Annotated in this window: 270 protein-coding genes, 14 tRNA genes, 1 rRNA gene and 1 pseudogene (2 of these 286 only partly in view); 121 read left to right on the top strand and 165 right to left on the bottom strand. The window is 34.1% G+C overall.

The features are described from left to right. From ACQY22_RS00885 to ACQY22_RS00935, 11 genes are all read right to left on the bottom strand, one after another. Positions 1–330 carry the 5' portion of an EMC3/TMCO1 family protein gene (locus tag ACQY22_RS00885; protein WP_428324688.1) on the bottom strand. 294 nt of this gene lie to the left of the window's left edge, so only the first 330 of its 624 coding nucleotides appear in the window; it begins with the start codon at positions 328–330; its stop codon lies beyond the left edge, outside the window. Positions 331–333: 3 nt separating this feature from the next. Beyond that, positions 334–912: an adenylate kinase gene (locus tag ACQY22_RS00890; protein WP_428324689.1), complete on the bottom strand. Its 579-nt coding sequence runs from the start codon at positions 910–912 to the stop codon at positions 334–336. Then, positions 899–2,329, bottom strand: coding sequence for a preprotein translocase subunit SecY (gene secY / locus ACQY22_RS00895; RefSeq protein ID WP_428324690.1), 1,431 nt, complete (start codon positions 2,327–2,329; stop codon positions 899–901). Before secY ends, ACQY22_RS00890 begins: the two co-directional genes overlap by 14 nt. Beyond that, positions 2,322–2,786 (bottom strand): uL15 family ribosomal protein, encoded by a 465-nt coding sequence (locus tag ACQY22_RS00900; protein WP_428324691.1) that lies wholly within the window; start codon positions 2,784–2,786, stop codon positions 2,322–2,324. Before ACQY22_RS00900 ends, secY begins: the two co-directional genes overlap by 8 nt. Before the next feature lies 1 nt (position 2,787). Then, positions 2,788–3,255, bottom strand: coding sequence for a 50S ribosomal protein L30 (locus ACQY22_RS00905; protein WP_428324692.1), 468 nt, complete (start codon positions 3,253–3,255; stop codon positions 2,788–2,790). Positions 3,256–3,261: 6 nt separating this feature from the next. Next, positions 3,262–3,981: a 30S ribosomal protein S5 gene (locus tag ACQY22_RS00910; RefSeq protein ID WP_428324693.1), complete on the bottom strand. Its 720-nt coding sequence runs from the start codon at positions 3,979–3,981 to the stop codon at positions 3,262–3,264. Between the two features lies 1 nt (position 3,982). Further along, the gene (locus ACQY22_RS00915; RefSeq protein WP_012214781.1) at positions 3,983–4,465 is read right to left on the bottom strand and encodes a 50S ribosomal protein L18; all 483 of its coding nucleotides are present in this window, start codon (positions 4,463–4,465) and stop codon (positions 3,983–3,985) included. Positions 4,466–4,501: 36 nt separating this feature from the next. Further along, positions 4,502–5,416, bottom strand: a complete 915-nt coding sequence (gene argF, locus ACQY22_RS00920; RefSeq protein WP_428324694.1) for an ornithine carbamoyltransferase — start codon at positions 5,414–5,416, stop codon at positions 4,502–4,504. After that, a complete protein-coding gene (ftsY, locus tag ACQY22_RS00925; RefSeq protein WP_428324695.1) occupies positions 5,413–7,182 on the bottom strand; it encodes a signal recognition particle-docking protein FtsY in 1,770 nt (589 codons plus the stop codon). Before ftsY ends, argF begins: the two co-directional genes overlap by 4 nt. 3 nt (positions 7,183–7,185) lie before the next feature. Next, positions 7,186–7,623 carry a prefoldin subunit alpha gene (pfdA, locus tag ACQY22_RS00930; protein ID WP_428324696.1) on the bottom strand — a complete coding sequence of 146 codons (438 nt, stop codon included), beginning with the start codon at positions 7,621–7,623 and terminating at the stop codon, positions 7,186–7,188. A gap of 82 nt (positions 7,624–7,705) precedes the next feature. Next, on the bottom strand, positions 7,706–8,326 hold the full coding sequence (locus ACQY22_RS00935) for a superoxide dismutase (RefSeq protein ID WP_428324697.1): 621 nt from the start codon (positions 8,324–8,326) through the stop codon (positions 7,706–7,708). A 76-nt stretch (positions 8,327–8,402) separates the two neighbouring features. Here ACQY22_RS00935 and ACQY22_RS00940 point away from each other — a divergent pair, with 76 nt between their 5' ends. Further along, entirely contained in the window at positions 8,403–10,427 is a 2,025-nt protein-coding gene (locus ACQY22_RS00940; protein ID WP_428324698.1) for a S8 family serine peptidase, read from the top strand. Position 10,428: 1 nt separating this feature from the next. Here ACQY22_RS00940 and pckA read toward each other — a convergent pair whose 3' ends face one another. After that, entirely contained in the window at positions 10,429–12,033 is a 1,605-nt protein-coding gene (gene pckA / locus ACQY22_RS00945; RefSeq protein ID WP_428325555.1) for a phosphoenolpyruvate carboxykinase (ATP), read from the bottom strand. A 150-nt stretch (positions 12,034–12,183) separates the two neighbouring features. Between pckA and ACQY22_RS00950 the strand changes: the two genes are divergently transcribed. From ACQY22_RS00950 to ACQY22_RS00960, 3 genes are all read left to right on the top strand, one after another. Then, on the top strand, positions 12,184–12,588 hold the full coding sequence (locus ACQY22_RS00950; RefSeq protein ID WP_428324699.1) for a 50S ribosomal protein L32e: 405 nt from the start codon (positions 12,184–12,186) through the stop codon (positions 12,586–12,588). Next, positions 12,572–13,027 carry a 50S ribosomal protein L19e gene (locus ACQY22_RS00955; protein WP_428324700.1) on the top strand — a complete coding sequence of 152 codons (456 nt, stop codon included), beginning with the start codon at positions 12,572–12,574 and terminating at the stop codon, positions 13,025–13,027. Before ACQY22_RS00950 ends, ACQY22_RS00955 begins: the two co-directional genes overlap by 17 nt. 71 nt (positions 13,028–13,098) lie before the next feature. Then, positions 13,099–13,467 (top strand): VOC family protein, encoded by a 369-nt coding sequence (locus ACQY22_RS00960; protein WP_428324701.1) that lies wholly within the window; start codon positions 13,099–13,101, stop codon positions 13,465–13,467. A 1-nt stretch (position 13,468) separates the two neighbouring features. On the opposite strand, the gene ACQY22_RS00965 is transcribed toward ACQY22_RS00960, so the two are convergent. Both ACQY22_RS00965 and ACQY22_RS00970 read right to left on the bottom strand, forming a co-directional pair. Then, on the bottom strand, positions 13,469–13,768 hold the full coding sequence (locus ACQY22_RS00965) for a methylated-DNA--[protein]-cysteine S-methyltransferase (protein WP_428324702.1): 300 nt from the start codon (positions 13,766–13,768) through the stop codon (positions 13,469–13,471). Beyond that, on the bottom strand, positions 13,765–14,541 hold the full coding sequence (locus tag ACQY22_RS00970; protein ID WP_428324703.1) for a D-aminoacyl-tRNA deacylase: 777 nt from the start codon (positions 14,539–14,541) through the stop codon (positions 13,765–13,767). The genes ACQY22_RS00965 and ACQY22_RS00970 overlap by 4 nt, the downstream gene beginning before the upstream one ends. Positions 14,542–14,607: 66 nt before the next feature. Between ACQY22_RS00970 and ACQY22_RS00975 the strand changes: the two genes are divergently transcribed. Genes ACQY22_RS00975 through ACQY22_RS00985 form a run of 3 tightly spaced genes read left to right on the top strand, consistent with a single transcriptional unit; the run spans position 14,608 to position 15,729 of the window. Further along, positions 14,608–14,754: a protein translocase SEC61 complex subunit gamma gene (locus ACQY22_RS00975; RefSeq protein ID WP_428324704.1), complete on the top strand. Its 147-nt coding sequence runs from the start codon at positions 14,608–14,610 to the stop codon at positions 14,752–14,754. Between the two features lie 2 nt (positions 14,755–14,756). After that, positions 14,757–15,215, top strand: coding sequence for a transcription elongation factor Spt5 (locus tag ACQY22_RS00980; protein WP_428324705.1), 459 nt, complete (start codon positions 14,757–14,759; stop codon positions 15,213–15,215). Between the two features lie 34 nt (positions 15,216–15,249). Beyond that, the gene (locus tag ACQY22_RS00985; RefSeq protein WP_428324706.1) at positions 15,250–15,729 is read left to right on the top strand and encodes a 50S ribosomal protein L11; all 480 of its coding nucleotides are present in this window, start codon (positions 15,250–15,252) and stop codon (positions 15,727–15,729) included. On the opposite strand, the gene ACQY22_RS00990 is transcribed toward ACQY22_RS00985, so the two are convergent. Both ACQY22_RS00990 and ACQY22_RS00995 read right to left on the bottom strand, forming a co-directional pair. Then, the gene (locus ACQY22_RS00990) at positions 15,730–15,918 is read right to left on the bottom strand and encodes a hypothetical protein (protein WP_428324707.1); all 189 of its coding nucleotides are present in this window, start codon (positions 15,916–15,918) and stop codon (positions 15,730–15,732) included. Between the two features lie 29 nt (positions 15,919–15,947). Continuing rightward, the gene (locus ACQY22_RS00995) at positions 15,948–16,088 is read right to left on the bottom strand and encodes a hypothetical protein (protein WP_428324708.1); all 141 of its coding nucleotides are present in this window, start codon (positions 16,086–16,088) and stop codon (positions 15,948–15,950) included. A gap of 35 nt (positions 16,089–16,123) precedes the next feature. On the opposite strand from ACQY22_RS00995, the gene ACQY22_RS01000 reads away from it, so the two are divergent. Further along, the gene (locus ACQY22_RS01000) at positions 16,124–16,441 is read left to right on the top strand and encodes a hypothetical protein (protein WP_428324709.1); all 318 of its coding nucleotides are present in this window, start codon (positions 16,124–16,126) and stop codon (positions 16,439–16,441) included. Beyond that, on the top strand, positions 16,441–17,253 hold the full coding sequence (locus ACQY22_RS01005) for a hypothetical protein (RefSeq protein WP_428324710.1): 813 nt from the start codon (positions 16,441–16,443) through the stop codon (positions 17,251–17,253). Before ACQY22_RS01000 ends, ACQY22_RS01005 begins: the two co-directional genes overlap by 1 nt. Before the next feature lie 17 nt (positions 17,254–17,270). On the opposite strand, the gene ACQY22_RS01010 is transcribed toward ACQY22_RS01005, so the two are convergent. Both ACQY22_RS01010 and ACQY22_RS01015 read right to left on the bottom strand, forming a co-directional pair. Beyond that, a complete protein-coding gene (locus ACQY22_RS01010; RefSeq protein WP_428324711.1) occupies positions 17,271–17,894 on the bottom strand; it encodes a class I SAM-dependent methyltransferase in 624 nt (207 codons plus the stop codon). Positions 17,895–18,376: 482 nt separating this feature from the next. After that, positions 18,377–18,814, bottom strand: coding sequence for an Lrp/AsnC family transcriptional regulator (locus ACQY22_RS01015; RefSeq protein ID WP_428325556.1), 438 nt, complete (start codon positions 18,812–18,814; stop codon positions 18,377–18,379). Positions 18,815–19,005: 191 nt separating this feature from the next. Between ACQY22_RS01015 and ACQY22_RS01020 the strand changes: the two genes are divergently transcribed. The 6 genes from ACQY22_RS01020 to ACQY22_RS01045 all read left to right on the top strand — a co-directional run bounded on the left by ACQY22_RS01020 (position 19,006) and on the right by ACQY22_RS01045 (position 23,326). Then, complete coding sequence (locus tag ACQY22_RS01020; RefSeq protein ID WP_428324712.1) at positions 19,006–19,668, top strand: 50S ribosomal protein L1; 663 nt, start codon at positions 19,006–19,008, stop codon at positions 19,666–19,668. Beyond that, complete coding sequence (locus ACQY22_RS01025) at positions 19,661–20,527, top strand: 50S ribosomal protein L10 (RefSeq protein ID WP_428324713.1); 867 nt, start codon at positions 19,661–19,663, stop codon at positions 20,525–20,527. Before ACQY22_RS01020 ends, ACQY22_RS01025 begins: the two co-directional genes overlap by 8 nt. Before the next feature lie 78 nt (positions 20,528–20,605). After that, on the top strand, positions 20,606–21,676 hold the full coding sequence (locus ACQY22_RS01030; protein WP_428324714.1) for a hypothetical protein: 1,071 nt from the start codon (positions 20,606–20,608) through the stop codon (positions 21,674–21,676). Between the two features lies 1 nt (position 21,677). After that, positions 21,678–22,115, top strand: coding sequence for a hypothetical protein (locus tag ACQY22_RS01035; protein ID WP_428324715.1), 438 nt, complete (start codon positions 21,678–21,680; stop codon positions 22,113–22,115). Further along, a complete protein-coding gene (locus ACQY22_RS01040; protein WP_428324716.1) occupies positions 22,112–22,327 on the top strand; it encodes a hypothetical protein in 216 nt (71 codons plus the stop codon). The genes ACQY22_RS01035 and ACQY22_RS01040 overlap by 4 nt, the downstream gene beginning before the upstream one ends. A gap of 87 nt (positions 22,328–22,414) precedes the next feature. After that, a complete protein-coding gene (locus ACQY22_RS01045) occupies positions 22,415–23,326 on the top strand; it encodes a hypothetical protein (protein ID WP_428324717.1) in 912 nt (303 codons plus the stop codon). Between the two features lie 10 nt (positions 23,327–23,336). On the opposite strand, the gene ACQY22_RS01050 is transcribed toward ACQY22_RS01045, so the two are convergent. The 4 genes from ACQY22_RS01050 to ACQY22_RS01065 all read right to left on the bottom strand — a co-directional run bounded on the left by ACQY22_RS01050 (position 23,337) and on the right by ACQY22_RS01065 (position 25,414). Beyond that, on the bottom strand, positions 23,337–23,714 hold the full coding sequence (locus ACQY22_RS01050) for a response regulator transcription factor (protein WP_428324718.1): 378 nt from the start codon (positions 23,712–23,714) through the stop codon (positions 23,337–23,339). 107 nt (positions 23,715–23,821) lie between these two features. Continuing rightward, on the bottom strand, positions 23,822–24,454 hold the full coding sequence (locus ACQY22_RS01055) for a trimeric intracellular cation channel family protein (protein WP_428324719.1): 633 nt from the start codon (positions 24,452–24,454) through the stop codon (positions 23,822–23,824). An 82-nt stretch (positions 24,455–24,536) separates the two neighbouring features. Then, positions 24,537–24,854, bottom strand: a complete 318-nt coding sequence (gene rpl12p / locus ACQY22_RS01060; protein ID WP_048069067.1) for a 50S ribosomal protein P1 — start codon at positions 24,852–24,854, stop codon at positions 24,537–24,539. A gap of 50 nt (positions 24,855–24,904) precedes the next feature. Continuing rightward, positions 24,905–25,414 carry a hypothetical protein gene (locus tag ACQY22_RS01065; RefSeq protein WP_428324720.1) on the bottom strand — a complete coding sequence of 170 codons (510 nt, stop codon included), beginning with the start codon at positions 25,412–25,414 and terminating at the stop codon, positions 24,905–24,907. A 79-nt stretch (positions 25,415–25,493) separates the two neighbouring features. On the opposite strand from ACQY22_RS01065, the gene ACQY22_RS01070 reads away from it, so the two are divergent. Both ACQY22_RS01070 and ACQY22_RS01075 read left to right on the top strand, forming a co-directional pair. Further along, entirely contained in the window at positions 25,494–27,014 is a 1,521-nt protein-coding gene (locus ACQY22_RS01070; protein ID WP_428324721.1) for a porin PorA family protein, read from the top strand. 51 nt (positions 27,015–27,065) lie between these two features. Further along, positions 27,066–28,298, top strand: coding sequence for a PQQ-dependent sugar dehydrogenase (locus tag ACQY22_RS01075; RefSeq protein ID WP_428324722.1), 1,233 nt, complete (start codon positions 27,066–27,068; stop codon positions 28,296–28,298). Here the strand turns inward: ACQY22_RS01075 and ACQY22_RS01080 are convergent. After that, complete coding sequence (locus ACQY22_RS01080; protein WP_428324723.1) at positions 28,295–28,687, bottom strand: DUF6659 family protein; 393 nt, start codon at positions 28,685–28,687, stop codon at positions 28,295–28,297. The two genes, ACQY22_RS01075 and ACQY22_RS01080, sit on opposite strands and share 4 nt — an antisense overlap. Positions 28,688–28,731: 44 nt before the next feature. Next, positions 28,732–29,682, bottom strand: coding sequence for an MDR/zinc-dependent alcohol dehydrogenase-like family protein (locus ACQY22_RS01085; protein WP_428324724.1), 951 nt, complete (start codon positions 29,680–29,682; stop codon positions 28,732–28,734). Between the two features lie 89 nt (positions 29,683–29,771). Here ACQY22_RS01085 and alaS point away from each other — a divergent pair, with 89 nt between their 5' ends. The 5 genes from alaS (at position 29,772) to ACQY22_RS01110 (ending at position 37,042) form a co-directional block, all read left to right on the top strand. Further along, entirely contained in the window at positions 29,772–32,441 is a 2,670-nt protein-coding gene (alaS, locus tag ACQY22_RS01090) for an alanine--tRNA ligase (protein WP_428324725.1), read from the top strand. Positions 32,442–32,445: 4 nt separating this feature from the next. After that, entirely contained in the window at positions 32,446–35,313 is a 2,868-nt protein-coding gene (gene leuS / locus ACQY22_RS01095) for a leucine--tRNA ligase (RefSeq protein WP_428324726.1), read from the top strand. 8 nt (positions 35,314–35,321) lie between these two features. After that, positions 35,322–35,975 carry a uracil-DNA glycosylase gene (locus ACQY22_RS01100; RefSeq protein WP_428324727.1) on the top strand — a complete coding sequence of 218 codons (654 nt, stop codon included), beginning with the start codon at positions 35,322–35,324 and terminating at the stop codon, positions 35,973–35,975. Between the two features lie 74 nt (positions 35,976–36,049). After that, positions 36,050–36,622 (top strand): hypothetical protein, encoded by a 573-nt coding sequence (locus ACQY22_RS01105; RefSeq protein WP_428324728.1) that lies wholly within the window; start codon positions 36,050–36,052, stop codon positions 36,620–36,622. 114 nt (positions 36,623–36,736) lie between these two features. After that, entirely contained in the window at positions 36,737–37,042 is a 306-nt protein-coding gene (locus ACQY22_RS01110; RefSeq protein WP_428324729.1) for a hypothetical protein, read from the top strand. 10 nt (positions 37,043–37,052) lie between these two features. On the opposite strand, the gene ACQY22_RS01115 is transcribed toward ACQY22_RS01110, so the two are convergent. Genes ACQY22_RS01115 through ACQY22_RS01135 form a run of 5 tightly spaced genes read right to left on the bottom strand, consistent with a single transcriptional unit; the run spans position 37,053 to position 38,536 of the window. Next, positions 37,053–37,286, bottom strand: coding sequence for a hypothetical protein (locus tag ACQY22_RS01115; RefSeq protein ID WP_428324730.1), 234 nt, complete (start codon positions 37,284–37,286; stop codon positions 37,053–37,055). A 38-nt stretch (positions 37,287–37,324) separates the two neighbouring features. Then, on the bottom strand, positions 37,325–37,843 hold the full coding sequence (locus ACQY22_RS01120; protein WP_428324731.1) for a hypothetical protein: 519 nt from the start codon (positions 37,841–37,843) through the stop codon (positions 37,325–37,327). A gap of 32 nt (positions 37,844–37,875) precedes the next feature. Next, positions 37,876–38,187: a hypothetical protein gene (locus ACQY22_RS01125; RefSeq protein WP_428324732.1), complete on the bottom strand. Its 312-nt coding sequence runs from the start codon at positions 38,185–38,187 to the stop codon at positions 37,876–37,878. Then, positions 38,180–38,371, bottom strand: a complete 192-nt coding sequence (locus tag ACQY22_RS01130; RefSeq protein WP_428324733.1) for a hypothetical protein — start codon at positions 38,369–38,371, stop codon at positions 38,180–38,182. The genes ACQY22_RS01125 and ACQY22_RS01130 overlap by 8 nt, the downstream gene beginning before the upstream one ends. Positions 38,372–38,395: 24 nt before the next feature. Further along, on the bottom strand, positions 38,396–38,536 hold the full coding sequence (locus ACQY22_RS01135; protein WP_428324734.1) for a hypothetical protein: 141 nt from the start codon (positions 38,534–38,536) through the stop codon (positions 38,396–38,398). Positions 38,537–38,663: 127 nt separating this feature from the next. Here ACQY22_RS01135 and ACQY22_RS01140 point away from each other — a divergent pair, with 127 nt between their 5' ends. Further along, positions 38,664–40,265, top strand: a complete 1,602-nt coding sequence (locus tag ACQY22_RS01140; RefSeq protein ID WP_428324735.1) for an ABC transporter substrate-binding protein — start codon at positions 38,664–38,666, stop codon at positions 40,263–40,265. A 20-nt stretch (positions 40,266–40,285) separates the two neighbouring features. Here the strand turns inward: ACQY22_RS01140 and ACQY22_RS01145 are convergent, their stop codons facing one another. Both ACQY22_RS01145 and ACQY22_RS01150 read right to left on the bottom strand, forming a co-directional pair. Beyond that, on the bottom strand, positions 40,286–40,465 hold the full coding sequence (locus ACQY22_RS01145; RefSeq protein WP_428324736.1) for a hypothetical protein: 180 nt from the start codon (positions 40,463–40,465) through the stop codon (positions 40,286–40,288). Between the two features lie 8 nt (positions 40,466–40,473). Beyond that, positions 40,474–43,110, bottom strand: a complete 2,637-nt coding sequence (locus ACQY22_RS01150) for a DEAD/DEAH box helicase (protein WP_428324737.1) — start codon at positions 43,108–43,110, stop codon at positions 40,474–40,476. 168 nt (positions 43,111–43,278) lie between these two features. On the opposite strand from ACQY22_RS01150, the gene ACQY22_RS01155 reads away from it, so the two are divergent. Next, complete coding sequence (locus ACQY22_RS01155) at positions 43,279–43,467, top strand: hypothetical protein (protein WP_428324738.1); 189 nt, start codon at positions 43,279–43,281, stop codon at positions 43,465–43,467. 21 nt (positions 43,468–43,488) lie between these two features. Here the strand turns inward: ACQY22_RS01155 and ACQY22_RS01160 are convergent, their stop codons facing one another. From ACQY22_RS01160 to ACQY22_RS01175, 4 genes are all read right to left on the bottom strand, one after another. Beyond that, the gene (locus ACQY22_RS01160; protein ID WP_428324739.1) at positions 43,489–43,722 is read right to left on the bottom strand and encodes a hypothetical protein; all 234 of its coding nucleotides are present in this window, start codon (positions 43,720–43,722) and stop codon (positions 43,489–43,491) included. 40 nt (positions 43,723–43,762) lie between these two features. After that, the gene (locus ACQY22_RS01165; RefSeq protein WP_428324740.1) at positions 43,763–43,957 is read right to left on the bottom strand and encodes a hypothetical protein; all 195 of its coding nucleotides are present in this window, start codon (positions 43,955–43,957) and stop codon (positions 43,763–43,765) included. A 27-nt stretch (positions 43,958–43,984) separates the two neighbouring features. Next, the gene (locus tag ACQY22_RS01170; RefSeq protein ID WP_428324741.1) at positions 43,985–44,239 is read right to left on the bottom strand and encodes a hypothetical protein; all 255 of its coding nucleotides are present in this window, start codon (positions 44,237–44,239) and stop codon (positions 43,985–43,987) included. Positions 44,240–44,444: 205 nt separating this feature from the next. Beyond that, a complete protein-coding gene (locus ACQY22_RS01175; protein WP_428324742.1) occupies positions 44,445–45,047 on the bottom strand; it encodes a nitroreductase family protein in 603 nt (200 codons plus the stop codon). A gap of 300 nt (positions 45,048–45,347) precedes the next feature. Here ACQY22_RS01175 and ACQY22_RS01180 point away from each other — a divergent pair, with 300 nt between their 5' ends. Continuing rightward, positions 45,348–46,361 carry an NAD(P)/FAD-dependent oxidoreductase gene (locus tag ACQY22_RS01180; protein ID WP_428324743.1) on the top strand — a complete coding sequence of 338 codons (1,014 nt, stop codon included), beginning with the start codon at positions 45,348–45,350 and terminating at the stop codon, positions 46,359–46,361. A gap of 145 nt (positions 46,362–46,506) precedes the next feature. On the opposite strand, the gene ACQY22_RS01185 is transcribed toward ACQY22_RS01180, so the two are convergent. Both ACQY22_RS01185 and ACQY22_RS01190 read right to left on the bottom strand, forming a co-directional pair. Next, entirely contained in the window at positions 46,507–46,959 is a 453-nt protein-coding gene (locus ACQY22_RS01185; RefSeq protein WP_428324744.1) for a GNAT family N-acetyltransferase, read from the bottom strand. A gap of 1 nt (position 46,960) precedes the next feature. Then, positions 46,961–47,665 (bottom strand): YkgJ family cysteine cluster protein, encoded by a 705-nt coding sequence (locus ACQY22_RS01190; protein ID WP_428324745.1) that lies wholly within the window; start codon positions 47,663–47,665, stop codon positions 46,961–46,963. A 31-nt stretch (positions 47,666–47,696) separates the two neighbouring features. Here ACQY22_RS01190 and ACQY22_RS01195 point away from each other — a divergent pair, with 31 nt between their 5' ends. Both ACQY22_RS01195 and ACQY22_RS01200 read left to right on the top strand, forming a co-directional pair. Then, a complete protein-coding gene (locus ACQY22_RS01195) occupies positions 47,697–48,017 on the top strand; it encodes a hypothetical protein (protein ID WP_428324746.1) in 321 nt (106 codons plus the stop codon). Positions 48,018–48,063: 46 nt separating this feature from the next. Further along, positions 48,064–48,154 (top strand) — tRNA-Gln (locus ACQY22_RS01200). Positions 48,155–48,174: 20 nt separating this feature from the next. Here ACQY22_RS01200 and ACQY22_RS01205 read toward each other — a convergent pair. The 10 genes from ACQY22_RS01205 to ACQY22_RS01250 form a co-directional block, all read right to left on the bottom strand. After that, positions 48,175–48,774, bottom strand: coding sequence for a 30S ribosomal protein S7 (locus ACQY22_RS01205; RefSeq protein ID WP_012214738.1), 600 nt, complete (start codon positions 48,772–48,774; stop codon positions 48,175–48,177). A 4-nt stretch (positions 48,775–48,778) separates the two neighbouring features. Next, positions 48,779–49,216 carry a 30S ribosomal protein S12 gene (locus tag ACQY22_RS01210; RefSeq protein WP_428324747.1) on the bottom strand — a complete coding sequence of 146 codons (438 nt, stop codon included), beginning with the start codon at positions 49,214–49,216 and terminating at the stop codon, positions 48,779–48,781. Between the two features lie 3 nt (positions 49,217–49,219). Next, the gene (locus tag ACQY22_RS01215) at positions 49,220–49,684 is read right to left on the bottom strand and encodes a NusA-like transcription termination signal-binding factor (protein WP_012214736.1); all 465 of its coding nucleotides are present in this window, start codon (positions 49,682–49,684) and stop codon (positions 49,220–49,222) included. A gap of 54 nt (positions 49,685–49,738) precedes the next feature. Further along, on the bottom strand, positions 49,739–50,062 hold the full coding sequence (locus tag ACQY22_RS01220; RefSeq protein ID WP_428324748.1) for a ribosomal L7Ae/L30e/S12e/Gadd45 family protein: 324 nt from the start codon (positions 50,060–50,062) through the stop codon (positions 49,739–49,741). 73 nt (positions 50,063–50,135) lie between these two features. After that, on the bottom strand, positions 50,136–51,686 hold the full coding sequence (locus ACQY22_RS01225) for a tetratricopeptide repeat protein (RefSeq protein ID WP_428324749.1): 1,551 nt from the start codon (positions 51,684–51,686) through the stop codon (positions 50,136–50,138). Between the two features lie 82 nt (positions 51,687–51,768). Further along, complete coding sequence (locus ACQY22_RS01230; RefSeq protein ID WP_428324750.1) at positions 51,769–52,947, bottom strand: hypothetical protein; 1,179 nt, start codon at positions 52,945–52,947, stop codon at positions 51,769–51,771. Between the two features lie 36 nt (positions 52,948–52,983). Beyond that, on the bottom strand, positions 52,984–53,217 hold the full coding sequence (locus tag ACQY22_RS01235) for an LSm family protein (protein ID WP_428324751.1): 234 nt from the start codon (positions 53,215–53,217) through the stop codon (positions 52,984–52,986). Between the two features lie 13 nt (positions 53,218–53,230). After that, entirely contained in the window at positions 53,231–57,022 is a 3,792-nt protein-coding gene (locus ACQY22_RS01240) for a DNA-directed RNA polymerase subunit A' (RefSeq protein WP_428324752.1), read from the bottom strand. Further along, positions 57,022–60,369 carry a DNA-directed RNA polymerase subunit B gene (locus tag ACQY22_RS01245; RefSeq protein WP_428324753.1) on the bottom strand — a complete coding sequence of 1,116 codons (3,348 nt, stop codon included), beginning with the start codon at positions 60,367–60,369 and terminating at the stop codon, positions 57,022–57,024. Before ACQY22_RS01245 ends, ACQY22_RS01240 begins: the two co-directional genes overlap by 1 nt. Further along, entirely contained in the window at positions 60,370–60,621 is a 252-nt protein-coding gene (locus ACQY22_RS01250) for a DNA-directed RNA polymerase subunit H (RefSeq protein WP_428324754.1), read from the bottom strand. It lies immediately after the preceding gene. Between the two features lie 180 nt (positions 60,622–60,801). Between ACQY22_RS01250 and ACQY22_RS01255 the strand changes: the two genes are divergently transcribed. From ACQY22_RS01255 to ACQY22_RS01270, 4 genes are all read left to right on the top strand, one after another. Then, entirely contained in the window at positions 60,802–61,641 is an 840-nt protein-coding gene (locus tag ACQY22_RS01255; protein ID WP_428324755.1) for a PEFG-CTERM sorting domain-containing protein, read from the top strand. Between the two features lie 63 nt (positions 61,642–61,704). Continuing rightward, positions 61,705–62,562 carry a PEFG-CTERM sorting domain-containing protein gene (locus ACQY22_RS01260; RefSeq protein WP_428324756.1) on the top strand — a complete coding sequence of 286 codons (858 nt, stop codon included), beginning with the start codon at positions 61,705–61,707 and terminating at the stop codon, positions 62,560–62,562. Between the two features lie 122 nt (positions 62,563–62,684). Next, positions 62,685–63,509: a PEFG-CTERM sorting domain-containing protein gene (locus tag ACQY22_RS01265; RefSeq protein ID WP_428325557.1), complete on the top strand. Its 825-nt coding sequence runs from the start codon at positions 62,685–62,687 to the stop codon at positions 63,507–63,509. 69 nt (positions 63,510–63,578) lie between these two features. Further along, the gene (locus tag ACQY22_RS01270; RefSeq protein ID WP_428324757.1) at positions 63,579–64,406 is read left to right on the top strand and encodes a PEFG-CTERM sorting domain-containing protein; all 828 of its coding nucleotides are present in this window, start codon (positions 63,579–63,581) and stop codon (positions 64,404–64,406) included. 2 nt (positions 64,407–64,408) lie between these two features. Here ACQY22_RS01270 and ACQY22_RS01275 read toward each other — a convergent pair whose 3' ends face one another. Genes ACQY22_RS01275 through larC form a run of 3 tightly spaced genes read right to left on the bottom strand, consistent with a single transcriptional unit; the run spans position 64,409 to position 67,584 of the window. After that, positions 64,409–65,569, bottom strand: coding sequence for a cysteine desulfurase family protein (locus ACQY22_RS01275; protein WP_428324758.1), 1,161 nt, complete (start codon positions 65,567–65,569; stop codon positions 64,409–64,411). Next, positions 65,566–66,363 (bottom strand): ATP-dependent sacrificial sulfur transferase LarE, encoded by a 798-nt coding sequence (gene larE / locus ACQY22_RS01280; RefSeq protein ID WP_428324759.1) that lies wholly within the window; start codon positions 66,361–66,363, stop codon positions 65,566–65,568. The genes ACQY22_RS01275 and larE overlap by 4 nt, the downstream gene beginning before the upstream one ends. Further along, positions 66,364–67,584 (bottom strand): nickel pincer cofactor biosynthesis protein LarC, encoded by a 1,221-nt coding sequence (gene larC, locus ACQY22_RS01285; protein ID WP_428324760.1) that lies wholly within the window; start codon positions 67,582–67,584, stop codon positions 66,364–66,366. 90 nt (positions 67,585–67,674) lie between these two features. On the opposite strand from larC, the gene ACQY22_RS01290 reads away from it, so the two are divergent. From ACQY22_RS01290 to ACQY22_RS01300, 3 genes are all read left to right on the top strand, one after another. After that, a complete protein-coding gene (locus tag ACQY22_RS01290) occupies positions 67,675–68,589 on the top strand; it encodes a malate dehydrogenase (protein WP_428324761.1) in 915 nt (304 codons plus the stop codon). A 33-nt stretch (positions 68,590–68,622) separates the two neighbouring features. Beyond that, positions 68,623–69,399 carry a nickel pincer cofactor biosynthesis protein LarB gene (gene larB, locus ACQY22_RS01295; RefSeq protein ID WP_428324762.1) on the top strand — a complete coding sequence of 259 codons (777 nt, stop codon included), beginning with the start codon at positions 68,623–68,625 and terminating at the stop codon, positions 69,397–69,399. A 72-nt stretch (positions 69,400–69,471) separates the two neighbouring features. Further along, positions 69,472–71,052, top strand: a complete 1,581-nt coding sequence (locus ACQY22_RS01300; protein WP_428324763.1) for a B12-binding domain-containing radical SAM protein — start codon at positions 69,472–69,474, stop codon at positions 71,050–71,052. Here ACQY22_RS01300 and ACQY22_RS01305 read toward each other — a convergent pair. Genes ACQY22_RS01305 through ACQY22_RS01315 form a run of 3 tightly spaced genes read right to left on the bottom strand, consistent with a single transcriptional unit; the run spans position 71,047 to position 75,632 of the window. Continuing rightward, positions 71,047–71,370, bottom strand: a complete 324-nt coding sequence (locus ACQY22_RS01305) for a hypothetical protein (RefSeq protein WP_428324764.1) — start codon at positions 71,368–71,370, stop codon at positions 71,047–71,049. The genes ACQY22_RS01300 and ACQY22_RS01305 overlap by 6 nt on opposite strands. Positions 71,371–71,420: 50 nt before the next feature. Beyond that, entirely contained in the window at positions 71,421–72,437 is a 1,017-nt protein-coding gene (locus ACQY22_RS01310) for a CFI-box-CTERM domain-containing protein (protein ID WP_428325558.1), read from the bottom strand. A 54-nt stretch (positions 72,438–72,491) separates the two neighbouring features. Continuing rightward, entirely contained in the window at positions 72,492–75,632 is a 3,141-nt protein-coding gene (locus ACQY22_RS01315) for a peptidase (protein WP_428324765.1), read from the bottom strand. A 133-nt stretch (positions 75,633–75,765) separates the two neighbouring features. On the opposite strand from ACQY22_RS01315, the gene ACQY22_RS01320 reads away from it, so the two are divergent. Beyond that, a complete protein-coding gene (locus tag ACQY22_RS01320) occupies positions 75,766–77,118 on the top strand; it encodes a cation-efflux pump (protein ID WP_428324766.1) in 1,353 nt (450 codons plus the stop codon). Positions 77,119–77,136: 18 nt separating this feature from the next. Here ACQY22_RS01320 and ACQY22_RS01325 read toward each other — a convergent pair whose 3' ends face one another. From ACQY22_RS01325 to ACQY22_RS01340, 4 genes are read right to left on the bottom strand one after another with little or no spacing between them, the layout of a single operon-like run. Beyond that, positions 77,137–78,243 carry a metal ABC transporter permease gene (locus tag ACQY22_RS01325; RefSeq protein ID WP_428324767.1) on the bottom strand — a complete coding sequence of 369 codons (1,107 nt, stop codon included), beginning with the start codon at positions 78,241–78,243 and terminating at the stop codon, positions 77,137–77,139. Then, positions 78,240–79,187, bottom strand: a complete 948-nt coding sequence (locus ACQY22_RS01330) for a metal ABC transporter permease (protein WP_428324768.1) — start codon at positions 79,185–79,187, stop codon at positions 78,240–78,242. Before ACQY22_RS01330 ends, ACQY22_RS01325 begins: the two co-directional genes overlap by 4 nt. Positions 79,188–79,204: 17 nt before the next feature. Continuing rightward, on the bottom strand, positions 79,205–79,975 hold the full coding sequence (locus tag ACQY22_RS01335) for a metal ABC transporter ATP-binding protein (RefSeq protein WP_428324769.1): 771 nt from the start codon (positions 79,973–79,975) through the stop codon (positions 79,205–79,207). Then, positions 79,972–80,943: a metal ABC transporter solute-binding protein, Zn/Mn family gene (locus tag ACQY22_RS01340; protein ID WP_428324770.1), complete on the bottom strand. Its 972-nt coding sequence runs from the start codon at positions 80,941–80,943 to the stop codon at positions 79,972–79,974. Before ACQY22_RS01340 ends, ACQY22_RS01335 begins: the two co-directional genes overlap by 4 nt. Before the next feature lie 138 nt (positions 80,944–81,081). Here ACQY22_RS01340 and ACQY22_RS01345 point away from each other — a divergent pair, with 138 nt between their 5' ends. Next, positions 81,082–81,585: a hypothetical protein gene (locus ACQY22_RS01345; protein WP_428324771.1), complete on the top strand. Its 504-nt coding sequence runs from the start codon at positions 81,082–81,084 to the stop codon at positions 81,583–81,585. Here ACQY22_RS01345 and ACQY22_RS01350 read toward each other — a convergent pair. Beyond that, positions 81,577–81,885 (bottom strand): hypothetical protein, encoded by a 309-nt coding sequence (locus ACQY22_RS01350; RefSeq protein WP_428324772.1) that lies wholly within the window; start codon positions 81,883–81,885, stop codon positions 81,577–81,579. The genes ACQY22_RS01345 and ACQY22_RS01350 overlap by 9 nt on opposite strands. Before the next feature lie 81 nt (positions 81,886–81,966). Here ACQY22_RS01350 and ACQY22_RS01355 point away from each other — a divergent pair, with 81 nt between their 5' ends. From ACQY22_RS01355 to glmS, 4 genes are all read left to right on the top strand, one after another. Next, positions 81,967–82,119, top strand: coding sequence for a hypothetical protein (locus tag ACQY22_RS01355; RefSeq protein ID WP_428324773.1), 153 nt, complete (start codon positions 81,967–81,969; stop codon positions 82,117–82,119). A gap of 111 nt (positions 82,120–82,230) precedes the next feature. Then, positions 82,231–82,803 (top strand): 30S ribosomal protein S13, encoded by a 573-nt coding sequence (locus ACQY22_RS01360; protein ID WP_428324774.1) that lies wholly within the window; start codon positions 82,231–82,233, stop codon positions 82,801–82,803. A 9-nt stretch (positions 82,804–82,812) separates the two neighbouring features. Next, positions 82,813–83,400 carry a 30S ribosomal protein S4 gene (locus ACQY22_RS01365; protein ID WP_428324775.1) on the top strand — a complete coding sequence of 196 codons (588 nt, stop codon included), beginning with the start codon at positions 82,813–82,815 and terminating at the stop codon, positions 83,398–83,400. An 84-nt stretch (positions 83,401–83,484) separates the two neighbouring features. Beyond that, positions 83,485–85,245, top strand: a complete 1,761-nt coding sequence (glmS, locus tag ACQY22_RS01370) for a glutamine--fructose-6-phosphate transaminase (isomerizing) (RefSeq protein ID WP_428324776.1) — start codon at positions 83,485–83,487, stop codon at positions 85,243–85,245. Here glmS and cobT read toward each other — a convergent pair. From cobT to ACQY22_RS01385, 3 genes are read right to left on the bottom strand one after another with little or no spacing between them, the layout of a single operon-like run. After that, positions 85,238–86,296 carry a nicotinate mononucleotide-dependent phosphoribosyltransferase CobT gene (cobT, locus tag ACQY22_RS01375; RefSeq protein WP_428324777.1) on the bottom strand — a complete coding sequence of 353 codons (1,059 nt, stop codon included), beginning with the start codon at positions 86,294–86,296 and terminating at the stop codon, positions 85,238–85,240. The genes glmS and cobT overlap by 8 nt on opposite strands. 7 nt (positions 86,297–86,303) lie before the next feature. Then, positions 86,304–86,912 carry an MBL fold metallo-hydrolase gene (locus ACQY22_RS01380; RefSeq protein ID WP_428324778.1) on the bottom strand — a complete coding sequence of 203 codons (609 nt, stop codon included), beginning with the start codon at positions 86,910–86,912 and terminating at the stop codon, positions 86,304–86,306. Then, positions 86,909–87,556 carry an NAD(P)H-hydrate epimerase gene (locus ACQY22_RS01385; RefSeq protein ID WP_428324779.1) on the bottom strand — a complete coding sequence of 216 codons (648 nt, stop codon included), beginning with the start codon at positions 87,554–87,556 and terminating at the stop codon, positions 86,909–86,911. The genes ACQY22_RS01380 and ACQY22_RS01385 overlap by 4 nt, the downstream gene beginning before the upstream one ends. A 117-nt stretch (positions 87,557–87,673) precedes the next feature. Here ACQY22_RS01385 and ACQY22_RS01390 point away from each other — a divergent pair, with 117 nt between their 5' ends. Next, complete coding sequence (locus ACQY22_RS01390; RefSeq protein ID WP_428324780.1) at positions 87,674–88,333, top strand: hypothetical protein; 660 nt, start codon at positions 87,674–87,676, stop codon at positions 88,331–88,333. Between the two features lie 5 nt (positions 88,334–88,338). On the opposite strand, the gene ACQY22_RS01395 is transcribed toward ACQY22_RS01390, so the two are convergent. Beyond that, entirely contained in the window at positions 88,339–88,671 is a 333-nt protein-coding gene (locus tag ACQY22_RS01395; RefSeq protein WP_428324781.1) for a hypothetical protein, read from the bottom strand. Between the two features lie 96 nt (positions 88,672–88,767). Between ACQY22_RS01395 and ACQY22_RS01400 the strand changes: the two genes are divergently transcribed. Next, a complete protein-coding gene (locus ACQY22_RS01400; protein WP_428324782.1) occupies positions 88,768–88,959 on the top strand; it encodes a hypothetical protein in 192 nt (63 codons plus the stop codon). On the opposite strand, the gene ACQY22_RS01405 is transcribed toward ACQY22_RS01400, so the two are convergent. The 7 genes from ACQY22_RS01405 to ACQY22_RS01435 all read right to left on the bottom strand — a co-directional run bounded on the left by ACQY22_RS01405 (position 88,956) and on the right by ACQY22_RS01435 (position 94,659). Beyond that, positions 88,956–89,372 (bottom strand): hypothetical protein, encoded by a 417-nt coding sequence (locus ACQY22_RS01405; RefSeq protein ID WP_428324783.1) that lies wholly within the window; start codon positions 89,370–89,372, stop codon positions 88,956–88,958. The genes ACQY22_RS01400 and ACQY22_RS01405 overlap by 4 nt on opposite strands. A gap of 104 nt (positions 89,373–89,476) precedes the next feature. Beyond that, the gene (locus ACQY22_RS01410; protein WP_428324784.1) at positions 89,477–89,881 is read right to left on the bottom strand and encodes a hypothetical protein; all 405 of its coding nucleotides are present in this window, start codon (positions 89,879–89,881) and stop codon (positions 89,477–89,479) included. 12 nt (positions 89,882–89,893) lie between these two features. Continuing rightward, complete coding sequence (locus tag ACQY22_RS01415) at positions 89,894–90,619, bottom strand: hypothetical protein (RefSeq protein WP_428324785.1); 726 nt, start codon at positions 90,617–90,619, stop codon at positions 89,894–89,896. Next, entirely contained in the window at positions 90,612–91,517 is a 906-nt protein-coding gene (locus ACQY22_RS01420; protein ID WP_428324786.1) for a hypothetical protein, read from the bottom strand. The genes ACQY22_RS01415 and ACQY22_RS01420 overlap by 8 nt, the downstream gene beginning before the upstream one ends. A gap of 66 nt (positions 91,518–91,583) precedes the next feature. Then, on the bottom strand, positions 91,584–92,666 hold the full coding sequence (locus tag ACQY22_RS01425) for a DUF262 domain-containing protein (RefSeq protein ID WP_428324787.1): 1,083 nt from the start codon (positions 92,664–92,666) through the stop codon (positions 91,584–91,586). Positions 92,667–92,668: 2 nt separating this feature from the next. Next, positions 92,669–93,412, bottom strand: coding sequence for an FRG domain-containing protein (locus ACQY22_RS01430; protein WP_428324788.1), 744 nt, complete (start codon positions 93,410–93,412; stop codon positions 92,669–92,671). 47 nt (positions 93,413–93,459) lie between these two features. Further along, complete coding sequence (locus ACQY22_RS01435) at positions 93,460–94,659, bottom strand: tyrosine-type recombinase/integrase (RefSeq protein WP_428324789.1); 1,200 nt, start codon at positions 94,657–94,659, stop codon at positions 93,460–93,462. A 98-nt stretch (positions 94,660–94,757) separates the two neighbouring features. On the opposite strand from ACQY22_RS01435, the gene ACQY22_RS01440 reads away from it, so the two are divergent. Further along, positions 94,758–95,372, top strand: a complete 615-nt coding sequence (locus ACQY22_RS01440) for an RNA-binding protein (protein WP_428324790.1) — start codon at positions 94,758–94,760, stop codon at positions 95,370–95,372. Between the two features lie 15 nt (positions 95,373–95,387). Here the strand turns inward: ACQY22_RS01440 and ACQY22_RS01445 are convergent. Beyond that, positions 95,388–95,472: transfer RNA gene (locus ACQY22_RS01445), tRNA-Leu, on the bottom strand. Between the two features lie 52 nt (positions 95,473–95,524). Between ACQY22_RS01445 and ACQY22_RS01450 the strand changes: the two genes are divergently transcribed. The 9 genes from ACQY22_RS01450 to ACQY22_RS01490 are packed head-to-tail and all read left to right on the top strand — an operon-like array spanning position 95,525 to position 103,591. Further along, positions 95,525–95,761, top strand: coding sequence for a DNA-directed RNA polymerase subunit N (locus ACQY22_RS01450; protein ID WP_428324791.1), 237 nt, complete (start codon positions 95,525–95,527; stop codon positions 95,759–95,761). A gap of 1 nt (position 95,762) precedes the next feature. Continuing rightward, positions 95,763–97,001, top strand: a complete 1,239-nt coding sequence (gene eno, locus ACQY22_RS01455; protein ID WP_428324792.1) for a phosphopyruvate hydratase — start codon at positions 95,763–95,765, stop codon at positions 96,999–97,001. A gap of 7 nt (positions 97,002–97,008) precedes the next feature. Continuing rightward, positions 97,009–97,632, top strand: coding sequence for a 30S ribosomal protein S2 (gene rpsB / locus ACQY22_RS01460; RefSeq protein WP_428324793.1), 624 nt, complete (start codon positions 97,009–97,011; stop codon positions 97,630–97,632). A gap of 26 nt (positions 97,633–97,658) precedes the next feature. Beyond that, positions 97,659–98,600 (top strand): mevalonate kinase, encoded by a 942-nt coding sequence (gene mvk, locus ACQY22_RS01465; RefSeq protein ID WP_428324794.1) that lies wholly within the window; start codon positions 97,659–97,661, stop codon positions 98,598–98,600. Between the two features lie 24 nt (positions 98,601–98,624). Further along, positions 98,625–99,368, top strand: coding sequence for an isopentenyl phosphate kinase (locus ACQY22_RS01470; protein ID WP_428324795.1), 744 nt, complete (start codon positions 98,625–98,627; stop codon positions 99,366–99,368). Continuing rightward, a complete protein-coding gene (gene idi / locus ACQY22_RS01475) occupies positions 99,368–100,018 on the top strand; it encodes an isopentenyl-diphosphate Delta-isomerase (protein WP_428324796.1) in 651 nt (216 codons plus the stop codon). Before ACQY22_RS01470 ends, idi begins: the two co-directional genes overlap by 1 nt. Next, entirely contained in the window at positions 100,005–100,985 is a 981-nt protein-coding gene (locus tag ACQY22_RS01480) for a polyprenyl synthetase family protein (RefSeq protein WP_428324797.1), read from the top strand. The genes idi and ACQY22_RS01480 overlap by 14 nt, the downstream gene beginning before the upstream one ends. Positions 100,986–101,006: 21 nt before the next feature. After that, positions 101,007–102,716 (top strand): glutamate--tRNA ligase, encoded by a 1,710-nt coding sequence (locus ACQY22_RS01485; protein WP_428324798.1) that lies wholly within the window; start codon positions 101,007–101,009, stop codon positions 102,714–102,716. Between the two features lie 5 nt (positions 102,717–102,721). Continuing rightward, positions 102,722–103,591 (top strand): fumarylacetoacetate hydrolase family protein, encoded by an 870-nt coding sequence (locus ACQY22_RS01490; protein ID WP_428324799.1) that lies wholly within the window; start codon positions 102,722–102,724, stop codon positions 103,589–103,591. Here the strand turns inward: ACQY22_RS01490 and ACQY22_RS01495 are convergent. Beyond that, complete coding sequence (locus tag ACQY22_RS01495; RefSeq protein WP_428324800.1) at positions 103,583–104,359, bottom strand: GNAT family N-acetyltransferase; 777 nt, start codon at positions 104,357–104,359, stop codon at positions 103,583–103,585. The genes ACQY22_RS01490 and ACQY22_RS01495 overlap by 9 nt on opposite strands. Positions 104,360–104,401: 42 nt before the next feature. Between ACQY22_RS01495 and ACQY22_RS01500 the strand changes: the two genes are divergently transcribed. The 5 genes from ACQY22_RS01500 to ACQY22_RS01520 are packed head-to-tail and all read left to right on the top strand — an operon-like array spanning position 104,402 to position 106,633. Next, on the top strand, positions 104,402–104,710 hold the full coding sequence (locus ACQY22_RS01500) for a Rieske (2Fe-2S) protein (protein WP_428324801.1): 309 nt from the start codon (positions 104,402–104,404) through the stop codon (positions 104,708–104,710). Positions 104,711–104,745: 35 nt separating this feature from the next. Next, positions 104,746–105,015 carry a UPF0147 family protein gene (locus tag ACQY22_RS01505; protein ID WP_428324802.1) on the top strand — a complete coding sequence of 90 codons (270 nt, stop codon included), beginning with the start codon at positions 104,746–104,748 and terminating at the stop codon, positions 105,013–105,015. 25 nt (positions 105,016–105,040) lie between these two features. Continuing rightward, the gene (locus ACQY22_RS01510) at positions 105,041–105,802 is read left to right on the top strand and encodes an SAM-dependent methyltransferase (RefSeq protein ID WP_428324803.1); all 762 of its coding nucleotides are present in this window, start codon (positions 105,041–105,043) and stop codon (positions 105,800–105,802) included. Positions 105,803–105,842: 40 nt separating this feature from the next. Beyond that, a complete protein-coding gene (locus ACQY22_RS01515) occupies positions 105,843–106,190 on the top strand; it encodes a hypothetical protein (RefSeq protein ID WP_428324804.1) in 348 nt (115 codons plus the stop codon). A gap of 59 nt (positions 106,191–106,249) precedes the next feature. Next, a complete protein-coding gene (locus ACQY22_RS01520) occupies positions 106,250–106,633 on the top strand; it encodes a hypothetical protein (RefSeq protein ID WP_428324805.1) in 384 nt (127 codons plus the stop codon). A gap of 56 nt (positions 106,634–106,689) precedes the next feature. Here the strand turns inward: ACQY22_RS01520 and ACQY22_RS01525 are convergent. Continuing rightward, positions 106,690–106,761 (bottom strand) — tRNA-His (locus tag ACQY22_RS01525). A 281-nt stretch (positions 106,762–107,042) separates the two neighbouring features. On the opposite strand from ACQY22_RS01525, the gene ACQY22_RS01530 reads away from it, so the two are divergent. Continuing rightward, entirely contained in the window at positions 107,043–108,065 is a 1,023-nt protein-coding gene (locus ACQY22_RS01530) for a magnesium transporter CorA family protein (protein WP_428324806.1), read from the top strand. A gap of 66 nt (positions 108,066–108,131) precedes the next feature. Beyond that, positions 108,132–108,395 (top strand): hypothetical protein, encoded by a 264-nt coding sequence (locus ACQY22_RS01535; protein ID WP_428324807.1) that lies wholly within the window; start codon positions 108,132–108,134, stop codon positions 108,393–108,395. Between the two features lie 51 nt (positions 108,396–108,446). Here the strand turns inward: ACQY22_RS01535 and fsa are convergent, their stop codons facing one another. The 3 genes from fsa to ACQY22_RS01550 are packed head-to-tail and all read right to left on the bottom strand — an operon-like array spanning position 108,447 to position 111,750. Further along, on the bottom strand, positions 108,447–109,115 hold the full coding sequence (gene fsa, locus ACQY22_RS01540) for a fructose-6-phosphate aldolase (protein WP_428324808.1): 669 nt from the start codon (positions 109,113–109,115) through the stop codon (positions 108,447–108,449). Then, positions 109,112–110,086 carry a transketolase family protein gene (locus tag ACQY22_RS01545; RefSeq protein WP_428324809.1) on the bottom strand — a complete coding sequence of 325 codons (975 nt, stop codon included), beginning with the start codon at positions 110,084–110,086 and terminating at the stop codon, positions 109,112–109,114. The genes fsa and ACQY22_RS01545 overlap by 4 nt, the downstream gene beginning before the upstream one ends. Continuing rightward, positions 110,083–111,750: a ribulose-phosphate 3-epimerase gene (locus ACQY22_RS01550; protein WP_428324810.1), complete on the bottom strand. Its 1,668-nt coding sequence runs from the start codon at positions 111,748–111,750 to the stop codon at positions 110,083–110,085. Before ACQY22_RS01550 ends, ACQY22_RS01545 begins: the two co-directional genes overlap by 4 nt. 160 nt (positions 111,751–111,910) lie before the next feature. On the opposite strand from ACQY22_RS01550, the gene ACQY22_RS01555 reads away from it, so the two are divergent. From ACQY22_RS01555 to ACQY22_RS01565, 3 genes are all read left to right on the top strand, one after another. Further along, positions 111,911–112,222 carry a CxxC-x17-CxxC domain-containing protein gene (locus ACQY22_RS01555; protein ID WP_428325559.1) on the top strand — a complete coding sequence of 104 codons (312 nt, stop codon included), beginning with the start codon at positions 111,911–111,913 and terminating at the stop codon, positions 112,220–112,222. Between the two features lie 396 nt (positions 112,223–112,618). Beyond that, on the top strand, positions 112,619–112,759 hold the full coding sequence (locus tag ACQY22_RS01560; protein WP_428324811.1) for a hypothetical protein: 141 nt from the start codon (positions 112,619–112,621) through the stop codon (positions 112,757–112,759). A 39-nt stretch (positions 112,760–112,798) separates the two neighbouring features. Beyond that, complete coding sequence (locus ACQY22_RS01565) at positions 112,799–114,265, top strand: leucyl aminopeptidase (RefSeq protein WP_428324812.1); 1,467 nt, start codon at positions 112,799–112,801, stop codon at positions 114,263–114,265. Between the two features lies 1 nt (position 114,266). Here the strand turns inward: ACQY22_RS01565 and ACQY22_RS01570 are convergent, their stop codons facing one another. Next, entirely contained in the window at positions 114,267–114,395 is a 129-nt protein-coding gene (locus ACQY22_RS01570; RefSeq protein ID WP_255430846.1) for a hypothetical protein, read from the bottom strand. A gap of 44 nt (positions 114,396–114,439) precedes the next feature. Then, positions 114,440–114,559: ribosomal RNA gene (gene rrf, locus ACQY22_RS01575) — 5S ribosomal RNA — on the bottom strand. A 92-nt stretch (positions 114,560–114,651) separates the two neighbouring features. Between rrf and ACQY22_RS01580 the strand changes: the two genes are divergently transcribed. Continuing rightward, a complete protein-coding gene (locus ACQY22_RS01580) occupies positions 114,652–116,439 on the top strand; it encodes a ribosome biogenesis/translation initiation ATPase RLI (protein ID WP_428324813.1) in 1,788 nt (595 codons plus the stop codon). 5 nt (positions 116,440–116,444) lie between these two features. Continuing rightward, the gene (locus tag ACQY22_RS01585) at positions 116,445–117,272 is read left to right on the top strand and encodes a class I SAM-dependent methyltransferase (RefSeq protein WP_428325504.1); all 828 of its coding nucleotides are present in this window, start codon (positions 116,445–116,447) and stop codon (positions 117,270–117,272) included. A gap of 1 nt (position 117,273) precedes the next feature. Here the strand turns inward: ACQY22_RS01585 and ACQY22_RS01590 are convergent, their stop codons facing one another. Both ACQY22_RS01590 and rimI read right to left on the bottom strand, forming a co-directional pair. Continuing rightward, positions 117,274–117,492, bottom strand: a complete 219-nt coding sequence (locus tag ACQY22_RS01590) for a transcriptional regulator (RefSeq protein ID WP_428324814.1) — start codon at positions 117,490–117,492, stop codon at positions 117,274–117,276. 37 nt (positions 117,493–117,529) lie between these two features. Next, entirely contained in the window at positions 117,530–118,027 is a 498-nt protein-coding gene (gene rimI, locus ACQY22_RS01595; RefSeq protein WP_428324815.1) for a ribosomal protein S18-alanine N-acetyltransferase, read from the bottom strand. Between the two features lie 73 nt (positions 118,028–118,100). On the opposite strand from rimI, the gene ACQY22_RS01600 reads away from it, so the two are divergent. After that, positions 118,101–119,210, top strand: a complete 1,110-nt coding sequence (locus ACQY22_RS01600) for a site-2 protease family protein (RefSeq protein WP_428324816.1) — start codon at positions 118,101–118,103, stop codon at positions 119,208–119,210. Here the strand turns inward: ACQY22_RS01600 and ACQY22_RS01605 are convergent. Further along, entirely contained in the window at positions 119,202–120,284 is a 1,083-nt protein-coding gene (locus ACQY22_RS01605; RefSeq protein WP_428324817.1) for a transcriptional regulator, read from the bottom strand. The two genes, ACQY22_RS01600 and ACQY22_RS01605, sit on opposite strands and share 9 nt — an antisense overlap. Positions 120,285–120,334: 50 nt before the next feature. Here ACQY22_RS01605 and pyrE point away from each other — a divergent pair, with 50 nt between their 5' ends. Then, positions 120,335–120,940 (top strand): orotate phosphoribosyltransferase, encoded by a 606-nt coding sequence (gene pyrE / locus ACQY22_RS01610; RefSeq protein WP_428324818.1) that lies wholly within the window; start codon positions 120,335–120,337, stop codon positions 120,938–120,940. 110 nt (positions 120,941–121,050) lie between these two features. Here the strand turns inward: pyrE and ACQY22_RS01615 are convergent. Beyond that, positions 121,051–121,124, bottom strand: a tRNA-Ile gene (locus ACQY22_RS01615). A gap of 41 nt (positions 121,125–121,165) precedes the next feature. Continuing rightward, positions 121,166–121,798 (bottom strand): TenA family transcriptional regulator, encoded by a 633-nt coding sequence (locus ACQY22_RS01620; RefSeq protein ID WP_428324819.1) that lies wholly within the window; start codon positions 121,796–121,798, stop codon positions 121,166–121,168. An 80-nt stretch (positions 121,799–121,878) separates the two neighbouring features. On the opposite strand from ACQY22_RS01620, the gene ACQY22_RS01625 reads away from it, so the two are divergent. Both ACQY22_RS01625 and ACQY22_RS01630 read left to right on the top strand, forming a co-directional pair. Next, positions 121,879–121,972, top strand: a tRNA-Glu gene (locus ACQY22_RS01625). Between the two features lie 44 nt (positions 121,973–122,016). Beyond that, the gene (locus ACQY22_RS01630; RefSeq protein ID WP_428324820.1) at positions 122,017–122,868 is read left to right on the top strand and encodes a polyprenyl synthetase family protein; all 852 of its coding nucleotides are present in this window, start codon (positions 122,017–122,019) and stop codon (positions 122,866–122,868) included. On the opposite strand, the gene ACQY22_RS01635 is transcribed toward ACQY22_RS01630, so the two are convergent. From ACQY22_RS01635 to ACQY22_RS01685, 11 genes are read right to left on the bottom strand one after another with little or no spacing between them, the layout of a single operon-like run. Beyond that, positions 122,858–124,342: an NADH-quinone oxidoreductase subunit N gene (locus ACQY22_RS01635; RefSeq protein ID WP_428324821.1), complete on the bottom strand. Its 1,485-nt coding sequence runs from the start codon at positions 124,340–124,342 to the stop codon at positions 122,858–122,860. The genes ACQY22_RS01630 and ACQY22_RS01635 overlap by 11 nt on opposite strands. A 12-nt stretch (positions 124,343–124,354) precedes the next feature. Next, positions 124,355–126,433: an NADH-quinone oxidoreductase subunit L gene (locus ACQY22_RS01640; protein ID WP_428324822.1), complete on the bottom strand. Its 2,079-nt coding sequence runs from the start codon at positions 126,431–126,433 to the stop codon at positions 124,355–124,357. 1 nt (position 126,434) lies between these two features. Then, entirely contained in the window at positions 126,435–127,988 is a 1,554-nt protein-coding gene (locus ACQY22_RS01645) for a complex I subunit 4 family protein (protein ID WP_428324823.1), read from the bottom strand. After that, on the bottom strand, positions 127,988–128,293 hold the full coding sequence (gene nuoK, locus ACQY22_RS01650; protein WP_141976563.1) for an NADH-quinone oxidoreductase subunit NuoK: 306 nt from the start codon (positions 128,291–128,293) through the stop codon (positions 127,988–127,990). Before nuoK ends, ACQY22_RS01645 begins: the two co-directional genes overlap by 1 nt. After that, the gene (locus ACQY22_RS01655; RefSeq protein WP_428324824.1) at positions 128,274–128,786 is read right to left on the bottom strand and encodes an NADH-quinone oxidoreductase subunit J family protein; all 513 of its coding nucleotides are present in this window, start codon (positions 128,784–128,786) and stop codon (positions 128,274–128,276) included. The genes nuoK and ACQY22_RS01655 overlap by 20 nt, the downstream gene beginning before the upstream one ends. Then, entirely contained in the window at positions 128,779–129,276 is a 498-nt protein-coding gene (locus ACQY22_RS01660) for an NADH-quinone oxidoreductase subunit I (RefSeq protein ID WP_048069014.1), read from the bottom strand. Before ACQY22_RS01660 ends, ACQY22_RS01655 begins: the two co-directional genes overlap by 8 nt. Further along, positions 129,276–130,574, bottom strand: coding sequence for an NADH-quinone oxidoreductase subunit NuoH (nuoH, locus tag ACQY22_RS01665; RefSeq protein WP_428324825.1), 1,299 nt, complete (start codon positions 130,572–130,574; stop codon positions 129,276–129,278). Before nuoH ends, ACQY22_RS01660 begins: the two co-directional genes overlap by 1 nt. Next, complete coding sequence (locus tag ACQY22_RS01670; protein ID WP_428324826.1) at positions 130,575–131,711, bottom strand: NADH-quinone oxidoreductase subunit D; 1,137 nt, start codon at positions 131,709–131,711, stop codon at positions 130,575–130,577. A gap of 2 nt (positions 131,712–131,713) precedes the next feature. Next, positions 131,714–132,316 (bottom strand): NADH-quinone oxidoreductase subunit C, encoded by a 603-nt coding sequence (locus tag ACQY22_RS01675; RefSeq protein ID WP_428324827.1) that lies wholly within the window; start codon positions 132,314–132,316, stop codon positions 131,714–131,716. After that, positions 132,316–132,840, bottom strand: a complete 525-nt coding sequence (locus tag ACQY22_RS01680; RefSeq protein ID WP_428324828.1) for an NADH-quinone oxidoreductase subunit B — start codon at positions 132,838–132,840, stop codon at positions 132,316–132,318. Before ACQY22_RS01680 ends, ACQY22_RS01675 begins: the two co-directional genes overlap by 1 nt. 40 nt (positions 132,841–132,880) lie before the next feature. Further along, positions 132,881–133,213 carry an NADH-quinone oxidoreductase subunit A gene (locus tag ACQY22_RS01685; RefSeq protein WP_012214659.1) on the bottom strand — a complete coding sequence of 111 codons (333 nt, stop codon included), beginning with the start codon at positions 133,211–133,213 and terminating at the stop codon, positions 132,881–132,883. 156 nt (positions 133,214–133,369) lie between these two features. Between ACQY22_RS01685 and ACQY22_RS01690 the strand changes: the two genes are divergently transcribed. Continuing rightward, a complete protein-coding gene (locus ACQY22_RS01690) occupies positions 133,370–133,834 on the top strand; it encodes a redoxin domain-containing protein (protein ID WP_428324829.1) in 465 nt (154 codons plus the stop codon). Between the two features lie 13 nt (positions 133,835–133,847). On the opposite strand, the gene ACQY22_RS01695 is transcribed toward ACQY22_RS01690, so the two are convergent. The 6 genes from ACQY22_RS01695 to ACQY22_RS01720 all read right to left on the bottom strand — a co-directional run bounded on the left by ACQY22_RS01695 (position 133,848) and on the right by ACQY22_RS01720 (position 140,109). Further along, positions 133,848–134,360 carry an acetyl-CoA carboxylase biotin carboxyl carrier protein subunit gene (locus ACQY22_RS01695; protein WP_428324830.1) on the bottom strand — a complete coding sequence of 171 codons (513 nt, stop codon included), beginning with the start codon at positions 134,358–134,360 and terminating at the stop codon, positions 133,848–133,850. A 6-nt stretch (positions 134,361–134,366) separates the two neighbouring features. Beyond that, on the bottom strand, positions 134,367–135,854 hold the full coding sequence (locus tag ACQY22_RS01700) for an acetyl-CoA carboxylase biotin carboxylase subunit (protein WP_428324831.1): 1,488 nt from the start codon (positions 135,852–135,854) through the stop codon (positions 134,367–134,369). A gap of 5 nt (positions 135,855–135,859) precedes the next feature. Continuing rightward, positions 135,860–137,407 (bottom strand): acyl-CoA carboxylase subunit beta, encoded by a 1,548-nt coding sequence (locus ACQY22_RS01705; protein WP_428324832.1) that lies wholly within the window; start codon positions 137,405–137,407, stop codon positions 135,860–135,862. A gap of 106 nt (positions 137,408–137,513) precedes the next feature. Further along, complete coding sequence (locus ACQY22_RS01710; RefSeq protein ID WP_428324833.1) at positions 137,514–137,825, bottom strand: hypothetical protein; 312 nt, start codon at positions 137,823–137,825, stop codon at positions 137,514–137,516. After that, the gene (locus ACQY22_RS01715; protein ID WP_428324834.1) at positions 137,822–138,979 is read right to left on the bottom strand and encodes an AAA family ATPase; all 1,158 of its coding nucleotides are present in this window, start codon (positions 138,977–138,979) and stop codon (positions 137,822–137,824) included. Before ACQY22_RS01715 ends, ACQY22_RS01710 begins: the two co-directional genes overlap by 4 nt. Positions 138,980–138,987: 8 nt before the next feature. Next, positions 138,988–140,109, bottom strand: a complete 1,122-nt coding sequence (locus ACQY22_RS01720; RefSeq protein ID WP_428324835.1) for a hypothetical protein — start codon at positions 140,107–140,109, stop codon at positions 138,988–138,990. An 83-nt stretch (positions 140,110–140,192) separates the two neighbouring features. Here ACQY22_RS01720 and ACQY22_RS01725 point away from each other — a divergent pair, with 83 nt between their 5' ends. From ACQY22_RS01725 to ACQY22_RS01735, 3 genes are all read left to right on the top strand, one after another. After that, positions 140,193–140,993, top strand: a complete 801-nt coding sequence (locus ACQY22_RS01725) for an inositol monophosphatase family protein (protein WP_428325505.1) — start codon at positions 140,193–140,195, stop codon at positions 140,991–140,993. Between the two features lie 85 nt (positions 140,994–141,078). Then, positions 141,079–141,921 carry an FAD-binding oxidoreductase gene (locus ACQY22_RS01730; protein ID WP_428324836.1) on the top strand — a complete coding sequence of 281 codons (843 nt, stop codon included), beginning with the start codon at positions 141,079–141,081 and terminating at the stop codon, positions 141,919–141,921. Positions 141,922–142,014: 93 nt separating this feature from the next. Beyond that, positions 142,015–142,182: a DUF1059 domain-containing protein gene (locus ACQY22_RS01735; RefSeq protein ID WP_428324837.1), complete on the top strand. Its 168-nt coding sequence runs from the start codon at positions 142,015–142,017 to the stop codon at positions 142,180–142,182. Positions 142,183–142,187: 5 nt separating this feature from the next. Here the strand turns inward: ACQY22_RS01735 and ACQY22_RS01740 are convergent, their stop codons facing one another. The 3 genes from ACQY22_RS01740 to ACQY22_RS01750 form a co-directional block, all read right to left on the bottom strand. Continuing rightward, the gene (locus ACQY22_RS01740) at positions 142,188–143,264 is read right to left on the bottom strand and encodes a glutamyl-tRNA reductase (RefSeq protein ID WP_428324838.1); all 1,077 of its coding nucleotides are present in this window, start codon (positions 143,262–143,264) and stop codon (positions 142,188–142,190) included. 12 nt (positions 143,265–143,276) lie between these two features. Continuing rightward, a complete protein-coding gene (locus ACQY22_RS01745) occupies positions 143,277–143,993 on the bottom strand; it encodes a hypothetical protein (protein ID WP_428324839.1) in 717 nt (238 codons plus the stop codon). Between the two features lie 126 nt (positions 143,994–144,119). Then, positions 144,120–144,197, bottom strand: a tRNA-Asp gene (locus ACQY22_RS01750). A gap of 96 nt (positions 144,198–144,293) precedes the next feature. Between ACQY22_RS01750 and ACQY22_RS01755 the strand changes: the two genes are divergently transcribed. Further along, positions 144,294–144,367 (top strand) — tRNA-Lys (locus ACQY22_RS01755). Positions 144,368–144,384: 17 nt separating this feature from the next. Here the strand turns inward: ACQY22_RS01755 and argH are convergent. Beyond that, complete coding sequence (argH, locus tag ACQY22_RS01760) at positions 144,385–145,842, bottom strand: argininosuccinate lyase (RefSeq protein ID WP_428324840.1); 1,458 nt, start codon at positions 145,840–145,842, stop codon at positions 144,385–144,387. A gap of 49 nt (positions 145,843–145,891) precedes the next feature. Here argH and ACQY22_RS01765 point away from each other — a divergent pair, with 49 nt between their 5' ends. After that, positions 145,892–146,215, top strand: a complete 324-nt coding sequence (locus ACQY22_RS01765) for an iron-sulfur cluster assembly protein (protein ID WP_048069465.1) — start codon at positions 145,892–145,894, stop codon at positions 146,213–146,215. On the opposite strand, the gene ACQY22_RS01770 is transcribed toward ACQY22_RS01765, so the two are convergent. Genes ACQY22_RS01770 through ACQY22_RS01785 form a run of 4 tightly spaced genes read right to left on the bottom strand, consistent with a single transcriptional unit; the run spans position 146,212 to position 149,454 of the window. Continuing rightward, positions 146,212–146,961: a succinate dehydrogenase/fumarate reductase iron-sulfur subunit gene (locus ACQY22_RS01770; RefSeq protein ID WP_428324841.1), complete on the bottom strand. Its 750-nt coding sequence runs from the start codon at positions 146,959–146,961 to the stop codon at positions 146,212–146,214. The genes ACQY22_RS01765 and ACQY22_RS01770 overlap by 4 nt on opposite strands. 2 nt (positions 146,962–146,963) lie before the next feature. Next, the gene (locus tag ACQY22_RS01775; protein ID WP_048083296.1) at positions 146,964–147,308 is read right to left on the bottom strand and encodes a succinate dehydrogenase; all 345 of its coding nucleotides are present in this window, start codon (positions 147,306–147,308) and stop codon (positions 146,964–146,966) included. Between the two features lies 1 nt (position 147,309). Continuing rightward, positions 147,310–147,741 carry a succinate dehydrogenase gene (locus tag ACQY22_RS01780; protein ID WP_012214642.1) on the bottom strand — a complete coding sequence of 144 codons (432 nt, stop codon included), beginning with the start codon at positions 147,739–147,741 and terminating at the stop codon, positions 147,310–147,312. Beyond that, positions 147,742–149,454 (bottom strand): succinate dehydrogenase/fumarate reductase flavoprotein subunit, encoded by a 1,713-nt coding sequence (locus tag ACQY22_RS01785; protein ID WP_428324842.1) that lies wholly within the window; start codon positions 149,452–149,454, stop codon positions 147,742–147,744. A 94-nt stretch (positions 149,455–149,548) separates the two neighbouring features. Between ACQY22_RS01785 and ACQY22_RS01790 the strand changes: the two genes are divergently transcribed. From ACQY22_RS01790 to ACQY22_RS01800, 3 genes are all read left to right on the top strand, one after another. Then, positions 149,549–150,058 carry a PadR family transcriptional regulator gene (locus ACQY22_RS01790; protein ID WP_428324843.1) on the top strand — a complete coding sequence of 170 codons (510 nt, stop codon included), beginning with the start codon at positions 149,549–149,551 and terminating at the stop codon, positions 150,056–150,058. Between the two features lie 81 nt (positions 150,059–150,139). Next, a complete protein-coding gene (locus ACQY22_RS01795; RefSeq protein WP_428324844.1) occupies positions 150,140–150,433 on the top strand; it encodes a hypothetical protein in 294 nt (97 codons plus the stop codon). Between the two features lie 50 nt (positions 150,434–150,483). Next, complete coding sequence (locus tag ACQY22_RS01800) at positions 150,484–151,332, top strand: isocitrate lyase/PEP mutase family protein (protein WP_428325506.1); 849 nt, start codon at positions 150,484–150,486, stop codon at positions 151,330–151,332. A 25-nt stretch (positions 151,333–151,357) separates the two neighbouring features. On the opposite strand, the gene ACQY22_RS01805 is transcribed toward ACQY22_RS01800, so the two are convergent. Then, positions 151,358–151,645 carry a DNA-binding protein gene (locus ACQY22_RS01805; RefSeq protein ID WP_428324845.1) on the bottom strand — a complete coding sequence of 96 codons (288 nt, stop codon included), beginning with the start codon at positions 151,643–151,645 and terminating at the stop codon, positions 151,358–151,360. Between the two features lie 115 nt (positions 151,646–151,760). On the opposite strand from ACQY22_RS01805, the gene ACQY22_RS01810 reads away from it, so the two are divergent. Next, a complete protein-coding gene (locus tag ACQY22_RS01810) occupies positions 151,761–152,297 on the top strand; it encodes a HEAT repeat domain-containing protein (protein ID WP_428324846.1) in 537 nt (178 codons plus the stop codon). 3 nt (positions 152,298–152,300) lie between these two features. On the opposite strand, the gene ACQY22_RS01815 is transcribed toward ACQY22_RS01810, so the two are convergent. After that, a tRNA-Ala gene (locus tag ACQY22_RS01815) sits at positions 152,301–152,374 on the bottom strand. Between the two features lie 124 nt (positions 152,375–152,498). Between ACQY22_RS01815 and ACQY22_RS01820 the strand changes: the two genes are divergently transcribed. Beyond that, positions 152,499–153,344, top strand: a complete 846-nt coding sequence (locus tag ACQY22_RS01820; protein ID WP_428324847.1) for a ferredoxin--NADP reductase — start codon at positions 152,499–152,501, stop codon at positions 153,342–153,344. Between the two features lie 53 nt (positions 153,345–153,397). Next, positions 153,398–154,012 carry a hypothetical protein gene (locus ACQY22_RS01825; protein ID WP_428324848.1) on the top strand — a complete coding sequence of 205 codons (615 nt, stop codon included), beginning with the start codon at positions 153,398–153,400 and terminating at the stop codon, positions 154,010–154,012. On the opposite strand, the gene ACQY22_RS01830 is transcribed toward ACQY22_RS01825, so the two are convergent. Further along, positions 154,000–154,380 (bottom strand): response regulator, encoded by a 381-nt coding sequence (locus tag ACQY22_RS01830; RefSeq protein ID WP_428324849.1) that lies wholly within the window; start codon positions 154,378–154,380, stop codon positions 154,000–154,002. The genes ACQY22_RS01825 and ACQY22_RS01830 overlap by 13 nt on opposite strands. 37 nt (positions 154,381–154,417) lie before the next feature. On the opposite strand from ACQY22_RS01830, the gene ACQY22_RS01835 reads away from it, so the two are divergent. The 5 genes from ACQY22_RS01835 to ACQY22_RS01855 are packed head-to-tail and all read left to right on the top strand — an operon-like array spanning position 154,418 to position 157,266. Continuing rightward, positions 154,418–154,627, top strand: coding sequence for an ATP-binding protein (locus ACQY22_RS01835; RefSeq protein WP_428324850.1), 210 nt, complete (start codon positions 154,418–154,420; stop codon positions 154,625–154,627). Between the two features lie 39 nt (positions 154,628–154,666). Then, positions 154,667–155,584: a branched-chain amino acid transaminase gene (locus tag ACQY22_RS01840; RefSeq protein WP_428324851.1), complete on the top strand. Its 918-nt coding sequence runs from the start codon at positions 154,667–154,669 to the stop codon at positions 155,582–155,584. Beyond that, positions 155,585–156,520, top strand: coding sequence for a Gfo/Idh/MocA family protein (locus ACQY22_RS01845; RefSeq protein WP_428324852.1), 936 nt, complete (start codon positions 155,585–155,587; stop codon positions 156,518–156,520). Next, positions 156,517–156,786: a Trm112 family protein gene (locus ACQY22_RS01850; RefSeq protein ID WP_428324853.1), complete on the top strand. Its 270-nt coding sequence runs from the start codon at positions 156,517–156,519 to the stop codon at positions 156,784–156,786. Before ACQY22_RS01845 ends, ACQY22_RS01850 begins: the two co-directional genes overlap by 4 nt. 3 nt (positions 156,787–156,789) lie before the next feature. Beyond that, positions 156,790–157,266 carry an acyltransferase gene (locus ACQY22_RS01855; protein WP_428324854.1) on the top strand — a complete coding sequence of 159 codons (477 nt, stop codon included), beginning with the start codon at positions 156,790–156,792 and terminating at the stop codon, positions 157,264–157,266. On the opposite strand, the gene ACQY22_RS01860 is transcribed toward ACQY22_RS01855, so the two are convergent. Genes ACQY22_RS01860 through ACQY22_RS01880 form a run of 5 tightly spaced genes read right to left on the bottom strand, consistent with a single transcriptional unit; the run spans position 157,263 to position 163,203 of the window. Continuing rightward, positions 157,263–157,493, bottom strand: coding sequence for a hypothetical protein (locus tag ACQY22_RS01860; RefSeq protein WP_428324855.1), 231 nt, complete (start codon positions 157,491–157,493; stop codon positions 157,263–157,265). The two genes, ACQY22_RS01855 and ACQY22_RS01860, sit on opposite strands and share 4 nt — an antisense overlap. Continuing rightward, positions 157,490–158,482 carry an MraY family glycosyltransferase gene (locus ACQY22_RS01865; protein ID WP_428324856.1) on the bottom strand — a complete coding sequence of 331 codons (993 nt, stop codon included), beginning with the start codon at positions 158,480–158,482 and terminating at the stop codon, positions 157,490–157,492. The genes ACQY22_RS01860 and ACQY22_RS01865 overlap by 4 nt, the downstream gene beginning before the upstream one ends. Continuing rightward, positions 158,479–160,608, bottom strand: a complete 2,130-nt coding sequence (locus ACQY22_RS01870; protein WP_428324857.1) for a DEAD/DEAH box helicase — start codon at positions 160,606–160,608, stop codon at positions 158,479–158,481. The genes ACQY22_RS01865 and ACQY22_RS01870 overlap by 4 nt, the downstream gene beginning before the upstream one ends. Then, positions 160,605–162,692 carry a minichromosome maintenance protein MCM gene (locus ACQY22_RS01875; protein ID WP_428324858.1) on the bottom strand — a complete coding sequence of 696 codons (2,088 nt, stop codon included), beginning with the start codon at positions 162,690–162,692 and terminating at the stop codon, positions 160,605–160,607. Before ACQY22_RS01875 ends, ACQY22_RS01870 begins: the two co-directional genes overlap by 4 nt. After that, complete coding sequence (locus tag ACQY22_RS01880; RefSeq protein ID WP_428324859.1) at positions 162,685–163,203, bottom strand: hypothetical protein; 519 nt, start codon at positions 163,201–163,203, stop codon at positions 162,685–162,687. The genes ACQY22_RS01875 and ACQY22_RS01880 overlap by 8 nt, the downstream gene beginning before the upstream one ends. Before the next feature lie 196 nt (positions 163,204–163,399). On the opposite strand from ACQY22_RS01880, the gene ACQY22_RS01885 reads away from it, so the two are divergent. Next, on the top strand, positions 163,400–164,350 hold the full coding sequence (locus ACQY22_RS01885; RefSeq protein ID WP_428324860.1) for a replication factor C small subunit: 951 nt from the start codon (positions 163,400–163,402) through the stop codon (positions 164,348–164,350). Positions 164,351–164,353: 3 nt separating this feature from the next. Here ACQY22_RS01885 and ACQY22_RS01890 read toward each other — a convergent pair. From ACQY22_RS01890 to ACQY22_RS01900, 3 genes are all read right to left on the bottom strand, one after another. Further along, positions 164,354–164,437 (bottom strand) — tRNA-Ser (locus tag ACQY22_RS01890). An 80-nt stretch (positions 164,438–164,517) separates the two neighbouring features. Then, entirely contained in the window at positions 164,518–165,054 is a 537-nt protein-coding gene (locus ACQY22_RS01895; protein ID WP_428324861.1) for a 4Fe-4S dicluster domain-containing protein, read from the bottom strand. Between the two features lie 110 nt (positions 165,055–165,164). Beyond that, positions 165,165–165,656, bottom strand: coding sequence for a 4Fe-4S dicluster domain-containing protein (locus ACQY22_RS01900; RefSeq protein WP_428324862.1), 492 nt, complete (start codon positions 165,654–165,656; stop codon positions 165,165–165,167). A 110-nt stretch (positions 165,657–165,766) separates the two neighbouring features. Between ACQY22_RS01900 and ACQY22_RS01905 the strand changes: the two genes are divergently transcribed. After that, positions 165,767–166,432: a translation initiation factor IF-6 gene (locus ACQY22_RS01905; RefSeq protein ID WP_428324863.1), complete on the top strand. Its 666-nt coding sequence runs from the start codon at positions 165,767–165,769 to the stop codon at positions 166,430–166,432. Here the strand turns inward: ACQY22_RS01905 and hisS are convergent. After that, a complete protein-coding gene (gene hisS, locus ACQY22_RS01910) occupies positions 166,413–167,696 on the bottom strand; it encodes a histidine--tRNA ligase (protein WP_428324864.1) in 1,284 nt (427 codons plus the stop codon). The two genes, ACQY22_RS01905 and hisS, sit on opposite strands and share 20 nt — an antisense overlap. An 82-nt stretch (positions 167,697–167,778) precedes the next feature. Between hisS and ACQY22_RS01915 the strand changes: the two genes are divergently transcribed. Continuing rightward, positions 167,779–167,958, top strand: a complete 180-nt coding sequence (locus ACQY22_RS01915) for a DUF1059 domain-containing protein (RefSeq protein WP_428324865.1) — start codon at positions 167,779–167,781, stop codon at positions 167,956–167,958. 185 nt (positions 167,959–168,143) lie between these two features. Here ACQY22_RS01915 and ACQY22_RS01920 read toward each other — a convergent pair whose 3' ends face one another. Beyond that, on the bottom strand, positions 168,144–168,680 hold the full coding sequence (locus ACQY22_RS01920; RefSeq protein ID WP_428324866.1) for a DedA family protein: 537 nt from the start codon (positions 168,678–168,680) through the stop codon (positions 168,144–168,146). A 90-nt stretch (positions 168,681–168,770) separates the two neighbouring features. Here ACQY22_RS01920 and ACQY22_RS01925 point away from each other — a divergent pair, with 90 nt between their 5' ends. The 5 genes from ACQY22_RS01925 to trxA (ACQY22_RS01945) all read left to right on the top strand — a co-directional run bounded on the left by ACQY22_RS01925 (position 168,771) and on the right by trxA (ACQY22_RS01945) (position 171,945). Continuing rightward, entirely contained in the window at positions 168,771–169,139 is a 369-nt protein-coding gene (locus ACQY22_RS01925; protein WP_428324867.1) for a VOC family protein, read from the top strand. A gap of 41 nt (positions 169,140–169,180) precedes the next feature. Continuing rightward, positions 169,181–169,597: an archease gene (locus tag ACQY22_RS01930; protein WP_428324868.1), complete on the top strand. Its 417-nt coding sequence runs from the start codon at positions 169,181–169,183 to the stop codon at positions 169,595–169,597. 78 nt (positions 169,598–169,675) lie between these two features. After that, entirely contained in the window at positions 169,676–171,328 is a 1,653-nt protein-coding gene (locus ACQY22_RS01935; RefSeq protein ID WP_428324869.1) for an Ig domain-containing protein, read from the top strand. Between the two features lie 24 nt (positions 171,329–171,352). Then, a complete protein-coding gene (locus ACQY22_RS01940) occupies positions 171,353–171,499 on the top strand; it encodes a hypothetical protein (RefSeq protein ID WP_187146549.1) in 147 nt (48 codons plus the stop codon). Between the two features lie 44 nt (positions 171,500–171,543). Further along, a complete protein-coding gene (gene trxA / locus ACQY22_RS01945; RefSeq protein WP_428324870.1) occupies positions 171,544–171,945 on the top strand; it encodes a thioredoxin in 402 nt (133 codons plus the stop codon). A 2-nt stretch (positions 171,946–171,947) separates the two neighbouring features. Here the strand turns inward: trxA (ACQY22_RS01945) and infB are convergent, their stop codons facing one another. The 6 genes from infB to glmM form a co-directional block, all read right to left on the bottom strand. Next, entirely contained in the window at positions 171,948–173,729 is a 1,782-nt protein-coding gene (gene infB / locus ACQY22_RS01950) for a translation initiation factor IF-2 (protein WP_428324871.1), read from the bottom strand. A gap of 6 nt (positions 173,730–173,735) precedes the next feature. After that, entirely contained in the window at positions 173,736–174,137 is a 402-nt protein-coding gene (gene ndk / locus ACQY22_RS01955) for a nucleoside-diphosphate kinase (RefSeq protein ID WP_428324872.1), read from the bottom strand. Positions 174,138–174,139: 2 nt separating this feature from the next. Continuing rightward, a complete protein-coding gene (locus ACQY22_RS01960) occupies positions 174,140–174,340 on the bottom strand; it encodes a 50S ribosomal protein L24e (protein ID WP_012214610.1) in 201 nt (66 codons plus the stop codon). A 9-nt stretch (positions 174,341–174,349) separates the two neighbouring features. Further along, positions 174,350–174,562 carry a 30S ribosomal protein S28e gene (locus ACQY22_RS01965; protein WP_012214609.1) on the bottom strand — a complete coding sequence of 71 codons (213 nt, stop codon included), beginning with the start codon at positions 174,560–174,562 and terminating at the stop codon, positions 174,350–174,352. Next, positions 174,559–174,945 carry a 50S ribosomal protein L7ae gene (gene rpl7ae / locus ACQY22_RS01970; RefSeq protein ID WP_428324873.1) on the bottom strand — a complete coding sequence of 129 codons (387 nt, stop codon included), beginning with the start codon at positions 174,943–174,945 and terminating at the stop codon, positions 174,559–174,561. Before rpl7ae ends, ACQY22_RS01965 begins: the two co-directional genes overlap by 4 nt. 61 nt (positions 174,946–175,006) lie before the next feature. Beyond that, entirely contained in the window at positions 175,007–176,356 is a 1,350-nt protein-coding gene (glmM, locus tag ACQY22_RS01975) for a phosphoglucosamine mutase (protein ID WP_428324874.1), read from the bottom strand. A gap of 47 nt (positions 176,357–176,403) precedes the next feature. On the opposite strand from glmM, the gene ACQY22_RS01980 reads away from it, so the two are divergent. From ACQY22_RS01980 to ACQY22_RS02015, 8 genes are all read left to right on the top strand, one after another. Further along, positions 176,404–176,491 (top strand) — tRNA-Leu (locus ACQY22_RS01980). 52 nt (positions 176,492–176,543) lie between these two features. Then, on the top strand, positions 176,544–177,386 hold the full coding sequence (locus ACQY22_RS01985; RefSeq protein WP_428325507.1) for a formyltetrahydrofolate deformylase: 843 nt from the start codon (positions 176,544–176,546) through the stop codon (positions 177,384–177,386). Between the two features lie 5 nt (positions 177,387–177,391). After that, a complete protein-coding gene (locus tag ACQY22_RS01990; protein ID WP_428324875.1) occupies positions 177,392–178,114 on the top strand; it encodes a creatininase family protein in 723 nt (240 codons plus the stop codon). A 57-nt stretch (positions 178,115–178,171) separates the two neighbouring features. Beyond that, the gene (locus ACQY22_RS01995) at positions 178,172–178,408 is read left to right on the top strand and encodes an LSm family protein (protein ID WP_428324877.1); all 237 of its coding nucleotides are present in this window, start codon (positions 178,172–178,174) and stop codon (positions 178,406–178,408) included. Between the two features lie 10 nt (positions 178,409–178,418). Beyond that, on the top strand, positions 178,419–178,586 hold the full coding sequence (locus tag ACQY22_RS02000; protein ID WP_012214603.1) for a 50S ribosomal protein L37e: 168 nt from the start codon (positions 178,419–178,421) through the stop codon (positions 178,584–178,586). Beyond that, positions 178,587–179,549 (top strand): hypothetical protein, encoded by a 963-nt coding sequence (locus tag ACQY22_RS02005; protein ID WP_428324878.1) that lies wholly within the window; start codon positions 178,587–178,589, stop codon positions 179,547–179,549. It begins immediately after the preceding gene. Then, on the top strand, positions 179,550–180,224 hold the full coding sequence (rpiA, locus tag ACQY22_RS02010; RefSeq protein ID WP_428324879.1) for a ribose-5-phosphate isomerase RpiA: 675 nt from the start codon (positions 179,550–179,552) through the stop codon (positions 180,222–180,224). 37 nt (positions 180,225–180,261) lie between these two features. Beyond that, positions 180,262–180,459: a hypothetical protein gene (locus tag ACQY22_RS02015; RefSeq protein ID WP_428324880.1), complete on the top strand. Its 198-nt coding sequence runs from the start codon at positions 180,262–180,264 to the stop codon at positions 180,457–180,459. 3 nt (positions 180,460–180,462) lie between these two features. On the opposite strand, the gene ACQY22_RS02020 is transcribed toward ACQY22_RS02015, so the two are convergent. Continuing rightward, a complete protein-coding gene (locus tag ACQY22_RS02020) occupies positions 180,463–181,125 on the bottom strand; it encodes a protein-L-isoaspartate(D-aspartate) O-methyltransferase (RefSeq protein WP_428324881.1) in 663 nt (220 codons plus the stop codon). Positions 181,126–181,157: 32 nt separating this feature from the next. After that, positions 181,158–182,549: a dihydroorotase gene (locus ACQY22_RS02025; RefSeq protein ID WP_428324883.1), complete on the bottom strand. Its 1,392-nt coding sequence runs from the start codon at positions 182,547–182,549 to the stop codon at positions 181,158–181,160. Positions 182,550–182,643: 94 nt separating this feature from the next. On the opposite strand from ACQY22_RS02025, the gene ACQY22_RS02030 reads away from it, so the two are divergent. Continuing rightward, entirely contained in the window at positions 182,644–182,907 is a 264-nt protein-coding gene (locus ACQY22_RS02030; RefSeq protein WP_428325508.1) for a hypothetical protein, read from the top strand. A 437-nt stretch (positions 182,908–183,344) separates the two neighbouring features. Continuing rightward, positions 183,345–183,872, top strand: a complete 528-nt coding sequence (locus tag ACQY22_RS02035; protein ID WP_428324884.1) for a zinc-ribbon domain-containing protein — start codon at positions 183,345–183,347, stop codon at positions 183,870–183,872. Between the two features lie 21 nt (positions 183,873–183,893). On the opposite strand, the gene ACQY22_RS02040 is transcribed toward ACQY22_RS02035, so the two are convergent. The 3 genes from ACQY22_RS02040 to trxA (ACQY22_RS02050) all read right to left on the bottom strand — a co-directional run bounded on the left by ACQY22_RS02040 (position 183,894) and on the right by trxA (ACQY22_RS02050) (position 184,814). Beyond that, on the bottom strand, positions 183,894–184,253 hold the full coding sequence (locus tag ACQY22_RS02040) for a zinc ribbon domain-containing protein (protein ID WP_428324885.1): 360 nt from the start codon (positions 184,251–184,253) through the stop codon (positions 183,894–183,896). Positions 184,254–184,295: 42 nt separating this feature from the next. Beyond that, a tRNA-Ala gene (locus ACQY22_RS02045) sits at positions 184,296–184,367 on the bottom strand. 120 nt (positions 184,368–184,487) lie between these two features. Beyond that, on the bottom strand, positions 184,488–184,814 hold the full coding sequence (trxA, locus tag ACQY22_RS02050; protein WP_428324886.1) for a thioredoxin: 327 nt from the start codon (positions 184,812–184,814) through the stop codon (positions 184,488–184,490). 115 nt (positions 184,815–184,929) lie between these two features. Here trxA (ACQY22_RS02050) and ACQY22_RS02055 point away from each other — a divergent pair, with 115 nt between their 5' ends. Continuing rightward, entirely contained in the window at positions 184,930–185,697 is a 768-nt protein-coding gene (locus ACQY22_RS02055) for a zinc-ribbon domain-containing protein (protein ID WP_428324887.1), read from the top strand. A 40-nt stretch (positions 185,698–185,737) separates the two neighbouring features. Further along, positions 185,738–186,436, top strand: a complete 699-nt coding sequence (locus ACQY22_RS02060) for a signal peptidase I (protein WP_428324888.1) — start codon at positions 185,738–185,740, stop codon at positions 186,434–186,436. A 175-nt stretch (positions 186,437–186,611) separates the two neighbouring features. On the opposite strand, the pseudogene ACQY22_RS02065 reads toward ACQY22_RS02060, so the two are convergent. The 8 genes and pseudogenes from ACQY22_RS02065 to ACQY22_RS02100 all read right to left on the bottom strand — a co-directional run. Further along, positions 186,612–186,908 (bottom strand): annotated as a pseudogene (locus tag ACQY22_RS02065) (lysyl oxidase family protein); the annotation flags it as partial. 15 nt (positions 186,909–186,923) lie between these two features. After that, a complete protein-coding gene (locus ACQY22_RS02070) occupies positions 186,924–187,532 on the bottom strand; it encodes a hypothetical protein (protein WP_428324889.1) in 609 nt (202 codons plus the stop codon). 57 nt (positions 187,533–187,589) lie between these two features. Continuing rightward, the gene (locus ACQY22_RS02075; RefSeq protein ID WP_428324890.1) at positions 187,590–189,116 is read right to left on the bottom strand and encodes a 4-hydroxyphenylacetate 3-hydroxylase family protein; all 1,527 of its coding nucleotides are present in this window, start codon (positions 189,114–189,116) and stop codon (positions 187,590–187,592) included. Between the two features lie 73 nt (positions 189,117–189,189). Next, on the bottom strand, positions 189,190–191,286 hold the full coding sequence (locus tag ACQY22_RS02080; RefSeq protein WP_428324891.1) for a 4-hydroxybutyrate--CoA ligase: 2,097 nt from the start codon (positions 191,284–191,286) through the stop codon (positions 189,190–189,192). Positions 191,287–191,349: 63 nt separating this feature from the next. Next, positions 191,350–191,706 (bottom strand): reverse transcriptase-like protein, encoded by a 357-nt coding sequence (locus ACQY22_RS02085; RefSeq protein ID WP_428324892.1) that lies wholly within the window; start codon positions 191,704–191,706, stop codon positions 191,350–191,352. Continuing rightward, a complete protein-coding gene (locus tag ACQY22_RS02090) occupies positions 191,696–192,139 on the bottom strand; it encodes a hypothetical protein (protein WP_428324893.1) in 444 nt (147 codons plus the stop codon). Before ACQY22_RS02090 ends, ACQY22_RS02085 begins: the two co-directional genes overlap by 11 nt. 35 nt (positions 192,140–192,174) lie before the next feature. Continuing rightward, a complete protein-coding gene (locus ACQY22_RS02095) occupies positions 192,175–192,459 on the bottom strand; it encodes a hypothetical protein (protein ID WP_428324894.1) in 285 nt (94 codons plus the stop codon). A 25-nt stretch (positions 192,460–192,484) separates the two neighbouring features. After that, positions 192,485–192,787: an ArsR/SmtB family transcription factor gene (locus tag ACQY22_RS02100; protein WP_428324895.1), complete on the bottom strand. Its 303-nt coding sequence runs from the start codon at positions 192,785–192,787 to the stop codon at positions 192,485–192,487. A 100-nt stretch (positions 192,788–192,887) separates the two neighbouring features. On the opposite strand from ACQY22_RS02100, the gene ACQY22_RS02105 reads away from it, so the two are divergent. Beyond that, positions 192,888–193,769 carry a radical SAM protein gene (locus ACQY22_RS02105; RefSeq protein ID WP_428324896.1) on the top strand — a complete coding sequence of 294 codons (882 nt, stop codon included), beginning with the start codon at positions 192,888–192,890 and terminating at the stop codon, positions 193,767–193,769. On the opposite strand, the gene ACQY22_RS02110 is transcribed toward ACQY22_RS02105, so the two are convergent. Then, positions 193,766–194,218: a hypothetical protein gene (locus ACQY22_RS02110; RefSeq protein WP_428324897.1), complete on the bottom strand. Its 453-nt coding sequence runs from the start codon at positions 194,216–194,218 to the stop codon at positions 193,766–193,768. The genes ACQY22_RS02105 and ACQY22_RS02110 overlap by 4 nt on opposite strands. 37 nt (positions 194,219–194,255) lie before the next feature. After that, positions 194,256–194,507: a hypothetical protein gene (locus ACQY22_RS02115; protein WP_428324898.1), complete on the bottom strand. Its 252-nt coding sequence runs from the start codon at positions 194,505–194,507 to the stop codon at positions 194,256–194,258. Positions 194,508–194,567: 60 nt separating this feature from the next. Here ACQY22_RS02115 and ACQY22_RS02120 point away from each other — a divergent pair, with 60 nt between their 5' ends. Next, complete coding sequence (locus tag ACQY22_RS02120; protein ID WP_428324899.1) at positions 194,568–195,080, top strand: hypothetical protein; 513 nt, start codon at positions 194,568–194,570, stop codon at positions 195,078–195,080. Between the two features lies 1 nt (position 195,081). Here ACQY22_RS02120 and ACQY22_RS02125 read toward each other — a convergent pair whose 3' ends face one another. Further along, positions 195,082–195,450 carry a hypothetical protein gene (locus ACQY22_RS02125; RefSeq protein ID WP_428324900.1) on the bottom strand — a complete coding sequence of 123 codons (369 nt, stop codon included), beginning with the start codon at positions 195,448–195,450 and terminating at the stop codon, positions 195,082–195,084. A gap of 131 nt (positions 195,451–195,581) precedes the next feature. On the opposite strand from ACQY22_RS02125, the gene ACQY22_RS02130 reads away from it, so the two are divergent. Then, on the top strand, positions 195,582–195,929 hold the full coding sequence (locus tag ACQY22_RS02130; RefSeq protein ID WP_428324901.1) for a hypothetical protein: 348 nt from the start codon (positions 195,582–195,584) through the stop codon (positions 195,927–195,929). A gap of 96 nt (positions 195,930–196,025) precedes the next feature. On the opposite strand, the gene ACQY22_RS02135 is transcribed toward ACQY22_RS02130, so the two are convergent. After that, positions 196,026–196,277, bottom strand: a complete 252-nt coding sequence (locus tag ACQY22_RS02135; RefSeq protein WP_428324902.1) for a hypothetical protein — start codon at positions 196,275–196,277, stop codon at positions 196,026–196,028. A gap of 48 nt (positions 196,278–196,325) precedes the next feature. After that, positions 196,326–196,400 (bottom strand) — tRNA-Val (locus ACQY22_RS02140). Between the two features lie 79 nt (positions 196,401–196,479). Here ACQY22_RS02140 and ACQY22_RS02145 point away from each other — a divergent pair. Together ACQY22_RS02145 and ACQY22_RS02150 are read left to right on the top strand one after the other, a co-directional pair. Beyond that, positions 196,480–197,499, top strand: a complete 1,020-nt coding sequence (locus ACQY22_RS02145; RefSeq protein WP_428324903.1) for a glycosyltransferase — start codon at positions 196,480–196,482, stop codon at positions 197,497–197,499. A 19-nt stretch (positions 197,500–197,518) separates the two neighbouring features. Next, positions 197,519–198,934: an aspartate kinase gene (locus tag ACQY22_RS02150; RefSeq protein WP_428324904.1), complete on the top strand. Its 1,416-nt coding sequence runs from the start codon at positions 197,519–197,521 to the stop codon at positions 198,932–198,934. Positions 198,935–199,083: 149 nt separating this feature from the next. On the opposite strand, the gene ACQY22_RS02155 is transcribed toward ACQY22_RS02150, so the two are convergent. Beyond that, positions 199,084–199,290 carry a hypothetical protein gene (locus ACQY22_RS02155; RefSeq protein WP_428324905.1) on the bottom strand — a complete coding sequence of 69 codons (207 nt, stop codon included), beginning with the start codon at positions 199,288–199,290 and terminating at the stop codon, positions 199,084–199,086. Between the two features lie 93 nt (positions 199,291–199,383). Between ACQY22_RS02155 and ACQY22_RS02160 the strand changes: the two genes are divergently transcribed. From ACQY22_RS02160 to ACQY22_RS02170, 3 genes are read left to right on the top strand one after another with little or no spacing between them, the layout of a single operon-like run. Then, the gene (locus ACQY22_RS02160; protein ID WP_428324906.1) at positions 199,384–200,298 is read left to right on the top strand and encodes a branched-chain amino acid transaminase; all 915 of its coding nucleotides are present in this window, start codon (positions 199,384–199,386) and stop codon (positions 200,296–200,298) included. Positions 200,299–200,339: 41 nt separating this feature from the next. Next, positions 200,340–200,501 (top strand): hypothetical protein, encoded by a 162-nt coding sequence (locus ACQY22_RS02165; protein WP_428324907.1) that lies wholly within the window; start codon positions 200,340–200,342, stop codon positions 200,499–200,501. 37 nt (positions 200,502–200,538) lie between these two features. Beyond that, positions 200,539–201,093 (top strand): class I SAM-dependent methyltransferase, encoded by a 555-nt coding sequence (locus tag ACQY22_RS02170; protein WP_428324908.1) that lies wholly within the window; start codon positions 200,539–200,541, stop codon positions 201,091–201,093. Here the strand turns inward: ACQY22_RS02170 and ACQY22_RS02175 are convergent. The 5 genes from ACQY22_RS02175 to ACQY22_RS02195 form a co-directional block, all read right to left on the bottom strand. Further along, positions 201,090–202,880 carry an ATP-binding protein gene (locus tag ACQY22_RS02175; RefSeq protein ID WP_428324910.1) on the bottom strand — a complete coding sequence of 597 codons (1,791 nt, stop codon included), beginning with the start codon at positions 202,878–202,880 and terminating at the stop codon, positions 201,090–201,092. The genes ACQY22_RS02170 and ACQY22_RS02175 overlap by 4 nt on opposite strands. Before the next feature lie 346 nt (positions 202,881–203,226). Continuing rightward, a complete protein-coding gene (locus tag ACQY22_RS02180; protein WP_428324911.1) occupies positions 203,227–204,567 on the bottom strand; it encodes a hypothetical protein in 1,341 nt (446 codons plus the stop codon). Positions 204,568–204,622: 55 nt separating this feature from the next. Next, positions 204,623–206,356, bottom strand: a complete 1,734-nt coding sequence (locus tag ACQY22_RS02185) for a hypothetical protein (RefSeq protein WP_428324912.1) — start codon at positions 206,354–206,356, stop codon at positions 204,623–204,625. A 2-nt stretch (positions 206,357–206,358) separates the two neighbouring features. Beyond that, positions 206,359–207,534, bottom strand: coding sequence for a TRAFAC clade GTPase domain-containing protein (locus ACQY22_RS02190; RefSeq protein WP_428324913.1), 1,176 nt, complete (start codon positions 207,532–207,534; stop codon positions 206,359–206,361). A gap of 44 nt (positions 207,535–207,578) precedes the next feature. Further along, entirely contained in the window at positions 207,579–208,964 is a 1,386-nt protein-coding gene (locus tag ACQY22_RS02195) for a pentapeptide repeat-containing protein (RefSeq protein ID WP_428324914.1), read from the bottom strand. A gap of 197 nt (positions 208,965–209,161) precedes the next feature. On the opposite strand from ACQY22_RS02195, the gene ACQY22_RS02200 reads away from it, so the two are divergent. Next, the gene (locus ACQY22_RS02200) at positions 209,162–209,455 is read left to right on the top strand and encodes a hypothetical protein (RefSeq protein WP_428324915.1); all 294 of its coding nucleotides are present in this window, start codon (positions 209,162–209,164) and stop codon (positions 209,453–209,455) included. 55 nt (positions 209,456–209,510) lie between these two features. Here the strand turns inward: ACQY22_RS02200 and ACQY22_RS02205 are convergent, their stop codons facing one another. The 4 genes from ACQY22_RS02205 to ACQY22_RS02220 form a co-directional block, all read right to left on the bottom strand. Continuing rightward, entirely contained in the window at positions 209,511–210,947 is a 1,437-nt protein-coding gene (locus ACQY22_RS02205) for a CFI-box-CTERM domain-containing protein (protein WP_428324916.1), read from the bottom strand. A 539-nt stretch (positions 210,948–211,486) separates the two neighbouring features. Next, entirely contained in the window at positions 211,487–211,753 is a 267-nt protein-coding gene (locus ACQY22_RS02210) for a hypothetical protein (protein ID WP_428324917.1), read from the bottom strand. Between the two features lie 8 nt (positions 211,754–211,761). After that, positions 211,762–212,739, bottom strand: coding sequence for a hypothetical protein (locus tag ACQY22_RS02215; protein ID WP_428324918.1), 978 nt, complete (start codon positions 212,737–212,739; stop codon positions 211,762–211,764). Beyond that, positions 212,736–212,894, bottom strand: a complete 159-nt coding sequence (locus tag ACQY22_RS02220) for a hypothetical protein (RefSeq protein ID WP_428324919.1) — start codon at positions 212,892–212,894, stop codon at positions 212,736–212,738. The genes ACQY22_RS02215 and ACQY22_RS02220 overlap by 4 nt, the downstream gene beginning before the upstream one ends. 87 nt (positions 212,895–212,981) lie before the next feature. Here ACQY22_RS02220 and ACQY22_RS02225 point away from each other — a divergent pair, with 87 nt between their 5' ends. Beyond that, positions 212,982–213,962 carry a hypothetical protein gene (locus ACQY22_RS02225; protein WP_428324920.1) on the top strand — a complete coding sequence of 327 codons (981 nt, stop codon included), beginning with the start codon at positions 212,982–212,984 and terminating at the stop codon, positions 213,960–213,962. Here the strand turns inward: ACQY22_RS02225 and ACQY22_RS02230 are convergent. The 3 genes from ACQY22_RS02230 to ACQY22_RS02240 form a co-directional block, all read right to left on the bottom strand. Then, entirely contained in the window at positions 213,959–215,215 is a 1,257-nt protein-coding gene (locus ACQY22_RS02230; protein ID WP_428324921.1) for a hypothetical protein, read from the bottom strand. The two genes, ACQY22_RS02225 and ACQY22_RS02230, sit on opposite strands and share 4 nt — an antisense overlap. A gap of 105 nt (positions 215,216–215,320) precedes the next feature. Continuing rightward, positions 215,321–215,394, bottom strand: a tRNA-Lys gene (locus ACQY22_RS02235). A gap of 65 nt (positions 215,395–215,459) precedes the next feature. Beyond that, complete coding sequence (locus tag ACQY22_RS02240; RefSeq protein WP_428324922.1) at positions 215,460–216,056, bottom strand: SRPBCC family protein; 597 nt, start codon at positions 216,054–216,056, stop codon at positions 215,460–215,462. 96 nt (positions 216,057–216,152) lie between these two features. Here ACQY22_RS02240 and ACQY22_RS02245 point away from each other — a divergent pair, with 96 nt between their 5' ends. After that, the gene (locus ACQY22_RS02245) at positions 216,153–216,677 is read left to right on the top strand and encodes a hypothetical protein (protein ID WP_428324923.1); all 525 of its coding nucleotides are present in this window, start codon (positions 216,153–216,155) and stop codon (positions 216,675–216,677) included. On the opposite strand, the gene ACQY22_RS02250 is transcribed toward ACQY22_RS02245, so the two are convergent. The 6 genes from ACQY22_RS02250 to ACQY22_RS02275 are packed head-to-tail and all read right to left on the bottom strand — an operon-like array spanning position 216,667 to position 221,015. Continuing rightward, complete coding sequence (locus tag ACQY22_RS02250) at positions 216,667–217,110, bottom strand: COX15/CtaA family protein (protein WP_428324924.1); 444 nt, start codon at positions 217,108–217,110, stop codon at positions 216,667–216,669. The genes ACQY22_RS02245 and ACQY22_RS02250 overlap by 11 nt on opposite strands. Positions 217,111–217,117: 7 nt before the next feature. Further along, a complete protein-coding gene (locus tag ACQY22_RS02255) occupies positions 217,118–218,065 on the bottom strand; it encodes a plastocyanin/azurin family copper-binding protein (RefSeq protein ID WP_428324925.1) in 948 nt (315 codons plus the stop codon). 12 nt (positions 218,066–218,077) lie between these two features. Next, a complete protein-coding gene (locus ACQY22_RS02260) occupies positions 218,078–219,604 on the bottom strand; it encodes a cytochrome c oxidase subunit I (protein WP_428324926.1) in 1,527 nt (508 codons plus the stop codon). A gap of 37 nt (positions 219,605–219,641) precedes the next feature. Further along, the gene (locus ACQY22_RS02265) at positions 219,642–220,073 is read right to left on the bottom strand and encodes a cupredoxin domain-containing protein (RefSeq protein ID WP_428324927.1); all 432 of its coding nucleotides are present in this window, start codon (positions 220,071–220,073) and stop codon (positions 219,642–219,644) included. Between the two features lie 2 nt (positions 220,074–220,075). Then, on the bottom strand, positions 220,076–220,336 hold the full coding sequence (locus ACQY22_RS02270; protein ID WP_428324928.1) for a heme transporter CcmC: 261 nt from the start codon (positions 220,334–220,336) through the stop codon (positions 220,076–220,078). A 55-nt stretch (positions 220,337–220,391) separates the two neighbouring features. Beyond that, positions 220,392–221,015: a histidine phosphatase family protein gene (locus ACQY22_RS02275; protein ID WP_428324929.1), complete on the bottom strand. Its 624-nt coding sequence runs from the start codon at positions 221,013–221,015 to the stop codon at positions 220,392–220,394. 51 nt (positions 221,016–221,066) lie between these two features. Between ACQY22_RS02275 and npdG the strand changes: the two genes are divergently transcribed. The 3 genes from npdG (at position 221,067) to ACQY22_RS02290 (ending at position 222,372) form a co-directional block, all read left to right on the top strand. Continuing rightward, complete coding sequence (gene npdG / locus ACQY22_RS02280) at positions 221,067–221,738, top strand: NADPH-dependent F420 reductase (protein ID WP_428324930.1); 672 nt, start codon at positions 221,067–221,069, stop codon at positions 221,736–221,738. An 81-nt stretch (positions 221,739–221,819) separates the two neighbouring features. After that, positions 221,820–221,987: a hypothetical protein gene (locus ACQY22_RS02285; RefSeq protein WP_428324931.1), complete on the top strand. Its 168-nt coding sequence runs from the start codon at positions 221,820–221,822 to the stop codon at positions 221,985–221,987. Beyond that, a complete protein-coding gene (locus ACQY22_RS02290; protein ID WP_428324932.1) occupies positions 221,971–222,372 on the top strand; it encodes a pyridoxamine 5'-phosphate oxidase family protein in 402 nt (133 codons plus the stop codon). Before ACQY22_RS02285 ends, ACQY22_RS02290 begins: the two co-directional genes overlap by 17 nt. Here the strand turns inward: ACQY22_RS02290 and ACQY22_RS02295 are convergent. Next, positions 222,366–223,541, bottom strand: coding sequence for an aminotransferase class I/II-fold pyridoxal phosphate-dependent enzyme (locus ACQY22_RS02295; RefSeq protein ID WP_428324933.1), 1,176 nt, complete (start codon positions 223,539–223,541; stop codon positions 222,366–222,368). The genes ACQY22_RS02290 and ACQY22_RS02295 overlap by 7 nt on opposite strands. 44 nt (positions 223,542–223,585) lie before the next feature. On the opposite strand from ACQY22_RS02295, the gene ACQY22_RS02300 reads away from it, so the two are divergent. Next, positions 223,586–223,660: transfer RNA gene (locus ACQY22_RS02300), tRNA-Arg, on the top strand. 42 nt (positions 223,661–223,702) lie between these two features. Then, complete coding sequence (locus tag ACQY22_RS02305) at positions 223,703–224,194, top strand: hypothetical protein (RefSeq protein WP_428324934.1); 492 nt, start codon at positions 223,703–223,705, stop codon at positions 224,192–224,194. Here the strand turns inward: ACQY22_RS02305 and ACQY22_RS02310 are convergent. Then, a protein-coding gene (locus ACQY22_RS02310) for a hypothetical protein (RefSeq protein WP_428324935.1) crosses the window boundary here: on the bottom strand, positions 224,158–224,320 show its 3' end. Its footprint extends 431 nt past the window's final position; the window shows 163 of its 594 coding nt (coding positions 432–594); its start codon lies off the right edge, out of view — the gene reads right to left on this strand; it ends in the stop codon at positions 224,158–224,160. The two genes, ACQY22_RS02305 and ACQY22_RS02310, sit on opposite strands and share 37 nt — an antisense overlap.

Below are 224,320 nucleotides of genomic sequence, written 5' to 3' on the forward strand. Positions count from 1 at the left end.
CTCCATGGACATCTTGTTCATGTATGCAGATTTCTTGTTGAGTTCAGCTGCTCTTGCAGTATCTTTTTGACGCATTGCAGTCATTCTTTCTTTTTGCCATCCACGTGTTTCTTTCATAATTCGTTTCAGTTTTACTTGATCAACCATCTTCTTTCTAACTGCAGCATTGAAGATGTTAAGCAAAATACCAAATCCTGTAACTGCAAACATTGAGAGAATCAATCCTTTGATTATTGGGTCATCACTTCCTAGTGCACCCCTTTCACCTCCAAAGAAATCAAACTGGAGAGGTATTGATTCGATAAATAGTAGAATAAAGTTAAAATCCATTTTTTACAGTCCTAATGAATTGATTATCTTATCTGCTGCTTCATCAACCTTTCCCTCACGATTGAGAATGTACTTCACAGGTGAGCCTGTAATTACTGCACATGCCGAAATCATGCCTGACTGGACGTCTAGTTCTTTCTTGACATTTGCAAGGGTGATTTTGTCACGGTTTCTAGTATCATCACTCATTCTTCTGCTGTAGATTTCCTCAGGTTTTGCAGAAACTGATACAAAGTTTGAGGGCTTGATAATTTTGAGAACATGTTCTGGTAATCCCGGATAGTATCCTTCGGGAGAGCTGATAAATGCATGAGTGTCAATAATCACAATTTCTTCAGTGTGTGCAGCAATCTTTTCAGCTGCGAGTTTTTGCAGTTCTTGTTGTTTTATAATTGGAAGTTTTCGTAGCTCGTCTCTATCATTAAGACCGTTTTCTTTTGCAACTTCAAGCATCAATGTTCCATAACTTACAACGCTGACACTTTTTTGATGATCTTTAATATGATCTACAATCTTTGATAGCAGGGTTGTTTTCCCAACTCCTGCGATTCCAACCAGAACTATTTTCTTATTTTCTGCCAAGTAAAGCACCCAATCGCGGCATTACAACTTCGACTTGTTCTCTAACTAATTGTGTATAGTAGTTGATGAGAATATCTACCATAAGTAAAACTCCAATACCAGAACCAAATACACCTAATACATCAGATGCACCAGCTAACAGGCCCAAAATGGCTGAGCCAATAATAGTAACTGATGGAATGTACTTGTTCAATAATGCTTCAACTGGTTTGTTTGATCTTCTAAATCCAGGAATCTGTACATCTGCATCAAGTAAGTTTTGAGCTGCACTCTTTGGTGAAAGACCACCAAGTTCTACCCATAACCTGCCAAATACAATTACAATTCCAATCATAAATAGTACATAACCAACTGCACGACCAGGATCCAAAGCCGCTACATCTAGACCTCTAGGTGGTGTTATGTAGTAGATAAGACCACCAATTGGAGTCGACGGGCTCGTCGGGTCAAATTGCGCTATGAAATTCATGAAGAAATTATTGTTACGTGGGTTTGCATTTGCCCATAACATCTGGAAAATAAAGACGGCGTTTGCAGTAAGTGCAGAAGCCAAGATAACTGGAATATTTGAGACATACATCATCTTAATTGGATAGACTGCAGAGAATCCCCTGTATTTTGTAGACACAATTGGAATCTCAATTTTCATTCCTTGTGTGAATACAAGGATCAATATCACACCAGCTGTCAGACACAGACCAAATATGCTCGGCAACTGGTTTGAACGGAACATGATGTTTGAGAGGTCACCTGCCATGATTGATTGTCCAATATATGGAAGGATACCAATCGTTCCACCATCACCAGCTGGTAACGGGCTAAACAGACTCCACAGAATTTGTTGAGCAACACCTGCCATAATGAATAGACTGATTCCACTACCAAGACCCCAACCTTTCTGAATTAATTCGTCTAAGAACATGATAATAATCGACGCGGCCATCAGCTGCCCGACCATGACATACAGTATCGAGGGGTCTGCTACTCCAGGACCATACACTGCTACACCATATACAATAGATTCAGCTACGATTACAACATAAGTTACCAACTTTGTTGCAGTTTGGAAGACACCTCTTTCCTCGGGTTTCTTAAAGTCAAATTTGAGAATGTCTGAACCTCTCAACAACTGCATCAAGAGTCCAGCTGTTACAATCGGCCCAATACCTAATTCAACAAGGGTACCTTGTTGTGATGCAAAAATTACTCTAGCAAATGCTAGAAAGTCAAATTCAGGGGTTGTTGCTCCAAATAACGGTGTCTGTCCCATTACCATGTAGATGAGTAATGCAACTCCACACCAGAGCAATCTAGTTGATAATGGAATTTTCTTTTTTGGTTTTGGAACTTGAGGAAGATATGGTTCTGCTTTAAAGACGACTTTTCGAATAATTGTGGTAACTGTACCCTCAGCCATCTTCTGTAACTACCTCTCCCCCATCAGTTTTTTCTTTTGCAGCAGAGATAACTTCGCCGCCAACTGCTTTGAGTTTCTCTTCTGCAGATGCAGTATATTGTGTGACTTTGACAGAATAAGCATTTGATACTTTTCCGCCGCCAAGGAGTTTCTCGTATCCTACACTTTCAAGATCTACGACTTTTTTTCCTCCTTCTTCTTTACCGAACTTAGTAAACAAGTCATCAAGATCACGGACGCTAGCCCATTTCTTGGTAATATTTGGGTGAGGTGGTTTAGTTGAATCATGGCCATAATGATCTGGTTCTTCTTTTAGTGTTGTACTCCAATGATGTTTCATCATTCCAGTAACTCCAAGACCACCCTTGTGACCACTTGCACGATGTTGACCTACCTGGCCCCATCCCATGTGGCGTCCTCCCCTAAGTCGTCTTGTTTTTCTTAATCTTGTTGCCATGTTAAATCATATTCCTTACAATTGTTCCAAGTTCTTTGTTTCTTCCAAGGATTCCTTTTTGTCCATACAATTTCTTTGTACTTCTTTTGAATCCGTGTCTTGGTGGTGCTAATGCAAACCAAGGCTTTAATGGTTTTAATTTTGACAACATTGTTTTTCCTTCAGTTAATGCTGCAGCTAATTCTGTAGAACTTGCATATCCTAATTCTTTAAGATCTTCTGGTGTTACTTTTTTGTAGCCTGCTTTTCTTGCTTTTTTGTCAATGAGTTCTTTTGCTAGATCTGCATCAAGGTCAACCCATGAAACATAATGTTGTACTTTTTTTAGCATTCCAAGTAAGTTGTCTTTTGCAGGAAGAATAACTGCACGATATTTTCTTTCAAGTTTTAACAAGTCCATTGTTGTTGTTGCCCAATAAGGACAGTCTGCTTGGCCTTTGATTCTAACAACTAGTACTGCATTTGCCATTTCTCATCAACCCTGACTAAATGTCTGTCTAAGACAGTCCAAGATAGCTTTAGAAGTGGAATTCATTGTAGGTGTAGAACCTTTTGCTGTAGTCCAAGCGTCTTTTAGACCAGCTAATTCCAATAATCGTTTAATTTTACCACCTGCAACAAGACCTAATCCACGAGGTGCAGGAATAATTTCAATTGTAACACTTCCACCTTTTCCTTTTACTTTGAATGGTACAGAATGTTTTTGATCACATCTGCATTCCCAACTGCCACATCCCAGTTTGATTGGATTGACATTAAGATAAGCAGCGTTTGTTGCTTTTTCAATTGCAATTCTCATTTGTTTTGATTTTCCTTGCCCAATTCCCAAGTAACCATTTTCATTTCCAGTTGCAACGATTGCTTTGAATCTAGTTGATTGACCATTTGATGTCATCTTTTGGATAATTCCAACATCAACTACTTCACTTTTCAAGTCAGGGAGTAATTTCTTGATAATTCCTGCTTCTTGAATTCTTAATCCTAATTCAATAATTTCTTCTAATGTGGAGATTTCTCCTGATGCAACTTTTTGTCCTAAGATTGTTTTTGGAACCCAAATTTCTTCTTCTGGTTCTCTTCTTCTTCTTGGTCTATCTCCACCTTTTGATCCACCAGGTGGACCTCCACCATAAACAGGTGCAGGCTTTCCTCTGTGTCCCCCTTGTTGTGGTTTAGATTCTGTTTTTTGACTCATTCTATTTTACCTCAGTATCAATTGTAGATTTCATTTTAGAAACTTCGTTTTTAACAGTAAGATGCTCGCCATTGATTCTCTCTTCAGATGGAAATGTTTCTTCGTTTGCTGGAACCTCTAAACCTGCATCAATAACTCCTTTGAGAGCTGCTGCCATCCTTTGGGTGTATCTTTTGGTTCCAGTATACAAGATTGCATCCTTTGCACCTTGTCCAAGTGCTTTCTTTCCTGCCAAGTATCCGGTTAGATATGCTGCTGGAACACTCTTTCTAGAACCCTTCCAACCTTTTTCAAGAAGATATCTAGAGTGTGCAGATGCGACAACTTTGTCGCCAGTCATTCCAGGTTTTAGAATTTGGACTTGAGTGTTTTCATTAGTAATATTTACAGTGATAAAGTCACGCTTACCCATCAACATTGTACTACGTTTACGATAATTGGTCTTCTCCTCACGCAGTCTCCTCAATATTTTTGAATAGGCCATGTATAGAATTCGAGTTTGAACGTGCTCTTATATACGTTAAGCGCGAATGAGCGAGACAAGCAATGCCTTTTGAGAATGAAGACGGTTCTCTGCCTCATCCCAAACAACAGACTGTGGACCGTCAATAACTGATGATGTAACTTCTTGATCTCGTTTTGCCGGAAGACAATGCATAAAGATCGCATTTTTCTTTGCAGACTCCATCAATTTGGGGTTAACTTGGTATTTTGGAAGGAATTTTTTGATTCTCTTTGGATCATTGTTGTGAATAGAAGAATAAGTATCAGTTACAACAACATCAGCATCTTTAACTGCATTTAGTGGGTCAGTTGTTAGTTCGATAATAGTTGATTTTTGGGCTACTTTGATTGTCTTTTTGTTTGGCTCAAAGCCTTTGGGAGTTGCAATAGACATTGTTGCACCTGCCAATGCTGCACCATAAATCATGGAATTGCAGACATTATTACCATCACCAATCCATGCGATCTTAATTCCTTTGATTTTTTTCTTCTTTTCTTTTATTGTCATAAAGTCAGCCAAGATTTGACAAGGATGAAAAGTATCAGAGAGTCCATTAATTATCGGAATGGTTGCATTTTCAGATAACTGTTCTAACAATTTATGATCATAGACACGAGCCATTATACAATCAGTATATCGTGAAAGAGTTTTTGCAGTATCTTCAACAGATTCACCGCGTGACAACTGCATATCATTTGATGAGAGATTAACTGCATAACCTCCAAGTTGTGACATTCCAATTTCAAAACTAACTCGTGTTCGAGTAGACGGTTTTTGGAAAATCATTGTTAGTGTTTTGTTTTGTAGAACAGGTTTGTTGCCACCTTTCTTGAGTTGTTTTTTTAGTTTGATTGCATCATCGATCAAACCCATAAATTCCTTTGGGGATAATTCCGCTAAAGTGAGTAAATTTTTTGTTTTTAATTTCATCTTCTAAAGAACCCGAACCTACCCTTTTTCTTTTTTGGTTCTTCTTTATCATGTTTGTGAATCTCTTCTTCATCTTCTTCTTCATAATCATATTCTTCATCATCTTCGTCTTCATCATCGGGTTCTGGTTTTCCGTCTTTAATCCATTGACGAATTTTTTTGCCTAGTTTGAAAGCTTCATCATCATTTTCTGGCGGAGGTACATCAAACAAATCTGAATAAGTTGTAATCTCATCATCTTTGATTCCTTCAAAAGGATCATCAGGTTCTGGTGTTGGTTCTGGTGTTGGTTCTGGTGTTGGTTCTGGTGTTGGTTCTGGTGTTGGTTCTGGTGTTGGTTCTGGTGTTGGTTCTGGTGTTGGTTCTGGTGTTGGTTCTGGTGTTGGTTCTGGTGTTGGTTCTGGTGTTGGTTCTGGTGTTGGTTCTGGTGTTGGTTCTGGTGTTGGTTCTGGTGTTGGTTCTGGTGTTGGTTCTGGTGTTGGTTCTGGTGTTGGTTCTGGTGTTGGTTCTGGTGTTGGTTCTGGTGTTGGTTCTGGTGTTGGTTCTGGTGTTGGTTCTGGTGTTGGTTCTGGTGTTGGTTCTGGTGTTGGTTCTGGTGTTGGTTCTGGTGTTGGTTCTGGTGTTGGTTCTGGTGTTGGTTCTGGTGTCGGTTCTGGTGTCGGTTCTGGTGTCGGTTCTGGTGTTGGTTCTGGTGTTGGTTCTGGTGTCGGTTCTGGTGTCGGTTCTGGTGTCGGTTCTGGTGTTGGTTCTGGTGTTGGTTCTGGTGTTGGTTCTGGTGTTGGTTCTGGTGTCGGTTCTGGTGTCGGTTCTGGTGTTGGTTCTGGTGTTGGTTCTGGTTCTTTCTTTATGTCAACATCGTCTAGATTTCCAAAAACAGTTTCAAGAAAGATTTTCTTATCAAAAGGCTTTAGATCAGGGTATTCTTGTCCAACCCCAACATACATTACAGGAGTTGATGTTACTTTGACAATAGATAATGCAGCACCACCTCTTGCATCAGCATCACTCTTAGTAAGAATTGAACCATGAAAGTTTGTGTGTGCATGAAATTCACGGGCTTGATTGACAGTATCATTTCCTGCTAAAGAATCACCTACAAAAATTTTCAAATCAGGATTTACAACTTTGGTAATTTTTTCAATTTGTTGCATCAAGTTTTCACTTGTTTGCATTCTTCCTGCAGTGTCAATCAAAACAACATCTGTTTTGTGAGATTTTGCATACAATACTGCATCACGTGCTACAGCTGCAGGATCAGAATTATAATTTTGTGCAACAAGTTTTAGGTTAAGTCGATTAGTGTGTTCTCGTAATTGTTCAATTGCACCAGCCCTAAAAGTATCAGCAGCTGCAACAACAACAGAATATTTTTCTTGTTGCAACAGGTGTGCAATTTTAGCTAGTGATGTTGTCTTTCCAGTGCCGTTAATTCCAAGGAACAAAATTAGAAATGGTTGACCTTGTTCTTTTTTTTCATTAATTTTTCCAAAAAGATCAATTTCTCCGGCTGCATCAAAATGTGCAGATATACTTGAAATCAAACTATCTTTAACAAATTTTTCAATTTCTTTTTTGTCAACTTTAGAGCCAACCAGTTTTGCTTTTAGATCATCTTTGATCGAATCAATAACTTCAGTTGCAACATCAGATTCTAAGAGTGAGATTTCTAATTCAAAAAGGATGTCTTCAATGTCTTTTTCGTTGAGTTCTTTTTCACCAAAACTTTTCGCTGCAGTAGAAAACGCATTACGAAGTTTATCAAACATCGCTTATCCCGATTGTGGTGGTTGTCCAGGTTGCTGCATGGCTTGCATCATTTGATTGACTTGGGCCTTACCTTGTTCCAATCTTTGGGCAGCATCTTGTTTTTTTGCTGTAGTATCTTGTATTGCAATTTCAATTTCCTTGATTCTTTCTTCAAGATAATTAATTGCAGATGCAAAGTCTTTTTCAACTGCTACTCCTGCACCAATGTTTAGAATTATTTTGCTATCAGATGAAATTTTTGTTGGAACGTAAGTTCCCAGTCCAATTGGAACAAGAGTGTCAGATTCAGGATTTTTACTAAGAGATTTTATCGATTCAATAGCTGCAGTTGCTTCTCTAAATACACCAAGAAATGTATTTTCTCTTTGAGATAAATCTGCAAAATATGTTTCAAGCATTTGCATTTGCTGCATCAATTGTTCTGCTTGTTCTTGACTCATTTACAACATGGCTCTCTCTTATGGTTATAAATTCATTCATAGAAAGTGAATCAAAAAATGAATAAAAAATAAAGAATGAACTTTATTTTGCTTTAGAGAATCTGCTTTCTACCTCATCCCAGTTAACTACATTCCACCATGCTTCAATGTAAGCAGGTCTCTTGTTTTGGTAGTTGAGATAGTATGCGTGTTCCCAAACATCACAGCCTAACAATGGTACTAATCCTTCAGTTCTAGGACTTGTTTGGTTCGGCATTGATTTGTACTCAATCTTTCCAGAAGAAGGATTGTATACTAACCATCCCCAACCACTGCCTTGAATTACTGCTGTAGTGGATGAAAATTTCTCTTTGAAGTCGGCAAAACTTCCAAAGGAATCGTTGATTGCATCAGCAATAGATCCTCCAGGTTCTCCGCCTCCATTTGGTTTCATGTTATTCCAAAATAGCCTGTGGTTATCATAACCGCCACCGTTGAAATTAATTGCACCTCTTTTGTCTTCAGGAACTGAATTGATATCAGATAAAATATCTAAGATATCTTTGTCTTGAATTTCAGCTGGACATGCTTCAAGAGCTGCATTTAGTTTGTCAGTGTATGTTTGATGATGCTTTGTGTGATGAATCTCCATTGTTCTTGCGTCAATGTGAGGTTCTAATGCATCATAAGCATATGGCATTTCAGGAAGTGTGTATTTTCCCATGGATGCATTTGAGAATTTATTCCATTTATTGGTTTACAGGTAATCATTTTTACTTACTAAAATTGTTAGAAGATTTATGAAATTCTTAGTGATTTTTTCTTTTATTGTTGTAATTTTGATGGGGTTAGTTTTGACTCAAGCAATGAATTCTGAAAATCAAATCCACACATACTTGGAAAGAAGTGTTCCATTTGTTGGAACAGACATTCCAAGAATTCAAGGAATTGACGGAACAGGAATCAAAATAGCAATTATCGATACGGGTGTAGACTTTAACCATCCTGACTTGTTTGGGTGGGGACCAGATGGAAAAGTCATTGGGGGATACAACTTCATTCAAGAAGGTAAACCGCCAATAGATAACAACGGACACGGCACCCAAGTTGCAGGAGTAATTGCCGCTGACGGTCAAGCAGTAGGCGTAGCACCCAAGGCAAAAATCCTTGCTTACAAAGTTTCTGAAGATGGGGAAGGAGTATCATCAGATTTGATAATCAGGGCAATTGAGAAAGCAATTGAAGATGATGCAGACATTATCAATATCAGTTTAGGAGTTAACAAGACTAACACAAAGATTGAGAGAGCAGTGAATCAAGCACTAGAAAAAGAAATCTTTGTAGTAGCTGCAGCTGGAAATGATGGTCCAGATTTAGGAAGTATTGGAAGTCCTGGGAGAAACTTCGGTTCAGTTACAGTTGGTGCAACTTACAACAATCTCACATCAAGTTTGGTTGCAACACTAGAAGTCAATGAGAAGCCATACACAGTAATTCCAATGGCGGGAAACAAAAAGACAGAAGATGCAATTTCTGGAAAATTGGTTTTTGGAGGATACGGTAAAGTAGATGAACTAAAAGATCTTGATGTCAAAGATTCCATACTAATTGTTGAGAGAGGTAGTGATGTTGAAGGAGAGTTGTTATATTTTTCAATAAAGGAAACTAATGCTGCGGATGCAGGTGCAAAGGCAATGATTGTTTACAATAACATTCCAGGAATTTTTCTTGGAGAACTAGTACATGAGTTTATTGAACCAGACTATTCACCTAGAATTCCAGTAGTATCAATTGACAGAGAAGAGGGCTTAGAGATTGTTGAATCAATTAACGGAGATGAGGCTACACTGAATCTGTTTTTTAATCCAGACTATCTTGCACACTTTAGTTCAAGGGGACCAGTATCTCCATTTTACATCAAACCAGAAATAGTAGCACCAGGAGCATACATCAATACTACACAAAGTAATGCAGGATACAATTTTACCAGTGGAACTAGTTATGCGGCTCCTCACGTAAGCGGTGCTGCAGCCTTATTATTGCAAAAAAACCCTGAATTGCACCACCACGAGATAAAATCCCTATTACTTACCACAGTTGAGCCTGTATCTGATGCCTATGGGGATGAATTCTCAATACAAGAGTCAGGAGCAGGCAGGCTAAACATTGCAAAGGCATTTGATGCAAAATTGATCATAGAGCCCCCAAACTTTGTTGCACAAGCATCATCAGATAACAAAGTAGTCGAGAAGCAGTTCCAACTAAAATCATTAGATGGAACATTGGGGAGTTTTGACGTTACATTTGAAGGACCCAAATTCATAAAGTTCGGAGAGGAATTAATTGATGAAAGTATTTTGAATATAAGGATGAGTATGTTAGAAGATAACTTTGGAGAACATGAAGGAAAGATAAGACTAAGTCATGAAGGAACACAATATGTTGTTCCGTTTGTGTTACACTATACATCGGGTTCAATTTCAATAGTTCAACAAAATGAGAAACTGTTCTTTGATGTTTACCATCCAGAAGAGTGGAGTTTTGCAAAAATTTCAATTACAAACAGTAAAGATGGAAGAATTGATACAACAACTGCAACACCAAATAAAGCGGCATCAATTGATGTTTATGAAAATGCAGAGTATTGGGTTGATGCAAAAATTAGAGTCAACGGAAACACATCAAGTGCATACAATACCATTGATGTTAGAACACTTGAAGAAAGAGAAAGATTGGATCTGGGCATTCCAGAGAGACAAATGACAATAATTGCAGGTGCAGTTATTATAATTGGAATAATAGGTGTTGTTCTAAAAAGAAGATAGTTTATTGTGGTGGTTTTGGACCAGCATCAACAATTTCTTGTGCAACTCCATCAAATTTCTTAAAGTTCTCAACGAACATTTGAGCGAGTTTTTTTGCAGATAAATCATATTCGTCTTTGTCAACCCAAGTGTTTCTTGGATCTAAAATCTCAGATGGCACTCCTTCTACTTCAGTTGGGACATCTAGATTAAACAATTCATTGTGAGTGTATTTTACAATGTTAAGACCACCAGAAAGGGCAGCAGTAACCATTGCACGACTATACTTTATCTTGACTCTGCTTCCAACACCATATGGACCACCAGACCAACCAGTGTTAATGAGATAGACTACAGTGTTATGCTCATTGATTTTCTCTCCAAGTAATTTAGCGTAAACAGAGGCAGGTCTAGGCATGAATGGTGCTCCAAAGCACTGAGAGAATACGGATTTTGGCTCTTTGATTCCTCTTTCAGTTCCTGCAAGCTTGCTGGTATATCCAGACATAAAGTGGTACATTGCAGCTTCTTTTGTTAATCGAGATACAGGAGGCAATACGCCCAATGCATCTGCTGTCAAAAATATAATCACTTTAGGATTTCCACCAACACTTGGAATCACAGCACCTGGAATGAAATCCAAAGGATAGCCAACACGAGTGTTTTCAGTTAAAGAGTTATCATCATAATCAGGAACGTTGTCATTTAGAACTACGTTTTCTAAAAGTGCACCAGGTTTGATTGCATTCCAAATTTCTGGTTCTGCTTCTTGACTAAGGTTGATACATTTTGCATAACATCCACCTTCAAAGTTAAAAGTTCCATTGTCGGACCAACCATGTTCATCATCACCAATTAGTTTTCTATTTGGGTCTGCAGAAAGTGTAGTCTTTCCAGTACCAGATAAACCAAAGAACAATGCAGTGTCACCTTTCTCACCAATGTTTGCAGAACAGTGCATTGGGAAAATTCCTTTGTCAGGTAAGAGGAAGTTCATTACGCCAAACATTGACTTTTTCATTTCGCCTGCATATTCTGTTCCACCAATCAAGACAATCTTTCTTGTCAAGTCAATGAGAATGAATATGTCAGTTCTTGTTCCGTCAATCTCAGGATCTGCCTTAAAGTCATTAATACAAAGAATTGTAAATTCTGGTTCGTGTTTTTCTAGTTCCTCATTTGTAGGACGTATAAACAAATTACTTGAGAACATGTTTTGCCAAACATGGTCATTGATTACTCTAATTGGTAAACGGGTTTCAGGATCAGCTCCTACAAATCCATCAAAGACAAAGAGTTCTTTGTTATCAACAAAATTCTTCATTTTTTCTAATAATTTTTCAAATTTGCCACTTGGGAACTGGTGATTGATTTTACCCCAATCGATTGTTTCATGGGTTTTATCATCATATACGATAAATCGATCATCAGGTGAACGGCCAGTATATTTTCCAGTATCTACTGAAAGAGAGCCTGTAGAGTTGACTACACCCTCTTTTCTCTCAACTGCAAGGCTAACCATCTCGTCTGTGTTGAGATTTCTGTGTACTTTGGCAGGATTTATTCCAAAGTCCTTGAGTTGGGTTAAAAATTTGTCAGTTGTAGCATTACCTACTACTTGTGTCAGAGGGTTACGCCTCCAAAAATGGTGTCATTAATCCCAGGCTTGTTCATGAGATATTTCGATCCGCCTTCCATTTCCTTATTATCTCTTACCAATTGAAATTATTTTGACCATCTAGGAACGTATTTATTCCAAAATTCAAGAGTCAATCTGATGCCGATCAACAAAGACAAGATTGCAAAGAGACAGGAGATTAAAGAACACAATCCTGATTTTGAAAGACCAGAGAGCTGGCGTTATGTTAGACTTCAAACTGGTTGGAGAAAACCAAAAGGTATTGATCATCATCAGAGAAAACAATGGAGTAGAGGTCGTCCAGGTCTAGTTAAAGTTGGATTTGGTGGACCAAAAGATGCAAGAGGATTACACCCATCAGGATTTACAGATAATTTAGTTCATAATTTAGATGACTTGGCAAAACTTGACCCAAAGAAAGACGGAGTCAGATTAGGTCACGGCGTCGGTACTAGAAAAAGAAAAGAGATTGTTTCAAAAGCAGTTGAACAAAAATTCAAAATTTTCAATGCGAGAGTGAGTGCAAGTGGTAGTAAATCTTAAAGCTAAGAAAAGACTAGCATCCAGAGTTACTGGTGTTGGTATTCATAGAATAAAATTTGATTCAGACCATCTTACTGATGTAGCAGATGCAATCACAAGAGAGAACATCCGCAGTCTAATTACAGCTAACACAATTAGAATTGATTCATTCACTGGAACTTCTAGAGGAAGGGCACAAACTAAGAAGGATCAAAGAAACAAGAGAGGTACCAAACAAGGTTCAAAACAAGGACGTAAAGGTGCACGTGTTGGTAAGAAAGAAGTCTATGTTGCAAAGGTCCGCTCATTGAGAAGATTGCTAAAAATTGCAAAAGACAGAAAGGAATTGACTAATCCAGAATTTTGGGCACTCTACAAAAAAGTAGGTGGAAACACAGTCAGAAACAAGGCCCACTTGAGACAGTTAATGGAAGAGATTGTTGCAAAAAGAAAAAACTAGAACTTTTCAAAAATCCTTTTAATTCAAAAAATCTAGTTTAGATTAGGACAGATGTTCTCAAGGCAACATCCATGGATCATGTCAACATGAATGTAAGAGATATAGCAAAAACAGTAGAATTTTACAAAAATTTGTTTGGATTTGAGATTAGAAAAGATGACAACTCACCAAACAAGATGGATGCACCTTCAAAGATCATTGGAAATGATTCAATCAAACTTTGTTTGTATGAAGACCCACAAGTAATTCCTACTGGCGGAATTGCGCATTTTGGATTTCATGTTGAGAACTTTGATGACATTATGCAAAAATGCAACGAGTTTGGAGTGGAAGTACTTTATGACGGACCAGTAGAATTTGAGAAATCAAGTTCAGTATACATTAAAGACCCAACAGGGTACGACATTGAGTTAAGTAAAGTATCTGGTGGCGGATTGTGAGTTAGAATCTATAAACAGTTTTTTCCCAATCTAGAATTTTACCATTTTCAATTTTGATACCTTCATCATTTAGCATCTTTGTTTTGATATGCTCACCATATGCATATCCACCAACCTTGCCATTGGACATTACAACTCTATGACATGGAATTATTACAGGGTAGGGATTCTTGGTCATTATTCTGCCAACTGCTCGTTGTCCATTCTTTAGACCAACTGCCTTTGCAAGTTCACCATAAGTTGTGATTTGGCCTTTTGGAACTTCTAGTAATTTTTTGTAAATCTTTTTCTCAAGACTCAAAGTTTGACTACCTCAAGTTCTGTAGATTCTAGAAGGTCAAGAACTTTTTGCTTGTTTGGTCCCAATCCATTCCAATCTAGCAGAGCAAATTTAGCCATATTGTTTTGTTTGAGAATATGTGAGAACAACTCTTCATCAAGATTGTCAAGGGCATGTTTTGGAATTACTGTTCCAAGGGCATATTTACCATCAAGTAGTTGTTCTGTAAACTTTGTTGGATAGTGAGTTCCACCAAAACATATTGCAACTGGGTTTTTTGGAATATTATTTGACATTACCTCATGAACTAGCTTTGCAACTCTATGACACAGATTCTCATCAGTCCATTGTTTTTCAGTGGTTCCAATTTCAATGAATATTGCAGGTTTTTTGAGATCTGTGGGGCCATGATGTGTTGCCTCTATCGTAATATCAAACTCTGCAAAATCAGATTGATGATCACGTAAAGTTTGAAGATATTTTTTTTGTAAATCAGGATGTGGGATTGCTACTTGTCTATCTTTTCCACCAAACTTTGCTTCTGAAAAATTTCCGGTGCTGTGACAAGTGAGTGCAAGAACTCCAGATTCAGCTGCATGTTTTGATAAAAATACAAATCCATCATAAGCATATTTTTCTTCTAACCAATCTGCAGAGATTGCAGGAGTCGAAATAATTACCAAATCATAACACTTGCCGTGAAATACATCTCCTTCTTGAGTCATATTCTTGGAAAGAAATTTTGCCATATTGTGACCAGCAGGATCATCAGCGTATGCAATTAACAGTTCCATGAAATAAGAGATATAAAGAGACCCTATTAATTTCCACCAATGAACCCGAAGCAGAAATTGAAAGATATGGCAAATACTCTAAAAATGGCAAAAAAGCCAAACAAAGATGAGTATCAACAACATCTCAGATTAGTGTTGTTAGGTATTGGCGGTATAGGTTGTATTGGATTTATCATTCAGTTTGTCTTTTCGGTAATCACGTTTGGAAGGTAAAATTGTCAGAAGAAGTAAAATCACATTTGTTTGCAATTAGAACCACTGGTGGACAAGAAAAAGTGGTAATGAGGTTATTAGAAGCAAAAGCTAACGCTAATCAAATCAATATTCAATCAGTATTTTGGGTAAATGATCTTAAAGGATATGTTGTCATTGAAGCAGTTAATCCAAGTGACGCATACATGGCAGTAGAAGGTGTTAGACACATCCGAGGTCAATTAAGAGGAGAATTAGAATTCAAAGACATAGAAGGATACCTGGTAAAGAAATCAACAGTATCAACATTAGCAGTAGATAATGTTGTAGAAATCACTGGCGGCCCATTTAAGGGAATGAAGGCAACAATCACCAGGATCGATCCAGATAAGGAAGAAGCTACTGTTGTTTTGCTTGATGCATCATACCAGCTACCAGTCACAGTTGACGCAAACTATCTAAAACTATCAACAGAGGGTTAGGAAGGATTAAATTTTCATTTTAAGGCGATAAAATATGGGAGAACAAAAAATTTCATCACTTGTAACAGGAGGAGGAGCATCTGCAGGTCCACCTTTGGGTCCAGCACTAGGTCCACTCGGCGTTAACATTATGGAAGTTATCAATGCAATTAACGATAAAACAAAAGACTTTGAGGGAATGAAAGTTCCGGTCACCGTTATTGTTGATAGTGATACAAAAAAGTATGAGATTGAAATCGGTATCCCATCAGCAGCTGCACTCATCATGAAAGAGGCAGGAATCCAAAAAGGTTCTGGTGCTTCTGGAACTGAATGGGCAGGAGATGTTACAATGGAAGCAATTGTTAAAGTTGCAAACACTAAACTAGAGAATTCTTATGCATCATCACTAAAATCAGTTGCAAAAACTATCGTTGGTACATGCCTTGCTTTAGGAGTTAAAGTAGAAGGAAAAACTCCAAAAGAGATTACAGCAGAAATCAATGAAGGTAAATGGGATGAGAAATTCCAATAATTAAACTCGAGTTTTATCTACATCATCTAAAATTTTCTGCATACAATTATGACAAATCACATCATGGATAGATAATTTTTGAATCGCATTATGATCTTGTACTTTTGAATCATAAGTTGCAGATATCACTATTTTGTTGCTCCAGACTTCAAAGTCTTCTTTTTTCTTAGAGCATACAAAACAATTCATGATGCAGTTACAGGTTTTGTGTATAAAACCTAAACATCATTTCCTGTAACTACCCATTCAAGTGCCCTGAGAACACCCTGATAGTACTTCATTGCATCCATAGATTCAGCACTAACCAATCTTTGTTCAATTTCTTTTCTATATTCTGCAACCTCATCTTCTGTTTTCATAAATTTACAAAAAAAATTAGTATAAAAAAATGCAGATGACCATAAACCTTGTTATAGCAGATCAGGGAAAATATATCATGGACCCACTTAACAAAAATTTAGTATCTTTGGCAGTAGAAAAGGCACTACTTGAGATGGGAAAAATTGAACTAAAAATGGTAGAATCAAAATTAACAAATGAGTATCAAATCAAAATTGATGAATGTATGGAAAATCCGACTTGTTTAAAGCAAATACTACAAGAGATGTTTGGAAATGCATATACAGACATTCTAAAATCAATAGAAAACAGTTTTGAAAAACTTACTCTTGATGAAGAAATGACTAATTTCATTACTGTTTTGAGAAACTGATGATAAAAATTCAAAATTCATCGCGTATTATAGATAATGTAATTTTTGCAATTTTCGGATTTGCAGGAATTTTACTTTTTTTTCTAGTAGTTAATGCATTTGATCTAGAAGAATATCCAATAATAGAAAACATGTATGCAACAGATATTCTATTCATAATTTTACCTGTTATTGCAATAATCTTAGGTGTGATTCTTTCTGTAGAATATAGATTCAAAGGTAATCATGGAAAGGCTTGGATATTTTTCACAGTAGCAATAACTATTTGGTTTGCAGGGGAATTAACATACTCGTATGATACAGAAGTTGATCCTCAAGACATATCAACACTAACTAGTGACATTTTCTATATTTCTGGATATCCAATATTTTTTGTATTTACAATTTTTTATCTAAAATCAAGATCTAAAATAATTTCAAGAAAGACGATAGTTGGTGCAGTTATACTAAGTGCTACTTTTGGAATACCTACACTATACTTGACAATAGGTATTGATGATGAATTATCGGACTTTGAGGTACTGCTGTATGGAACATATCCACTTTTAGCTACATTACTTTTAGTGCCATCAATAATCGCCGCATCTTTGTTTTTCAGAGGCCATGTAGGACTATTATGGTTATTAATGATGATGGGGGCTTTCACAGATGTTATTGCAGATACATTATACTTGACACAAGAAATTGAGGGCAGTTATGGAGCAGGGAATTTGATAGATGTATTCTATTTGTGGTCGTATGTGTTTTATTCATTAGGAGCTTGGAGTTTTATCAAAACATATAGAGATGCAATAAAAAAAAATCAGACTTGATGTTTTACATTTAATTTTTATTTTTTCTTCAAGACTGTAAACAATGCTTTAGGTTCAAACTCTAAAGTACCACGAAAAACACTATCTTCAAATTTTTTTATATCAAAATTATCTCCAAATGAATCAACTATATCTTGTTGAGATATTTTGTGAGGCATGTCATTGTCTGGAAGATTTTTTTCATTAACACTCATGCATTTTAAAAACATAATTCCATTATCATTTAAAATTCGAGTTATTTGTTTCACATATTGAGGTCGTTGGGATACATCAAAAACGTGGAAAACACCTCTATCAAAAATAAAATCAAATTTACAGTCAGGAAGATTAGAGTTTAGAACGTCATCTACTAGAAATTGGATTTTTTCAGATAGTTTGTGAGCTTTTTCTATGGCATGTTTAGAGATATCTGTTCCAGTTACAGTAAATCCATATTTTGATAATTCCAAGGCTTGAGTTCCAGGACCAGTACCTAAATCCAGAAAATTTCCAGAATTGTAACTATTTGATCTAATTTCATGTTCAACGTCATGATCTAAATTCTTTTCAAACCACGGCATTGTAGTTACATCTGTTTCTTTATAGTAATCATCCCACCCAGGAAAAGTTTCTTTGAAATTCTCTAATTCATCATTTTTCATATTCATAGTTGTAAAACATTAGATAAATGGATTTTTGATAAAACCGTTTGCCAAGAGAACTACAATTCCTACGGCAGTTCCTGTTCCTCCAAGAATTCCTATCAAAAAGGCAGCATCACGTTTATCCATTTGAAATGAGTCAGAAATTTGCAACTTATGAATTTAGAGTTTTGGGAGTTGCCCTGTTTTATCTAGATTTGATTTGCACACCTTACAATACAATCGAATTTCACTCGAGGGAAATTCAGCACCACAATTCTTACAAGTGTAGAGTTTAGTCTCTCCCATGAATCTATAACACAGGTTAAAGACTTAAGCATTGATAATTTTGTATTTAGCGTACTTTTTCAGATTTTTCTTGTGCAGTATCAATTCCATACTGTTCTTTTCTCTTCTTGTTTGATAATTCACAATAGAAAATTTGTTTTTCTTCAGACATTATGTGTATTAGTTTGTTTGATTATTAATAGATGATGTATGAATTATGCCAATTCATTAAGATATACTGGATCTTTGTCAGTCTTTTGTAATTCAACAAAGGTTTCGGTATTTTGTATTCCTTCAATTTTTCCAATCTTCTCGATTACTACTGCGTGAAGGGATTCAAGATTCTTGGAATATACTTGAATCATGATATCGAATCTTCCAGTAACTTCTGAAATTGATACGACCTCAGGGGTTTCCATGAATTTTTTGTGGATTGTGTCTTTGAATTTTGGATCTCTGTTGATTCCAACGTTTGCCTTTACACCAATTCCAAGTAAAGAATCATCAATTTCGACTGTGAATTTCTTTATGAGTTTCTTTTTGACCAATCTCTTGATTCGGCTGTAAAGCACAGATGCATTGATTCCCAGTTTCTTTGAGAGTATTGGAACTGAGATCGAACCATCTTTGGTTAATTCAAAGAGTAATTTCATATCAAGTTCATCGAATCTATGCAAGGTATTCGAAAATTCTCGTTGTGATTTAATATATGTAGGTTTTGAGAAGAATTTGATGTGTATTTTCAATTATTTTGGGTAAAAAATGAAATTTTTTAAAATAATCAATACCAAGAGAATTCCTGCCTCTAAACGATTTTAAGTAGGCTCTCTCGAAATTGTTCGTAATGATTACAGAGGCCCAATTAGTTGATATGGTAAAAGAGGCAAAGACTACAACTAAAGCAAAGAAATTCAAGCAGTCAATAGAGTTGATTGTAAATTTCAAGGATATTGATGTCAAGAAAGGATTTGCACTCAACGAAGTCGTTCAGCTTCCAAAAACCAGTTCGCCTGCAACAGTATGTGTTATTGCAACAGGAGATATGGGAACAAAAGCTAAAGCAGCAAAAGCAGACTCTGTTATCGGAAATGAAGAACTAAACAAGTTTGGAGCAAACAAAAGAGAATCTAGAAAATTCATCAACAAGTATGATTTCTTTTTGGCAGATACACAAATCATGCCAACAGTCGGTAAAACCTTGGGTCAACTATTAGGTCCTAGAGGAAAGATGCCAACGCCAGTTCCATTTAATGCACCTATTGAATCATTTTTGTCAAGATTTAGATCATCAATTAAAGTTAGAACAAGAGCATCACTTTCTGTTTCATGTAAAATCGGCGATGAGACAATGGAAGATGCAGACTTGGCAGTAAATGCACATGCAGTTCTAAGTGCAATTGAAAAGAAATTACCAAACGGTGAGAAGAACATGAAAAGAGTCATGATCAAAACCACAATGGGAAAACCAATTAAACAACTACAAGAGGTTAAGAAGAAGTTTGCATGAAAATAGAACCACTTATCCCAAGAGAAAAGCTCAGATGTATCAGCAATTACAAGAGCTTCCAAAAAAATACAAAGTAATGGCAATTATCAAAATGAGCAAGGTACGTTCTACTCAGATACTACCTTTAAGAAAAACTCTCAAAGAAGATGTAGAGTTTTTTAGCATAAAAGACAAAGTTGCACAAAAAGCATTAGAGAATTTAGATATTCCTGGAATGAAGGATATGATTGGAGAGTTCAAAGGACAAATAATGCTCATGTTTACAAACATGTCACCATTCAAGCTTAACGTACTCTTGGCAAAGAACAAAATCATGATGATGGCAAGAGGAGGAGACATTGCAAGTATTGATGTGGTGGTTCCAGCAAAGAATACTGGAATTGCACCAGGACCAATGCTTACAGAATTCAAAGAGGCAGGAATTCCAACCAAGATTGACCAAGGTACAATCTGGATTGCAAAAGATTCCACACCAGTAGCCAAAGGTGAGGCAATCAATGAGAAACTTGCAGCAATTTTAGGTAAATTAGATATCAAACCAGTAGAAGCTGGAATTACATTATTCACAGCACTTGAGGACGGACTCAAGTATGCCGAAGAAGAGATGGTAATTGATGTTGAGAAGATTAGAGATGAATTTGCACAAGCACATCAAGAAGCAATTTCACTATCTATTGAGGCAGCATATGTCACACCAGAAAACATCGAACAGATATTGGTTAAAGCAGCACAATCAGCACGTTCTGTATCCGTTGAATCAGGTTACATGACTGATGAGACTAAAGAACAAATCTTGCAAAAGGCAGATTCTCAAGCAAGAGCAGTTGCAGGTCAAGCAAAAGATTACACTCCAGCATAAACCAAAAACAATTCTTTCAAGTGGTAACTAGTAACAAAAGAGAATCATTTATGAACATAATAACTCTGGTTTGAACTATTGGTAACAGAATGTTTGCAAAAATCTCAAGTGAAATTTCCTGCAATTGTATTTCTTGTAGCATTATCTGGAACTACGTTAGCAATGTGGGGAGCAAGTTGGGACATTACATCACATCTACTTAGAACTCCTGAGACATTTTTTACACCATCACATGGAATTTTGTATCTCGGTGTAGGGATTAGTGTGATTAGTGCAATAATGAGTTCTGTAACATATCTTAGAAAAAAAGAACTCAGAAATGAATCATTTTCAACGGGACTCAAGCTGATAATAATTGGTGCTGTAATTCAAGTAGTTGCAGGACCTGGAGATTTTTACTGGCACGAATTATTTGGAATAGACGGACTACTTAGTCCAACTCACATCACACTTGCATTAGGAATTCTTACTACATTGGTAGGTGCAGTAATTGGTTTTTCAAGAATCAATTTCCATCTACAAGGAAATAATTTCATTAAAATTATCTTATCAATAACTTATGGAATATTTTGGTTTAGCATAATGTGGTTAATCTTTTTCTTTGTTTTGCCAATTTCTGAAGGAGATACTCACAACTTTAATCCAGATCCTATGGTAGCAGTGATTCTGAGTTTTATTTTGATTCCATTTGCATATTCTTTAATATTTTGGACATCATCAAAGGCTCAAAACAAATTTGGTGCAACCAGTGCTACAGCATTAACATTCATTGTAATGAATGTAACATCAAACATCTTGACATCTGAAACCATCATGTTCTATCTTCCATGGTATGTAGCACCAATGATTAGTGTAATAGCAGCAGATTTTGTGTTTAACAAAAGATGGGAATCAAACATTATGCAAAAACATTCAGGAAAAATTGCAGGAGCAATATTAGGTTCGATGTTTTTTACATTTAGTTTTCCAATGTTATCAATGACATTTTTAGAAATTTACCTTCATAACGACATATTCCCATACGATGTTTTGCCAACATCATCTGATGTGGTGTTCAAACATTGGATGATGAGTATGCCTGGAGGAATTATTTCAGGAGTGGTAGGAATGATTCTTGCACCTAAAATACTAAAATTTAACCCAGATTAGTATGAAACTAATGTTCTCTGCCATAGTTGTGGCAGTCATTATTTTTTTCTTGATTCAGATAATTTTGCCTTTTCCATATGGATTGATTATAGGTTCAGGACTAGTAATAGGCATTATTTGGTATGGAAAAAAACAAACATCATTGCAGAAAGATTCTGTATTAAATTACAGAAGAATCGATCCAATTAATGAAGAAGAACGAACACAAAATGATGAAGCATTAAGAATTCTAGAGAAACAATACATTGAAGAAAGAATATTAAAAGAAGAATATCTAGAACGTAAAAAAGAATTTGAAGATTTAGAATACAATCCAAGAAAATGTGAATCATGTGGGTCAGAAGATTTTGAATTTATCTCAGAAGAGAGAGTAGAAGAGCCAGGAGAACATGCGTCTGATATAGGGCATTACAAATGTAAGAAGTGTGGCAGAAGATGAAGAAAAAGGAAGTGAATGAAATTCTAGAGCACATTAGTAAAAAATTTGAAGATGATGTTCCAGGAATTGTCAAAATGTTAGTACGAAAGAAAATTGGCAAGTTTCAGTCATTTGATGTAGAATCTTTACCTGAATCACTACGAATTTGTACCATTGAAGAACTAATAGATATTGTAAAAAAAGGATTAGAATCAGGGAAACTCAAGATATGATTCAGACACAAATTTTGTTTTTGATTGATAACTGTTACTATACATAACATATTTTCCTTTAAATGTAAAAATTCATTCATCATACTAATGCAAAAAATACTTCCGATACTTGGACTATTTGCCATTTTGATTGTAGGATTAACTACACCAGCAATGGCAGAATATGATAAGTGGGATGCCAAATACGAACAACTAGAAGATGAATTTGAGGAAAAGAGACATCAAATCGACAAGCAATTTCAAGAAAAGTTCGAAGAGTTAGACAAACAATATGAAATACTAAAGGAGGAGGTTTATGAAAAAATAGATAACAGTCCAGATCTTAGTTATTCAGAAATTGATGCAATGTTTTATGAATTGTTTTTAGAATTTGAGAAAAAAGAGCAATCTTTGGAATCAGAGATGATGAAACAATTAGAAAAGATAGATGAAACATTTGAAAATGAATTACGTCATCTTGACGAACAAACAATGCAAGATTATGAGGAATATGAAAGAGACGAAGATGAGTTTTATGAAGATGATCCTGAATGGAGATCAATTGAACCACTAGTTGACAGAATTATGGAACTAGTGTCAATGGAGAAAATCCAAAGACTTTGGGAAGCTGGAGAAATTGATCAACTAGTAGAATTAATTGTTTCTGAAACTGACTTGAGTCAAGAAGAAGCAAAACGGGTGATATCATTCTTTGAGAAATATGAGTATGAAGAACATGGTGAGGATTACTACTATGAAGATGACTACAGAGAATATGATGCAGCAGGCAATCCAAAATATGACTACAGAGAATATGATTTTGAAGAGTATGAATATCCAGAATCACATCCTACAGATAGCGAACAAATTGTTAGACTAGAGCAAAGAATTGCAGAACTTGAAGAAGAAAATCAAATGCTTCTAGAGACAATTGAAGAATTAGAAGAAAAAATAATTCAAGTAAATGCAATTCTGATGGAGCAAGTAAAATTCATCTACGAATGGGTGCAATCCCAATAATTTTTCTTTTTTAATCAGAATCAAGTTCTAATTTTAATTCATTTTTTAAAAGTTCCAGCAATGTACTCATTCGAAATGGTTTATGAAGCACAGCAGATGGATTGAATTCTAATAATGGGTCAATTGCATCATCATCTCCACCAGAAATCATGACTACAGGTATGTCTTGATGAACAGTTCTAATTTCTCTTAATGCATAACGGCCATCAAATTCAGGCATCATGATATCCAAAAATACTAAATCGGGGTTTATTTTTTTAAATTGTTCTATAGCTTCTTTGCCATTTTTTGCAGTTCCTGCAACATTGATTTTGCATATTTCTAATAAATCTACAAAAGTATTCAATACATTTTGATCATCATCAACAACCAAAGCTCTTATTGTCATAATTTTGCAGATTGAAATTTACTTAAAAATGTGTGGAACATGGAAAAAATAATTAAATTGTAAAAGAATAATTTTAAAAAATGAGGCTATTTTGGGAATATATTAATTCAAGATTCTTTGGCTTTAGGCAGATTCCAATTGTATTTCATTGCAAGTAACCTAATTGTAGTGGTTATAGATATGCCAACAATTGAAGCAATTTGAATATCTATACCAGATGAAAGTATTACATAAAATATCACAATTCCAATTACACTTGCTACGGCATACACTTCCTTTACAAATACAATAGGGATTTCTCTGACAAACACGTCTCGAAGTATTCCACCACCAATTGCAGTGATTACTCCAGCTAATAACATAGGTAGAAATTCTAAACCAACTACTTGGTGTGCAATAGAAGCTCCAAGAATTGAAAAAACACCTAGTCCAACTGCATCAAAGACTAACCAAGTACCCATTCGTTTTTGGAGTTTTCTATACAAAAAGAACATTGTAATTCCAACTACTACAGTTAATCCAATATAGATTGGATCAGAAAATGCATTAGGAAATCGCCCAAATGTTACATCACGAGTTATTCCACCTGCAACTCCAACTACAGTTGCCAAAACAATAATTCCAAAAATATCAGCTCTATGTGCAATTGCTTTTGAAGCTCCAGTTACTGCAAATGCGATTGTTCCCAAATAATCCAAAATGGCAATAAAGGATCCAAGTTCAAAAGAAAAATCTACCATTCAATGCAGACACCGAGATATTGGTAATTAAGAATTGATAAAAATAGAGATCAAAAATAGGTTTTGAGAAAAGTAAACTCGTTTAGCCAAATAATGAAGATAATCCTTCCATGGCTGCTTCTTCGGTTTTACCTTCTTCTTTAGGTTTTTCCTCTTTCTTTGCTTCACCACCGGCTGCTGCATCTCCGCCCTCTGCTGCTGGTGCGGCTGCTGCTGCAACGGCTACAGGTGCGGCTTTAACTGCCTCATCGATGTTAACATCGGCCAAGGCTGCAACTAGTGCTTTAACTTGGGCTTCATTAACCTCAGCACCAGATGCTTTGACAACTGAGCTGACGTTTGCCTCGTTAACTTCTTTTTCTAGCTTGTGAAGAAGTAAAGCAGCGTAAACATATTCCATTGTATCGGGATTTTCATGCTCGATAATATAAAACTACTGTGAACTTGTGCCTAATTTAGAATTTTAAGACTTCTGCATACAGAATAAAGTGTTCGTTTGAGATTTTTATCAATCAAAGTATCCATTCTATTTTTGAGCACACGTTTTGCCTCATCACGTTCTGCACCTGGTGGTAAAGACAAGACTGTATTGATAAATTCGGGCAGAGATTCTCGAATCCATCCATCTAGCATAGTATAGACTTTTGGTGGAATAAGATCACATTTATCTTGATCAAGATCCAACACATCTGCAAAGTTTTCATGTTCAATTCTATACACTAGAGCCAAAACAACATTATCAGGAGTGGGATTCTGCAATATTTCCATTGAACGTTCTCCAGTCTTTCCTTGCTCTACTTTATTTTTGAGGCCAACTGGATTTACAATAACTCCACTAATTCCTACTTTTCTACCTTCAACACCTGTAACTGTTGCAAAAATAAAGTCTTTAAAATCACCATTATCTCTTACAGAAAATACATGAACACCTTCTTTGAGTTGAGGTTTTCTGCTAAACATGAATACATTGAGAGATATTCTGTATTTATGGGTATCAAAAAGGATTCAATTTATACGGTTTAAAAAAAAGAAGGCATTGATGAAGAAGGACAAAAAACCATGGGGTTTGATTATTTTTTCAATAATAGCAGTCATAGTTATCGGTAGTTGGACACTAGTTGCGACACAAATGCTGAAAAATAGTCCTACAACATTTGAGACTGTTCAACAGCATATTGGAGAGGTTAGATATGCAGGAAGTATAGGAACTGAATTATCAGAACCAATTATCTCAAATGATTTTGCAAAAAATGAAGTTATAAAACAAAATGGAAATATTTTGGAGATAGAATCATCTTATGTTGTCACAAATGTCATTACCAGTGAAACAATAGGTGAGAATGAGAATACATATTTTGTTGATGTCAACACAGGAAAACATGCGGACAATAATCAATGGTATTTCAAATTCCCACCAAATGTTCAAAAACAAAATTATGTTCTATTTCACCCAAATATGGGAGTACCAGCTATGTTTGTCTTTGAAGGAGTAAAAGATACAAACAATGTAGAGCTTTACAAGTTTTCATGTCAAAGTATGAGAGATGATTTTTCTCATGCATATGAAAAATTTTTGCCAGAGATTGTATATGGAGATCAAACATGCGTAACTAGCATAGAACCAGTAACAGGTAAAACTGTAGAATTTACAATTTCATGGGACCTTTATGTAATTAGAAATGGAGAATATATTTCAGTAGAGCAAGGAGAATCAGAGACTACAGAGTTTTCAGAGAGCACACTGTTACAATCAGCACTAGATACAAAACAATTATTTTTCATCTATGATTTCGTTGTTCCAGTATTTTTAGTTCTAGTTTTTGTATCAGTATTTTTTACGATAATGTACATTAACAAATCCAGAGAAAGAGGACAAATCATCATAGAGCAGTTAGAGGAGATGCAAAAAACTGAAAAGATTACCACAATAGGACACCTTGCATCACGTCTTGCACATGACATACGAAACCCACTGTCAGTTATCCAAATGACTACAGATATTCTGAATAACAATCCTGAGATTTCAGAGAAATTCCAAAAATATGCTGGCTCAATTACGGAATCCATACAGAGGATAAGCCATCAAGTAAACAATGTGTTGGATTATGTACAACAAAAACCTCTAAACCTAACAAAAATACCAGTATCAAAAATAATCGAGTCTGCAGAAAGCAGTATAAAAATTCCAGAAAACATAACAATTGAAAAAAACACAACAGATGACGAGATAATATGTGATTATCATTTAATTGAGATTGTAATAATCAATATCATAACAAATGCAATCTATGCAATAACTCCTGAAAAGGGAAAAATAAAAATCGATACAAAACGTGAGCATAAATTAATTAAAATAGAGATTAGCAATACTGGCGAACCCATACCAGAGGAATCGCTTGAAAAAATCTTTGAACCACTATATACTACAAAGCAAGAAGGTACGGGATTGGGGCTTGCAAGTTGTAAGAGCATCATAGATCAACATAAAGGAACTATTTCAGTTAAAAACAACCCAACCACATTCATAATAAATCTGCCAAGAAATCAAGAAGATACATAATAATTGTGAATTATTTTTTATTATTTATGGTATAACAAACATGAATGCTTAATGTACAATAAGAGATACATGTATGGTATGAGAAACATCATCTTTGTAGTTTCTGCAATTATTTTATTTAGTGGTACAAGTGCACATGCAGAATCTTTTCCAGAGATTGGTGTAAAAGTTGAGGTAGTGACAGACAATCTAAAAGTTCCATGGGGAATTGACTTTGCTCCAGATGGGAGAATTTTCTTTACGGAAAGATCAGGCATGGTAAGTGTGATTGAAGATAAACAAGTAAGTCAGATCATGTCATTAGGTGTAGGAGGAGGAGAAGGGGGAATGTTAGGAATTGCTCTGGATCCTGAATTTGAAGAAAATAATTTCATCTATGTTTACTATACTTACAACGAACTACTTGGAATCAAGAATCGACTAGTACAATATGTTGAAACAAACAACATGTTAACAGATGAAAAAGTTTTGCTGGAAGGGATTCCAGGGGCACCATATCATGATGGAGGCAGAATAAAATTCGGACCAGATGGAATGTTGTATGTTACAACAGGAGATGCAACAGAACCAGATCTGTCACAAAACTTGAATTCAGTTGCAGGAAAAATCTTGAGAATCAATTCAGATGGAACAATTCCAGAAGACAATCCATTTGGTTCAGCAGTTTATTCCATTGGACATCGTAATCCACAAGGAATTGCATGGGATAAGTATGGAAATTTGATTGCAACAGAACACGGGCCTTCTGGATGGCGTGGAGTTGCACATGATGAAATCAATTTGATAGTATCAGGTGCAAACTATGGATGGCCAGATATAATTGGAGATGAAACATTAGAGGATGTAATAAATCCAATTTTGCATTCAGGTGATGAAACTTGGGCTCCATCAGGTTCTACATTTTACTATGGAGAAGACATGCCAATGTTTGATGGAAAATATTTTGTTGCAGCACTAAAAGGACAACACATCCACATCATAGAATTTGATGAAAATTACAATGTACTATTTCATGGAGAATTGTTTTCTGGAGAGTTTGGAAGGATTAGAGATGTTGTAAATGGTCCAGATGGATTATATTTTATGACAAGCAATCAAGATGGAAGAGGCAACCCAAATCTTTATGATGATAAAATTTTGAGAATTTCACCAATGTACAACTATGATAACAATCCATGGATACAAAACATATCAGAATGGTACATGAAAGGAGATATTTCAAAAGAAGAATCAATTAATGCTCATTTCTATCTAGTTGAGAGAGGGACAATTTCTCAAAATTAAAGACTATCAAATTCAGACCAATCTCTACCCAATTTGTTTAGAACATCCCAGGCAAATCTATCTATGTTGATTCCAGGGTTTGCCATCACCAAAACAATGTATTTACCAAATGGAAAACTCAACATAACTGCGTTTTCTCTTCTAGACGCAGAATATTTTACCCTACCAAGATCTGCGTCAAATCCTTGTCGATTAGCAACTCTATGTGCTAATTCTTGATACAATTGCCTTCTCTGTTTGTCATTTAGGAGTGGGACAATACTACTATCAAAGCCACCTGCAATCAATTCTCCTTTAGGATCAATTAATCCACAGAACCTAATTTCAGGATCAGTCAAAATGTTATCTATTCTTTTTTTGATATCGTCAAGGGAAAACTCTCCTGCCATGAGTTCTATCACATTTTTCTATATTTAATGAAACCCAATTCAAGTTAGGGCTTTAAGAATACTTTGAGAGTGTCAGGTTTTTTGGCATATTGTATAGCATCAGAAATCTTTTCTAAAGGAAAAGTAGAATCTATCATAGAGTCAACAGATACAATTCCAGTTGCAAGAGCATTAATTGCGGGTTTGAATAATCCACAACGAGAACCAACCAAAGTAATTTCATTTACTACAGTTGGAGTCAAGTCAAGGTTTTCCCGTGATGCAATTGTTGATTTTAGTATCACAGTTCCACGTGGTTTGATTAGTTTCATAGTATCATCAAATCCAGAATTGCTTCCAGTAGCTTCTACAACCAAGTCATAAGATTGTAAATCAGAATTAACTATTCCAATTTTAGTTAGAATCTCAAATTTTTCTAAATGGGATAATTTAGTTTCATGCCTTCCAAAGCATGTTACATTAGGACAAGATAATTTCAAAACTTGACATATCATCTGTGCCAGTCTTCCATCACCTACAACTGCTATTTTCCAATCAGGGTTTAGAGGTATTTGCTCTTTGATTTCAAATGCAGCTGCTAAGGGTTCTACAAATACTGCCTGCTCGTCGGTAATTGAATCAGGAAGTACATGTAAATTCTCTTTGGGTAATGACAAAAATTCAGCAAATGCACCATCTCTTTTCAAAATACCCAGTACTGTTCTGTTTGGACAGTGTCTTTGCATTCCATTTTTACAAGAATCACAGTTGTTACATCCTGCATTAATTTCACCTACAACTCTTTTTCCAATCAAATCAGGATTTTCGGATTTTTCTACCACGCCAACAAACTCATGACCTAATACACCATTGTATGCCATATATCCATCTAGAATCTCCAAGTCAGTTCCACATATTCCAGCAAGACTAACTCTCACCAAGGACTCATCAGGTTTTGGATCTGGATAATTTTCATCATATTTCATTTGCTTTCCATCAAAAGATGTGGCTTTCATGGAATTGATTATCATTCATTCCATTTTAAAATATAGAGATGAGTCATTAATCGACAGTTCTTAATATTGGAATATGGCAGGCATCAACATTGGACAAAAAAGAGATTCTAAAAGAATTTTCAGCAGATCCTGAGAAATACTATAATGTCAAATTATTCTCTGAACAAGGATTTGTTAGAAAATCATGTTCCAAGTGTGGTAGATTCTTTTGGACTCTAAATGCAGACAGAGACTTGTGTCCTGATGATGGATTAGATACCTATTCTTTCATTGGTGAGCCACCAACATCAAAGAGGTTCGATTACACTCAATCATGGAAACAAGTTGAAGAGTTTTTTGTGAAAAATAATCACACTTCGGTTAGTAGATATCCGGTGGTATGTCGTTGGCGTGATGACTTGTACTTTACAATTGCATCAGTTGTTGACTTTCAAAGAGTAATGGGCAGCAAGGTGGTTTTTGAGTTTCCTGCAAATCCTCTTGTAGTTCCACAGACATGTTTAAGATTCAAAGATTTAGAAAACGTCGGTGTAACTGGCAGACATTTTTCATCATTTTGTATGATAGGGCAACACAGTGTTCCTGATTTGGGAGGATATTGGAAGGATGAATGTGTTGATTTGGATTATAGATTGTTAACAGAACAGTTTGGAATAAATAAAGACGAAGTAGTCTTTGTTGAAGATGTATGGGCAGGTGGAGGTTCATTTGGTCCATCATTGGAATACTTTGTACGAGGGTTGGAGCTTGGAAACGCAGTTTTTACTGAATTTCAAGGTGAGTTAGGACAGCATACAACACTTGATCAAAGAGTAATTGACATGGGTGCAGGTCTTGAGAGATTTGCATGGATTACTATGGGCACACCTACTGCGTATGACTGTTGTTTTGGTCCTATTAATGAAAAATTATTTGATACTATTGGAATTGATCCAGACTCAGAAATTCTACGCAAGTACTTTACAGAAATTGCAAAAGAGATTGATCATTACGATGATCTTAACCAAGTAAGACGTCTTGCAGTAAAGAATGCAGGAATCACAGATGTTCAAATGAAAAAGATGATCACTCCACTAGAAGGAATGTATCTAATTGCAGATCATTTGAGAACACTGATATTTGCAATTACTGATGGAGCTTTGCCAAGTAATGTTGGTGGAGGATACAACTTGAGAATGATGTTGCGAAGAATCAATGCAACCATATCAAAACTAAACTTGAAACTCAACATTGATGACTTGATTGACTTGCATGTTGACTATCTCAAAAACACATATCCTGAATTGGATGAGAAACGTGATGATGTAAAGTCAATACTCAAACTAGAATCTTCAAGATACGAAGAGTCCAAAGTTCACATGAAGAAAAAGGCAGACAAGATCAAAGAGAAAGGAGCACCATCAGTTGATGAATTAATCACATATTACGAATCTGACGGTATCACACCTGAATATCTCAAAGAAGTTGATGCAATTTCTGAAATCCCATCATCATTTTATTCTAAACTATCTGATTTGCACCAATCAGACAAGAAAAAGGCAATGACAGAACTTCCACTAGAAGAATTGTCAGAGACTGAAACTCTGTTTTATCAAGATGACCCAATGGAGTTTGATGCCAAAGTACTCAAAGTAATTGATGACATGGTTGTGCTTGATAGAACCTCATTTTACGCACGAGGTGGAGGTCAAGAGCCAGACTTTGGCAGCATTGCAGGATTCAAAGTGGTCAATGTCGATAAACATGCAGACATTATTATTCATCAGTTAGAAGGCGGAGTTCCAAAAGAAGGAGAGACAGTTAATTGTAAAGTTGATGAAACACGTCGTTCCAACATTACAAAGAATCACACTAGTACTCACATCATCAATGCATCATCACGCAAAGTATTGGGTTCATGGATTTGGCAGCATTCAGCTTTTAAGGATGATGATCACGCCAGACTAGACATTACACATCACTCTTCCCTAAGTAATGACGAAGTACAAAAAATTGAAGATGAGGCAAATGATATGATAAAGAAAAACTATCCAGTAAGTATCAATTATTACGATAGAGGAACAGCAGAACAAAAGTATGGATTTAGAATTTACCAGGGAGGTGTTGTTCCAGTAAAGTCTGTAAGAATTGTATCAATTGAAGATAAAGACATTGAAGCTTGTGGTGGAACACATGTCAAAAAAACTGGAGACATTGAACTAATCAAAATTACAAAGACTAAACGTATTCAAGATGGTGTGGTTCGTTTAGAGTTTGTATCAGGTCCTAATGCATTTGAGTATGAGAAACAACAAGAAGTTGAAAGTAAACATAAAGCTGAAGAAGCAATAGCTAAAGAACAACTAGAAAAACAACGTGAAGAGAACAAAGCCAAAGCGAGAGAGAAAATTCCTGTATTGTTAGAAAAGGTTCTAGCTGGAGAAAATGTAGAATCAGATGAAATCAATACCAAAGGAAAGTTATGTTTTACAGCAAGTTCAGATTATGATGATTATTTCCATCAAAACTTTGGAAAGAAACTAGTTGGTAAGGACCAAACTGCTGCATTTTGTGGAATCTTTGAAGCTGGTCCAACAATTCGAGTTATGGTCTTCTCAGGGGAACAATCAGGCGTAAATGCAGGCGAGATTGTAAAGGAAATAGCCTCAATTTTGGGAGGTTCAGGTGGAGGAGATGCCAAATTTGCTCAAGGTGGAGGAAAAGACACATCTAAAAAAGACAAGGCAATAGCAAAAGCAAAATCTATGATTCTTGGGTGATATAATGACGATTAACTGGACGGATATTGAAACAAAGTGGAGAAACAGGTGGCAAGAAAACAAAGATTTTGAAACAAATCCAAATGATAAACCAAAAAAATTCATTACAGTAGCTTATCCATATCCAAATTCACCACAACACATTGGACATGGTAGAACATACACACTAGCTGATGTTCATGCAAGATTTTACAGAATGAAAGGATACAATGTTTTGTTTCCAATGGGATTCCATTATACTGGAACGCCAGTACTTGGAATGGCAAGAAGAATTAAAGCTGGAGAAAAAGAGATTCTAGATGGTTTGAGAAATATCTATCATGTTCCTGAAGATGCAATAAAATCATTTGTTGAACCAATAAAGATTGCCGATTACTTTCATGAAGAGATAAAATCTGGAATGATCGAGATGGGGTATTCCATTGACTGGAGACGAGAATTTACTACTATCGTTCCAGGTTATCAAAGATTTATCGAATGGCAAATCAGCACATTAAAAGAAAAGGGTAGAATCATTCAAGGTTCTCACCCAGTAGGTTGGTGTCCTGTTGATCAAAACCCAGTATCACAACATGATACAATGGGCGATGTTGAACCAAAAATTGATGACAAGAATTTCTTGATTAAATTCAAGTTAGGGGATTCTATATTTCCAATTACTACACTAAGACCTGAAACTATCTTTGGTATAACGAATCTTTGGGTCAATCCAAATACTGTTTACAAAAAAGTTTCAGTTGATGGAGAAGAGTGGATTGTGTCTGAAGAATGTGCAAAAAAGATTTCATTCTTTGAGAAAAAAGTAGAGATAACAGGTGAGATTCCAGGATCTGAAATCATCGGCAAGACTTCTATTAATCATGATGGACGAGAGATTCCAGTATTGCCTGCTGAATTTGTAGAGCCTAGCATGGGCACAGGGTTGGTAATGTCCGTGCCAGCACATGCACCAAAAGACTATCAGGCATTGATGGATTTGAAGGCTGCAAATCACGAATTAGCCTCAAAAATAGAGCCTATTCCAATTATTGTAACCCAAGGTTACGGAACTATTCCAGCCAAAGAAATTTGTGAAAAGATGGGAGTTTCTGATCAATCTGATGACAAATTAGAGGAAGCAACCAAGGAATTATACCTCAAAGAGTTCACAGATGGGAAACTGAACGACAAGTGCTCACAATTCAATGGAGAAAAGGTACAGTTTGGACGAGACAAAATTCGAGTTTGGCTGCAAGAAAATAATCATTTAGAAAAATTCCCAGTTTTAGAGAATGCACCAGTAAGATGTCGTTGCGGAGCTGAATGTGTTGTTAAAATATTGAATAATCAATGGTTCTTGAATTATGGCGATGAAGAATGGAAAGAATTAGCTCGCAATTGTTTAGATGAGATGAATATCTTGCCAAATAACATCAAGACAGAGTTTGTTGAAGTAGTTGATTGGTTGCATGAGAGAGCTTGTGCAAGACAACAAGGATTAGGAACTAAACTTCCATGGGATAATGACTGGATTGTAGAATCACTTTCTGATAGTGTCATATACATGGCATACTATACATTGTCACGATTTGTAAATGATGGAACTGTTTCACCTGAAAATCTTACAAAAGAATTCTTTGACTATGTATTACTTGATAAAGGAGATGTTTCACTAGCTGCAAGTACATCAAAGCTTTCTGAAGAGATAATCAACGCAATGAAAAAAGAATTTACATACTTTTATCCAGTTGATTCACGTCACTCAGGTCGTGATTTGGTACAAAATCACTTGTCATTTTTTGTTTTGAATCATGTTGCAATCTTTGAGAAGAATTTGTGGCCACAAGAGATTGTTGTTAATGGTAGCGTAATGATGGATGGAGCTAAAATGTCAAAGAGTATGGGAAACATCATTCCATTGCGAGCTGCAATCAAAAATCATGGTGCAGACCCAATTAGGTTGGCTATAATTTCATCAGCAGAATTACTTCAAGATGCCGACTTTAACATGGAATCAGTTTCAGGCATTCAAAGCAAACTTGAATCGCTTTTAGAGACCTGTTCTAGCCTTAAAAAAGGTGAAATTGTGGAATTACAGGCTGAAGACAGATGGATTCTATCTAAAACTCAAAGCAAGATTGTTGAAATTACAGAAGCTGTTGAAAAAATGAGATTGCGTGAAGCACTACATGATATCTTGTTTACATTTGAGACAGATTTGAGTTGGTATCAAAAGAGAATTGGGGCCAAAGGACGTGATGATGTTTCAGGAATTTTACATCAAATCAATTCAGCTCGAGTTGCAATGTTGTCTCCATTTGCACCACATGTTGCTGAAGAGATGTGGCAAAATCTTGGAAACTCTGAACTAGTTTCAAAATCACAGTGGCCTGAATATTCAGCAGACAAAGTTGATGCAGTATCAATCCAATCTGAAGAGTTGCTCAAAAGTACAATAGACGATATTGCAAATATTCTCAAAGTTACAAAAATGACTCCAAAAAAGATTGTAATCTATGTAAATTCAGATGAAGTAAAATCCAAAATCTATCGCAAGATGCTCAGTATCATGGTAGGTGGTCAAAATAACATGGGAGTTGTAATGAAGGAACTTATTGCAGATCCAAATACAACTGATGCCAAAAAGATGCCAGACTTTGTTCAGAAAACAATCAAGGATTTACATTCAGAGTCAGAAGATATTAAGAAGATGAAGCTTGAATCTGAATCATTCAATGAAAAAGAATTTTTGAAATCTGAATTGAGTAGTATAGGGCAAAAAGAGTTTGGCGTAAATATTGAAGTTTATTCAGAATCAGATGACAATATCTATGATCCTAAGGGTAAAGCTAGACATGCAAGACCATTCAAACCAGCAATATTGATTGAATAAAAATTAAAATGAAAATAGAAAGTCTCAACAAAAAAATAAAATCATGTCAAAAATGTCCAAGATTATCCACATACATCAGAGAGGTTGCCAAAAACAAAGTTAGACGATTCAAAGATGAACCATATTATGGTAGACCACTATCAGGATTTGGAGACATCAAGGCCAAATTACTCATTGTAGGTCTAGCTCCAGCTGCTCATGGTGGAAATAGAACAGGCAGAATGTTTACAGGAGATTCCTCAGGGGATTGGGTAGCTAAAGTGATGAACAAGACAGGATTTGCCTCAATTCCAACTTCTCAAACCAATGATGATGGATTAACTCTGAATAATGCATACATTACAGCCGCAGTTAGATGTGCTCCACCCCAAAACAAGCCAACAAAAGAAGAGATGCAAAACTGCTTTTCATTCCTAGAGCAAGAGTTCCAAATACTAAGTAACGTCACAACAATACTATGTCTTGGAAAAATAGCATATGATGCCACCTGCAATCTTTTAGATGTGAAACCAGAAAAATTTGGACATAATCAATTATTCCAATACGATTCAATCAAAGTGATCACGTCATATCACCCATCAAAGCAAAATACACAGACAGGGAGATTGTTGTGGAAGGATTGGCATGCAGTATTCAAACGTGCAAAAAAATTTGTATCATAAAACTCGAATCAAAAATTTATGGATAAATTATCAGTGCCCCTTATGTACTAAAATCTAATCTCAAATCATTAGATATGGTCAGGATGCAAAATGTTAGTATTGTAGTAATAGTTCTACTATTCACATCCATAACTCCAACGGCTTTTGCAGAAAGAACAGTTGACTTTGTCAAAGTAATTGACGTAGACAAGAGTTCAATTGACAAATATTTCAAAGATTTTCAGAGCATAAAACAGATCTTTCCAAAAAGCATCAAAAGCATAGAACCAATAAAACAAACAGAAAATGAGAATATCTTCAAACTAAATCTAAAGATGAATGGAGTTTCATTAAACCCACAAGTATTATACAAAAATTCAGACGATAAACATCTCCTAAAGATTCTAGATGGAGAACTAAAAGGAACTGTCATTTCAACAGAATTACATGAGATATGGGGATTTGATGGTACTCCAAATCAAGGAACCATAGTTAATGTCAAGACCAAGTTAAACACATCAGGATTCTTCTCTATAATCAACCTCATTCCAGAATCTGCAATTATTTACACATTAGACTATGGCTTCTCAAGTATTGCCTCAGATACAAGCAAAGACAGTTTTAATAATTTCAGCGAAAAGTCGTCAAAAAAAGCAAGATCAAGATAGGCGAAAAAATTGTGTACATAATTACGTGAATCAGAAATTTAAATTAATAGTACAATTTCCAAATTTCACGAAACTACAAAACCAATCAAATTAGAAAAACGCGTAACATAACACATGTCAGCAATACCAAATAAACAAACAAAAAAATCAAAGGATTACAAATCATATTTTATTGTAGGCGGAATCCTTGCAGTGATTGGACTTGCACTACTAGCATATCTAATGTTCTATGTTGCACCTGCTGAAACCCTAGAAACTGTCAAGATAGTTGCAATTACTAATGATGGTTGTATAGGACAAACCCTAGATGGTTATGCAGTAAACATCGGTACATGCCAAGGTGAACCAGGTGACTATGTCAGTGCACTAGTTGATCAGAAGGTCAAAGAAAGAGCAGCGTTGATGAACCCAACAAACTAAATTTTTCTTTTTAATTTTCTTTTATTCTTATTTCATCCATACATACAGGACAAATCTTTTCATTCTCATATTCAATTAAATTTCCCCTTAGATGAGCAGGCTTGCCACATTTAGCACAAGTTACAGAATAATACTCATCAAGCTCTGAAATGCATGCAAAGCAAAGTAGCTTGTCTACCTCATGTTTGTCATATCTAGCAGTTTCATCTACGGATTTATTACATCTCTCACAGATTTCAGCCATAAACCAAATATCAAAAATTTACAAGATAAAGACTAGAGCTAATTCTCATCAGTGGTATTTTCTACATCATATCCACCAAGTGTAGTATGTGCATCTTTCTCTATTGTAAATTTTTTAGATTTTAGAGCAGCTTCTGAAATAATCTCCAATCTACCAATTATGATATAGTCAGTCATGTTTTGATAGGTTTTAGAATCAGCAGGATCAGCAGCATATACAATCTGAATATATGCACGTAAAGGATTCCACATTGAAGATTTTTTTTCAATCATCTGTTTTATTTTGCCATAGGTTCCTGTTTGACTCATACCAGAACGATAAAGTCCAATATTTTCACCTGAATCAGCCTCTTGGTAAATACAGATAGCATAATTACCATCATCTTTTTCAATGAATGTAAGATGGATGTCTTTTGGCTTCCATGTTTTGACAATATCTGCGATTTTTTGAGATTCATCTTGTTTTACAAATAATGGAACTGCAATTGGATTTCCTGCATGGGTTCTCCAAGCAATTCCATAAAAGTTCCCATACCATGAAAATTTTGCATCAACCATTATTCATACTAGGAAAAATTGTCAACTTAAGATTATTGATCATCAATTGCATCTTGGATAGAATCAACCCAACCGCCCACATTAAACACTCCAAACTTGTAGGTCTTCTCGCCATCACTAGTTCTAGCAGAAATACATGCCTTTTTCATCAATAATCCTTCACGCCAAGTATGAGTAATATCAGATAATGGGATATCCAGTATTGTCTCACCCATATGCTTTGAAAAATCCATTATTCTGGATCTGGTTTTATCAAATGCAATTCTTTTGTTAGTTAATGTAAGAACTCCTTGACCAAGATTATCTTCATGACAATCTTCTTGTTTAATTTTTTTCTCATCCATGTCTCTCTTTGATAATTCGTGTAACTTCAGCAACCAATTTTTCGTCTTTTTTTACTAGTTCTTGTAAAGCTTGCCGATATTCTTCATCTCCCCATTTGTTTTGGGCAAACATTTGTTTTACCAAATTTACAATGTCTGATTTATTTTTCTGATGATTATGTTTTGCATTATCTAAGTTATCCATAATTCTCACACAAATTTAATCTGATTAAATTCCTTCTTCATTAACGTCAGGTTCAGGATTTACACTCTCAAAGCTCATCTCTTTTTTCTGGCAAGATTCACATTTTTCCCACATACCAAACTCGTTTCGTACTTTTCCTTTCCCATCACAACGTAGACAGGGCATAAAGTATTAAGAATAATTTTGAACTTAAGGATTTAGGCACCAAAACCTTGAAAAATTGTTCATAGATAATAAAAGATCCTCTACAAAGATACGCATCTCTTTATATCAAATACTCTAAAAAATTTCAATGAAAAGTACACAACGTCTAAGCGTTGTTTTATCCATGATTCTAGTGCTTGGTGTATCTGCAGGACCTGCATTTGCACAAGTAGATGATGATATGGATGAGGACCATATGGATGATACTTCAATTGAAGAACATGATGATGATCGAGACGAAGATTATGATGATCTAAAAGAAGTTCATGACGACGACAGAGACGACAAGCATGTAGATCTTGATGATAGACTAGAATATTTCTGTGATATGACTGATGAGGAAAAACGTCAGTTGTTTGCAGACCATCCAAGAATTGCACAGTTTGAAGACAGACTAACAAACTATTGTGAAATGTCAGAAGATGAAAGAGATGATGCAATTGATGATCTTGTTAGAGAGCATTTTCCTGAACATGTAGATCTTGGTGATTTACTTGACAGATTCTGTGCAGCTACTGATGAGGATAAACGCAAACTATTTGCAGACCGTCCCATACTTGAACAATTCAGAGACAGACTAACAAACTATTGTGAAATGTCAGAAGATGAAAGAGATGCAGTAGAGGATCTTTTGGAAAATTACAAAGGTGAAATCAAAACTGCCATCAAAAAATATGCAGTTGATTACAAAAGAGATCATGCAGTAGACTTTAGAGAAAAACTGGAGAACTATTGTGCAATGTCTGATGAAGACAAAGCAGCATACATTGTCAAGCATGATAAAACAGAAGAACATCAAACAAAGATGAACACATACTGTGAAGCAGACGAAGATGAACGAAAAACCTTCATCAAAGACAATTTAGAGACATACAAAGCACACATGAAAGAAAAAATGCATGACAAAAAACATCATATGGATTATGATAAACTATGTACAATGTCTGAATCAGACCGTGCTGCAGAAATTACAGATGTAGCAAAACTTGATAGAATTTCTAATTGGTGTTCTATGACTCCTGAGGAAAAAGCAGACTACAAAGAAAAACATCATGATTCGATGAAAGACAGAATGCATGCTAACATGGAATGTGATTGTCATAAAGCAGATGATGGAACTATGAGTTGCCCTATGATGGATGATGATTCTACTATGCAATGTTCTATGATGGACAGACATCATGACATGAAACTTTCAGAAAAATCAAAACATCTCAAAGCAATGATTATGACAAAATATGATATCTCAGATGAAAGAATGGATGAAATCAAGAAAAAATACCGTGAAAAACATGGAGATCTTGATAAGAAACATTCTGAATTAAAAATGAAGTTCAAAGAACATATGAAAAAAATGAAGCACGACGTCTCTGATGAAAGAAAATCTATGATTCATGATAGAATTGCAGAGATGAAAGCCTTCAAAGCAGAACTTCGTGAAAGAGCAGCAGAGATGACTGATGAAGAGAAACAACAACTTAGAGAAGAATTCATTGAAAAGGCAAAAGATATGCAATTAGCATGGATTTCTCCACGAATTCAGATTGCAGCTGGTGTTGATGCATCAGAGGTAGAATGTCGTGAAGGATACAGCCTTGTCATGAAAGCATCAAATGGTGTAGCAATGTGTCTCAAAGCAGATACTGCACTGAAGATGATAGATAGAGGTATTGCAGTTCCTGCAAACTAATCTTTTTTTATTTTTATAATCTAGACTTTTTGCCAGCAGTTAGTAGCACCACATTGACCACAGCTTGACTTTGCATTCCATTTTGAAAAGTCCTTGTCAGATGGAATCTTGACCACGGTAATTCTCTGGCATCCAGAACATTGTACCTTGATTGGAACATTTCCCTCATTTCCACCAACAAACAAATCTTTGAATCCCATAATTATTACTAAACAAATACAGCAAAAAAATCTATTGCATCTTTTTTGGATAGTTCCTTGTTTTTTGTCTGGCAGTAAATGGTAGTAAATGTGCATTTTGGGCACCCTCCCCATTTTTCACCCTCAGAAAATGCCTTTTTCTGCGCAGAATCAACCGGGCAGTCACAATCACGTAACAAGGAATAACACGTCTCAAGTATTTTATCAAAATCTTCATAGATTATCTTACTGCATCCATTGAATCCATCCGAGGAATTATCATAAAGATAGATTATCCCATTCTCATAGTATACATCTATATCATTTGATTCAGATTTTGTGATAATTTTTGCAGCATTAATCATGACATGACAAATCGTATGAATTCTAGAATCAGATGCAATCTGATTTTTAGACGAATCACCAGACATTACAAACTCTGAAGGAATTACAATACTTACTGAAGAGTGTTTTGACTTCCAGTTAAAGTTCCGCCAAGAGGGAACCGTACTTCCATTAAATGTATGGAAATTTTCTGTTGAATCATTATAGTTTCCTTTAAGATATCCTGTAATGGTTCTGCTAAGCTCAATTATGCCATAACGTAATTGTAGTATTTTATTATTTTTAGTAATTTCTTTGTGTATGGCATTTCTTTCAGATGTCTGAAGAATTGATGTTCTAACAATTGGAATTGTTCTTTTCTGATATTCATAAGATCTTTTCAGATAAGCTCTAGCACCATTTTGAGACTTTCTCAAAGAGATTACCTCATAGTTTTGTTTGTTGAAATGATAAATTGCATTTTGATGTAATTGATAATATCCAACAGGAACACCACGGGTTCCAATCTTTTTAGAGTTTAGATAAATTGCAATCTCGCCTGATGCTCCACGAAGATTAATGCTGTTTGCAAAATCAAAGAACTGAGATTTGTCAGAGTTTTCAGATGATTCTGCTTCAATTTCTATTGATTCAGCATGTTTGTCTGAGATTATCGAATTTTTCTTATTAATTGGAATGACATGATCTTGTGATAGATACTCTTCAATATGGCGTGCAAAATAGTGACATGCTGCATCATCAGGATCAAGCACGCAAATTGCATATGATTTCTGACCCATTCTCCCTGCACGTCCAATTCTCTGAACAAAGGAATCATATTCATTTTTGAAGGCAGAAATCACCACATCAACGTGTCCAATATCGATTCCTAGCTCCAAAGTAGGGGTACAAGAGAGAGCATCAAGTTCCCCTGCCTTCATTTGAGCCTCGTATAGTTTTCTATTATTTTGGTCCAAACCACCTCTATGAATTTGGATTCGTATTCCATCATTTGCAGTTTCTACATTTGATGCAATGAATTCTGAATCATTATGAGAATTACTAAAGATTAGTTGTGTGGAATGATTCTTGTAGCATATTGATGTTAGCATCTCCATTGTTGTTCTCTGTCCAAACTTGCGCGGCATGACAAACAACATGTGCATGTTTCTTTTTCTTCGGGTTTTGCTTTTGATAAATGAAAAAGATTCTGCAGGCAAATCAAACATGTTTGAGAAAAAGTCTTGAGAATTATCAAGAGTAGCTGAAGATCCAACAAACTGTACATCTCCCATGTACCTCTTCATTCTTTTTAGAACATGATACACATTAGAGCCATGAAAACTGGTGTAAGAATGTGCCTCATCCATAACTATAATTTTTGCGTTCTTGAATAATTCATTCCATTTTTTGTCTTGTAAGATCAAATGATAATTGATAAAATCAAAGTTTGTTGCAATGATTAAGGATTTTTTGGCAGCATCTGCAATTATCATGTTTTTGTATTCTGAGCTCTGACCACCATGAATGGAATAGACATCTACTGAATTTTTTAATCCACAGTTATCGATTAGTTTTGATATTTTTGATACCTGATCATCAATTAGTGCATTAAGTGGATAAACAAACATTGCAAAGACTCCAGGTTCTTTTTGTTGTGAGATTTTTTCTAATATTGGAATGGTAAATGCTTCAGTCTTTCCGGAGCCAGTGGGAGCAGAGATTATAGAATTTTTTCCATCCAAGATTGAACGGATTGATTCTTCTTGGAATGAAAGCAATCCAGTAAAACCATACTTTACAATTCCTTTGAGAATTGATTCAGATAGTACTTCATTTAGGCTCGAAATAGGTATCTTTTGAGGCTCTGGAGAGACCATGTTTTCATAGTGAACTATTCCCAAGGATTCTTCTTCATGTCCCTTAACTATCTCACGAATTATCAAATCCTCATCAATTAGGGATTCTGGAATTTTTGTAATATCAAAAAGAATCTCTTGGGGGATTGGAATGGTTTGTTTTGGAGAAACCTCTTTTTTCTTTACTTGTTTTATTTCATCAGGGAAGTATTCTGATTCAATAGGTCCATCGCATCTATGTGGCTCATCAGTTCTAGAGTCAATAGGAATGAACTTGCCGCTATCTGATTTGAATTTCTCATCCCAATAGATCTTAGATCCACATCCTTTGGAACAAGGTTTTGTCTTTCCAGAATAGTTCATTCCATAAGTTGGTCTTTTTGTAACAATCAACTCAGGATTACATTTTGGACAAATTCCAGGTCCACCAACATCTTCAAAGTTTTGAGTAAGTTTAGTATCACATTTAGAGCAAAATTTCATAAATGAATTCGGATAGGGTCTTTAATGAAGATATGATAAGTTTAGAGTTTACATGAGATCAAATTTGATTCAATTATTCATTAGTAGTTTGTAGTTGTCAAAATAGATCCTGCGATCAAAAATTAATTTTCACTCTTGCTGCTAAATTACAATTGCAAAAAGTGATTCATGAAAAATACAAAAGAAGAAACTATTATAGAAAAACCAATTCAAGACAGACTAAGACAGGCAAGTCACATTACAATAGAGTCTGCACTCAGAAACAAAGTAAATCTCAACATTGCATGGTATGATGTCCATGGAGAGCAACAGAATCAAAAATTCACAATTTCAGCAGGTTCAGTCATAGAATTTTAGGAATACTCCTATTCTTTTTTTCTAGTTTACACCTTTTCTTCGAGAAAGTTTTTCGCCTGAAAACTTGCTAGTTCTCTCAAACTCTTCTGCTTTAACCTTGATTTCATCTCTTTCTTCTTGGGTCTGCTCACGAATAATTACATCTTCAGAATCAGTGTAATTTTGACACTTGTTACACAGCCACAAGGTTCCCTTGTCATTAGAATTGTATATCGGATAACGTCTTTCTTCACATTGTTTACAGTAAAGAGGCATGATTTGTCTAGAAATATTTCTCAAATTAAGCGTATTGGAGTTATTTCAATTCAGATAGAATGAGATCACGTTTTTTACGCAAATTCTCTAGGTTTTTTTCTAATCGTCGTAGAGTTTCTGAATTAAAATCAGACTTTTTTGACTCGGATTCTTTATGTTCTTCTAATTTTTTGATTCTAGAATTAGTATCATTCAATGCTTCTTGTAACGCTGCTACATTCTTTTCAAAAGACAAATCACAAAATTCTGAACAATTATCAAATTAAGGGTTTATGGAAGAAAGGTCTCTTTGATTCCATTGTTCTTTTTGATATTCTGTTCCAAATACATCAAGAGATTTTGTAATACAGTCTTCTTGATCAGTCCCTAGTGGGAATAACTTTTTGCAGTCATCAACTGCAAGTTGCAGATTTCTTTGATCACGTTCAGCAACATACACGTCATAGTTTGAGATACCCATTATTCCAACAATTATTGCAATTATAGATACAATTGATAGAGGAATTATTGGTCTCATCGTCCTGAGATATAAGTCACATAGAGTATTATGGACACTATGGTAGACACTCCAATAATTATACCAAGTTCTTTTTTAGAAAAAACTGCAGTTCTGTAACTCAATGAATAATTTACTTTATCATAGAATTTAGGGTTTAGGATTAACAACCAATTACATCAAAGTTGTGAGGGTTGGTACTTTTAATTCTCTTAATTAAAAATATCTAGAATTTGTTCTCAAAGGCTACATCATCTAAAGGTAACTGGCCTCCACGTTGTGCTGCATCTTCTGCTCTTTTACCAACTACAACCATCATCACTATAAGATGATTATCTGGTAGATTGATTACTTTGGCCAACTCATCATACTCAAAGCCAACCATTGGACATGAATCAAGTCCCATATCACGAGCTGCAAGCATTATTGTTTGAGCTGCCATACCACAAGATCGAATTGCTTCATCTCTTTGAGCTTGTGTATCAGTGGAATATTTTCTCTCAAGTGAAGCTTTAACCAATTCTTGTTTTTCTGTTGGATGGTTCTTCCAATAACGTAGTGGTTCAGTCTTCCATGCAGTCATATCACCACACAAAATAACAACCAAAGAACCATCTTTTGGTTGAGCTTGTCCACGAGCAGCTTCAGAAATTTTCTCTTTGACATCATGATTAGTGACATAAACAAATCTCCAGTTTTGTTGATTGTAACTAGTTGGAGATAATATTACATGCTCCATGAGTTTCTTGACTTCTTCAGAAGTCATCTTGTGAGTTGGATCAAACTTTTTAATTGCACGTCGTGTTGATACTGCTTCGAAAACATCCATGGAGTAAATCCAAAATTAATCTAAAATAAATTAAACGAAAAGACAATCGAGATTAAGACCAAGACCAAATGAGCCTTGATGACATCTCTTATCACTTAAGATCAGAAACGGTTGTCCTCTGATGACAGTGATTTCATCTTAAGGCCTGAAACGATTGTTTTCAGACGACAGACTTGTCTTTTCTTAAACATATTATGTGAATTTGGTATTTAACCAGTACTGATAATTTCTACTAATGGGAAATAACCCGAACAAATTCAGATAGTCTATTTATTACACCCCAATGATTCACAAAATATCTTGAAAATTGCAGTAATGGGAATGGGAGTATCAGGGTCCTATCTTATGGCTAGATTAAAAGACTCTGAACATGACGTTACTGGATATGAGTTAAACCCAAAGGAGAGACATGATTCCATTTGTGCTTGGGGTACAATCAAGCCAATTCTTACTGAATATTGTAAAAAGACTGGAAGAGATTTTAACGACTTTCTAATCCATGATGGAAAAAACATGCATGTCAAGATGAACAATGATGTTAAGTTTGATATTGGGTTACATGGATTATGTACTTATGACAAGATTGGTCTAATCAAAGATTTCATTAAAGATTCTAAAATTATCTACGGTAAACCACCATCACTTGAAGAATTAGAAAAAGAGTATGATATGATAGTTGATTGTACTGGATTTCACAGGGTTTACTTGCCAAAGCTAAAGGAAGATTTCTTTTTGCCAACATATGAATACAAAGTAGAATATGAAAATGGAGTTCCCTATGATGACTTTTACATTGAGCCATTTCCTGGAATGTCAGGATATTTCTGGTATTTCCCACTAGGTGAAAAATGGGCCCACGTTGGTGCAGGAGATTACAACAAAAATCACATCAAGGCAACTGATGACTTTTTGAAAAAACACGGAGGCAAGGTTCTCAAAACTAAAGGTAGGCCAATTAGATTAGCAACTCCTGACAGATGCAAACCATACTATTCAGGAAAAGTAGTAGGTGTCGGAGAATCTATTGGAACAGTCTATGCATTGTTAGGTGAAGGAATAATTCCATCAATGCAATGTGTTGAACTTTTCTTAGAGAACATGCATGATGTCAAAGCATATGAAAAGGCAGTTGAAGAACACTACAAAGTGTATGCCAAAGTTTTCAACTTTGTTAGAGCCAAAATTAAAAAAGATTTCAATTTCTTCAAATCACTACCAGATTTTCTTGCAATCTTTCGTTACATGAAAAAGAACGAAGATAGATTTGGAATGGACATCAAGATTGCTGACTTGATGAAAGTGGCCAAAGCCTAAATCTATCTAAAATTCATCACCACAAACTGAACAATGACAATGCCCATCAGATTGTGTATGGTTTCTGCATTTTGCACACCAATTTGTTGACATGAAACAAGATCTAGAATTTGTCATTTACAAAGAAATGTCAAAGAAATTTGAGTTATGAAAGATTCTTTGTAAAAGATAGCGAAGATTGTTCAAAACCTATGTGTTTGTAGAATTCATGAGATTCTTTGCGTGAATTTCCAGAGTCTAGTCTAATTCTATGGCATTTTTTCTCAGTAGCAAAAGCAATACAAGAAGTGATTAGTTTTTTTCCTATTCCTTGACCTTGATGTTTTCCAAGAACAATTAATTCTGGAATATACATCTCCAATGCATCACGATTCAATCTTGATAAGAGCATCATACTAATCATGCCAACAATCTTCACATCATCAAGAATTGCAACAAGAAGTTTTTTGTCAGAATCTTGTATGTAATTTTTTACAAGTTTTCTAAATGAATCAACATCAGAGTCTTGGTGGGGTTTAGGACGTCCAAGATCATATAACAATCCAAGAATTATTGGAATGTCTTTGTCTGTTGCATCTCGAATCGTTACGTTTGCCATCTTAACTAAAACTCACAGAACCAAAACCTTCTCTGTTTGTTCTATTTGATGCCATGTTGTAATCATAAATTATTTTGGAATATTCCTTGAATTCTTCTTTCATTGGTTCCAAGTCTTCTGCCAAATAAAATCCTGGACAGTCTCCTGTGAATTGATATGTTGCATGAACACGTGGTTTTCCTTTCTCATTTTCAAGCCAGCTAGAGAATGGATACAAATAACACACACCAGGTCGGTCTGGATGCATAGAACATCCTCCTTCTTCATTCAAAAATCTACAAGAAATGTGAGTACCATCATCAGCCTCAGTTTCATCTGTTTTTCTTTTGAGATTAATTGTAGTCATTGTGGTCATCTGTCCAGATGGTCCAGGTTCAGAATAAGTAACAGTCAAGGTTTCATTTTTGATAAACTCTGAAGGCTGTTGATATTTCAAACCTTTACCAATTGTAATCAAATCATCAGAAGTAAGTGGCAATCTTCCTTGTCGGTCACAGCAGTTATGACAATCAGGCCAAAAACATTTCCACAAAATGAATTTTTTTTCAGAATTCAGATAAGGTACATGAAATACAACATCTTTTACTTTGATTGGTCTATCAGAAACATCAGTAATTTTTCCCAGCATAAAGTTTCGAAGTATAGGGTCAACGTCCCAATCTTTTTGCAGTAAATCTAATGATTCCTCAATCTCTTTGTGGGACAATAAGTTATAACATCATTTGCAGATATTATTAATGTTGAGTGAAAAAGGCAAATATGCTTCAGCTACAGGAAACAGAAGATTTGTTTGGTCAGAAATAATTTGGCCTTTAATTTTAGAAATAAATGATGTTGCATTTACTTTGAAACAATTCCAAGACAAACGTGATAAAATTTGCCAACAATACAATCTCTCAATTAATGTCCCATCAAGAGGGTTGGCATCACTTCAACAAAAAGGAATCATACTCAAAGAAGGAACCATTTACTCTATTCATTACAAGTTGATTCCATACATGCGACTAAGAGCAGATTGTGATTATGCAACTGCAATTAGAGAAGTCAGACTAAAGTAATTACAACAAATGATTATATTCTAAACATTCAAAATTTCTTTCAAGTAGCCCGATAGTCTAGCGGTCAAGGATTCTGCCCTCTGGATCTCACAAAGTGGATATAGGCGGAGACGGCAGTTCGAATCTGCCTCGGGCTACTGGATTATTTTTAAAAGGTCTATCTTGATGCTTGTGCGATTCTTTCTAACTCGTTCTTCTTCTTTACAGAAGGAGCATTAGGATCGTTTTCTGCAGCCAAAATTAGTTGTTCTGCCATATGTTCTTCAATTGGTTTTGGATTTGAGAATGTAGATTCTTTGATTGCATCAGCAATGAATCTCAAAGCCAAGTCTACTCTTCTAATCGGTGCAACATCAACTGATACGTGGTAAACAGTACCACCATAAACAATTCTTGTTGTGTCCTCGTTAGGAGCTGAATTTTCAACTGCTCTAACTAGTACCTCTACTGGATTTTTACCAGTTTTGAGTTCAATAATTGTAAATGCAGTTCTAACTGTATTGAGAACTTTGGTTTTCTTTCCAGTCATTCTACCAGTATTTTTTGCGTATTTTTTACCAAAGTGCATCGTCTTGTTGATTAATCTTTCAACAATGTTGACATCTGCTTTGTTGAATCTTTTGAGTGCAGATCGACCAAAAGTGTATGGTAAGATTTGTTTTCTTAGAGAAATCGCAGTTTTAAGACCAGGATCTTTGACTTCAATATCAGATAAATCCCATTTTCTAAATAGTAACAAGTTTTTTGTTTGTGCCATTTCTCTATCTCCTTGGTTTCTCCTTCTTTCCAATTACTAGTTCATGTAATGAAGTGCCATTTACTTTGAATACTTTGAATCTAACACCAGGAATATCACCCATTGCACCACCTTGAGTTGCACCCATTCCTTGAATGTGAACTTCATCATGTTCATCAATAAAGTTCATTGCACCATCTCTTGGCAAGAATGCTGTAACAGTTTTACCATTTTTAATTAATTGAACACGAACACATTTTCTAATTGCAGAGTTTGGTTGTTTTGCTGCAACTCCAACTTTTTCTAAAACAATACCTCTTGCCTGAGGAGCACCACCAAGAGGGTCTGCTTTTTTATCAATACCCAATTCTCTTCTTTTGTAAGTAGAGATTGCCCATCTCTGTTTCTTCTTTTTAGTAGTTAGAACTCTGCCTGCAAATAATCCAAGTGGTGATTTTCTCATAATCTACATCTCCAAAGTTTGTCTTTCAGGACTGTTAATCAAGACACTAGTAATATCAAAATATCGTTTTGCAAGCATTCTTGCCTTCTCAGCGTTTCTGCCCTCTCTGCCTACAACAATTCCTTTCTTTCTTGGGTCTACCATAACGATTGCCTGTTTTGTCCCATCTGCCCGTGTATTTATTTTTACTTCAGATACTAGTTTAGAATTAAGCAAATTGGACAAAAATTTTGCTGGATCCTCGTCAAATTCTACGAGTTCAACATTTCTCTTTACAATGTTTTGTAATGATTTGATATGCATTCCACCCTTACCAATTGCAAGGCCCATCTTTCCGGTGTTAACTACAAAAATCACTCTATCTTGTTTTTCATCTTCGACACAATCACGTGCTGTTGCACCTGTAACATTTTGGAACAAAGACATCATACGCATTTGATCCGTTGTTAGTTTGATTGATTGTGTCATAATTCTTAATGTCTCCAAACAAAAAATGTCTCATTTAAACTTTCAATAATATCTCTAATCATTTTTTTCCTCAGCTTCTGTATCTTTTAAAATTGATTTGATGTTTGCGTCATCAATTGATGTGAATGAAATTGTTGAAATTCTAAATTGTAAGCCACACAATCTACCCAATGCGACTGAAGTTCCTTGGAAGTTCACTAAAGGTATTTTTTCTTTTTTTGCATCTGATTCAATTTGCCCAATCATTTCTTTCTCTACAGATTGAGACAATACAATTAGCTTGGAATTTTTTACAGAGTTCAAAACTTGTTTAGCACCCATTGTTAGTTTTCCTTCTTTACGGGCATCCTTCAAAGATTTTTCAAGTATCTTACTCATGTTTTTCCTTATGAGCATCGTCGCAACAGGGCTTTATAGGTTTATGGAAAAATTACGCACACAAAAACAAAGATCATTCAGTAAAACCAAACAAAGATGAAAATACACGAGATAATTCTTCAAAAAAGTTAGGTTGTGTTTTATTTTTATTCTCTTTTGGAATTATTTTTTCAGGTAAAGTTTTTTCATTTGGTAAAACTTCAATTTCAGATTCAGTAATACTAACTACAGGGATTTCTGGAGTTTCTGAATTTAGTAATAATGCAGTATTAAGATTTGTTCTTGCGGTATGGTAATCGGGGTTTTCCTCTAGGATTTCATTGTAAAGTAAAATGGCATCATCAAGGTTTCCGAGATTTGCCAATGCATTTGCTTTGTTGTTTTTTGCAGGTAAGTATTCAGGATCAAGAGCAATAGCATGATCATAATATGCAATTGCTTCAGAGACAGATCCAACTTTTCCTAGTGTAGAACCTTTATTGACAAGAATTTCAACATTATCAGGATCATTAATCAAAGACTCATTAAAAAAATTCAATGAGTTATCGAATTGACATAATCGATAAAGTGCAGGGCCCATACCATCATAATAAGAAATTGTATCAACAAAAGTACTAGAATCACAATCAAGATTAATTTGATTTAATAGTTTTCCAAGTTCAATATCTTCTACTGAAAGGTTATCATGTTCATCATTTTTTAAAATATTTTCAGAGTTATTATTTATTTGAGTTTCTTTTTCAACAATTTTTATTTTAGTTTCTATTTTTTCAGTTGTTTCTGTAGTGTCTTCAGTTGTTTCTGTAGTGTCTTCAGTTGTTTCTGTAGTGTCTTCAGTTGTTTCTGTAGTGTCTTCAGTTGTTTCTGTAGTGTCTTCAGTTGTTTCTGTAGTGTCTTCAGTTGTTTCTGTAGTGTCTTCAGTTGTTTCTGTAGTGTCTTCAGTTGTTTGTGTTGTTGTAGGAAGTGCTGTAGAATATTCAAAGAAATATTCTACATCAGTTTCAGCATAATGTGCTTTTATTGAATATGTTCCCTCAGCTTTAAAATTTACACCATCTTTTACAAGAAAACTTGTAGAAAACTCCAAGTCATTGTTTATGTTTCCAAAATAGAATCCAGTAGGAGTTCCAAATGGATCATGAACCCCAATTAAGACAGTAGGTGAATTCAAAATCGAAACACTTCCAAAAATTTTGATTGTGTCGCCATCAGAATAACGATCTTTTTCAGTATAGAAAGATGTGATTTCAGGTACGATGACTTCTTGAGGGACGGTTTCAGGTTCAAATTCAACAACATCTCTTGTGATTACAAAGTTATGTTCTTCAGTAACTTGACCATAATCAAATTTTATGAGATATTCACCAGGTATTTCATAGAAGGGGGGTTCTAAAGGAATTGTTTTTGAAAAACTACCATCAGATGAAAGATCCAAATTATTTGCAGACAGAATGTTCCCATCAGGGTCAAATATGCTCATAGCAATAACAGGCATTCCAAAATCAATTATCTGACCAGAAATTACTAGTGTGTCACCAGTTTGAAAACTATCCTTGTTAAAACTCACATTAAATGAATCAGCGAAAACATCATTGAAAACAAGTGGTGTAAAAGCTGCTAACACTAGGGTTATTCCTAAAATTAAGCGCATCACAACAAAAAACACGTAATTTTCTATTTAATAATCACGTATAATTGATACTTTTTCATTCTATAGAAACAGATCTTGTTATAGAATTAGATAGTGCAGTTGGATCTTTTAGTGAAGTCCAAACAAATGTTTCAATAGTATACTCGCCAGAATTTTTTGGGATCCAAGATTGAGATACATCAAGATTTTGTCCTGACGATAACTGACCTTGAATCCAAGAAAGAGATTCTACATAGTTTTGAGAATTTTTTACTTGAAATAAATAAACAAACTTTTGATCAAATTCTTGTGTGTTTGATAGACTTCCAACAATTTGAATTTGTTGGTTAGGAGAAAGAGAAGTGAGATTGTTTCCAAAGCTATCAGAAATATTAATTTTAGAATTTTCTAATCTCAATGTTGAAGGTACTGATGATTCAACTCGTGATTGAGTCTGAATTTCTAAATTATCAGATTCAGAATAGGGTTTTGGCAGAGTGTAATCAGAATATCTAGCAGAAATTACATCACCAGGAATGGCATAGAGTCTATTTCCACTTGATGCAGAATTTTGAGTAAGTGATATTATTGCAACAAAAGAGCCCGAGTCTTCAGATGTTTCTATGGCATTTGCAGTAATTCCACCTACATCAGAATCTGAAAAAACTTCTACAACAATATGATCAATTGCCTCAGGATTAAGATTCATGTCAAGATCAATTATTCTAACTATAACAGAATCATTGCTCAAGAAAATGTCATTTTCAAATTCTACTGTTCCAAGATTCCAAGATACGGGTACAGATTCAGATAATACTACACCATCAGCAAATTCAAAGGATACAGTAATTGCTGAATCTCTTTCAACTTCCAAGAATCCACTTGTAGGACCAGTACCGATAGTTCTAGGAGTAGTATCATAATCACCATCACCATCAGCATCATGTAAAAAACCAGTTAGAATAATTTCACCAGTAAATATTCCACTTGATACGTCTGTTTCAGTTAGTCTGTATGGTTCTAGTGAATGACTTCGTGTTGAAATTTTAATTGGATTGTCATTGTCATCTCCAATGGAGTCAATCAAGTTTTTGTCTGTGTTCCAACTAGGAGCAATTATTTTGACTTGTATTTTATCAGTCCAAGAATAAATTGGTTTGTCAAAAAATATTGGAGCATATGGTTTGTCATAATCTGGGATTTCTTGAGCAGTTGCAAATGGTAAAATGAAAATTAAAAATAAAATTTCAAACAATACTTTTCATATAGAATGTTTCAGATTTATGGTTTGTTAGTTTGATTCTTCTTTAGGAAGAGATATTGCCAAAATGTTATCGCCACGAAGCAAAACTTTACCTATAGAAGTATGTTTTTCTTCAGAAATATCCTCAGCATTTTCTAGAGTAAGATTCATGTGGATATCAAAATCTTTGAGAGTTCCTTGAATTGTTTTGTTATTTCTTAATCGAAGTAATACAACTTTGTCTTTGGAGTTTGCCATTAGTGTTGAGATTTCATCGGCCATAATTATCATCCAACTATTTCTTCTTGCTTACTTGCATGTACAAATCAACTGTACCACTACCAATTGGAATGTTACTTCCAACAATTACATTTTCAGTAATACCTTTGAGTTGTTCAATCTCTCCACCAAGCGCAGCATGTGCAATTGTTGGAACAGTAATCTCAAATGCAGCTCTTGCCAAGACACTATCTTTAGTTCCAGCAATTCCGTGTCTTCCAATTTGTTGCATGTAACCACGAGAACACATCAAATCAGCTACTAACATAATGTATCTGTTATCAACTTCAAGTCCTTGGTCTTCTAGAGTACTGTTAAGTTCATTGATTAATGCATTTCTTGCAGCTTCAATACCCAAGGTTCCTGCAATCTCAAATACGTTGTTTGTTCTAACGTTTTTCTTATCGATTCCTTTGACCTCTAAGACTTTGGCAACATTAGAACCAGTTGTTTGAATAACCCACTCATCATCCTTTTGGACAAGTGTGACACGTTCAATGTCAGGTACACCTTTGACAGTTGTATTGAGAACCTTGTTTCTAATTGCAATTACTGTTGCAGTATCAGATTCCTCAACTAGTTTTAGAGTGATTAACTCGCCAGTTGTCTCCATCTTGAATTTTTTGTTAGAAGATAATGCGGCTTCAACTTCTGTAATAGAGCAACCTCTCTCTCTGAGCCTATTTTCACTTAAAATTAATTTAATTTCAGTTGCATAATCAGTCTCACTATCTGCAATCAAAGCACTTACTTTGGTTTGCAAAACATTTCTTGCAACTTCTATTGCTTTTTCTCTTGATTTCTTTGATTCTTCATCAAGATAGATATCCATAGTTGGAGTTACTGGTTTCTTTCGTGCATCAACCAATTCAATTAATCTTGGAAGGCCTAATGTTACGTTTCGTTCTTTAATTCCTGCAAAGTGGAATGTTCTTAATGTCATCTGAGTACCGGGTTCACCAATTGATTGTGCAGTGATAATTCCTACTGCTTGTCCTGGTTCTACTTTTGCTTTGTTGTAAAGTAATAGTCCTTTCTTACATACTGCCTCAGTACCATCTTTACTTAATTCTGAATTTTGTAATGTATCAGTTACAAGTTTTGTTAATCTTGGATTGAATGTCTTTGTGTATTTCTTGGCTAGAGTTTCAATCTCTTCTTTTGTTGCCTTTTTGCCAGAATCAATAATTTTTTGAGATTCAATTAATCTACTTGGATTAAATGCTTCACCATGATCACTTTTTTGTACATCAATTCCATCTTCACCATAGAGGAATTGTACGATATGTCCATGAGGATCTCTTACTGTTCCATCATATTCTAATCTAATGTGTTCTAATGCGTTAATCAATCTACGCTGCATGTAACCGCTTTGTTGTGTTCTAACTGCAGTGTCTACTAGTCCTTCACGGCCACCCATTGCGTGGAAGAAGAATTCCAGTGCAGATAGTCCTTCTCTATAATTGGATTTTACAAATCCATGTGCATCAGGATTATCATCATGTTCTTGATAGTGAGTTAATGCTCTGTTGTTGTAACCATCATGAAGTCTATTTCCTCTTCTTGATTGTTGTCCAAGAGCTCCTGCCATCTGACCTACGTTAAGTGAGGAACCTCTTGCACCAGTTGTAGCCATAATTTTTCCTGCATTATCTGCTGGAAGACAATCATTTGCTAAAGATCCTGCCTTGTCTCTTGCTTTACCTAATTCATTTACAATGTATGCCTCTAAGGCTTCTTCAGGTTTCATACCTCTAGTGAGTTTGAGGGTTCCTTTCTTGTATTGATCAGTGAAATCACTTACAATATCATAAGTTCCTTGGATATCATCAAGAATCTGTTGTTTATCTTTGTCAGGTACAATAAGGTCACCATAACCATAACTGAAACCATAATGGGTGATGAACTGTTTTACCATAATGAGAATAGAGTTGAGGAAACTTTTTCCTACTGCATTACCATAGTCTTTTGCAATTCTGTGAAGAACACTTTCTGGTTCTTCTGCACCAATTGAAGATTTGTCAATTACACCACTGATTAATTCACCATTTTTAATTACAACATCTTTTGCTTGTCCTTTTGTTCCCTTTGACCATTTTGAGGTGATAACATAGTTGAAGTCTTTGGGTAAGAATAATGAGAAAAGTTGTCTTCCAGTATATGTAGGACCATCTTTAGTTTTGGTTCCAGGTTTTGGTAAAGGATCGGCATAGCCACCAAGCATTGCAAGGTTTGAAAATTCTTGAACAGTTAACACAGTATCGTCTTTAGTTAGAAGATATGCTCCAGTTACAAAGTCTCTTAGTGCACCAATAATTGGACCACCATATCTTGGAGAGATTAATTGATCTTGAACTCTCATTAAGAGAATTGCTTCTGCTCTTGCTTCCTCACTTTGTGGGACGTGAAGGTTCATTTCATCACCATCAAAGTCTGCGTTGTAAGGAGGACAAACTGATGGATGTAATCTGAATGTTTTTCCGGGAAGTACACGGACATAGTGTGCCATGATGGACATCTGGTGAAGTGATGGTTGTCTGTTGAACATGACAATGTCACCATCTGCAAGATGTCTTTCTACCAAGTATCCAATCTCAAGTGTTTCAGCAATTGTGGAACGATCCTCTACGAAATCAAGTCTAATCTTTACACCGTCAGGTCTGACAATATAGTTTACACCTGGGAATTTCTCAGGTCCATTAATTACGAGTTTTCTCATTCTCTCAATATTCCATTCTGTGACGATTTCAGGAATGGTTAGTTTCATGGCTACTGCTTCTGGAACACCAACCTCACTCAAGTCCAAGTTAGGATCAGGTGAAATTACAGTTCTACTTGAAAAGTCAACTCTTTTTCCAGACAGTGAACCTCTGAATCTTCCTTCTTTTCCTTTGAGTCTTTGAGTTAAGGTTTTAAGAGGACGACCAGAACGATGATGAGCTTGTGGAATTCCAGATACCTCATTATCAAAGTATGTTGTGGTATGATATTGTAATAGGTCTACCAAGTCTTGAACAATTAATGGAGGAGTACCAGCATCTTTACTTTCTTTTAGTCTCTGATTAACCCTGATAATATCTACCATCTTGTGAGTTAAGTCATCTTCTGATCTAATTCCAGTTTCTAGAATGATTGAAGGTCTAACAGTTACTGGTGGAACAGGAAATGCTTGTAAGACAAACCATTCAGGTCTTGCAGTTACGGGATCATATGATAATAATTCTAAATCTTCATCAATGATTTGGGAGAATCTTTCTCTTATTGTGATTGGAAGTAATCTGTGTTCACCAATTTCTGTTTTTTCTACAAAAATAGTTGGCTTTGTAAAGATTAGTTCGTATTGTGTTTTACCACAATGAGGACATTCTTTTGCTTTCTTTGCTTTTTCAATGATTTGTTCTGGAATACGTTTTTGGGAAATTACAGTATAAGCTGCATGTTTCTCTTTGATAGTTTTGAAAACATTAAGATCTTCTTGTGGAACTTTTAGTCTTGCACAAGAACGACATGTTGATTGTAATAATTTGTAGATATTATCAATAAATGCAATATGTAAAACTGGTTCTGCTAATTCCAAATGTCCAAAGTGTCCAGGACATCGTGCTGCAGTGTTTCCACATGTTAGACATTTTTGTCCAGGCTCTAATGTTCCCAGTCTGCCATCCATCAAACCTCCTTGAACAGGCATTCCATCTTCATCATAGGTTTCTGGAGCAGTGATTTCTGCAACTGAATATTTTCTGATTTCAGTTGGAGACCAAACGGAGAATCTAATTCCATCAATTGCTTTTACTGCTTGAATGGACATTATAGTTTCTCCTTGATTAACAATCTTGGTGCGACGTTAAGACTCTGCATCTCTTGTAAGAGTAACTTGAATGCATATGCAACTGAAACTGATGAGACTTTGGCTTTGTCACCACAAACTCTACAGACATATTTTCTTTGTTTAACATCATGATAAGCAACAAGACCACATCTCTCACATACAAAAATATCAGATTTATCAGACTCATCAAGTAATCTGTCTTTAAGAATCATAGAAGCACCATAAGCAATCAAACAGTCTCTCTCCATTTCACCGAATCTAAGACCACCGCCTCTTGCTCTTCCTTCTGTTGGTTGTTTTGTTAACATCTGGACTTGCCCACGTGCTCTTGCATGAATCTTGTCTGCAACCATGTGATGTAGTTTCTGATAGTACACAACTCCAATGAAAACTTCTACTGGAAATGATTTTCCAGTTCTTCCATCATACATTATTTCTTTACCAGAATATTCAAAGCCATGTGCATCCATTACCTCTCTTACTTCATCCATTTTTTCTCCAACAAATGCAGACCCATCAAATCTCTTTCCACGTAATGCGGCAGATTTTCCACATATGGATTCCATCATCATACCAACAGTCATTCTAGATGGGAATGCGTGTGGATTAATCAAAACATCAGGAGACATTCCATTTGCAGTATATGGCAAATCTTCTGCTTTAGCTAAAATTCCCAAGACTCCTTTTTGTCCGTGTCGTGATGCAAACTTGTCACCAATTTCAGGGATTCTCATATCTCTTGCTCGAATCTTGTACATCTTTCCACCTTCATTTGATTGAGTCATAACTACAGTATCAACAACACCAGTTTCTGATGGCCTAACACCAATTGATGTATCTCTTCTATAAGGACCAGAGGATTCAAACTCTCTATATTCTTCCATAAATCTTGGAGGACTAGTTTTTCCAATTAAAATATCTCCACCTTTTACTGGAGATTCTGTTGCAACAACACCATCTTCTTCCAATAGTCTGTATGCACGTTCTCCTTTGTATCCTCGAATGTTATCTTCAGCATTTGGAATTTCAAATGCATCACGCATTCCACCAGGATATTGTTTTGCTTCAGCATCATAAATTCTAAAGAAGAATGTTCTTCCTAAACCTCTATCAACTGATGCTTTACTAAGAACAATTGCATCTTCAATGTTGTAACCATCAAAAGGCAATACTGCAACAACACAGTTCTGACCTGCAGGTCTGTCTTCTAATCCTAAAAGTTTCATTGCTTTTGTGTTGACGATTGGGACTTGAGGATATAGCATAAAGTGTTGTCTAACATATGTACTAGTATTCATCATTGGTGTTGAAAATCCTAAACTCTGTTTTGCCATTGCAGATTCGTATGTGTTTCTTGGAGATTGGTTATGTTCAGGATATGGAATGATTGAAGCACCTGCACCAAGTATTGCAGGTGGGAAAACTTCAAGGTGAGTGTATTTCTTTGTGTCTTTCTCATTTAGTGTGACATAACAGTTTTCTTCTTCATTTGCATCAATCATTTCTAAGACACCCATCCTCAAGAGATCAGTCCATGAGATGAGTTTCTTTGATATTTTATCGAGTAAATCAGCAGTGAGTAGCGGTTTGTTATCTTTTATGATGATTAATGGTCTTAAAACACGTCCTGCATTACAATTAACGTAAAGTCTTCTTGTAGAACCCTCAATTTCAGATTTGTGGAATGATACACCAACATGTGGATGAATCTTTGAGTTTCTTCTCAAGTCTCTAAGTGACTCTGCTAGTTGTTCACCATCTTTGTAGTATCCAATTAATCTACCATCTACAAAGATTCTAGTTCCATCTTTCTTCAAATCTTCTTTTGCATCAAAAAAGTGAACAGTTCCAAGATCATAGAGTTTCTCTACAATTTCTTCAGAAGGAACATTTACAGAAATAATTCCAGACAATGCCAAATTCTTTACAAGGCCACAGTTAGAGCCTTCAGGAGTTTCACTTGGACAGATTCTTCCAAAATGTGTTGCGTGCAAATCTCTTGCCTCAAAGTTTGGCTGAGTTCTACTAAGAGGAGATTGAATTCTTCTAAGATGACTGATTGTTGAAAGATAGTTTGTTCTATCAAGTAGTTGAGTAACACCGACTCTACCTCTACCCCAATTTCCAGTGGCAATTGCATTGTTTAATTTATCAGTAATAATTCCAGGACGGATTGCAGCTGCTACTGCATTAATTCCACGTTTTTGTCCAGAACGTTCTAATTGGTATTTCATATCACGGACAAGATTTCTAAATGCAGTTCTAAACAAATCTGCAAGCATTTGTCCTGCAAATTTGATGACTTTATTTCCATAATGGTCTTTGTCATCTGGTTTGATCCAATCAAGTCTTAATTCTAATAATTTACAAGCTGCTTCGCCTAAGAATTGCGCCTTTTCTTTTCTGTTTTCAGGATGTTTACCCAAATGAGGCAAGAGACCCCAATCAAGCAAAGTCTCAGCACGTTTGATCTGGAACTCTTCAAGCATTCCAGGTGCAATTCTCTTACTGATGTAAACAATGGCATCTTTTGCAGTTGGAACATCTCCTGCTTTTTCAAAAGATGCTTCTAATTCATCTTGGAGTTCATCTACCAAAGAAACTGCTGCTGCAATTTCTCTATCAGATTCTAAACCAAGTGCTCTCATCAAAGTAACTACTGGGATGTCAACGGGTGAACCAGGAATTCTGGCAACAATTAATCCATCATTTTTCATGACAAGTTCTAATTTTGCACGATAGCCAACAATTGAAGAATATACTTTGGCTTTGTGAACAATGTTTCCACCTACTGTTTCTCTGTCAACAATAATTTTGTTGTAGGAGAGATCTTCTAGTCCAACAATAACTCTTTCAGAACCATTAATGATAAAGTAACCACCGGGATCGTTTGGATCTTCACCGTGTTCAACTAATTTTTGAGTAGAGAAATTGTGCAATATGCATGCATTTGATTTTGCCATAACTGGAACATCACCAATGTGAACAAATCTAGATTCAAGGATTTTTCCATCTTCAACAACACTTGCTTCCATCATTACGGGTGCAGAATAAGATACATTTCTCAATCTTGCTTCTGCAGGAGTAATATGAGTAATAGAACCATCAAGTTCCATCATTCTAGGTTGTTGAAGTTTAACTTTTCCTAATTGAATTTTGTAAGGATATTCAGCATTTTCAATATCAATCTGACCAACTTCGTTGATAATACTTTGTAATCCTCTTTCTAAAAATTCATCAAATGAGTTTAGGTGTTGACGTGCAATACCTTCTCTTTTCAAGATATCTTGAATTACTGGCCAACGTTTGGTGGATGAATCTGCCATCTATACTTCCACCACGTATCGGTAATAGAGTCCCTCACCGGCAGTTGGGCTTTTTCTTGTGATTTTTATCATATCACCTGGTTTTACGCCAAGTCCCAAAATTGCAGGATCGTTTACAAAGATTAAGGGTAATTCAGTTGGTTTACAGTTGTATTTTTTTAAAACATCTTCAGCCTCTTTTTTTGAAATAATTTCATGTTTTGGAACATAGATGTGATCAGGTACAAGAATTTGGTTTTTCTTAGTTGCCAATTACAAAACCCCCACGTCGAACATTAAATGTAACAGTAATGAATACACACAAACTGTCAAAATCTCACGCTCAGGTTAATATATATCTAATCTGAAATTCGTCAAGAAAGTAGTTATTTTTCTACTTTGTCAATTAATCTTTTCACAACCTTAAATAGGATAAATTCAAGCGTAAAATCAATGAAATCACAATTGATGGTGTTTGCATTATCAGCAATTTTAGTTGCCGGTATTGGTATGACACCAGCATTTGGACAAATACAAAGTACGATTGTTGTTACTACAGATAAGACATCCTATTCACAGGGTGAAACCATCATGGTAACAGGTGAAGTCAGAGATCTATATGCAGGAACTCCTGTGAGCTTAATTGTTACATCTCCTAATGGCAGTATTGTAGCCATTGATCAGGTGACAGTAAGTGCAGATAAGAAATTTAGTACTGAAATTACTGCTGGAGGAACAATGAAAGTAGAAGGAACTTACACAGTAATTGTAACATATGGAAGCGAGAACAGAGTTGCAGAAGCCACATTTGAATTTGGAGGTTCAACAGCACCACCAGTTGAGAATGTAGTTAGTCCTGATATCACAGACACAACCGCTTCAGTTGAAGGTTCAACTGATTTAATAGGATACGAGATCACAGGTGGTAAATTACTTGGAATTATGCCTGACGTGGATGCTAATTCATTGATTATTTCAATTGATGCCACAGAAGATGGTTCAATCACACTGACAGTTCCTAGATCCGTATTAGATGCAACATTCCCAGATGGAGGAGATGATGAATTCTTTGTCCTAATTGATGGAGAAGAAGCAGATTTTGATGAGTCAAAATCAACAACAGATAGAACACTCACTATATCATTTCCAGCTGGAACTGAACAAATTGAAATCATTGGTACCTTTGTAGTCCCAGAGTTTGGTACAATTGCAGCCATGATTCTAGCAGTAGCAATTATCTCAATAATTGCAGTATCTGCAAAATCAAGACTTAGCATTATGCCAAGATACTAAAATCACATCTTTTTTCATTTTTTAAATATACATAAATACCAAGGTAACTTGGGGAAAATTAGGATGAATTTTAAACGTTCAACAACATCAATGGCAATAGCCCTTTTGGCAGTGTCATTAATTTCAGTGACCTCAATTCAACAAGATGCATTTGCTCAAACGCAAGGAATGACTCTAACAGCTATGGCAGACAGTGGTTCTAAAACAATTACCGTAACAGGTAAAACAATTTCATCATACACTGATGTTTCATTTACTGTCAAGTCCCCAAGTGGAAATAATGTAGTTGCTGTTGGTCAAACAACACCAGATGCTGAAGGAATGTTTGGTACAGAATTCAAAATAGGCCCAACATGGACTGAAGATGGATTCTACGAAATCAAAGCACAGCAAGGCACCGCAGCATTATACACAATGGAAGTTCTTGTTGAAGTAAACGGTGGAATGGCAGAACAAACTTCTGTAACTGAATCCAGTTTCAGCTCAGACGTTTTTGAACCAATCGAACCAATGGTTACAATAGATGCAGGAATTGAAATTAGTACCGCCGAAACCGAAATGGGATCCGATACGATTGTAGTTACTGGAAATACAGATAGAGTAAGTGCAGATATCACATTAACCGTAACTGCTCCAAATGGAAATGTAGTATCAATTGATCAAGTATCACCAATGCTTGATGGAGAGTTTACAGCAACCATCACAACAGGAGGTCCATTATGGACACAAGATGGTTTTTACACTGTTACAGCACAACAATTCAACGATCCAAAATATACTGCTTCATCTGAAGTAGATATTCAAGACGGCGTGGTAGTCCCAGAGTTTGGTACAATTGCAGCCATGATTCTAGCAGTAGCAATTATCTCAATAATTGCAGTATCTGCAAAATCAAGACTTAGCATTATGCCAAGATACTAAAATCACATCTTTTTTCATTTTTTAAATATACATAAATAGAGACAGATTCAAATCGCAACAAGATGAACAGCCGTACGTCGTTCGCGCTACTAGCCGTTTTGACTGCAGTCGGTACTTTAACCGTGTCATCAGCATATGCTGAGGAACTTCCACAAGCATGTGTTGGATGTTCTATGGAGGATGCAAGAGCAACAGCAGAGAAGATGTTGCGTGCAGATATCCCAGTATCTGTTTGGACAGATAAAACAAGTTATGGACATAGTGACACGATTATGGTAAATGGGCAAGTAGCAAATGTAGCATCTGGATTTCCAGTTACAATTACTGTTGTGAGTCCTCTAAACTCTATTGTCACAGTTGATCAAATCGATACAGCAGATGATGGCAGTTTTGAGACTACATTAAACACAGCAGGTGCAATGTGGAAATACGACGGTACCTACACCATTAAAGCAAATTATGGCAGTGCTGAAAAAAGCAATAGTGTCAAAGTTGAATTAATGGGAGGAGTTGCATATACACCAACCTATGAAACACCACAAACATCCAAACAATGTGGTGCTAATGAAATTACTGCAAATGGTTATTGTGTACCATTTAGTATTTCAGGTGGTATAATTACAAGTGCAACTCTCAATACAAACGATAACTCAATCGTTATCAATATCAGCTCCACAGATGATGGAACATTAACTGTAACTCCATCAAAAACAGTCCAAGACGGTATCTTTATGGTACTAGTTGATGGCGAAGAATGGGATGATGTTGAAATTGTTGCAAACAAAGTAACAGTTATGTTCCCAGCTGGAACTGAACAAATTGAAGTTATAGGTACCTTTGTAGTCCCAGAGTTTGGTACAATTGCAGCCATGATTCTAGTAGTAGCAATTATCTCAATAATTGCAGTATCTGCAAAATCAAGACTTAGCATTATGCCAAGATACTAAAATCACATCTTTTTTCATTTTTTCATTTTTGATAGTAAAAGAAATATACAAACATGCTATTCAAAATTTGTGAATTCTAAAATATTTTATGGAATAATTTCCTTATTGATAATTTCTACAAGTTTTGCACATGCACAAGAATCTCCAATTACAGTACAAACAGATGATAATAATTATGATGAGGGAGATACGATTGTTGTTTCAGGAAAAGTAGCTACAATGATAGAGGGGGTAGATGTAGTACTTCAATTATTTAGAGAGGGAAATATGTTAGAAATTGCACAAATTACAGTAGCCCAAGATGGAACGTTCTCACATACAATTCTTGCAGAAGGGCCATTATGGACCAATGCAGGAACGATAGTAGTAAGAGCATCATATGAAGTAGCGGGTGGAACCATAGCTGAATCTGAATTCAGTTACACTCCAGAGTCAGAAGTAGTGGTAACCACAACCAATTTTGAAGTGGATGCGGGGAGTCATGGAACGTTTGATGTAGAGTATTCAATTAAAGGAGGGGAGATCGAAGACATCGTAGTTGAATCAGAAAATTTTGCACTAGCAATAGACATCAATTCTACAGATGAAGGTTCAATAACATTAGAATTACCTAGAGAATTCATAGGGGCTGAAAAACAAGATGGGAAAGATGAAAAATTTATCATTTTAATTTCAAACCCAGATAATCCCAATGGAACTGAAGTAGATTATGAGGAAAAGCCAGTTCATTCAGATCATAGAACAATTACAATTGATTTTGAACAAGGAGATACAGATATTCAAATTATTGGAACCTATGTTGTCCCAGAATTTGGGACAATCACAATGATGATTTTACTAGTTGGAATTATGACAACAGTAATTCTAACAAGAAACAAATTTCAAATGAGAATTTAATTTTATGAAAAAGAATATTTTTCCTTAAATGGTGATACAGATCTTAATTCTTCAACAACTTTTTTTAAAATTTCCACAGTTTGTTCAATTTCTTTTTGATCATTATACATTCCAGTTGTCAATCTTAGTGAACCAGTAATTTGCTCGTGTGAGAATCCCATTGCTTGTAAAACATGAGATGCCTTTTGAGTATGAACAGAACATGCAGAACCAGTAGATGCAGCAATACCATACTCATCAAGTTTTATAATCAGATCCTCGCCATTTACACCAAGAAAAGTAAAATGGGCATTATTTGGTAAATGAAATTCAGGATGACCATTGACAGTTACTTGAGAGATTTCATTAGACACATTTTGAACTAATGCATCTCGAAGTTTTTTCAGGTGAGAAATATTCTCATTCAAATTTGATTGTGCAATATTACATGCCTTACCAAAACCAACAATATTTGCCACATTTTCGGTACCAGAACGTAAACCATGTTCTTGTCCACCGCCTAAAATCATAGGGTTGAGCAGAGTACCTTTTTGGATATACAAAGCACCAATTCCCTTAGGACCATAGAGTTTATGGGAAGAAATCGATAGTAAATCCACTCCTAATTCATGTACATCAATTGGCACTTTTCCTACGGCTTGTACCGCATCAGTATGAAATACAACATCATGTTCATGACAAAGTTTAGCGATTTCTGCAATTGGTTGAATTGTACCTACTTCATTATTGCCAAACATAATTGAAACAATTCTAGTTTTTTCAGATAGGGAATTTTTAAGATCAGATAGACTAATTGTACCAAAATTGTCCACAGGGAGATAAACTACATCAAATCCTTCTTGAGACAATTTTTTGCACGGTTCTAAAATTGCATCATGTTCAATTGAAGAAGTTATGATTTGACCTGAAGAGTGTTTTGTTGTAATTCCTCGTAACGCAGTGTTGTTTGATTCTGTGCCTCCAGAAGTGATAAAAATTTCAGAAGGGTCAGCATTAATCAAAGATGCGATTTGTTTTCTTGCCTTTTCAATTGCCTTTCGAGACAATCTACCATAACGATGAATGGAAGATGGATTTCCATACCGCTCTTTGAGATATGGAAGCATTGATTCTAAGACATCATCATGAATTTGAGTTGATGCAGCATTATCAAGATAAATCAATCTGCAATCACGTTAATTTTTCCTGGTTTATATCCTTCTGGATCAATTTCAACTGAAGTAAATCCAATCATCTTCAGTTTTTCTGTGATTTTATCTAATACTAGAGTATCAAATTCAGAAATGTCATTTTTCTCTACTTCAATTTTTGCAGAACCATTAAAATCACGAACACGGACTTGTTTAACTTTGGTTAGTTGTTTGATAACGGTTTCACCAAATTCAATTCTAGCTAGTCTCTCAGCAGTAACTCTCTGTCCCCAAGGAATGCGGGAAGCTAAACAAGAGTTTGAAGGTTTATCATGAACAGATAATCCAATTGATTTCGCAATTTGTCTGATTTCAGATTTTGAGAGATTTGCTTCAACAAGCGGACTCCTAATTCCGTTCTGGCGTAAAGCATCAATTCCAGGTCGATAATCACCTAAATCATCTAAATTAGTTCCATCAACAATTACATCTACATGATGTTCTTTTGCTAATTTTAAGAGATGATCTCCTAATTCAAGCCTACAGTGAAAACATCTAGTCGAATCATTTTTTGTAAAATCTTCATTTTCAAGTTCATTATAATCTAAGAAAAGTTGAGTTATGCCTATCTCAGAGCAGATTTGTTTTGCTGTTTGAAGTTCTTCTTCAGAAAGTGTTTTGTAATCAGCAGTTACCGCAATTGCAGATTTACCTAATTTTTGATATGCAGCATATGCAACAAGTGCACTATCTACACCGCCAGATAATGCAATCATAACTTTATTTTTATCAGCAAACCAATTTTCTAATTCAGTTAATTTTATCATTTAATTCTCCAATTTTTCAATTTCTTTTCGAAGTATTGATTCTGTTTCTTTGATTGATTTTTCAATAGTGTTTGAAATATCTTTTAAATCATCAAATTCTATTTTAAAATCAGTTTTTCCTTTGAATGTTGATTTTTTGTATCGAACATCAAATGATTTTCCGTTGATTACTAATGAGATATTTTCATTTGTTCTAGGTACAACAAATCGATTAGACTCAGATATCCTAACTCCTAAAGTACCAGTTTCAAGTACCAAAGTATCAACAATTTCATCAATATTTTGATCATCACATATTACAGATATCAGATTTGTAGGTCTTCCTTTTTTTGTAATTCCGTGATAAATAGAAACATCTCTAGCACCTTTTTGCATAATCTTTTCAATCAGGTTTCCAAGTATTTCACCTGAAATATCATCAACATTAGTTTCAAGAATCTTTACGGAATTACTTTCCAAATTATTTGTAGAGCCTCTAACTAGTTTTAGAACGTTGGAGAAATTTTGAAAATCTTTTTGTCCTGCACCATAACCAATTGAATCAATTTTCATTGCAGGGTAATAGTCCATACAGGTATTTGTCAAATTAGCCAAAATGCATGCGCCAGTTGGGGTGGTCAATTCCGCATTAGCATCATTGCCTTTAATTTTTAGATAAGAATTTTTGAAAATCTCTAAAATTGCGCTTGCAGGATTAGACATTGTCCCATGGGAAAAAGTTACACTTCCACCACCTACAGAAACAGGCAGGCAAATAATTTTTTCATCAAATAATCCCAAATCATCCAAGGCAATTGTAATTCCAACAATGTCAACTAGCGTATCAATACTAGAGGCCTCATGAAAATGCACAGAATCTTCTGAAACTCCATGGATTTTTGATTCTGAATAAATTAGTGAATCAATACAGGATTCAGCAAATATCTTTGCTTTGTTAGATAGACCCAAGTTTTGTGTAGAGTCATTAATTGCTTTTTTTATTTCAGAACCCTTTCTTTCATGAGAGTGTTCATCAATCTCTAAAATGAGTTGAAGAGATTCAATACCTCTTTTCTTGGTTTTTTGAAAATCTATTTTTTTAATAGCAGAATCTGAGAAAAATTTTTCAGACTTTTTGATTCCATCAATTACCTTTTCCTTATCTGCTCCTAAATCAATTAGGGAAGAGAGAAGCATGTCTCCAGATATCCCTGCAATTTGAGGATCAATTACCAAAACCATTGATTAAAAATTATCAAAAATGCTTATAAATTCGTCTGATCGGTCTAAAATTTCATTAGATTTAATTATTGAAAATCAACAGTGATTTTTATGATTACTATAATTGGTTCAGGTAAAGTAGGTGGAGATGCGGCATTATTTTCAGCATTAAAACGATTAGATGATCAAATTTTGTTACTAGATGTTGCTGAAGGACTTCCTCAAGGCGAAGCAATGGATATCAATCATATGCTTTCAGAACAAGGAATTGATGTTGAAGTAAAAGGTTCCAATAATTTTGAAGATATGAAAGGTTCCAATATTGTTGTAGTAGTTGCAGGTTCTGGACGAAAACCAGGAATGACCCGTATGGATCTTTTGAAAATTAATGCATCAATTGTAAAAAGCGTTGTAGAAAACGTGAAAAAATATGCAGATGACTCCATGATAATTCCAGTAACTAATCCATTAGACCCAATGGCATACATCACATACAAAGTCTCAGGATTTGATAGAAGTAGAGTATTTGGAATGGGAGGCATGCTTGATTTATCAAGATTTAGACAATTTATTCATGAAGCAACAGGACACTCTCGTGATTCAATTAGAGCACTAGTAATTGGAGAACATGGAGAAAACATGTTGCCTTTGCCAAGATTTTCATCTGTTTCAGGAATTCCACTATCATCATTTCTTGCAAAAGAAAAGTTAGATGAATTAGTTCAAAACACAAAACAAGTTGCAGCAAAAGTAATTGAACTAAAAGGTGCTACAGTACACGCACCAGGAAATGCAATTTCTGCAATTGTTGAATCAGTTGTAAGAGACAGAAAACAAGTAATTCCAGTAGCAACCTATCTTGATGGAGAATATGGTCATTCTGATGTCACCATTGGGGTTCCAGCAGTAATAGGAAAGAAAGGTGTAGAAAAAATCATCGAGTTGGATCTAAACAATGAAGAAAAAGAAGTCTTTAACAAAGCAGTAGAAAGTGTTAAAGGCGCAATTTCAAGTGTTGAAATCTAAGCCTTTTTTTATCCATAAAATAAAAACACATTATTGGAAACTCATGAAATTCTCAAAGCCGTAAAAGCAGGAAAAATTTCAATTAATGATGCAAAAAAACTTCTGTCAATATATTCAATTGAAGAGATAGAAGGGATTGCCAAAATAGACATCAACAGAAGAAAAAGACGAGGAATTCCAGAAATAATTTTTGCAGAGACAAAAGAACTAGAAGATACTAAAAAAATCATAAAAAGAACTTTGGAGAAATCAAATTCTGTAATTGTTTCAAGATTAAAGAAAACAGATTATCCAAAGATTCAAACATTTGCAAAGAAATTAAAAGTCAAAGTCAAGATAGGGAAAAAATCATCCACATTGTTATTGTTTAAAAAACCAATTAAATTTCAGGGAGGCAAGGTAGGCATTCTTACTGCAGGAACCTCAGATATCGGAGTAGCTGAAGAAGCAAGACTAGTTTGTGAGGCAATGAATTGTAAATGTATTACAAGTTATGACGTAGGAGTAGCAGGAATTCAAAGAATTTTTCCAATTTTAAAAAAAATGATAGAAGAGGATGTTGATTGTATTATAGTAGCTGCAGGAATGGAAGGTGCACTAGCCACACTAGTTTCTACGTTAGTAGACATTCCAATTATTGGGATTCCAACATCAGTTGGATATGGTTATGGAGAAAAAGGGATTGCAGCTCTTGCTTCAATGCTTCAAAGTTGTTCGTTAGGATTATCTGTTGTAAACATAGACAATGGTATTGCAGCAGGTGGAATTGCTGCAAATATTGCAAATAGAACAATAAGGAAAAAAGAATAAGTAAAATTTACAATTCAAGAGGCAAATTAACCTCGTAAATGATATATAACATAGCAAAACGAAATGTGATAGTTGGCCGGCAAACGTGTTGTACTTACTGCTGATCGTAGTTTAATGACAAATTATAGAGGAAATTTTCTGTATGGATTTATTGCATGTGGACCATATGAAGTTCTACCAGAATGGGTTTTTGACAAGGTATTTTGTCCATCAGTTGAAACAGACCCAATTACTGGTGAGGCAAAGGTTGCACAGATTGGGTTAAGACGAATTGAAAGTTCATTGATTCAAGGAGGTTACAATAGAGAAGATGTATTCATTGGACATCCAGATATGTTGCACAAATCAATTGGTCCAGATACCAAAGTTGTAGGTATCAACGTAATGGATCCATTAGGAATGGCACCAGTTACCACAACAATGTCACCAGAAAAATTGTCATATGTTGCAATGAAATTCAAAAAAATGTGTGCAAGTATTATCCAACTCAAAAAGAAATATGATTTCAAAGTTGTTGTTGGAGGAAACGGAGCATGGGAATTAGCAAAATCAGATAGAATGAAGATTCACGGAATAGACACAGTAGTAGTTGGAGAAGCAGATGAACTAGCAATTGATTTATTCCAAGATTTAGAGAAAAATGATGCACCAGAATTAATGCATTGTTTTGTAAGAAATCTTGAAAATATTCCAGTTATTGAAGGACCTACAATCAATTCTTTGATTGAGGCAATGAGAGGGTGTGGAAGAGGTTGTGATTTTTGTGATGTAAACAAAAGATCAAAGAAAGATCTTCCTATAGAAAGATTACAACATGAGGCAAAAACCAACTTAGATTATGGTTTTGATTCAATATGGTTACATTCTGATGAAATGTTACTTTATGGATGTGACAATAGAGACTTTGTTCCAAATAGAGACGCAATTACAGATTTGTGGAAATCACTAAAAGGACTTGGCGCAAACTTTATCGGAACAACACATATGACATTTTCTGCAGTTGCAGCAGATCCTACATTAATGCAACAAATTTCTCACATAAATGGTCAAGACAAATCAGGAAGATGGCTTGCAACTAATTTAGGAATTGAGACAGTAGCACCAGACATGGTAAAGAAACATCTTGGTGTCAAAACAAGGCCATTTTCAACAGAAGAGTGGGGCAGTGTAGTTAGAGAAGGTGCAAAAATTCTTAATGAAAATCACTGGTTCCCAGCAGCCACCATCATTATTGGTTGGCCAGATGAAACACCAGATGATATTCAATACACAATTGATATGATGAGTGACTTTAGAGAGATGGACTTTAGAGGATTAGTAGCTCCATTATTGTATCAAGACTTTAGTGAAAAAAATTCAATGCACTTTGGAAACTTGAATGAAGCTCAATTCACACTATTTTGGAAATGCTGGGAAAACAACCTTCGAGTAATCAATGACATTATTCCAATCATTCTCAGAAACAAGACGTATGGTCCACCAATGAAAGTTTTCATGTATGGAATTTTGAAAGCAGGAACTTGGGCAATTATGAGATACCTCAGAGGGTTGTGTAAGGATCTCTTTAATGGAAGAACTCCTGATGAGATAATTGACAAATACGCTAGAAGTAGATCAGTATCTGCGCCTAAAATTCAAACAAAGAAGTTATAGATTTGCGATAGCTGTATCTGCAATAGTATTTCTTTTTGGTGTCAAAGATATGAAGTAAACCTTGTCTGCTCTTTCAATATTATCTACTTTTTTGTAAGATTTTGAAGGGACATCAAATTCATAGATTCCAGGTTCCAATGAACCTTTGACATATAACATCAGATATGTTTCTCCAGTAGAAGGACTAAGTGGAATAAATGACATAATATGATCCTTGTAGGAATTAATCGGAATTGTATTTTTCATAGGAGGGGCAGCTGATGCCAGATACATGAAAAAATCTTCAACAGAATCAAATTCTTCATATTCAATATGCATGAAATAAGATAATGTGTTTCAGTATAATAACCTAGAGTAATTCTAGAAGATTATTTTCTAGATTTGAGTGATTTGTGAACCTTGAATCCAATTAATGCAGGTGCTGCAATGTACATTGCCAAGTTAAGTGCAATAACAGAGATTCCTAATCCTAATACTTCAACTTCGGAACCATCATCAGCTAATGTCATGATAGACAATGTTGAAATCATTGGAGTAATGAATGCCCTAACTGATTCCTTAAACATTGGATTTTCTCTTTCCCAGTCAGCAACAGTTGGTGCAAACGAATAGTATAGTGTATTAAATCCAGTCATAAATGTGGCTCCAGAAGTAGTAGACAATACAGTGTTATCTCGAACTTCTCTAAGTAATTGAATTTGAGGTGCTAATTCAGTTCCATATGCAGCAGTTGCAATAAGACAACCACCACCATCTTCAACACATACCCCGTCACTGAATGAGTAACCTGCAGGACATTGTGGTTCTGGTTCTGAAACAACTTGACAAATACCATCAACCATTTCTGTTCCAGCTCCACATGTTATTGGTTCTGGCTCTGGTTCAGGTACAGTTGGTTCTGGCTCTGGTTCAGGTACAGTTGGTTCTGGCTCTGGTTCAGGTACAGTTGGTTCTGGCTCTGGTTCAGTTGGCTCTGGTTCAGGCGCAGTTGGTGTATCACCGCCAGTATAATCTACTGTAGCATCACCTTTAGTAGGACCATAAAAGAATTTGACAGTATATTCTCCAGTAGTTTTCCACAAAGGACCACCTGCAGTAAGATTCATTTCAAATGTGCCATCAGAACTTACACCATCCATAACCTGACCAATTTGCACTATACTGTTATCAGGAGATATAATTGTAAAAGTAAGTGCATGGCCTGCATCTTCAAAATCTACAATACTTCCAGATATGACAATGGGATCACCATTACCAACATTTCCAGAACTAGAAGATGCCTCTATGAATGAATTTGCTGCAAATGCAGAGTTATTTGCACCATAAGATAGAATTGAAATAGACAATAAGGTAATTGCGATAATACTAGATAATTTCATTTTCAATTTTTTCATGGGTTGTGGGTATTTATGTATTAATTGAAAGAAAAATTGACCAGATCATACTTGAATTATACCTTTTTTGACCAAGTACTGAATTGACTTTAAAAATTCTTCTTCTGGGATTTGATCGTCTGCCCACCATCTTGCAGTATTTTTGATCCAATCAGGAATTTCTTGTTCTATTGAACTTTGTTCAGAAGGTTCAATAGAAATTATTCCTGTTTCAATAAGATGTTCGATTCCACCAATAAATTCACCATCAGAAATATCGTTTGAAGACCACCAGCGAGCATTATTTTTTATCCAATCAGGAACATTTTCTGAAACTACATCAAATGAAAGAGTTCCAATATTTTTACCATCATATGAAAGATATACAAAATATGTTCCAAGCAAAGTGTTTGTGTTAATAGTAAATATAGAACGATAACCACCACTATTACTTAGAGACGCACCAAAGTTTTGTTTGATACCATCAGGAGTTGTAAGTTCAATGGATAGTGGAATTCCTCGTTTATGATTTTCAATACTTCCTGTCAAAACTATTTCTTTTGAACCAGATATAGGAAGTGTTACTTTTTCTAAGCTTAATTTGGCAGGAGCGTAAAACGATACAGATGATTTTGAATCAAGTAAGCTGAAGATATTTGAATTTCCAAAAGTATCCCGAGAATCATGATAACGTATATCTAAACTTCCACCAGAAGTGTAGATTAGTTTTGAGCTTGTTTTATCACAAATCTGAGATGGTATTTTGAATACTCCTGTAAATATTCCAGTGCTAGGTCCTGTTTCCACAAGCGTAAATCCAGTAGATGCTAAACCACCATGCTCAACACCATTAATAGTACATCGTTTATAACGAACATCTTTGAGTTTTATCTCTAACAAAATTTCTCCATCTTTACCTACAGTATCAACATTGTCAGAATTTGAATCATTAATCACTTGATAAATTTCAACGGTGTCACTTTTCAAATTAAGATCAGAGTCGCTAAGTGTAATTGTTACTGGTTGTCCAAATCGAAATGTTGTTGAGTCTATAGAAACAGTTCCTGAATGCGTTGCGACATCAGATTTACTTGTAGTTGTAGTTGTTACCCCAGCTGAATCTAAATCAGCATAAGATATTGCAATTCCTTCTTCATCAATTAGTCTATCAGTAATGATAATTTTTATTTCATCATCAATTGTTTGAATGGTTTGAATAAAATTTGAATCAAGAATATTCAGTTGGTTTGTAACTGCATATTCAAAACTACCTTCAAAAGTAGATGAATTATCTTGAGTCTCTTCTAATTCAAAACGATAAATAGAATTGTTTATACTGTTATTATTTTCTAATCCAAAAGAAAAAAAGTCAAAAACTATTGGGAGTTTGTTTGATTCATTAGAAATTGTAACTGTGTCAGAAGAATCAAAATCAATAATTAGAAAAACATTACCAGTTTTAGTTTTAATGTCTTCTACATCACCATTATCAATTTGAATAAATCCTTGAGATGATGACACATCACCATCATCTGCAATTACAATCTGAGTAGAATCACGAGTTCCAAATGCAAGGGCAAATGTAGTACTACTAAAATCAGAAATTCCTAGTTCGTTTTCAAGAGATCTCAAATCATAATTTATCCAGTTTGTTCCATCAGTATTAGATTCTGAAGAATCTATGAAGGAGGATGCCAAAGACGAGGCAGAAATACCTAGATTAATTGAGATCATCTCAAAAGAAGCATTAGAGACATTTGAGGTGTCAATTAGTAAAATGTCAGAATTTGAGTCAGGAACAGAGGAATTAGAATCATCACCCCCAGAGATAGTAGGAGAAGTAGAATGGAACTCAACACTGTTTGCATCCTCTAAAGTTATAGGATTCCCTATTGTGAGGGTAGGAATAAGTGCAGAGTCTCTAAAGACATCAAGATCATCTCTGGCACCAGTATTCAGATTTTGATCAGGATCAACTAACAATACAGGATATTCAGTACCGGGTCTAAGTGAATCACCATTTCCTATTGTTAACATAGGTTTATCATCAAAAGAAACAGAAGCTGTAGAAGATCCAGTAACTACCGAAGTGGATTTTTGGTCATATGTTATTTGTCCAGATTGTCCTCTAGGTGCATCATCTTTGATACCAATTGTTGATTGATCATTAGAATCAGAACTAGAGAAGATTCCTGAGTTAGGTCCTTGTTCAACTAGTGTAACAATTTTAGAAAATGTATTTGACACACCATCAGAATCAACAGAAGAATCAGGTTGGTCATTGTTTGTTTTTAATTCCATAACATTTCCAAGATTCAAAGATAATTTCCCATTATCTTCAAATCCTAAATTTGAAAGATGTGGAACAAGATTTACCAATCCAGCATTTCCATTTGCATCGTCATTTCCAGAATTATCAAATGCTTGATAAAATGTACTTACCGTAGAATCAACGTTAAATGTCCAAGAGTCCTCATCGGTTGGATCTTGGTTTAGATGAATGTCATTAAGAGTCAGAAAAACTTGTGAATTTTCAGGATATAGTTCTCTATCAAGTCCTAAACTGATATTCTCAATTTCATCATAATCAAGATATACATGTTGGGAAGGTCCACCAGGATTGTATTGTATTGTTACATCATCAAAAGAATAAAGCTGGATTAATGGCCATGCATCAGCATCTAAACCAATTTGACCAACGGATATGTTAGAATTTGTATTAATGGATTTTGCATTTCTAACGACATTGTTATGATTAGAAGTATTTGTAGGACTTGAAGTGCATTCAGAAAAAGATGAATTGCCGTTTGTAGATCCAGTAACAGAATCAGGTTTAGGAATTGCAAAACCATCAGTTTCACTTAAAGAAATTCCAAAAACAGATGTTGTAGTATCACGACTACAAAATTCTCCAAAGTCTAATCCTTTGCCCGCTAGACCTACAGTAGCATCAGCAATTTTTGCCTTGTCAACATTTGCAAAATATGCATACCAATTTCCATCTGTGGCTTGTACCATACGAAGTGTTTTACCATTAATAGTGACATCAGGTTCGCCTTTACCTTCATCGGTGTCAGAGATATTGGAATTACGAATGACTACTTCAATTACCATAGAACCTGCAAAAACATTCCCAAATTCTGAATTTTCAGCAGACACAGATAGATTTGGATTAGAAGCGTCAGCATTAATTAATGGAATAATCATGATTGAGAAAAAACCCAATAAAAATAGCCAATTTCTATCCAATATCAAAAATAAAGCCTCTTTCCAAATAACATTATCGTATGATTTCTTCTTAGAAACTTGTAATATGTGATATAGATTATTAGAAAATAAGATGTTTGTTCAAAGAACCAAAGTATTACAAATTTCACTTTTAGCTATTTTTTCAGCATTTGTAGTAGAACTGATTTTTGGTTTTGTTTCTAATAGTTTAGCATTAATCACAGACAGTATTCATGCGTTATTAGATAGCGTGGTAACTCTTGTGTTACTCTTAGCTGCAAGAATGGCAATAAAGCCACCAGATGCTGAACACACCTATGGTCATGGAAAAATTGAATCGCTAGGAGGATTAATTGGAGGAATTGCAATTTTTCTGATTGCATGTTTTTTCATTTACGAGTCGATTAATAGAATTCAGAGCCCCCCACCAAATGTATTACCTGGAATGTTTGCAATAATTGGCGGATTATACACAATAGGAATTGACATCTTTAGAATAATTCTTTTGAGAAATTCAATTAAAAAAATTGGAGGTACAACTCTCAAAGCAGATTTCTATCACGCATTTATGGATCTTGGTTCAACACTAGTAGCAATTATTGGAATCGTTTTGGTATCTTATGGTTTGTATCACGGTGACTTTGTTGCAGCACTAATTTTAGGTGGATTATTAGCAGTACTTAGTGTCAAACTAGTCTACAAAACAGCTCTTGATTTAACAGATATTATTTCACCAGAACTCGTCAAAAATGTAAGAGACATTGCTACATCAACTCAAGGAGTTATTGGTGCAGATTCAATACTAATGAGACGTTCAGGGGACACAACTTTTGCAGATGTTACAATATCATTAAGAGGAGATACGAGTTTTGACAGAGCACATGAAATAAGCAGTAATGTAGAGAAAAATATCAAAAATAAAATTCCAAATGCTTCAATTACAATCCATTTTGAGCCCAATTGGGAAGATGTTCCATTAGATGCAAAAATTCTAGATATTGCAAAAAACGTAGAAGGGGTAAAAGGAGTACATAATGTCAGCACCCACAAAACCAAAGGAAAAACATTTTCTAATTTGCATGTAATGGTTGATAGAGAGAAAAATCTATCATCAGCTCACAAAATCTCAGAAATCATAGAACAGAAAATTCAAGATAGCATTCCTGAAATAGAACATGCCACAATTCACTTGGAACCATTTGTCACAATTCCAGAAAATTTCAATCTAGAAGACAAAGAAACTAAGGAAAAAATAAAGACAATTTTAGAAAAATATCCTGAAATCAAAAAGATTGGAAGGATAGTATCTTTGAATTTTGAGAACATACTCAAAATAGATATTGACTGTTCATTTGATAAGGAATTATCAATTGAAAAAGTTCATGACTTGACATCAGAGATAGAACATATCATTAGAGAAGAAATCAAAAATGCCGTAATTACAATTCATCCAGAACCAGAATAAAAAAAATCAAGAGAGTAATCAGGTTGTTGAGTAATTCTCTGCTTTTCTTTGTCCGAGAATAGTTAGGGTCAGATTTCCATGTTCATCCTTTTCTACAAATTTTTTTTCTTGAATAAATTCACTTAATTTTTTTGAATAATCTATTGTCCATCCTAAAGCATTTGATAAAATTGAAGGAGTTACTTGACGATTAGCATTAACCTCATCTTGAATGAAAGTTAATACTATTCCTAAATCTATCTCAAATCTTTGTTTTGAAATACGTCTCCATCTGCTAATCAAGCCTCGATTTGGTGCAAATACCCAGATTAATCCAAATATGACACCAGCAATTGTGGCCATCGAGCCTGCAATTGAGACATCAAATAAGACTGCAAACAGATAACCGGCAACAGCACTAGCAATTCCCAGTGTTACAGACAGTGCCATCATGTGAGATAACCTATCTGTTAGCAGGTAAGCTCCAGATGCAGGAACTATGAAAAATGCAATAACAAGTATTGCGCCAACTGATTCAAAAGCAATAACAGCAGTTGTAGCTACCATTATCATTAACAAATAATGAACTAACATGGGCATCAACCCAACACTTACTGCAACTGAAGCATCAAAAGTGCTAATTTTTAGTTCCTTGTACAGAATTGCAATAAAAGAAATATTTGCAATTGCTAAAATACCAAGAACCCAAAGAGATTTTGATCCGATATTAATTTCATCAAGATACAGTGTATCAAATGGTACAAATTCAATTGAACCATACAATACATGTTGAGCATCTATGTGCACATTACCAGCTTGTGTAACAAGTATCACACCAATTGCAAAAAGGAATGGAAAGACAATACCAATTGAGCTATCCTGTTTTAGTTTACCTGTACGATAAAGCATCTCTACAATTGAAACAGTTAAGATGCCAGACAATACACCGCCAATTATTACTGGAATAGTTTCTCTACCTCCAACCATAAACACAGCAATGACTATTCCCAACAATACTGCATGACTTATAGCATCAGACATCATTGCCATCTGTCTTAATACTAAGAACGTACCTATTGAAGCACAATTTGCTGCAACTAGTACAGCAGTTCCAATAATAATTAGATCATTAGATAGTTCTATCAATTCTTTGAATTTTCTCCTGAAATGGTACTAATTTCATTAAGGTAATTTTGATGTTGTTTTCTCTTGCGGACATATTGGAAAAGATATCCATTTTTTGGAGAAAAGAAGAGGGAAATGTCCAAGATGGTAGTAATTGTAATTACAATAACAGGACCAGTAGACATTCCTTCGGCAGTACTGCTAATCATAGAACCAATTACGCCACTTACACCTCCAAAGATTGCAGAAAGGATTAACATACTTTTCAAACTAGATATCCATTGTCTTGCTGCAGCCGCTGGAGCTATGAGCATTGAAACCATTAAGACCACACCAACAGTATGCAGACCAATAACAACTGCTACAACTATTACAGATGTCAATAGTGCACTAAGATATTTTGTTGGGAATCCTAAACTTTGTCCAAATGCACTATCAAATGTCGCAATTTTGAGTTCTTTGAAGAATATTATCAAAACGACAAAACAGCCTGCTGCCAAAATTCCTAGATTAATAACATCTGTTTCTATCAAAGATGCTGCCTGTCCAAATAGAAATCTGTCCAATCCACCTTGACTTGCACCTCCAGTACTCTGTAAGTATGTAAGAAGAACAATTCCTAAACCAAAGAAAACTGAAAGGGTTATCCCAAGTGCAGCATCTTGCTTAATTCTTGTTGTACTTGTAATTGCTAATGTAATAATTCCACCAAACCATGCAAATACTGCAGCACCCAACATCAAAAGTAGAGAATCTTTTGTTCCAGCAAAAAGATATGCAAATCCAATTCCAGGTAATGCAGCATGAGATAAAGCATCTCCAAACAAGCTCTGTTTTCTCAGTACAGTAAAACATCCTAAAGCACCGCTAGTTACTCCTAAAATAGCAGAGCCAAGAGCAACATATCTGAGAGTATAATCAGTAAAAATTCCTAGAAAGATAGATAGTATTTCTTCAAGAACCATTTTTGCACCTTTCTACATTATTGAAAAGATATGCGTTGTTTTTCCCGATACGCAATATCCAAATTTTCTTTTGTAAATACTTCTTTTAGTGGTCCAGCAGATATTAGATTTCGATTTAACATTACAACCCAATCAAAGTACTTATCCACAGTTTGAAGATCATGGTGAACCATCACAATGGTCTTTCCTTCTTTTTTTAGATCCTCAAGTATTGATAGTATGGTCTCTTCAGTAATTACATCAACTCCGTTTAGTGGTTCATCCATAAGAAAAATTTGAGGATCCTGTGCCAAAGCTCTTGCAACAAATATTCTTTGTTGTTGACCTCCAGACAACTGACCAATTTGTCTATCTGCATAATCTTTTAGCCCAACTTTTCTCAGACATTCTTTTGCTTTCTCTCTTGTTTTAGAATTAGGACGACGTAACCATCCAAGTTTTCCGTATAGCCCCATCTCTACAACATCTAATGCATCAGTAGGAAAATCCCAATCAACCGTTCCACGTTGTGGAACATATGCCACTTTGTTTCTTTGTTTTGAATATTGTTTTCCATAAATGCTTACTTTGCCTGCAGTGATTGGAACTAATCCCATCACTGCTTTTATCAAAGTTGATTTGCCTGCACCGTTAGGACCAACTATTGCAATTAGTTTTCCTTCAGGTAAATTTAGATCTATATTCCATAATGCAGGTTCAGTACGATAGGTAACAGAGAGATTTTTGATTTCAATTGGGAATGTTTGTCGATCATCCATGTTTCTTCGAATCGATTTTTGTTCCATCATTTCAACGCATTCACAATTGTTTCTACATTGTGTGTAAAGGCTCCAACATAGGTTCCTTCATGTGTTCCCTTTTCACCTATTGCATCTGAAAATAATTCTCCACCAATCACAACATCATGACCTCTATCCTGAGCTGCAGCCGTTAAAGCCTCAATTGTGGCAGGGGAAATAGAAGTTTCTACAAACACGGCTTTTATCTTTCTCTCAGATATTTCATCAGCTAAATTTTGAATCTCTCTTATTCCAGCTTCGCTATCAGTGCTCCACCCTTGAATTGCCATTTCCTCTAAACCATAAGCATGACCAAAATACTGGAATGCATCATGAGCAGTTACAAGAACTCGTTGCTCTTGCGGAATAGAATTCATCTTTTCTAGACTATCTTGGTTAAGTGAATCTAATTGTATCAAATATTCTTGAAGATTTTTTTCATATACTTGGGAATTTTCTGGATCATATTCACTCAATCCAGTTGCAACAACTTTAGCTGCCTCCATCCACAATTCTGCATCCCACCAAATATGAGGATCAAAATGACCTTCATTGTCAAGACTCAATAGTGATTCAGGGGGAATATTTTCAGATACTGCCCATACTGCTGTACCTTCCCTTCCAATTTTTACAAAGATATCACCCATTTTACCTTCTAAATCTAATCCATTGTAGAATACAATATCAGCATCCTGAAGTTTTTTTACATCATTTGCACTAGGGCGATACAAATGAGGATCCACACCAGGTCCCATCAATCCTGTAACAGACACATGTTCTCCACCAATATTCTCAACAAGATCAGTTACAACATTGGTGGTGGTTGTAATCATAATTGTTTCAGGATTAGCAGCAGATTGTTCTATATCATTAAGAATAATTTCATCAGAATTGTTGTTTTGGGTAAAAACAGTAAATGATAATCCTGCAATTATTGCTACGATTACTACAGATGCAATAATGATCGGTTTTTTCATTGCTGAAAAGAAGTCATGAAAAGTTTATTTAAATTTAACCTAAGCTAACTTTTTTAGCCTAATCTAACTTTATTAAACAGGGTTAAATTTCAAAATTAGAAAAATTAGGTTTAAAGTAAAGAAAAAGAAGTCAAAAATATGCAAAAGGCTGGAATTATTTTAGTTGTTTCAGGCGCGTTAATAGTAATTGGATTAATTTTGCTTGCAGCTGGAAATCAGATAATTCTAGAAGGTGTTTTCCAAGGTAATGGGAAAATTAATTCAAGCCAAGTTCTGACTATTTCAGGAGAGTTTGATTCTTCTGAGTCAACCGTAGGGGTTTTTGCAGTACAAGTAATGGAGTTTAAGGAAAAAATAATTTCAGCCAAAATATTAGATCCATTTGATAATGAAATAGTATCCAAAAATGTGGATGAAGAAACTATTGAAGAAGAGTTCGATATTGTCGATACAGGGTCTTACAAACTAATCATTCAGACTGATTCTAATGAAGACATCCAAGTGTTTGGTGCAATAGGACCACTTCCTGATGCAGGAAAGAAATCACTTAGTTTTGTTTCAGCATATATTTTGATAATTGGAATGGTTGGGTTAGTAGGTTCTGGGATTTACAGAATTAAAAGTAAGAAAAAATCAGTTTAGATAGCTATCCATTTTTTCAAGACCACTAATAGTTTGATCAAAGTTATCACCACTCTCAACAATGCTACTAAGTTTTTCAGAATTTGCTGAAAGAGTAGTTTCACCATCAGTATTTTTTATGATAAATTCATGTTCTATCAAATAAGACAGTCTTTCCAATACCTCAGATTCAGAAATAGAAGCTTGTTCTGCCAAAGATGAACACGTTTTTTCACCGTCTTCTAATTCTGCCAAAATCGAAGATGTCACTGGATCAAACATGGAATCTACGACTTTTTCGCGATCAAAAGTATCTGCCATTTCAATAAAGATGAGAATATTGAAAGTTATAACTTTTCAAAATTCAATAAGATAATTAAGAAAAAAGCCTCATACCATAGTATGCAAAAACTTTGTGGAAATGACCCATCAGGGAAAGGAGAACATTGTTTTTGCATAGACATTGATGCACAAAGAGGGGTCAAAAAATGCTGTCAGTGCAACCAGTGGAACGTACAAGGGAATGATTGGACAGATGATGAGGACTTTAGATAACATAGCCCAATAAACAGTCACAATCAAGCACATAATGCACAAAAAGTGAAAATCAACTCAAAATGGTGCCTAGCATGGTTTTTATCGGGGTTTTCTTGAATTTTGGAATACTTGAGCACTCAAGAATATAGACACATTGTTAGGATTGTGGGTAACGATATCCCAGGAGAGAGAAAAATGCTAGTTGGACTCACTCAGATCAAAGGTATAGGATATAATTTTGCCACAGCAATTCTAGATACATTAAAGATTGATTCAAACTCCAACATAGGTCATCTTACTGATGAAAATGTTCAGGCAATTGAAAAACTAATTACAAATCCAGTTGAAGGTAACTTCCCAATATGGTTCCTCAACAGAAGAAAAGATATTGAAACAGGTAACGATTTACATTTGCTAACATCAGATATTCCATTTACATTAAGAAATGATATTGAAAGAGAAAGAATTACTGCAAGTTGGAGAGGTTATCGTCATCTTAGTGGTCTCAAAGTAAGAGGGCAAAGAACAAGAACATCAGGTAGAAAAGGAGGGGCAGTTGGTGTTGCAAAAGGCGGCATGGCAGCTCCTGTAAAGAAATCATCTTCTGATGCTCCAGCAGCAGATGCACCAGCTCTAGCAGCAGATGCACCAGCTCCAGCAGCAGATGCACCAGCTCCAGCAGCAGAGGAGAAAAAAGAATAGGTGTTTTGAATGGGAGATCCAAAATACCCACGTAGAGTTTGGAGAAAACCAAAGAGACCTCTTAATTATGAATTAAAAATGGAAGAGTTGAAAACTCTTGGAACTTTTGGATTAAGAACTAAAAGAGAATTATGGAAAGCACATACAGAATTATCGAGAGTAAGACATCAAGCAAGATCATTACTTGCATTAAGACAAGAAGTTAGAGCAGAAAAAGAACCAATTCTAATGAAATCATTAGCTAGAATTGGATTGGTTAGTGGAGATGCAACATTAGATGATGTACTTAACTTGACTGCAAATGATTTACTTTCAAGAAGATTACAAACTATTGTTACAAAAAAATTAGGATTCAAGACACCATACCAAGCAAGACAAGCAGTTATTCACGGTCACATTATGATTGGTGAGAGAAAAGTAGACATTCCATCATATACTGTTACAGTAGAAGAAGAAAACAGTATTCATTTTGCACCAGAATCAAAGATTCCAGAAGTTTTAGAAAAAACAAAAAGCGATACTCCTGCTGAAGAAACAGTTGAGGCTCCTGCTGAAGAAAAAAAAGATGAAAGTTCTTCAACAGAATCAAAGAATTAGGCTTAAGTAAATAGCCACACCACGATAATAGTAATAATTACTTAGTTAAGCAGTAAATAACCCCAATTATCAGGTAGAATAGATATGTGTTCAATTATCGGCTATTACGGAAAAGAAACTGCAGCTCCCATAATCGTAAAGGGCCTAAAGAGAATGGAGTATAGAGGATATGACAGTGTAGGAGTTGCAACAGAATCAGAAAACCAAATTGGATTGAAAAAAGGAATTGGGAAAGTTCAAGAAGTCAATTCAAAAGTACAATTAGAAACATTACCTGGAAGAATCGGAATTGGCCACACTAGATGGGCAACACACGGAAAGGTAACAGATGTAAATGCTCACCCACATCCTAGCAATTCAGGAAAAATTGCAATTGTCCATAATGGAATTATAGAAAATTTTGAAGAGTTAAAAAAAGAGTTAGAAAATGATGGGTATATTTTCAAAAGTGAAACAGATAGTGAAATAATTTCAAATTTACTCCAAAAACATCATGATCAAACAAAGAATGTAAAAGAAACAATTCTAAAAACAGTTTCTCAACTAAAAGGACATTATTCATTTGTCGCAATGTTTGAAGATGGACAATTAGCAGCTGCAAGATTTCATGAGCCATTAATTATTGGAGTAGGGGATGAGGATTATTTTTTATCAAGTGATGTTTTAGGATTTATTGAATTTACCGATAATGCAATTTACATGGAAAATGGAACTTTTGTATTGTTTGAAAAAAACAAATTCCAAATTTTAGATTTTAGCGGAGAACAAACAGGATATGAAATTACCAAAGTTTCAAAAGAATTTGGAGATGCATACAAAGGAGATTATGCACATTTTACATTAAAAGAAATTTACGAGCAACCTGAAACGATTTTGAAAGCAGGAGAGAAAACAATTAGTGAGATCGAGGTAGCAACAGACTATATCAGACATGCTAAAAACATCTACATTACAGGTAGTGGAACTAGCTATAATTCAGCATTAATTGCAAAGCAGATTTTATCAAAATATGTAAAAATCAAGGCTGAACCAATCATGTCTAGTGAGCTTCAATTTGATCCAAACATGATTGAAGAGAATTCTATTCTAATTGCAATATCTCAAAGTGGAGAGAGTGCAGATGTATTAGAAGCAGTGAAAATTGCAAAAAATACAAATTGTAAGATTATTTCAATTGTCAATCTATTGACATCTTCACTTGCACGAGAAGCAGATGTGATAATTGGTTTGAATTGCGGTCCAGAAATTGGAGTGGCTGCAACAAAAAGCTTTACATCACAACTTGTGATCTTGTACAAAATTGTACAAAAATTAAGCAACAATAACATAACAATCAATTTTGAAGATTTTTCAAAATCAATTTCGAAAACATTAGACAATCCAACCAACATTCAACAAATTGCAAAAGAATTGAAAGAAATTTCAGATATTTACATTCTAGGAAGAGGAATTAATTATCCAATTGCAACAGAATCAGCATTAAAACTCAAAGAATTGACATACATTCATGCAGAAGGAATTGCCGGTGGCGAACTAAAACATGGACCTCTTGCATTAATGGATTCTAATGTATTTGTAATTATTCTAAATCCAAATGATTCAACATATTCAGATACTCTAACTAGTGCAAGAGAAATCAAAGCTCGTGGCGCAAAGATCATAGGAGTGTCAGATATTAAAAGCGATGTTTATGATTACTGGATTGAAATGCCAAAAATCAATGAAGTGTTGTATCCAATTTCAGAAATAATTCCAATTCAATTGTTATCATATTATGCAGCACTTGAAAAAGATACAGATCCTGACTATCCAAGAAATCTTGCAAAATCAGTTACAGTCAAGTAAACAATTTTTTATATTCTTTTTCAACTAAATTCAAAAAATTCTCAGAATTGTTACCAGTTTTTAACATTGAAGAAATAATACTGCCACCTGCTCCAACTCCTTCTTTTGCAAATCCTTCAGAAAATGCCTTTAAACCAGAAAATTTGGAATTTTTCATGCCTGGATCTACAGAAAGAATTGGAATATCTGAAATTTCTTGAACAAGTTCTTTAAAGTTTGCAGTGTTGTCATTTGTAATGTAAGATGTAGTTCCAATTGCAGTATTTTCTTCATTAAATCCAATTTTTGATGCGAATGCTAAAACTGCAGCCATTTGTGTTCCACCTGCCAACATTACTTTAGATACACTAGAGGCAGAGCTTAGCATTCCAGCAACAAAAGGAATCATTGGATCACCGATTTTTGCAACAATACTGTATGGATGTTCTGAATCAATTCTTTCAAGTGCAGATGTTACAATTTGATTTTTTAATTCAACAGGGTTATCAGGAATACTAGAACTAACTTTTGCGTCATAACCTAATGCCTTTAGTACTGCTAAAGCAGTAGTTGTTCCTCCAGGAATACATTCACCAATTATCAAACAATCAGTTAATGACGCTAAACTTCTACCAAGAATTTGTCCATATTCAACGGCATGAGAGACGATAGTATCAGTCAGTGCATCTTGAGCAGATATATTTTTGCCAAAAGGCAATCCAGATTCAATAAAAGGTAACTGAGGAACAATCTTACTTCCAGCATTAATTGTTAAATGAGAAATACTTGCAGATTCAAGAGCAGTTTTAGTTAATACTCCAGGAGTAGGTTTTCCATCAGGAGTCATTGGTATTTTATCAATAGTTTTACAATATCCATAATGAAGATATTCTGCATCAGCTGGAGGAGTAAATTGAATTGAATCCTTATCAGCACCAGCGAAAGTTATTCCAGGGATTTCGGAAGTTTCAGTGTATGAAATAACAAATGAAAAAAGAAACCTACCAGATTTTACAGAATCAATGAAATTTTGAGCCAGATCAATATTCCCAAATAATTTCAAATCGTCCAACAAATCACTAACCCATCATATCAAGAAATTGTTGTTCAGTTCTCTTTTGCAGTACCATGTTTGTGATTTTTTCTTGTCCTATTGTAGATGTCTCTTTGTGACCATAATTGTGCCCAGGATACAGAACCAGATTATCATCTAATGAATAAAGAACGTCAAATAGACTATGATAGAGTTCTTTGGCACTACCACCAGGTAAATCAATACGGCCACAATTTCCAACAAACAAAGTATCACCTGAGAAAATTTTTCCATCACCTACCAAACATATGCTATCTTTAGAATGACCAGGGGTGTGAAGTACTTTTAATTTTGAGTTACCAAATTCGATAATATCTCCGTCTTTTACACTAATGTCATGTTTTAATTCTGAATTTTCATGTTGAATAAGGGGAGCTTTAGTTGATTCTACAATTGCTTCGTTTCCAATGGTGTGATCAAAGTGATGATGAGTGTTAACAATGTATTTAATTTTCAAATCATGTTCTTTGATTACCATCTCTAATTCAAGTAGATCCCAAGATGGATCAATTATGATAGATTCTCTTGTATCATCATCCTCAATAATGTAACAAAAATTTTGCATATTTCCAACTTGAATTTGATGGACTATCACAAAAATCCCTCCTCAGCTTCTGGAGGAATTCCAATTTTTTCTGCAAATAATTCACCTGTCAAATCTTTTCTTTTTGGGATTCCTTGTTTCATTTTATGAAACGTTACAGTCATGTTACACTTTGTGAAGATATTTGCAGTTTCACCTGTTTGAGGATCCAAACCTGATGGAACATCCACAGCAAATTTGTAACAATCAGTCTGATTGATGTAATTAATTGCAGACACATATGGTTCTCTTATCTCTCCAGATATGCCAGTTCCCAAAATTCCATCAACAATCACATCGGGTTTAAAATCAAAATTAGTTGAACCTCCAGTCATTAGTTTCACAGAAGGCATTTTCTCTAAAATTGACCAATTCCAATTACTTTCTTCGGTCTTGATATTTTCAGGATTTCCAAGAAGCATTACGGTAACTTTTGCATTGTATCCAGCAAGATGTCTTGCCATAACTAATCCATCACCACCATTATTTCCCATTCCTACAAAAATCAAAATATTTTTTGAGTCTACATTTTCAAGTTTTTCAACTAATCTTTTTACTGCTGCAGCCCCAGCATTTTCCATCATGAATTTTTTTAAAAATCCCATATCATGACCTTTATTTTCAATATTGTACATTTGTTCAACTGTTATTTCCATAATTTACGTGAGAATCATATCCAAAATAAGAGCTTTGAAAGTACGAATTATGGCTAAAATAGGCTAAATTTTGGATATAAAGAAAAGTATAGTTATCAAAATTCCAGGTATTCCATTATGGTTAGTGGTGACGAATTAGAATGTCACACGTCAAAATTCAAAATTAGTGAGGCTGGATTTTGGCGGGATGAGATGAACAATATTGAGCATTACAGTAACGAAGTAGAATTCTTATTTTATTTGAACGCGTTTTTAGCAGCAAGTTTTTCTGCAGTAGAATATGTTTTTGCAGATTTTATGTTTCACCATATTAAAAATCGACAACATACAGATCCAAATATATGGAAAAATTGGAATAAAGATGAAAGAAAAAAACACAGGCAACAACATCCAAATGCTAGTGCAATAACGAAATTTTATTCAACATATCAATCAGAGAAAAAGAAATTAGAAGAAATCCCGTTTATAGATTATTTTTTGCAGAAAAGACACTTAATCACACATACAAAATTAGAATTTGGTGGAAAAGCCAAAGTTAAAGTCAACGTGAATACAGGAAAAGAGATTGTAGAGCAGAGATTTTTTTGTAATGATATGGAATCCAAAGAAGAATTTTTGAGTAAATTTTCACTGAAAGTACAAAATGATTCATTAAATGAAGTCATGAATGAGATAGAATACTTAATGAAAACAGAGGCAAGAACAGTATTAGACAGAGTAATAAACGAATTAACAGATTTTATTAAAAAATTTGAAGGAAAAGATTTTTTCAGTTAGTTGGTTTATTGACCGTCGGTTCTTGTAGCTCTACTCTGTACTTCTTCAGGGGAAGGAATAGAACCAAATAATTTTTCATATTCTTTGATTTTTTTGCCCAACCAATTATGCAGGGATTTCATTTGCATTGGGTCTATGATTAGTTCGCATTCAACAATTCTTTTCAATGTTGCACGCTGTGGTGAAATCGGTTCTGTTTCAAGAGATCTGTCTATAACATTTTGAGTAGAATACACAAAAGTTTCTAAACCAAATGGTTGAACACTACCAAAAAATCCTGTTGCCAATACACGCTTATAAGTCTCAGAATAGACGCCTTGAATTTCAGGTAAAGACATAATGTTAGTAAATGTGTGTGCTTAATATTATTTTTTAAAAATTCGGACTAATGAAACGATACATATTTTTATAAACAAAATTGCAAATCACAGTATATGAGCAATATTGCAATGTATGGTCAGTCAAGTGAAGTAATACAATTAGTGGATTTCAAAGGAGATGCAACCGTACCATTTATTGGAAAAGTAGAATTTGCAGGAGAAGAACCATTAAGAAGTAAATTGCAAAACATCAGAAAGGAAAACTCTACTTTCTACGAAGCACTTTCTTTAGACAAATTTGATTAAATCGAAATAACTCGTTGTCTTACATATTGTTCTATTTCAGGAATTATAGTAGGATCATTTTCAAATTTAAAAATTGTCTTAACTAGAAGATCAAACAATTCTTTTTGCGATTGTTTATCCGTTATTGGTAAATCCATATCATTTTCTCTCAAGAAAAAAATTGTAAGAGACACAGCAATTTCCTTATTTCCATCACAAAATGGTTGATAAAATGAAATACCGCCCAAAATCCAAGATGCTTTTCTAATAATTCTGTCTTGAAAAATAGTAATTTCATCAAAATTATTTACATTAGTAAAAATAAAAGATAAATCCGAATTATTTACACAAAAAGAATCACCACGTTGTGCAACTAATTGTTTATTATCTTCAATTATTTCATTGATTTCAAAGTCTGTAAAAATTTCTTTCAACGATATTACATAGAACGTGTAAATAAAATCTTTAATTATTCAAAATAGATCTAATTGAAGTTACAAAATAAGATCTTTGAAATATAAATTATAACTAAAATCGACTATTCATCTTCTACGAAACGTATGATGACATAACCTGCCATAATCATGAAAACTCCAATTATTCCAAATTGAACAGTTCCAAGAACTAATGCCATTATCCCAAAAAACCCTAAACCAGACACGATCAACCCCACTAAACCATGAGTTTCTCGAATATTTCGAATAGTGAAATACAAAATGAACAATTCCAAAATGGTCACTATAATTGCAGCTATTGAAATCAAAGTGGTGTTATATCCAAATGCTTTTGCCAAAGCCTCTAAGATAGCAAACAGAATACCAGTTTCAGAAATATCAACTTGAGTTGAAATTAAAACCGCTAACATTAATCCAGTGAAAATAGACCAAGAAATTACCCCATCAAGTTTTTTGAGGTTAAATCTAGGGGAATTTTTAGTACTCATCAAAAAAACCTATCATTTTTTCCTAACTTTTTTTAATGGATCTTTTGAACCAAAATCTTTCAATTTTTCCCATTCTCCAACTACTCCAGATATAGCAATTGCATACAATTGAACCAATCTACATTTGTAAATTAATTCTTTTACAGAAAGCAAATGACCATTTTTTAATCGGGCATTATTAAAATACACAAATTTTTGTTTTTTTCTGTAAAACCATCCATGTGCTAAAGCATTTCTAAATTTTATGTCAATAGCAGTCCAATCAACATATTTTTTAAATTCAAGAATTTCTAGAATTGTTTTGAGTTTTCCAAGAGTTTCTGTGCCCTGAACTATTGTACCTTTTTTCCCATATTCTACACCTCGCAATAAAGCTATCAAACTTGATTCAATTGCCCAATAACATCTAAGAGTTGAAAAAACGAGTAAATCAAACCAAATTTCATCTAATAAATCAGATTCAATATTTGGGTTAATCTCAAGAAATTTTTTTCTTTCAGAGGGTTCCCGTACTATTCCATCAAATTCGTTAAGATACAAAGCTGATTGATTTGCAAAATTATACATTTTGAAATAATCTCTCATTTCTTTTGCATGTTTTGGATTGATTTTGTCTTTTTTCTTTAATTCAGTTATTAGATTCAAAAAGTATTGAGCCCATATTCCACCTGCTTTACGTTCAGCTTGAGTCATTTCTATTGACATATTTTTTGATGAAATTTGTATGAACTTAAGCATGTTGGAGTGAATCTGGATTTTCAGCTAAAGCTAGTTCAAGATCCTTAAAATCCACCAATCCAAAGTATGTTCTGTATGGGGGAGCCACTGGATGGACTGAATAATGAACAATTTTCTCAAAATCATGCCCACACAGAGGACAAACTGTGATTTTTTCAGATTTTTGTCTTGGCATTTTGCTATATGACAAATTTCCGTACCAAGTTACTGACTGAGAGTGCTGTCTAATTCCACAGTGGGATAACAGATAACAAAATGTCTGAAATACTGATTTTCTTTCTTCTTTGATTTTAACATACCATCGATATTTGCCAAATGCCTGCTTGATTTTTTGCTCTGAACCAAATCCTACAAAATGAAAGTGAGGTTTAGGATACCACATACCAGTTTTCTTATCTCTAGCAAATGGATGAAACACAACTGCTCCTCCTTCAAACTTTGCAATCTTTAGAATATGGGCTAATCTCTGTCTCAGAATTTTGATTGGAGTTTGTGCTTGCAGGGGATGAACAGAAAATATCACATGAATTGGTTTGTGATTTTTTGAATTTCCATAATATTCTATTCTCTGTTTTGCATTATCTGATTCTCTTGCAATCCATTTGAGATAACAAATCTGACATGATGCTCTGTAACATGATCTTTGATATTGTTTTACGTATGCTCTTTTTCCAAAACCTGATGCGTTATGTCCTTCAATATTTGTACAAGCGTCTGTATTCCAAATACTGCACCAATAATGTGGAGGGGCAATAGATGGAAAATGCCAACCTTGATAGTTTACAGTTTTCCAGTTTGTTAAGAATTTGAAATCATCAACATAATCTGCCACATTTGATAATGTGGATTTACTTTGCTTAAAGGCAGGAGTGATGTATGGAACTAAAGTTTTTTGCATTGATGCAATGTTATAAACAAAAACTAAAAGGACACAGATCGTATGGTTAAAAGTTATTTTTTGGGATTAGTCTAAAGATATGGGATCAATATTAAAAAATTCAGAAATAATTCTCAAACGTTCTTTAATAGAGCTTGCATCATTTGTTCCCTGGATACTAAGATTATGATATTCAAGTAATTCAAAATCAGCTTTAGCAATATCCTGTTCAGCAATTTCTCTATTTTCTCGAACTTTGTTATGGAATTCTTCTAATTTAGATTTTGAAATATGATTAAGTCTACCTTGTTTATGAGCAGAACGGAATAATAAAAAGTAGATAGGTAATGCTGATTGAGAACGTAATAAAGAATCACATTCCTCAAAAATATTAGTCATTTCGTTAAGTATGAGTTTGACAGAATCTCCAAGAGTTTTGGAGTTAAGAGTAGGATCGGTTTTGTGTCTATGTACCATTAAATCAAGAAGTGGTTTTTTTGTATCGTAAAGTTTCTTTTTCATAAGACTGTCTTCTAGGAATAGCAGTCGTGCAGCAACCTCTTTGTATTGGTATCTAGTATTACGGAGTTTAACTTTTTTATCAAAGAAATCATGAGCGGCAACTTCATTTATCATGACTGCCATTGGACCGCCAATAGCATTTCGTTTTTCAGCAGCATTTAGAGGCACCGCTTCATTTAATCTAGAAAACATGTCTTCAATAAGATCTATTTCACTAGTTTCAACGCAAATTATTGGTAAAACAAAAGAATCAAAGCGAATCTTCAGTTTAGGGTATACATTAGCTAATTCAGAGTATAACAAACCGCCAGCTTCTATTTTATTATCTTCATTAAATTTAAAATCCTCAGACAATGGAAATTTATCTTCCATAAAAGACCAAATGGCTTCTAGTCTTTGTCTACCATCAATAATAGAATATCTTACTTCTCGCCCATCATCCAAGGTAACAGGCTTTTGTAAGGCATGAAAGTAGAGTTTTGGCACATCATAACTGTTCATTATAGAATCAATCAAAAGTTGTTTTTTATCTAAACTCCATATATCCCCAAGTCTCTGATATTCAGGAGAAGTGTCAATAATATCACGATCATCAGTGACTCTCAATATTGCACTGTTGTTGTATGGATAAGTACGAAAATTACTCATAATCAATCTCCAGCATTTAATTTATCACCAATACTTTCCAATTCGGGGTATAATTGAAATTTTCCAACTTTAAGTATTTTTAATTCTTCATGAATAGTTCGTTTTGCATCATGAGGAATGATGTATCTCCAAATATGGGTTCCTGTTTCCATTTCCTCTAAAGGTGTCTCATCACTATGATTAATGGTAAATACAGACAGTTGAGATTGCATTCTAGGAGTATTCCTAGGTGCAAGAAATGCAATAGGAAAAGCAGATGTTCTATCTTTATCTTTAGAATAATTATCTGGACGGTACATATCCATCACTTCATCTTCAATAGAAGGCAAATGAGATGATTTATCCATCAATCTACCTTTTTTATTATTTAGTTCCAAAGGAAGCAATACCCAAATGGCACCATCAGAGTCCATGCAGTCATTTGTTGCAAAATATGATGCAACCAAAGGGCTTTCAGTCCAATCAAGCAACCTTGTAGGAACATTATGATGTCTCATAATAAACAACCATTCCCAGGAATTTGTAGGTCTAGGATTCAACAGTAAAGTAGCATCCTGTTGGAATTTTCTAAGATAATTAATCTCATCATCAAGAGATCGTCTAAAAATTGAAGGTACTAAATTCCAGGTTTCATCACAATGTCCACGAAACCAAATTGGTCCAGTAGAACCATCATAATCAGCTTGTAAATTAGACAGTAATTCAGATATATTGTGAATTTCTTTATCAGTTATTCTTACATTCATAATGGAATAAAATATCCTAAATTAATAATGATTTCTAATCTTAGAAATTAATCACATACAACACGAGTCCAATTTTCAATTACGGGGTCAAGTGCGGCTTTATTTGCAGGTTGCACGAATAATGTTTCAGATTTGTTAGTTTTTTGATCTGTCACAACTATCGGAATGCCTGTTGTCTGAGCCATCCGTTCCAACATAAATTCAAACTGAGCAAGACGCATATTATTTGATTTTAATTCTTCTTTGATTTCATCAATAGTAGATTTTTCTTTTTCAATTTTTTTGATTTTGACTTCTTGTCTGTGGGTAGGATCTATGGTTAATTGTTCTATTGCCTTTGAAAATTCTGCAAAGCATTCTTCTTTGGTGGGTTTAAGATAAGAACCGTCAAGTCCATTTTTGTGAGCCATTAATTTCTCAGCAATGTTAGAGTTGATATTTTTGTCAAGCTTCAAGATAGTGTTGAATCTCTTTCGAAAGCCATAGATGGATGCCTTATCATATCGATTTCCTTGCTTAGTTCTTTCAACTCCAGCTGTTCGAATCAATCTTTGCATGATTTGTTTTGCAGATTTTTCAGAAAGATGATGATTTTTCTTAGATTGGTTTGCATGTTCAAAATTAGCAAAAACAGGAGATTCAGGAGTTAATGTTTCGCCATTTAGTTTTCGGGAGTTAAGATAATGGTTTAGCGACCTACTGGCTTCAGGGGTAAGAAATGCCCAATACCCCTCCTTTGAGCCATCATAGACTTTTACTGCCTTGCAATCATTTGGCATATCTTCAATATGTTTCAGCTTCAAAATTGGATCAACAATACTAGCTGGTCTGACACCAGTACTTGCAAAAAATAGAACAAGTGCTTTAGTTCTAGGTTTGGTCGTTGCTTTGAGAAAATTCTGAATATCCTCAGTTGTGAATGGTTTTTCCCCACCTGGAATGTAATCTGATGATGGAATGAGTTTTCTTACGATTTTTTTATAGTATAGAACTTTATTCATTTCCAAGAATAATTCTACTGCAGACAGTTTTCCTCGAATTGAACTAGCTTTGAGACCTTTTTGAGCAAGGTGCATTACCCAATTCTCAAGATGAGCCTGAATTGTATTAGTATCAAGTTTAGGTACATCATCATAATTTTTGGCTTTGATAAATTGCATAAATTCATCAAGCGAATACATGTAGATCTTTCTAGTCTCAGGAGACTTTATTGCAGAATCAAATAGTGTCAATGACCTGTTATGCACAATTCATGTATTTGAGTGATTTATTTTAAGCCATATTTCGTATGTGTAAGCTAAGAGTTTAGAAAACGGCTTTATCCGGGTTATTACGAACATCAGACATGACATTAAAAAATGTAAAACCATCACTTAACAAAATTGCGAAGTCTTTAAGCAATGTTCAAGACTCAAGAGAATTTTTATTAAAAAATACTAGAGAGATTATTGTTCTTTGTAGCAGATCAATAATTGCAGTTCACAAAAATGACACAAAGACAGGAAAGAGCAATCTCAGAAAAGCAGAAACACTATTAAAAAAATACAAGAAAAAAGCAACAGGAGATCTCAGAAGATACATCATTACACCTGAGCAAGAATTTGTTGAAGCAGCATGTCTAATTGCAGTTGTAGAGAAAAAAGAAATTCCATCAGATAAAAAATTAGGAGTTTTACCAGAATCATATGTTTTAGGATTACTGGATTGTATTGGAGAGTTAAAGAGAATGACATTTGATAAGATTAGAATTGGTGAAATTGAAGAAGCCATAAGAATTTTTGAAATAATGGAAAATTTGTATCTTCAACTTTATACCTTCTCAATGTATGATAAAGTAGTAAAAGAAGCTAGAAGAAAAATTGACGTAAATAGAATTTTAGTAGATGATGTTAGATCTGCAATTACTGAAGAAAAGAGAAGAACTGAATTAATCAAAACATTACAAAAATTCGAAAAATAATTTTCAAAATTTGTATGCGGGCGATGGGATTTGAACCCACGAACTCCTGAGAGACTAGCCCCTCAAGCTAGCGCCTTTGGCCAGGCTGGGCGACGCCCGCAAAGAAATTTCCATGTATGGTTTTTATAATCCTTGATTACTTTTTCGTTCGTATGTTAATTCCTGTCAGATGTTTTACATGTGGAAACCTAATTGCTGACAAATTTGATGATTATCAAAATAAAATCAAATCTGGAGAAGATCCAGAGAAAACTCTAGAATCCATTGGAATCGAGAGATATTGTTGTAGAAGGATGTTACTAACTACTGTTGAAACGATTCAACAAGTAATTCCATTCTATGAAGCAATTCAGAGAAGAAAGCAAGAAGTTCAATCTGAGTTAGAATAACTTGGCCAAGATCACTTCAATTGAAGGACGTATTCTATACAATAGCAGAGGCAATAAGACAATAGAAGTAGATGTTGAATCTGATGGAAAGTTTGTAGGAAGAGTTTGTGCTCCATCAGGTGCAAGCGTTGGAAAATATGAGGCAGTAAGTTTTCGCAATGGAAAACCACAAGAGAGTCTTGAAATTTTAAAAGAGAATTCCCAAAAATTTATCGGCTTAGAATCATCTGATCTGAAAGGAATTCACGATACATTGAAAAGTTTTGACAATTCATCAAATTATTCAGAAATTGGAGGTGCACTTGCTTTTGCAGTAACAATTGCATCAATGGAATCAGCATCAAAAGCACTTGATCAACCACTATTCAAAACACTATCAAATGAATCATCATTCAAATTTCCATTTCCTTTAGGAAACATCCTAGGAGGCGGAGCTCATGCAGGGCCAGGAACACCAGATATTCAAGAAATATTGATTTGTGCAACAGGTGCAAAAACTATCGAAGAAGCAATTGAAACTAACTTAGCAGTACATAAAGAATTACGTAGTGTTTTAGAAAAAGAAGATCCTAACTTTACAAACGGAAGAGGAGATGAAGGAGGATGGGCACCAAAGTTAGAAAATCAAAAAGCATTAGAAGTTTCTGCAATGGCTTGTGAGAATTTGGGATTTACTTTAGGAAAAGAAGTATCATTAGGAGTGGATTTTGCATCATCAACACAATGGAATGAAGAAAAATCAAAGTATGTCTATGATAGAGCAGGTTTTGAAAATACAACATCAGAGCAAATTGATTTTGCAGCAGACATTATTGAAAAATTCAAATTAATTTATGCAGAGGATGCAGTTCATGAAGAAGCATTTGAAGATATGTCAGAATTAACAGCTAAATTTCCAAATACTCTGATTACAGGAGATGATTTGACAGTAACAAATAAAGACATTCTTTCAAAAGCCATAGACAAGAAATCATGCAACGCTGCAATTTTGAAAGTTAATCAAGCAGGAAGTCTTTATGATGCTCTAGAATTTGCAAATTTGGCAAATGAAAATAATATCAGATTAATTACATCACATAGATCAGGGGAATCTACTGATTCACAAATTTCCCACATTGGTCTTGCAACAAAGTCCAAAATGCTCAAAGTTGGCGTTATAGGAGGGGAAAGAGTGGCAAAATTAAATGAGTTATTACGCCTATCAGAGCATGATTTAATACGCGGTATGGCAGAGGTTTAAAATCGCTATGAGTCAACAAGCAGAAACAACAGACATCAAAAAGAAGATCCTATCTACAGGAATTAGAGTAGGAACTCAAGTTAAAACAAAATTCATGAAACCATTCATCACCAAGGCTAGTCCAGAAGGACTCTACATGCTTGATTTAGATATTACATTAGACAAAATAGAAACTGCAGCAAAATTCATCAACAGATTAGGTGTTGAGAACCTCATTGTATGCTCAGGAAGACAATATGCAGAAACCCCAATTGAAAAATTCTGTGATACACTAGGTTCAAAGAAACTACTTGGGAGATTTATGCCAGGAACATTAACAAATCCATCATTACCATATTACATAGAACCAAAATTAGTTTTAATTTCAGATCCTCAAGTTGATGAACAAGCAATCACTGAAGCAACTAATGCAGGCATTCCAGTAATTGGAATTGCAAATACAGACAACATTACATCAAATCTAGATGTCATCATACCAGCAAACAACAGAGGAAGAAAAGCACTAGCTACAGTTTACTGGTTATTGGTACGTCAAATTCTCATTGAAAAAGGAGAATTAAAAGAAAATGACCCAATGAGTGTCGAAATTGATGATTTTGAAACAAAGATTACCGAAGAGGAAATCGAATAAATAAATCAAAACCCTAAAGTATTTACTTGAAATCTAAAGCATCTGCTCCTGGAAAAGTTATTCTTTTTGGAGAACATTTTGTTGTATATGGAGTTAAAGCAATTCTTTGTGCAATTAACAAAAGAATTACAGTTACTGCAGAAGAAATTGATGAAAGAAAAATTTCAATCAAATCTAATATTGATGAGCTTGAATTAGAACCAAACAAACCAATTTCAGAAATTAATTCACCATTAAAGCCATTTTATTATTTGGCAAATAAAATAATTCAAGGAAGAAATTCTGGAATCAAAATAGAAGTTGAATCAGAAATTCCATTAGGTGTTGGTTTAGGTTCATCATCTGCTTGTTGTGTAGCAGGGGCAGCTGCAATTTCAAAACTATTTCAAAACAATTCAAAAGAAGAAATTCTAAAACTTGCAATAGAGGCAGAGAAGACAATTTTTCAAAATACATCAGGAGCAGACTGTACAGTTTGTACTTTTGGAGGATTAATGGAATACGATAAGGAAAATGGGTTTTCCAAAATAGAATCCAAGCCTAATTTTCATCTAGTTATAGCAAATTCAAATGTAGAACACTCAACAGAAAGTGTTGTTGCAGGAGTAAGAAAATTCAAAGAAAGTAATGAAGAGGAATTTTCAAAATTATGTAAAGAGGAATTTCACCTTATTGAAAATGTGTTAGAGTTGTTGAAAGAAAATAACATTAAAAAACTTGGTCAAAGAGCAATTCAGAATCAAGAATACCTAGAGAGAATTGGAATTTCAAATGATAAACTTAGAGACATGATTCAGATTGGACAAAAGTCATCATTTGGTGCAAAAATTACAGGTGCAGGAGGAGGTGGGTGTGTTTTTGCACTTACTGACGAATCAAACTTAGAAAATACAATAAAAGAGTTCAAAGAAAAAAATCATGAATGTTTTTCTGTTAAAATTGATTTCAAAGGACTGGATACTTTTTAATTATATAGATAGTTTGGAACAAACATGATTCTAATAAAATTAGGTGGTTCAATTATCACAAATAAGGAAAAACCACTGTCAGCAAGGAGGAAGACAATAGACAATCTTGCAAAGAGTCTAAAAAAGATCCAAGAGCCAATAATAATAGTTCATGGAGGAGGGTCCTATGGACATTTTTGGTCTGTTAAGTACGACATGCATACTAAAGAAAAAAAATACGATTTGAGAGGAGTTTCAATTGTAAAAAACTCTATGATTGAACTAAACAAGATAATTTTAGATTCATTTCTAAAAAATAAATTAAAACCATATTGTCTACCACCTACAGATTTTATGACAGGGAACAAACCAATACCAAAAAAAGTGAAAGAAATTGAAAAGATTGCAAAATCAGGCTTGATTCCAGTCACTTTTGGAGATGCATTATGGTATGGACAAAACAAGACATTCATTTTATCAGGAGACAAAATAATGACACACCTTGCAAAAATTCTAAAACCCAAGCTTTGTATTTTTGCATTAAATGAGGATGGGGTATATTCAGATCTTAAATCTAAAAAATTAATTCATGAATTAAAAGGAGAACGTCCATCAATATCTGAAAATAAAATGGATGTGACAGGAGGGATGACTAGAAAAATAGAAGAGGCATCAAAAATTTCAAAGATAGGAATGAATGTATTTTTTGTCAATGGAAACAAACCTGAAAGGATCGTGAAAGCGGTTAAAAATAGGAAATTTGAAGGAACAGTGTTTAGAGGAAAATAATGGCTGACGAATTTGTTATACTAGTTGATGAAAATGACAATCCAATTGGAAAAGAAGAAAAAGTAAAATGTCATTTACCTAATGGAAAACTTCACAGAGCATTTACAGCATTATTGTTTGATGAAAGTGGAAGACTAGTACTAGCAAGAAGAGCAAAAGAAAAAATGTTATGGCCAGGAGATTGGGATGGTACATTTGCAAGTCATCCTAGAGAATCAGAAAATTATGTCTCATCAGGTGAAAGAAGAATGCCTGAAGAATTAGGAATTGAAGGAAAATTAGATTATTTACACAAATTCGAATATCATGTGCCATACAAAGATGTAGGTTCAGAAAATGAAATCTGCGGAACGTTGATTGGAATAATTGACAAATCTACAGAATTAAAAGAGATTGAGGGGGAGATTGATGAAATAAAATGGATTTCATCTAGTGAGTTACTTTCAGAAATCAAAACAGAACCGGAGATTTATTGTCCATGGATGTTAATTGCATTAGAATTACTTGAAAAATCAGATGAATCTATGCTTGAAAAACATGCAAATGTCTTATCTACATGGATGACAAGCGATATTCATGAAGGATTGCAAAATGCAATCAAAATACATTTGCCACAAGAAAAATGGAGATTAGTAAATGAAAAAAACTAAACAAATTGAAAAAAATGCAAAAACGGTAAACAAGTACCTTAAATCAAAATTAAAAGGAAACCCAAAAAAACTCTATGATGCAGCAGGTCATCTAATAGTTCATGGTGGAAAAAGACTCAGACCATATATGGTAATTAGAAGTTGCCAAATTTTAGGTGGAAAATCTTCCAACGCAATGCCAGCTGCTAGTGCAGTAGAAATGGTTCATAATTTTACTTTAGTTCATGATGACATTATGGATAATGATGAAATGCGTCATGGGGTTCCAACCACACATAGGAAATATGGTATGCCAATTGCAATTCTTGCAGGTGATGTATTATTTTCAAAAGCATATCAAGTAATTTCAGATACAAAATTATCTCCTGCTGCAACTACACATCTAATTTCAAGACTTGCAAAAGCATGTGTAGATGTTTGTGAGGGACAATTACTTGATGTCAAAATGGCAGAGGAGAGAGAAATTCCTACACAATCACAATACATCACAATGATTGGGAAAAAAACTGCAGCATTATTTGATGTATCTTGTGCAATGGGAGCAATATGTGCTACAAATAAAGATAAAGATATTTCAAATCTTTCTTCGTTTGGAAGAAATCTAGGAATTGCATTTCAAATTACTGATGACTTGATTGGAGTAATGGGAGATCCAAAAATTACAAAAAAACCAGTAGGCAATGATCTCCGAGAGGGCAAAAAATCACTTCCAATACTAATGGCAATAAAGCTTGCAAAAGGTAAAGATAAAAAAATTATTTTGAAGGCATTTGGAAATTCAAAAATTTCAAGAAATGACCTTAACAAAGCAGTAGAGGTAATTCGTTCTCTTGGCATTGAGGACAGTGTTAGGAAACAGGCACTAAAATACGCAGAAAAAGCTGAAAAATCACTCTCAAAATACTCCGGTTCAGCAAAAACTGAACTTATTGCATTATTAGATTTTGTAGTTAAGAGAAGTGTCTAGACATCATATCAGGTAATTACAATGGATGAAGAAATAAAAAATGAAATTAGAAAAATGGCTCTTCAGAATGCCTTTGAACATGGAGGGCAAACTCAAGATAAAATAATTTTAGGAAAAATTCTTGGAACAAAACCAGAATTTAGAACAAAAGTAAAAGAAATTTCAGGGGTGATTTCAGAAATTGTTGCATCAGTTAATCAATTGTCATCAGAAGAACAACAAAAAGAGATGGAAGAAAAATTCCCAGAGGCATTAGCACCTAAAGAAAAAATTGAAGAAAGAGAAGGCCTACCAGAACTAAAAGATGCAATACAAGGAAAAGTTGTTACACGATTTCCTCCAGAACCCAATGGTTATCCACACATAGGACATGCAAAAGCTGCAATAATTAATTCAAAATATGCAAAGATGTATGGAGGAAAATTCATACTTAGAATGGATGACACGAATCCAGAAGCTGAAAGAATGGAATATCATGCTGCAATCAAAGTAGGGCTTGAATGGTTAGGAATTGAATTTGATCAAGTAAAAAGTACTTCTGATGACATGGAATTATTTTATGAAAAAGGAATGGAATTAATTAATTCTGGTAAAGCATATGTTTGTACTTGTAAAAGAGAAGACATTAGTCAAAATCGTAGAGAAAGAAAAGCTTGCAAATGTAGTATGGGAGATGTTGAAAAAAATAACAAAAATTGGGAAAAGATGCAAAACAAATTCAAACCAGGCGAAGCAATAGTTAGATTTCGTGGAGATATGAAAGCAGATAATGCAGTTATGAGAGATCCAGTGCTATTACGAATTATTGATGAAAAACATTACACAACAGGTGACAAATATAGAATTTGGCCTAGTTATGATTTTGCAGTAGCAATTGAAGACAGCATAGATGGTGTCACACATGCTTTTCGTTCAAAAGAATTTGAGTTGAGAAAAGAGCTCATTGATGCAATTTTGGATGCCCTAGGCATGAGAAAACCTCAACAAGGCTTTTTCTCTAGGCTCGAATTCAAAGGAATGCCCATATCAAAGAGAATAATCAAGCCCTTAATTGAAGAAGGTAAAGTTTCATGGTATGATGATCCCAGACTTCCAACTCTAGAGGCACTAAGAAGGAGAGGAATCAAACCTGAGGCAATTAGAAAATTCATTATGTCTTTGGGACTAACAAAAGCAAATACACTTGCTCCATTTGATGCTCTTGAGGCATTCAATCGAAAATTTGTAGATGGAGACAGTATGCGATTGTTTATGGTAAAAAATGCTAAAAAATTGAAAATAAAAAATTTACAATCATCAGTAGTTGAAGTTCCTAATCATCCAATTAATGATATGGGTAAAAGAAAAATCGAAATCACTGAAGATTTTTACATTTCTGGAGAGGATGTAGAATCAATCAAAGAACAATCAACAATTAGACTTTTAGGATTAGGAAATGTTAAGATTACAAAAATCGGAAATGAATTAAAAGGAGAATTTGAAGGGGAGGGAGATTCATCAAACATATTAAAAATTCAATGGGTCCCACAAGAAACAGCACACGAAATTAAAATGATTATTCCAAAAATTTTATTCAATGATGAGGAATTTAATGAAGAAAGTTTAGAAGAATTAGACGTTTATACAGAACCTCAATATTTACAATTAAAAGAAGGAGAAGAAATTCAGTTTGTTAGATTTGGATATTGTAGAAAAGATTCACAAAATCAAGCAATTTTTACACATAAGTGATTGACATGAAAATAGCACGATTGGTACACGAGAATAATGAAACATATGGATTTGTCAAAGGAGATAAAGTTGCAACAAAAGATGAGATAACATATCTTACAGGAGTTCCAATCCCACACAATGTGAAAGATTTCCTTTTTGATGGATGGTTTGATGAAATTAAAAACAAAATACAAGATTTACCTTATGAAGAAAATCTCTCTAAATTCAAACTATTAGCACCAATTCCAAATCCCAATAAAATAATTTGTTTGGCATTCAACTATGTAGATCATGCAAAAGAACAAGGATTAACAGCACCGGAAGATCCTGCAATTGTCATAAAGCCAAGAACCACCCTTAATGGAAATAATGCCAATATTGAGTACCCAGATTTTATCACACAATTAGATTATGAGGTAGAATTAGCCTTGATAATTGGAAAAAATTGTAAAAATATCAGTGTTGAAGAAGCTCAAAATGTAATTTTTGGATACATGATATTCAACGATGTTTCAGCTAGAGATATTCAGTTTAAAGATAAACAATTCACCAGAGGAAAAAGTTTTGATTCATTTGCACCATGTGGACCATGGATCACAACTGCTGATGAAATTAAAGACCCACAAAATTTGAAATTAACAACCAAAATTAATGGAGAGATAAGACAGAATTCTTCCACAAGCAATATGTTTATCAAAATACCAGAAATAATTTCAAAGATCTCTCAAGTTATGACATTGGAAAAAGGAGACATTATTTCTACAGGTACACCTGCAGGAGTAATGCTAAACAAACCAAATGCAGTGTTCCTAAAAGATGGAGATAAAGTGGAGATGGAGATTGAAGGTTTGGGAGTTTTAAACAATACAATCAAAGTTATAAAATCAATCTAGATTTTTTCTCAACAAATGAAAAGAAAGTTTATGATCTAAAAATTCTAAATCAAATAATTTTTCTTTAGTCAAAATTTGAATTCTGTTACAATTATTTTCTATAGCAAAATTTTGTAAAAATAAGATTATTTGCAAAGAGGTTTTTTCTGAGCCTGAAAATAATGTAACAATTAGAGTATTATCAAAATGTTCAGAATAAGAAAGAATTGCAGTAGAGATTTCACCATTAATTTTTGATTGAATAATTTTATTTTGTTTGATAAGTTCAGACATTATTGTATTATCAATGGGTAGCCATCTCCAAGATTTTACATAATGAGAACAAATAGAATCATCTAAAGATTTTGCAAATATAATATCAAAATTTGAGTTTTTTTTAGGCTCAAGTGAATAAAAATGCCAGGTTTCCAAGATATGATATTTTAGTGATTTGGCCATAGAAAGTGAAATGGAATTTTCAATGTCAATTAACATGAATGAAAATAATGCATTATTTTTTTGTCCTATTGATTCAACATGACTAACAAGTTCAGATGCAATTTTCTGTTTACGAAAATTTGAATCCACTCTAATTCCTTCTATCCATATTTGGTTCTTTGAAAAAAATGCATGGCAAATACCAACAGGTAATTGTTTTTCATAGACAAATAACAAACCCTCATTTAACCAATAATCCCAAACATGTTCTACATAATCACCCCAAGAAAAGGTATTTTGGCAGAATTTTAAAACTTGAGATTTATCAGAAGAATTTGCATTTCTAATCATGTATTACGAAAAAATATTAAGCATTATCAGATAAAAACTTCAATGGGAAAAATTATTGCAGGAAAAACATCAGATATTCCTCCCGGAAAAATGATCAAAGTATCAATTGATGGAAGAGATATACTAGTTGCAAATATCGATGGAGAATATTGTGCAACAGATGACTCTTGCACTCATTCTGGTGCAAGTCTTTTAGAAGGGAAATTAGATGGATGTGTCGTTACATGCGGATGGCATGCAGCAGAGTTTGATTGTAAAACGGGGAAACTTGTTAAATTCCCAGCAAAAATTAGAGATTTGACATCATATAACGTAACAATTGAATCAGATAATGTATTTGTAGAGATGTAACTATATACTTCTAATTTTTAAGAAAAGGTGGAAAAATGGCAGACGAACAACAAAACAAAGAATCAATGAAAGAAGCAATTGAAACATTAAATCAGATTATTGGCAGTAGTTCAACCCCAAAAACAATAAAAAAATCCATTACTGATTTGATTACCGATTTAAATAATGAAGAATATGCGTTATCAGTGAGAGCTGCAAATACAATTAGTTTGCTTGATGACGTAACACAAGACCCCAATATGCCATCATATGTCAGAACTCAATTATGGCAAGCAGTTTCCAAATTAGAAAGCATAAGGGAATAAATTCTCGTTTTTAAAACAAGTATTATTGAGAATTGATGAATATTTAGATACATTACCTGAAAATTTACTGAGTGGAGAAGACGTCCAATTACCAGAAAAGTCTCTAAGGGAAATTTTCAAATTTGTGGGGTTGGAGAAAAATGATATTTTTTATCATTTAGGATGTGGGAATCAAAAAGGAATTGAAATTGCAGTAAATGAATTTCAAGTAGAAAAAGCAGTAGGAATTGACAATAATTGTGAAAAAATTGGAAATGCCAAAAAAAATCTTGAAGAAAAACAAATCAAAGCTGAATTAAGATGTCAAGATATTTTGGATTCAGACATTTCTGATGCCACAGTAATTTTGTTTTGGTTTACAGATGAAAACATTACAAATCAAATGTTAAAAAAATTTGAAGGGTTAAAGTCAGATACAAAAATAATTACTATTTGGGGACCATTACCAGATTGCATTCCAGATAAAGTAGATTTTCCATACATCATAAACAAAGTACCATTTACAAAAGCAAAGAACATGCAAGAGCAGTTGTTAGGAGTATTTGGTGTAAAATGTGTAGATTTTGTTACAGCATGGGAGTTTGCAGAAAGATACACAAAAGCCATCAGTTCGCCTGAAATCAAAAACGATCGATTTCTCACAATTATTCAAACTCTAGTAATATGGATCAATGCAAAAAAATTAGGAGTTGCTTGTGGAGAAGAGATTCCAGAATCGATTCAGACATACATTAAACTTATGAAAATGAATTTTGACATAGATTTTGAACCTATGTTAAAAGAATAATTCGTGTAATCCTTTTATTTTGTTTAAACACAAATCAATTATGGATGAAAGAATGCACATTAATGTATCAGCAGTAGATTATGACAAAACAAGCAAGGCATTAACTAGACAATTATCGCTATTAGAGGAGATGGTTCATAGTGAGGAAGATTTTGTTTTGACAGATTCAGAATTTGCATTTGGATGGCATTTTTTTGTACTAAGTGTGAATAAATCACTAGTTCAGAAACTAGTAGACATGATGGGTCCTGACTTTGAGAAATTGAAGGGTAAAGGTACTGAAAAGAAGTTTCTAACTTGGTTAACCAATAATTTGGAAAATAAATCACCTAGATTCAAGTTAGCCATAAAAGAAGAAATGGAATCAAGCAAATTTGGGATATTCTGAAATTTTCTAAAATGGGAAATTCAAGATATGTATTTTAGTGATTAAGTGAAAATAAGATAATGGAAGACTACAAGAGCTTTTTAGAAGTTTTAATGGTATCAAACAAAAATATCAGATTTTCAGCCATTTGTAGTTTAGAAGGAGAGTTATTATTTCAAAAACGCCGTGATGATATTAGACAATTATTTTCTCTAGAAGAAACTAAAGAACAATTGAATCGAACAATAGAGTCATGGAAATCACGTGTAGAAATCAAAGACAAAGTTGGAAGTCCTCTATACTCAGTTACGTCATATGAGAAGATTAAGAGAATGACAATTCCTATTGATGAAGAACATTTACTCTTCATTAGTATGGATAACAAAGATGAGGAAGTAGAGATGTTCAAAAATATCAATATGAAAAATATCTCAGCTCTGTTAGATATTGGACCAACAAAATAACATTCTGTATTAGATAATCCGTTTAGAAATAATATGAGATCATAAAATAATAGGAGGGCCCTCGAGGGGAATCGAACTCCTGTCCGAGGATCCACAATCCTCTATACTAACCACTGTACTACGAAGGCCACAAATTAGAAAAAGAGATTATCCAGTAATAATCTTTGATTTTTTATGAAAATCAGACTGTAGATTTATTATTAACTAGGTGAAATTTCTATTATGAGATTTTGGTGGGTTGCAATGGCCATTACAATCGGACTAACATATTACGGCGGAATGTACTTACTTCCATACAAGTAGTCAGAGCCTAAAATTTTAGCGCAATTCTTTATTTCATATCCACTATAGATTTTACGTAGGCTCTTAACGATCGCTTTAAATTTGTTGTATCAGGGTACTTTTCGACATGAGAAAAGGATTCATCTCAAATAGATTGCGTTCAGGTAGAAAAACTATAGAGAATTCTATTGAGAGAAAAATCGAGACCATACATACAGAAAAATTTGCATGGGTTGACCTACAGAATCCAGATAGAAATGACGTTGAAGAATTAGCTAAAAAGTACAATTTCAATGCTTTAAACATTGAAGACTGTATGACAAAATTTGAGCTTCCAAAATTAGATAGTTATGATGATCATTTCTTTGTAATTCTTCATTTTCCACCACTTACTCAGAAAGTTGGAATTTCAAAAAATAGCCAGTTATCGATATTCATAGGAAAAGATTTCCTAGTAACAGTTCATCAAGGAGATCTCAAACCACTTGTAGAGTTAGTAGATATTTGTAAATCAAATTCAGATGAGCAGAGAAAAAATAGAATATTACAAAAATCTTCAGGATTTTTGCTTCACGAAATCATAGATGTATTAGTAGACGATCTTTTACATACTTCAAGAAAAATTATTGCAAATTTGGATGAAATTGAAGACAGGGTGTTTGATGAAACAAAGCCAGTAGCAAGAAGCATTGCATTACTTAGAAGAGAGATTAACAGACTAAGAAGAATAGCTACACCATTAAAGAAATTTGTTTTGGAAATTACAAAAAATGTAAAAAAATTCTCTGAAAGAGATGAGGAGGATCTTTCATTGTATTTTGATGATGTAATTGACCATATTGACAAAGTGATTGAAACTTTGGAAGAGTCAAGAGAAACAATGGAAATTTACAAAGATACGGATTTTGTGTTAAGTACAGAAAAAACAAACAAAGTACTTGCAGTTTTAACGATCATATTCACATTAGCAATACCAGCAACAGTAATTGGTACATTTTACGGAATGAACGTAAATTTACCAGGAGGTGTTGAAGAAAACCCAATGTTCTTAGGACCATTTACAACTTTCATAATCATAATTCTCGCATCAGCTATTCCAGCAATTATGATGTTTACATACTTCAAAAAATTAGGCTGGATCAACAACTAAAGGTACGAAAATCTGATCTTATTCAAAAATGAGCTTAGATAAATACCAGATAATTTAACTAAAATTATGGGTAAAATCAGAATACGAACTGGAAGGGGAACCGGAACTATTGAAGTTGATAATGATCCCAAAAAATGGTCCGGTGACGAATTTAAAAAAATTCAAGAGGCAAGAAAGAAAGCTGCAGGGAATACTACAGTAAGCTCTGGTAGAGGAACCGGCACAAGAAAACTTGGTGATATGCCTGATCCAAAAGCTCGTCCAGATACAAAAGGAATGACTAGAAGTACCGGTAGAGGAACTGGTTCAAGAAAAAGCAGAGGCCAATAAAATCCTCTCAAAATTTCATTTTTGTAATTTTATTTCTATAAAATATCAGTTTCAGATTTTGATATCAGGATTTTCAGATTTTACTTTTTCCCAATCTTTGAGGAAATTCTCTAAACCTATTTTTGTCAATGGGTGTTGAAGCATTTTATCTAAAACCCCAGGAGGTAAAGTCACCACATCAGCACCAATTTTTGCAGCATCAACTACATGCATCGGGTGACGAACACTTGCAACTAGAATTTCAGTTTTAAGATGAGGGTAGTTTTTAAAAATATCTTTTATATCCTGAATCAGATTCATGCCATCTTGACCAATATCATCTAATCTTCCAATAAATGGACTAACATATTTGGCACCAGATTTTGCAGCAAGTAGAGCTTGATTTGGTGAAAAAACCAATGTCACATTTACAGGAATGCCTTCAGATGAAAGTGATTTACATGCTTTCAAACCATCAGGAGTCATAGGAACTTTCACAACAACATTATCGCCATATTGACGCAATCGTTTTCCTTCGTCAATCATTCCAGAAAAATCAGTACTAACAACTTCTAGACTTACATCACCTTTGATAATTTTTGTAATCTCCTCCATTGCATCTTTAGGATTACCTTTTTCTTTTGACATGAGAGAAGGGTTTGTAGTGATTCCATCAAGTAGTCCCATATCATTGAATTTTTTTATTGATTCTAAATTAGCAGTATCAAGAAAGATTTTCATAATTTTTTGCTCCTAACTTCTTTGACTTGTTTTACCATATTAAAAGATGTTATTCCATGCTTTTCTAAAAGTAAAGGAATTTCCTTATCTCTAGCAGATTCGCCAAACATATCTTGAGCACCAATTCTCTTTATTGGTACTGGATACGATTCAGAAACAGATTCGGCAACTGCAGAACCCATTCCGCCCACAATATTATGTTCTTCAGCAGTAACAATACATCCAGTTTCACGAGCAGCTTTTTCTAAAGTTACATTATCAATTGGTTTTATAGAAAACATATCCAATACTCTACAAGAGATTCCTTCTTGTTGGAGGGATTCTGCAGCTTCCAGTGCCATCCTTACAGTAATTCCACATGCAGTAATCGTACAATCAGAACCATCTCTCAAGGTTATTGCTTTTCCAGTTTCAAAGTTTTGGGAATCTGAATGAACCAAAGGTGTTTTTGATCTTGCCATTCTCATGTAAAATGGTCCATATTCATTTGCCATCAAAGAAGTAAGTTTGGAAACTGCAATTGTGTCGGCAGGAATAAAAACTCGGAAATTGGGAATTACTCTCATTATTCCAATATCTTCAATTTGCTGATGAGAACCACCATCAGGTCCAACTGAAAGTCCTCCATGAGAAACAACAAATTTTACATTAAGACCTTTTTTTCCAGGGGGAGAAGGATAAGCCACATTATTTCGAATTTGATCAACTGCTCTTCCTGGTAAAAATATAGCATATGTACTTGCAAAAGGAATTTTTCCAGATACGGCCAAGCCAGCAGAAGTTGTGACAAGGTTTGCTTCAGCAATTCCAACATTGAAGAATCTATTTGGAAATTCTTTTCCAAAACCAGATGTTTTTAATGAATCAGTTGTATCAGCTCCCAATACAACAATATTTGGATTCTCTTTTCCAAGTTGAATCAAAGATTTTGAATATTCTGAACGCATGTCAGTCATTACCGGTTCATTCAAAGATATCCTCTCTCCTGCGCAATTTTTTTAATTTGTTCTTGTTTTTCACCAACAACATGCAATCCAATCCATTTGTTAACTAATTCAGTTCCACCTAGATCATTTGCTTTGTCAAGTAATAGTTGTCTTCTAGAAGACAGCACCTCAGTTCTAAAATCTCTAATTGCTGCACGAACATCCTGTTGTCCAATAATTGCCCCTCCTCCAACAAAAGCACGAGCACCATCTGCAAAAACTGAACCTATATTCTCAAGATTTACTCCGCCATCAGCCTCAATATATCCGGAAAAATTATGCTCTTTTAGAATAGTATTCAATCTAGCCATTTTTGCATGAGTTTCTTCAATGTATTTCTGACCAGACTTTCCAGGAATTACAGACATTACGATAAGTTGATCAAGTGAAGGTATGAACTTGTAAGACCATTCAGGTAATTCAGTATCAGGATTTATTGCAAAACCAACACCAACTTGGTTTTGTTTTAATACATCATGAATTTCTCCAAAACTAGATTCATCAGTTACTTCGGCATGTACAGTAATAACATCACTCCCTGCATCAATGTAATTTCTAACATGTTTTACAGGTTCATTAATCATCAAATGAGAATCAAATGGAATTACAGTAAGTGGACGTAGTTCTTTAATTTTGGTATGATCAAATGTTTTGTTTGGAACAAATTGACCGTCCATAACATCTAGATGGATGTAATCAGATCTTCCAGAAACACATCTCTTAACTTCATTTTCAAGATTTAACATATCACCAGCAATAATTGATGGTGCAATCATAAATTGAGAATCTAATTCCATATTGATAATTGGGACAATGTCAGAATCAGGTGCCTTTCCATGCCATGCAGGATTATCTTCCATATGTTCAACAGATTTTCCTTTAATTGTTCTTGAGATAATTATTGTGGGTATACCTTTTATCGTATTTGCTTTTGCAATAGCTGCATCAATCTGTTCAACACGATGACCATCAATTTCAATTACATTCCAGCCAAAAGATCTCCATTTGTCACCAGTTTTCCATCTAGAAGCATCTTTCCACATTTCAGAAAGATCATTAGTTTCTAATTTTTTGTCTAGAGGCATAATTTTTTCAGTGTAAGAATCTTGTTGGATGAAATTCCTATCAAGAAAAACAGTAAGATTATCAACTTTGTATTTTGCCGCGGTCATTGCAGCTTCCCAAACCTGACCTTCATCAGATTCTCCATCTCCAATAATTGTATAGACATGGTAGTCTTTAGAATCAATTTTTCCAGCAAGTGCGATTCCCACAGAATAGGATAAACCAGTGCCTAATGAGCCACCACAAAATTCAACACCAGGACATTTCAAATCAGGATGACCTTGCAATTTACTTCCAAATTTTCTCAAAGTTTCAAGTTCTGATTCTGGAAAATATCCTGCAACAGCCATATTTGAAAATAAACCTGGAGCAGCATGACCTTTTGATAATACTAATCGATCTCTATCCTCCCATTCTGGGTTTTTAGGATCAAATTTTAGATGTTTGTTAAATAAACAACCCAAAATCTCAGCCATAGAAAATGAACCACCAGGATGACCAGAACCAGCAGTATTTGTTGCTTTGATAACTAATTTTCGAGCTCTAAGAATATGCTTCTTAATTTGATAATAATTGAGCCCCATATCGATCGTTTTGACTCCAAATTTAATAAAAATCTACTTCTAATACACATTAACAAAAATCGAATAGAAGATCAAGATCAAAAATAGAATAAATCATAAGAAAACATCAGGAATTTACAATAGTTTAATTACAGTATAATGTTTCAAATTTTTGAAAGATATGTCCTTTGGTGAAGAAAAAGAAATGCATACAGCAACATGTGGTGATTGTGGAAATGAATGTCAAGTACCATTCAAACCTAAAGAGGACAGACCTGTTTATTGTAGAGAATGCTTCCCAAATCACAGACCTCAAAGACGCAGTGGGGACAGATTTGGAGGAAGATCAAGATTCAACAGACAAAGAGAGATGCATACAGCAACATGTGGTGATTGTGGAAATGAATGTCAAGTACCATTCAAACCTAAAGAGGACAGACCTGTTTATTGTAGAGAATGCTTCCCAAATCACAGACAAACGCCTAGTGTTTAAAAATAGAATAATTTTTAACTTCAGTTTTTTGTGCGTAAAATATACAAAATTTGTTAATTTTTTACCATAGAGAAAACTAGACTGTATAGCGATTTATGAAAAAACTCCAACAGTGTTTTTCCATCAATAAACCAAAACAAGTCTAATGTATATCATTTAGAATGTATTACATTGATCAGTTTTATTTCATTGATAAAAATAATTTTTCAAATGAAAAAAGAAGTTCCAAAAGTGGAAATACATAATCAACATACATGAAATTCTAAATGAGTTAAAGCAAGTTTGTTTAGAAAAACGAGTTTAATTTCCAAAAGTGGAAGAATCAAAAATGAGGATGAAGTTCACATTTGAATACTAAAAATAGGTTTTAATAATTAAAAAAAAGATTTTATTCAAATGGCAGAACGAAGAACAATAATGATTGATGATGATGTAGCAAAAAAAGTGAGAAATCTACAAGCAAAGAAAATTAAAGAAACTGCCGGAACTGTAAGTTTTTCTGCAGTAATTAACGAAATGTTAAGAAATTGTAATTAATCATAAATCTAAATATGACTATGAAAATCATACATACGTATGAAGATTAAAGTACAAAACATTCCAAAAAAAACACAACTTCTCTGTGGATTTGCATTAGAAAAATCAGATAAAGTTTTTGGATTACCAAAATTAGATGCAAAAACATCATTTGCCATTAAACAATCTCTCAAAGACATAGAAGGAAAATCAGGCAAGTTAACAATTGTTCCATCTACAGGAAAAAAGCAATTTCAAAGAATATTGATTGCAGGGATTGGAAAAAAAGAGGACATTACAAAGGATACTTTTAGACAAATTTCAGGTAAAATTGCTCAAAAAGCACGTGAATTAAAATTAAAAGAATTTTCAATAATCACACCGCCTACATTTGTTATTGATCAGACTTCGTCTACATCACAAATTGTAGAAGGAGCAAAGATGGCATTGTACAAATTTGAAAGATTCAAGGCTGAAAAAGAAGAAAATTCACCAGACATGACAATAATTGTTCCAAAATCAACCAAGATTCTAAAAGCAATAAAGACAGCAGAGATGGTTGCAGATGGAGCAATATTTACAAAAAGTATTGCCAATTTACCTCCAAACGAATGTACTCCATCAACACTGGCAAGTTTTGCAAAAACCATATCCAAAAATAAAATGAAGTGTAAAATTATTTCAAAACCAGAACTGAAAAAGAAAGGATTTGGTGGAATTACTGCAGTAGGACAAGGAAGTAAAAATGAACCAAAATTAATCATTATGGAACATAATCGTGGTTCGAGAAATGAAAAACCAATTGTACTTGTTGGAAAAGCTGTAACATTTGACACTGGAGGAATTTCATTAAAACCAGGAGCAAACATGGATGAAATGAAATTTGACAAATGTGGTGGTTGCACAGTATTAGGGATTATGAAAGCAGTTTCAGAATTAAAATTACCAATTAATGTAATTGGAATAATTCCATCTGTTGAAAATATGCCAGGAGGAGAATCATATCGGCCAGGAGATATAATAAAATTATACAATGGAAAAACAGCAGAAATTCTCAACACAGATGCTGAAGGAAGATTGATTTTAGCTGATGCATTAGCATATGGAGAAAAACATTACTCACCAAAGGCAATTATTGATTTTGCAACATTAACTGGAGCATGCATCATAGCGTTAGGAACTAATGTAGCAGGAATGGTTTCAAATAATGAAAAATTATCAAAGAAAATGTTTGAATCATCAAAAAACACTACAGAACAAATTTGGGAGCTTCCATTAAATCAAGAATTTATGGATATGATAAAATCAGATGTAGCAGATATGAAAAATATGGGTATAGGAAGGGCAGCTGGAACAATAACTGCGGCAGCATTTTTGAGAAATGCAATTGAAGATACACCATGGACACATTTGGACATTGCAGGTGTAGCTTGGACACAAATATCTACAAAAGAAAAATCATACAATCCAAAAGGAGCAACTGGGTTTGGAGTCAGATTAATTTTAGATTATTTACAAAAGTTGTAGATTAGTATCCTCTACTGTTTCTATCAGGCTTTCCGACATTTGGATTTCTCCATCCATGTTTTTCCATCATATGATTCATCAATCTAATATCATTATCACATATTTCTCCACAAACAGAACAGTTTGGCATGTAATGTTTTGAATAATTTCATTATTAATAGATTGTAAATGAGAAAATGCCAGCACTGTTGCTTCCCAAGGGCTCTCGCATCTTAGTAGCACAACAGCGACGTCAGGTTTGACTTCCAAGTTCGGAAAGGGATTGGGTCGCACCCTAACGCTATGGCCGGCTTGAAAATCAATGTTAAAATCTCAATTATTAACGTAACGAAATCGGATAATGGCTCCAAAATAGGTATAAAACAAAGAGATGACCGCTCTAGCACATGACGCATAGAGTCGGAGTTTTAGATCATGAACTCTGTCAGCCTAAAAAATGTGGTTTAGAATGCATAAAATACTGTCCAGTGAACAAATCAGGGGCAGATTGTATTGTACTAAACGAGGAATCAAAAAAGGCTCAGATTGATGAGGATATTTGTAATGGATGCGGAATATGTGTCAAAGTATGTCCATTTGATGCAATTACAATTGTTAATTTAGCAAGCGAATTAGCTACTGATAAAATTCATCAATATGGTCCAAATTCATTTCGATTATACAAATTACCAACTCCAAAGAAGGGAGAGGTAGTAGGATTACTTGGAAGAAACGGTATGGGGAAAAGTACTGTTGTAAACATACTATCAGGTAATCTAAAACCAAATCTTGGAAGATATGAAGAACCTCCAGAATGGGACGAGGTATTGAAATACTATAGTGGAACAGAGTTAAAACAACATTTTGAAAAAATTAAGCAAAATCAAATTCGTGCATCAATAAAACCTCAACAAGTTCATCAGATTGCACAAGCATTTGATGGAACTGGAAAAGAGCTCATTGAAAAATATGATGAAAGAGGAGTATCAAGAGAATTAATTCAAGAATTAGGATTACAAAACTCTGTTGATCAAAGCTTAAAGGAGTTAAGTGGTGGAGAACTACAAAGAATTGCAGTAGCTGCCGCAGCTTCTAAAGATACAGAATTTTACTTTTTTGATGAACCATCATCTTACAATGATGTTTTTCAAAGAACAGGCGTAGCACGGGTCATTCAAAGTCTTGCAAAACTTGGAAAAAGTGTAATGGTTGTAGAACATGACTTGACACTACTTGATTTTCTTAGTGATTATATCGAAGTGCTTTATGGAGAGCCATCAGCATATGGTATTGTATCAAACATTCTTTCAACCAAAGTTGGAATCAATGTTTTTCTTGATGGATATTTACCAAATGAAAATGTCAGATTCAGAGACAAGGCATTTTCCTTTGATGTTTCCTCCACATCTACTGATGAATTTCAAGAAGGAAGTGAAATTGTAAACTATCCAAAATTAACAAAAAAATATCCTTCATTTTCAGTTGAAATTGAGCCTGGACGAGTAAGAAAAGGTGAAGTTCTCGGAATTATGGGTGCAAATGCACTTGGTAAAACAACCATGATGAAGATGATTGCAGGTGTGGAAAAACCAGATTCAGGGGAAGTGGATAAAAAGATCAAGATAGCATACAAGCCACAATATCTTCAAAATGACATAGATGTAGAAGTTGTTGCATTATTAGATAAGGCAAATGGGAGTCCTGTAGAAGGAAGTCTTGAAGAAGAACAAATTCTTGATCCACTAAAAATTAAAAAACTCTACAATAAATCAGTAAAAAATCTCTCAGGGGGAGAATTACAAAAAGTGGCAGTTGCCTCTTGTCTTTTACAGAAAGTTGATTTGTATGCACTTGATGAGCCATCAGCATTTTTAGATGTCGAAGATAGAATTGCAGTTGCAAAATTCTTACAAAAATTTGTTCGCTCATTTGGAAAATCTGCAATTGTTATTGATCATGACTTGCAGTTAATGGATTTGATTTCAGACACCATGGTAATTTTTGAAGGAGAATCAGGCGCTGCAGGAAAAGCTACATCACCATTACCCAAATCAGATGCAATGAATAGATTCCTAAAATCACTTGACATGTCATTTAGACGGGATGAAAAAAGTCTCAGACCAAGGGTGAACAAACTAGAAAGTAGATTAGATAAAGACCAGAAAACATCTGGAAATTTCTATTACAAAAATTGACTCGAATGCTAAAAAAATCACTTGAAAGTATACTTTCCCCAAAAGAAAGTGAAGAACTGATTTCAGCTTTTGATCAGATTGGAGAGATAATTATTGTAAGAATTCCAGATTCTCTCTTACCAAAGAAAAAAATTATCGGAGAAACTCTATTGAATGATGTAAAGATTGTCAGAAGTGTATTTTATCAAGCATCAGCAGTAGAGGGAGATTTTCGTACACGGAATCTCGAGATTATAGCAGGAGAAGACAATACCGAGACAGAATATAGGGAATTTGGTTGTAAATTCATTGTAGATGTTGAAAATGCATTTTTTTCACCTAGATTATCTACTGAAAGAGATAGAATTGCAAACTTGATTCAAGAAGGAGAAATCATGACAAACATGTTTGCAGGTGTTGGAATGTTTTCAATCATAGCTGCAAAAAGGAAAAAATGTACAGTTTACAGTATTGACATTAATCCAATTGCATCAGAATTGTGTGAGAGAAACATCAAGCTAAACAAACTTGCAGGAAAAGTTGTCTCCATTAATGGAGATGCCACACAAACAATCAATGACCGATTGATAGACAAATCAGATAGAACTTTAATGCTACTACCTGAAAGATCTGATGAGTTTTTAGAATCAGCAATTAAAACAACAAAAGATGAAGGAATAATTCATTATTATTCTCATATACATGCAGACAAAAAATCAGATGCAGGGAAACTTTCAGAAGAACATTATCTGAAAGTTTCACCAGTAAAATCAGAGATATTAGGATCAAAAATTGTTAGACCCGTGGGTCCGAGGTATTATCAAACAGTTGTAGATGTTAAAATTTTCAAGTAAACTAGTCATCTGAAGTAATCGATGCAGGTGAAGGTTTTGTAGTTGCCATTACATATCCTATCCATGCAACAACTCCAAGAATTCCTCCTGCAATCATCAGGACTGATAATTGCAAAACAATTGGGCTCCATTCAGATAACATCAACAGATAAGCATATAGGAAAAAACCAGCAATACAAAGAACAAAAATTGTAACTCCCATTCCTTTACGTTTGTCCATGGCGGAAAATTTTATGCGAGTTATTTATTGGTTTTATCTAAGTTAATTCAATTGCCATAAGATATGCGTCTTCACCATCACGATAATAGGCGTTTAGTTGTTGTCTTATTACAAAACCAAGTTTTTCATAGAGCCTTACAGCCTCCACATTACTACATCTAACTTCCAAATAGAACTCATCACATTTTCTCAATTTGACGCCATTTACGGATTCTTCAACTAGTGCTTTGCCTATTCCTCGCTTTCTATAATCATCAAGAACAGCAACTGAAACAACATGACCTTTTTTTACAAATCCAAGTTTTTTGAAATTTGAGAATCCATACTCAGTTTTACACATAATGTAACCAACATGTTTTCCTCCAATTTCAGCTACAATAAATGCCTCTGGAAGTTCTGCAAGCAAGCTCTCGTAGAAATAATCAGAATAATGTTCAGGAAGGGTTTTTAGATTAATTTCCATTACTGAGATAAGATCGCTTGCTTCAGCTCTTCGAATATTACAATCTCCCAATTGTCGAAGAATTACTTGCATACTAGGAGATAAGACCATCAATATTTAATTTTAAACCAAAAAACCATTTAATGGAAAGAATTAGTGATAAAGAGTGGAAGAGCATTCTCAAGAGGAAATAATTTCTTTAGTCAATTCCATATTTGATGTAAGTGATTTTGTAAAAACAGAATTTTCTTTAGAATTTAAGATTGAAGATTTTGAATTTAAATCAAAGTTCGAAGAATTGGCTAAAAAATTAGAGAATATGAGATATGTTTCTAAATTAGAAAAAATAGATGGAGGATTATACGTAATTATTCAGAAATTCCCCCCAAGAAAACAAAGAAGGTGGTTGAGTTCATCATGGGTTCCTCGAATATTGTTTGCAGTTGTAATTTCATTTGTAATGATTGACGGATATTTTAGAACTTCTGGAACAAACTCTATTGTAGAAATTGGGGACCCATTAGAAATGGCAGGAGTCTATACACTTTCACTTTTAGGAATTTTAGGAGTACATGAGCTAGGACACATTATTGCCGCAAGAGCTCATGGATTAAAAACTTCATGGCCTTACTTCATTCCGGGAATACCAGTATTTGGTTTTCTTCCAACATTTGGTGCATTTATTCAATCAAAAGGATTAACAATAAATCGGGAAATTTTATTTGATGTTGCAATTGCAGGACCAATTGCAGGATTAGTTATTGCAGTGATTGTTTCAATCTACGGAGCATATACAGCACCAATTTTAGATCCAGAATTTGCATCAGGATTATTTGAAGAATCAATACTTACAGAATGGAGTTTTGGAGAACCACTGTTAATGACTGCAAGTTTAGCCATGTTTGGAAAAGGTGGAGAAGGACAAGAAGTAATCATGACTCCAATAATGTTTGCAGCGTGGGTAGGATTTTTAATTACATTTTTGAATTTACTTCCAGCTTGGCAATTAGATGGAGGCCATATGGCTAGAACATTACTTAACCCAAAACTTCACAGATATGCCACGTTTGGAAGTATAGCAATTCTAGTTTTATTAAATTATGTGTTTATGGCAATTTTGATTCTTATCTTGAGTTCAAGAAATCCAAGTGCAAATCCACTAGATGATGTGTCACCACTTTCAAGAAATAGAAAACTAGCATACATTGGAATCATCGGATTAGCAATTTTATGTGCACCATTACCATCAGATTTTTTGCCTAGTTTTCTACCGTAGTAAGAGTCTAGCACCATCTGAAACTACAGCAACTTTTTGTCTTGCACCTTGTGTCTTTAAAATATAATCCATAGAATATTTTATCCCAGGTAAGGAAATCATGTTTAGTTTCTTTGCATAAAATTCAGGTAGAATTGAAACTAGACCAATCTGAAAATTCTTTTGTATTTCAGAAAGGAACAAAAGATCTTCCATACCGCCAACATATTTAGTAGGATTTTTCAATTGTTCTAAAGTTAATCTGTTTTCAATGTATTGTTGAATTGCATCAGAACCTAATCCCCCTTTACATTCAGCGACTAAAATTGCAAGACCATCTTTTTTTATTGCATTTGAACAATTCCATAAAGATGAAAAGGATTTTCCAAGATTGTCATTGCTTGCATCTTTGCCAGTACTAATTATCATTGTTTTATGTTGACCAACATCTTTGATTGAATTTGATTCTAGAATCTTTGTATTAGACATAGTTTCTGAAGGATGTCCAATTGAAAAATCAACAATTCCTTGAGAATTTGCAATTAATTCAATTCCTTGAATTTCAAAATTATCAGAAAATTTCTTTGCTTCTTGAAGACTTTCAGGGTATTGTCCAGAAACAGGGAGATTTCCTTGCCTTTTTGCATATGCTGAAAGCATAGAGTCTAAACCAAATTTTTTGATAAGACGTGTAGAAATTGTTTCATAGCCAAAAAGACCATCAAATTCCATTTCACCCAGAAATACAAGATTTGAGTTAGGATTATCAAAATTATCAAATTCATTAATTGAACTACCCTCAGGAAGTCCTGCTTTTACTTGATTCAGTATTTTTTTATCAGTAAGGATTTTTGGGAATGGTTTTGATTTTTGTTCACATAATGTAAACATGGATGAGATTATTTTTTGAATGGATTTTGAGTTATGTAAAACAACAAGTTCCATCGGTTTTGAATAATCTATAGTGCTCAATTTTTCATTGATCGCTGAATCATCTAAAACCTTACCATCAGAATCAATTTTTTGCTCTAAATTCTCGGCTCTTATGTCCAAAACAACGTCTGTAATACCATAATTTAACCAAATTTCAGGCATAATTCATTCATAATACAAACCAAAATAAATCCAGTGTAGTTAATTTTGATATGGAATTTGTAAAAGAGTTTGCAACCTTTTTGCATCAAAAAGGCATCATAAAATTTGGAGATTTTACACTAGCCAGTGGAAAAAAGAGTTCATACTATGTAGATCTAAGACTAGTTCCAAGTTATCCTCAAGAATTTAGGAAAATGGTAAAATATCTAGAAAATGAGATTGCTCAAAATATAGGATTAGACAAGTTTGATTCTATAGTTTCAGTACCTACAGGAGGTTTAGTTATTGCATCAGCATTAGCAATTGAAACAGTAAAACCATTGATCTATGTTAGAAGTAAACCAAAAGATTATGGAACTTCAAAATCAGTTGAAGGAAAAATTAATGATGGAATGCAAGTAGTTATGATAGATGATGTTGCAACAACTGGAGGTTCTGTTGCAAATGCAATCAAGTCATTAAAAGAAGTCAATATTTCAGTAAAAGATGCATATGTAATCGTAAATAGAATGGAAGGAGCAGATGAAGCCTTGAATGAGTTAGGTGTTAAAATGCATTCAATTCTAAATATTTTACAAATTACGGAAGCATTACATGAACAAAATCTAGTAGATGATGAGATTTTAGAAAAAGTGAAAAATCAAATTGGTAAATGAGTTTGGCAGCTCAGACAAATGCCTTCCAATCATCATTCAGATATAACTCTGATTCTTCATTGCAGCCAGTAAAATTTGATTCTGCTTATTTTAAAACTAATTGAATATAATGGGCCCGAAGGGCTTCGATCCCTTGGCTCACCGGTTATGAGCCGGTTACTCTACCAAGCTGAGTTACGGGCCCTAAGCAGATGAATTTTTTCTCAGGTATAAAATGTTATGAGATTAACAGTATTCTTCAAAACAACTATCCAATAACAAATTTTGTGCTGAGATAGATTTTTCTGCTATCTCAATTAATTTGTCATAATCAGTTGAAGATTTCTCAAGAACGTTTCTCCATGATGCTGCGTGTCTAATGTCAGCTTCTGTATGTAGCTTGAAGTATTCTGTTGCTTCATCACTAGTCATACCATAGAATTCTGCCAAACCATCTAGTTTTGTTTGACTGATTTTTGGAATTTCTTTTTCAAAGGCATACATTGCACATGCACCACCTTCAAAAGTATCCATTAATTCATTCAAATCAGATACAGCTTTTCTTGTTTTTGGTAAACCTGAATAAGATAGTAATTCTTCTTCAGAAATTCCAAGTTCTCCTGCAAAAGCAATCCATGGTTTAATATGATCAGATTCTTCTTGTTGATTTTCAACTAATTCTTTTACAACTGACTCTGGAGCTTTTTGAATAATAGGAGCCATAAAAGATGGAACCTCCTTTACTAATTGGAAATATTCTTTAGAATACCCTGCCAGAGATTCTTTTGTTAATTTTCCATCAGACCATGCTTGGTAAAATGGATGTTTTAGTAAACTTCTTTCTTCAATCATTTCATCAATTTTTTTAGTTATGTTCATGATTTGACTCCAAATCTGCCAATAAAAAAATCTTTGTGGTTTACAAAAGATTTTATGGACAAAATACAGAATTTTCATGGGTTCCAGTGGTGTAGACCGGTCAAGCATACTGCCCTTTCAAGGCAGTGATCCCGGGTTCAAAATCAATCGATGAAAATCCCGGCTGGAGCACCAAGATTTAATTAACAATGAGAAAATTTTTCAACAGAGGCCCCATCTTGGACAGAAAAAACATCGAGATTAATCCTTTACTTGAGACATATGGAGAATATATCAAAAAAATTGATCAGGCTCTAGATAAAGAACTAGACCTATATTCAGAATCAGAATTCATTGATCCTTTGAAATATTCTCTAGAAGGAGGGAAACGAATCAGGCCGATTATTCTTACTTTATCAGCTGAAAGTATTGGAAAAATTGATGATAACACCTTTGCAGCATCTTGTGCAGTCGAATTTTTGCATATGGAATCAATAATCCATGATGACATTATTGATAATGAAACAATGAGGAGACAAAAAGATCCATTCCATATCAAATATGGATACAATACCAGTGTGCTTACAGGTGATTTTGTTTTAGGATTAATTTTGGCAATATGTTCCAGATTAGATAATCCTAGAATAACAAAGGATTTGGCAACTACTGCAATGTTAATGAGTGAGGGGGAAATGATTGAGAGCAGATTGGAAACAAGTGAAGATGTTACATTTGATGACTATCTCAAAGTAATTGAATACAAAACTGCAACTGCATTTGAAGTAGCAGCTAGAACAGGTGCAATTATTGCAAATGGAACAGAAGAACAAATTGAAGGATTAACAGAATATGGAAAAAATATTGGAATTGCTTATCAAATTAGAGATGATTTGTTAGACTGGAAAAATGAAGACAAGTTGTTTAACACTCTGATTAAGAAAAGCTCAGATCCAAGAGACGTCTTTAACAAAATGGAAGAATTGTTAAAAGAATATTCTGAAAAAGCAAGAACAAGTTTAAGAAAGATTCCAGACAATGATGCAAAAATAAATCTAGATAATTTAATTAAATTTACTTCGTTTAAGGCATAAGTCCTAAACTAACTACTGGTGTTGCAAATTCTACGAATTTGATAAGTGGTTCTGGATAGACACCAAATCCTACTAAGAAGATAATAGAGAATATCATTACTGCTACAATTGATTTTGGTTCTGAAACTCTCTTTTCTGTTTCTCCTTCAAAGTACATCTTTCTTGTAATCCAACCATAGTAAGCAAGGGATAATGCACTGTTAAGAACGCCTGCAATTGCAAGCCATGGAGCCCACCATAATGCAGTACTAGCATCTAATGCACTTCCAAATAGCATCAATTTACTCCAAAATCCGGAAAGTGGAGGAACACCGGCAAGAGCAAATAATGAAATCACCATACCTAAAGCAGTAATAGGCATTCTTCTTCCAAGTCCTTTGAGTTTATCAATATGAGTTACAGCAAGAGTTGTCACAATTCCTGCAATTGCAATAAAGGCAGCTCCCTTCATTACTGCATGGTTAAAGATTTGATACAAAGAACCTTGTAAACCTAGAGAGCTGTATGGAGCAACTGCCAATCCAATCAAGATATAGCCAGCATGTGCAATACTAGAATAAGCCAACATTCTTGAAAGATTCTTTTGCATAATTGCAGCGACATTACCTATTGTCATAGTCATTACTGCGATAATTCCCAGAGCTAAAGTCCAATCAAGATTTAGAGCCACCATTCCAAGTATTATTATTCTAATAGCAGCGGCAAATCCTGCTTTTTTGGTTGCAGCTGCAAGAAGTGCAGTAACTGGAGATGGTGCACCTTCATAAGTATCTGGAAGCCATTGGTGGAATGGAACAAGTCCCATCTTGAATCCAAATCCTGCAATAAACATTCCAACTGAAAGTAATGCTAGCGGCAATAATGATGGATCAAGTGTTGAATATCCTTCAATAACTTCTCCAATATTTGTAGAACCAGTTAATCCATAAGATATTGCAATTCCGTAAACGATTATTGCAGAAGATAGTGCACCAAATAAGAAGTACTTTAATGCAGCTTCGTTTGAACTTGGATTCTTTTTCATATATCCAACCAAAATGTACGTTGGAATACTCATAAGCTCCCAAGCAACAAATAACATTACCAAATCAGTTGAGTATGCAACAAGAATCATACCGATTGTTGCAAGTAAAATTAACGAATAGTAAACAGCAGGAGAATTGTGTTTTCTCATATAGTTAAAGGAACCAACTGTTGTGAACAAAGCAACAATTAACATTGCAATTGCAAAGAATCCACCAAATGCATCATCTACGATTACATCATCAGAGAATAGAGCAGAAGCAGCAACGTTTTCGTTAATGAATTCATAGCCAACATATGCTATGGATACAATTAACGCTGCAAATGCAATTACAGCATAAAATGAGTTAGAGCCTTTTTCTTTTCTTGCAATGCTGATTATTGGAAGAAGAACTCCAACAGTTCCTAAAATTGCAATTAGTATTAATGGTGTGGAAGTAATTTCTAACATTTCATATCTCTCCTACATCAACAATATCAGAACTACGAATAGTAATCCTGCTCCAAATACGAATAGATATGATTGGGAAACACCAGTCTGAGTTCCTTGTACAACTTTAGCACCCCATGCAGTTGCCTTCTGGAATCCATCATTCATACCGTAATCGATAGCTGTCTTTTCAAAGTATCTGAATACACCTCTTGCTAACCATAATGGCGCCACTACAAAGCACCAATACACTATTGCGTTGAGATACCATCTACTTAAGATGACTTTGTGAATTGCGTAAAAGAAAATGTTTGAATTTACAAATTTGACAGGATCAACCCATCTACCAATATAGAATATGTAACCTAATCCAATTCCTGTTGCAAATGCAACAAGTGAAGCACCAAGTGCTACTGGATTAATTCCTTTCAAGAATTCTGGCAATATTGAGGATTCAACTTTTGCATGTTCACTATGGATTCCAAATGAATCTTCAAGATATACTTCAAACATATGGTGCAATCCATGTTCTGTAGATAATCCAATCAATCCAATTCCGATAGTCAAAACTGCAAGAATTCCGTATGGAACCCACATGGATAATGATGCTTCATGGATATGATGTCCTTCTTCTTCCATCTTTTGGATATGTTTGCTCTTGTTACCAAAGAATACCATGCCAATCATTCTTGTAGTATAGAATGCGGTAATTATTGCAGTTAATACTGCAATTGCAAATAGTGGTAATGCCCATTCGTTTCCAGAAGTATAAACTGCTGCAAAAATTGCATCTTTACTCCAGAAACCTGTTGTGATAAATGGTGCACCCATTAAACCAAGACCGGCAGCCCACATGAAAGCATATGTCTTTTTCATTTGTTTTCGTAAACCACCCATATCAGTCATGAAACGAGAACCAACAATATGCAACAAAGAACCTGCAGCCATGAATAATGATGCTTTGAACATTGCGTGAGAAATTAAGTGGAAGAATCCAGCGGTGTAACCATCAACGTATTGATGAGATAATCCTGCAACGCCTAATGCCATCATCATGTAACCAATTTGTGAACCAGTTGAATATGCAAGAACTTTCTTAATTTCTGGATTAACCATACCTTGGGTTGCAAGTAATAATGCAGTTATTGCACCAACCCATGCAACAATCTCAAAGAATTGGTCGGCCATAATACCTGCAGCACCTAATGCAAAGACAATTGGTCCTATTCTTGCAACCAAAAAGACACCAGCTTTTACCATTGTTGCGGCGTGAATTAATGCAGAAACTGCAGTTGGACCAGTCATTGCTTCTAAGAGCCATTCGTTTAATGGGAATTGTGCAGATTTACCTACAGCACCACCAAATAACAGTACAAAGGCAGGAACCAACATGCCTTGAGCATTCATAGCAATTGCCCATTCATGATCCCCCATCAGTTCCTTGAAACCAAATGTTCCTGCAAACAAGAAAATCAAAAGCATACCTGCAATCATCATCACGTCACCTACTTTGGTCATGATGAATGCCTTCATACCGGCGTGTGTTGGAGCATAGTAATCTAACAAACCAAGAACAGTACGTCCTTCTTGTCCAACATGATCTTTCTTTTTATCACGATACCAAAAGCTGATCAATGCATAAGATGCAAGACCCACACCTTCCCATCCAAAGAAGACTTGTAGTAAGTTATCAGATAATACAATTAATTGCATAGAACCAATAAAGAACATCATCCAGAACCAGAATCTTGTAATGTCTTTATCGCCTTTCATATATCCAGTACTGTAAATCATAATCAAGAATGAAATCCAAGCAACAACATTTGCCATAATGACTGAAAGTGGATCAGCTAACACACCACCTTTCAGACCAATTGCTTCAATCCACATAACCTGTTTGTGAATTTCGCTTCCTTCTACTGCAAGGGGTAACAAAGATGCAGCTGATAGTGCACTCATTAATGCAAATCCAACTGCGACATAACCTGTTGCTTGTTTTGAGAATTTTCCAATACCTGGCATAATGAGTGCAGCAGCAAATGGTAAAATCCAAACAAGCCATGCTGCAGCAGATGTTGCTTCAAATGGTAAACCAATAGCTTCAGTTGCCATATTAGACTCCCAACACTCCATTCATGTAAGGCATAATTGTGTTCAAGAAAATATCTGGATAAATTCCAAGTACTACAGTAAATCCAGCTAATACCATCATTGGTGCTGTCATGTACCAACTTCCTTCTTTGACTTTCTCTAGATGTTCAGGTGTTTTACCAAAGAATACTCGTTTTAGCATCCATAACATGTATGACATTGTTAGTGCAGTTGCAACAAGTCCTAGACCAAATGTTACTGCTCTAAGTGTAGAACCTTCTTCAATTGCAGTTTCTAATGCACCGTAAAAGAGAATCCATTCTCCCATAAATCCACTGGTTGGTGGAACACCCATAATTGTAAGTGCACCAATAACTGCACATACTGCAGTGATTGGCATCTTTCCAGCAAGGCCACCAAGTTTAGAGATACTACGTGTACCTACTTTAACAATGATGATTCCGGCCATCATGAAGAGAATACCTTTTCCAAGTCCGTGAGTGATATACATCATCTCGGCACCGGCAAGGCCCATTGAAGACATTGAACCTATACCAAATAGCAGGTAACCCATCTGGCTGATACTAGAATAAGCAAGTAATCGTTTTAGATCATCTTGCATTAACGCCATTGCACCACCATAGAGCATCGTAACAAGACCCCAAATGTGGAACCAAATTGAGAGTTCTGCAAATGTGGACGGTAAGAATTCAACAATTAATCTAAAGATACCATATGCACCAATTCCGATCATTGCAGGGGACAAAAGTGCACTAATTGGAGTAGGTGCTGAACCGTGAACATAAGGTAACCAAACATGGAACATAAAGACAGCAAGTTTTACTCCAAGGCCAATCGCAATCGCAATTGCCGAGATCATTACAACGTCTTGAGGAATTTCAGATTCTTTGATATCAGCAAAGTCAAAGCTGCCAATAGTCAATCCAATCATTAAGAATCCTAATAGTAAAACAACTGCACCAGCGTGAGTCCAAAAGAGGAACATTAAACCAATCTTTCTTCTTGGACCATCACCCCAAAGAGCAACTAAGAAGAAACCAGGAATCAACATAACTTCAAAGAAGATATAGAATTCTATCAGATTTGTTGACATGACGGTTCCAAGCATTCCCATTGCAAATACAAGGTATAGTGCAAAGTAAAGACCAGATTTTGCATTTACATAATTAGAAAGAGCAGATGATTCAACAACAGAACTTTGTCCACTTGAAGAAGGATTGATTTTTTGCTCTTCTTCAAATTGTTCATGGAATTTGTGAATCATGTATGGTTTTGAATAAAGTACCAAAATTGTGGATAGTACATAGATGATTATTGCAAATGGAGATGCTAAACCATCAAGTAAGAAACCAAATTCACCAAATTGCTCAGTCCACGGATAGTGTTCTTCTACGGTTCCAGACATGGCTGCGTTAACTACAAGAATTGTAGTGTAAAGTAAGATTGCAAATGTAAACCACATAGCAGGAGTTGGTCCTACTTTTCTTCCTAAGATATATGCTATAGGAGATAAGAGTAGTGGCAAGAAAACTGCCTGTAATAATGCGTATTCCATTATCCTTTCAAGCTCCTAAAGTCTGCAATATCGACATTCTGATACATACGATATGCTACAATGATTAATGATAGTCCGACTGCTACTTCTGCAGCTGCAATTGCAATAGAGAATAATGCCAATGTTTGACCACCACTATGTGGTAAGAATCTACCAAATGCAACTAAACTTAGGTTTGCAGCATTAATTATAATTTCAACTGCAAATAACATTCTAATGAAATTACGTTTAACTGCAAGACCATAGATGCCTATACCTAACAAGGCAACAGACACAAGTGTAAAATCAATTAGTTCGTTGGTCATCCTCTACATCCTCTCGTTTTGCTAATACAAGTGCACCAGTAACAGAACCAGCTAAAATCAATCCCATCAAAATTAATGCAGGCCAATAATATGTCACAAAGTCTGTACCAATATCTCTAAAGTCAACAGGGGGTTCATCAGTGGTGATTGTTTTAATCCCAGAATCTAAAAAGACTGCGCCTAATCCTACCATTACAACCATCATCAAACCGATTCCGGCAAACTTTCTTCTTTTATCTTCAATTTTTTTGAATATGAGTTCTCTTTTTACCAACATAACAGTAAACAAGATAAGAACTGCAATAGAGCCAACATAAACTGCAAGTTGGAACAATGCAACAAATGGAGCATCTAACAAAAAGAAGAATCCGGCAATACCACCAAGAGTTCCCATTAATGCAATGGAACCATAAATTAATGATCTTAATTCAAGCGCTGCAATTGCAGAACCAATCGTGATTACAGTAAGAGCTAAGAATGCAGCATCAGCCATGTGTTGCACCTCTATCAGTGATTTGGATTTCACTATCTTGCGTAAGATATGGTTTTACTGCAAGTTGTGCAGGAGTGTAAATTAGACCTTCTTTAGTAAATGAAGATAATTCATAATCATTTGTCATGTAAAGTGCATAGAATGGACATGCGTCAACACAAAGACCACAGAAAACACATTTTCCATAGTCAATTTGAGGCATGATAGATTTTTTATTTTGTTTTTGTTCTTCAGGAACTTTTACCATTGCAATTGCTTCTGCAACACCTTCACATGCAATTGAACATAATTGACATCCAGTACAGTGATCATGGAATAGCATATGTCTTCCTTTTAACCCAGCTATACCAACACCAGTTGAAGGATCAAACTGATAACCATCACCTACAAATTTTAGTTTCTCTTCAGGATAACGAAGTGTAAATCGTTTGATGGCCAGATGTTTGATTCCTGAATTTAATGCACGAATAATTCCAGTTGCAGTTCCCATTATTGTAATCCTCCTGGTCCCAAGACTCCAGCGTAAAGCAAGCCTAGTGCAATAAAGATGTTAACGAATGCTAGTCCAATTAATTTAGTCCAACCAAGACTTAACAACATATCAATTCTGATTCTTGGGAACACACCCCTAGGTAATAGTATGAAGAAAATCACACCAACAGTTTTTAGAACAAACCAAAGAGTTCCATTTAGCATTTCTTGATCAAACAATGGCAATCCAGGGAATGGACCTATAGTGAGAGGACCCATTTCAACTCCAGTAAGTAATTCTTCAGGGAATGGAGGAACAACCATTGGACCGTTCCAACCACCTAAGAATAAAACAACAAACAATCCTGCAAATGCATAAAGTTTCAGATAAGTTCCTAATTGAACTAAACCATACATCATTCCAGAGAATTCAGTTAACCAACCAGCAACAATTTCACTTTCTGCCTCTGGCAAATCAAATGGAATTCTTTCTAATTCTGCAAGCATTGTAATAAAGAAGACAATAGCCCCAACTGGCAAAAAGATAATCCATGGGAAGTTTGACTGACTAGCTGCAATCTCAGACAAGTTGAGAGTACCAGTTAGAATTACTACACCCAACAAAGACAAGATTAACGGAATTTCAAATGAAACCATCTGGAAGAGTGCTCTAATACCACCAATGAATGGGAATTTACTGTTAGCAGACCATGCTGATAGAATTGTTATGATAGGGAAGAAACCAATTACTGCAAAGACACCAAGTAATCCCAAGTCCACATCTGCAACTACCCAACCAGGAGCTACAGGGATTAACGCAACAAATGCAGCAGCTGTTGCAACAAAGATTACAGGAGCTGCCCAGAATATTGGCTTGTCTGCTTTTGCAGGAATAATAATCTCTTTAGAAATCAGTTTTAGACCATCACCGGCTAATTGTAAAATTCCTTCAATTTTTCCACAGTAAAAAGGACCAACTCTTAATTGTAATTTAGCAAGCATCTTTCTTTCAACAAAAATGGTGGCAGCAGCTATCAAAGCAGCAAATCCAAATCCCGGAAATGCCATCACTCTAAACATATCAGTTGCCATGAATGCTTTTATGATTGGTAAACTACGGGAAGGATCAGCCATCCAAGTCATTGCAAGAAATGGTGTAAGTAATTCACCATTAATTACAGGCATTTCAATGTAGAACAAGAGTACTTGAATTGCAGGTAATCCAACTAGAGATACAAGAAGTACTATCCAAAATGCATTATCAAGAAGTGATTTGATAAACTCACTTAGTTTGAACTTTGGTGCTAGAGCTGACATTTATCTATCTGCCTCCACTGGCCAATAATTGAGACTCCAATAAACAGATGGCATGTTACCAAGTTTTTCACCAATCAAAAGATTAGGTAAGGCAAGTAAGTTTCTAAATGAAGGAACACTCATCTTTACTCTGTAAGGTTCAGTTTTACCATCAGATACAATATAACAACCAAGTGAACCTCTACCAGATTCTACACGTTTGTACACGGTAGCAGGACCTTTAGTCTTAGGATTTGGCTTTAGTTTTGTTCTGACAGAACCAGACTTTGGCATTTTCTGTAATGCTTGTCTGATTATATTGCAACTTTCCATCATGTCAAGCCATGGGACTCTAGATCTTGCATAAGAATCTCCTTCTTTCATTACATTAGTATGAACATCTAATTCATCATAGACATCATAAGGTGCTTTTACTCTCAAGTCATAATCTACACCACTTGCTCGGAGTACTGAACCAGTGGTTCCATATCTAATTGCATTTTCACGAGATAATACACCAGTGTCTTGTGTTCTTGAAATCAAGATAGGATTATCATAAAACACTGCAGCATATTCTTTGATACGTTTCTCAAAGTAATTTACTTGACGTAAACATACATCTTCAAAGTTTGCAGGCAAATCATTTCTTACTCCACCTGGAATAAAGTGTGCGTGTGTTACTCTAGCACCAGATACTTTTTCCATAAGATCAATTAAGAGTTCTCTATCACCTGCAGGCCACATGAACATTGTAGAGTGGCCTAAGAAAATTCCATAAATTGCAAGCCAGTACATTGTATAGATACAACGATTTAGTTCTGAACAAATTACTCTAACATACTTTGCACGTTCTGGAACTTCAATTCCAAGAATTTCTTCTGCACCTAAAACGTATGGATAAAGAACATTACATGAATCATGAATTACTGGTCTTTCTAAGTGAGGAACATTGGTGATGTAGTTTCTATATTCTGCCATCTTTTCTTCTCCACGATGTACATATCCTGGATCAGGATCACATGCAACAATATAATCACCATCAATTTGAACAACAATTCTCATGTGGCCAGAACCTGGATGTTGTGGTCCAACATTGAGAGTCATAATTCTCTCATCTACTTTTTTGAGTGCTAATCCTGGTGGCATTATATCAGTCATTATCATCTACCCTTTATTGCAAAGTCCTTTCGAAGTGGTGGTAAATCTGCCCAATCTTCAGGCAAAAGTAATCGTCTGTTATCTGGATGACCATCAAAGTAAACACCTAACATTTCAAAAACTTCTCTTTCACCAAATTCTACACTATAAAATACATCTCTGAGAGTAGGGAGTTTTGTAGAATCTTGTCCTGGAATTGGGTTTGATTCTCTAGGAGCACGTGTTGATAAAGTAAGAACTTGTCTTGCAAGAGAGGATTCAGTGTAAGAACCAAGATGATAAACTACTTCAATTTCGTTATCTGCAGGATAATCTACGCCTGAAACAGATTCTGCATGATCATAATGTAAATCATCACGAATGAATTGGGCTACATTATGAACATTTTCTTTACTTGTTTTAATTCCAATTCGGTCTTCTTTTACAAAGTCTACTTCTACTTTATCTCCAAATTTTTCAACTAATTTATCAGAAATTCCTTTTTCAAATGCTGGGAGTTCTACGGGTTTTTCTTCAGTTTTTGCGGCAGGTTTTGGTGCAGGTTTAGGAGGAGCTGGTTTCTCTTCAGTTTTTGCGGCTGTTGGTTTTTCAGAATCACTACTCATTATACAAACTTCCTAGCCTTCATTCTCTTAATTTTCTCTTGTAACAAAATACATCCTTGTATGAGAGTTTCAGGTCTAGGTGGACAACCTGGAACATAGACATCAACTGGAAGTACTCCGTCAATTCCTGGAAGTACATTGTATGAATCAAAATACAATCCTCCAGTAATTGCACAAGCTCCCATAGCAATTACATACTTTGGTTCTGGCATTTGATCATAAACTAATCTGAGACGTGGTGCCATCTTTCTTGTAATAGTTCCTTGTACAACAACTAGATCACATTGTCTAAGTGATCCAAATGCTTCGATGATACCAAATCTTTCAACATCATATCTTGGACTTGATGCTGCACCAAATTCTACACTGCAACAAGCTGTTTCAATGTGGACAGGCCAGAGTGACCAAATCCTACCCCAATTGATGGCGTAGCCCAATGGTTTGTCGATTGCTTTTTCTAAAATATCTCCGAGTTTTCCTACAAAGACATTTGCGTTTTCTGGTGTTACTAAGTCTTTAAGCAATCTTATCTCCTATCCTCGTTAATTTGATTTGTATAAAAAACTACCATATTCTTCGTCTCCCTGATTGGTATAATGCAAATGCCATTGCACCAAACATTATAGCTAAAAATCCTATCATTGGCAAAGTTGCACTCTTTGGAAGTTCCAACAGTGCACTTCCCCAAGCATACAAGAAAATTGCCATTACATCAAAAACAACAAACATGAGAATGTACGGATAATATTGCATCATAAAATGCGTTCGACCTTCCCCAGATGGAACTTGACCACATTCCATCGGCAAGAATTTTACAGGATTACTACGTTTTCTGGGAGAAACCATTCGTGAAATAATCAATGCAGGTGCCATTGCTGCTATACCAAAGGCAAACATCAATACCACAGTACTGTAATTGCCCGCTAATTCCCCGACCAATTTAGCTTTTCACCCTGATTTTTGTATAAAAAGGTATGTTTCAGATTTTGGGGCTTGGATCGAAAAAAAATATTTTTTCTAAACTACTTTATAGAACATTAGCAAAATGCGATCATGTCATTGAATGTTGGAGATACCGCTCCAGATTTTGAGCTTCCAGATACAGAACTAAAATTGAGGACTTTGGACGAATTCAAAGGAAAAAAGATCGTTCTTACATTCATTGTGGCAGCAAGTTCTCCTGTTTGTGAGACAGAATTATGTACACTTAGAGATTCTTGGCAAGAAATTGCAGACACAGGTGCACAAATAGTTGCAATTAGTAACGATGGACCATTTGCAAACAAAGCATTTGCAGAAAAACACAACTTCAATTTTCCATTGTTAGGAGATTACAACAGTAAAACAATTAGCGACTATGACATTTTGATGAAAGACTTGCTTCACATCAAAGACTACAACGCAGCAAAACGTTCTGTATTTGTAATCATGGAAGACGGAAAGATTGGTTACAAGTGGGTTTCAGAAGATCCATTAAAGGAACCAAATTATGAAGAGATTAAAAATTTCCTCAAGTAGGAAAATTTCTTTTTTATTCTAAATCTGTAATAACGTCGCCCTTTGCGACAGTTGCGCCTTCCTTAATTTTGAGATTTTTAACGGCACCATCTTTGTGAGCTTTTACTGCAACTTGCATCTTCATTGATTCTAAAGTACACACAACATCACCTTTCTTGACCGAATCACCTTCAACAACTGCAATTGATACAACTTTACCAGGGATTTGGCTTTTGAGTGCTAATTGAGCACCACCTGCACCACCGCCACCAGAATTTTTGAAAACAATTTCATCAAAGTGTGTATTCATGTTTAGTGTAACTGGAACATTATCAATTACAAGATTCATTTCACTAGTTCCAGTCTCAAGATATTTTGCTTTATGGTATTGTTGATCTAAAATGAATTCTATTCCTTTTGCATCCATGGAAAGAATTCTTAATTGATGTTCTTTATCATTTATTTTAATTACATAATCATTGTTACCCAAATTTTCAACAATTTTTCCTTCAAATGATTTTTCAACATCAGATACCTTATAGTCCATTAATCATCAATCCAATTTATTTTTCCAAGTTGCACTACTTGTGTTGTTGTTTTGAACTCTGTTCTTAAAGTATTCAGAATGAATGATAGCAGCAGCTAAAGCTGCTTCGCTCTTGTCTTCTTTTTCTTTCTTAAGATCTTCACTTAATTTATCAATCATATCATAACGTTTCAAAAAGTCAGTTGACAGTTCTCCTTTTTTGTATTCTTCAGAATTTAGAATTGTTTTATAGAGTGGAATTGACGTTTCTACACCTTGAACATACATATCATTTAATGCAGTAAGCATTCTTGTTCTAGATTCTTCAAATGTAGGTCCCCAAGTACAGAGTTTTGCCATTAATGAATCATAGAATGGAGAGACTGTACATCCAGAGTAAAGATAAGTGTCACATCTAACATTTGGTCCTGCAGGAATTGTTACATCTGGAACAGGTCCAGTTGAAGGTGCAAAGTCCAAAAAGGTATCTTCAGCATTAATTCTACATTCAATAGCATAACCATTCATCTTCAGATCTTTTTGTTTGAATGGAAGTGGTTCTCCATTTGCAATATCAATTTGTAACTTAACAAAGTCTAATCCTGAAACCATTTCACTGATAGGATGTTCGACTTGAAGTCTTGCGTTAATCTCTATAAAGTAAAATTCACCATTATCTGCTCTTAGAAATTCTGCGGTACCAAGATTGGTGTAATCAACAGCTTCTGCTGCTTTAACAACTAATTCACCAATTTCTTCTCTTTTTGCTTCATCTACAACAGGGGATGGAGTTTGTTCAATTAATTTTTGATTTCTTCTTTGAATAGAACATTCTCTCTCAAAGAGATGTACTGCATTACCATGATGATCTCTACACATTTGATATTCAATATGTCTAGTTTTTTCTAGGAATTTTTCAACAATAATTGCAGATTTTCCAACTGCTGCAATAGATTCAGATGTTACGGTTTCAAAACCTTCACGTAATTCTTTATCAGTTGTAACTAATCTAATTCCACGACCTCCACCACCATACACAGATTTCAAAAGTACAGGATAACCAATTTCGTTTGCAATTTTTTCTGCTTCATCAGCATCAGCTACTAGTCCCGGACTTCCAGGTACAGTTGGAACTTGAGCTTTTAGCATTGCAGCTTTACATTCCATTTTATCACCACATAGGTTCATGGAATCAGCAGATGGACCGATGAAGGTAATTTTGTTTTTTTCACACAATCTTGCGAAGTCATCATTTTCAGAAAGAAAACCATAACCTGGATGAACAGCGTTTGCACCAGAAGCCAACATGACTTCAAGGATTTTTTCTTGATTAAGATATGATTTTGCAGGAGCTGCTTCCCCAATATGATAAGATTCATCAGCTTTCTTTACATGTAAAGAATTGTAATCTTCATCAGAATATACTGCAACAGTTTTGATGCCTAATGCATTACATGTTCTAATTACTCTAAGAGCAATTTCTCCTCTGTTTGCGATAAGTACTTTCTCAATCATTTTAATCACAAATTGATATTTCCATGTTTTCTAGGAAGTTGTTTGTCTCTTTTGTTTGCAAGCATTTTAAGGGCTTTAATCAACATAGGTCTTGTTTCTGCAGGATCAATTACATTATCAACAGTTCCGTGAGATGCTGCAACATATGGATTTTCAAATTTCTCTGTAAATTCATCAATCAATTTCTTCTTAAGTTCTTCAGGGTTGTCTGCATCTGCCAAGTCTTTTCTGTTCATGATTTTTACAGCAGCTTCTCCACCTAATACAGCACAACGCGCAGTTGGCCATGCATAATTAATGTCAGTTCTAAGATTCTTACTTCCCATTGCAATGTATGCACCACCATATGCCTTTCCAATTACAAGTGTAATTCTTGGAACGGTTGCCTCACAATATGCATAGAGTAGTTTACTACCATGTCTAATGATACCGTTATGTTCTTGATTAGAACCTGGCATGTAACCTGGTGTGTCTACTAGTGTGATAATGGGGATGTTAAATGCATCACAGAATCTAATGAAACGAGCAGATTTGTTTGATGAATCAATGTCAAGTGCTCCTGCCAAATGCATTGGATTGTTTGCAATAATTCCAACTACTTGACCATCCATTCTTCCATAGCCTACAACAATATTTGGTGCAAACAATTCATGAACTTCAAAGAATTCATGATTGTCCACAATAGAGTTGATAATTTCTTTCATATCATAAGGTTGTAATGGGTTTTCGGGGATAACGTTAATGAGATTATGATCTAATCTGTTTGGATCATCATCAGTTTTTATTTTTGGAGGTTCTTCGGAATTATTTTGTGGAAGAAATGAGATTAATTTTTTGATGTAATCCATACATTCGTATTCATTTTGTGCAACAAAGTGTGCAACTCCACTTTTTGAGCCATGCGTCATAGCTCCACCAAGATCATCCATTGAAATTTCTTCACCTAAAACGGTCTTTACAACATCAGGACCAGTAACAAACATTGATCCTGCCTTTTCTACCATTACAACAAAGTCTGTCATAGCTGGTGAATACACTGAACCACCAGCAGAAGGACCAATACTTGCTGTAATTTGAGGAACAACTCCTGAAGCTAATTGATTATGATAAAAAATATCTGCAAATCCATCAAGACTCATTATTCCTTCTTGAATTCTTGCACCACCAGAATCCATAATTCCGATAACTGGACATCCAGTTCTAACTGCATGATCCATTAGTTTAGTAATTTTTTTGGCTCCCATTTGACTTAGAGTTCCACCAAGAACTGTAAAATCATAAGCAAATACGAAGATTTGTCTACCATTAACATTTCCATATCCGCCAACTACACCATCAGTAAAGAACTTCTTTTTCTGCATATCATATTCATGATAATGATGAGTTACCATTGGATCAATTTCGGTAAAGCTGCCTTCATCTAACAAAAGATCGATTCTCTCTCGTGCAGTTAATTTGCCTTTATCATGCTGGGCTTTGATCCTATCTTGACCACCACCTTGTTGAGAAGTTTTGTGTTTGTTACTATAATTTTCCAGTTTTTCTGAATGCATGATAGTAATCTAGTCCAAAACGATTTCCTATATTAATTTAGTTTGAAGAAATTTCTATCAAATTTTTTTAGAAAATACCATGTAGAATATTGAGAATTTTAGAAAATTATGAGTTAATAATTGGAAATTTTTTGTTAGTGGCTTTTTGGTAGGAGGCAAAGGTATCATTTTTCTCACTACAGTTTTTACATATACAAAATTGAGAGACGTTTGCAATATCACAGATTTCCTGGAATTCACATTGTTCACACCCAGCGTGACCACCACAAACTAAACACTGTAGTTCATGAACTTCAGCACATTTTTCATGTTTTACACCAAGTCCTTTTGCCCAGAGACCAATTTCATTGATCTCTATTTTTTCATTGCATACAATACAAGTTCCAGGGAACTTCATAGGTATTTTTCTCCAACTCATTGCATTAGTTCAATCTCCTTTTCAATAATATCACCAAAGGCTTCTTCTAGTTCCAACTCCAATGTTTTGTTTTTAATACAAAATAAAACAAAAGGTAATCCAAAGGTAACAAATGCACTAGATGACAAATGTAATTTTTTTGCCATAACAGAAGAAAGTGATTTTATTTTTGCACCATCCCAACGAATTCTATTAAGTAAAGGCCATGAAAGATTGTATTGAGCATATCTAACTCTATCATCATTTTGATAAAGTTTGATCAAAATATCATTAAGATATCTTAACAATCGCCAATTTTGTGTTCTAACAATTTTTCCATAATGCATATCAGCTTCAGAAATTATTTCTAAATACTTTGCAGAGGTATCAGCATCCAGATTACTTGTAACAATACTAGAATAAAATGCATTAATTTTTTCTCTAGGATCAATTTGCATAGAATACAAAACACTTCGAGCTTCTTCAACAGATTTTGATTTGAAAAATGCATTAATTCCATCTTCAACATCAATATTTTCAAATTTTGTTTCTGTTTGCGGATTAAATCCGGTAACCATTGATTGTGTTAAATTGATCATTGAACGAATATCACCTCGAGATTTGTCAATTACTTTGATTAATGACCCAGGACTAAGTTTTGCACTTTCTTTTTTCAAAATATTTTCCAAATAAACTCGAAGAAGACGTGGTGGGATTTTTTTGAAAGAAATTATTTTTACAACTTTTTTTATATTTTTCATTTTATCAGAAGAGTCATCATTGGCAGCAAGAATTATTGGGACGGTTGGTTCTTTTAGTATATCAACAAGTGCTGCAACACCACCATAGTCTCCACGACCATGAATACCATCTACTTCATCAACAAATATCATAGGAGTTCCAAGAACGCTTACATTTCCTAAAACAGGAGTAAGAATCTCATTAATTCTTGATTTACTTCTAACGTCACTTGCATTAAGCCCAATCATATCATAACCGAATTGTTTGGCTACAAGAAATGCCATAGTAGTTTTTCCTATTCCAGGAGGGCCAACCAAAAGTAGAGGTTTTGTGCCTTTTTTCCATTTTGCAAACCATTCCATGATTACAGAACGAGATTCTTCATTTCCAACCATGTCAGAAATATTCTGAGGTCGGTATTTTTCAGACCACATCAATTTTATCACTTTCTTGGAAGATTTTTGTTCAAATCTGACCAGATGTTTTCTTCTTGTAATTTCTTATACCAGAATTGATTATAATGTTCAACAGTAAGGAATAGGAATTCTAAAAATTTGGTATGTGAAAAATTATCAGGTAACTGTTCTAGAGCATCTCTTGCTTCTTTCAAATAAGATTCGCTATGATTCATTGTTTCTTCAAATCCACGTTTTGCATCATTCATTTTTAATGAATAAAATAGTGGCCAAGAAGGAATTTTTGCAGCTCTATCCCTAATACTATCTTCAATTTCATTTCCACATCCTACAGATTCAGCAGCTTTTGCCATTCCAGTGTAAAAAATATCAGCTAAAGGTGCACGGTTTAGAGCCATGTTTCTACCGGCAGTTCCCATAACAGAACGATATTTTTTGTAACTTTCAATTAATTCTTCTTCAGTAATTTCTGTAGGTTTATCTTTTAATTTTGTATCAAGGTATTGCCCAATTCTTGCTTGCTTAAAACCCTCTTCAAATTCTTTGAGTACATCTTCACCACCTTTTGAAATTTTTTCTCGAGCAAGTTTCAAAATATATGGATTCATTAATTTGTAATCATCTAAGTATTCCAAGTCTTCATCTTTATCTACAATTCTATCCATCGGTTCACTAAGATCAATTGCAATAATGTGACCATCAACAATATCTTCCCTCATTGTAGTGTTTTTATCATCTTTGAAATAATCTGTTGATGCATCAAACAGACCATTAAAAACAGGAAATGTCATTTTGACAAAATTAGAATTTAAAATTCTAAGTACCCTATCATGTAAGGTGTCAAAATCTTGTAGTTTAGATTTTATAGGCTCAATTTCAGATGCGTTCAAAATAATTTCAGTAGAACCTACTTCTTCAGCGAATTGTTGTTGTGTGGTGTTTGGGGATTGATCAGCATTAATTTGTTCAAAGAGATTTTTTGCAAATCTTTGAGCAAATGTGGGGAACGTGTCTTCAGCCTCTTGCTTATATTGATTAAATAATTTGAATCCCTTGGATTTGAATAAACCCTGTTTGATAATTTGCTTTCCAGGTTTTGTTCCCATTAAAGCACTTTTACTAAAAATTGATTCGTCTTTTCCACTCACATTCAAAATTCAATGTGTTGTTATTTATGCTTTCAAAACAAAAATTTTCTTCACTTAAATTACGAGTCAAAAAAATATTGTTTGTGGAAGTTATCGAAATTCTTCGTGAAGTTTCAAACAAGATTTATGAAAATGTAAAAGATCTTGCAGGAACAGAACATGCTGCAGGGGATTTTGGAAGAGGAGCAGGAGGAGATATTTCAAGAAACATAGACATTATTGCTGAAAAAACGGTTTTAGATTTTTTAAAAGAAATTAATTTTCCATGCGTAGTTTTAGGTGAAGAATGTGGTAGAGTTGAATTATCAAAAGAGCCAAAAGGTTTTGTGATTATGGATGCAATTGATGGTTCTGCAAATGCAGTAAGAGGAGTTCCTTTCTTTTGTAGTTCATTAGCTTTTGCAACAGAAAATAAACTTAGTTCCATTACAGATGGGGTTATCACAAATCTCCATAATGGTGAAATGTATTGGGCATCAAAAGACAAAGGTTCCTATTTTAATCAAGAACAAATGAAAGTTCACAACAAGGACCCAATTTACAAAATTGTAGGAATTAACACATCAGGTGCATCAACAGAACTAATGAAAAAGCTTCATCCAATTTTTGAAAACCATAACCATACAAGACATTTTGGTGCTAACGCACTCGAAATGGCATTATTTGCAAGAGGATTAATGGACATTTTCATTGATTTACGAGATAAAATTAGAATTCAAGATATTGCAGCAGGTTATTTGATTGTCAAAGAAGCTGGAGGATTATTACTGGATGCAAATTTGAATCCACTAGATGCGGATCTAAGCTATGACACAAGAGTTTCTTTTATTGCAGCTGCAAATCAGAAAATTCTTGATGAAATAATGTCACAGATCAATGAATAAAGTTTCAAATTTTCGTTAAGAAATTAATTTTTTCATCAGATATAACAGAAATATATTTATCCAAAGTAGCGAAAAAACTTGTGGTATGGTTAGTGAGACAAAGGCCAAGGTCATTTACAGAGAATTATTAAAAGAAGATCTTGTAATTATCAGACTACTTCCAGAAGGAGGAATGCCAGAATATCAAACAGGTCAATTTTTGACAATCGGTGTTCCAATACCAGCAGAAAAAAAAATTGTTAGAAGAGCATATTCAATTGCATCACATGCAGAAAACAGAGATTATTTTGAATTTGTAATTAGATGGGTAAGAAAACCACTTCCAGGTAGAGTGACTACAGAATTATTCTATGCAAGTGTTGGTGATGAAGTTTGGTTAGGGGATCCTAGTGGAACTGCATTACAAATTAGTGACACGCTTCCAAATGGACAAGAAGATAAAAGAAGAGTGATTTGTGTTGGTGGGGGTACAGGTATTGCACCATTTGTTGCATTTGCAAAACATTTCCATGATGTAAATGATAAAAGAGAAGTGGTTGTATTACATGGCGCCAGTTATGTTGATGAATTAAGCTACAAACGCCTCTTTACAGATTTAGAGTTGGAAAGTGAAAGACGAGGAAGAGACAAATGGAACTTTAGATATAGAGCAGCTATTAGTAGACCAAAAGAATTTTTCAATAGATCATGGAATGGTCATGTAGGTAGGGTTGAATCATTTTTTGCACCTGATAAAAAAACAGGCATGTCACCTGTGGAAGAAATGGTAGGTGAAAAAATTACTCCTGAAAACACAATCATCTACATTTGTGGTTATCAAGGAACAATTGATGGAGTAATTGACTCTCTAGGCCCACAAGGCTTTGTTACAGAACATGAAAAGAAACCAGACGGAAGTTTTGGTATCAAATTTGAATCCTACGGATAAATAAAAAGTATTCAAGTTTCATTTTTAGGATCTGTTATCCCCCATGTAATTACTACCTGTGGATTTTTATAGTGAGACTTTTTTTTCAAAAGTATGACAGAACTGAAGTGTAGAGATTATGGTTTTGAATGTGACTTCGTAGCTAATGGAGAGACAGAAGAAGTTATTGTAGACTTTAGAAATCACACTGAAGAAGAACATGGAATTGATTACTCTAAAGAAGCTATTATGCAGTTTCTATTAAGAAAACAAGGTCTTTAAGAAAATTAATTTTCTAATTTTTGCATTCTAATTGACAATACAGGTAATTCTTTGTCTATAATTTTTTCAACTGCAGGAACAATACCTTTTCTAGCTTTTACACTTTCATCATAGATTTCTGCAATTTGATCTCTAAACAATAATTTTATTCCTGGAAGAGATGTGATATCCTCATTCACAGCTCTTGGTTCGGAAATATCCATGATAAGAGTACCTTTCTTCTTTTCTTCCATAACTAATCTAATTCTTTCATGAGTGATAATGAAATAATCAGCAGTAGTTGCAACAAATACAATATCATACTTGTCTAAACCTGCCAATGCAGTTTCAAAGTCTACAGGAGTTCCACCCACTACTGTTGAAAAACCAGTAGCTCTATCAATAGTTCTACTTGCAACATCATATGGAACTTCTTTCTTTTTGAGAGTCTTTGCAATTTGTGCTGCAGATTCACCAGTTCCCATCAACAATACTTTCTTTTTAGCATCTAAACCAGCTTTTTCATCAACTAATTTCACTGCAATATCACCAAGAGAAATGACATCTTTTTCAATTCCAGTAGCATCTCTCATTTTTGTGGCTAATCTAATAACACCATCAAATAATTTATTCAGAATCTTACCCGAAGTTCCTGCTTGTTTTGCTTTTTCAAGAGATTGAGTAATTTCATCATACACTTCCCGTTTGCCTACAACAAAAGAATCAAGTCCTGCAGCTAAACGTAACAAATGAAGATAGACATCATTGCCTTTGTAAACTTCAATTGTTTGATCAAAATGATCAATATCGATTTGCTCTAATGAAGATAATGACACCCAAGTATCTTTAACTTGGTTTAATACAAGACCTTTTGCTTCCTCTCTTCTTGCATCAGGGGAATCTTCATCTTCAACATTACTTACTGTAAAGATTTCAACTCTACTTGCTGTTTGAATAATAATACATTCATCAACACCAGGAATCTTTTTAAATTCTTCACATGCAGCAGGTACATCCTTGAATTCAAATTTGGATAAAGAATGAATTGGTACATTTTTGAAAGTCACTCGTGCATTCATTACATCAAAACTAACGTTACCCAAATCATCTCATCCTCATTTAGCTGCTATTTTGTCTCGTCCACCATGAGCTGTTCTAAACACGTTCATACCAATAAAATAATTTTCGTGTAATGATTCTAAATAAGTAATTTCATCTTCTGTGTCTTTAATTTCTTTTTCAGTTGAATCAGGATTATTCTTTAATGTTTCAAGTTTTAATTTTGCAACTTCTAAAATTTCACCAATACCCCTTTCATAATTTGATTTTCCTTCAAATTCTGGACTAAGTACATTTTCAGGATTATATGCAGGGGTTTGATCTTGGGGAGTTTCTGCTTTTAATGTAAGTGATTCTTGTTGTTCTGCAGTAAGAATTGGTCGTGGGAAACGATCCTCTTTTTCTAACCAAAATTCAGGTTCACCCATTTCACGTCTAAAAATTTCCTCACCTTGTCGCTTAAAGGTATAGTCTGGTGCTTTTGCAGCATCTGCTTTTACTTCAGCTGCAATTGCTTTGTATTCTTCTTCTGCTGCAGCTTCAGCTTCAGCTTTTGCAGCTTCTGCTTTTGCAATGGCTTCTTTTACAGCATTTTCAGCTTCTTCTGCGGCTTTTGCAGCAGCTTCAGCTTTTGCAATTGCATCAGATGCTTGTTTTGCTTCTTCAACTGCTTTTGCAGCTTCTGCTTTTGCAGCGTCTTCAGCAGATGGTTTCTCTGATGCAGGATCTTCAGTAGGTTTTGCTTCTTCAGATTCTTTTTTCTCTTCAGACAACAAAATAATCACAAATTTGCCTGAATTTTAATATTCTTGTGACAAAGACTGGAAATTATTAGTTTTAGAACGATAAATTACGAAAAAACAATTTTGATCGGTTTTCAAATGAATAAATGAAAATAATGGCGCCCTCGGCGGGATTTGAACACGCGTCTCAGCCGTGACAGGGCCGAATTCTAGACCGGGCTATACTACAAGGGCACAAGTTCAATGAGTCAGATTGCCAGATTAAAAGTTTCTGTCACAACAATAAATTTTGTAAAAGACTAAATTATACACGTAAAGCATTTTTCGTGAGGGTCTATGGCGCAGCCAGGTAGCGCACCGGACTTTTAATCCGGTTGTCAAGGGTCCGAATCCCTTTAGACCCGCTACTTTTCTTTTTTCATTAAATTATTTCATCGATTTGTTTTTTCAAATCTTCAATACAAGAATTAATTTTGTTTTCTCTATGAGTAAGATCAGTTCTAAAATCATTAATTTTTTTGAGTCTATCAGAAATCATTCGTTTTTGTTCATCATATCCTGAAGAACCATAAGATTTTCTCTCCTTTAGAGAAGATACCACAGTTGTAGAAGAGATGATTTTAGAAACTAGTTTAGGATCAACTTTTGTGCCATCTACAGATTTTTTGAGGTCAGATGGAGTTAATTTTGAAAGTGGTTTTTTTGAAATGTGTGCTAGTTGAACTAATGAACCAGCAATTTTATGAGTTACACGAAATGGAATTCCTTCTTGAACTAATTTTTCTGCAATATCTAAAGCAATCAGATTGCTAGATTCGGTTACTTTTTTCATTTGTTTTTCATTTACTTTCAAAGTAAGAAGCATTGATTTTAAAATTAAAAGAGTATTGATTGAAATTTTTGATGTTGACCAAATTGAAGATTTTATCTGTTGTAAATCACGTCCATAACCAGATGCTAATCCTTTGATAGTAGATAAAATTGCAGTAAGATTTCCAATCACTTCAGCTGTTTTTCCACGAGTCAATTCCAAAATATCAGGATTTTTCTTTTGTGGCATTACACTTGATGGAGATGTAAATTCATCAGACAATTCAATAAAAGAAAATTCAGATGTTGACCAAATTACAAAGTCTTCAGCAATTTTACTTAGATTAGTCATTAAAATTGAGATCATTGAGACATATTCTGCTACAAAGTCACGTGTACTAGTTGCATCAAGTGAGTTTTCAACTAGATCATCAAATCCTAACATCTTTGCAGTACTATGTCTATCAATTGGAATACTTGTGCCACCAACAGGTCCGGCACCTAATGGGCTTTGATTTATTCTTTCAAAAGTTCCATAGAGTCTTTGAAAATCTCTTGACAAAACATCAGCATGCGCAAGAAGATAATGAGAGAATAAACCAGCTTGAGCTTGTTGAAGATGTGTATAAAGTGGCATGATTGTTTTTTGGTGGTTTTTAGCCACGGAAACTAGTGCTTCAATAGTATCAAGGAGACAATTGCAGATAATGTTGATGTCATCTCTAATTTTCATTCGGATATCTAAAACAACTTGATCATTTCTTGAACGTGCAGTATGCATTTTTCCACCACTGGCCATCCCAGCTCGTTTGATTACTAGTGTCTCAATTAATTCATGAATATCTTCTGCACCAGATGATGAATCAAATGTTTCATCTTTCAAACTCTCCAAAGAAGAAAGGATCTTTTTTGCATCAGTTTTTGTTATGATGTTTTGTTGATATAACATCAAAACATGAGCTTGACTTCCAAGAATATCATAGAAAGCAATAGCAGAATCATCATCAATAGATGAAACATAATCTAAAGTAACATCACTCAAATCATTTCCAAGACGTGAACGATACATTACCTAAGGTTCTAGAATGGTTATATATAGCATCGACGCTTTTGCCCACATGAGTCAAGATATCAAACAGCTTAGAGTAAAACTCTTCGATGAGTTATCAAAGATTGTAGATCCAGAAATTAACACATCAATTGTAGAATTAGAATTAATTGATGAGGTTGATATCAATGATAGTAATGTCAAAGTTGATTTGCATTTAACAAGTCCATTCTGTCCAGCAGTGTTTGGTTTTAAAATTTGTCAAGATATACATGACAACCTTTTGAAAGTGGATGGAGTTGAAGATGTTAAAGTAAATGTCTCAAATCACTTTATGGCAGAGCAGATCAACAATCAAGTTAACAATAGTCCTAATCCAAAAAAACTTGGTTAACTTCTAAAACCTAGCATATATCCTCTAAGAAGTTGGATTCCCATTGCAGGGTCAACGCCTTTTGGACATACCTGACTACAAGAGCCAGCAAAGTGACATCTCCAAATTCCATGAGAGTCATCAATAATTTTTAGTCTAGAATCTTTTCCTTTATCTCTGCTATCAGCCACATAACGATAGGCTTGAGCAAGAGCTTGTGGGCCAACAAATGAAGAATCAGTAGCCATGGTAGGACATGCTGAATTACACAAACCACATTTGATACAGTTTGCAAATTGTATGTATTGTTCTAGTTCTTCTGGAGATTGTAAAAATTCTTTTGTATCAGATTCTAATTCAGTGTCATCTCTATCTAAGTAAGGTTTGATTTTGTGGTGAGTGTCAAATAATCGTTCAAACTTTACAGCTAAATCACGAATGATTGGGAAGTTATTCATTGGTTCTACAGTTACAACATTTGAATCAAGTTCACTAATTTTTGTAAAACATGCAAGTCTCGGTTTTCCATTAATTATCATTCCACATGAACCACATGTTGCTTGTCTGCACGAATAACGTACTGCAACTGAATGATCAAAATGTTTCTTTACATCAAGAATTGCTTCAAGTACAGTAGTCCATTTTTCATATGGAACAGTAAATTCCATGAATTGTCTTTCATTGTCTTTTTCAGGATTGTATCTTGCAATTCTAAGAGTGATTGATTGGGAAGATTGGTCATCTGCAATACTGGAAACTTGTGCCATCTCTACACCATCCCCATGTTAGTCATAATAATTGTTCGTGAACCATATGCAATTAATCCAAACATTGCTGCAAGACAACCATAAGATACTGCTTTTTCATACATACGTCCTTGTTTAAGTTCCAATAAGATTACACGTAATCCATTAAATCCATGAATCGAAAGTAAAACTAAGATCAATTCCAACATTATTGCATATGGAATGAACTTGTAATTTGCAAGAACAGTTTCATATTCTAAAGAGTCAGCAAAATTCATAGTCATACGCATCAATATGTGAACGGCCACCAGAGCAACTGCTGCCAAAGCAGTTCCATAGTGGATTTTCATAATTGTGCTTTCTCTCATTTTACTCACCAAACATTACGGCCAATCCGTACATCATAGCAATTGCAGCAAGAATTATTGCAGAATAGATTCCTATCTTGTGTCTGTAATTTTGAGATGCTGGGTCATATGGATAATCAGGTCTTGCAGGTTTTCCAACACCAACTCCACCATGTCCTAACATTACTCTAATTCCATTAACAGTATGGAATACACACATTGCAATTACAATTGCCAAAACAATGTGTCCTTCAGTAGTTTGAGTTAATTCTAAAAACTCATTCCATCCTACGCGTCCTCGTAAAATATTACTAGTTTCATAAATGTGACCGATAAAATATGCTAATAATCCTAAACCACTTAATCTCATTAACCAATAAGCTACCCTTTCAATTCCATAACGGCTAGGATTAGCCATTCCTTTGAAACCTTCTTTGTGTTCGTCTTGAGTCATCTAATATTTTCTCTCCACAGGCTGATACTTAGTGATTGTCACTGGATGTGTTTTCATTATTGGTTCATTTGGATCATAATAGGCTAATGTGTGATGCAAAAAGTTTGCATCATCTCTTTTAGTATAATCAGTTCTTGCATGAGCACCACGAGATTCTTTTCTGTTAATTGCACCAATCAACACAATTTCAGCTACTCGGAACATAGAATCAAGTTCCATAACATTTGAAAAGTTGGTATTGTACTCTTTTGCTTTATCATCAACGTGTTTCCAAGTTTGTGCTTTTAGTTCACGAATTCTTTTAAGACCGGCAACAAGATCAGTTTCATTTCTGTAAACATATGCTTTATCATTCATGACATCAGTTAACTCTTGTCTAATTTCATAGGGATTTGCATCACCATTTCCTCTAAATATTCCATCATAGATTCTCTTCTCTTCTGCTGCAACCAAGTGATGTGGCCATTGATCTGCAGTTGTATTTTTCATAGCATATTCAGCTGCAAGTTCACCTGTAATTTTACCCCAAACAATACATTCGGAAGTAGAGTTTGCGCCTAATCTATTTGAGCCATGAACACTGTTACATGCAGCCTCACCTGCAGCCCAAACACCCTGGATCTCTGTTGCTCCATCAATATCAGTATGAAGCCCACCCATCATATAATGACAAACAGGTCTAATGTCAAGTAATTCTTTAGCAGGATCAATTCCTGAAAATTTGATAGAAATCTCTCTAATTCCACCTAACTTCTCTTTGATCTTTTCATCGCCAAGATGTCTCAAATCAAGTTTCATACAAGCAACTCCTGTTTCATGTTTGAAACCTCGACCTTCTTGAATTTCTGTCATAATAGAACGAGAAACAATATCACGTGGAGCTAACTCCATTTTTCCAGCTGCATAAGTTTTCATGAATCTTTCACCTTTATTGTTTAGAAGATAACCACCTTCTCCTCTTGCACCTTCAGTGATCAGAATACCAGATGGCAAAATACCAGTAGGATGGAATTGTACAAACTCCATATCTTTAAGTGCCATACCTGCACGTAATCCCATGTCCAAACCATCAGGTGTTGATGATAAAGCATAAGTTGAAAAACTGTATAATCTTCCAGCACCACCAGTTGCAATGATGAGAGCTTTTCCTTTGATTGTGTAAAATGTTCCAGAGCCTAATTCAATTGCAGTAAGACCCATGAATTTTTTACCATCATGAACAATGGATGTTGCAAACCATTCGTTAAGATATTCTATATTTTCATGTTTTTGACATGTGTCATACAATGTTTGCATTTCAAAGAAACCAACTTTGTCAGAGGCATAAGTTGCTCTTGGAAAACTATAACCACCAAAATTTCGTTGATCAATTCTTCCATCATCTTTTCTAGACCATGGCATACCCCAATGATCTAACTGATGAATTTCTTGGGGCATCTCAACACAAAGTCTTTCTGCAACATCTTGGTCTGCAAGAAAGTCACTACCTTTTACGGTATCATAAACATGAGATTCAATTGTGTCACCTGCATCTTCTTGAATAACTGCCGCAGTTCCACCTTCTGCTGAAACAGAGTGAGAACGCATTACTTGTAATTTTGAAACAATACCAATTTTCAGATTAGGTCCTTTTTTGGCAGCTGCAATTGCAGCCCTAAGACCAGCTAAGCCAGAACCACAAATTATCAAATCAAACTCAATTGAATCGACCATTTTAAGACAAACTTGCTTAGGGCGGGATAAATATGTAGTAATTGCTAGGCGTGATCCAAAATATTCATATATATCACTAGTGATATCACTAGTGATGATTTCTGAATGGTTTCAAAGAGTAGGGAGTTCAGTTCCAAGAGGATTTTCAAGATACTTCATTCTAGAATTATTGAAGAAAAAAGAGCAAACTGGAAAAGAGATTATCGATTATGCAGTTGAGCAAAGTAATGGAATTTGGAAACCATCACCAGGTCTGATCTATCCATTACTAGGAAGATTGTTAGACGAAGGATTAATTCAAGAAACAAAAGATGGAAAGTATCAACTAACAGAGAAAGGCGCTGAAACTGCACAAGACGTAGACAAAGTCAATGACATTGTAAAAAAACAATTAGATGTTCTTTTCAGATTAGGAAATGTTGGAAGATTTGTAGCAATGGATCTGCTAGAAAAAATATCTTCTATGGGAGCAATCTTGAGTTCAAATGTTGCAAATATGACTAGTGAAGAAACTGAAAAATACAGAAAATTTCTTCAAGAAGAACTAAAAAAAATTGATGTAAAAAATGTTGAAAAGAAAGGCAAAGAAATCAAAATCGACTAAATCGTAGAATTACGTAAATTACATAGATTGTATAATCTATAATGATAACGATCAACTATTTCAAAGAAACTATACAGTATAGTGGTAAAAGGAGAACCAAAAGCAGCATATGTCCTCATAAAATGTGAAATTGATCGACGTCCAGAAATTGTAAAAAAACTCATGCAAGTAGAAGGCATAGATGAAATCCAGAAAACATATGGAGAATATGATATCATAGTAAGAATTACAGGAGAATTTGAAAAAATCAAGTCAAATATTAGAAGTAAAATATGTCAACAAAGCCATGTTAGAGGTACAATTACACTATTCTACAAAGATACTATTGAACAACATGAAAGAGTAGAGCAGATAGTAAATGAGATAGTTGCTTAAAATCATAAATAATTCAGAAAAAAAGTAAATTTATGAAAAAATTACGTAGTATGCTAAAATCTAACAAACCTCTAGTTATTCCTGGAGTTTATGATGCAATTGGTGCTAAAATTGCAGAAAAGGTAGGATTTGATGCAATGTTTCAAACAGGATATGGTACATCAGCAACTCTCTTTGGAATGCCAGATTATGGGTTCATAGGTGCAACAGAAACAGTTGACAATGCAAGGAGGATTTGCAGAGCAGTTAAAGTTCCAGTAATAGTAGATTCAGACACAGGTTATGGAAATGCATTAAGTGTTTGGAAACTTGTAAAAGAATTAGAATCTGCAGGAGCATCAGGAATTTTTCTAGAAGATCAAAGATGGCCAAAGAGATGCGGACACATGCAAGGAAAAGAAGTTGTTACACAAGAAGAATATACAGAAAAACTTGGTGCTGCAATAGATGCAAGAGAAAATAAAGATTTCATAATTGTTGCAAGAACTGATGCAAGAGCAACAGAAGGACTTGATGCTGCAATAGAAAGAGGATTGCAAAATAAAAAAACAGGAGCTGATGCAGTATTTGTTGAAGCACCAAGATCAATTGAAGAGATGAAACAGATTGGAAAGTCAATAAAAGCACCACTTGTTGCAAACATGATTGAAGGTGGAGCAACTCCAATAAGTTCAGCCCAAGAATTACACAAAATGGGATTCAAAATAATTTTGTACCCGTTATCAGTATTGTTTGCAAACACTTTTGCTACAATGAACATACTTCAAGAATTAAAGAAAACAGGAACAACTTCCAAATACAAAAACAAAGTAGTTAATTTTGATCAATTCAATGATCTTGTAGAACTTTCAAAATTCAGAAAGATGGAAAAGAAGTACGGGTTTTCAAAAAGAGAATAAAATAAAAAATTACAAGTAAAGTCAGTTATGACTGATTTCTCTTTACTTCAATTTCTATTGTTGAAACGTTTCTTGTTCTACCGTCTTGTGACTCTAAAGATTCGGAGCCAATTTTGATTTCTCCGATAGAGTATCCTGCATTTTCTGTTTTTCTTGCAATGATTTGAGCTACATCCACAGCACGTCCAATGCTGAGTCCTCTAGCTTTGATGTTGACGGATGGTATGTTTGCCAATTGAATCAATGTTGATGTAACATATGCCATCAAGGGCTTTTTACCAATGAATATGGTGTCTCTTGCTTCGGTCGACATGGAAAATTTGGTATTTAAGGATAATTTAAAGCTAAAAGTGTTTTTTCTAGTCTAAGTAAATTTTTTTGAAAGATTTGAACCATTATTAACTGGAAAACAAGATTTTATTTAGAATTTGGAAAATATTGTAAAAGTTTTAGAATCTGGAAGTAATGAAGAAAAAATTAAAATTTTAAAAACATTAGATAAAACAGATAATCCAGAAGTTTTAGAAAAAATTATTTCAAAATTAGATGATGACGATATTAAAGTACGCGGAGAAGCATTTAGTTCACTCGTATTAAATAAAAATAAAATTTCGAATTTTTTAATTAAAAATTTGGATTCCCCTAGTAAGAATATTAGAGGTTTTGCAGCACTAGCATTAGCAAATCGAAATGAAACAGATGCAATTCCCAACATAACAAAACTTGCAAAAGATGAACGTTCTATGGTAAGATCATGTGCAATTGGTGCATTGGGTTATCTAAAAGCGAAAGGAGAAAAAGAAATTATTCTTGATTCAGTTTTAGACACAAATGTAGAAGTAAGAAAAAGTGCACTACATGCAATAATTAATCTAAAATTTTCAATTTCTGAAGAAAGAATCAAAGAAATGTCAAAAGACGCAGACTCTGAATTACTAAAAATGCTTTCAAAGTTAAAAAAGTAAAAGTGGACCGGAAGGGATTTGAACCCTTGATCCGATGCATGCCATGCACCTATCCTACCAGACTAGACGACCGGCCCATATTCAGAATTCTGAATCATTAATATTTTTCAAATTGGTTATTAACGTTTAGCGGTCAAACACAAAATCGATGTATGAAATTAACACAATATATTTAACCGTCAATATTATGATTGAATCGTTATGGTGGTAGATAACAAAGCAACAATCACATATGTTCAATTATTAAAAGAAGATCTTGTAATTATTAGATTAGTTCCAAAAGAAGGTCCAGTTCCAGAGTACAAAGCTGGTCAATTTATCACATTAGGATTACCAAATCCTGTTGAAGGAGGAAAAATTGTTAGAAGAGCCTATTCAATTGCATCACATCCAGAAAATAGAGATTACGTTGAACTTGTAATTAGATGGGTTAGAAAACCACTTCCTGGAAGACTAACTACACAATTGTTTAATGCAAAAGAAGGAGATGAAATTCTTTGGTTAAAACCAACAGGACGAGCATTGCTAATCAATGAAGATCTTCCAAATGGAGAAAAAGACAACAGAAGAATTATCTGTATTGGAGGAGGAACTGGTCTTGCACCTTTTGTTAGTTTTGCACAACATCTACATGATTCAGGGGACAAACGAGAGATTGTTGTATTACATGGTGCTAGTTATGTGGATGAATTAAGTTACAAAGATCTGTTAACGGAATTAGAAAATGAGAGCATTAGAAGAGGTAAAGATGAATGGAATTTCAAATACAGAGCAGCAATAAGTAGACCTCAAGAGTGGTTTAACAGATCATGGGCAGGTCAAGTAGGCAGAGTTGAAACATTCCTAAGACCAAGAGATAACGGAATGTCTCCATTAGAAGAATTAATTGGAGATAAAATTACTAAAGAAAATACAATATTCTATGTTTGTGGCTGGCAAGGCACAATTGATGGTGTTATGGACTTCTTAAAACCAAAAGGCTTTGTTACAGAACATGACAAACGTGAAGATGGAAGTTTTGAAGTCAAGTACGAATCATACGGATAGAATTTTTAAAAAAAATCAATCATTGAAATATGAGATTTGTTTAGTTAATCTAATTGATTACTGCACTATATCTTGCACATCTTAATCCAGTTACAAAAGCTCATGTAGAGATTATTGAGGAGTTAAAAAAAGATGCAGACGTTGTAAAGGTGATGCCTGTTGTTTTCAAAGATGGTGAAAAAGAGATTAACAGTAAAAGTTTCCCATTTAGTTTTGAAATTAGAAAGAAAATGTTAGAATCAGAATTTGGAAGTTCTGTTGAAATTACTGAAGATTATGCATTTTTTGCACCATTTAAAAAATACATGCCGCCATTACTCTCACCAAAATCATGGAAGTTAAGAAAGCAGATTTTACGTGGAGTTGAAGGGGATTTTTTTTCATATACAGGAGACAAAGCAGAAGGATACATGTTGAAGATTTACAGATTAAAACCAAAGATAGGGGAGAGAAGATCTCTTTCAGCCTCATCAGTTAAAGAAAAAATGTATGATGCTGCATCTGGAAAAGACACATCATGGAAAGATGATGTAACTGAAAATATTGCAAAAATTATTGAAGAGAATTGGAAAACAATAGAAGAGTTTGCAAATGTAGAAGATACAACTAGAAGGGTTGCAGGAATGAAATTTCCTAAAGAAGGATGGTCAACAGATCAATCTGATTGAATTTTTAAATCTAGATTATCTTCTACGATATGGGTTATAGTTGCAACTTCATAGGGTTTGTGAATTACAGCATTTGGTTGTAATTTTTTGAGAATGGTTTCACTTTCGGATGAAGTGTCAGCTGTTACCATTACTACTTTAGCGGATGGATCAATTTTTCTAATATTTTCTAACGCATATAGACCATCAAAATCAGGCATCATAATATCTAGAAATACAATATCAGGTCTTTTTGATTTAAAAGAATCTACAGCTTCTTTGCCATTAACAACTTTGGATAATATAGTAATGTTATTTAGTTCAAGTATTTCTGAAAACAATTCTAGATTTGCTTCATCATCTTCTGCAACAATTGCAGTTATTACCATCAAGTGAAATTAAAAGAGTCTTTTTAAAACATTATTGGTGAGATTGTTCGAAGTAAAAATTCCAGAAAATTTGCTTCAGATAATATTTGAGTCATTTTACACTACAAAACAAGACGGTACAGGTCTAGGACTAGTCAGTTGTAAAAATACTATTGAGGCTCATAATGGTAAAATTTACGCTCAAAAGTCTGAAGAAGGAGGGTCAATTTTCACAATTTTGCTACCTAAAATCAGAGAAACAAAATAAATTGAAAATAGATTAATACACATCCAGTAAAAATTTTCTATGAAACTTCCACTTTCAAAATATGTTTGGTTTGATGGAAAATATGTTCTAACAGAAAAAGCACAAGTTCCAATTACAACACATGCAATACACTATGGAACATCAATCTTTGAAGGGATTAGAGCATATTGGAATGGAAAAAATCTTCATGTGTTTAGATTAGATGAACATGTAAAACGTTTTAGAAGATCAGGACAGTTTTACAATATTTCACTAAATTTTTCAGACAAAGAGATTACAAATGCTATAATAGGAATATGCAAAAAAAATAAACTCAAAAAATCATGTTATATCAGACCATTTTATTTTGTTGGGGATTATGGAATAAATCTTCACGTTACTGAAAAAGCCCCAACCAATGTTGCAATGTTCACATTTCCTTTTGGGGATTTATTCAACAAGAATGGTATTTCTGCAGGAATTGTTTCTTGGAGGAAATTCTCAGACATGTCAACCCCACCTCAAGCAAAGATGGGGGGAAATTATCTTAATTCAATCATTGCAACACAAGAAGCAAAAAGAAATGGTGTAGATGAAGCAATTTTACTTGATCATAATGGAAATGTAAGTGAAGCACCTGGTGAGAATATCTTTATTGTTAGAGAAGGCCAGATGGCAACTCCATCATTAGCATCAGCTGCACTAGAAGGAATTACACGTGATGCAGTTATTAAAATTGCAAGGGATTTGGACATTGAAATAGTTGAAAGATACATTACACGAAGCGAACTTGCAATGTCTGATGAGATATTTTTAACAGGAACTGCAGCTGAGATCACACCTATAATTTCACTTGATGGAAAGAAAATGAGTAATGGTAAACCAGGAGACATTACAAAGAAAATGATGGAAGAATACACAGACATTGTAATGAACAAAAATAACGATTATTCTCATTGGTTAACTGCGGTGTATTAGATGAAAATTGTTCAGATTGGCACAGGAGGATGGGGAAAGAATCATGCCAGAATATTATCAGAATTAGGAGTACTTTGTGCAATTTGTGACGCAGATGCACAACGTAGTAAAGAATTTGGAGAAAAATATTCTGTAAATAACTATGAATCACTTGAGGATATGATTTCATCTGAAGAATTTGATGGTGCCTTTGTTGTTACACCAACATCTACTCATGCAGGAATTGCAAAAAAATTACTTGAAGCAAAAAAACATGTATTTGTTGAAAAACCTCTTACATACAAAACTGAAGAAGGTGAAGAACTTGCAAGACTTGCAGAAAAAAACAAAGTTATTCTAACTTGTGGATATATTGAAAGATTCAATCCTGCAGTAGGAGTTGTAAAAAATCTGGTTAAAGAAAAAAAATATGGAGATTTGATTATGCTTGAATTCCATAGAGAAAACAGAATGCCACTTCACATTAAAGATGTAGGAATAATTTATGATACATCAGTACACGATATTGACACTGCAAACTGGTTATTTGATGAAATGCCAAATGTGGTATTTGCAAGATCAGGACAAATCAAACACGAACATGAAGATTTTGCAACAATCATGTTAGGATACAAAAATAATAAAGTTGCAATCATTACATCAAATTGGATTACGCCAAAAAGAATTCGAAAATTTCATGCAATTTGTAATGATGCAAGGATTTCATCAGATTTTATCACACAAGAAATCAAAATAGAAAAACAAGAAGAAATTGAAAACATTGAAAATGAAAAACAAGAGCCTTTACTATTAGAAATTCAAAGTTTTCTTGATGCTATTGAAGGCAAAGATGAACATGTTGTAACGGCACAACAGGCAGTAAACGTTTCAAAGATTGCCGAAGCTGCACTTTTATCTAGTCAAAAAGGAGTTCCAATATACTTAGATCTAAAATGAATAAATCTATGATTGACATATTAGCATGTCCGATTGATAAAAATCATCCTTTAGAATTATTTGAGATGAAAGAAAAAGATAATATTGTTTCAGAAGGGGTTTTGTTTTGTTCAAAATGTTCTAGATTTTATCCCATTATTGAGGAAATTCCAATTATGCTTCCAGATGAACTCCGTGATAAAAAACAAGAAATAGAATTTTTAAAAAATTTCAAAGATAAATTGCCTGAAAAAATTATTACAAAGGCAAATCCATGGCATTTGTAGGAAATGGTTACAAATTTTATTTCAAATAAAGCAAAGATTGGTCAAAATGTATCAATTTGGCATTTTACCTATGTTGGAGATAATGTAGAAATTGGAGACAATGTCAAAATTGGCTCCCTTGTGCATATAGATTATGATGTAAAGATTGGAGAGAATACAAAGATTGAAGGTTCAGCTTACATTCCACCATTATCAAGAATTGGTAAAAATGCTTTCATTGGACCTGCTGCAGTTTTAACAAATGATCCTTATCCAATGTGTGATAAAATGGTTGGAGTCACAATAGAAGATGGTGCAATAATTGGAGCACGAGCAGTAATAAAAGCTGGAGTTACTGTTGGAAAGAACAGTGTTGTTGCAATGGGGGCAGTTGTAACTAGAGATGTTCCTGAAAATGTTGTTGTAATGGGATCACCTGCTACAATTAGAAAAACTAGAGAAGAGTACGACAAAAAACAAAAAGAATGGTTAGAGAATTAAGATTTTATTTCTTTTCTGAATATCCAATTTTTCATCTTAGTTAGTGTCAAAATCCAAATAATAATCAAAATCATTGCAATTACAACTTTGACACCTGATGCAACCATCCAATTGAATTCTCCAAATTGTTGAATTGTGAAGGGGCCTAAAACAACTACCATAATTCCACCACCAATTAGAATTAAACCCCACATTGCAAACAAAAATCCATAAATTCCAGCCTTCAAAGAGAAACCCCCATCATGAATGCTGTGATTACAGCCAAAGTTCCTGAAAATATAGCCAGTTTAAAGATTGCAAATCCCACCTGTTTTTCAGACATAGGTCCACCTGCAAGAATTAATCTTACCAAAGTAACAGGAGCTGTTTTATCATCAGTTGCTTTTAATTTGAAATCTTCTGTGTGGTCTACAGGTTTTCCTTTAACTTGCCTATGTTCTACTATTTTTTTTACGCTTGAAAGGAACAAAAATGAGTTAATTACTGCAGGAAGTAATGCAACTGCTGCAATAATTTCTACGCCGCCCACAATTGCTATAGAACCATACATTGCACCCAAAGTTAAAGCTCCAGAATCACCTGGAAAAATTTTACTTGGAATCTTATGATATTTGTAAAATGCTAAAGAAACAAATCCCAAGGGTAAACTTACAATTGCAATTTCATAATTTTGTACAATGAATAAACAGATAGATAGTGAGAAACTTGCTATTACCATGAACCCACTTGCAACTCCATTTAAAACATCAATAGAGTTTATTGTGTTTCCAGTAATTGGAATCATCAAAATAATTAATCCAAGATAAAGAATAGGAATTTGTACTTCACCAAATAATGGAAATGCTAGATCAGTGTCATATGCACCAAAGATAATTATTGGAATTGCAGCAATAGCAAGAGCCACAGGTTTGAACCATCCTCCCATTACTTTTCTATCATCAACATATCCAATTGCAAATGCAGCAGTAGTTGTGATAACTATTGCAATAATTTCATTTAGTTGTAAAAATGCATACAAAACAATCTCTGAAACAATTATTCCTAAAATTATTGATGGTCCTCCAGGTCTTACAATCATAACATCTTCTTTTTTATTCATATCTTTTACTGCCATGTTTCTTTTTTCTAAGAATTTGATTAGTGGTGGAATCGTTAGAAAAACAACAAAAAATGCAACAATACATGAAACAATTGCTGGAATAACTAAATCAATCAATATCTAACCCTTCGTAACTCTGTCTTGATGTTATCCGCAATGGTTGAACCAATTTTATCTATTTCTGCCAATTTATTCACAGGAATCTTTGCTAGATCATCAAGGTTTTTGATTCCATGTTTGAATAGAATTCTTGCTCTAACTCTACCAATTCCTTTAACCCTAACTAGATCAAGCAGTTCTTCTCTAATTCCATAAGATATTCTCCTACGTAGATCACCTAATTCTTCAAGTAAATCTGCCCGTTCAACATGCTTTGCAATCTCTCGGAGGCAATAACAAAGCCAATTTCCAGTCTCAGTCATCCTGTGCATATCACCAGATTCAATTCCAAGGCTATCTGAGAGGCTAAGTTCCGTAGATTCAGTAATCCAAGATTGAAGTGCCAAAAGACTTCTTGAGCAATCATATTCAGAGATTGGTTCTAAGAGTTCTGAAGAATTATTTTCAATCATGAGACTTGCTGTTTCATAGTCTTTTTGTCTAAGAGAAAATTTTGGAAAAAATTCTTCACAATTTGAAATCAAATGCAAGAATCCAAACGTGTGTTTTCTTTCTTCAGACACATTTTCAAGTGCATCTCTAAAATAAGTAGCTGTAAGTGGATCAATGTAAAGCATTGATGTTTTTTTACCAAATTCAGTTGCAGCGTATCTTTCACCTTTTTTGACTATTAAATATTGACTAGAAAGAAAACGCAAAGAAATATCAATTGCAAACTTTACAGTGGGTTTTCGGGATTGTATACCACCAAGTGTTTGTAAAAAGAATTCAAGAATTTCTTCTTTTTTAATTCCAGGATGAGTAACAATAACACTGAGTATATGAGTTCTCAAAGATTTATCATCAGTAATTTTAGATTCAATAGGTTCAGGTTCACCATTAATGTAATAATCAATTAGATCATCGGTATTTCCATTTCCAACAATAATTGATTCACCATAATCATCATATTGAGGTCTTCCCGCTCTTCCACAAAGTTGTTTGTATTCTAGAATACTAATCGGTCTATTTGCACCAACCTTTGCATTGTATCTATTTACATTAGAAATTACAACTCTTCGAGCAGGCAAGTTAACACCTGCAGCTAAAGTGGGAGTAGATGATAATAGTTTGATTGTTCCGTTTCTAAATTCTTTCTCTATGGTTTCTCTACAATTTTGATTTAACCCAGCATGATGAAACGCAACTCCTTTTTTTATCAAAAGAGCCAATGTCTTTACTAATTCAGTATGTTCATTATTAGATAGAATTTTCTTTGATGTTTTCTCTAATTGAGTCATCTCTTTTTTTTCCAAAATTTTAGATATTGCATCAGCTGCCTTTGTTGCAAGCGATTTTGAACGAGTTCTAGTTTCAGCAAAAACTAATGATTGACCGCCATCCTTGACTGATTGTATGCCTAAATCAATAGGCGTTCCACGTATACTACGCTCAACTTCAAATGTTGTACCATCAGCCATAGTTACTTCTCCAGCATCACACACTCCTTCTGAAAGTGGGACAGGTCTCCAAGAATTTTCCACTAACGTGCATTCAAGCCAATCTGCAATTACATCAGAATTTGTTATAGTTGCACTAAGACCAACAATTTGGGGTTTTGTTTCTAAAAGTTTTAGTTGAGTTAAAATCATTTCCAAGGTAGGACCCCTGCTTTCATCACCAATTAGATGAACCTCATCAGCAACCACTAAACCAATTTCATCAATCCATTCAGCACCATGTCTAATTATGGAATCCATTTTTTCATTAGTTAATACTAGAATGTTATTTTTTTCTAGGTTCTTTTCAATATTTTCAAAATCACCAGTAGAAATTCCAACTTTAACTTTGTTACCCAAGGTAGTTTTTTCTAATTTTTTAAATTCAGAAAACTTTTCAGCAGCTATGGCTCTCAAAGGGCTAAGATAGATTATTTTGCCTTTATTTTTTGAAATGTAACTTATCATAGCCAGCATTGCAATCAAAGTTTTTCCACTTGCAGTAGGAGCAGATACTAAAACGCTTTTACCATCAAGCAATCCTGATTTGACACTATCAGCTTGTGGAGGATATAATTTTTCAAAACCTTGTGATTTTAAAAATTCAATTGCAGGTTCTGGAAGTTTTAGTTTTTCTATTTTCATACTCGGTTATAATGACCGGGTTTTGATTCATAAATAGATGCTTCTCTAAGCATTCTTCTAATGTAATTTCTTGCTTCCTCTTCGGTGAATTTTTCACTCTTTTCAAGTTCTCTAACAAATGCTTTTTCTTCAACAGGAATCTTGTTGTCTCCTTCTAGTCCTTTGAGAACATCCATGAATAATTGCATCTTTGAGACTTCACTTCGAGGTTTTCCTTGTAATACACCAAGATCAACCTTTCCAGTATTAACATCAACACCAGCATCTTGTAGCATGCTTTGAATCAGAAATATGGCACGCTCAGCATCCTCTTCTTCAACTTTGTCTTTCATGAGTAGTCTTGCTCTAGCAGTAGAGAGTCGGATAATACCCTCAAGTTGTCTAGGAGTAACTGTGATCATCTCCTCAGATTCAACATTTCTCATTTGAAGATAGTAATCAAGAATTTTTTGTTCTGCTTCTTTTGTTAAATCCGGAGATCCTCGTTTAGCATATGAAAGATATTTTGTAAGTAAATCAACATCAACTACAGATTTTTTGTCAGTTCCTTGAGGAGTGTGTAATTCTATAATGTGTCTTGCAATCTGTTCATCTCTTTCTTTAGTGGGAATGTCTCTAACTACAAAAATCAAGTCAAATCTTGTTAAGAGAGGAATTGGCAGATTAACATTTTCTGTAATGTTTTTGAACGGATCATATTTTCCATACATTGGGTTTGCTGCAGCTAAAATCGATGTTCTTGCATTTAGAGTTGCAACGATACCACCTTTTGCAATACTTGCGGATTGTTGTTCCATAACTTCGTGTAATGCACTTCTATCTTCAGGTTTCATTTTATCGAATTCGTCTATACTTACAAGACCTTGATCACCAAGTACAACTGCACCAGCTTCTAACATCATAATTCCTGTCTTGTCTCTTACAACTGCAGCTGTAAGTCCTGCAGCAGTTGAACCTCTACCAGAAGTATACAAACCACGTGGTGCAATTCTAGAACAAAACTTTAGCATTTCACTTTTTGCAGTACCAGGATCACCAACAAGAAATACATTGATGTCTCCTCTAATCTTACTGCCATCACCTAGTGATCTTTGGTTAGAACCAACAATTAGTAACAAGATTGCTTCTTTGATTAATGACTGTCCTTGAATATGAGGAGCAAATGAATCAATTAGTCTTTGATAAACATCAGGGCTTGCAGAGAGAGCTTTGATCATTTTTTCTTCTTCAGGGGAAATTTCTTCTCTTTCAATTTTTCTTGAAGTCTTAGAACCACGACCACCCAAAAATTCAATGTTATTTCCTTCAATTCTTAATCGATATAATCCGCTATGTCCACGGGTAACACCAGTAACAGATTCTTGCTCTACTCTGACTACACCAGTAAGGACAATTCTATCTCCAGGCCTTGCATTATCTACCAAATCCTGCCTAATTGTGACATCAATATAGTGAGGAAGTTGTCCAGGCGGTAAATCTTCAGGAAGTTCTTGCAATCTTAGAATTTGAAAATCAATGAATTTACTTGCCTCAGGTTTTAGGTCAAATTCTCTATGTTTACAGTTTGGATTGTCACATACAACTGGAACTTTAACATCCATTCCTTTAATCTGAATTACTTTAGTTTCATGCTCATCAGGACAGACAAAGATCAATTCTTTTGCAAGTGGTTTAACTTCAGAAGCTCTTACCACCATTCCAGAAACACTAGTTATGTTTCCAATAGTTTCAGCATTGATTTGTCTAAGACTTCGTTCAGAAGGATAATTTATTAATCTAACACGAACTTCGTCTTTGATTTTTTCAGCATAATCTGGAAATCTGGTTTGTAATGCTTCTTTGATTGCCCTTGAAAAAGCATCAAATATTCTATCAGGGTTTTCTGAAAAAATTGATATGATTTCAGGTTCAATTATCAAATCATTGTAATCAACAATAATGAATTTAGAATTCTTAGGCATCATCTCATCGATTGCCTGTACGTACTTGTATTCACCACTACCATCTTTGAATCTAGTCAAGAATTCTTTTACTTTATCAGATAATGCAGAATCAGTAAAAGTACTAGTTTGAGCGCTACTCATCTCTTTCACCTTTTATTTGATTTTCAAATTCTACACTATTTTCATAGATGGTTTTGTAGAAGATGACTTCTTCAACAGTTAGTTTGTTGTACAAGTCTGAATTCAATTTGATGGAATCAGCTAATTTTACTAATTTTCCTCTTCTCATTCTAAATAATTCCAACATCATGCTTTCGACTTTATCAAAATCATCTCGATTCAATTCCTTCATGGATTCTTTTAGCTTGATGTAAAAATGAGGATCAAGTGTAGAGATTTGATATTCTCCAACCATTTTTTCTTTTGATAATGCTTGTTTAAGTTCAGTAATCATATCAGGAGAGTCTAGAGTTCCCAAGTTGTTGTCGGCCAAAATTTTGCCCACCCATTGAGGTATATTGTTCACTTCACCTTGTTTTCCTTCAGCCTTTAGACCAGCCACATTGAATTTGTAGTCTTGGTTAACTGTAACTTTAGCATCCTTTAGGCGGTATCCAATCGAGTGCACTTTTTCTACTTTATCAATTTCCATTAGAGATCACTGATCATTGCAAGGATCCTCAAGTTTCGGATCGATCAATTCTTTTTACAATTTAGTGAGATCAATTGATCTAAATTAACCTGAGCCTGATCGCACATTATATGATGTATGATTTTAATTTTAATCAAAGGGGATATGATAATAACCAATTCGGATTTATTAGTGGGAATTGCTTCCATGTACTCATATGGATGCAACTGGAATGTGGGTTGAAAAATATCGTCCGCAAAAGCTTTCTGATGTTGTTAATCAAACAGAAATTATTGGAAGTCTAGAAGCTTTAATCAAAGATCCTACAGATATGCCACATCTATTATTTTCAGGATCAGCTGGGGTTGGAAAAACAACTACTGCATTATGTATTTCAAGACAAATTTTAGGAGATTATGCTAAAGACTACACCTTAGAATTGAATGCATCTGATGAAAGAGGAATCGGAATGGTCAGAGAAAAAGTAAAAAAGTTTTCAAGATATGCAGGAATGGAAGATGTTCCATTCAAAATTATCATTTTAGATGAAGCAGATGAAATGACTTCTGATGCTCAGACAGCACTTAGAAGAATTATAGAAGACACTGCAAAAATTTGTCGATTTATCTTAATTGCAAACAATATTTCAAAAATTATTGATCCTATTCAAAGTAGATGTGCAACTTTCAAATTTACATCAGTTCCAGAAGAAGATGTCATAAAAAGATTAGAAGATATCGCTAAAAAAGAGAAAGTGAAGGCAGACAAAAAAGGGCTAAGGGCAATTTATGATTACTCAGAAGGGGATTTGAGACATGCAATCAATCTAATGCAAGCCACTGCAAGTTTAGGTGCAATTTCTGAAGAAAATGTAAAGGCGTCAGCAGGGTTGACAAAAACTACTGATGTCGATGAAGTTCTAAAAATTGCATTATCTGGAAAAATTCCAGAAGCAAGAGAAAGAATGATTGAATTAATCAAAGTTTATGGAATGTCAGAATCAGATTTTTTGAAATATTTGAATTCTGCAGTATTCAAATCAAAACATGACAAGTTATCAGATATTTTAGAGATAATTGCAAAATACGATTACAGAATTTTAGTTGGTTCAAATTCAGAAATTCAACTATCTGCAATGCTAGCAGAACTTGCAAAAGTAGAAAATTAAAAACGCAGAGAGAGGGATTTGAACCCCCGTATGCTTGCGCACACAGGCTCTCAAGGCCCGCGCCCTACCGAGCTAGGCGACCTCTGCAAAAAATTATGGATTATAGACATTAAAATTTGTTGAGTATGTATTGAATTTATAAAAATAAGAAAAAAGAAAAAAATTCTTTAATCGTGTGCGTGTGGATTGTTAGAGCTTGATTCCATTTTTACATAAGAGCCATCAGCTTTTTCGTGATACTCTAAGTAAGATGGTTCAATCAAGATTGCGTGTGTTGGACATGCTTCTTGGCAAGCCATACATTGTGTACAATCATGTTCTCTGATTGGTTGTGATTTATCTGTATAATCTAGACGTTCATCTTGTTCAGTCAAACCAGTTCCATCAAAAGTTGCATCCAAGCATTGTGCTGCTGGAACATCTTTTTCAGTTCTGTACCACTGGAAGGTTTGAACAGGACAGACACTCATACAAGAACCTGCGGCAACACAAGAATCCCAGTCAACTGCTACAGTTGTACCGTGAATTCCAAGAGGAACTTGTTCTTCGCCTCTTGCCTCATATGCTGCTTTGACATCATCATTTGAAAATGCCTCACCATCAGTTCTGCCTTTACCCCAGATGAAGTGTTTATTTTCACCATCACTGTGGCTTGTCTTTCCAACGACTTCTAGATTTTCAACAAATTTCTCATCTATTGGCATGATGTATTTTATTTTAAAATATTATTTAAAGCTAGATAAAATTAGTCGTGACTAAACTAGAATAGATCGGTAAAAATTAACAAAAATAAAAATTCTAAAAATAATTGAGTCTATAGAGTTTTTGCAGCATTATCATGTTTTTCAACATTTGATTGATCTACTTTAATTGCTTGTGGGGGACATACAGAAACACAAGCCATACACCAAATACAATCATGTTCTCTAATTGGATCTGCCTTGTCAGTCATATCTTTTCGTTCATCTTTGACAGAACTACCAATTCCTTCAAAAGTTTGACCAACTACATCTTTTGCTGGAATGTCTTTTTCGGTTCTATACCATTGAAAAACTTGCACAGGACATGCTTCAATACATGCACCATCTGCTACACAAGAATCCCAGTCAACTGCTACAGTTGTTCCACTTACACCAAGAGGAACTTGTTCTTCTCCTCTTGCCTCATATGCTGCTTTGACATCAGCATCTGAAAATGCTTCAGCGTCTGATCTTCCAGGACCCCACATAATGTGAAAGTGTCCTTCTCCATCTGAAATTTTTCCTAGCGGTTTAAGTCCCTCAGGGAAATTTTCTGCTATTGGCATGATGTGGTTTTCTTTCAGTTATTATTTAAAGCTAGACTAGTTTAATTCCGTAATTCTAGTCATAAGTTGATCCCTTACGTTCATAACGCTGTACGATCAATTTTGGGGATATGGACATTATCAAATTTGATGTGTATCGTGGCCCAAACATTGGAGTTTACATTAGTGTTAATGATAAAACAATTTTACTTCCAATGGGATTTGCAAAAACCAAAGCAGAAAAACTAGCAAAATATCTTGGAGTAGATTATCTTTTTACATCAATTGCAAATACTAGATTAATTGGGGCATTATGCATAATGAACAACAAAGGAATTTTGTTACCTAAAACTGCATATCAAAATGAATATGATTTTCTCAAAAAAGAAATGGATTTAGAAGTGGGAGTATTAGATTCAAAATTAACGGCATTAGGAAATGTGATTTGTGCTAATGATAAAGGAGCTGTTGTATCACCATGGTTATCAAAAGATGATTGTCAAACTATTTCAGATGTATTAGGTGTTGAAACAATTCAGAAAAAAATTGCCGGATTCAATCAGACAGGAGTTGTAATGGTGGCAAACAAGTCAGGTGCAGCAATCCATCCAGAAGCAGATGAGGAAGACATGAAGACATTTTCCAATTTATTAGGCGTAAAAATAGAGCAAAGCTCCATCAATAATGGAATTCCATATGTATCATCAGGCATTCTTGCTAACAACAATTGCATAGTAGTAGGCTCACTGACTACAGGTCCAGAAATTATGATGTTAACTAGGGCTTTTCTAAATTAAGAACAGAGTTAGGGTCCTCAGTTAGTTTTTCTAGAGAAATAGTTCCTTCTTTTCCATCTTGCATATCATGTAATACAACATTTCCATTTTCAAGTTCTTGAGGTCCAACTATTATAGAATATCTGGCATTTCCAGCGTTATCCATCTGTTTTTTTAGATTACGTCCTGCAAGATCAATATCAGCAGGAATGTTGTTTAATCGTAATAATGATGTTATAGAGTGAGCAACTTTTTGCATCTCTTCATTAATGTAAACAACTGCAACTCTATTTTGTGAGACTTTGGGAATTATTTTTTGTTCTTGCATTGTAAGAATAATTCGTTCCACTCCACCTGCAACGCCAGTAGCACCAATGTCATCTCTTCCAAATGCTTTTGTCAAAGTATCATATCTTCCTCCACCAGCTAATGCACCAAGTTTTGAGTTTTTATCAAAGACTTCAAAGACCACTCCAGAATAATAATCCAGCCCACGAACTATACCAAAATTAATTCGAATATTTGAGACTCCTCTGTTTTCTAATGAATCAAAGAGTTGTTTTAGTTCATCCCAGGATTCTAGTTGGGCAGTATCAAAAATTTTCTCAACTTCAGAAATAGTTCCCTTTACTTGAGAGAACTCTAGAATTTTTTCAAGTTTAGCAGTATCGTATCCTTTTTTTGTAAATTCTGTTAGAATTTCATCTTTTGATTTTTTAGCAATCTTATCAATTGCTCTTAGAATATCTGTAATTTTATCAGGATCAGTAGTTTCAAAAATTTTATTGATATATGACTCAACAAGATTACGATGGTTAATGTCAATTACAATATCTTTGAGCAATAATGAGTCAAACAAACGGGATGTTAATTCAATGATTTCAGCCTCAGATTCTAAAGTTTTCCTGCCATAAACTTCAATATCCCATTGATGAAAATATCGATATCTTCCTTTTTGAGGTTCATCATATCTAAAAACTCCGCCAAATGCAGAAATTTTTGCTGGAAGTTTCATTGATTTTTGAGCAGTAGCATATCTAGTCAGACCCATTGTAAAGTCAAAACGTAAAGCAACCTCACGATCTCCTTTGTCTTTAAAATAATAGATTTCATCTCTTATTGCAGAGCCAGATTTGGTTTCTAATGTTGATAGGGATTCTAAAACAGATGGTTCCATAAATGAAAATCCATACAAATTAGATAATTTTTTGAAATGGTTTCTTACATGTTCAATGTTTGAGTTCTCAATAGCCTCAAAATCTTTCATCCCTCTTGGAAGTTCCATGATGATTATTTGATAAGGTGTTATGATTTAGATATTTCTTTATTGTAAAATCAGATAAATATCTCTAAAAATTATCAAAATCATGACAAAAAGTATTAGTTGTTCAGATGCAGGTAAGGATTGTGGATGGTCTGCATCAGCAGATACTGAAGAAGAATTGATGACAAAAGTTACCGAACATGTGTTAGCAGAACATAAAGAGATTGAACTTAATGCAAAAAGCATTTCTAGTATCAAATCACTAATCAAAGAAGATAGTTAACGTAACTATGCAGAACTAGGCAGTTTTCAGATTTTTTAAAAAAATGAACAATTGATTAGTAATTTCTTTTATGTAATTATTTCATTAAAAGTCATGTTTACACAAGAAGATAGTGAATTTATTGAAAAATTGGCCAAATGGGCAGAATTAATTGGAGTGAATTTAGACAGGGATTTAGAACAAGTCTAAATTTGACTAGTTGCAAGTCCCATTGCCTCTCCAAAATAATATCCAGACAAAATGGTTCCAGTAGACCAAATGCAAGAACCGGCAAATGTATACAAAACAAATTTTGGAATTTTCATTTTAAGCAATCCTGCAGGAACTGAAATCATTTCGCGCATAACAGGAACCAGTCTTCCGAGAAAAACTGCCTTATCACCATATTTTTCAAACCAATCTTCAACTCGTTCCAATTTCTTTTCGGATATTCTAAAATGTTTTAGATAACGTAACAAAACTGCTCTTCCAAGTTTTAAAGCAATAAAGTAAATTGAAGATGTTCCTATAGTGGCACCAAGAGCGCCAAGAATTATCATAGGAATTATTCCAATTAATGGAATCCCTTGTTGTGATGCCAAAAATCCAGCTGTTGGAAAAATTGCCAATGTAGGAATTGGAGGAACTATGGTTTCAATTAAAGCTGCCAAAAAAATACCCTCATAGAGATGATCTCCTAAGAAATTAGTAATAAAAACAAGAAATGAGTCAAATGGTTCCATTTGATTCTGAAAATAAAATCGTATTAAATTACTTTACGAGTAAAAAATAGAATTAGAAATTATTTTATGACTAGAGATTAGAAGAAAATCATGCCAAGAATTTCACATTTTGATATTCCATCAGACAATCCAGAAAGAACTCAAAAATTCTATAAAGAAGTTTTTAATTGGAAATTTGAAAAATGGGATGGGCCAATGGAATATTGGATGATCAATACAGGTCATAAAGAAGAGCCTGGAATTAATGGAGGATTATCAAAAAGAATTCCTGGGCAAATAGGCATAACAAATACAATTACAGTTCCATCAATTGATGAGTTTGCAAAAAAAATTATTGAAAAAGGAGGACAAATAATTGTTCCAAAGATGGCAATTCCTAAAGTAGGATGGTTTGCACAATGTACAGATACTGAAATGAATGCATTTGGAATCATCGAGATGGATCCTAAAGCTGAATAATACCAACCATATTATAATTAAAAAGAGGTTAAAACATACAATTGAGTTACAAGTTTTTAGATCATGCAACAGATGCAATTATTGAAGTTACAGCAAAAGATCTTCAAGAAGCATTTTCAGTAACAGCTGATGCTGTAATTAACTTAACACTTGATCAAGATAAAGTGGAAGAAAATGAACAAAGAAAATTTTTTGCAGAAGGAAAAGATTTGAGGTATTTGTTATTTAGTTGGCTAGAAGAAATACCTTTCTTGTTAATTACAGAAGGATTTGCAATTAAAAGAATTGAATTTAATATAACTCAAAATCAAAATTACAAGATAAATGCAACAGCATATGGCGAACCACTTAATTTAAAAAAACATAATTTCAAGGTTGAGATAAAAGCCCCAACATTTTATGATATGGAAATAAAGCAAAATGGAGGAGTTTTTATGAGATTTTTGCTTGATTTGTAATTTTTGTAAAGATTTCTTTGCAATTCTCTAGAAGAAATTATACGTGTTTTTTAAAAGGCTAAAAGACAAAGGAGTTTTGTGAATACGAAATTAGGTACAATTGCAGTGTTTTCATTGTCTTTGCTTATGGTGTCACCAGCTTATGCTAGTGTTACATCATTTTCATTAGAAAAGAATTTTTTCATAATAGATGAAAATATCAAATTTGTGGGAGAACAGGAAGGTAGTGAAGTTATTCATATAATGATTTTTAATTCAAATGGAAAGTTCAAAGGTATAGTATCAGACCCTACTCCAAATCAAGGAATATTTGAAACATTTCCAAAATCAGTTGAAAGTATTTTTGGAGTTGAAGGAATCTATACTGCTACAGCATTTACAGATAGTGAAAAAGTAGAAAATGGCACCTCAATACAATTAGAATTTGATGGACAAAGAGTTTTCGAAGTTTCTGATGTTGTTTTACAATTAAAAGCTATTCCAGATAGAGAAGTTGACGAATTAAAAACAATTTCATTCACCGTTAGTGTAACAGATAGTTCAATTGAAAATGTAGTGTATAGTTTAGATGGGAATATACCTGATGGAGCTACATTAAATTCAGATACGGGTAAATTCACATGGACCCCATCAAGTTCTCATGGAAATAATCCAGGAGCTGAATATACTTTTGATATTGTTGCAACAAAAGGTAGTCAAACAGATACAGAAAATATCATCATTACAGTTAATGAACCCATAGTAGTAAAATCTGAACCAAAAGAAACAGAACCTGAACCAAAAGAAACAGAACCTGAACCAAAAGAAACAGAACCTGAAGAATTAGGATTAGCATCATTTGTTGATGAATCAAAAGATCCTCAAAGTTATGTGGACAGATACAATGAGGAAGAAGGTTACAAAAAGTGGTTTGATGATAATTATCCTGAATACTCTTCAATTTATCAGGCTGTAGGATTAGAAGAGCCTCTAGAGATTCCAGCATCATTTGTTGATGAATCAAAAGATCCTCAAAGTTATGTGGACAGATACAATGAGGAAGAAGGTTACAAAAAGTGGTTTGATGATAATTATCCTGAATACTCTTCAATTTATCAGGCTGTAGGATTAGAAGAACCAAAAGTATTAGCACCATTTGTTGACCCAAATCTAGATCCACAATACTATGTAGACAGATACAATAATGAAATTACATACAAAGACTGGTTTGATAAAACATATCCTGAAATGACAATTTATGAAGCAGTAGGATTAGATGAACCGGAAATTGTTGAACTAGAATTTGGAGAATGTGGTGTAGGAACAAATCTAGTAGATGGAGAATGTACAGTCATTCCAATAGAAAGTAAAGATGGAGGAGGATGTCTAATTGCAACTGCAGCATATGGATCAGAGATGGCACCACAGGTTCAATTTCTAAGAGAAATTAGAGACAATCAATTAATGAACACTAACTCAGGAACATCATTTATGACAGGATTTAACCAAGTTTACTATTCGTTCTCACCACACATTGCAGACATGCAAAGAGAAAATCCAATGTTCAAAGAAATGATAAAGATTGGAATCACACCATTGTTATCATCATTATCCATTATGGAATATGCAGAATCAGAATCACAAGTTCTTGGATATGGAATTGGCGTGATATTGATAAACATTGGAATGTATATTGCAGCTCCTGCAATGTTGTTTTTTGGAATAAAAAAAGTAAGACGAGTTAGGTTTTAATCATAATACTTTTTGATAATCAATATGGGAAAATTGAGTAGAAATCTTCGAATTTGTGGAGATTGTGGAATTGCATATACTTCGGTTAGTTTTACAAAATACATCGATCAGTGTCCCATTTGCAAATCAAGAAGATATGAAGCAATTCCTGTAAAATCTGCCGATGAATGATTTTTCAATATAGATTTTTTAGTAGAATGGATTTTGATATCATATTGTCTGAAGACCCAGAAATTGAAAAAATCAAACAGAGAAAATTAGAAGAAATGCTAAAACAGCAAAGCCAGCCTAAAGTTGAGCCTGGAATTATTGATTTGGATGACTCTAATTTTGATCAGACTGTTTTGGCTGAGAATCCAACTTTGGTTGATTTTTGGGCAGAGTGGTGTGGGCCATGTAAGATGATGCATCCAGTATTTGAGAGTTTATCAAAAAAATATCCCAAAGTAAAATTTGCAAGGGTCAATGTTGATAACAATCAAAACATTGCAATGAAGTTTGCAGTACAATCAATTCCAACATTTATCATGTTCAAATCAGGACAAATTGTTGACAAGATGATGGGAGCAGTAGGAGCTCCTGGAATCAATATGATTTGTCAAAAACATTCACAATAAAATTAGTAAGCATAAGCTGCTTCTTTCTTTCTTTGAATTTCTACTATTTCATTTAGTATTTCTTGTTCTTCGGTACTTAGTTTATGCATGAATTTGTTTAGTAGTTGTTTTGCTTCATGAGATGGAGGAAATGTGTAAAACACTTCTTCTTCAAAAATTTGTCTTCCAATAGTTACATCTTGAACTGAACATGCAACCTCATCACCTGTTTTAGCTGAAGTTACTGTTTTTTTATCATGTTGAAGTTGGTGTATGTTTCCAATTTTACGACCATCAGAATTCATAAATGGAATTTTATGTTTTAGTGTTCCAACATCTACTCTAATTCCAAAAACTGCAGGATTGTTATTTCTAAATACCATTCCCTTAAGAAAAGTGAATTTAGATACAGGAGTTAATTCAGAAAATATTGCATCTTCTTGATGTGTAGTATCTTCTTCAACCCAAGCATTATAGTTATCAATTAAACTATAGATTACTTTGTCTTCAAAGATTTTGATATGACTAACTTCTGATTCTTCTTTTGCATCAGGTAAAACTTTAACATTAAATGCCAAAATAATTCCCAAATGTCTGTCTTTTTCTTTTATTGCCTTGGCTTCAATTACATCACGTCTATTTACAGGACCAATGTCTGCTTTAGCTACAGGTACTTGTGAGCGTCTAAGCATCTCAACGATTGCTTCAAGTGAGCCAATTGTATCACATTTTAGAATAATTCCATTAGTTTCAGTGTCTACAAACATGGATTTCATTTCAGATTCTATGAGATTGGTGTATTTTGTAATCTCATCATCATTTCTTGCAACATATAGAGTACTTCCTGGAAGAACACCTTCAAGATCTGGTGATGCAATCTTTAATCCGGCTGCTGCATCTACTTGAGGAGTTGGTTTGAATTTATCACGAGGATCACGCATCTCATCTAGTGCTTTTGGCAACAACAATGCTTTTGGTTTTGTAACAATTACACCATCACGTTTTGCAACAACAATACTATTTTCTTTTTTGATAGAACCATCAATTAAGATGATATTTGCAGTTTGTCCCAATCCAACTTCATCTTTTACTTCTAAAACAATTCCACGAGGATCTTTTTCTTCCTGATCTAATCTTTTTTGTAGATATTGTTGGGTTAATCCTACTAAAACACTAAGTAATTCAGGGATGCCAACTCCAGAGCGAGCAGAGATTGGAACAATTGCAATTTCAGATTTAAAGTCCTTTACACGATAAAATGCCTCAGATTGATACCCTAGAACAGAAAGGGTTCCCACAACATCATAGATTTTTTGATCAAGATCAGCTTGAATGGATGCATCTTGTTCTTTAATTGCTTGTGAGATAAAAGAAGTTTCAGATTTTCTCCATCCAGAAATTTGATCACATTTGTTCAAAGCTACAACAAAGGGGACTTTTCTACTCTGCAAAATTTTTAGACTTTCATTTGTTTGTGGTTGAAATCCACGATTAACATCAACAACTAAAATTGCAATATCAGCTGCAGAGCCTCCACGTGAACGAAGATTTGTAAAAACTTCGTGTCCCGGAGTGTCAATAACTAAAATTCCAGGGACTTTATTTTCTGATTGTTCAAGTTTCTTGTATAATGGACCACATGTTTCTTTGATTGTTTCAGTAGGTAGAAAACTTGCACCAATATGTTGCGTAATTCCCCCAGCTTCTCTACCTTGAACACCAGTTCCACGAATTCTATCTAAAAGTGATGTTTTACCAGAGTCTACGTGACCAAGAACTGCCACTATGGGCTGACGAATTTGCAAATCAGATCACTCAAATGCTACCCTCGATTCGTGATCAAAACTTTCTTGTGAATCTGATGCATGAATAATATTTTCACTAAACCCTAATCCAAAGTCACCTCTAATAGAGCCAGGTGCTGCTTCAAAAGATTTTGTTGCACCAATCATTATTCTAGTAGTTGCAATTGCGTTATTGCCTTCAATAATTGCTGCAACCACAGGTCCTGATGTGATAAATGATGTTAGTTCACCAAAGAATGGTTTGTCTTTATGAACACCATAGAAGTTTTCTGCTTGTTCTTGTGTAAATGTAAACATCTTTAATTTCAAAAGTTTGAATCCTTTTCTTTCAAATCTAGAAATCACTTCACCAACTAGATTTCTAGCTACTGCATCTGGTTTTACAATGAATAATGATTTTTCAGTCAATTTTACTTCTTTCGAATTCCGCCTTTCACGTATTTCTTTGTCCATTTGAATTTTCTTGGATCACGTTTGAGTTCTAGTGCATTCTTTTTGCATTTTGCAGAACAAAACCACAAGACAGTTCCATCATTTTTTGCAAGCATTGTACCAGAACCTTTTGCAACTGGTCTGTTACAGAAATTACATGGTTTAACTAAAAGACTCATTCAATTCACCTATTTGATCTTCTTTGCTTCTCTCTCTGTTTCTCTTAGCATTAGAATTTCTCCTAATCTAACAGAACCTTTGACGTTTCTTGTAAGAATTCTACCTTTATCTTTTCCAGTAAGCACTTTAACTCTAACTTGAATTACTTCACCAGCAATACCAGTTCGTCCAACAATTTGAATAATTTCAGAGTGAACTACTTCATCAGTTGTAGCGCTCATTGATCAGTCTTTCCACCTTTAATTTTAGCAATTGATGAGACAACTTGGTCTACAATGTGTTGTGCGTCACCAGCATCCAAAATTGCTGCAGCGGCAGAAGTAATGTCAATACCTAATGATTTGCCTAACTCTTCTTTGCTTGGAACAAATGCAAATGCGGCTCCTTGTTCTTCACATAGAATTGGAAGATGTGCAACTACCTCAGGAGGTTCGACATCTTCAGCAATGACAATTAATTTGCTAGTACCACGTTCGATTGCCTTGGTTGCTTCGTTAGTTCCTTTCTTGACTTTGCCGCTGGTAGATGCAACTCTAACAGCCTCCAAGATTGGATTTACGAGGTCTTCTGGCGTCTCAAATTTAACATAATATGCTTTTCCCATACTTCGTCACCCTAAGGTTCATTCTCCATTCCCTACATCCTTTGGTTTGGTTTTAAAAGTGTTATCTGGAGATGATTGTCTTAACTTTTTGGAGATATTCAGACATTAAATCATCTAATTTTTCTTGACTTTGAGCTTCAGCATATATCCTAACAATTGGTTCTGTTCCACTAGGTCGGATCATAACCCAGTTTTTCGAATCCATGTTGATTTTGATGCCATCAGTAGTATCAGAATTAGGAAACTCTTCTTTGAGAGATGAAATTAGTTTTGGAACATTTTCAGAAGAACATGAAACTTTGTCTTTTGTGGTAAAAGATGGAGGAAGATCAGAGATTTCATCAGATAATGAATTAGAAGATACAGCTAGTAGGTCAAGCATCAATGCCAAAGTCATACAACCATCTCGTACTTGGTTATGTTTTCCAAACATAAAGCCTCCATTTTCTTCAAAACCAATTAGAGCATCAGTTGGAACCATTTTTCTTGAGACTTCAACACTTCCAACTTTTGTACGAATTACTTTAGAATCAAATTGTTCTGCTAAAACTTCAACATTAGAACCAGAATTCAAACAAGTAACAACTAATGAATTTGGATTATTAGTTAAGATATGTTTTGTTAACAAAAGTGCAGATTTGTCACCAGTCAAAATATTTCCTTTGTTATCACAAAAAATACTTCGATCACCATCACCATCAAACGCTATTCCTAGATCAGCATTATTTTGAATTACAGTCTCAGATAATTTTGAAAGGTTTTGTGGAGTTGGTTCTGAACCACGTCCTGGAAATGCACCATCAATATTTTCATTTACAAGAAAAGTTTCACAGTTAATCAACTTACAAAAATCAGGGGCAGATACTGCCTGAGCACCATTTCCAAGATCTAAAACAACTTTGAAATGTTTTGATTCTATGAGTTTAGAATTAACTTGTGAGACAATTCCATTTAGATAAACTTCAATTGCACGCTTTTCTTTTTTTGTAGTTCCTAGATTTGTAGGGTTTTGAATCCAATTTTTTTGAAGATAAATATCTTCAATAACTAATTCATCTTCACGAGAAATTTCCACTCCATCATTTGCAGCAGGTTTGATTCCATTGTACTGTGGAGGATTATGAGAAGCAGTAATCATGATGCCACCTGAATATCCTAATTTCTTTACTGCAAACTCAAGACAAGGTGTTGGAACAATTCCTGCAACATTGCAATCAATACCTATAGAGTTAAGAGCAGAAGTTACAACTTTACAGATTATAGGGCTAGAATCTCGACCGTCATATCCTATCAATATTGGTCCTTTCTGAAAAAAAGTTCCAATTGCTAAAGTCATATCATGGATAAAATCTAAAGTAAAATCTTCATCAAAGACACCACGAATTCCATTTGTACCAAAAAATTTTGCCATGATGTTATTCAATAATAGATAAATTTGTGTTTAATGGCAAGTCCGTTGCGGGAGTCGCCCAGCCTGGTCAAAGGCGTAGGGCTTAGGACCCTATCTCTTAGGAGTTCGTGGGTTCAAATCCCACCTCCCGCACCACATTGATTTCTGTGAATGATTAATAATGAGAAAATCCTCAAAAAACAAAGTCATGAAAAAAACTGTAGTTGGAATAACAGTTGTTGGTAAGGACAGAGAAGGTATTGTAGCTTCATTTACAAATTTTGCATTCTCAAAAGGTGGAAACATTGAAAAAGTAAATCAAAATGTAATCAAAGGTCTTTTTGGCATGTATCTAGAAGTTTCTTTTGCAAAAGCAGTAAATATAAAAAAATTTGATTCAGAAATTCAGACTCTATCTAAAAAAGAAAAGATGGATGTAAGTACTCATCATGAAACAAATTCTCAAAAAAATATTGCAGTTTTTGTAACAAAAGAACCACTATGTCTACAAACAATCCTGTCAAAATCAAAATCATTGAAAGGAAAAATTTCAGTGATAATTGGCACAGAAAAGACACTTGAACCACTTGCAAAGAAAGCAAAAATTCCATTTGTTACAGTTGAAGAAAAAAGTCAACAAAAAGCAGAAGAAAAAATTATTCAAATTTGTAAAAAATACAATATTGACTTGATCTCACTTGCAAGATACATGAGAATTCTTAGTCCCAACTTTGTTTGGAGATATCCAAATAGAATTATCAATATTCATCCATCATTGTTACCAGCATTTCCTGGTGCACTAGCATATGCACAAGCTTATGAAAGAGGTACAAAGATTGTGGGAGTTACATCTCATTATGTAACTGAAAACTTGGATCAAGGTCCAATAATTTTCCAAGATTCTTTCAAAGTAGATCCAAATGATACTCTAGAGAAAATAAAATCAAAGGGACAAAAATTAGAGGCAGATACTTTATTCAAAGCAATGAAAATGCATCTAGAAAACAAACTAGATGTTCGTTGGAGAAAGGTTCACATCAAATCAAAGTGAATCAAATGACAGAAATAAAAGCACAATTTGATCCTAATCTCAGAAATGTTATTAAAAGAAAAAAACAAGTTGCAGTTATTCCAATAGGCTCAATAGAACAACACGGACCACATCTTCCTATATCAACGGATACAGATATCGTAACAGCAGTAGCAAAAGAAATTTGTAAAAAAAAGGGATACCTCTTGCTACCTACTTTATCCTACGGAGTGTCATTTGAACATGCTCCATTTTTTAATTTGAGTATAAAGAAAACCACTCTGCAGACGGTTTTAATTGATATATGCTCATCACTCTTAGAAAATAACATCAAAACTGTTTTCATAATTAATGGACATCATGGAAATCAAAATTCAATAAAAGATATTGATGTCAAATTGAAAAAAATCTCAAAAAACAAACTCAAAGTATTTCCATTTTCTTACTGGCATTATATGAGTAGAGATTTTGATCATGCAGGATTTGTTGAAACATCATTAATGTTGGCAATTTCAAAAAATGTCAAAATGAAATCAGCTAGAAAAGGCCTCATTACAGAAAAAATGACAAAACAAGAAATTAAGAGAATTGGAAAATTAGCAAACAAGTCATTTCCAAAAGCTACCAAAAACGGTGTTTGGGGAGATCCAACAAAAGCTACAAAAAGAGATGGAAAGTTGATTTTAGCTGAAATTGTGAAAAATCTTGGAAAAAAGTGTCAAACTTGCCTCACTGGGCATAGCTCATAGTTTCACCAATGAAATTTTAATATAATCCCTCAATATCAAAGCCAATAAGTGAAATAGATGTCCGTTGATATGGCAGTAAAAGTATTGGATGAGAGTATCAATCAAGTTGTATTGATAAAACTCAAAGGAAACAAAACCATTAGAGGTAATTTACTCGGTTTTGACCAACACATGAATCTGCTACTCGATTCTTCAGAGGAGATTCCTGCTGAAGGTGATTCAAAAGGCCTTGGAAGCATTGTAGTTAGAGGAGACAATGTAGTTATGATTTCTCCTCCACCAGCACAAAATTAGGTGATATGAAATGGTGAAAGGTACAACTTCTATGGGTGGTTTTACAAAGAAAAAAGTACACATTAGATGTCGAAGATGTGGAAAGAACTCACTTCACAAACGTCATCACCAATGTGCAAGTTGTGGATTCCCAGAGGCCAAAAGAAGAAAATATTCCTGGATTAAATGGTACACATAGATGTTAGAAATCGCCCCTCTTATTCTTAGTTCATTAGCTGGTGTTGCTACAGCAGCTGCTGTAAAAAAAATACCAAGAGGTAAAAATCAATTACTAAGTCTTGGTGCCAGTTCACACATCAAAAGTCAGATTAATTCATTAAGAATTGAAAAAGACATTCTCACAAAAACAATTTCACGATTATATCAAGCCGATTCAGAATTTTCAAAAATTCAAAAAGACAAATTGCTATTAAAATATCAACATCAATTAGGAATTGTTCTAGCAAAATTAGAAAAACTTGAACAAGCAAGTAAGCATCCAGACTTGGGGCCTGTAGGAGATGGTTTGATCACATTGATGGATCAAAAATTATCAAAACTTGACGATAGATTATATGAATTATCATCAAAAATGGCAACTGCAAAAGTTGAAGCACCAAAAGTAAAAGAACCAGAAGTTAAAAAAGGAACAAAACAATCAACGTCAATTAAGAATACATTCAATTTTGAAAAACCAAAAGATACAGAACCAGTAACAATTCCTGCAACAAAATCACGACAATCATTTGAATTAACTACTTTAACAAACATTTCAAGAAAAGAACCAAAATTCCCATTATTTGAAAAGGAAGAAAAACCAATTCAAAAACCAATGCCACAACCAAAACCAATTCAAACTGAATTAATCAAACCAAAAGAAGAAATTGTAAAAGAAATTGTTCAACCAAAACCAAAAGTCGAAGACAAAATTGAGATAATTCAGGAAGTTACATCAAATCCTGAACCCAAAGTAGAACCAAAACCAGACATCAACAAAGAGGTTGCTAAAATTACAGAGCACAAGGCACTCCCAGAACCAGAAGCACAAAAACCAGAGACAACATCAGCAGACGATATTGATGATGATATGGATGATTTAGATAAAATCAAAGGTGACATCATGAAAGTTCTATCAAAGCTTGATCAAGCAGAGGTAGAGTAATTGTCGTACGATGATGCCATCAAGGCATTATCAAGTAATGCATTAAAATTTGTAAAAGATGGTAATGTTGTTGGTTTAGGTAGTGGAAGAGCAGCCACTGCACTTGTTAAATCACTTGGAAAATTAATCAAATTAAAAAATTACAACATTAAAGGAGTTCCAACGTCGTTGCAAATCAAATTGATCGCAGAAAAAGTTGGGATTCCGTTGGTAGAAGCTGATCAAGTGGAACATATTGATGTAGTATTTGATGGTGCAGACCAAATTGATTCTCAAAAATTTGTAATCAAAGGAGGTGGAGGAGCTTTACTTAGAGAGAATATTTTGTTTAGTCTTGCAAAAAAAGTTGTAGTAATGGCAGACAAAACAAAATTTGTAAAAAACTTTACAAGAACTGTTCCAGTAGAAGTACATCCACTTGCAAGAAATTCTGTATCAAATTCTATTAAGAAATTAGGAGGTAAAGCACAATTGCGTTCACTTGATAGAGGCTATCCGTTTTTTACAGAAAATGGAAACATCATCTTAGATTGTGATTTTGGAACAATAAAAAATCCAAAAGTATTGACACAAAAAATCAAAGCAACTACAGGTGTTTTAGAATCAGGGATTTTCCTTAGAAAGCCAGATGTGATCTACAGAGCAAAGACTGGCGGAAAATTTGATATTTTATAGATGAAATTCTTAAATCTAAAAATCACGTATATTATACGTGGCAACAAGTGAGGACCTCAGAAATGATATTCTAAAGGCTACAGAAGAACAACAAAGACTAATGGAAATAAGAAAGCCATTCCTAGGCTCAAAAAATAACGAGGATCAGATGAATGCGTTCCGAATTACCACTCAAATCATGAAATATGAGGATTTCATAAGAGACACGGAAAGACAACTAAGAACTATGAAATAATAATTATTGTTTGCCAAATTTTCCAAGTAATGGAACAAAGACATAGTTAGATTCATTTTTAATTTCAACAATTCCTTGAGGTGTTTTTTTCAATAATACAAGTGATTGAGAAGAATCACCTACAGGTGCAATTAGCAATCCATTTTGATTTAGCTGATCAAACAATAATGAAGGAATTTTTTGGCATGCTGCAGTGATAATTATTCTATCATATGGTGCTGCATCTGGATAACCAAAACCACCATCATTTAAAATGACATTAACATTGTTAATATCTAATTTTTTTAAATTATTTTGTGCAAACTCTACTAATTCAGGATGTATTTCTACAGAGAAAACAGTTCTGTCTCCAACTAGGAATGAAAGAACTGCAGTTTGCCAACCAGACCCAGTACCAACTTCAAGAATTTTTTTCCCTTTTTTAACATCCAACCATTCAGTCATTCTAGAAACAACTGCCGGTTGAGATATTGTTTGATTATTCAAGATTGCAAAAGGTTCATTGGAGTATGCTTTGTCCACATCAGATGAAAGAACAAATTCATGTCTTGGAATATTTCTAAATGCACATTCCACATTTTTATTAGTAAGAAATTTTGTAGTTTTTAGAAAAGTGATTAAATTATCTAGGTTTTCTTGATGTTGTTTATCAATAGGTATTATCAATAGATAACATAGTATTTTTACAGTTAAAACAATTAGTTAATTTTTCTTGGAACAAGTTTTCCATGGCCAAGTTTTCCAATCACTTCAAAGTCTTCAGCAATCAATTCTCCTCTTACAATTGTTTTAACTGGCCAACCTTTCAGGTTTCTTCCTTCATAAACGATATAATCTGAAAATCCGCCAAATAATTCAGATGTCACTTTTTTCTCTTTTTTCAAATCAATCATAGTAATATCAGCATCAGAATTTTTTTCAAGTGTACCTTTTCTAGGATACATACCAAAGATTTGTGCAGCATTTTGGCTTGTGAATCGCACAAATTGTTCTAAGGTAATTTTATTCTGGTTTACTCCATCATTTAGTATTATAGGAAGTACAGTTCCAATTCCAGGAAATCCAGCTAATGCAGACCAGACATCATCTCCTCCTAATTTGAGTTTGAGTTTATTTGCAACATGATCAGTTCCTATGGTATCAATTTGATTTGCAGAAAGTGCATCCCATACTGCCTGCCGGTCATTTTCTGTTCTTATTGGAGGCATTACTTTAGCAAGATATCCATCTTGTTTCTCATAAGATAATGTCAAATAATGTGGACATGTCTCGACAAAAATTTTTGTTCCAAGTTTTTTCTCTTCTTGAATTTGTTTAAGAGCTTGTTCTGAACCAATATGAACAAAATAGATAACACAATCATAATCACGACCAAATTTTGATACAGTTTTGATTGCTTTTGCTTCAAATTTGGGTGAACGACTTTCAGACCATGCTGATAACCCATCTTGATTTTTCTCTCTTGCAGTTTGTATCCCACATCCACATGATTCATAATCTTCTGCATGAACTAAAACAGGACATCCAAGAGAAGCTGCAGTTTTTACTGTCTGTTCAACAATTTCATCAGTCACATCAACATTAGCCGCAACAAGTTCTGAAGAATTAGGTGGCATGTCCATGTAGACATGACCAATTTCACCTCCAAGATTCATGTAAAGTTTGAATGATGTGATTCCTTTGTCTACACAAAGATTCATTTCGTTGATTTGTTGAGGAGTAAAAATAGATGCATGTATTGCATAATCAACATAATGATTTTGAGATGCAGAATCTAACTGAGCTTGTAGGGAACCAGAAAACGGATCTCCCAACCTGAGCATCCTCATCATAGTCGTAACACCGCCAATTGCAGCAGCATGAGATTCTGTCTTTGCTGCTTCATTAATTGGAGAATAAACACCGTAGTGAACATGGGTATCAATTGGGCCAGGAACAGAAATCAATCCATTTCCATTGATTTTGTTATCACATGCAGGAATATCATTTGTAAGACCAACAACTTTTCCATCATCAATTACGATGTTTTTATCCACCATCCCTTGTGGAAGTATAACATGTGAATCAACAATTACAGTATCATAAGTCATCTGAAAATTTTATTGCCTGCAGTCTATTAATGCCTTAAGATAATCAATCTTTTCAAATATATTGATTCAAAAATCACATACTACAATAACAGATATGACAGAAGATGTATGCGATTTTTGTAAAGGAGTTGGATCTAGTGGTTCGAATGTATGTGTGTATTGTAACGGTACAGGTGAATGGAATCAAGCCGCACAAGCATATCTAAAAAATCATATTTGTCAATGCATAGTAATGGATAGAAAATTTTGTCCAGTTTGCAACAAACCATGTCATCATGACACTTCACTTAATCCAAAACAGAAAATTGATCCAGGTTATGGTGGAATGTCAGAAAGAGAAGTTACGGTTATGACATAATCAAGAGTTTGTTTTCTTAACAAAGTATTCCATCAACAGTATTACATTGCCCTGAATGTCACATAACAAATACTGAATTAATATCAGATACAGTTATCACTATATTTTTGATCACTAGGTTGCATTGAATAGCAAAATAATTACTGTTTATGATTAATTTGTAAAAGACAAAGTAGAATATTAAGAAATTACCAAAAAAGATTTAGTAAAAAGTAATTCTTTTTGACTCTGATTTTTTAACAAAGACAGGATGGTATGATATTCATTGAGTCAGAGACATCTCGCGGTGTTAGCTGGGGGCCCAAAAGCTCACATAAACTAGTTAATACAATTACAGAGTCTCCATAGTAAAGGAGACTGCTTTTTTCTCTGAAGGATTAATCTTTAGCCAAGTCTAGATCCTAAAGTAATTAATATTCCAAAAATTGAAGCAGAGTATGTCATTTGGTGAAGTGGATACGCTAAACATGCTCTTTGACAAACTACAAAGTTTGTTTGATGAGTCACAAGGATACTATGAATCATTTCTAGATACTAACAATATGTACAAGAAAGGTCAAATTAGTGACAAAGAGTTCTTTCAAAAATTGGGGGATTATACAGTAGCATATTCCGCATTAGAATTTCTAGCAATCAAAGTAATTTTTGAGTTAAAAAAATCAATAGGTTCAGGTTCTGGAAGTACACAATCACCTGGTTTGATGCCAGGTATGGGACAACCAGGAATGATGGCAGGAGGTGCACCACCAAGAACAGGAACTGCACAAAATCCAGTAGGAGGTGGTCCACCAGGAATTGTATCTGCACAAGAAGCATTCAATGATGTTGGAACATTACCATCACCAGATCCTGCATTAATGCCAAGACAAACAGCACCACAAAATAATGGAAACGGATGTTCATCATGCGGTGCAGAGTTAAGGCCAAATGCAAAATTCTGCACAAAGTGTGGAGTTAAAGCATAAAATTAGAAATTAAAAATTAGTTTATTCTTGAGTTGTTCCACATTCTGGACAAAACTTTGCTGTTGCCGAGAGACTATTTCCACATTCTGAACAAAACTTTCCATCAGTTTTTTGTTCAGTGTAAGCATTTCCCATCAATCCAGAGCTCTTGACTGCTCCAGATGGCTCATATTTGTCATCGTCAATCAAAACAGGTTCAAAGTCTTGTTCTGTTAAAAAAGTCATCATTCTCGGAATGCCTTTTCCATCATTATTTGGATCTGGAACAGAATCCCCTAACCAAAATGCAAACCTCATCAGAGTTAATTCGGGAGTAGAAAAGGCCAAAGTATGTTTTGACATGTATTCTTGTGCAGCTTTTTTGCCATCAAATACTTCCATGAAGATAATATTTTGTGTTTATGTAAATAGTTTCTGGAAAAGTGGACCGGGAGGGAATCGAACCCTCGACATCCTCGTTGCGAACGAGGCATTATACCCCTAAACCACCGGCCCCTAAACTACTCTTGAAGTTGTGTTTTTATTCATTTATCAAATTTTGCCTAAACAAAAATAACAAATTTTTAGAAGATTACAGAATTAGATGAAAAAATAAGAAAAACGTGTTTTTGAGAATTAGGATAAAGCTCTATCAATCATATTTTTGTATGATTCTTTAGAAGCAGCACCTACTTGCTGGCTAACTATCTCACCTTTGTTAAGGAGAATTAAGGTTGGAATACTAAAGACATTGTATTTTGATGCCAATTCATTAGCCTCATCAACATTAACCTTGACAAATTTTACTTTGCCATCATAGTCACTTGCCAGTTCTTCAACTACTGGACCTACCATTCTACATGGACCACACCATTCGGCCCAAAAGTCTACAAATACTGGGATGTCGGAGTTTATCACATCAACTTCCCAAGACTTTGCATCTGAAATTTGTGTAATTCCCATTGTACTGATAATCTGTTATTCATACCTAAAAACGTTCACCAGAATTACACCATATTTTTTGGGGGGAAAATTAATTCTGATATATACTTAAATGACGTTTTGATAAATCCCAGTTATGAGTTCGGAACTTAGAATAAAAAAATTAAGAGGTTCTGGAGGCTATGTAATGGCCCGTGTTACAGATGAGCAACAGATGAAAGGAAACCTTGGAGGACCAGATCTGTTTTTAGCTCCAATTGGTAGATTAGATGCTGATAAAATTTCTAAACATTTTTGCAATACTTGTGAAAAAGAGTTTGAAGGATCACCAAAAATTGAATTTGAGAATCCAAATGAGGAAGTTGCAGAAAATTTAATTCTTGCAGAAAGAGGACAATACATTTGCAATACATGTGAATCATCAATTGCAGAATATAGAGAATTTAAGAAACAAGATGAAGCAGGAGATGTTGGAAATGCAAAGCCAATAGAACCACAAACAGAAGTTGCACCTCAAGTAGAAACACCTCAACCAACAGTCGAAAATACTCCACAACCAACAGTAGAACCTGAAATACAGTCTACACAAGAAGTATCTACTCAACCAGATTCTGCAACATCAGTAAGTTCAATTGAAGGAAGAGCAGTATATGACGAAAATGCCAATAAAATTGGAATTGCAAAACAGGTTGGAATTGATTCAACACAATCAATGGTTCTAGTAATTACTCAAAATGATGGAACTGAAGGCAGCATTCCATGGAAAAGTATCAAAAAGGTAGGCGAAGTCATCTTATTGGGAAATCCAGAAGAGAGTGCATCACCTGGAAAATGCTCAAATTGTGGATTTTCAAATAAAGAAGGTTCAAAATTCTGTGAAGAGTGTGGGACACCACTTCAATAACTAGTAAATTTAATCAAGGATACTAAAGGCGATGATGTAATTGGGGAAAAAGTCTATTTCAAAAGGAGTTATCAAAGATATTGTTATTGTTGCAGTTGGAGTTTTGGTAATTTGGATTGGTCTTCAAGTTGCATTTGGAACACAAAATCCATTTTATGTAGTTGCAAGTGGAAGTATGATTCCAGCCCTAGAAGTTTATGATGTTTTAATGGTTTCAGGACATGAACCATTTAATGAGCTTGAAGTAGGAGACATTATCGTATTTGATCGTCCTTCTGACCATAATAGAGTGATTGTACATAGAGTTGCATCAATTTTGGATGAAGATCCTAGAACAATTAGGACAAAAGGAGATGCAAATCCAGCTTCAATTCCAGGTACAGACTTTCCAATTACTGAAGAAGAATACATTGGAAAAGTAGCATATACACTTCCACAAGTAGGATATGTTACACAAATACTAAAACCTCCAATTAACTATGTCATCATTGCAATTGTAATTGGAATAATGATATTCAAACAATTCACAAAAAGAAAAAAGGAAAAAGAATTACCATTTGAAGATCCAATGGATTCAGAAAATCCTGATACCATTGAAGAATTATCAGATATTGACAAGATTGAAGAAGATACTGAATATTCTGAACCTACAGAATTAGACAATATTGAGGAAAATAGTAAGAGAAATGACGAGCCAACAGAATCTAGTGAAGCATCTGAAGAAGAAAAGAAGGAATAGATTGTTTATTTCAGGCAAACAGGTTCACATTATGCCCAGAGAACACAAGATCGTCCTGTTTGCTTGGTAGTATAGTTATGTGAAAATTACTAAAAAAGGATCCTAAGTATTGTTAAGTTTCAAAAGAGTAGAATCACTTAATTAGTAATTTTTAATTTTAAAAAAAGAAAAAAGATTAAGAGTTTTTCTTAATGTCGCCACAAAGTCCAGGTGTGGAACCATCTGGTTGACATTCTGGAGCAAACTCACCAGTGATAGTTACTTTTCTATTACCATTTCCATTGTTTGGCTGTTCAAGAGTGAAGATTACCCAAGATTTATTGTTGGATTCATCTGCATCAACAAACAATCCATCTGGATTCCATTCATGAATCAAAAGATATTCACCATTTGGAACAGCAGTGATGTCTATCTCATTTCCTTCAACTGATTGATGATATTGATCAGCCCAACCAGGTGCAATTCCCTGTAGGTCTGTTTCACAGTCCTAATAGATTTTTTCTGAACGTGGAGAGGATTTGTCCTCAAGTTTGAACACATCAACAATACAAAATCCAACCTTTGTACCTATAGCTCCTGGAGCAGTTACTGTAGGAATTTCATCGCCAAGAACTTCAGGATCTGGATCAACAAATTCCCAAACTGTGAATTCACCTACATCATCAATGTGCCAATGATTGTGATTTGGATGGAAAACAAATTCACCTAGAGGTTCATGAAAAACCCAAACTGGATCTGGTTGTGCAAATATGTTTCCAAAGTTTCCTGCATCATCATATAGATTTTGGAAGGCTGTTTGGTTACCATTTACTATTGGACCTTCTTGAAATTCTAATGAACCCTCACCGATATTGCCCCAAGTATTAGTAAATCGAAGATATTCTTGTTGTTGTTGGTTATGAACATGAAGATGTGTTGGGACACCGGGTGTAATATCAGGAACTAGTGCACCTTCTGGAACAGGAGGTAACTCATTTCCGCCACCATGATCTGCTGCAACATCCAAAAGCATTGGTGTTGAAAACATGAATCCTATTGCTGCAAGTACTGGAAGCAAAAGAAGTGGTTTTCGAAAGATGTTTCGTGTATATGTCATTAATCACACCTTATGATTTGATGTTAATATACATGTAGAAAAAATTATGAATTAGTTTTAGAGAACAGAATCTTTTGTTTTGAAAACTCGTTTAAAGTACTCATTAGATTCTACTGGTTCTTCAACATCATTAGTAATTCCTGCCAGATTCTTTGCAAGATTCTTTTTGTATCCTACTTGCATCTGTCTTTGAATTTGAATTCTTTGAGCTTGTGGAGAACCTGCACCATGCATTGATTCAGTAAGATATCCAACTGCATTTCTACCCAAAGTCATATTTTCAATCAATCTTAAAATTCTCATTCTGTTTTCAACATCAACGCCTTTTCTTCCGGCAAGATATTTTTTGAGTAATGGGCCTGCTTCGGGATGTCTAAAGTCTTTTTCAGATGGAAGAGTAACTACCAATCCACCCGCAATATCTTGTGCAAGTCTACTAATTTCATATGGGAAGCGTGTGACATTATGTTTACAGACCTGTGCAAGCATATCATCATTAAGATATACACCTGACTTCATCTGTTGTCCTTGATGAGAAGATGCAATACCTGCTGCAAATATTGTTTCATTAAGATGAGTCATTTCAATAATTTTGTCTTTGATGTGTGAAACTTTAGGAACTCCGTTATAATCTGCAATTGTTGCTGCAGCTCCAATTAAAACATCACCAAGTCCTGTTTTGCAAACATAACTACGTCTATGATAACATGTGAAACGCTCTACAAGCATTGATGCAAACTCATATTCACCATGCATGAAGATCTTATCCCATGGAATGAATACTCTATCTAAGATGATTAGTGCTTCTTGTCCACCAAATTTTGCGTTACCATCATCAATGTCACCTTCTTCCATACTACGGGTATCACATGACTGTCTACCGTAAATGTAGGTAACACCTTTTGCATCTGCAGGTATAGCACCAACAATAGCCCAGTCTTTATCAGATTCTGTTAGTCGTATAGTTGGCATTAAAATTATCCAATGAGAGTTTATGCAACCAGTTTGATGTGCTTTAGCACCAGAAACGTAAACTCCTTTTTCATCAGTATCAACAATTCTGGTAAATAGATCAGGATCATCTTGCTCTGAAGGTCCTTTACTTCTATCACCTTTAGGATCAGTCATAGCACCTCCAATCACAAGATTTTCTTGTTGTACCATTTTAACAAATTCTAAGAATCGTTTATGATAATCAGTTCCATGTTTCTCATCAATCTCAAAAGTTGTAGAGTGTAAAGAGTTCATTGCATCCATACCAACACATCTTTGGAAACATGTTCCAGTGTTTTGGCCTAGTTTTCTTTGCATTTTATTTTGTAAAACCAAATCTTCAGCACTTTCTGCAATATGTAAAAATCGATTTACCTTTAATCCAGTAATTGATGAATCAGCAGAAGCTAATGCTTCTTCACGTAATGCAAGATCATAAGTTTCAGCAACTGCATTAATTGAAGGTCTAATCATAGGATGATCCACAGGTTCTTTGACTAACTCTCCAAAAAGGTAAACTTTGAGATCGCGACCTCTAAGACTTTCGATATAATCCTCACCACTTCTAATTGTCTTTAGGACATTAGCCATGTAACAATAATCATTTTCATGTTGTATAAATATTCTAAATTTACACGCGTAAGAATTTACGAATAGACTGCGATCAAAGACCTATTCGGACATCTAGAATTTTGCAACCTTTGCCTTTTTCCATAACTAATACAGGATTCATGTCTAATTCCTTGATCTCTTTAAAGTCAGAAACTAGTTGAGATAGTCTCTGAATGCATTCAGAGAGTTTTGTAATATCTGATGGTTTTTCACCTCTAACACCTTGGAGTAATTTTTGAGTTTTAATTGATGCAATCATATCATCTGCTTCTTTGTTAGTAACTGGAGCAAGTTTGAAAGTTACATCTTTGAGAACTTCAACGTAGATTCCGCCCATGCCAAGCATAATTACTGGACCAAATCCAGGTTCTAGTTTGGAACCAATGATTAATTCTTTGCCACCTTTAACCATCTCTACAATCAAAACACCCTTAATCTCAGCTTTCTTGTTGTATTTTTTTGCATTCTTTACAATAGTTTTGAAAGCATCTTTAACTTCAGCATCATTTGTTAAATTGACTTTAACACCACCTGCATCAGATTTATGAATAATTTGAGGAGATGCAATTTTCATTACAACAGGATAACCAATTTTCTTTGCAATCTTTACTGCGTCTACTTCATTTTTAGCAAGTGCACTTTTAGGAAGTGGTAAACCATATGCTTTAAGAACTTCTTGACCTTCTTCTTCTAAGAGATTTGGTCTTTTCTCTTTTTTTACTTTATCAAATATTTTTTGGGCTTTAGCTTTGTTTACTTTGAATTTGGTTATTTTACCAGGAGACGATTTTATCCAATTAGAAAATCTAATCATGGCAGCGAGTGTTCTGATTGCACCTTCTGCATATGTATAATATGGAACATTTCCAGCAGCCAAAATTTCTCTATTAGTTATTCCTTCATCTAAGCCCATCAAACTTGCAAGCATTGTTTTCTTATATTTTTTTGACATAGTCACAATAACTTCTGCGAGTTTGTCATAATCTAATGTTCCAGAAGGAGTACACATAGAGATAACAGAGCCAACTTTTGGATGTTTTAAGACTCGATCCAAAACATTATGGAATCTATTAAAATCAGCATCACCAACAATATCAACAGGATTTCTAGAACTGCCCCAAGGCGGAATTACTTCATCAATTTGTTTTCTTACACTTGTAATATCTGCCATCTTGATTTTTGCTTTTGAACATGCATCTGTAGAAATAATTGCAGGGCCACCAGCATTAGAAACAATTACCAAGTCACCTTTGGAAGGCAATGGTTGTTTTGAGAATGCTGTTGCATAATCAAAGAGTTCTTCCATAGTATCAACACGGATTGCACCAGATTGTTTGAGTAATGCATCATAGATTTCATCTGAACCCATCAATGCTCCAGTATGAGACATTGCAGCTTTTGCACCCTCAGGACTGCGTCCAGATTTGAGAACTAGAACAGGTTTTTTGAGTTTTTTAGTAATGTTTTTACAAACTTTAAGGAATTCCTGTCCATCACCCATATCTTCAAGATACATTACAATAACTTCTGTTTGTTTGTGATTTGCAAGAATTTTTAGAACATCAACTTCGCTCATTGCAGCTTTATTTCCAAGACTCACAACAGCAGAAAAGCCAATTCCTTGTGCACTAGCATCTTCAACTAATGCAGCACAAATTGCTCCACTTTGGGATACAAGTGCAATTTTTCCAGATTTAGGGGTAACTTTTAGAAAAGTAGAATTCATCATTGTTTTTGGATCAAGATTCATGACGCCAAGGCAATTGGGGCCAATAACTTGAATTTTGTATTTTTTAGCAATATCTTTGATTTGTTGCTCACGTTTTGCGCCTTCTTCATCAACTTCCTTGAATCCAGCTGTGATTATAATTACGCCTTTGATTTTTTTCTTACCACATTCTTCTAACACAGGTGCAACCAATGTGTTTTTGATAACAATTACTGCAAGATCAATTGATTTTGGAACATCTAAAACACTCTTGTACGCTTTTTTGTAAAATACAGTTTCCCTTGAAGGACTAATTGGATATACGGTTCCCTTAAAACCATTCATAATATTTGATGTGATAGTAGCACCGACACTTCCTCTTTTGTCAGATGCACCAATTACTGCAATTGATTTTGGAGATAAAACGACAGATTCTGTCATGTAACGATGATCAAAATATTTTGTATAATAAAGTTATTCATAGAAATTTCTGATCTCTGAAATTTAGCTTCCCAGCATCTTTCCTGCCAAGTTCTCTTTTCTAGGTACCCAAATAATTGACAAATTAGAAAATTTTCCAATTATGCTCCAAGCTTCTCTTGCCAAATTACGTAACTGTTCATTATTTATCGCAAATTCATGATTGAGTTGATTTACAGTGTTTTTTGAATCACTGTAAATTGTGATTTCTTCATCTGAATCAACAAATTTGTTTAATGCAGAAATTATTGCCAAATATTCAGCCTGATTATTAGTAATTTCAGGTTTTTTTTCGTAGAATGATTCTCCTGTCTCTTTTACAAAAAAACCATATCCGCCATTAGGACCTCCTGAACCATCAACATAAACACTAATTCCCATCTTTATACAACCTCGTTATTTTCACACTTAGATTTACTACTATCATGTAAATGATTGTCGATAATCCTTGTGATATAATTGACGCCAAGTAAGGATCATAATTTAGTACAAGGAAATAATATTGCAATCCCCATCTAACTATAGTATAAACAATTTCTCCAATTCCAAGAGAAGTAATTAATTTTTTTAGATCATGTTTTAGTTTTTTTGTATCGGTTTTACCTGACTTTAGACGATATTTTTTACGGTTATCAAGATAAAACAGTCCACTGAATACAGAAAAATAAATTACATAATCAGCGATAGTAGTATAAGTTGTGTTTAGATAATCAGCTTGATCAGATAAAATTTGTGCGATAACTGCAGAAATTGTTATTGATGCAGCAAAAGCAATTAAAATATTCTTGTTAAGTTTTAGATATTCTTGTAACATGTGTTTTACCAGATTGTGTTACAATTAAACTAAGATTAATCCAAAGTGATTTTTAAGAATATTATTAATCCTACTAGCTCAGCAACACCAACTCCTAACATGTATGGGAATATTTCATGAGAGAAAACGTGTTCCATTGAGAAATAAGCCATAGCACCAACAACATTATGTAAAAACAACATAGCTGCAACAACAATCATTCCAAGTGGAAGTTGAGCTCTTGTTTTTCCATACATGTTTCCAAATATTGCAATCAAAATTCCCAATATGCCCATATTGATAATTGAGACAATTGACAAAATCAGAGATGTTGGTTCCATTTAGAGAAAAACACCTCTTGAGCTTTTATTTACTTTTATCCAATTTTTCCTCAATTTCTTCAAATGTCTCCATATTTACTTCTAGAAAGGTTGAAATGAAAAACATGATACCATATTTTTCACCTGCTTTTGTAATCAAATTATTTTTCTCAAGTACTTTGATATGATGTTGAATTGCTTTGTAATCAAGACCTAATTCATTTGCCAATTGGTTGGTGTTTAGTGGATTTTCTTTTAATTTTGAAATAATTTTTAATCTAGTCAGTCCTCCTCGAGAACCAGCAAAAATGAACCAGAGTAATCGTTTTGCATCAGGATCATTTACCATAATGAATGCAAAATCTTCTCGCCTACTACTAAAAGGTATTTTGTGTTAAGTTAACCAAAGTATAAAAAACATAATTGACCAAAAATAGCTGAAATAAGAAATGATGTTAAATTATGATGCACCTCTGTACAGACCGCCTTCAGAAGCAAGGTCATTAATTTTTCAAGTTACACTAGGTTGTTCATTTAACGAATGTTCATTTTGTGATATGTACAGATCAAAAGAATATTCTGAAAGACCATGGGATGAAGTAAAATCGGAAATTGACATGATGGCAAAATATTTACCAGATACTAGAAGAGTTTTTCTTGCAGACGGAGATGCATTAAATCTTGATTCTGAATACATGATAAAAATTGTAAAATACATTAGAGAAAAATTTTCAAAAATTGAAAGAATTTCTTGTTATGCAATGCCCATGAATATTCTAAAGAAAACTTCTGAAGAATTAAAGAAGATGAATGAAGCAGGTCTTGACATGTTTTATTTAGGAATTGAAAGTGGTTCAGACATTGTTCTAAAAAAAGTAACGAAAGGGGCAATTGGAAAAACCATCATTAAATCAGTTAACAAAGCAAAAGATGCAGGTTATGTCATGTCATGTATGGTGATTTTAGGTTTGGGTGGTAGAAAATATTCTAAAGAACACGTCAAAGGAACTGCTGAAGTAATTAGTGCTTGTTCACCAAATTATGTAGGTGCATTAACTCTTTATTTAGAAAATGGAATTAAGCAAGAATTTCTTGACAAGTATCAAGGAGAGTTTGTGAGAATTAATGATGATGAGTCATTAGAAGAGTTACAAAGTTTAATTGAACAAATTGATACCAAAGATGAAATTGTTTTTAGAGCAAATCATGGCTCAAATGCATATACAATCAAAGGTACATTTCCTCAAGATAAACAAGAAATGTTAGATAAGATAGAATGGATGAAGCAGCATCCAGAAATTATGCGTCCTCAAGGATTAAGAGGGTTCTAGATAAAATTTTCTTGGTAAAGATATACTACTTTGAAGATAGTTACAGAATAGTCCCCATCAAAGATTTTCTTTGTATCACTGTTTTCAGAATGTAAAACTCTGAATTTGTATTCATATGTACCATCTTCTCCCACATCGGTTTGAGCAAAGTGGACAGCATCACTATTTTGGAAAATCTGAATAATAACTGGGTATCCCTCAACATGGTTTGCAATTTTTCCCTCTACAAATCCCCATGGTAAATCGTTATTTTCAGGTGCATGGAAAACAAGTGTTGATTTTTCTAGTCCCATCATCCCATTTAATGGAATGATTTCTGTTTGGGATGTATGTGTGTGATCATTAACCATTATTTGACCAGAATGAGGATGTGCAAAAGCTGGATCTACAGATAATGACAAAAAGATTGCCATAACAAAAATACTAGAAAACAAAATAATTTTGTTCATATCAAAAATTCACTAGAGGTCAATTTAAGATTTTTACTTACAAACTATCAATTACAGGCTTGAGATTATCTGGTAATTCTGGTAATTCCGTATGGCTTTCATTATTTTGAAGAATTTCAGGACCAATACGTCTGACTCTTTGAGTTCCAATCAGAGTATCTATATTTCGCTGAATGTCTTTTTCAGAAAGTATGCTTTTTAATTTCTCAAGTAAAGTGGCTTCATCTTCATATTTTTTGATTCCATATTGAATCAAGATTACTTTTTCCTCAGAAGAAAATTCGATCATAATGATTCAAAGTAGTTTAAGGCTAAAAATCTTTGATTATAGAAATATAGTTAAAATATAATGAATCATAAAATATCTTGTTTGGTAAGCAAATTACAATTAATTCAGAATATTTTGGGCATGAAAAGATACGCCACGATTGCAATAATTAGTGGGACAGGACTGGGGTTCATCTATTATTTTTTGACAATGTCAATGCTTCCATCACATTTTGATGTAGCAGTAGAAATATCTCCAACATACATTGCAACATCAATTACACTAACAGTTGTAATATCAGCATTAGCGGGTATCAATTTTGCAATGATGGCATTTAAAATGAAAAGAATGAAGATGATGAATTCAGTAAAGAGTAATTCATCAGCTGTTTTAGGAGGAGCATTTGCAGCATTTACTCCAGGTTGTCCTGCATGTACAGCACCACTTGCAGTAATTTTAGGTGCAATTGGAGGATTATCATTATTCCCAATGCAAGGATTAGAATTGAAATTTGTTTCAGTAGGAGTATTGATATTTTCTATTTATTGGATTACAAGAGGATTACAAAGTAAAAGTTGTTGTAAAATAGGATAAATTATTTTTTATCTTGATTTTCATAGTATAACCGAATAACTTCATCAACTACAACATTAGTATCATCATCTTTTTCAGTACTTACAAGAAGTAGATGATCATCACCAAGATAAAATGAGAATCGCTTAACCTTGTCATATTCACCAAGAGTGTAGATAGTTTTTCCAAGCCACTTTGACATATCTTTACGGGCTTTCCAATCCAGTATGGATAGATTTACCAGTTCTTTTTCGGCACGATCTGAAAGCAAATTTTTTACGCCTTCTCTCATACCACCACCCACATGAACTGCCCATTCATCATACACAGTAGCAAATCGAATTTTAGGATCAGCATCTAAAATCTGAGAGCAGAATTTTTCATAATCCAATAATTTTGTATAAAACAGGAATTATTAAAGTGAAAAATCAAATCAGGCATAGTTTTTTAAAAATAATGTTCAGAATTGATATTTTAAATGAATTTAGAAAATCTTATCATCTAGAATGATTTCTAACAATTATGGAAATTCAGAGCGCTGTTGAAAAAATTTTGAAAGTCAGTCCTTCTGTAAGAGTAGTAAGTGTCTGTGATCTCAAAGGCAAATTACTGTACTCAGCACGTTCTAAGAAGGTAAATCTTTTGGTGTCAAAGAAACAAAGTGTGGCATCATTAAAGGCTGCAGCAAAAGATTGGAAGCAACGAAAAAAACTGATGAGAAGTTTGGGAGCATGCAAATATGTTGTCGCAGAATATGACAAAGTCAAGAGAATAGTTGTTCCTGCAGGAAAAAACCATATTCTGTATATCACTACAACTGCTTCTCTAGATCATAACAAAGTTGTTAGAAAAGTACGTTCTTTCAAGTAGCTTACAATCAAAATTTTTTTAATAAATTTTTTTTTCTAAAATTATGAATAAAATCATTTAATGAATGTACATTCATTGATTGGTTTGTATCAACTATCAGAGTTTTCTTTTTCCAGTTCCTCTTCCAGAGCTCACCCACATACCTTTAGTAGATTTTGTTGGTGTGCTTTCAATATCACCGAACTTGATTTTACCAGTTCCTCTACCTGTAGTGATATACTTGTCAGAAGCGGCTTTTTTTCTTGCATCTTGAAGTTTTTTGAAATCATTTCCTGCCCAAGCGGAATCGTCATCATCGACTTCAATTATTCTTGTACCCCGACCAGTTCGAATTCTTCTTTTTACCAAATTAACCACATAATGATACCAATTATCATTAATAAGATTTTGAAAATATGGGCCCACGGGGATTTGAACCCCGGATCTTCGCCGTGTAAGGGCGACGTCATAACCGACCTGGACTATGGGCCCAGAAACCAACGTAGTTAAAATCCATTTAAACTTTGAGAAAGGTCAGAATCTAGAAATTTGATAAAAATGATGTAGTTTTGTGAGAAGAATTGATTTTTTTTCTAGTCCAATAGGATTGGGTCACATTACAAGAGATATTGCAATAAAGAATAATTTTCAAAATATCACAACTAATTTTGTTACAGGTAGTGGCGCAGCTAAAATTTTAAAAAAATTAAAGATTCAAGTAGATGATGTATATAGTCCACCATCATTTATTGTTGAAAATGGCACATTAAAAAGTCCTGCAAAATGGCTTTGGAATTACTATCAATATTATAAAGATTGTAAAAATATTTCACAAAAAATTTTAGAAAAAAATGAACCAAGTACGGTGGTGAGTGATGAAGATTTTGCATCATTAACTGTTGCTCAAGAGATGAAAATTCCAACTGTTTTGATTACTGATATTTTAGAGACACATTTTACAAAAGGTCTAGCATCATTTATTGAAAAAAAGATGAATAAATCAATGCAGGAAATCATAAAAAAATGTGAATTAGTGATATTGCCAGAAATTGGAGATGGGAAAGACAACATCCAAAGAGTAGGACCAATAGTACGACAAACAAATTTCACTAGAGAACAATTACGAGAAAAATTTTCGTTTGAGAAAAAAACAATTATTATTTCAATTGGCGGTACTGATGCAGGTTTATTTCTAATTGAAAAATCATTAGAAGCGATTTCAAAAATTAATCAAGATATTGAAGTTGTGATAGTTACAGGCCCATCAGTTCACAAAAAATTTGAGAATGTAAGGAATTTAGGATTTGTAGAAAATTTACATGAAATAATTTATGCAGCTGATGTTTTAATTTCACTTGCAGGAAAATCAACAATTGATGAGGCTAATGCATATGGTACACCTGCAATATTCATCCCAATTAAAGGACATTTTGAACAAGAAGATAATGCAAAAGAACAAGGATTTGTTTTTGAAGACATCAAAAGGCTTGAGAAGTTAATCATATCCAAAATGGAAGAAAAAAGAAACCCAGTAAATACTGAAGGTGCAAAAAAAGCTGCTAAAATTATTCAAAGCTTAATAGATAACTAATGATTTTTGTTAAAGTACTATGGCAAAATTAGTAGTTTCAAAATTTGGAGGTAGTGCAATAGGTCCAAACGGAGTGGCTATTCCAGAAATTGTTCAAAGAATTACTGATTTAAAAAAAGACTCCAAAGTTATTGCAGTCTTTTCAGCTCCTTTAACATTAGATAATGGAAAAAAACGTTCTCTTACAGATGTAATGTTAGAACAAGGCAGAAATGCTGAAAATGGAATTATGCCATCATTAGATATAATCAAATCAACATACGAAAAAATTTTAGAATTAGTAGATGCTGAAAATAAAGGAAAATGTAAGAATGTAATTGAACAGAATCTTGAAAAAGCAAAAAAAGCATTAGATGAGGCATTTGAGAATAAAGAATTTGTAGATGAAATACGTTCACGTGCACTGGCATTTTCAGGAGAAATTCTAATGTCACATGTGATGAATTACATACTAAGAAGTAATAAGATCAAGACAGAAACAGTTGATTTTGAGGATTGGCCCATAATCACAGATAACAACATAGAATCTACAAATTTTCTGACATCAGAATCTAGAGAAAAACTAGGGAAAACTTCAGAATTGGTAGAACAAAATGAGGTTGTTACAATTGGAGGATTCATTGGGAAAACAGTGGACAATGTTACAACTACATATGAGCGCGGAGGCTCTGATCGTACTGCAGCAGATCTAGGGATTTTATTTCATAAAAATTATGAAACCAGTATTGATTTTGAGAAAGATAGTGCAGTAGTTTCAGCTGATCCCAAAATTATTGAATCAGAACTAAGCGAAGTTCATCAATTATCATACAATGAAGCAAGACTAGCAGGAATGTTTGGAATGAAAATATTAGATCCAATAGCAATTAAAGAAATTGTTGAAAATGGTGTTGATATGCCAATCACAGTTACAAATATGAAAAATCCAGAAAAAATCACAACAATAAAGAGAATTTTAGATGAGCAAAAAGGACACCCTATCAAAATTGTTACAGGAAAAGAAAATTGTGCAATTTTTAGAATAGAAACAACATCAATACAGAAATTATTGACATCATTAGACAAAGACAAACGTTACAGTGAATTTGTCATTTTATCTCCATTTACAAAAGACGGAATAGAATTTTCAAGAATATTATTTTTGGATGGAGATTATGTTAAAAGAAATGAAAAATACTTGTTAGGATTTGATTCTCTTGCAACAATAACATACAACAGAGGAGTAATTACATTGATTGGGGACGAAATGTGGAGAGTTCAACAAGTTGCATCTAGAACAAGTGCAAAGATTGGTGAAGCAGGACTAAATATTTTGAATATGGATGCACAAGAAGAAACTTCAAGAATAATTATTGTTGTTGAAGATTCAAAAGACAACATTAGAAAAGCAATCAGTGCAATACACCAAGAGATTTCAAAAATTAATTTTGTTTAGTGAAAGTGTGGCGCACGGGTTTTTACACCAGTAGCGCCATCAAGGGTTTGTTCTTGGACCATTATCTAGATTCAGTCCGGCGTTACCCTAAACACGCGATACTATACATTGCATTTTCTACTATTTAGAGCTGATCTATATAGATCAGATTACATACGCTCAGCTGCATACCACAAAATAATTCCTACTCCAAGAATAGCATACCACTTGAAGTTTCTTTTGTTTGTAAAAATATTGACAGAGCCCATTTCTTCATCTCTGTAAGTAGTCTGACGAATTTTTCTCATTTCAAACGCTTGGCCAATCAAACCTATTGTCAGAAGAGCAATAGCAACAAAGCCAAAAGTCCAATCCATAGAATTTATGCCCAATTATAGAATATGTAGTTTCATGTTAGAAATTATATCAAAAGATAATTCTTTAAATTAGCATGGTTTTTTTCCTCTCCTATGAAAGAAGTTGGAAAAATCTGGATGAATGGGAAATTGGTGCCATTCAAGGATGCCAAAGTTCACGTTCTTACTCACGCATTACATTATTCAACGTCAATTTTTGAGGGAATCAGATGTTACAACACACCAAATGGTTCAGCCATTTTCAGACTCCCAGAACATGTAGATAGATTTTTCAAATCAGCAAAGTTGTATTCGATGAAAATGCAGTTTTCAAAAAAAGAAATTTCTGATGGAATTATCAAGACAGTAAAGGCAAGTGGACTCAAAGAGTGTTACATTAGACCATTAGCATATTATGGTTATGGAACAATGGGTTTAACTCCAACACAAAACAAAGTAGATGCTTCCATTTCATGTTGGGAATGGAAGATGGGTGAATCAAAAGCAGGTAAATTCTCAGGGGCAAAATGCAAAGTATCAAGTTGGATAAAAATAGATTCTAGATCTCAACCAACACAAGCAAAGGCAGCATCAAACTATGCAAACGCAGCACTAGCAAGAATGGAAGCACTAGAGAATGGATATGATGAAGCAATTATGTTAAATTGGCACGGAAAAGTTGCTGAAGGTAGTGCTGAAAATATCTTTGTCATAAAAGATGACATCATTCAAACACCTCCATTATCTGCAGGAGGTTTAGAGGGAATTACAAGAGATAGTGTCATACAAATCATTGAAGAAAATGGTGGATTTGTTATTGAACGAGATTTAGAAAGAGATGACCTGTATGCTGCAGATGAAATATTCATGACGGGTACTGCTGCGGAAGTAAAATCAGTAACACAAATTGACAAAGTAAAAATCGGTAATGGAAAAATGGGTCATATTACTAAAGCACTCCAAAAATCATTTACTGATGTAGTGATGGGTAAAGATGAAAGATTCTTGCCTTGGTTAACATACATCTAGAATTCCAAGAGGTTTTTTACCCACAAACCCACATAGAGATTATGGATTCATGTGCAACTGGAGATACACAAGAAATCTGTTGGTTTTGCAGAAAAGGGCGCCATAATGATTGTATGAAAGAGATTCCAACACAAGGAAAATCAGATGGTCCTCATGATTGTACATTTGATACAAAACTCATTCCATGCAAATGTAACTGCTAACAATTAGTATCAAATACAACTATATCTCAAAAAATCTATGAACTATAACGAAGAATTTTGGAAAAAATATGCAGATGAGAATGAATCAAGATATAATGAAGAATTTGCAAAATTTACAAAAGATCTTGCAATATCATTACGTTGTACGAGCGCGTTAGAAATTGGATGTGGAACTGGAATTGATTTAAGATTATTTCCAGATACATTTCAAATTCACGGGGTTGATCTAAATGAATATGCATTAGATATTGCAAAAGAAAAATTTTCAGGTGCAAATTTTAAAAAAGGAAGTATTACAGATTTGCCATTTGAAGATTCGTCTATAGACTTTGTTTTTACTCATGGATTATTGAATTATCTAGATGAAGATGTATTAGAAAAAGGAATTTCAGAAATGTTTAGGGTGGCAGGAAAATATGTCATGAATTGTGAGAAATTTAACAACATAGAAGAAAAAATTGATGAAAATCAAACATCTCGAAACATGGTTAAACGTTGGATGAATTACAAAGTAAGAATTGTAAGTGATGTAGATATGCATGAAGACATTGAACCTGAGAAAAAGCGATTTGTCTTATTGAAAAAACTCTAGTCTGAAGATTTCTTTTGTTGCATTAATTTTGGTATTTCTATGGTAAATGTAGTTGGATTATTTTTAACAGAAATAATACCTTGATGTAATTCAATAATATTTTTACAACTTGCGAGACCTAAACCAGTACCTTTTTGTTTAGTAGTAAAAAGAGGTTCAAAGATATTATCGATAACATCATCTGGAATTCCACTACCAGTATCAGAGAATTCAAGTTTGGTTTTGTCTTTATCTTCACGTATGTTTATGGTTATTGTACCACCAGTATCAGATATTGCTTGAATGGAATTTATTATGAGATTAATGAAAACTGCATCAATTTTTATAGGATCACAATTGATATTCACATCTTTATCAGATATAGAAATTTTAACATTAGATGGGACGTTAATTTTTTCTATAGAAGTTGCTAAAAGTTCATGAACTGAAATGTTCACTAATCTGAGAGGGGAGTTTCTAACATATCCCAATACATCATCTACCTGATGAGAAATTCTAGTTATGCTGGTATCAATGAAATCAAGACGTTTTTTTGTATCTGGATGAGAGAGGGTTTTATCTGATTCTTTTTTTAATAATTCTACAGATAATTTCATTATAGATAATGGATTTCTAAGATCATGTGCAAGACGTCCAGATAGTTCTCCAATAGCAGAAAGACGTTCTTGTTTTAACAATTCCTGAGTTTTTTCTTCAACAAGGTTTTCTAGATTATTTTTTTGTTCTTGAAGTTCTTGTGTTCTCATATTCACGAGTTTTGAAAGATTTTTGTTCAGGGTCAATACAATTATTGCAAAAATTCCCAACATTGCTACTATACCAAGCATAATATTTTGAAAAGTAACTTGTTCGTCATTTTCTATGAAAATGGAATGAGCAACGAAAATTCCAACCACCATAGAAACTATAGTTAATGTTAATGGAATTCCAAATTTATTGATTGTTTCAAATTGTACTTTTTCTGAAAAAAACATGGATTGATCTTCAGAAGATGACATAAGTGAAATCTTAAAACGGACATAGAATGCAAAAGTTAGCAGTATGTAAGAATACAGCCAAAATAGATCAACAGGATGTCCATCAAAATATGTTCCATCAAGTTCTAAAAATAAGAAAAATGTATCTGCTATACCATATATGATAAATCCAAACAAAATTAACATCCAAGAAAAATTTACACCTTTCTTTGCTAGATACATAATTCCAACAATTGAAGGAACAATTTGGATTGAACCTAATATTGGATACGCAAGTGCTATAGTTGTAGGAAATGCATCTTCTCCCAACATATCATCATATGCTGCAGTTACAGATGGAATCAAAAATGCAGCACCTAACGCAATTGCAAATAACCAAACATTTTTGCTAACGGATTTAAGAATAGGTTGTAAGGAAATAAACAGGAATGCAGTCATAAATGGATATGCGCCGATGTAAAAAATGTCTGCTTCAGATGGGAACGGACTACCATCCCACACATGATCATACATTAACCAAATAAATTCAGCTATAAACCAAAATACTGAACCTACAGAAAATATCAAAAATGCTTTTGATTGGTAATGTTTTTGTTTGTGTAATTTTATTCCAACCAGTAAAGCAATACCAGTAAGAATTGCAGTTGAAACAAGATATGCAGGAACTGAAATCCATGCAAACTGGGTATCATCAACAAATGGTCTTATTTGATAAAGAAGAGTAATAGAAACTAGTACCAAAATTAGAAATGTCAAAATAGATTTTGTGTTAAGAGAATTTTGGAATGAGAGAGATTTTTTGGTACTCAACTTACATCAGTGTCATGCGAGATAATATTCAAATGTTTATGAATATATCATAGTACTAATTGATGTAAAAAATTTTTGAGATAAAAATAGAAGAATAATTGTAAAATTTGAAAAGCGGGTCTAGAGGGATGATCCGAGTCTAACAAAAGGGTCTCTGTAGAAAGCATATCCAATTACTATAGAAGTACCTTAGATTTAGACTTTCTAAACTAAAAGTATGTCAAAAAAGTATAGATCCACATTGTAATTCATACAATAATGATTTTCTTGGAATCCATATATTACATTCACTTTACATGACTACATTTTGGTTGAATTTGTTTTTTTGATGATATTAAGAATCAGATTACCAAAACTGTTGGATAATGCCAATTACTGCAGTAATCACTGGGACTAACACAACTACTAATGAAATTCTATCTCTAAATGTTTCAATTCTTTTATCGTTAAAGATTAAAGAAATTTTCATTTTTGGTTCTCCTATTATACTTCCTAAAGTACGAATGAGACCTAAACGATCCTTATTTTCTAATTCACCGAGAATGTCTTTTGCAATATTATCTAATGAATGTAGAGGTTTTAACATAATACAAGATTGAATGGAGTCCAAATTTTCAATACGTTTTTTGTGGTTCGATTTAATGTAATCATTATAATAATCAAGTCCCCAAATCACATAATTCCGTTTTTCCTCTTGCTCTAAATTTTGAAATTTTTCATAAGTTTTGAAACAGCTTAGACTAAGATAATGATAAAAATCAGATTTACTAATTAATTTTAATCTAATTCCATAAAGACTGATAAAAATCATGCCAAATGTAAATAGACTACTAATTAAGAAATTCTGTTGCCATATTAAATTTGGATTTGAATAACGATAAGGAATATCTCTTTCTATTTCATTGACTAATGCTAATCTCATTGCAATAGGGGTCATAGATTCCATTTCATCTATGGCTTTAGTCATAAGATCTTCAGTTGTTAACCCATCTATAATTACTCTAACTTGTTTATCGATTTCACGTCGTTGTTCAAAAGTTAATTCATATTCTTCTTTTTCCATATTGTTTACTAATATTGAATATGATTTTTCATACTCGTCATTTTGTAGTTCATATTCAGATTTTGAATAAATAAGTGCTGTAAATGCATCAGTAATTTCATCATCACTCATGGTAGACAAGTTCTGTCTATTTTCTTTGTATTCTGCAAGTTTTTTATCATAAAGTGTATCTTTGTTTAATTCAGATTGATAAATGAAATAAATTCCGATTGCCGTTAAAAAAAGAACTATGATTGCGACCAATAAATAAATTCGCAAATATCTACTAAGATTATAAAATCTAATTGGGGCTCTTTCATAATTAATTTTTTCAAAAAATGATTCGGATGAATTTTTTGATTTGGTAAGAATGTGTAAGTAAGATGATTCTGTAGATGGGGTAGCTTTTTGATGTATTGACATGTATACAACCCATGGGATGATCAATATAGTTACAAAAATACCATATACAAAATCACGTAATGCAGAAGTAATGATAAAAATACCAACCAAGACTAATGGAAATATTATTACTAATCCAATCATTTTCCATTTTTCATTATGAACAATATTTTGATGGGTAATGATTTTTGGGATTTTCTGTTTTGATCTAAATTTTTTAAACAGATCTTTCTTTTCTTTCACATGACATTATTTTCATGATTTCATATCAAGTTTATGATGATTAAAAATAATTTTATCAGTCGAAAAGATTTGAAAGTGTTCGTTTTGGTTTGTGCTTTTCTAAAAATATAGTCATTTCATCTTTTTGTAACAATAATTTATCACGTAATTTCAGATCTAATTCAGTCTTCTCCAAATATTCTAAACTCTTTAAGAATCGTTTGATAATTTTGGTTAATTCATGTAAATTAGAATTTGTGGTTGTATTCACATCTGATGACATATCATGTTCGATGATTTGTTTTATTCTGAAAAATATGGTGTGGATTAAGTCTAACAGGGATTCTGGTGTTGTTTTTTTAAGAAATTCATCATTACTAAGTATCAATTTCAAAATTTTTCTATAATGTTTACTGTCATATTCATCATCAAGATTAAAGATTGGTTTTTTTAAAAGCTCAATAGTTAAGAAATTATTCATTTTTGAGATTCTTTCTATAATATGTTCAAGATAACTCTTTTTGTAATATATTGGTAGATCTGTTTTTTCATCAAATAATTCTAAAATATTTTCGTGTAATTGTGGATTTTGAATAAAATTATCCAATATTACTTCTTCAAATTGAAATCGCGCATCTAAAAGTAATTTTGTTCCATTTTTTTTAATTTTTTGAAAATTAGTTTTTAAAATATTTTTGAATAGTTGGTCACGAGATTCATAAGTCCAATCATGTAATGAATTAAACATTTCATAGACAGTATTAAAATCTAAATTGGTATCATCAAATTTTGAGACAATATAAGATAGCTCCAATCCTTTTGAATATTTTTTAAAATCATTTTCAGGTAAGAATGGTTTAATTTTGAGCAAATAATTAACAGTTGTATCATCATCAAAATCTTTTAAAATTTCTAAAATATCATTTGCAAATTTTTTTGTACGATATTCATCATGACTTTTTTCTACTTCATTATAATAAGTAACTAGTTTTATCTTATTTTTTATGTTTGAGTTATCAATTTCTTCAAATTCATTATGAATAAAATCTAACGATTTTTGATCTTTATTTTTTATTATTTCTACAATTATTTTTACAGTTCGTTCTAAAATTAAGTCATCATTATTTTCATAAAACACTGGCATTTCATCTGAATTAATTTTCAGATGATTTTCTTCTACAGAAAATTTATCATCATTTTTAATTTGAGAAATATCATAAAGATTTTGTCTTTTTGGTTCAGCAACTACATTAGAATAAGATAACAATCTCATAGATTTTGGTAAAATTGTAAGAAGTTCTGGAATAAATTTAGCGTTTTTTATTCCTATGAGACTTATTTTCTTTGATGAAAAAAGTGCATCAAGTATAGTTTCTAATAAATTTCTAGGTATGCTTTCAAAAAAATCCCAATTAATTGGTATTGACATTTCATGTATTTGGATCTTGTCCAATACACCTAGTTCTTTTGGATCTTCAATAAAATATTGGAATAAAATCCTTGAATCAAAATTCATCTTTTCAAATTGATGTTTTTCTAAAATTATAGTATGATTATACAATGTATTATCCCTGCCATCAAAACCAGTACCGATATTAATTACAGTACTAAATGCAACTTTGTTATTTTTTAAAAATAATAATGAATTAGATGATGAAAACTTGCTTGGATCAATACCTACAGGATACAAATAGCCCTCTAGATCTTGAATTACGTCTTCAGTTATACCTGAAGATTTAGCAGTTACTTGGTATCCGGATTTATTCCCAACTGATGCAGTAGTATAGAATAATTGGTCACACTTGTGCATGATTATGAATTGTTATCGATTAACCATGAAATAAATCTGATGTATTCTCTTTGACTATATTTTACAGGTAAAGTAATTTTATATCGTGTTTTATCTTCAGAATCTAATTCCACCGTAGAATCATCTGGATCCAATTCAATTTTATTTTCATTTTCTGCAACTGCTCTTTCTGCTTTTCCCGCTTCACGAGCTCTAGCTTCAATTACATCAGGAGGTTGTCCTTCTGCAGTTGCTTCCTCACGGGCTTTATTCATGGCATTTTTTACGTGAGCGTTGATTTTGTCTTTTCTTTCTCTTTCAGCTTGTTCTAGTTTCTTTTGTACATATTCTGCATTTAGTTCTTTTAACTCATTCATCTCTTCTTTGATTATTTCTTCAGCTTCTTCTGGAGATGCCTCAGTTACTCCATCTATACTAAACATGAAAATACTAAGATTTCCAGAGTGAGTAGATTGTAAAGTTGATTCAAATAGAGGTAAATTGCTTTCCAAAAATTCTTCATTTGATAATGATGATTCTTTTGTAGAGGATTTTTTTAATTCGTCTGTTTTTGTAAATACCAATGCTATAGGATTACTTATTTTTTCATCTACGGTTTCACCTATGTATTTTTTCATATCAAGTATAGCATTGATAATTTGACTGTAACGTACTTGCTCAGTTCTCCATTCGGGTGATTCTTTACTATCAATTAGAATTACGTATATTTTTGCAAACAAAAGATAGCTTAAGGGGCCAAATAGATCTCCAGAACTTTTGTATTTTGTCAATATTGTTTCAACAAGAGATTTAGGATTATCATATCTTTTTTGTAATATTTCTTGAATATCTTCACCTGATGCATCTCGCAACATATATTCTGCTTTTGTTCCTAATTGTCCTCTACTAGATATTTCAATTTTTAATCTTGATTTAGTATTAGGTAATGTTGGAGGTGGAAATCTACCTTTACTAAACATTCGTCTATGAGTTCTATCAATTTCATCATATCCATCTAAAATTCTTACATGAAATTTTTTTCTATATTTTTTTAGAAATTCTGTAGAAAGTGTATCAAATAACATTGTTGAAACAACGGTTTTACCATAATTTGATTTTCCAATAAATGCAACAGTATTGTTCTCGTCAAAATGTTCTCTTGCAGATTCTAGAATATCATTCAAATTTTCCTTTGCCATCAGGATAAGATATTGATTTCTAATGAATAAACTTACCGTTCCTGTTAATGTCTAAACTTGCGTTCTAATTTTCTTTTTAAAGAAATAAAAAATGCGCCAGATATAGGTAATAGAATTATACGCAATAAGATATCTAAATAATTTGTATCTTTATCTAGTGAATAGAATGGGAAAAAACTGGTTATGCTTCTAAAAAGTGCGTCATAGAAAATTTTTTGAGATGGTAAATTTGCAAAATCAGGATCGGTTAAATTTTCAATACAAAACAAGGCAATAAAAATACTCAAGATTGGGATTGAGACAAACATGGGGCGGCATATAGAATGTCCATATTGTGAAATTATATGATAATATTGATACAAAGAGAATAATTTTTCATGACATTCTCTAGAGATAGTTTTTCTGCTAGAATTTTTATTTTTTTTATATTTTCTTTTTAGTTCCATTTCTCTAACAAAAAATTCTCCAGCTGTTTCATACTTTAAATAATAATCATGATTTTCTCGAAGATTACGATAAACATCCATAACATCTTCTAATTGAAGTGAAGGTTCTTGATTATTTTCTAATAACCATTCATCATAAATTACGAATTTATTATTACGGTTTTTTATTCTATAGATAAATTTATGAAATTTGTTTGTAGGCTCAGATTCGATGTTCCATTTAACTTGATTATCAAATCTTATGCGTGAAATATCGGTTCCAAGAAAGGAAACATGTGATAAATCAGTATCAAATGTTACTAGATTTGGTTTAAAAAATATTGAATTTCGAAAATGGGCAAATTTTTTAAAAAGTGCATATGAAAAACTAACTTCATCCAAAAATCTCATTCTGTTAAATTTTACTTCATTATTGAAAATGGTGTTTGTAAACCAAGTTTTGTTTTTAAATTCTGTTCTTACAAATGAAACAGATTCGGAAAATACAACGTTAGAAAAATCAACATTTGTAAATTCAGTAGTAAGAAATGATACTTTTTCTTTAAATTCTGAAGAGCTAAAATCTGCATTATCATCACAAATAGAAGATTCGAAGTAGACATTATCATTAAATCGATTAGATGAAAAATCTACTTTTTCTTTAAAAAGTACATTATTACAATTAATTTCCTTGTTAAATGTACAATTAAAAAAATTGGCAAAAGAATAAAATTCTGAATGATCAAATATAACATCACCAACAAAATTAGAATGTGAAAAGAATACTGACTTGACAAATTTTTTACTTTCTAAATTAATTTCTGGAATATTATACCCAACACATTCTAAAATTGTTTCATTTTTACATGCATCATCAATTTTTTTACAAAGTTCATCATGAATTTCTGACTGAGTGTGTTCATTTAAATAAAATTCATCATGAAATTTACATTTTCCAGAATCTAAAGCAGGTTCAAAACATGTGATTTCTCTATTTCCCCTCACATCCCGATCGAAAACTTCTATTTTGAAATTACATTTTTTAATAGACACGTGATAAAATCACTTAATAGATTAAAATACTTTTAAAATAAATTCAATTTTTCTAATCAATAAGATTGAATTTGATGTAATCAAAATAGAGTTCACAGTATGGTCAATTCTAACGTCTTATTCATTAAGTACGAAATTTTATCTATTTTATGACTAAAACCGCAGGGTTAATTCCAGTTGCAGTTATTCAAGGTTTTTCGTTAGGAATACTCATGAGATTCAATATAGACATCACACCATCTGGAATTTTAACAATGATTTTACCAGCATTAGAACCATTTATGATAAAACAAACTTCATGGATGATTCCAGTCATTTTACTAATATTGACTATTCTTCCAATCGTAGCAATTATTCAAATTTTCCAGAGATATGGAATAGTGGGTATCATTGCATATGCTATTATTGCGATTGGTACATGGTACTTAGTAATATCTAGTTAAGTATCCTCAAAGGATAACGTAGTTAATTTTGTTGGAAACATAATACAAACAGCAATCAATACAATCTATGTCTTAAGATCATCACAAGGATTATAGGAAATCCAAAATACATTCCAACATTCAATAAAATAACACTTACTCCATAACCTAAGATCTCCTCATCAGAATCTGCAAGGGACATTATAGATAGCGAATACAGCATGGGAGTGATTCCAATTCGTATCATCTCTTTGAAAACAGGGTTTTCTCTTTCAATATCTGCAATGAACGGAGAAAACGAGTAGTAAAACTCATTGAAATTTTTCATAAATAATGTTCCTGATTCTGATTTGAGTAATTTGTTATCCCTGATTTCTCGCAGTTGTTGTATTTGGGGTGCAAGTTCAGTACCATATGTTGCAGTTGCTATTAGGCAACCTCCACCAGAGGATGTAGGATTTGTGATTGAATCCAATGAAGATGCTTTGTCTCTTGCAATATCATTATAATACAAATTAATATCACTGCCAATTTTTTGAGGTGATTCTTGAATTGATAGTGATGACTGCATCATCATTATTTCATTACCAATTACATTGATTACTTCTGTTCTTTTGCTATTTGCATAAAAGTTAAAATCGTTCATGATGGAATCTTTTTCATTTGGAGGCAATGATGTTTCTTGGATATCTCCTTTGATCTCTTCTCTTAACGCATCTATTTTGTAAAGCAGTTCCGCCCCTTTGTATTTCATATATTCGGTAGTCTGTATGAATGCGTCTTTTACTACAGCTTGTTCGTATTCAGATAATCTTGACATTTGTATTCCGTTAATTGAGTCAAAAGAGATACCTCTGTCTTTGATTCCTGCAAATGTCTCTTTGAACCTTTTGCTTTTCTCTTCTCCAACAAACTCCCACACTTCCTCCTCGGATTGAGGTATGGCTAGTTGCATCAATCGTGGGATCTCATCCCTGAATTTGTTATATGCCTCATCTTTTATTATTTGACTTTGTTTAGAAATTGATAATTCTTCAAAAGGTATTGGAATTAGATAACACATTCCATTTGATAATTCTAATTCACCTCCACAGGATATTTCGGGATCATCATTAATGGATTCCATTCCAACAGTAAATGCACCTTTAATAGAAATAGTTTTCAGATCTTTTGCAATCATTGTAGCGTCTATATCATAAGATCCATAATTGTTAATGACATAAGAAAATTGGTCATTTATGGGAAGATTTTTTTCACTTTTTTCAAAGCATTGATCAAAAAATGCATTTTGAGTAATTATGTCCTTACCTGAATAAATAGTGATATACAAATCACCACAATTAAAAGATGAGCCAGTTACGCCAACTTGAATTTCTATAGGTTCTGAAGAAGAATATTGATTTGAAAGATTTATGATTTTGATTGAAGCATCATAAGTTGAATTTCCGAATACAGTATTTGGAATTAACAAGGCAACTACTGTAATTACCCATAATGATAAAACCAAATTCATGGATTTGGAACAAACCTCATCTGTATCATGCCTAAAAACATCTTATAATATCTGATATTATCTTGTCTTTATTAAATCATATAAAATCTTATTTTATCTTATGAAGCATAAGATAACTTTGACAGTAGAATCAGACATAGTAAATTGGATTGATTCAGAATCCAAGACGGGGAGATTCAGAAACAGAAGTCATGGTTTTGAACAATGCGCTCGATTAGTTAAAGATAGAAAGATTACATGAAAATTTATCTAGATTGTTCCTATTGTCATTATATTATCCATTCAAGTTTTTGTGCACGATTAAGACCAGAACCGCATTGAGGACAACGTTGTAATCGGTTATTACGAACATGGAAAATATTTCCGCAATTAGTGCAACCAAAGATTTGATGTACGGGAATCACAGATTAGTTAATCATTAATTACATATACGTATTTTTTTAGATCAGCATAGAAAATAAAATATTACAAGATGTGACATCTTGTCTAGAAAAAATATTTTTATTTGAAATACGAAGGGAATTCCACTAAATTGTCCATTATTTACTTGATTCATCAAAGCGTTTGATTGAGTCTTTGACTTCATCAAGGGACATTTTCTTTGATTTTTTTACCAAGTTTGTTAGTTCTCTTACCCGTCGTTTTATTCTCCTATCTTCTCTTTCTTGTTTCAAATCTAATTGAGAGAACTGCTTACATTTAGAACCATAGTATCCAATTTTAGTCCATTTCCCATCTATTCTCACATATGCCATTAATCTTGTACAATCTTCATTACATTCTTCATGATAATTTCGGTATACCATCAAATCACCTAAAGCGAATACAGACTTCCTTGGGATGGGTTATACATTGAGGACATTTTTGTAACAGTTTTGGCAAATTGATTTAGACTGAGAATTTCACCAGGCATGATGTTAGAGATATCTCTCTTTTCGGATTCAAGATAATTTCCTACATTTTGCATATCTTCAATCTGCTTTTTTAGACTACATTGAGGCGTTATTATACGCTCCAAACGCATTCTATAGGATTTATCTGGGAATCTTTTTGCGTATGCTCTGATAAATCCTCCCACCATATCAGAAATAGTTCTATGAAAGGATTCATCTGAAAATTCTATTTGTCCATCTTGGTTTAGATGATAATGAGTTACAGTCCAATCAAGACTGTTTGGGATATCATCAGTTTTGTAGTTATGAAATAGAAAAGCTCGAAGGGTTTCCATGTGACCTAGAAACTCTTGTGCTCCACGAATATCATAGATGATTGGATTCCATGTACAAGACAAATTAACAGTGACAGTTTCAGGATAAACGGCAATCTTTGCAGAGATATCTTGTCCAAGTGCATATTTCTTGAGAAAAACACCTTTGTTTGAAGAATTTGGAGTCATTCCTATCTTTATTACATTTTTGTAAAGTTGTTTTGAAGGAAATTTTATTTTGATATCATGTATTGTAGGAATTTGTTTGCTTGCTTCATTGATAATTTCTTGCATGTTGGTACCTACCACCATACCCTCATTTGTTACAGTTCTTCGGGTTCTACCAGTGTACTCTCCTTTAATTTTGTAAAAACTAATCCAACCAGAAGAAGTTGGAACTATCCATCCAAGGTTTCTTAGACGATGTATTCTTTGCCTAAAAGCACCGTGACTTAGGTATGGAAAATCTCTAAAGCAAAAATCTTGTCCAAGTCTATTTTTCTTTCTACCGTGTATTACAATCTCTTGTAGTTTTGGTGGAAGGTCTTCTATACGTAATTCGTTACATTGATCTGTTACATTCATGGTTTCTCTCCAAGAGATTCTTCTTTGATCAAAAATTCAGTTGATTCAAGACTTGTACATTTAGAACATAATTCAAGATAATAGTTACCTGTAGATGAGCAACGATATAGGCGTCTACAGGTTTTAGGCGTGTGACCACATTGAAGTATATCCATTTCATATACTCTTGGAAAGAAGGGTTAGTATTTCCCGCTTGGGGGAAAACCGAGCTTTTATTCATAACACCACAAATCTGTCAATGTTTGAAGGCAGAGAAAATCAAAGAAAGAGAAGGAAAGATTATTCAATTTATTATGGATAATCCATATTGCTCACTTGACTCAATTTTTACTAAAGGAAAAATTCCAAAAAGTAAAGCTACAAAAGAATTAATTAAAAAACTTGTTGAGAAAAAGCAAATTCGCGTTAGGGGAGTCTCAAAGAAAAAATATTACATTAAAGAAGATAAAGATTGGGTAAAAGAGCTAGAGAACATAATAAAAGATATTCCAAGATTTGGCAGTAAAGTAAACAATAGAATGTTAGAATTTCTTAAGTTGCGTGTACACGTTCTAAAAGCTGAAGGTAAAAAAAATAATGATGTAGACATTAGAGATACATTAAGAATACTATATCTCAATATGCAACATCATAAAAATCCAAATAAATTATCTGAATTTCTTTTGCTAGACTCTCTCTATTGGGCTATCGAAGATGACAAATACTATATGGCACATCAACTTCATTCAAATCCTACCAACAAAAAACGAAAATTTCACAAAGCAACAATTGGTTCACGTAGATCAATTGAGACATTACTGGATATGAAAAAGAAAGGAAAGCAAGAATATGGTTTAACAGGTAAAGATTTTAAAAAAAATATGAGGAGATTAACAAATAATCCTCATGTATGGTTTGATAGATTTTTTGCAGAACAAAATAGGACATTATATCAAAATTCACCAGAAATAAAAAATGATATTCAAAAAAAGATTCTAGATAAAACTAAACTTACATCAGACATGCCTGATTATGAGAACAGAAAGAAGGTTCTTAATGCATCAAAAGAAGCGTTTCCGGATTTTCCCTTAGATATAATATTTGATATTTTATCTGAGGAAACAAAGGTACAGTTACGGGAAGAATTCAATGAGATGGGAGAAGATTTTGATTTATTTGAAAGAAAGACAAGGGCACTGAAGACCATTAGAAACTTGAATCCTAACAATTGGAAGAAATCTTAATTTTTCTTTTCGTATTTTTCAAATCTTTCAAACTTTGCCTTTAACTCTTCTACCATTTCTAATGCAAGATTTTTTTCTTGTAGTGTTTGTTTGAGTTTTTTATTTTCGTTTTGAACTAGTCCCAATTCCCTTTTTGCTCTGTATTCATCTGAGATCATAAGATCAGGCATTGCGCGAAGATATTGTGGGACATATTCTTCAATTTCGCTAAAGAAATAGCTGTTATCAGATCTTGTCACTCCAATTTTGTGACCAAACAGTCTTTCCTTTCTAATTAAATTTGCATGGGAATCCTCGTTGATTTTTTGTTCTGACATTATCTTGTTCCATCTTTTTCTCATTCCATGAGTTGCAGGAACTTCATATGCACGAATTTCTTTTTTGAGATTTTTTTGAATATTAGAGCGTTTGATAATATGATACATCTTTGCTTGTATTCCCTTTTTGGAATAATGTCTTCCATCTTTGAATCTAGTAAGTAATATCGGATCGTCTTCTTTTGGTTCTCTTTTCATTTTTTGTATCCATTGTTTTCTTACCGATTGTAATTTGTCCCATGCTTCAATAGAAATCAATCCAAGATATTTGGAAGAAGTTTCATTGTACACAATCATACTTGCACATACAATTCTTCCACGCTCAGATTTTGATTTGTCATGTGAATATTGTCCTGTTTTTATTTCATAGATTGGTCGTATGTTTCCCCAAGTTTGATTTTCCCATCCGCCAACTCTCATTCCAGAAGAAGACTCAGCTAGAATGATAAAATCGCTAAAGACATCAGTTGAATAATCAAGGATGTGTTTGATTTCTTCAGTTGTGTATCCACGTGTAGGATGAAGATTAGTTATCTCAGGGAATATAGCCTCAATGTTTGACCATTCCATTGGAATTTCATTCATTTTTAGGAATTTTTTGATTCCCTTGAACTTGTTGGGAATAGTACTTGGGCTCAGGTAGTGTGTATCAGAAACTGGTTTCTCTGATCTTTGCTTTAGATGAATGGCATAATTTTTGAGCAGTTGTTTTAGTTTCTCAGGTTCCTCTCTTGCAAAATTGTAAAATTGTTTTGCTTGTTCTTCAAATGTTCCATCAAAATCTTCTACTGATTCAAGAAATTCTCGTAATGTCTTTCGATATGCAGTTTTTGTTTCAACTGACTTTATTCCACCATAAAATTGCTCTAAAGGATCATCTAGTAAAGTAGTTTCTAGTTTTCCAATGGACAGAATGTTTTTGCTTTTGCTAGACATTGTACCCCCTAGGAAATACGGGATAGTAAGGTCTGCTTGAAATCTTTCCGAGCTTTTGTTCGTAAATGGGTATAATTTGTAAAAAGATTCTGCAGTTCAATATAGCGGGTCTAGAGGGATTCGAACCCACGACAGCAGGATTAAGAGTCCTGTGCGCTACCTGGCTGCGCCATAGACCCACCAAAAATAGTATGCCTAGAGTTGTTATTAATCTTAAGATTGGAAAATAAAGGAAAATTATGTTTTATGCTTTAGCTTCAACTTCATTGTATTTTTCAATGATTGCAGTTAGTGCAGTTGAAACTGGAACATCATTCATCTTTTTCTTTTCGGCAAGAAGTTTCTGGTATGCTTCTAGTGTGATGTATACTGGAATTGAACCATTTCCTTCTAACAAACCTCTAACGTTGTATAGAGCAGTTTCCATTCCTCTTTCAGCAGATTTTGCAAATTTTGCTTTATCCATAATTGCTCCTAATGGACCAAATGGCATTTCATAATCTACTGACATTGTAACTCTTGTGAGATTATTTCCTAATGATTTGAATTCATTAGTGATTTGCCAATTCTTGAATGGACCTTCAATTTGTTTTGCAGTGATTTTCTCATTTCTAACAAACTCGGTTGTCTCACAATCCCACTCTAAACGTTTACCGCTAAAGTCACCGATAATTCTAAAGGTTGTACCTACACCCATGCCTTCCTTGATATCCATAGGAACGACTGTCATGCCTACTGCATCAGTTTTGATTTGATCAGAAACATGTTCTGGTCTTGCAAAGTAGGTAAAGACATTCTCAACAGGTGTCTTAATATCGATTGATTTTGTTACGAGGGTCAACGATTCAATGTCTTGCCAATAAGGATTTAAAGGTTTTGAAGATTTCCGAATGGAATCGAGTTACAATATATTCGTCTAATTCCAATATTATTCCATATGACAAAAAAGCGATCGGTTTTGATCCTATCTTTTTTGATACTTTTTTCAATTCCTGGACTAAATGATGCATTTGCCCATTCCATGTTTAATTCTGCAGAGCAGTCTAATGGAGGGTATAGAGTTCAAGTTGCAACAGCACCCGAATTTCCACAAATCGGAGAACCATCTCAATTTTTGGTTAAAGTAACTGAAGGGTTTGACTATGAAGATGTTGACAGATTTACAATGGGAATGAAGATATTCTATAATGGAAAACAAGTAGATGCCATACCACCTGCAGCAATAGAAGGGTCTCATTGGGACTTTGATTATGTCTGGAGAAATTCAGGAAATCATATTGTAGATGTATACTTGTATGATATGCCAAATAATCCTGAACCACTTTCCTTCAAGTTTAATATGGGCACTCAGAGTCCATTTGGCCAAATTTTCATTATAGCAATTACTATAGGAGCATTATCAATGACAGGTGTGTTTTTGTATATCTATATGCCAAAAATTTTCAAGAAATCTAGACTTTAATCTCGTGGGATTCTCTTGAAATTCTAAATGCAAATAATGCAGTGAGTAATACCATTGAGAATAACAATATTCCAATACCCAAGTGAATTGCAACTAAAACTGCATGAAGTTTTGTATCAATTACTAGTGCACCAAGTGTAATTTGTGTAATAACAAATACTGTTGCAAGCGTACTTGTAATTTTGATTTTGGTATCAGCTCTTTTGTTAAGAAAGCTTGCAACCATAGTTGCAATAACCAAAACACCAGTAGTAGCAGCTGCTAGTCTATGAATCCATTCTATAAGATATTCTTCAGAAGGCATTACACCATTTGGACATAATGGCCATTCAGGACAAGTAAGTCCAAGTCCAGCTGCTGAAATATATCCACCTAGGAACATAAGTGAATACAATACAATCATAGTTGCTAGAGCAAGATATTGGATAGCCAAAATTTTTCTATTCTATTGTGATGTTACCGACCATCCAAGGATGAACGATACAATAGTAAGGATATTCACCTGGTTCATCAAGGGTTACAGAAAATGTTAACCCACCAGCAAGGATACTACTATCAAATATTCCATCAGGACCATCTGCAGGAGTTCCACTTGTAACGGTGTGAGCAGCAGTGTCATCATTTGACCAAACAATCTCAGTTCCTGCTGGTGCTGTTACGTGATATGGGATATAACATTCATTTGTTTCCTGGCATCCAGGAACTCCAGAGCCTTCTGGGAGAGAGATCGAACCATCATATGCAACTGGTTCTGTGGAGGCAGGTGTCTTTTCTTCGGCTGGTTCAGTTTCCATTGGTTCGGGTGTTGCTTCCACAACTTCTTCTGGAACTTCGACATCACCTACAATGATTTTACCTACCATTCCTTGTTCTCTGTGACCTGGAACTGTACAAATGTAATAAAATACACCTTCTTCACCTGCGATAAATTCTGAAGTGCCACCTTCACCAGATTTTAGGGGGTTTGATGGACTAGCAACTTCACTTCCTGGGAAAATTCCTCCAAAGCCCTCAGTATCTGCTGTGACACCAAAGGAGTGAAATGATTTTCCATCGTTAACTACGTTAAAGATTACTTTGTCACCAACTTCCATGTTGATTGTTGGGTTGTTATCAGGTTCACCAGGCAACGCATTAAATGCCAAAGTGATAAAGTCTGAAGATTCTATAAATGAAAGATCAGACGTAATAGTTGCACCAGTGTGAACTGCTACTGCAGTTGGTGCAGAATCACCTGCCATCATTGCAACAACTGGGGCGGGTTCTGAAATCCAATAATCCCAAAGTGAAAAGAAGATTGCTCCACCTACAATACATATTCCTAACATGATTGCCATCATCTTTCCTGTTCTTGCAGGTGTTGTTAGATAGTATTGGTTTTCAGTCATTTCATTTATCTCCTAATGTGATGGGTTCTTTGCCTCAAATGGATAATAGTATTTGCCTCCAACACCAAATGGATCCTCTGGGTTTGCAGGTTCTCCTTTTCCGGCGCTGTAAATCATGTTAACCAAAAAGACTACCATACTGACACCAATAACCATTGCACCAATTGATGCAATTTGGTTCATTGCAATCCATTCTGGGATTGGTGGATAATCAAAGATTCTTCTTGGCATTCCGTATAATCCAAGTACGTGTTGGGTAAAGAATACCAAAATTGTTCCGATAAATGATAAGATAAAGTGAATCTTACCCATGGCTTCATTGTACATTCTTCCTGTAACGTATGGGTACATGTAGTAAAGATAGCCAATTGAACCAAATGCAATAGTTCCCATCACAAAGAGATGGAAGTGTCCAACGACCCAGTAAGTATCGTGTGTTGTAAAGTCTAATGGCATAGCGGCATTTGCTACACCACCTGCACCTGCTGAGAAGAATAATGCGATTCCACCAACAGCCCACATCATTGGGGTTGCAAACTTGATTCTACCATTCCACATTGTTGCAATAAAGTTGTATACGTGCATTGCAGATGCTGGAACTGCTGCAAGAGTTCCTACCATGAATACTGTCTTTTCAGTAAATGACATTCCAGTTGCATACATGTGATGGGCCCATGATGAAAATCCAACAATAGATAATAGTACAAATGCAAAGATACCAGAATTGAAACTGTAAATTGGTTTTCTTGAGAATCTTGGAATAATTTCATACATCATACCAATAGCTGGAATGACAAGAACGTATACTTCAGGATGGAATGTAAACCAGAACAAGTGTGCATATGCAATTGGATCTCCACCCATTGCAGGATTAAAGAATCCAGTTACGCCGAGTCTGTCAGTTAACAACATTAACAATGCTGCTGCAAATGTTGGAATTGCAACAAGGATGATTAATGATGATGACAAGAATGACCAAGCCAATAATGGAACTTGACCAATTGACATGTCTGGATGTTTACATTTGAGAATTGTAACGACAAAGTTGATTGCACCAAGAACTGAGGATACACCTAAAATCTTTAGTCCAAATATCCACATGTCAGCTGCTGGACCTGGAGCACTGATAATAGAATATGGAGGAGTTGCATACCAAGTAAAGTCTGCAAAGCCTAACCAGATAAGTGCACCTGATGGAGGGATCATCCAAAATGCGATTGCATTAAGTTTTGGATAAGCCATATCTTTGTATCTAACCATAATTGGAACAAAGTAGTTACCAACAGCAGATGCAAATGGTATGATAAACAAGAAGATAAGAGTAGTACCGTGAACTGTAAAGATTCTGTTAAAGGTCATTGCATCACCAATGATTTGTGCCCCTGGTAAGAATAATTCAGCTCTGATTGCAAGTGCTAATGCACCACCTAAGAACAAGAATCCTAGAGACATGATAAGATAAAGTAAACCTACATCTGTGTGATGGGTTGAGAACATTATTTGCCAAATTGGACGTGGTTTTTGTAATTCTAGAACCATTAGTTAATTCCCTCCAGTGATTCTGATAAAAGCGTTATCAAGAGTGAGGTTCCTCCACAATTAATGTACCACGCATGTTATAGTGAATTAATCCACAATATTCTCTACATTGAATATCATGTTCTCCAACATCAGTCGGTGCAAACCATACAGTGTTAACTCTGCCAGGAATTGCATCCATCAAAACAACATAATCGTGAATGTTAAAAGAGTGATTTACATCAGTTGAATGAATTTCAAATTTGTAGGCTTTGCCTTTTTCAACATGTAATTCACCAATTTCTTTTGTGCCATCTTCATGTTCAAAAGTCCAGAACCATTGTTGTCCGGTTACTTTGATAATTTCAGCACCTTCAGGAACATGTTCAACTAGTCTTTCTGCCTCCCATGCTTCTGCACCTACCCAACACATTATAGCGACTACTACGCCAACGTAAATCCATTCAGGCCAATTAGAATGTCCACCCATTTCTACCAGTCAGTCCCCTCATATTGTGTTGGTTTTGCTTTTGGATGAGATTCTCTGAATCTCCAAACTTGCCAAATCATAGTACCAGATACAACTGCTCCTACAACAAATGCAATAGTCATCATTCTAAAGAACAAGTTCCAAATAACCACTCTACGATCTAGGTATTCTCCGGGTTCATCACCAGCAGCAAATGCGTACTCTACTGCAGGAACTATCACCATTACGGCCAATACTAAGAATAACCCGACTATACCCTTCATCGTGAATGACTGTCGTGACCTTTGATTTCTATTTAAGGGTTTTCAAGATTATTAGCTACCAACCTTGATCGAAACGAGTTGGATGCATTACATTAAGTCCGGAAATCGAAAACTTTCGTTTATTTTCTCTAAAGAGATTCAAGGATGCATTTGCTATAATTAATTCAAAGAGGTTTGTAGGAGACAAGTCAACTACTGTTGAAAGCATTGCCTTGATAGGATCCATATGAGTTACTAGTACAACATTTTCATCAGGATGATTTTCAATAACATGGTCTACAATTCCTAAAACTCTTTTTTTGACTTCATCAAAAGTTTCAACACCATTATGAGCAATTTCAAGATCACCTTGATAGAATTTCATAAAGACATTTCCATGATCATTAAAGATTTCATCATATGCCATACCAGTGAATTTTCCCATATCAAGTTCGATTAATCGATCATCAATAGTAACATCAAGAGAGTTGTGTTTTCCAACAATTTCTGCAGTATGTTGTGCCCTTTGTATAGGACTAGAATAAATTGCAGAGATGTTCATGTGTTCAAGTAATTCAGCAGTATGTTGGGCTTGTTGTTCACCAACATCAGTTAAAGGTACACCTTCAGTTCTACCTGCCAATATTCGATCAGTATTATTTTTTGCCTGACCATGTCTTAGGAAAATTATTTGGCCCAATCTAATCGAAATTCAAATAGAGATAATAATAACATTGTCTGTAGTTATTTCATGAAAGTAGGAATTATTGGTGGAACTGGTGGAATGGGTAAAGGTTTTGCGTTAAGATGGTCTCAAAACCATGATGTAATAGTTGGTTCTAGAGATGCTGGAAGAGCATCAGAATCAGCTGCAGAATATACAAACTTGGCAAAGGAAGCATTTGGTGAAATTAAAGGAAGTATTTCTGGAAATGATAATGTTTCAGTTGCAAAAGAAAGCGATGTACTGATTTTATCAATTCCATATGAGAATATTGATTCAGTGTGTTCTGGAATATTATCTGAAATTAGTGACAATTGTGTTGTAGTATCTCCAATTGTTCCAATGACTAAAACAGATGTAGGATTTGAGTGTGTTTCAATTAAAGATAACAAACCATTCTCATACAAACTTGTATCAAACCATATGAAGAATAAATCAAAATTGGTATCTGCTTTTCACGTAATCTCTGAGAAGAAACTTGTCAATCCAACTTTAGAGTTAGATTATGATATTTTTGTTTGTGGAGATGACAAAGAATCAGTAGGTGTAGTTAATACACTGATTGATGAGATTAAAGGATTAAGATCAATTTACTTGGGACCAATTGAATTGTCATATTTGGCAGAAATGTCAACTCCATTGTTACTCAATGCAATGATTCAAAACAAGATAAAAAATCCTGGAATCAAAATTATCTAAGTCTGTTCTTTTATCATGAGCCACGAGTATTATAGGCGAGGTAGAAATTGGTTTACTGCCATAGGAGTATTATTTTCAGTCATGGCAGGAATTGTCCTAATCAGACAATTGTTGATATGGGGGCCAGAATTTGTTGAAGAGTTTCTGTTCAATGGAGAAATAACTAATGAAAAAGTATCCATGGCAATGTTAGCATTTGGTATTTTTATGATAGCATTAGGATTTAGAAAACATGAGCAAAAAAGATGAATTTCTAAAAACACAAAAGATTTTGCGTTTAGCTACTATTGGAAAAAATAAAGTTCCACATATCGTTCCAGTTTGGTACAGATATAGTGGAAAAAAATTCTACATTGGTACAAGCACCAGAACTCAAAAAGCAAAAAATCTAAAGAAAAACGATAGAGTTTCTTTTTGTGTAGACACAGGAATTAACGCACCAAACATCTATGGTGTCATGGGACAAGGAAAATCAAATCTAATTATCGAAGAAAAAAAAGTAAAAACTATAGCAAAAAAAATTCTTTTGCGTTACTTTAAGACACTAGAAAACAAATCAGCAAAAGAATTACTTGATGACACAGACTGTATTATAGAAATTGTTCCTGAAAAGATTTCAGTATGGAGTTACTGACTAACAAATTCTTCAATCTTGTTCATTGCAGAATCTAAAACTTCAAGACTTGGAAGATAAACTAATCTAAAATGACCACTTCCATATTGTTCTCCAAAACCAGAACCATGTACAGTCAACACACCTTTTGATTCCAAGAGTTTTGTAACAAATTCTTTATCTGTACCAAAACGATTATCTTCAATTTTTGGAAATGCATAAAACGCTCCTTTTGGATTTGGACAAGAAAGTCCTGGCATCTCATTTAGTCGTTTTACAACCAAGTCTCTTCGTTTTTTAATTTCAGATACAAAATTAGAGATATAATCTTGAGGTCCTATCAATGATTCTAAGGCAGCATATTGTACTGGCAGGCTAGTTGCAATTCTCACTCTAGCTAGTTTAGGAAGATTTTCTCTTATTGCATCAAGTTTTGGTGAATTATTAAATGCAATATAGCCAATTCTCCAGCCAGACATCAGATGAACTTTGGAAAAACCATTTAGAACAATTACGGGAGAATCTCCTGCAACTTTACCAATTCCCACAAATTTCTCATCAAAGATAATTTGATCATAGATTTCATCACAAATTATGTAGAGATTATGTTGATTTGCAATATCGACCAATTCTCTGAGAGATTTTTCGTTGAATACAACACCTGTAGGATTATTTGGACTAATCAAACAAATAGCAACAGTTTTTGAAGTGACTTTGGATTTTATGTCATCAATATTAGGAGTAGAGTTATCCAAATCAACTGCAAATTCTACAGGTACTCCACCATGTAGTCTAACATAAGAGGCATAAGGAGGATAATAAGGTCCTGGAAGAAGTACTTCGTCTCCTTCTTCTACAATTGATGAGATCACCATATCTAATCCTTCAGAAACACCGTTTGTAACTAGAATTTCATCAGCAGAAATCGATAATCCTTTAGCATTTTCTTTTTTGGCAATTTCTTGTCTTAATTCTAAGAGACCTTCAGAAGTAGAATAGTAATTTTCACCATTGTTAATTGCGTTAATCAAAGCTTGTTTGACATTATCTGGTGGTTGAAACCCAAATTGAACAGGATCACCGATATTGAGATAATCTACTTGCATTCCTTTTTGTTGTACTTTTCTTGCAGCAAGAACAATATCTCTAATTGCATACTCTACACCTGCTACTTTTTTTGATACCTTCAAAGTATCTAGACAGATATTTAGGCCCGTTAAATTCTTACTTGTTTGGACTCGTTGCACAGCCTGGATAGTGCGGGCGGCTTCGAACCGCCAGGTCGAGGGATCGAAGCCCTCCGAGCCCTTTAGATTATCTTATTAAGCAAATAATTTTCCACAAAAATGAAGTGAGAATATCACCATTCAAGATTGGATTGGCTTTGGTAATTGTTGGAATGATTTGGATTTCGATTATTTTTGCAGATACTGAAAAAAGTTTTGAGGAGGCAATCCTAAAACAATCAAGTTCTTTTGAGATAAAATCACAATTTACAGGTACTGATATTGGATTTTACAAAGCATACATGCCAGAATTTGCAGGAGAGGAGATATTTGTTCAGATTCTAGATGTCAAAGAAAATGTGATTCAAGAACAAATCATCCAAACAAAAATGTCAGTAGGATATTTTGATTTTAACGAAGACGGAGTATACACTATCAAAGTTACAAACTTGGCAAAAAATCAAATTAATTTGGAGGTAGAGTTTGGAAACACAGATTCAAAAGATATGATTCCGCCAGGAATAATGATTTTAGTAGGTTCAATTTCTATGATAGTAATGTCATATCTAAAAATTAAAAATCACAAAATGGCACAACCAGATGAGAATATCTCATAGACTGGAATACATTGTATGATATGGCCAAAGATTAGAACTAGATTAAATCCTAGCCATAGTGTAAAGAACAAAAAGGTTACAATTGAGAAAGGCAATAATAGTTTGAGTTTAGTATGTTCTCTATTT

Source organism: Candidatus Nitrosopumilus sp., from assembly GCF_965263415.1.
Classification (GTDB): Archaea; Thermoproteota; Nitrososphaeria; order Nitrososphaerales; family Nitrosopumilaceae; genus Nitrosopumilus.

Bases quoted from the DNA above. Each gene is read 5' to 3' on its own strand.
- secY (WP_428324690.1), bottom strand. From the start codon at position 2,329: ATGGCTGAGGGTACAGTTACCACAATTATTCGAAAAGTCGTCTTTAAA.
- ACQY22_RS00900 (WP_428324691.1), bottom strand. From the start codon at position 2,786: ATGGCAACAAGATTAAGAAAAACAAGACGACTTAGGGGAGGACGCCAC.
- ACQY22_RS00905 (WP_428324692.1), bottom strand. From the start codon at position 3,255: ATGGCAAATGCAGTACTAGTTGTTAGAATCAAAGGCCAAGCAGACTGT.
- ACQY22_RS00910 (WP_428324693.1), bottom strand. From the start codon at position 3,981: ATGAGTCAAAAAACAGAATCTAAACCACAACAAGGGGGACACAGAGGA.
- ACQY22_RS00915 (WP_012214781.1), bottom strand. From the start codon at position 4,465: ATGGCCTATTCAAAAATATTGAGGAGACTGCGTGAGGAGAAGACCAAT.
- argF (WP_428324694.1), bottom strand. From the start codon at position 5,416: ATGAAATTAAAAACAAAAAATTTACTCACTTTAGCGGAATTATCCCCA.
- ftsY (WP_428324695.1), bottom strand. From the start codon at position 7,182: ATGTTTGATAAACTTCGTAATGCGTTTTCTACTGCAGCGAAAAGTTTT.
- pfdA (WP_428324696.1), bottom strand. From the start codon at position 7,623: ATGAGTCAAGAACAAGCAGAACAATTGATGCAGCAAATGCAAATGCTT.
- ACQY22_RS00935 (WP_428324697.1), bottom strand. From the start codon at position 8,326: ATGGGAAAATACACACTTCCTGAAATGCCATATGCTTATGATGCATTA.
- ACQY22_RS00940 (WP_428324698.1), top strand. From the start codon at position 8,403: ATGAAATTCTTAGTGATTTTTTCTTTTATTGTTGTAATTTTGATGGGG.
- ACQY22_RS00950 (WP_428324699.1), top strand. From the start codon at position 12,184: ATGCCGATCAACAAAGACAAGATTGCAAAGAGACAGGAGATTAAAGAA.
- ACQY22_RS00960 (WP_428324701.1), top strand. From the start codon at position 13,099: ATGGATCATGTCAACATGAATGTAAGAGATATAGCAAAAACAGTAGAA.
- ACQY22_RS00970 (WP_428324703.1), bottom strand. From the start codon at position 14,541: ATGGAACTGTTAATTGCATACGCTGATGATCCTGCTGGTCACAATATG.
- ACQY22_RS00975 (WP_428324704.1), top strand. From the start codon at position 14,608: ATGGCAAATACTCTAAAAATGGCAAAAAAGCCAAACAAAGATGAGTAT.
- ACQY22_RS00985 (WP_428324706.1), top strand. From the start codon at position 15,250: ATGGGAGAACAAAAAATTTCATCACTTGTAACAGGAGGAGGAGCATCT.
- ACQY22_RS00990 (WP_428324707.1), bottom strand. From the start codon at position 15,918: ATGAATTGTTTTGTATGCTCTAAGAAAAAAGAAGACTTTGAAGTCTGG.
- ACQY22_RS00995 (WP_428324708.1), bottom strand. From the start codon at position 16,088: ATGAAAACAGAAGATGAGGTTGCAGAATATAGAAAAGAAATTGAACAA.
- ACQY22_RS01000 (WP_428324709.1), top strand. From the start codon at position 16,124: ATGACCATAAACCTTGTTATAGCAGATCAGGGAAAATATATCATGGAC.
- ACQY22_RS01005 (WP_428324710.1), top strand. From the start codon at position 16,441: ATGATAAAAATTCAAAATTCATCGCGTATTATAGATAATGTAATTTTT.
- ACQY22_RS01010 (WP_428324711.1), bottom strand. From the start codon at position 17,894: ATGAAAAATGATGAATTAGAGAATTTCAAAGAAACTTTTCCTGGGTGG.
- ACQY22_RS01015 (WP_428325556.1), bottom strand. From the start codon at position 18,814: ATGAAATTACTCTTTGAATTAACCAAAGATGGTTCGATCTCAGTTCCA.
- ACQY22_RS01020 (WP_428324712.1), top strand. From the start codon at position 19,006: ATGATTACAGAGGCCCAATTAGTTGATATGGTAAAAGAGGCAAAGACT.
- ACQY22_RS01035 (WP_428324715.1), top strand. From the start codon at position 21,678: ATGAAACTAATGTTCTCTGCCATAGTTGTGGCAGTCATTATTTTTTTC.
- ACQY22_RS01040 (WP_428324716.1), top strand. From the start codon at position 22,112: ATGAAGAAAAAGGAAGTGAATGAAATTCTAGAGCACATTAGTAAAAAA.
- ACQY22_RS01045 (WP_428324717.1), top strand. From the start codon at position 22,415: ATGCAAAAAATACTTCCGATACTTGGACTATTTGCCATTTTGATTGTA.
- ACQY22_RS01050 (WP_428324718.1), bottom strand. From the start codon at position 23,714: ATGACAATAAGAGCTTTGGTTGTTGATGATGATCAAAATGTATTGAAT.
- ACQY22_RS01055 (WP_428324719.1), bottom strand. From the start codon at position 24,454: ATGGTAGATTTTTCTTTTGAACTTGGATCCTTTATTGCCATTTTGGAT.
- rpl12p (WP_048069067.1), bottom strand. From the start codon at position 24,854: ATGGAATATGTTTACGCTGCTTTACTTCTTCACAAGCTAGAAAAAGAA.
- ACQY22_RS01065 (WP_428324720.1), bottom strand. From the start codon at position 25,414: ATGTTTAGCAGAAAACCTCAACTCAAAGAAGGTGTTCATGTATTTTCT.
- ACQY22_RS01070 (WP_428324721.1), top strand. From the start codon at position 25,494: ATGAAGAAGGACAAAAAACCATGGGGTTTGATTATTTTTTCAATAATA.
- ACQY22_RS01075 (WP_428324722.1), top strand. From the start codon at position 27,066: ATGTACAATAAGAGATACATGTATGGTATGAGAAACATCATCTTTGTA.
- ACQY22_RS01080 (WP_428324723.1), bottom strand. From the start codon at position 28,687: ATGGCAGGAGAGTTTTCCCTTGACGATATCAAAAAAAGAATAGATAAC.
- ACQY22_RS01085 (WP_428324724.1), bottom strand. From the start codon at position 29,682: ATGAAAGCCACATCTTTTGATGGAAAGCAAATGAAATATGATGAAAAT.
- leuS (WP_428324726.1), top strand. From the start codon at position 32,446: ATGACGATTAACTGGACGGATATTGAAACAAAGTGGAGAAACAGGTGG.
- ACQY22_RS01100 (WP_428324727.1), top strand. From the start codon at position 35,322: ATGAAAATAGAAAGTCTCAACAAAAAAATAAAATCATGTCAAAAATGT.
- ACQY22_RS01105 (WP_428324728.1), top strand. From the start codon at position 36,050: ATGGTCAGGATGCAAAATGTTAGTATTGTAGTAATAGTTCTACTATTC.
- ACQY22_RS01110 (WP_428324729.1), top strand. From the start codon at position 36,737: ATGTCAGCAATACCAAATAAACAAACAAAAAAATCAAAGGATTACAAA.
- ACQY22_RS01115 (WP_428324730.1), bottom strand. From the start codon at position 37,286: ATGGCTGAAATCTGTGAGAGATGTAATAAATCCGTAGATGAAACTGCT.
- ACQY22_RS01120 (WP_428324731.1), bottom strand. From the start codon at position 37,843: ATGGTTGATGCAAAATTTTCATGGTATGGGAACTTTTATGGAATTGCT.
- ACQY22_RS01125 (WP_428324732.1), bottom strand. From the start codon at position 38,187: ATGGATGAGAAAAAAATTAAACAAGAAGATTGTCATGAAGATAATCTT.
- ACQY22_RS01130 (WP_428324733.1), bottom strand. From the start codon at position 38,371: ATGGATAACTTAGATAATGCAAAACATAATCATCAGAAAAATAAATCA.
- ACQY22_RS01135 (WP_428324734.1), bottom strand. From the start codon at position 38,536: ATGCCCTGTCTACGTTGTGATGGGAAAGGAAAAGTACGAAACGAGTTT.
- ACQY22_RS01140 (WP_428324735.1), top strand. From the start codon at position 38,664: ATGAAAAGTACACAACGTCTAAGCGTTGTTTTATCCATGATTCTAGTG.
- ACQY22_RS01145 (WP_428324736.1), bottom strand. From the start codon at position 40,465: ATGGGATTCAAAGATTTGTTTGTTGGTGGAAATGAGGGAAATGTTCCA.
- ACQY22_RS01150 (WP_428324737.1), bottom strand. From the start codon at position 43,110: ATGAAATTTTGCTCTAAATGTGATACTAAACTTACTCAAAACTTTGAA.
- ACQY22_RS01155 (WP_428324738.1), top strand. From the start codon at position 43,279: ATGAAAAATACAAAAGAAGAAACTATTATAGAAAAACCAATTCAAGAC.
- ACQY22_RS01160 (WP_428324739.1), bottom strand. From the start codon at position 43,722: ATGCCTCTTTACTGTAAACAATGTGAAGAAAGACGTTATCCGATATAC.
- ACQY22_RS01170 (WP_428324741.1), bottom strand. From the start codon at position 44,239: ATGAGACCAATAATTCCTCTATCAATTGTATCTATAATTGCAATAATT.
- ACQY22_RS01175 (WP_428324742.1), bottom strand. From the start codon at position 45,047: ATGGATGTTTTCGAAGCAGTATCAACACGACGTGCAATTAAAAAGTTT.
- ACQY22_RS01185 (WP_428324744.1), bottom strand. From the start codon at position 46,959: ATGGCAAACGTAACGATTCGAGATGCAACAGACAAAGACATTCCAATA.
- ACQY22_RS01195 (WP_428324746.1), top strand. From the start codon at position 47,697: ATGTTGAGTGAAAAAGGCAAATATGCTTCAGCTACAGGAAACAGAAGA.
- ACQY22_RS01205 (WP_012214738.1), bottom strand. From the start codon at position 48,774: ATGGCACAAACAAAAAACTTGTTACTATTTAGAAAATGGGATTTATCT.
- ACQY22_RS01210 (WP_428324747.1), bottom strand. From the start codon at position 49,216: ATGAGAAAATCACCACTTGGATTATTTGCAGGCAGAGTTCTAACTACT.
- ACQY22_RS01215 (WP_012214736.1), bottom strand. From the start codon at position 49,684: ATGACACAATCAATCAAACTAACAACGGATCAAATGCGTATGATGTCT.
- ACQY22_RS01220 (WP_428324748.1), bottom strand. From the start codon at position 50,062: ATGAGTAAGATACTTGAAAAATCTTTGAAGGATGCCCGTAAAGAAGGA.
- ACQY22_RS01235 (WP_428324751.1), bottom strand. From the start codon at position 53,217: ATGGCCGATGAAATCTCAACACTAATGGCAAACTCCAAAGACAAAGTT.
- ACQY22_RS01240 (WP_428324752.1), bottom strand. From the start codon at position 57,022: ATGTCCATTCAAGCAGTAAAAGCAATTGATGGAATTAGATTCTCCGTT.
- ACQY22_RS01245 (WP_428324753.1), bottom strand. From the start codon at position 60,369: ATGGCAGATTCATCCACCAAACGTTGGCCAGTAATTCAAGATATCTTG.
- ACQY22_RS01255 (WP_428324755.1), top strand. From the start codon at position 60,802: ATGAAATCACAATTGATGGTGTTTGCATTATCAGCAATTTTAGTTGCC.
- ACQY22_RS01260 (WP_428324756.1), top strand. From the start codon at position 61,705: ATGAATTTTAAACGTTCAACAACATCAATGGCAATAGCCCTTTTGGCA.
- larE (WP_428324759.1), bottom strand. From the start codon at position 66,363: ATGATAAAATTAACTGAATTAGAAAATTGGTTTGCTGATAAAAATAAA.
- larC (WP_428324760.1), bottom strand. From the start codon at position 67,584: ATGGTTTTGGTAATTGATCCTCAAATTGCAGGGATATCTGGAGACATG.
- ACQY22_RS01290 (WP_428324761.1), top strand. From the start codon at position 67,675: ATGATTACTATAATTGGTTCAGGTAAAGTAGGTGGAGATGCGGCATTA.
- ACQY22_RS01305 (WP_428324764.1), bottom strand. From the start codon at position 71,370: ATGCATATTGAATATGAAGAATTTGATTCTGTTGAAGATTTTTTCATG.
- ACQY22_RS01315 (WP_428324765.1), bottom strand. From the start codon at position 75,632: ATGATTATTCCATTAATTAATGCTGACGCTTCTAATCCAAATCTATCT.
- ACQY22_RS01320 (WP_428324766.1), top strand. From the start codon at position 75,766: ATGTTTGTTCAAAGAACCAAAGTATTACAAATTTCACTTTTAGCTATT.
- ACQY22_RS01330 (WP_428324768.1), bottom strand. From the start codon at position 79,187: ATGGTTCTTGAAGAAATACTATCTATCTTTCTAGGAATTTTTACTGAT.
- ACQY22_RS01335 (WP_428324769.1), bottom strand. From the start codon at position 79,975: ATGATGGAACAAAAATCGATTCGAAGAAACATGGATGATCGACAAACA.
- ACQY22_RS01340 (WP_428324770.1), bottom strand. From the start codon at position 80,943: ATGAAAAAACCGATCATTATTGCATCTGTAGTAATCGTAGCAATAATT.
- ACQY22_RS01345 (WP_428324771.1), top strand. From the start codon at position 81,082: ATGCAAAAGGCTGGAATTATTTTAGTTGTTTCAGGCGCGTTAATAGTA.
- ACQY22_RS01350 (WP_428324772.1), bottom strand. From the start codon at position 81,885: ATGGCAGATACTTTTGATCGCGAAAAAGTCGTAGATTCCATGTTTGAT.
- ACQY22_RS01355 (WP_428324773.1), top strand. From the start codon at position 81,967: ATGCAAAAACTTTGTGGAAATGACCCATCAGGGAAAGGAGAACATTGT.
- ACQY22_RS01365 (WP_428324775.1), top strand. From the start codon at position 82,813: ATGGGAGATCCAAAATACCCACGTAGAGTTTGGAGAAAACCAAAGAGA.
- glmS (WP_428324776.1), top strand. From the start codon at position 83,485: ATGTGTTCAATTATCGGCTATTACGGAAAAGAAACTGCAGCTCCCATA.
- ACQY22_RS01385 (WP_428324779.1), bottom strand. From the start codon at position 87,556: ATGGAAATAACAGTTGAACAAATGTACAATATTGAAAATAAAGGTCAT.
- ACQY22_RS01390 (WP_428324780.1), top strand. From the start codon at position 87,674: ATGGTTAGTGGTGACGAATTAGAATGTCACACGTCAAAATTCAAAATT.
- ACQY22_RS01395 (WP_428324781.1), bottom strand. From the start codon at position 88,671: ATGTCTTTACCTGAAATTCAAGGCGTCTATTCTGAGACTTATAAGCGT.
- ACQY22_RS01400 (WP_428324782.1), top strand. From the start codon at position 88,768: ATGAGCAATATTGCAATGTATGGTCAGTCAAGTGAAGTAATACAATTA.
- ACQY22_RS01410 (WP_428324784.1), bottom strand. From the start codon at position 89,881: ATGAGTACTAAAAATTCCCCTAGATTTAACCTCAAAAAACTTGATGGG.
- ACQY22_RS01415 (WP_428324785.1), bottom strand. From the start codon at position 90,619: ATGCTTAAGTTCATACAAATTTCATCAAAAAATATGTCAATAGAAATG.
- ACQY22_RS01420 (WP_428324786.1), bottom strand. From the start codon at position 91,517: ATGCAAAAAACTTTAGTTCCATACATCACTCCTGCCTTTAAGCAAAGT.
- ACQY22_RS01425 (WP_428324787.1), bottom strand. From the start codon at position 92,666: ATGAGTAATTTTCGTACTTATCCATACAACAACAGTGCAATATTGAGA.
- ACQY22_RS01430 (WP_428324788.1), bottom strand. From the start codon at position 93,412: ATGAATGTAAGAATAACTGATAAAGAAATTCACAATATATCTGAATTA.
- ACQY22_RS01440 (WP_428324790.1), top strand. From the start codon at position 94,758: ATGACATTAAAAAATGTAAAACCATCACTTAACAAAATTGCGAAGTCT.
- ACQY22_RS01450 (WP_428324791.1), top strand. From the start codon at position 95,525: ATGTTAATTCCTGTCAGATGTTTTACATGTGGAAACCTAATTGCTGAC.
- rpsB (WP_428324793.1), top strand. From the start codon at position 97,009: ATGAGTCAACAAGCAGAAACAACAGACATCAAAAAGAAGATCCTATCT.
- ACQY22_RS01470 (WP_428324795.1), top strand. From the start codon at position 98,625: ATGATTCTAATAAAATTAGGTGGTTCAATTATCACAAATAAGGAAAAA.
- idi (WP_428324796.1), top strand. From the start codon at position 99,368: ATGGCTGACGAATTTGTTATACTAGTTGATGAAAATGACAATCCAATT.
- ACQY22_RS01480 (WP_428324797.1), top strand. From the start codon at position 100,005: ATGAAAAAAACTAAACAAATTGAAAAAAATGCAAAAACGGTAAACAAG.
- ACQY22_RS01485 (WP_428324798.1), top strand. From the start codon at position 101,007: ATGGATGAAGAAATAAAAAATGAAATTAGAAAAATGGCTCTTCAGAAT.
- ACQY22_RS01490 (WP_428324799.1), top strand. From the start codon at position 102,722: ATGAAAATAGCACGATTGGTACACGAGAATAATGAAACATATGGATTT.
- ACQY22_RS01495 (WP_428324800.1), bottom strand. From the start codon at position 104,359: ATGATTAGAAATGCAAATTCTTCTGATAAATCTCAAGTTTTAAAATTC.
- ACQY22_RS01500 (WP_428324801.1), top strand. From the start codon at position 104,402: ATGGGAAAAATTATTGCAGGAAAAACATCAGATATTCCTCCCGGAAAA.
- ACQY22_RS01505 (WP_428324802.1), top strand. From the start codon at position 104,746: ATGGCAGACGAACAACAAAACAAAGAATCAATGAAAGAAGCAATTGAA.
- ACQY22_RS01515 (WP_428324804.1), top strand. From the start codon at position 105,843: ATGGATGAAAGAATGCACATTAATGTATCAGCAGTAGATTATGACAAA.
- ACQY22_RS01520 (WP_428324805.1), top strand. From the start codon at position 106,250: ATGGAAGACTACAAGAGCTTTTTAGAAGTTTTAATGGTATCAAACAAA.
- ACQY22_RS01530 (WP_428324806.1), top strand. From the start codon at position 107,043: ATGAGAAAAGGATTCATCTCAAATAGATTGCGTTCAGGTAGAAAAACT.
- ACQY22_RS01535 (WP_428324807.1), top strand. From the start codon at position 108,132: ATGGGTAAAATCAGAATACGAACTGGAAGGGGAACCGGAACTATTGAA.
- fsa (WP_428324808.1), bottom strand. From the start codon at position 109,115: ATGAAAATCTTTCTTGATACTGCTAATTTAGAATCAATAAAAAAATTC.
- ACQY22_RS01550 (WP_428324810.1), bottom strand. From the start codon at position 111,750: ATGGGGCTCAATTATTATCAAATTAAGAAGCATATTCTTAGAGCTCGA.
- ACQY22_RS01555 (WP_428325559.1), top strand. From the start codon at position 111,911: ATGTCCTTTGGTGAAGAAAAAGAAATGCATACAGCAACATGTGGTGAT.
- ACQY22_RS01560 (WP_428324811.1), top strand. From the start codon at position 112,619: ATGGCAGAACGAAGAACAATAATGATTGATGATGATGTAGCAAAAAAA.
- ACQY22_RS01565 (WP_428324812.1), top strand. From the start codon at position 112,799: ATGAAGATTAAAGTACAAAACATTCCAAAAAAAACACAACTTCTCTGT.
- ACQY22_RS01570 (WP_255430846.1), bottom strand. From the start codon at position 114,395: ATGCCAAACTGTTCTGTTTGTGGAGAAATATGTGATAATGATATTAGA.
- ACQY22_RS01580 (WP_428324813.1), top strand. From the start codon at position 114,652: ATGACGCATAGAGTCGGAGTTTTAGATCATGAACTCTGTCAGCCTAAA.
- ACQY22_RS01585 (WP_428325504.1), top strand. From the start codon at position 116,445: ATGCTAAAAAAATCACTTGAAAGTATACTTTCCCCAAAAGAAAGTGAA.
- ACQY22_RS01590 (WP_428324814.1), bottom strand. From the start codon at position 117,492: ATGGACAAACGTAAAGGAATGGGAGTTACAATTTTTGTTCTTTGTATT.
- rimI (WP_428324815.1), bottom strand. From the start codon at position 118,027: ATGCAAGTAATTCTTCGACAATTGGGAGATTGTAATATTCGAAGAGCT.
- ACQY22_RS01605 (WP_428324817.1), bottom strand. From the start codon at position 120,284: ATGCCTGAAATTTGGTTAAATTATGGTATTACAGACGTTGTTTTGGAC.
- pyrE (WP_428324818.1), top strand. From the start codon at position 120,335: ATGGAATTTGTAAAAGAGTTTGCAACCTTTTTGCATCAAAAAGGCATC.
- ACQY22_RS01620 (WP_428324819.1), bottom strand. From the start codon at position 121,798: ATGAACATAACTAAAAAAATTGATGAAATGATTGAAGAAAGAAGTTTA.
- ACQY22_RS01635 (WP_428324821.1), bottom strand. From the start codon at position 124,342: ATGTTAGAAATTACTTCCACACCATTAATACTAATTGCAATTTTAGGA.
- ACQY22_RS01640 (WP_428324822.1), bottom strand. From the start codon at position 126,433: ATGGCAACTGAAGCTATTGGTTTACCATTTGAAGCAACATCTGCTGCA.
- ACQY22_RS01645 (WP_428324823.1), bottom strand. From the start codon at position 127,988: ATGGAATACGCATTATTACAGGCAGTTTTCTTGCCACTACTCTTATCT.
- nuoK (WP_141976563.1), bottom strand. From the start codon at position 128,293: ATGACCAACGAACTAATTGATTTTACACTTGTGTCTGTTGCCTTGTTA.
- ACQY22_RS01655 (WP_428324824.1), bottom strand. From the start codon at position 128,786: ATGGCTGATGCTGCATTCTTAGCTCTTACTGTAATCACGATTGGTTCT.
- ACQY22_RS01660 (WP_048069014.1), bottom strand. From the start codon at position 129,276: ATGGGAACTGCAACTGGAATTATTCGTGCATTAAATTCAGGAATCAAA.
- nuoH (WP_428324825.1), bottom strand. From the start codon at position 130,574: ATGTCAGCTCTAGCACCAAAGTTCAAACTAAGTGAGTTTATCAAATCA.
- ACQY22_RS01670 (WP_428324826.1), bottom strand. From the start codon at position 131,711: ATGACTGATATAATGCCACCAGGATTAGCACTCAAAAAAGTAGATGAG.
- ACQY22_RS01675 (WP_428324827.1), bottom strand. From the start codon at position 132,316: ATGAGTAGTGATTCTGAAAAACCAACAGCCGCAAAAACTGAAGAGAAA.
- ACQY22_RS01685 (WP_012214659.1), bottom strand. From the start codon at position 133,213: ATGTTTGCCTTTGGTATAGCAGCAATGGCACCTGCATTGATTATTTCA.
- ACQY22_RS01690 (WP_428324829.1), top strand. From the start codon at position 133,370: ATGTCATTGAATGTTGGAGATACCGCTCCAGATTTTGAGCTTCCAGAT.
- ACQY22_RS01695 (WP_428324830.1), bottom strand. From the start codon at position 134,360: ATGGACTATAAGGTATCTGATGTTGAAAAATCATTTGAAGGAAAAATT.
- ACQY22_RS01700 (WP_428324831.1), bottom strand. From the start codon at position 135,854: ATGATTGAGAAAGTACTTATCGCAAACAGAGGAGAAATTGCTCTTAGA.
- ACQY22_RS01705 (WP_428324832.1), bottom strand. From the start codon at position 137,407: ATGCATTCAGAAAAACTGGAAAATTATAGTAACAAACACAAAACTTCT.
- ACQY22_RS01710 (WP_428324833.1), bottom strand. From the start codon at position 137,825: ATGAGTTGGAGAAAAATACCTATGAAGTTCCCTGGAACTTGTATTGTA.
- ACQY22_RS01715 (WP_428324834.1), bottom strand. From the start codon at position 138,979: ATGTGGTCTGAAAAATACCGACCTCAGAATATTTCTGACATGGTTGGA.
- ACQY22_RS01730 (WP_428324836.1), top strand. From the start codon at position 141,079: ATGGTTAGTGAGACAAAGGCCAAGGTCATTTACAGAGAATTATTAAAA.
- ACQY22_RS01735 (WP_428324837.1), top strand. From the start codon at position 142,015: ATGACAGAACTGAAGTGTAGAGATTATGGTTTTGAATGTGACTTCGTA.
- argH (WP_428324840.1), bottom strand. From the start codon at position 145,842: ATGTATCGTTCACGTCTTGGAAATGATTTGAGTGATGTTACTTTAGAT.
- ACQY22_RS01765 (WP_048069465.1), top strand. From the start codon at position 145,892: ATGAGTCAAGATATCAAACAGCTTAGAGTAAAACTCTTCGATGAGTTA.
- ACQY22_RS01770 (WP_428324841.1), bottom strand. From the start codon at position 146,961: ATGGCACAAGTTTCCAGTATTGCAGATGACCAATCTTCCCAATCAATC.
- ACQY22_RS01775 (WP_048083296.1), bottom strand. From the start codon at position 147,308: ATGAGAGAAAGCACAATTATGAAAATCCACTATGGAACTGCTTTGGCA.
- ACQY22_RS01780 (WP_012214642.1), bottom strand. From the start codon at position 147,741: ATGACTCAAGACGAACACAAAGAAGGTTTCAAAGGAATGGCTAATCCT.
- ACQY22_RS01785 (WP_428324842.1), bottom strand. From the start codon at position 149,454: ATGGTCGATTCAATTGAGTTTGATTTGATAATTTGTGGTTCTGGCTTA.
- ACQY22_RS01790 (WP_428324843.1), top strand. From the start codon at position 149,549: ATGATTTCTGAATGGTTTCAAAGAGTAGGGAGTTCAGTTCCAAGAGGA.
- ACQY22_RS01800 (WP_428325506.1), top strand. From the start codon at position 150,484: ATGCTAAAATCTAACAAACCTCTAGTTATTCCTGGAGTTTATGATGCA.
- ACQY22_RS01805 (WP_428324845.1), bottom strand. From the start codon at position 151,645: ATGTCGACCGAAGCAAGAGACACCATATTCATTGGTAAAAAGCCCTTG.
- ACQY22_RS01820 (WP_428324847.1), top strand. From the start codon at position 152,499: ATGGTGGTAGATAACAAAGCAACAATCACATATGTTCAATTATTAAAA.
- ACQY22_RS01830 (WP_428324849.1), bottom strand. From the start codon at position 154,380: ATGGTAATAACTGCAATTGTTGCAGAAGATGATGAAGCAAATCTAGAA.
- ACQY22_RS01840 (WP_428324851.1), top strand. From the start codon at position 154,667: ATGAAACTTCCACTTTCAAAATATGTTTGGTTTGATGGAAAATATGTT.
- ACQY22_RS01845 (WP_428324852.1), top strand. From the start codon at position 155,585: ATGAAAATTGTTCAGATTGGCACAGGAGGATGGGGAAAGAATCATGCC.
- ACQY22_RS01850 (WP_428324853.1), top strand. From the start codon at position 156,517: ATGAATAAATCTATGATTGACATATTAGCATGTCCGATTGATAAAAAT.
- ACQY22_RS01855 (WP_428324854.1), top strand. From the start codon at position 156,790: ATGGTTACAAATTTTATTTCAAATAAAGCAAAGATTGGTCAAAATGTA.
- ACQY22_RS01870 (WP_428324857.1), bottom strand. From the start codon at position 160,608: ATGAAAATAGAAAAACTAAAACTTCCAGAACCTGCAATTGAATTTTTA.
- ACQY22_RS01875 (WP_428324858.1), bottom strand. From the start codon at position 162,692: ATGAGTAGCGCTCAAACTAGTACTTTTACTGATTCTGCATTATCTGAT.
- ACQY22_RS01880 (WP_428324859.1), bottom strand. From the start codon at position 163,203: ATGGAAATTGATAAAGTAGAAAAAGTGCACTCGATTGGATACCGCCTA.
- ACQY22_RS01885 (WP_428324860.1), top strand. From the start codon at position 163,400: ATGGATGCAACTGGAATGTGGGTTGAAAAATATCGTCCGCAAAAGCTT.
- ACQY22_RS01895 (WP_428324861.1), bottom strand. From the start codon at position 165,054: ATGCCAATAGATGAGAAATTTGTTGAAAATCTAGAAGTCGTTGGAAAG.
- ACQY22_RS01900 (WP_428324862.1), bottom strand. From the start codon at position 165,656: ATGCCAATAGCAGAAAATTTCCCTGAGGGACTTAAACCGCTAGGAAAA.
- ACQY22_RS01905 (WP_428324863.1), top strand. From the start codon at position 165,767: ATGGACATTATCAAATTTGATGTGTATCGTGGCCCAAACATTGGAGTT.
- hisS (WP_428324864.1), bottom strand. From the start codon at position 167,696: ATGGAACTTCCAAGAGGGATGAAAGATTTTGAGGCTATTGAGAACTCA.
- ACQY22_RS01915 (WP_428324865.1), top strand. From the start codon at position 167,779: ATGACAAAAAGTATTAGTTGTTCAGATGCAGGTAAGGATTGTGGATGG.
- ACQY22_RS01920 (WP_428324866.1), bottom strand. From the start codon at position 168,680: ATGGAACCATTTGACTCATTTCTTGTTTTTATTACTAATTTCTTAGGA.
- ACQY22_RS01925 (WP_428324867.1), top strand. From the start codon at position 168,771: ATGCCAAGAATTTCACATTTTGATATTCCATCAGACAATCCAGAAAGA.
- ACQY22_RS01940 (WP_187146549.1), top strand. From the start codon at position 171,353: ATGGGAAAATTGAGTAGAAATCTTCGAATTTGTGGAGATTGTGGAATT.
- ACQY22_RS01960 (WP_012214610.1), bottom strand. From the start codon at position 174,340: ATGAGTCTTTTAGTTAAACCATGTAATTTCTGTAACAGACCAGTTGCA.
- ACQY22_RS01965 (WP_012214609.1), bottom strand. From the start codon at position 174,562: ATGAGCGCTACAACTGATGAAGTAGTTCACTCTGAAATTATTCAAATT.
- rpl7ae (WP_428324873.1), bottom strand. From the start codon at position 174,945: ATGGGAAAAGCATATTATGTTAAATTTGAGACGCCAGAAGACCTCGTA.
- glmM (WP_428324874.1), bottom strand. From the start codon at position 176,356: ATGGCAAAATTTTTTGGTACAAATGGAATTCGTGGTGTCTTTGATGAA.
- ACQY22_RS01985 (WP_428325507.1), top strand. From the start codon at position 176,544: ATGAAAAAAACTGTAGTTGGAATAACAGTTGTTGGTAAGGACAGAGAA.
- ACQY22_RS01990 (WP_428324875.1), top strand. From the start codon at position 177,392: ATGACAGAAATAAAAGCACAATTTGATCCTAATCTCAGAAATGTTATT.
- ACQY22_RS01995 (WP_428324877.1), top strand. From the start codon at position 178,172: ATGTCCGTTGATATGGCAGTAAAAGTATTGGATGAGAGTATCAATCAA.
- ACQY22_RS02000 (WP_012214603.1), top strand. From the start codon at position 178,419: ATGGTGAAAGGTACAACTTCTATGGGTGGTTTTACAAAGAAAAAAGTA.
- ACQY22_RS02005 (WP_428324878.1), top strand. From the start codon at position 178,587: ATGTTAGAAATCGCCCCTCTTATTCTTAGTTCATTAGCTGGTGTTGCT.
- ACQY22_RS02025 (WP_428324883.1), bottom strand. From the start codon at position 182,549: ATGACTTATGATACTGTAATTGTTGATTCACATGTTATACTTCCACAA.
- ACQY22_RS02030 (WP_428325508.1), top strand. From the start codon at position 182,644: ATGACAGAAGATGTATGCGATTTTTGTAAAGGAGTTGGATCTAGTGGT.
- ACQY22_RS02035 (WP_428324884.1), top strand. From the start codon at position 183,345: ATGTCATTTGGTGAAGTGGATACGCTAAACATGCTCTTTGACAAACTA.
- ACQY22_RS02040 (WP_428324885.1), bottom strand. From the start codon at position 184,253: ATGGAAGTATTTGATGGCAAAAAAGCTGCACAAGAATACATGTCAAAA.
- trxA (WP_428324886.1), bottom strand. From the start codon at position 184,814: ATGGGAATTACACAAATTTCAGATGCAAAGTCTTGGGAAGTTGATGTG.
- ACQY22_RS02055 (WP_428324887.1), top strand. From the start codon at position 184,930: ATGAGTTCGGAACTTAGAATAAAAAAATTAAGAGGTTCTGGAGGCTAT.
- ACQY22_RS02070 (WP_428324889.1), bottom strand. From the start codon at position 187,532: ATGACATATACACGAAACATCTTTCGAAAACCACTTCTTTTGCTTCCA.
- ACQY22_RS02075 (WP_428324890.1), bottom strand. From the start codon at position 189,116: ATGGCTAATGTCCTAAAGACAATTAGAAGTGGTGAGGATTATATCGAA.
- ACQY22_RS02080 (WP_428324891.1), bottom strand. From the start codon at position 191,286: ATGACAGAATCTGTCGTTTTATCTCCAAAATCAATTGCAGTAATTGGT.
- ACQY22_RS02085 (WP_428324892.1), bottom strand. From the start codon at position 191,706: ATGGGAATTAGTGTTTATGTTGATGGTTCAGGAGGTCCTAATGGCGGA.
- ACQY22_RS02090 (WP_428324893.1), bottom strand. From the start codon at position 192,139: ATGTTACAAGAATATCTAAAACTTAACAAGAATATTTTAATTGCTTTT.
- ACQY22_RS02095 (WP_428324894.1), bottom strand. From the start codon at position 192,459: ATGGAACCAACATCTCTGATTTTGTCAATTGTCTCAATTATCAATATG.
- ACQY22_RS02100 (WP_428324895.1), bottom strand. From the start codon at position 192,787: ATGGTAAATGATCCTGATGCAAAACGATTACTCTGGTTCATTTTTGCT.
- ACQY22_RS02105 (WP_428324896.1), top strand. From the start codon at position 192,888: ATGATGTTAAATTATGATGCACCTCTGTACAGACCGCCTTCAGAAGCA.
- ACQY22_RS02110 (WP_428324897.1), bottom strand. From the start codon at position 194,218: ATGAACAAAATTATTTTGTTTTCTAGTATTTTTGTTATGGCAATCTTT.
- ACQY22_RS02115 (WP_428324898.1), bottom strand. From the start codon at position 194,507: ATGATCGAATTTTCTTCTGAGGAAAAAGTAATCTTGATTCAATATGGA.
- ACQY22_RS02120 (WP_428324899.1), top strand. From the start codon at position 194,568: ATGAATCATAAAATATCTTGTTTGGTAAGCAAATTACAATTAATTCAG.
- ACQY22_RS02130 (WP_428324901.1), top strand. From the start codon at position 195,582: ATGGAAATTCAGAGCGCTGTTGAAAAAATTTTGAAAGTCAGTCCTTCT.
- ACQY22_RS02150 (WP_428324904.1), top strand. From the start codon at position 197,519: ATGGCAAAATTAGTAGTTTCAAAATTTGGAGGTAGTGCAATAGGTCCA.
- ACQY22_RS02155 (WP_428324905.1), bottom strand. From the start codon at position 199,290: ATGGATTGGACTTTTGGCTTTGTTGCTATTGCTCTTCTGACAATAGGT.
- ACQY22_RS02160 (WP_428324906.1), top strand. From the start codon at position 199,384: ATGAAAGAAGTTGGAAAAATCTGGATGAATGGGAAATTGGTGCCATTC.
- ACQY22_RS02165 (WP_428324907.1), top strand. From the start codon at position 200,340: ATGGATTCATGTGCAACTGGAGATACACAAGAAATCTGTTGGTTTTGC.
- ACQY22_RS02170 (WP_428324908.1), top strand. From the start codon at position 200,539: ATGAACTATAACGAAGAATTTTGGAAAAAATATGCAGATGAGAATGAA.
- ACQY22_RS02185 (WP_428324912.1), bottom strand. From the start codon at position 206,356: ATGCACAAGTGTGACCAATTATTCTATACTACTGCATCAGTTGGGAAT.
- ACQY22_RS02190 (WP_428324913.1), bottom strand. From the start codon at position 207,534: ATGGCAAAGGAAAATTTGAATGATATTCTAGAATCTGCAAGAGAACAT.
- ACQY22_RS02200 (WP_428324915.1), top strand. From the start codon at position 209,162: ATGACTAAAACCGCAGGGTTAATTCCAGTTGCAGTTATTCAAGGTTTT.
- ACQY22_RS02205 (WP_428324916.1), bottom strand. From the start codon at position 210,947: ATGAATTTGGTTTTATCATTATGGGTAATTACAGTAGTTGCCTTGTTA.
- ACQY22_RS02210 (WP_428324917.1), bottom strand. From the start codon at position 211,753: ATGGTATACCGAAATTATCATGAAGAATGTAATGAAGATTGTACAAGA.
- ACQY22_RS02215 (WP_428324918.1), bottom strand. From the start codon at position 212,739: ATGAATGTAACAGATCAATGTAACGAATTACGTATAGAAGACCTTCCA.
- ACQY22_RS02220 (WP_428324919.1), bottom strand. From the start codon at position 212,894: ATGGATATACTTCAATGTGGTCACACGCCTAAAACCTGTAGACGCCTA.
- ACQY22_RS02230 (WP_428324921.1), bottom strand. From the start codon at position 215,215: ATGTCTAGCAAAAGCAAAAACATTCTGTCCATTGGAAAACTAGAAACT.
- ACQY22_RS02245 (WP_428324923.1), top strand. From the start codon at position 216,153: ATGACAAAAAAGCGATCGGTTTTGATCCTATCTTTTTTGATACTTTTT.
- ACQY22_RS02255 (WP_428324925.1), bottom strand. From the start codon at position 218,065: ATGACTGAAAACCAATACTATCTAACAACACCTGCAAGAACAGGAAAG.
- ACQY22_RS02260 (WP_428324926.1), bottom strand. From the start codon at position 219,604: ATGGTTCTAGAATTACAAAAACCACGTCCAATTTGGCAAATAATGTTC.
- ACQY22_RS02265 (WP_428324927.1), bottom strand. From the start codon at position 220,073: ATGGGTGGACATTCTAATTGGCCTGAATGGATTTACGTTGGCGTAGTA.
- ACQY22_RS02270 (WP_428324928.1), bottom strand. From the start codon at position 220,336: ATGAAGGGTATAGTCGGGTTATTCTTAGTATTGGCCGTAATGGTGATA.
- npdG (WP_428324930.1), top strand. From the start codon at position 221,067: ATGAAAGTAGGAATTATTGGTGGAACTGGTGGAATGGGTAAAGGTTTT.
- ACQY22_RS02285 (WP_428324931.1), top strand. From the start codon at position 221,820: ATGGCAGGAATTGTCCTAATCAGACAATTGTTGATATGGGGGCCAGAA.
- ACQY22_RS02290 (WP_428324932.1), top strand. From the start codon at position 221,971: ATGAGCAAAAAAGATGAATTTCTAAAAACACAAAAGATTTTGCGTTTA.